Annotated in this window: 204 protein-coding genes and 1 pseudogene (2 of these 205 only partly in view); 71 read left to right on the top strand and 134 right to left on the bottom strand. The window is 68.6% G+C overall.

Annotated features, from left to right (window positions below; all coding sequences use genetic code 11):
- A protein-coding gene (locus ABFX36_RS03610) for an MGMT family protein (protein WP_346074954.1) crosses the window boundary here: on the top strand, positions 1–176 show its 3' portion. Its footprint begins 151 nt before the window's first position; only the last 176 of its 327 coding nucleotides appear in the window; its start codon lies off the left edge, out of view; the stop codon is at positions 174–176.
- Here the strand turns inward: ABFX36_RS03610 and ABFX36_RS03615 are convergent.
- From ABFX36_RS03615 to ABFX36_RS03630, 4 genes are read right to left on the bottom strand one after another with little or no spacing between them, the layout of a single operon-like run.
- Entirely contained in the window at positions 173–1,015 is an 843-nt protein-coding gene (locus ABFX36_RS03615; RefSeq protein ID WP_346075158.1) for a TIGR02569 family protein, read from the bottom strand. The two genes, ABFX36_RS03610 and ABFX36_RS03615, sit on opposite strands and share 4 nt — an antisense overlap.
- Positions 1,016–1,075: 60 nt before the next feature.
- Positions 1,076–1,381 (bottom strand): hypothetical protein, encoded by a 306-nt coding sequence (locus ABFX36_RS03620; protein WP_346074956.1) that lies wholly within the window; start codon positions 1,379–1,381, stop codon positions 1,076–1,078.
- A gap of 23 nt (positions 1,382–1,404) precedes the next feature.
- Positions 1,405–2,580 carry an adenylyltransferase/sulfurtransferase MoeZ gene (gene moeZ / locus ABFX36_RS03625; RefSeq protein ID WP_346074958.1) on the bottom strand — a complete coding sequence of 392 codons (1,176 nt, stop codon included), beginning with the start codon at positions 2,578–2,580 and terminating at the stop codon, positions 1,405–1,407.
- A 60-nt stretch (positions 2,581–2,640) separates the two neighbouring features.
- Complete coding sequence (locus ABFX36_RS03630; protein ID WP_045539968.1) at positions 2,641–3,627, bottom strand: DUF3152 domain-containing protein; 987 nt, start codon at positions 3,625–3,627, stop codon at positions 2,641–2,643.
- A 98-nt stretch (positions 3,628–3,725) separates the two neighbouring features.
- On the opposite strand from ABFX36_RS03630, the gene fasR reads away from it, so the two are divergent.
- The gene (fasR, locus tag ABFX36_RS03635) at positions 3,726–4,376 is read left to right on the top strand and encodes an HTH-type transcriptional activator FasR (protein WP_006895518.1); all 651 of its coding nucleotides are present in this window, start codon (positions 3,726–3,728) and stop codon (positions 4,374–4,376) included.
- 22 nt (positions 4,377–4,398) lie between these two features.
- On the opposite strand, the gene acmB is transcribed toward fasR, so the two are convergent.
- Genes acmB through ABFX36_RS03650 form a run of 3 tightly spaced genes read right to left on the bottom strand, consistent with a single transcriptional unit; the run spans position 4,399 to position 6,486 of the window.
- The gene (acmB, locus tag ABFX36_RS03640) at positions 4,399–5,583 is read right to left on the bottom strand and encodes a methyl acetate hydrolase AcmB (protein ID WP_062368009.1); all 1,185 of its coding nucleotides are present in this window, start codon (positions 5,581–5,583) and stop codon (positions 4,399–4,401) included.
- A gap of 5 nt (positions 5,584–5,588) precedes the next feature.
- Positions 5,589–5,822, bottom strand: coding sequence for a DUF3107 domain-containing protein (locus ABFX36_RS03645; RefSeq protein WP_045539973.1), 234 nt, complete (start codon positions 5,820–5,822; stop codon positions 5,589–5,591).
- 19 nt (positions 5,823–5,841) lie between these two features.
- On the bottom strand, positions 5,842–6,486 hold the full coding sequence (locus ABFX36_RS03650) for a ferritin-like fold-containing protein (protein WP_006895521.1): 645 nt from the start codon (positions 6,484–6,486) through the stop codon (positions 5,842–5,844).
- A 231-nt stretch (positions 6,487–6,717) separates the two neighbouring features.
- Between ABFX36_RS03650 and ABFX36_RS03655 the strand changes: the two genes are divergently transcribed.
- Together ABFX36_RS03655 and ABFX36_RS03660 are read left to right on the top strand one after the other, a co-directional pair.
- Entirely contained in the window at positions 6,718–8,328 is a 1,611-nt protein-coding gene (locus ABFX36_RS03655) for a DEAD/DEAH box helicase (RefSeq protein WP_006895522.1), read from the top strand.
- A gap of 35 nt (positions 8,329–8,363) precedes the next feature.
- Positions 8,364–9,623, top strand: coding sequence for an Rv3212 family protein (locus ABFX36_RS03660; protein WP_062368010.1), 1,260 nt, complete (start codon positions 8,364–8,366; stop codon positions 9,621–9,623).
- Here ABFX36_RS03660 and ABFX36_RS03665 read toward each other — a convergent pair.
- The 3 genes from ABFX36_RS03665 to ABFX36_RS03675 all read right to left on the bottom strand — a co-directional run bounded on the left by ABFX36_RS03665 (position 9,517) and on the right by ABFX36_RS03675 (position 12,532).
- Positions 9,517–11,133, bottom strand: coding sequence for an HNH endonuclease signature motif containing protein (locus tag ABFX36_RS03665; protein ID WP_346074964.1), 1,617 nt, complete (start codon positions 11,131–11,133; stop codon positions 9,517–9,519). The genes ABFX36_RS03660 and ABFX36_RS03665 overlap by 107 nt on opposite strands.
- A gap of 116 nt (positions 11,134–11,249) precedes the next feature.
- Entirely contained in the window at positions 11,250–12,041 is a 792-nt protein-coding gene (locus ABFX36_RS03670; RefSeq protein ID WP_039867080.1) for a ParA family protein, read from the bottom strand.
- Positions 12,042–12,106: 65 nt separating this feature from the next.
- Positions 12,107–12,532, bottom strand: coding sequence for a hypothetical protein (locus ABFX36_RS03675; protein WP_039867043.1), 426 nt, complete (start codon positions 12,530–12,532; stop codon positions 12,107–12,109).
- A 67-nt stretch (positions 12,533–12,599) separates the two neighbouring features.
- On the opposite strand from ABFX36_RS03675, the gene ABFX36_RS03680 reads away from it, so the two are divergent.
- Together ABFX36_RS03680 and ABFX36_RS03685 are read left to right on the top strand one after the other, a co-directional pair.
- Positions 12,600–13,547, top strand: a complete 948-nt coding sequence (locus tag ABFX36_RS03680) for a diacylglycerol/lipid kinase family protein (RefSeq protein WP_006895532.1) — start codon at positions 12,600–12,602, stop codon at positions 13,545–13,547.
- 252 nt (positions 13,548–13,799) lie between these two features.
- The gene (locus ABFX36_RS03685; protein WP_006895533.1) at positions 13,800–14,054 is read left to right on the top strand and encodes a WhiB family transcriptional regulator; all 255 of its coding nucleotides are present in this window, start codon (positions 13,800–13,802) and stop codon (positions 14,052–14,054) included.
- Between the two features lie 100 nt (positions 14,055–14,154).
- Here the strand turns inward: ABFX36_RS03685 and ABFX36_RS03690 are convergent, their stop codons facing one another.
- Entirely contained in the window at positions 14,155–15,696 is a 1,542-nt protein-coding gene (locus tag ABFX36_RS03690) for a sensor histidine kinase (RefSeq protein ID WP_062365830.1), read from the bottom strand.
- A 44-nt stretch (positions 15,697–15,740) separates the two neighbouring features.
- Positions 15,741–15,962: a biotin/lipoyl-binding carrier protein gene (locus ABFX36_RS03695; protein WP_006895535.1), complete on the bottom strand. Its 222-nt coding sequence runs from the start codon at positions 15,960–15,962 to the stop codon at positions 15,741–15,743.
- 123 nt (positions 15,963–16,085) lie between these two features.
- Here ABFX36_RS03695 and ABFX36_RS19025 point away from each other — a divergent pair, with 123 nt between their 5' ends.
- Positions 16,086–16,160 (top strand): 50S ribosomal protein bL37, encoded by a 75-nt coding sequence (locus ABFX36_RS19025; protein ID WP_371865352.1) that lies wholly within the window; start codon positions 16,086–16,088, stop codon positions 16,158–16,160.
- A gap of 77 nt (positions 16,161–16,237) precedes the next feature.
- On the opposite strand, the gene rsrA is transcribed toward ABFX36_RS19025, so the two are convergent.
- Positions 16,238–16,534 (bottom strand): mycothiol system anti-sigma-R factor, encoded by a 297-nt coding sequence (gene rsrA, locus ABFX36_RS03700; protein ID WP_045537950.1) that lies wholly within the window; start codon positions 16,532–16,534, stop codon positions 16,238–16,240.
- Positions 16,531–17,304, bottom strand: coding sequence for a sigma-70 family RNA polymerase sigma factor (locus ABFX36_RS03705; protein WP_411815630.1), 774 nt, complete (start codon positions 17,302–17,304; stop codon positions 16,531–16,533). Before ABFX36_RS03705 ends, rsrA begins: the two co-directional genes overlap by 4 nt.
- Positions 17,305–17,359: 55 nt before the next feature.
- On the opposite strand from ABFX36_RS03705, the gene ABFX36_RS03710 reads away from it, so the two are divergent.
- Both ABFX36_RS03710 and ABFX36_RS03715 read left to right on the top strand, forming a co-directional pair.
- Positions 17,360–18,106, top strand: a complete 747-nt coding sequence (locus ABFX36_RS03710) for an SOS response-associated peptidase (protein ID WP_006895538.1) — start codon at positions 17,360–17,362, stop codon at positions 18,104–18,106.
- A 9-nt stretch (positions 18,107–18,115) separates the two neighbouring features.
- Positions 18,116–18,490 (top strand): DUF5313 family protein, encoded by a 375-nt coding sequence (locus ABFX36_RS03715; RefSeq protein ID WP_045537954.1) that lies wholly within the window; start codon positions 18,116–18,118, stop codon positions 18,488–18,490.
- Here ABFX36_RS03715 and ABFX36_RS03720 read toward each other — a convergent pair.
- Both ABFX36_RS03720 and ABFX36_RS03725 read right to left on the bottom strand, forming a co-directional pair.
- A complete protein-coding gene (locus tag ABFX36_RS03720; RefSeq protein WP_231875640.1) occupies positions 18,432–18,734 on the bottom strand; it encodes a hypothetical protein in 303 nt (100 codons plus the stop codon). The two genes, ABFX36_RS03715 and ABFX36_RS03720, sit on opposite strands and share 59 nt — an antisense overlap.
- Before the next feature lie 405 nt (positions 18,735–19,139).
- Positions 19,140–20,630, bottom strand: coding sequence for a flavin-containing monooxygenase (locus tag ABFX36_RS03725; RefSeq protein WP_346074972.1), 1,491 nt, complete (start codon positions 20,628–20,630; stop codon positions 19,140–19,142).
- Between the two features lie 238 nt (positions 20,631–20,868).
- Between ABFX36_RS03725 and ABFX36_RS03730 the strand changes: the two genes are divergently transcribed.
- Positions 20,869–21,798, top strand: coding sequence for a quinone oxidoreductase family protein (locus ABFX36_RS03730; protein WP_062365833.1), 930 nt, complete (start codon positions 20,869–20,871; stop codon positions 21,796–21,798).
- 22 nt (positions 21,799–21,820) lie between these two features.
- Here ABFX36_RS03730 and ABFX36_RS03735 read toward each other — a convergent pair whose 3' ends face one another.
- A complete protein-coding gene (locus ABFX36_RS03735) occupies positions 21,821–22,009 on the bottom strand; it encodes a hypothetical protein (RefSeq protein WP_039867048.1) in 189 nt (62 codons plus the stop codon).
- Positions 22,010–22,128: 119 nt separating this feature from the next.
- Here ABFX36_RS03735 and ABFX36_RS03740 point away from each other — a divergent pair, with 119 nt between their 5' ends.
- The 3 genes from ABFX36_RS03740 (at position 22,129) to ABFX36_RS03750 (ending at position 25,416) form a co-directional block, all read left to right on the top strand.
- Positions 22,129–22,971, top strand: a complete 843-nt coding sequence (locus ABFX36_RS03740) for an aldo/keto reductase (protein ID WP_006895543.1) — start codon at positions 22,129–22,131, stop codon at positions 22,969–22,971.
- Positions 22,972–23,089: 118 nt separating this feature from the next.
- Positions 23,090–24,259 (top strand): aminotransferase class I/II-fold pyridoxal phosphate-dependent enzyme, encoded by a 1,170-nt coding sequence (locus ABFX36_RS03745; RefSeq protein ID WP_346074976.1) that lies wholly within the window; start codon positions 23,090–23,092, stop codon positions 24,257–24,259.
- Positions 24,260–24,294: 35 nt separating this feature from the next.
- Positions 24,295–25,416 carry a hypothetical protein gene (locus tag ABFX36_RS03750; protein ID WP_346074978.1) on the top strand — a complete coding sequence of 374 codons (1,122 nt, stop codon included), beginning with the start codon at positions 24,295–24,297 and terminating at the stop codon, positions 25,414–25,416.
- On the opposite strand, the gene ABFX36_RS03755 is transcribed toward ABFX36_RS03750, so the two are convergent.
- Positions 25,361–25,831 (bottom strand): NUDIX hydrolase, encoded by a 471-nt coding sequence (locus tag ABFX36_RS03755; RefSeq protein WP_006895546.1) that lies wholly within the window; start codon positions 25,829–25,831, stop codon positions 25,361–25,363. The two genes, ABFX36_RS03750 and ABFX36_RS03755, sit on opposite strands and share 56 nt — an antisense overlap.
- Positions 25,832–25,866: 35 nt before the next feature.
- Between ABFX36_RS03755 and ABFX36_RS03760 the strand changes: the two genes are divergently transcribed.
- Genes ABFX36_RS03760 through rsgA form a run of 3 tightly spaced genes read left to right on the top strand, consistent with a single transcriptional unit; the run spans position 25,867 to position 28,610 of the window.
- Positions 25,867–26,250 carry a VOC family protein gene (locus ABFX36_RS03760; RefSeq protein ID WP_006895547.1) on the top strand — a complete coding sequence of 128 codons (384 nt, stop codon included), beginning with the start codon at positions 25,867–25,869 and terminating at the stop codon, positions 26,248–26,250.
- A gap of 21 nt (positions 26,251–26,271) precedes the next feature.
- Positions 26,272–27,555, top strand: a complete 1,284-nt coding sequence (aroA, locus tag ABFX36_RS03765) for a 3-phosphoshikimate 1-carboxyvinyltransferase (RefSeq protein WP_346074981.1) — start codon at positions 26,272–26,274, stop codon at positions 27,553–27,555.
- Entirely contained in the window at positions 27,552–28,610 is a 1,059-nt protein-coding gene (gene rsgA / locus ABFX36_RS03770) for a ribosome small subunit-dependent GTPase A (protein ID WP_346074983.1), read from the top strand. Before aroA ends, rsgA begins: the two co-directional genes overlap by 4 nt.
- A 27-nt stretch (positions 28,611–28,637) precedes the next feature.
- On the opposite strand, the gene ABFX36_RS03775 is transcribed toward rsgA, so the two are convergent.
- From ABFX36_RS03775 to ABFX36_RS03805, 7 genes are all read right to left on the bottom strand, one after another.
- Positions 28,638–29,858, bottom strand: a complete 1,221-nt coding sequence (locus ABFX36_RS03775; protein ID WP_346074985.1) for a fatty acid desaturase family protein — start codon at positions 29,856–29,858, stop codon at positions 28,638–28,640.
- 8 nt (positions 29,859–29,866) lie between these two features.
- Positions 29,867–31,138 carry a fatty acid desaturase family protein gene (locus tag ABFX36_RS03780; protein ID WP_006895551.1) on the bottom strand — a complete coding sequence of 424 codons (1,272 nt, stop codon included), beginning with the start codon at positions 31,136–31,138 and terminating at the stop codon, positions 29,867–29,869.
- 103 nt (positions 31,139–31,241) lie between these two features.
- Entirely contained in the window at positions 31,242–32,357 is a 1,116-nt protein-coding gene (locus ABFX36_RS03785) for a ferredoxin reductase (protein WP_346074988.1), read from the bottom strand.
- A gap of 115 nt (positions 32,358–32,472) precedes the next feature.
- Entirely contained in the window at positions 32,473–33,066 is a 594-nt protein-coding gene (locus tag ABFX36_RS03790; protein ID WP_039867081.1) for a mycothiol transferase, read from the bottom strand.
- Between the two features lie 104 nt (positions 33,067–33,170).
- The gene (locus ABFX36_RS03795; protein ID WP_006895554.1) at positions 33,171–33,668 is read right to left on the bottom strand and encodes a DUF6912 family protein; all 498 of its coding nucleotides are present in this window, start codon (positions 33,666–33,668) and stop codon (positions 33,171–33,173) included.
- A gap of 45 nt (positions 33,669–33,713) precedes the next feature.
- Positions 33,714–35,174: a wax ester/triacylglycerol synthase family O-acyltransferase gene (locus ABFX36_RS03800; RefSeq protein WP_006895555.1), complete on the bottom strand. Its 1,461-nt coding sequence runs from the start codon at positions 35,172–35,174 to the stop codon at positions 33,714–33,716.
- Between the two features lie 69 nt (positions 35,175–35,243).
- Complete coding sequence (locus ABFX36_RS03805; protein ID WP_260868579.1) at positions 35,244–35,693, bottom strand: Rv3235 family protein; 450 nt, start codon at positions 35,691–35,693, stop codon at positions 35,244–35,246.
- Between the two features lie 182 nt (positions 35,694–35,875).
- On the opposite strand from ABFX36_RS03805, the gene ABFX36_RS03810 reads away from it, so the two are divergent.
- Positions 35,876–36,952: a 2,3-butanediol dehydrogenase gene (locus ABFX36_RS03810; protein ID WP_346074990.1), complete on the top strand. Its 1,077-nt coding sequence runs from the start codon at positions 35,876–35,878 to the stop codon at positions 36,950–36,952.
- Between the two features lie 3 nt (positions 36,953–36,955).
- Here the strand turns inward: ABFX36_RS03810 and secA are convergent, their stop codons facing one another.
- From secA to mtrA, 6 genes are all read right to left on the bottom strand, one after another.
- Positions 36,956–39,727: a preprotein translocase subunit SecA gene (gene secA, locus ABFX36_RS03815; protein WP_346074992.1), complete on the bottom strand. Its 2,772-nt coding sequence runs from the start codon at positions 39,725–39,727 to the stop codon at positions 36,956–36,958.
- A gap of 240 nt (positions 39,728–39,967) precedes the next feature.
- Positions 39,968–40,693, bottom strand: coding sequence for a ribosome hibernation-promoting factor, HPF/YfiA family (gene hpf / locus ABFX36_RS03820; protein ID WP_346074994.1), 726 nt, complete (start codon positions 40,691–40,693; stop codon positions 39,968–39,970).
- Positions 40,694–40,948: 255 nt separating this feature from the next.
- On the bottom strand, positions 40,949–41,653 hold the full coding sequence (locus ABFX36_RS03825) for a ComF family protein (protein ID WP_278124703.1): 705 nt from the start codon (positions 41,651–41,653) through the stop codon (positions 40,949–40,951).
- Positions 41,654–41,715: 62 nt separating this feature from the next.
- The gene (locus ABFX36_RS03830) at positions 41,716–43,437 is read right to left on the bottom strand and encodes an LpqB family beta-propeller domain-containing protein (protein WP_045537187.1); all 1,722 of its coding nucleotides are present in this window, start codon (positions 43,435–43,437) and stop codon (positions 41,716–41,718) included.
- Positions 43,434–44,972, bottom strand: coding sequence for an MtrAB system histidine kinase MtrB (mtrB, locus tag ABFX36_RS03835; RefSeq protein WP_346074997.1), 1,539 nt, complete (start codon positions 44,970–44,972; stop codon positions 43,434–43,436). The genes ABFX36_RS03830 and mtrB overlap by 4 nt, the downstream gene beginning before the upstream one ends.
- 80 nt (positions 44,973–45,052) lie before the next feature.
- On the bottom strand, positions 45,053–45,739 hold the full coding sequence (mtrA, locus tag ABFX36_RS03840; protein WP_006895563.1) for an MtrAB system response regulator MtrA: 687 nt from the start codon (positions 45,737–45,739) through the stop codon (positions 45,053–45,055).
- A gap of 111 nt (positions 45,740–45,850) precedes the next feature.
- On the opposite strand from mtrA, the gene ABFX36_RS03845 reads away from it, so the two are divergent.
- Entirely contained in the window at positions 45,851–46,483 is a 633-nt protein-coding gene (locus ABFX36_RS03845) for a dTMP kinase (RefSeq protein WP_346075000.1), read from the top strand.
- A 107-nt stretch (positions 46,484–46,590) separates the two neighbouring features.
- Here the strand turns inward: ABFX36_RS03845 and ahcY are convergent, their stop codons facing one another.
- The 3 genes from ahcY to ABFX36_RS03860 all read right to left on the bottom strand — a co-directional run bounded on the left by ahcY (position 46,591) and on the right by ABFX36_RS03860 (position 50,869).
- Positions 46,591–48,078, bottom strand: coding sequence for an adenosylhomocysteinase (gene ahcY / locus ABFX36_RS03850; protein WP_006895565.1), 1,488 nt, complete (start codon positions 48,076–48,078; stop codon positions 46,591–46,593).
- Positions 48,079–48,177: 99 nt separating this feature from the next.
- Positions 48,178–49,734: an APC family permease gene (locus tag ABFX36_RS03855; RefSeq protein ID WP_346075003.1), complete on the bottom strand. Its 1,557-nt coding sequence runs from the start codon at positions 49,732–49,734 to the stop codon at positions 48,178–48,180.
- A 208-nt stretch (positions 49,735–49,942) separates the two neighbouring features.
- Complete coding sequence (locus tag ABFX36_RS03860) at positions 49,943–50,869, bottom strand: cation diffusion facilitator family transporter (RefSeq protein ID WP_278124711.1); 927 nt, start codon at positions 50,867–50,869, stop codon at positions 49,943–49,945.
- A gap of 181 nt (positions 50,870–51,050) precedes the next feature.
- Here ABFX36_RS03860 and ABFX36_RS03865 point away from each other — a divergent pair, with 181 nt between their 5' ends.
- Both ABFX36_RS03865 and ABFX36_RS03870 read left to right on the top strand, forming a co-directional pair.
- A complete protein-coding gene (locus tag ABFX36_RS03865; RefSeq protein ID WP_346075005.1) occupies positions 51,051–52,193 on the top strand; it encodes an LLM class flavin-dependent oxidoreductase in 1,143 nt (380 codons plus the stop codon).
- 1 nt (position 52,194) lies between these two features.
- Positions 52,195–52,851, top strand: a complete 657-nt coding sequence (locus tag ABFX36_RS03870; protein WP_278124715.1) for a CE1759 family FMN reductase — start codon at positions 52,195–52,197, stop codon at positions 52,849–52,851.
- 76 nt (positions 52,852–52,927) lie between these two features.
- Here the strand turns inward: ABFX36_RS03870 and ABFX36_RS03875 are convergent, their stop codons facing one another.
- From ABFX36_RS03875 to ABFX36_RS03900, 6 genes are all read right to left on the bottom strand, one after another.
- Positions 52,928–53,224 carry a WXG100 family type VII secretion target gene (locus ABFX36_RS03875; protein WP_278124718.1) on the bottom strand — a complete coding sequence of 99 codons (297 nt, stop codon included), beginning with the start codon at positions 53,222–53,224 and terminating at the stop codon, positions 52,928–52,930.
- 111 nt (positions 53,225–53,335) lie between these two features.
- Positions 53,336–53,647, bottom strand: a complete 312-nt coding sequence (locus tag ABFX36_RS03880; RefSeq protein ID WP_006895571.1) for a WXG100 family type VII secretion target — start codon at positions 53,645–53,647, stop codon at positions 53,336–53,338.
- Positions 53,648–53,686: 39 nt separating this feature from the next.
- The gene (locus ABFX36_RS03885) at positions 53,687–55,066 is read right to left on the bottom strand and encodes a hypothetical protein (RefSeq protein WP_346075008.1); all 1,380 of its coding nucleotides are present in this window, start codon (positions 55,064–55,066) and stop codon (positions 53,687–53,689) included.
- Positions 55,063–55,365 (bottom strand): hypothetical protein, encoded by a 303-nt coding sequence (locus tag ABFX36_RS03890; RefSeq protein ID WP_428832040.1) that lies wholly within the window; start codon positions 55,363–55,365, stop codon positions 55,063–55,065. Before ABFX36_RS03890 ends, ABFX36_RS03885 begins: the two co-directional genes overlap by 4 nt.
- Positions 55,366–55,396: 31 nt before the next feature.
- A complete protein-coding gene (locus ABFX36_RS03895) occupies positions 55,397–55,762 on the bottom strand; it encodes a YbaB/EbfC family nucleoid-associated protein (RefSeq protein WP_006895574.1) in 366 nt (121 codons plus the stop codon).
- Positions 55,759–55,986, bottom strand: a complete 228-nt coding sequence (locus tag ABFX36_RS03900; protein ID WP_346075010.1) for a hypothetical protein — start codon at positions 55,984–55,986, stop codon at positions 55,759–55,761. The genes ABFX36_RS03895 and ABFX36_RS03900 overlap by 4 nt, the downstream gene beginning before the upstream one ends.
- A 243-nt stretch (positions 55,987–56,229) precedes the next feature.
- Here ABFX36_RS03900 and ABFX36_RS03905 point away from each other — a divergent pair, with 243 nt between their 5' ends.
- Positions 56,230–57,456 (top strand): nucleotide-binding protein, encoded by a 1,227-nt coding sequence (locus ABFX36_RS03905; protein ID WP_346075012.1) that lies wholly within the window; start codon positions 56,230–56,232, stop codon positions 57,454–57,456.
- A 16-nt stretch (positions 57,457–57,472) separates the two neighbouring features.
- Here the strand turns inward: ABFX36_RS03905 and truA are convergent, their stop codons facing one another.
- The 8 genes and pseudogenes from truA to infA form a co-directional block, all read right to left on the bottom strand.
- The gene (truA, locus tag ABFX36_RS03910) at positions 57,473–58,360 is read right to left on the bottom strand and encodes a tRNA pseudouridine(38-40) synthase TruA (protein ID WP_346075014.1); all 888 of its coding nucleotides are present in this window, start codon (positions 58,358–58,360) and stop codon (positions 57,473–57,475) included.
- Positions 58,361–58,420: 60 nt separating this feature from the next.
- Positions 58,421–58,909, bottom strand: a pseudogene (rplQ, locus tag ABFX36_RS03915) (50S ribosomal protein L17); the annotation flags it as partial.
- An 80-nt stretch (positions 58,910–58,989) separates the two neighbouring features.
- Positions 58,990–60,042: a DNA-directed RNA polymerase subunit alpha gene (locus ABFX36_RS03920; RefSeq protein WP_346075016.1), complete on the bottom strand. Its 1,053-nt coding sequence runs from the start codon at positions 60,040–60,042 to the stop codon at positions 58,990–58,992.
- Between the two features lie 98 nt (positions 60,043–60,140).
- A complete protein-coding gene (gene rpsD, locus ABFX36_RS03925; protein WP_006895580.1) occupies positions 60,141–60,746 on the bottom strand; it encodes a 30S ribosomal protein S4 in 606 nt (201 codons plus the stop codon).
- A gap of 34 nt (positions 60,747–60,780) precedes the next feature.
- Entirely contained in the window at positions 60,781–61,188 is a 408-nt protein-coding gene (gene rpsK, locus ABFX36_RS03930) for a 30S ribosomal protein S11 (RefSeq protein WP_006895581.1), read from the bottom strand.
- Positions 61,188–61,556: a 30S ribosomal protein S13 gene (gene rpsM, locus ABFX36_RS03935; RefSeq protein ID WP_006895582.1), complete on the bottom strand. Its 369-nt coding sequence runs from the start codon at positions 61,554–61,556 to the stop codon at positions 61,188–61,190. The genes rpsK and rpsM overlap by 1 nt, the downstream gene beginning before the upstream one ends.
- Before the next feature lie 171 nt (positions 61,557–61,727).
- A complete protein-coding gene (gene rpmJ, locus ABFX36_RS03940; protein WP_009679193.1) occupies positions 61,728–61,841 on the bottom strand; it encodes a 50S ribosomal protein L36 in 114 nt (37 codons plus the stop codon).
- Between the two features lie 107 nt (positions 61,842–61,948).
- Positions 61,949–62,170: a translation initiation factor IF-1 gene (gene infA / locus ABFX36_RS03945; protein WP_005187701.1), complete on the bottom strand. Its 222-nt coding sequence runs from the start codon at positions 62,168–62,170 to the stop codon at positions 61,949–61,951.
- Between the two features lie 204 nt (positions 62,171–62,374).
- On the opposite strand from infA, the gene ABFX36_RS03950 reads away from it, so the two are divergent.
- From ABFX36_RS03950 to ABFX36_RS03965, 4 genes are all read left to right on the top strand, one after another.
- Positions 62,375–62,776 carry a phage holin family protein gene (locus ABFX36_RS03950; RefSeq protein ID WP_045537174.1) on the top strand — a complete coding sequence of 134 codons (402 nt, stop codon included), beginning with the start codon at positions 62,375–62,377 and terminating at the stop codon, positions 62,774–62,776.
- Complete coding sequence (locus ABFX36_RS03955) at positions 62,773–62,937, top strand: hypothetical protein (protein ID WP_346075022.1); 165 nt, start codon at positions 62,773–62,775, stop codon at positions 62,935–62,937. The genes ABFX36_RS03950 and ABFX36_RS03955 overlap by 4 nt, the downstream gene beginning before the upstream one ends.
- 1 nt (position 62,938) lies before the next feature.
- Complete coding sequence (gene dtd / locus ABFX36_RS03960) at positions 62,939–63,391, top strand: D-aminoacyl-tRNA deacylase (protein WP_006895584.1); 453 nt, start codon at positions 62,939–62,941, stop codon at positions 63,389–63,391.
- Positions 63,392–63,455: 64 nt separating this feature from the next.
- Positions 63,456–64,721, top strand: a complete 1,266-nt coding sequence (locus ABFX36_RS03965; RefSeq protein ID WP_346075024.1) for a glycosyltransferase 87 family protein — start codon at positions 63,456–63,458, stop codon at positions 64,719–64,721.
- A 183-nt stretch (positions 64,722–64,904) separates the two neighbouring features.
- On the opposite strand, the gene map is transcribed toward ABFX36_RS03965, so the two are convergent.
- The 9 genes from map to rpsH form a co-directional block, all read right to left on the bottom strand.
- Positions 64,905–65,699, bottom strand: a complete 795-nt coding sequence (map, locus tag ABFX36_RS03970) for a type I methionyl aminopeptidase (RefSeq protein WP_346075026.1) — start codon at positions 65,697–65,699, stop codon at positions 64,905–64,907.
- 7 nt (positions 65,700–65,706) lie between these two features.
- The gene (locus ABFX36_RS03975) at positions 65,707–66,255 is read right to left on the bottom strand and encodes an adenylate kinase (RefSeq protein ID WP_006895587.1); all 549 of its coding nucleotides are present in this window, start codon (positions 66,253–66,255) and stop codon (positions 65,707–65,709) included.
- Positions 66,252–67,583 (bottom strand): preprotein translocase subunit SecY, encoded by a 1,332-nt coding sequence (secY, locus tag ABFX36_RS03980; RefSeq protein ID WP_006895588.1) that lies wholly within the window; start codon positions 67,581–67,583, stop codon positions 66,252–66,254. Before secY ends, ABFX36_RS03975 begins: the two co-directional genes overlap by 4 nt.
- Positions 67,584–67,798: 215 nt before the next feature.
- The gene (rplO, locus tag ABFX36_RS03985) at positions 67,799–68,239 is read right to left on the bottom strand and encodes a 50S ribosomal protein L15 (RefSeq protein WP_006895589.1); all 441 of its coding nucleotides are present in this window, start codon (positions 68,237–68,239) and stop codon (positions 67,799–67,801) included.
- 2 nt (positions 68,240–68,241) lie between these two features.
- Positions 68,242–68,421: a 50S ribosomal protein L30 gene (gene rpmD, locus ABFX36_RS03990; protein ID WP_006895590.1), complete on the bottom strand. Its 180-nt coding sequence runs from the start codon at positions 68,419–68,421 to the stop codon at positions 68,242–68,244.
- A gap of 3 nt (positions 68,422–68,424) precedes the next feature.
- Complete coding sequence (gene rpsE, locus ABFX36_RS03995; protein WP_006895591.1) at positions 68,425–69,069, bottom strand: 30S ribosomal protein S5; 645 nt, start codon at positions 69,067–69,069, stop codon at positions 68,425–68,427.
- A 37-nt stretch (positions 69,070–69,106) separates the two neighbouring features.
- The gene (gene rplR / locus ABFX36_RS04000) at positions 69,107–69,505 is read right to left on the bottom strand and encodes a 50S ribosomal protein L18 (RefSeq protein ID WP_006895592.1); all 399 of its coding nucleotides are present in this window, start codon (positions 69,503–69,505) and stop codon (positions 69,107–69,109) included.
- Between the two features lie 3 nt (positions 69,506–69,508).
- Complete coding sequence (gene rplF, locus ABFX36_RS04005; protein ID WP_045537169.1) at positions 69,509–70,045, bottom strand: 50S ribosomal protein L6; 537 nt, start codon at positions 70,043–70,045, stop codon at positions 69,509–69,511.
- 13 nt (positions 70,046–70,058) lie between these two features.
- Positions 70,059–70,457, bottom strand: coding sequence for a 30S ribosomal protein S8 (gene rpsH, locus ABFX36_RS04010; protein WP_006895594.1), 399 nt, complete (start codon positions 70,455–70,457; stop codon positions 70,059–70,061).
- Between the two features lie 412 nt (positions 70,458–70,869).
- Here rpsH and ABFX36_RS04015 point away from each other — a divergent pair, with 412 nt between their 5' ends.
- From ABFX36_RS04015 to ABFX36_RS04040, 6 genes are read left to right on the top strand one after another with little or no spacing between them, the layout of a single operon-like run.
- Positions 70,870–74,622, top strand: a complete 3,753-nt coding sequence (locus ABFX36_RS04015) for a nitrate reductase subunit alpha (RefSeq protein ID WP_346075033.1) — start codon at positions 70,870–70,872, stop codon at positions 74,620–74,622.
- Complete coding sequence (narH, locus tag ABFX36_RS04020) at positions 74,622–76,298, top strand: nitrate reductase subunit beta (RefSeq protein ID WP_062365880.1); 1,677 nt, start codon at positions 74,622–74,624, stop codon at positions 76,296–76,298. Before ABFX36_RS04015 ends, narH begins: the two co-directional genes overlap by 1 nt.
- Positions 76,295–77,002 (top strand): nitrate reductase molybdenum cofactor assembly chaperone, encoded by a 708-nt coding sequence (narJ, locus tag ABFX36_RS04025; protein ID WP_006895597.1) that lies wholly within the window; start codon positions 76,295–76,297, stop codon positions 77,000–77,002. Before narH ends, narJ begins: the two co-directional genes overlap by 4 nt.
- The gene (gene narI, locus ABFX36_RS04030; protein WP_346075036.1) at positions 76,999–77,745 is read left to right on the top strand and encodes a respiratory nitrate reductase subunit gamma; all 747 of its coding nucleotides are present in this window, start codon (positions 76,999–77,001) and stop codon (positions 77,743–77,745) included. The genes narJ and narI overlap by 4 nt, the downstream gene beginning before the upstream one ends.
- The gene (locus ABFX36_RS04035; protein ID WP_346075038.1) at positions 77,746–78,981 is read left to right on the top strand and encodes an MFS transporter; all 1,236 of its coding nucleotides are present in this window, start codon (positions 77,746–77,748) and stop codon (positions 78,979–78,981) included. It begins immediately after the preceding gene.
- Positions 78,978–79,307 carry a cupin domain-containing protein gene (locus ABFX36_RS04040; protein WP_346075040.1) on the top strand — a complete coding sequence of 110 codons (330 nt, stop codon included), beginning with the start codon at positions 78,978–78,980 and terminating at the stop codon, positions 79,305–79,307. Before ABFX36_RS04035 ends, ABFX36_RS04040 begins: the two co-directional genes overlap by 4 nt.
- Here ABFX36_RS04040 and ABFX36_RS04045 read toward each other — a convergent pair.
- From ABFX36_RS04045 to ABFX36_RS04060, 4 genes are read right to left on the bottom strand one after another with little or no spacing between them, the layout of a single operon-like run.
- Complete coding sequence (locus tag ABFX36_RS04045; RefSeq protein WP_346075042.1) at positions 79,275–80,405, bottom strand: sulfate/molybdate ABC transporter ATP-binding protein; 1,131 nt, start codon at positions 80,403–80,405, stop codon at positions 79,275–79,277. The genes ABFX36_RS04040 and ABFX36_RS04045 overlap by 33 nt on opposite strands.
- Entirely contained in the window at positions 80,402–81,187 is a 786-nt protein-coding gene (gene modB, locus ABFX36_RS04050) for a molybdate ABC transporter permease subunit (protein ID WP_346075162.1), read from the bottom strand. Before modB ends, ABFX36_RS04045 begins: the two co-directional genes overlap by 4 nt.
- A gap of 46 nt (positions 81,188–81,233) precedes the next feature.
- The gene (gene modA / locus ABFX36_RS04055; RefSeq protein ID WP_006895603.1) at positions 81,234–81,992 is read right to left on the bottom strand and encodes a molybdate ABC transporter substrate-binding protein; all 759 of its coding nucleotides are present in this window, start codon (positions 81,990–81,992) and stop codon (positions 81,234–81,236) included.
- Positions 81,992–82,402: a TOBE domain-containing protein gene (locus ABFX36_RS04060; RefSeq protein ID WP_062365884.1), complete on the bottom strand. Its 411-nt coding sequence runs from the start codon at positions 82,400–82,402 to the stop codon at positions 81,992–81,994. The genes modA and ABFX36_RS04060 overlap by 1 nt, the downstream gene beginning before the upstream one ends.
- A gap of 181 nt (positions 82,403–82,583) precedes the next feature.
- Here ABFX36_RS04060 and ABFX36_RS04065 point away from each other — a divergent pair, with 181 nt between their 5' ends.
- The 5 genes from ABFX36_RS04065 to ABFX36_RS04085 are packed head-to-tail and all read left to right on the top strand — an operon-like array spanning position 82,584 to position 85,339.
- A complete protein-coding gene (locus tag ABFX36_RS04065; protein WP_346075045.1) occupies positions 82,584–83,810 on the top strand; it encodes a molybdopterin molybdotransferase MoeA in 1,227 nt (408 codons plus the stop codon).
- Positions 83,807–84,280 carry a cyclic pyranopterin monophosphate synthase MoaC gene (gene moaC / locus ABFX36_RS04070; RefSeq protein ID WP_346075047.1) on the top strand — a complete coding sequence of 158 codons (474 nt, stop codon included), beginning with the start codon at positions 83,807–83,809 and terminating at the stop codon, positions 84,278–84,280. The genes ABFX36_RS04065 and moaC overlap by 4 nt, the downstream gene beginning before the upstream one ends.
- A complete protein-coding gene (mobA, locus tag ABFX36_RS04075; protein WP_346075049.1) occupies positions 84,277–84,864 on the top strand; it encodes a molybdenum cofactor guanylyltransferase in 588 nt (195 codons plus the stop codon). Before moaC ends, mobA begins: the two co-directional genes overlap by 4 nt.
- Complete coding sequence (locus ABFX36_RS04080) at positions 84,861–85,106, top strand: DUF6457 domain-containing protein (protein WP_346075051.1); 246 nt, start codon at positions 84,861–84,863, stop codon at positions 85,104–85,106. Before mobA ends, ABFX36_RS04080 begins: the two co-directional genes overlap by 4 nt.
- Complete coding sequence (locus ABFX36_RS04085; protein WP_222111237.1) at positions 85,103–85,339, top strand: MoaD/ThiS family protein; 237 nt, start codon at positions 85,103–85,105, stop codon at positions 85,337–85,339. The genes ABFX36_RS04080 and ABFX36_RS04085 overlap by 4 nt, the downstream gene beginning before the upstream one ends.
- 16 nt (positions 85,340–85,355) lie before the next feature.
- Here ABFX36_RS04085 and moaA read toward each other — a convergent pair whose 3' ends face one another.
- The 4 genes from moaA to ABFX36_RS04105 are packed head-to-tail and all read right to left on the bottom strand — an operon-like array spanning position 85,356 to position 88,004.
- Positions 85,356–86,357, bottom strand: a complete 1,002-nt coding sequence (moaA, locus tag ABFX36_RS04090; protein ID WP_346075054.1) for a GTP 3',8-cyclase MoaA — start codon at positions 86,355–86,357, stop codon at positions 85,356–85,358.
- A complete protein-coding gene (locus tag ABFX36_RS04095) occupies positions 86,354–86,782 on the bottom strand; it encodes a molybdenum cofactor biosynthesis protein MoaE (protein WP_045537144.1) in 429 nt (142 codons plus the stop codon). Before ABFX36_RS04095 ends, moaA begins: the two co-directional genes overlap by 4 nt.
- Positions 86,779–87,330: a MogA/MoaB family molybdenum cofactor biosynthesis protein gene (locus ABFX36_RS04100; protein ID WP_346075057.1), complete on the bottom strand. Its 552-nt coding sequence runs from the start codon at positions 87,328–87,330 to the stop codon at positions 86,779–86,781. Before ABFX36_RS04100 ends, ABFX36_RS04095 begins: the two co-directional genes overlap by 4 nt.
- A complete protein-coding gene (locus ABFX36_RS04105) occupies positions 87,327–88,004 on the bottom strand; it encodes a trimeric intracellular cation channel family protein (RefSeq protein WP_346075059.1) in 678 nt (225 codons plus the stop codon). The genes ABFX36_RS04100 and ABFX36_RS04105 overlap by 4 nt, the downstream gene beginning before the upstream one ends.
- 161 nt (positions 88,005–88,165) lie before the next feature.
- Here ABFX36_RS04105 and ABFX36_RS04110 point away from each other — a divergent pair, with 161 nt between their 5' ends.
- Entirely contained in the window at positions 88,166–88,405 is a 240-nt protein-coding gene (locus ABFX36_RS04110) for a hypothetical protein (protein WP_346075061.1), read from the top strand.
- 168 nt (positions 88,406–88,573) lie between these two features.
- Here the strand turns inward: ABFX36_RS04110 and ABFX36_RS04115 are convergent, their stop codons facing one another.
- From ABFX36_RS04115 to ABFX36_RS04155, 9 genes are all read right to left on the bottom strand, one after another.
- A complete protein-coding gene (locus ABFX36_RS04115; protein WP_045537140.1) occupies positions 88,574–89,227 on the bottom strand; it encodes a DUF6629 family protein in 654 nt (217 codons plus the stop codon).
- 125 nt (positions 89,228–89,352) lie between these two features.
- Positions 89,353–89,538 (bottom strand): type Z 30S ribosomal protein S14, encoded by a 186-nt coding sequence (locus ABFX36_RS04120; protein WP_006895617.1) that lies wholly within the window; start codon positions 89,536–89,538, stop codon positions 89,353–89,355.
- Positions 89,539–89,554: 16 nt separating this feature from the next.
- Positions 89,555–90,133: a 50S ribosomal protein L5 gene (rplE, locus tag ABFX36_RS04125; RefSeq protein WP_006895618.1), complete on the bottom strand. Its 579-nt coding sequence runs from the start codon at positions 90,131–90,133 to the stop codon at positions 89,555–89,557.
- Position 90,134: 1 nt separating this feature from the next.
- Positions 90,135–90,452 carry a 50S ribosomal protein L24 gene (gene rplX / locus ABFX36_RS04130; RefSeq protein ID WP_006895619.1) on the bottom strand — a complete coding sequence of 106 codons (318 nt, stop codon included), beginning with the start codon at positions 90,450–90,452 and terminating at the stop codon, positions 90,135–90,137.
- 3 nt (positions 90,453–90,455) lie between these two features.
- Positions 90,456–90,824 (bottom strand): 50S ribosomal protein L14, encoded by a 369-nt coding sequence (gene rplN / locus ABFX36_RS04135; RefSeq protein ID WP_006895620.1) that lies wholly within the window; start codon positions 90,822–90,824, stop codon positions 90,456–90,458.
- Positions 90,825–91,067: 243 nt separating this feature from the next.
- Positions 91,068–92,156, bottom strand: coding sequence for a hypothetical protein (locus ABFX36_RS04140; protein ID WP_346075065.1), 1,089 nt, complete (start codon positions 92,154–92,156; stop codon positions 91,068–91,070).
- Positions 92,153–93,331 carry a sensor histidine kinase gene (locus tag ABFX36_RS04145; RefSeq protein ID WP_006895622.1) on the bottom strand — a complete coding sequence of 393 codons (1,179 nt, stop codon included), beginning with the start codon at positions 93,329–93,331 and terminating at the stop codon, positions 92,153–92,155. The genes ABFX36_RS04140 and ABFX36_RS04145 overlap by 4 nt, the downstream gene beginning before the upstream one ends.
- 65 nt (positions 93,332–93,396) lie before the next feature.
- Positions 93,397–93,681 (bottom strand): LuxR C-terminal-related transcriptional regulator, encoded by a 285-nt coding sequence (locus ABFX36_RS04150; RefSeq protein WP_085950743.1) that lies wholly within the window; start codon positions 93,679–93,681, stop codon positions 93,397–93,399.
- Positions 93,682–93,908: 227 nt separating this feature from the next.
- Positions 93,909–94,601 carry a response regulator gene (locus ABFX36_RS04155; RefSeq protein WP_375003740.1) on the bottom strand — a complete coding sequence of 231 codons (693 nt, stop codon included), beginning with the start codon at positions 94,599–94,601 and terminating at the stop codon, positions 93,909–93,911.
- A 170-nt stretch (positions 94,602–94,771) separates the two neighbouring features.
- On the opposite strand from ABFX36_RS04155, the gene ABFX36_RS04160 reads away from it, so the two are divergent.
- Positions 94,772–95,530, top strand: a complete 759-nt coding sequence (locus tag ABFX36_RS04160; protein WP_039867056.1) for an acetoacetate decarboxylase family protein — start codon at positions 94,772–94,774, stop codon at positions 95,528–95,530.
- 57 nt (positions 95,531–95,587) lie between these two features.
- Complete coding sequence (locus ABFX36_RS04165) at positions 95,588–96,097, top strand: MTB12 C-terminal domain-containing protein (protein ID WP_006895626.1); 510 nt, start codon at positions 95,588–95,590, stop codon at positions 96,095–96,097.
- A 39-nt stretch (positions 96,098–96,136) separates the two neighbouring features.
- Here the strand turns inward: ABFX36_RS04165 and ABFX36_RS04170 are convergent, their stop codons facing one another.
- The 5 genes from ABFX36_RS04170 to ABFX36_RS04190 form a co-directional block, all read right to left on the bottom strand.
- A complete protein-coding gene (locus ABFX36_RS04170) occupies positions 96,137–97,264 on the bottom strand; it encodes a hypothetical protein (RefSeq protein WP_062365886.1) in 1,128 nt (375 codons plus the stop codon).
- Positions 97,249–98,409, bottom strand: coding sequence for an ATP-binding protein (locus ABFX36_RS04175; protein WP_231875642.1), 1,161 nt, complete (start codon positions 98,407–98,409; stop codon positions 97,249–97,251). The genes ABFX36_RS04170 and ABFX36_RS04175 overlap by 16 nt, the downstream gene beginning before the upstream one ends.
- Complete coding sequence (locus tag ABFX36_RS04180; protein WP_308128707.1) at positions 98,406–99,419, bottom strand: hypothetical protein; 1,014 nt, start codon at positions 99,417–99,419, stop codon at positions 98,406–98,408. The genes ABFX36_RS04175 and ABFX36_RS04180 overlap by 4 nt, the downstream gene beginning before the upstream one ends.
- A gap of 41 nt (positions 99,420–99,460) precedes the next feature.
- Positions 99,461–100,660: a sensor histidine kinase gene (locus tag ABFX36_RS04185; RefSeq protein ID WP_062365890.1), complete on the bottom strand. Its 1,200-nt coding sequence runs from the start codon at positions 100,658–100,660 to the stop codon at positions 99,461–99,463.
- A gap of 67 nt (positions 100,661–100,727) precedes the next feature.
- Positions 100,728–100,952, bottom strand: coding sequence for an MbtH family protein (locus ABFX36_RS04190; RefSeq protein ID WP_006895631.1), 225 nt, complete (start codon positions 100,950–100,952; stop codon positions 100,728–100,730).
- Positions 100,953–101,318: 366 nt separating this feature from the next.
- Here ABFX36_RS04190 and ABFX36_RS04195 point away from each other — a divergent pair, with 366 nt between their 5' ends.
- Together ABFX36_RS04195 and ABFX36_RS04200 are read left to right on the top strand one after the other, a co-directional pair.
- A complete protein-coding gene (locus tag ABFX36_RS04195) occupies positions 101,319–101,633 on the top strand; it encodes a hypothetical protein (RefSeq protein WP_156150513.1) in 315 nt (104 codons plus the stop codon).
- A gap of 211 nt (positions 101,634–101,844) precedes the next feature.
- The gene (locus ABFX36_RS04200) at positions 101,845–102,723 is read left to right on the top strand and encodes a glycosyltransferase family 2 protein (RefSeq protein WP_062365893.1); all 879 of its coding nucleotides are present in this window, start codon (positions 101,845–101,847) and stop codon (positions 102,721–102,723) included.
- A 50-nt stretch (positions 102,724–102,773) separates the two neighbouring features.
- Here ABFX36_RS04200 and ABFX36_RS04205 read toward each other — a convergent pair whose 3' ends face one another.
- The 15 genes from ABFX36_RS04205 to rpsJ all read right to left on the bottom strand — a co-directional run bounded on the left by ABFX36_RS04205 (position 102,774) and on the right by rpsJ (position 154,896).
- Positions 102,774–146,057, bottom strand: coding sequence for a non-ribosomal peptide synthase/polyketide synthase (locus ABFX36_RS04205; protein WP_346075074.1), 43,284 nt, complete (start codon positions 146,055–146,057; stop codon positions 102,774–102,776).
- A 202-nt stretch (positions 146,058–146,259) separates the two neighbouring features.
- Entirely contained in the window at positions 146,260–147,120 is an 861-nt protein-coding gene (locus tag ABFX36_RS04210) for an ABC transporter permease (RefSeq protein ID WP_006895635.1), read from the bottom strand.
- Entirely contained in the window at positions 147,117–147,935 is an 819-nt protein-coding gene (locus ABFX36_RS04215) for an ABC transporter permease (RefSeq protein WP_006895637.1), read from the bottom strand. Before ABFX36_RS04215 ends, ABFX36_RS04210 begins: the two co-directional genes overlap by 4 nt.
- Positions 147,935–149,425, bottom strand: a complete 1,491-nt coding sequence (locus ABFX36_RS04220; protein ID WP_045536400.1) for an ATP-binding cassette domain-containing protein — start codon at positions 149,423–149,425, stop codon at positions 147,935–147,937. The genes ABFX36_RS04215 and ABFX36_RS04220 overlap by 1 nt, the downstream gene beginning before the upstream one ends.
- 208 nt (positions 149,426–149,633) lie before the next feature.
- Complete coding sequence (gene rpsQ / locus ABFX36_RS04225; protein WP_006895639.1) at positions 149,634–149,915, bottom strand: 30S ribosomal protein S17; 282 nt, start codon at positions 149,913–149,915, stop codon at positions 149,634–149,636.
- Positions 149,912–150,145: a 50S ribosomal protein L29 gene (gene rpmC, locus ABFX36_RS04230; RefSeq protein ID WP_006895641.1), complete on the bottom strand. Its 234-nt coding sequence runs from the start codon at positions 150,143–150,145 to the stop codon at positions 149,912–149,914. Before rpmC ends, rpsQ begins: the two co-directional genes overlap by 4 nt.
- Positions 150,145–150,561: a 50S ribosomal protein L16 gene (rplP, locus tag ABFX36_RS04235; RefSeq protein WP_006895643.1), complete on the bottom strand. Its 417-nt coding sequence runs from the start codon at positions 150,559–150,561 to the stop codon at positions 150,145–150,147. Before rplP ends, rpmC begins: the two co-directional genes overlap by 1 nt.
- 4 nt (positions 150,562–150,565) lie before the next feature.
- The gene (gene rpsC / locus ABFX36_RS04240; protein WP_006895645.1) at positions 150,566–151,372 is read right to left on the bottom strand and encodes a 30S ribosomal protein S3; all 807 of its coding nucleotides are present in this window, start codon (positions 151,370–151,372) and stop codon (positions 150,566–150,568) included.
- Between the two features lie 3 nt (positions 151,373–151,375).
- Positions 151,376–151,783 carry a 50S ribosomal protein L22 gene (rplV, locus tag ABFX36_RS04245; protein WP_006895646.1) on the bottom strand — a complete coding sequence of 136 codons (408 nt, stop codon included), beginning with the start codon at positions 151,781–151,783 and terminating at the stop codon, positions 151,376–151,378.
- Between the two features lie 2 nt (positions 151,784–151,785).
- The gene (gene rpsS, locus ABFX36_RS04250; RefSeq protein ID WP_006895647.1) at positions 151,786–152,067 is read right to left on the bottom strand and encodes a 30S ribosomal protein S19; all 282 of its coding nucleotides are present in this window, start codon (positions 152,065–152,067) and stop codon (positions 151,786–151,788) included.
- 17 nt (positions 152,068–152,084) lie between these two features.
- Positions 152,085–152,921: a 50S ribosomal protein L2 gene (gene rplB, locus ABFX36_RS04255; protein WP_006895648.1), complete on the bottom strand. Its 837-nt coding sequence runs from the start codon at positions 152,919–152,921 to the stop codon at positions 152,085–152,087.
- Between the two features lie 32 nt (positions 152,922–152,953).
- Positions 152,954–153,259, bottom strand: a complete 306-nt coding sequence (gene rplW, locus ABFX36_RS04260) for a 50S ribosomal protein L23 (protein WP_006895649.1) — start codon at positions 153,257–153,259, stop codon at positions 152,954–152,956.
- A gap of 2 nt (positions 153,260–153,261) precedes the next feature.
- Entirely contained in the window at positions 153,262–153,921 is a 660-nt protein-coding gene (gene rplD / locus ABFX36_RS04265; protein WP_006895650.1) for a 50S ribosomal protein L4, read from the bottom strand.
- The gene (gene rplC / locus ABFX36_RS04270; protein WP_006895652.1) at positions 153,918–154,574 is read right to left on the bottom strand and encodes a 50S ribosomal protein L3; all 657 of its coding nucleotides are present in this window, start codon (positions 154,572–154,574) and stop codon (positions 153,918–153,920) included. The genes rplD and rplC overlap by 4 nt, the downstream gene beginning before the upstream one ends.
- A gap of 16 nt (positions 154,575–154,590) precedes the next feature.
- Positions 154,591–154,896 carry a 30S ribosomal protein S10 gene (rpsJ, locus tag ABFX36_RS04275; protein ID WP_003938093.1) on the bottom strand — a complete coding sequence of 102 codons (306 nt, stop codon included), beginning with the start codon at positions 154,894–154,896 and terminating at the stop codon, positions 154,591–154,593.
- Between the two features lie 452 nt (positions 154,897–155,348).
- Between rpsJ and ABFX36_RS04280 the strand changes: the two genes are divergently transcribed.
- From ABFX36_RS04280 to ABFX36_RS04305, 6 genes are all read left to right on the top strand, one after another.
- Positions 155,349–156,716, top strand: coding sequence for a wax ester/triacylglycerol synthase domain-containing protein (locus ABFX36_RS04280; RefSeq protein WP_045536395.1), 1,368 nt, complete (start codon positions 155,349–155,351; stop codon positions 156,714–156,716).
- 150 nt (positions 156,717–156,866) lie between these two features.
- On the top strand, positions 156,867–158,030 hold the full coding sequence (locus tag ABFX36_RS04285; RefSeq protein ID WP_231875644.1) for a lipid II:glycine glycyltransferase FemX: 1,164 nt from the start codon (positions 156,867–156,869) through the stop codon (positions 158,028–158,030).
- 14 nt (positions 158,031–158,044) lie between these two features.
- Positions 158,045–159,475 carry a wax ester/triacylglycerol synthase domain-containing protein gene (locus ABFX36_RS04290; protein ID WP_346075082.1) on the top strand — a complete coding sequence of 477 codons (1,431 nt, stop codon included), beginning with the start codon at positions 158,045–158,047 and terminating at the stop codon, positions 159,473–159,475.
- A gap of 43 nt (positions 159,476–159,518) precedes the next feature.
- Positions 159,519–160,010, top strand: coding sequence for a hotdog fold domain-containing protein (locus ABFX36_RS04295; RefSeq protein ID WP_045536388.1), 492 nt, complete (start codon positions 159,519–159,521; stop codon positions 160,008–160,010).
- 138 nt (positions 160,011–160,148) lie between these two features.
- On the top strand, positions 160,149–160,898 hold the full coding sequence (locus tag ABFX36_RS04300; protein WP_006895658.1) for a DsbA family protein: 750 nt from the start codon (positions 160,149–160,151) through the stop codon (positions 160,896–160,898).
- Between the two features lie 6 nt (positions 160,899–160,904).
- Positions 160,905–161,570 (top strand): vitamin K epoxide reductase family protein, encoded by a 666-nt coding sequence (locus ABFX36_RS04305; RefSeq protein ID WP_006895659.1) that lies wholly within the window; start codon positions 160,905–160,907, stop codon positions 161,568–161,570.
- Here ABFX36_RS04305 and ABFX36_RS04310 read toward each other — a convergent pair.
- The 4 genes from ABFX36_RS04310 to mftE all read right to left on the bottom strand — a co-directional run bounded on the left by ABFX36_RS04310 (position 161,549) and on the right by mftE (position 166,043).
- Positions 161,549–162,388 (bottom strand): PIG-L deacetylase family protein, encoded by an 840-nt coding sequence (locus tag ABFX36_RS04310; protein ID WP_006895660.1) that lies wholly within the window; start codon positions 162,386–162,388, stop codon positions 161,549–161,551. The two genes, ABFX36_RS04305 and ABFX36_RS04310, sit on opposite strands and share 22 nt — an antisense overlap.
- 200 nt (positions 162,389–162,588) lie before the next feature.
- Positions 162,589–163,899: a mycofactocin system GMC family oxidoreductase MftG gene (gene mftG / locus ABFX36_RS04315; RefSeq protein ID WP_062365902.1), complete on the bottom strand. Its 1,311-nt coding sequence runs from the start codon at positions 163,897–163,899 to the stop codon at positions 162,589–162,591.
- An 18-nt stretch (positions 163,900–163,917) separates the two neighbouring features.
- On the bottom strand, positions 163,918–165,333 hold the full coding sequence (mftF, locus tag ABFX36_RS04320; RefSeq protein ID WP_082083834.1) for a mycofactocin biosynthesis glycosyltransferase MftF: 1,416 nt from the start codon (positions 165,331–165,333) through the stop codon (positions 163,918–163,920).
- Positions 165,330–166,043, bottom strand: coding sequence for a mycofactocin biosynthesis peptidyl-dipeptidase MftE (gene mftE, locus ABFX36_RS04325; protein WP_039867067.1), 714 nt, complete (start codon positions 166,041–166,043; stop codon positions 165,330–165,332). The genes mftF and mftE overlap by 4 nt, the downstream gene beginning before the upstream one ends.
- A gap of 184 nt (positions 166,044–166,227) precedes the next feature.
- On the opposite strand from mftE, the gene ABFX36_RS04330 reads away from it, so the two are divergent.
- From ABFX36_RS04330 to ABFX36_RS04340, 3 genes are all read left to right on the top strand, one after another.
- A complete protein-coding gene (locus ABFX36_RS04330) occupies positions 166,228–167,340 on the top strand; it encodes a CaiB/BaiF CoA transferase family protein (protein WP_045536410.1) in 1,113 nt (370 codons plus the stop codon).
- A gap of 135 nt (positions 167,341–167,475) precedes the next feature.
- Positions 167,476–168,276: a mycofactocin-coupled SDR family oxidoreductase gene (locus ABFX36_RS04335; RefSeq protein ID WP_006895665.1), complete on the top strand. Its 801-nt coding sequence runs from the start codon at positions 167,476–167,478 to the stop codon at positions 168,274–168,276.
- Positions 168,277–168,482: 206 nt separating this feature from the next.
- On the top strand, positions 168,483–169,775 hold the full coding sequence (locus tag ABFX36_RS04340; protein ID WP_006895666.1) for an alkane 1-monooxygenase: 1,293 nt from the start codon (positions 168,483–168,485) through the stop codon (positions 169,773–169,775).
- A 103-nt stretch (positions 169,776–169,878) separates the two neighbouring features.
- Here the strand turns inward: ABFX36_RS04340 and mftD are convergent, their stop codons facing one another.
- The 4 genes from mftD to mftA all read right to left on the bottom strand — a co-directional run bounded on the left by mftD (position 169,879) and on the right by mftA (position 173,204).
- Positions 169,879–171,096 carry a pre-mycofactocin synthase MftD gene (mftD, locus tag ABFX36_RS04345; protein WP_222111227.1) on the bottom strand — a complete coding sequence of 406 codons (1,218 nt, stop codon included), beginning with the start codon at positions 171,094–171,096 and terminating at the stop codon, positions 169,879–169,881.
- Between the two features lie 350 nt (positions 171,097–171,446).
- Positions 171,447–172,736: a mycofactocin radical SAM maturase gene (gene mftC / locus ABFX36_RS04350; RefSeq protein WP_006895668.1), complete on the bottom strand. Its 1,290-nt coding sequence runs from the start codon at positions 172,734–172,736 to the stop codon at positions 171,447–171,449.
- Positions 172,737–172,740: 4 nt separating this feature from the next.
- The gene (gene mftB / locus ABFX36_RS04355) at positions 172,741–173,112 is read right to left on the bottom strand and encodes a mycofactocin biosynthesis chaperone MftB (protein WP_006895669.1); all 372 of its coding nucleotides are present in this window, start codon (positions 173,110–173,112) and stop codon (positions 172,741–172,743) included.
- The gene (gene mftA / locus ABFX36_RS04360) at positions 173,112–173,204 is read right to left on the bottom strand and encodes a mycofactocin precursor MftA (RefSeq protein WP_101841532.1); all 93 of its coding nucleotides are present in this window, start codon (positions 173,202–173,204) and stop codon (positions 173,112–173,114) included. The genes mftB and mftA overlap by 1 nt, the downstream gene beginning before the upstream one ends.
- A 140-nt stretch (positions 173,205–173,344) precedes the next feature.
- Here mftA and mftR point away from each other — a divergent pair, with 140 nt between their 5' ends.
- From mftR to ABFX36_RS04375, 3 genes are all read left to right on the top strand, one after another.
- A complete protein-coding gene (gene mftR / locus ABFX36_RS04365; RefSeq protein WP_006895670.1) occupies positions 173,345–173,956 on the top strand; it encodes a mycofactocin system transcriptional regulator in 612 nt (203 codons plus the stop codon).
- Between the two features lie 154 nt (positions 173,957–174,110).
- On the top strand, positions 174,111–175,169 hold the full coding sequence (locus ABFX36_RS04370; RefSeq protein WP_346075090.1) for a 2Fe-2S iron-sulfur cluster-binding protein: 1,059 nt from the start codon (positions 174,111–174,113) through the stop codon (positions 175,167–175,169).
- Between the two features lie 58 nt (positions 175,170–175,227).
- Entirely contained in the window at positions 175,228–175,614 is a 387-nt protein-coding gene (locus ABFX36_RS04375) for a DoxX family protein (RefSeq protein ID WP_006895672.1), read from the top strand.
- Positions 175,615–175,635: 21 nt separating this feature from the next.
- On the opposite strand, the gene ABFX36_RS04380 is transcribed toward ABFX36_RS04375, so the two are convergent.
- From ABFX36_RS04380 to ABFX36_RS04420, 9 genes are read right to left on the bottom strand one after another with little or no spacing between them, the layout of a single operon-like run.
- On the bottom strand, positions 175,636–176,355 hold the full coding sequence (locus ABFX36_RS04380) for a DNA alkylation repair protein (RefSeq protein ID WP_006895673.1): 720 nt from the start codon (positions 176,353–176,355) through the stop codon (positions 175,636–175,638).
- The gene (locus tag ABFX36_RS04385) at positions 176,352–177,551 is read right to left on the bottom strand and encodes an NAD(P)/FAD-dependent oxidoreductase (RefSeq protein WP_006895674.1); all 1,200 of its coding nucleotides are present in this window, start codon (positions 177,549–177,551) and stop codon (positions 176,352–176,354) included. The genes ABFX36_RS04380 and ABFX36_RS04385 overlap by 4 nt, the downstream gene beginning before the upstream one ends.
- Before the next feature lie 17 nt (positions 177,552–177,568).
- Positions 177,569–178,165: a hypothetical protein gene (locus ABFX36_RS04390; protein ID WP_346075093.1), complete on the bottom strand. Its 597-nt coding sequence runs from the start codon at positions 178,163–178,165 to the stop codon at positions 177,569–177,571.
- Entirely contained in the window at positions 178,165–178,776 is a 612-nt protein-coding gene (locus ABFX36_RS04395) for a hypothetical protein (protein ID WP_346075095.1), read from the bottom strand. The genes ABFX36_RS04390 and ABFX36_RS04395 overlap by 1 nt, the downstream gene beginning before the upstream one ends.
- A complete protein-coding gene (locus tag ABFX36_RS04400) occupies positions 178,773–179,282 on the bottom strand; it encodes a hypothetical protein (RefSeq protein ID WP_006895677.1) in 510 nt (169 codons plus the stop codon). The genes ABFX36_RS04395 and ABFX36_RS04400 overlap by 4 nt, the downstream gene beginning before the upstream one ends.
- Positions 179,279–179,869 (bottom strand): hypothetical protein, encoded by a 591-nt coding sequence (locus ABFX36_RS04405; protein WP_006895678.1) that lies wholly within the window; start codon positions 179,867–179,869, stop codon positions 179,279–179,281. The genes ABFX36_RS04400 and ABFX36_RS04405 overlap by 4 nt, the downstream gene beginning before the upstream one ends.
- Positions 179,870–179,887: 18 nt before the next feature.
- Positions 179,888–180,769: an SDR family oxidoreductase gene (locus ABFX36_RS04410; protein WP_006895679.1), complete on the bottom strand. Its 882-nt coding sequence runs from the start codon at positions 180,767–180,769 to the stop codon at positions 179,888–179,890.
- Positions 180,770–180,819: 50 nt separating this feature from the next.
- Complete coding sequence (locus ABFX36_RS04415) at positions 180,820–181,410, bottom strand: TetR/AcrR family transcriptional regulator (RefSeq protein WP_006895680.1); 591 nt, start codon at positions 181,408–181,410, stop codon at positions 180,820–180,822.
- A 2-nt stretch (positions 181,411–181,412) separates the two neighbouring features.
- The gene (locus ABFX36_RS04420) at positions 181,413–182,750 is read right to left on the bottom strand and encodes a cytochrome P450 (RefSeq protein ID WP_045536372.1); all 1,338 of its coding nucleotides are present in this window, start codon (positions 182,748–182,750) and stop codon (positions 181,413–181,415) included.
- Between the two features lie 243 nt (positions 182,751–182,993).
- Between ABFX36_RS04420 and ABFX36_RS04425 the strand changes: the two genes are divergently transcribed.
- Together ABFX36_RS04425 and ABFX36_RS04430 are read left to right on the top strand one after the other, a co-directional pair.
- A complete protein-coding gene (locus ABFX36_RS04425; RefSeq protein WP_062365921.1) occupies positions 182,994–184,055 on the top strand; it encodes an o-succinylbenzoate synthase in 1,062 nt (353 codons plus the stop codon).
- A gap of 468 nt (positions 184,056–184,523) precedes the next feature.
- Complete coding sequence (locus ABFX36_RS04430) at positions 184,524–185,435, top strand: oxygenase MpaB family protein (protein WP_062365923.1); 912 nt, start codon at positions 184,524–184,526, stop codon at positions 185,433–185,435.
- A gap of 11 nt (positions 185,436–185,446) precedes the next feature.
- On the opposite strand, the gene ABFX36_RS04435 is transcribed toward ABFX36_RS04430, so the two are convergent.
- Positions 185,447–186,634 carry a PucR family transcriptional regulator gene (locus ABFX36_RS04435; protein WP_062365924.1) on the bottom strand — a complete coding sequence of 396 codons (1,188 nt, stop codon included), beginning with the start codon at positions 186,632–186,634 and terminating at the stop codon, positions 185,447–185,449.
- Between the two features lie 172 nt (positions 186,635–186,806).
- On the opposite strand from ABFX36_RS04435, the gene ABFX36_RS04440 reads away from it, so the two are divergent.
- Positions 186,807–188,510, top strand: coding sequence for an aldehyde dehydrogenase family protein (locus ABFX36_RS04440; RefSeq protein ID WP_062365926.1), 1,704 nt, complete (start codon positions 186,807–186,809; stop codon positions 188,508–188,510).
- Between the two features lie 22 nt (positions 188,511–188,532).
- The gene (locus ABFX36_RS04445; RefSeq protein WP_062365929.1) at positions 188,533–190,116 is read left to right on the top strand and encodes a GMC family oxidoreductase; all 1,584 of its coding nucleotides are present in this window, start codon (positions 188,533–188,535) and stop codon (positions 190,114–190,116) included.
- Positions 190,117–190,309: 193 nt separating this feature from the next.
- On the opposite strand, the gene ABFX36_RS04450 is transcribed toward ABFX36_RS04445, so the two are convergent.
- The 5 genes from ABFX36_RS04450 to ABFX36_RS04470 form a co-directional block, all read right to left on the bottom strand.
- The gene (locus ABFX36_RS04450; RefSeq protein WP_062365931.1) at positions 190,310–191,077 is read right to left on the bottom strand and encodes an alpha/beta fold hydrolase; all 768 of its coding nucleotides are present in this window, start codon (positions 191,075–191,077) and stop codon (positions 190,310–190,312) included.
- A gap of 436 nt (positions 191,078–191,513) precedes the next feature.
- Entirely contained in the window at positions 191,514–192,191 is a 678-nt protein-coding gene (locus ABFX36_RS04455) for a nitroreductase family protein (protein ID WP_006895691.1), read from the bottom strand.
- A gap of 24 nt (positions 192,192–192,215) precedes the next feature.
- Entirely contained in the window at positions 192,216–193,676 is a 1,461-nt protein-coding gene (locus ABFX36_RS04460) for a WS/DGAT/MGAT family O-acyltransferase (protein WP_062365933.1), read from the bottom strand.
- Between the two features lie 215 nt (positions 193,677–193,891).
- Positions 193,892–194,701, bottom strand: coding sequence for a hypothetical protein (locus tag ABFX36_RS04465; RefSeq protein ID WP_062365935.1), 810 nt, complete (start codon positions 194,699–194,701; stop codon positions 193,892–193,894).
- Complete coding sequence (locus ABFX36_RS04470; RefSeq protein WP_062365937.1) at positions 194,701–196,485, bottom strand: serine/threonine-protein kinase; 1,785 nt, start codon at positions 196,483–196,485, stop codon at positions 194,701–194,703. Before ABFX36_RS04470 ends, ABFX36_RS04465 begins: the two co-directional genes overlap by 1 nt.
- A gap of 129 nt (positions 196,486–196,614) precedes the next feature.
- Between ABFX36_RS04470 and ABFX36_RS04475 the strand changes: the two genes are divergently transcribed.
- The 5 genes from ABFX36_RS04475 to phoU all read left to right on the top strand — a co-directional run bounded on the left by ABFX36_RS04475 (position 196,615) and on the right by phoU (position 202,734).
- Positions 196,615–197,127: a nuclear transport factor 2 family protein gene (locus ABFX36_RS04475; protein WP_346075104.1), complete on the top strand. Its 513-nt coding sequence runs from the start codon at positions 196,615–196,617 to the stop codon at positions 197,125–197,127.
- A gap of 263 nt (positions 197,128–197,390) precedes the next feature.
- Positions 197,391–198,383: an acyl-ACP desaturase gene (locus ABFX36_RS04480; protein WP_006895696.1), complete on the top strand. Its 993-nt coding sequence runs from the start codon at positions 197,391–197,393 to the stop codon at positions 198,381–198,383.
- Between the two features lie 95 nt (positions 198,384–198,478).
- Positions 198,479–199,612 (top strand): tRNA dihydrouridine synthase DusB, encoded by a 1,134-nt coding sequence (gene dusB / locus ABFX36_RS04485; protein WP_197078030.1) that lies wholly within the window; start codon positions 198,479–198,481, stop codon positions 199,610–199,612.
- Positions 199,613–199,746: 134 nt separating this feature from the next.
- The gene (locus tag ABFX36_RS04490) at positions 199,747–201,972 is read left to right on the top strand and encodes an LCP family glycopolymer transferase (protein WP_346075106.1); all 2,226 of its coding nucleotides are present in this window, start codon (positions 199,747–199,749) and stop codon (positions 201,970–201,972) included.
- Positions 201,973–202,071: 99 nt separating this feature from the next.
- Positions 202,072–202,734 (top strand): phosphate signaling complex protein PhoU, encoded by a 663-nt coding sequence (phoU, locus tag ABFX36_RS04495; protein ID WP_006895699.1) that lies wholly within the window; start codon positions 202,072–202,074, stop codon positions 202,732–202,734.
- A gap of 77 nt (positions 202,735–202,811) precedes the next feature.
- Here the strand turns inward: phoU and ABFX36_RS04500 are convergent, their stop codons facing one another.
- The 8 genes from ABFX36_RS04500 to ABFX36_RS04535 form a co-directional block, all read right to left on the bottom strand.
- On the bottom strand, positions 202,812–205,052 hold the full coding sequence (locus ABFX36_RS04500) for a CocE/NonD family hydrolase (protein WP_062365941.1): 2,241 nt from the start codon (positions 205,050–205,052) through the stop codon (positions 202,812–202,814).
- A 47-nt stretch (positions 205,053–205,099) separates the two neighbouring features.
- Positions 205,100–205,717, bottom strand: a complete 618-nt coding sequence (locus tag ABFX36_RS04505; protein ID WP_006895701.1) for a TetR/AcrR family transcriptional regulator — start codon at positions 205,715–205,717, stop codon at positions 205,100–205,102.
- A gap of 198 nt (positions 205,718–205,915) precedes the next feature.
- Positions 205,916–206,692 carry a phosphate ABC transporter ATP-binding protein PstB gene (pstB, locus tag ABFX36_RS04510; protein WP_006895702.1) on the bottom strand — a complete coding sequence of 259 codons (777 nt, stop codon included), beginning with the start codon at positions 206,690–206,692 and terminating at the stop codon, positions 205,916–205,918.
- 2 nt (positions 206,693–206,694) lie between these two features.
- Positions 206,695–207,567: a phosphate ABC transporter permease PstA gene (gene pstA, locus ABFX36_RS04515; protein ID WP_006895703.1), complete on the bottom strand. Its 873-nt coding sequence runs from the start codon at positions 207,565–207,567 to the stop codon at positions 206,695–206,697.
- 11 nt (positions 207,568–207,578) lie between these two features.
- Positions 207,579–208,541, bottom strand: a complete 963-nt coding sequence (gene pstC, locus ABFX36_RS04520) for a phosphate ABC transporter permease subunit PstC (protein WP_233500186.1) — start codon at positions 208,539–208,541, stop codon at positions 207,579–207,581.
- 113 nt (positions 208,542–208,654) lie between these two features.
- Positions 208,655–209,725, bottom strand: a complete 1,071-nt coding sequence (gene pstS / locus ABFX36_RS04525) for a phosphate ABC transporter substrate-binding protein PstS (RefSeq protein WP_045539831.1) — start codon at positions 209,723–209,725, stop codon at positions 208,655–208,657.
- A 135-nt stretch (positions 209,726–209,860) separates the two neighbouring features.
- Entirely contained in the window at positions 209,861–210,787 is a 927-nt protein-coding gene (gene mshD / locus ABFX36_RS04530; RefSeq protein WP_278124870.1) for a mycothiol synthase, read from the bottom strand.
- 37 nt (positions 210,788–210,824) lie between these two features.
- Positions 210,825–211,568 carry a winged helix-turn-helix transcriptional regulator gene (locus tag ABFX36_RS04535; RefSeq protein ID WP_346075111.1) on the bottom strand — a complete coding sequence of 248 codons (744 nt, stop codon included), beginning with the start codon at positions 211,566–211,568 and terminating at the stop codon, positions 210,825–210,827.
- A gap of 92 nt (positions 211,569–211,660) precedes the next feature.
- Between ABFX36_RS04535 and ABFX36_RS04540 the strand changes: the two genes are divergently transcribed.
- From ABFX36_RS04540 to ABFX36_RS04555, 4 genes are all read left to right on the top strand, one after another.
- Positions 211,661–212,575 (top strand): LmeA family phospholipid-binding protein, encoded by a 915-nt coding sequence (locus ABFX36_RS04540; RefSeq protein ID WP_346075113.1) that lies wholly within the window; start codon positions 211,661–211,663, stop codon positions 212,573–212,575.
- Between the two features lie 276 nt (positions 212,576–212,851).
- Positions 212,852–213,679, top strand: a complete 828-nt coding sequence (locus tag ABFX36_RS04545; RefSeq protein WP_006895709.1) for a sulfurtransferase — start codon at positions 212,852–212,854, stop codon at positions 213,677–213,679.
- A 48-nt stretch (positions 213,680–213,727) separates the two neighbouring features.
- Positions 213,728–214,033 (top strand): DUF1416 domain-containing protein, encoded by a 306-nt coding sequence (locus ABFX36_RS04550; RefSeq protein ID WP_045538354.1) that lies wholly within the window; start codon positions 213,728–213,730, stop codon positions 214,031–214,033.
- Between the two features lie 201 nt (positions 214,034–214,234).
- A complete protein-coding gene (locus tag ABFX36_RS04555) occupies positions 214,235–215,221 on the top strand; it encodes a hypothetical protein (protein WP_062365943.1) in 987 nt (328 codons plus the stop codon).
- Between the two features lie 46 nt (positions 215,222–215,267).
- Here the strand turns inward: ABFX36_RS04555 and ABFX36_RS04560 are convergent, their stop codons facing one another.
- Positions 215,268–215,876 (bottom strand): 3-oxoacid CoA-transferase subunit B, encoded by a 609-nt coding sequence (locus ABFX36_RS04560; protein WP_375004087.1) that lies wholly within the window; start codon positions 215,874–215,876, stop codon positions 215,268–215,270.
- Between the two features lie 50 nt (positions 215,877–215,926).
- Positions 215,927–216,622 (bottom strand): 3-oxoacid CoA-transferase subunit A, encoded by a 696-nt coding sequence (locus ABFX36_RS04565; protein WP_006895719.1) that lies wholly within the window; start codon positions 216,620–216,622, stop codon positions 215,927–215,929.
- 322 nt (positions 216,623–216,944) lie between these two features.
- Between ABFX36_RS04565 and ABFX36_RS04570 the strand changes: the two genes are divergently transcribed.
- Entirely contained in the window at positions 216,945–217,562 is a 618-nt protein-coding gene (locus tag ABFX36_RS04570; RefSeq protein WP_006895720.1) for a heme-binding beta-barrel domain-containing protein, read from the top strand.
- Between the two features lie 10 nt (positions 217,563–217,572).
- On the opposite strand, the gene cydC is transcribed toward ABFX36_RS04570, so the two are convergent.
- The 5 genes from cydC to ABFX36_RS04595 form a co-directional block, all read right to left on the bottom strand.
- Complete coding sequence (cydC, locus tag ABFX36_RS04575) at positions 217,573–219,225, bottom strand: thiol reductant ABC exporter subunit CydC (protein ID WP_346075120.1); 1,653 nt, start codon at positions 219,223–219,225, stop codon at positions 217,573–217,575.
- Positions 219,215–220,942, bottom strand: a complete 1,728-nt coding sequence (gene cydD / locus ABFX36_RS04580) for a thiol reductant ABC exporter subunit CydD (protein ID WP_346075122.1) — start codon at positions 220,940–220,942, stop codon at positions 219,215–219,217. The genes cydC and cydD overlap by 11 nt, the downstream gene beginning before the upstream one ends.
- A complete protein-coding gene (gene cydB, locus ABFX36_RS04585) occupies positions 220,939–221,982 on the bottom strand; it encodes a cytochrome d ubiquinol oxidase subunit II (RefSeq protein WP_045538366.1) in 1,044 nt (347 codons plus the stop codon). The genes cydD and cydB overlap by 4 nt, the downstream gene beginning before the upstream one ends.
- Before the next feature lie 12 nt (positions 221,983–221,994).
- Complete coding sequence (locus tag ABFX36_RS04590) at positions 221,995–223,554, bottom strand: cytochrome ubiquinol oxidase subunit I (RefSeq protein ID WP_045538367.1); 1,560 nt, start codon at positions 223,552–223,554, stop codon at positions 221,995–221,997.
- 98 nt (positions 223,555–223,652) lie between these two features.
- Positions 223,653–224,507, bottom strand: coding sequence for an aminodeoxychorismate lyase (locus ABFX36_RS04595; RefSeq protein ID WP_045538368.1), 855 nt, complete (start codon positions 224,505–224,507; stop codon positions 223,653–223,655).
- Between the two features lie 126 nt (positions 224,508–224,633).
- Between ABFX36_RS04595 and ABFX36_RS04600 the strand changes: the two genes are divergently transcribed.
- The 3 genes from ABFX36_RS04600 to ABFX36_RS04610 all read left to right on the top strand — a co-directional run bounded on the left by ABFX36_RS04600 (position 224,634) and on the right by ABFX36_RS04610 (position 227,041).
- On the top strand, positions 224,634–225,491 hold the full coding sequence (locus ABFX36_RS04600; RefSeq protein WP_039867115.1) for an SDR family NAD(P)-dependent oxidoreductase: 858 nt from the start codon (positions 224,634–224,636) through the stop codon (positions 225,489–225,491).
- Positions 225,492–225,520: 29 nt separating this feature from the next.
- Positions 225,521–226,693: a CAF17-like 4Fe-4S cluster assembly/insertion protein YgfZ gene (ygfZ, locus tag ABFX36_RS04605; RefSeq protein WP_045538370.1), complete on the top strand. Its 1,173-nt coding sequence runs from the start codon at positions 225,521–225,523 to the stop codon at positions 226,691–226,693.
- Positions 226,694–226,861: 168 nt separating this feature from the next.
- A complete protein-coding gene (locus tag ABFX36_RS04610; RefSeq protein WP_006895729.1) occupies positions 226,862–227,041 on the top strand; it encodes a DUF3073 domain-containing protein in 180 nt (59 codons plus the stop codon).
- 136 nt (positions 227,042–227,177) lie between these two features.
- Here the strand turns inward: ABFX36_RS04610 and ABFX36_RS04615 are convergent, their stop codons facing one another.
- Complete coding sequence (locus ABFX36_RS04615; protein ID WP_006895730.1) at positions 227,178–227,753, bottom strand: TetR/AcrR family transcriptional regulator; 576 nt, start codon at positions 227,751–227,753, stop codon at positions 227,178–227,180.
- Between the two features lie 164 nt (positions 227,754–227,917).
- Between ABFX36_RS04615 and ABFX36_RS04620 the strand changes: the two genes are divergently transcribed.
- Positions 227,918–228,811: an oxygenase MpaB family protein gene (locus ABFX36_RS04620; protein WP_045538371.1), complete on the top strand. Its 894-nt coding sequence runs from the start codon at positions 227,918–227,920 to the stop codon at positions 228,809–228,811.
- On the opposite strand, the gene ABFX36_RS04625 is transcribed toward ABFX36_RS04620, so the two are convergent.
- Positions 228,777–229,640, bottom strand: the 3' portion of a protein-coding gene (locus ABFX36_RS04625; protein ID WP_045538372.1) for an AraC family transcriptional regulator. Its footprint extends 159 nt past the window's final position; 864 of the gene's 1,023 nt are visible here — the last part of the coding sequence; its start codon lies off the right edge, out of view — the gene reads right to left on this strand; its stop codon occupies positions 228,777–228,779. The genes ABFX36_RS04620 and ABFX36_RS04625 overlap by 35 nt on opposite strands.

Below are 229,640 nucleotides of genomic sequence, written 5' to 3' on the forward strand. Positions count from 1 at the left end.
CAGACCTGCCGTGGCATCGGGTGGTTCCGGCCTCCGGCCGTCCATCGCCCGGCCTGCGTGCGCGGCAATTGACTCGACTGCGCGAAGAAGGCATCCGAATCGTCGACGACCGCATCGATCTGAAGTCGCACCGGATGCGCCCCGACGGTCCGGGACCGACGGGAGTTCCGGACTAAACCATCATCCGGACGAGGTCGACGACCCTGAGAAGTCCGGGCAGCGCACCGGCGGTCGACCGCGGATGCATGCCGTGGACGGCGAGCCGGAACATGACCGCGCGCAGCAGCATCTGCGGCCACTCGGGATGATTCGACCACCGCTCCACCAGGTCCTCGCCGGCACCGCCCCATGCGAGCGCGTCGACGACCACCACGGCCGCGGCCCACGACCCGGGACGCCAGTACGGAACGATGTCCGTGATCGCCGGCGCTGCGGCACCTGCGAACAACACCGTGCCGAAGAGGTCGCCGTGCACCACTTGAGACGGCAGGTCGACGGGTCGGCGGAGACTCCCGAGGATCTTCAGTTCGGCGAGACTGCGCTCCCCGTCCTCGCTCGTCGGCTCCGGCATTCCCGCGGCGCGTGCCGTCCGCAGCGGAACGTCCTCCCAGGCGGCCCTGTCTGCCGCGACGAAGACGTCGACGTCGTTGAACGGCGGCGCGGGCGGCTGCAGCATGAAGCGGGGTCGTTCGAGTTTGGCCGTCGCCGCGTGCAGCCGGTCAGCGAGCGCCACGACCTCGTCGTACCGGGGTTCGGGACTGCCCGCGACATAGGTGTCGGCCCGCCAGCCGGACACCACGTAACGGCCGTCGGTGGCGCGGATGGGCCGCGCGATCCGCATTCCCTCGACATACAGGTTCTCTCGCGCGGTCGCCGACCATGCGGCGCGCGCGTGATCGGGAACCAGCGTCAGGACCACCTCGCCGACGCGCCATCCGGTGCCGTCCATCGCGATGGGCGGATGCGCGGTGAGGCCGAACGTGGTCAACACCTGTTCGGGCGGCTCGACAATCATGGTCACGTCCGTCAGATTACCCAGGACGCCTGACGTTCCCGGGCAGCGACACCGGTCCAGTCAGAGGCTCTGCACCAGTTCGCTCACCACCGGCGGCACCGCACACGCCAGAGCGAAGCCGAGCGGAAAGACCATTGCCAGCATGCGCGCGGTACCGGTCAGCCGAACGGCGATCGCCGCCGCCGACCCGGCCACGACCAGCACGCACGCCCCGATGTACGTCCACAGCGGGTCGAGGCCGGGCACGAGCACCGGGATGAGGAACCACAGCGGGACGGCAGCCATCAGGCCCGTCGCCACCCCGGCCGCAGCCACCGCCGCCGTGTTGAACGCGGCGGGCAGCAGTGCTCTCGGTCGCCTGGTCATGTCGCCGATTGTGACAGCCGCGCTCAGTAGACCGGCATGGTCGGATCGATCTGCGCGGCCCACGCCACGATGCCGCCCTGCAGGTGTGCGGCGTCGTCGAACCCGGATCTCTTGAGTGCGGCGAGCGCCTCCGCCGATCGGATTCCGGTCTTGCAATACAGCACGATCGGCCGATCGTGCGGCAGGTCTCCAATTGCACGTCCCGACACAATCTCTCCCTTCGGGATCAGCTGTGCGCCCGCGATGCGATTGATCTCGAACTCCACCGGCTCGCGGACGTCGATCAGCGCGGGCGGCGCCTCCGAACGCAGCGCCGCGTCGACCTGCGCCGGGGTGAGGGTGGACCCGGCGGCCGCCGCAGCGGCCTCGTCGGTCACCACGCCGCAGAACTCGTCGTAGTCGATCAGTGCGGTCACCGGCCGTCCCTGCGGATCCTTGCGGAGGCGCACGGTCCGGTAGGTCATCTCGAGCGCGTCGTACACCATCAGCCTGCCGAGCAGCGGTTCACCGATGCCGCAGATCAATTTCACCGCCTCGGTCGCCATGATCGAGCCGATCGACGCGCACAGCACTCCGAGAACGCCGCCTTCGGCGCAGGACGGCACCGAGCCCGGGGGCGGCGCCTGCGGATAGAGGTCGCGATAGTTGACGCCGCGACCGTCGGGAGCGTTCTCCCAGAACACCGACACCTGCCCCTGGAACCGGTAGATCGATCCCCACACGTAGGGCTTCCCGGCCAGCAGCGCGGCGTCGTTCACCAGATATCGCGTCGCGAAGTTGTCGGTGCCGTCGAGGATCAGGTCGTACTCCGAGAACAGGTCGACCGCGTCCTTCGCCTCCAGCCGCCGGTTGTGCAGCCGGACGTCGACGAACGGGTTCAGTTCGGCGATCGAGTCGCGCGCGCTCTCGGTCTTGAGTCGGCCGACGTCTCCCAGCCCGTGAATGATCTGGCGCTGCAGATTGGACGTGTCGACCACGTCGAAGTCGACGATGCCGATGGTGCCGACTCCGGCCGCCGCGAGGTAGAGCAGAGTCGGAGACCCCAGCCCACCCGCGCCCATCACCAGCACCTTGGCGTTCTTCAGCCGCTTCTGCCCGGTGACGCCGACGTCCGGGATGATGAGGTGCCTGCTGTAGCGCGCGACCTCGTCCCGGCTCAGTTCGGCTGCCGGTTCCACCAGTGGCGGCAAGGGCGACATTCTTCAGACCTCCGTCTCCGATCCCGAATACGTTCCAGCCATCCCGTCAGCGGGCGGTGGTCAGTTCGCGGGGAAGGGCCAGGCGTTCGGTTTGCAGACCAGCGTACGGTCGGCCTCCATGTCCGGGTCGAGCGCCATGATCTGCGCATTCGCGGTACCGAAGGTCTGCTGCATCATGATCGGCGCGAGCGCACCGTTCTCCTTGCACGGCTGGTGCTTCTCATATCCGATGCCGTGACCGGTCTCGTGGTTGATGAGGTACTGGCGGTACGTCAGATCGTCGCCCTGGAAGGCCTGCGCGCCGCGCACCCACCGCGCCTCGTTGATCACCACGCGCTTGTCGGGCGGATAGAAGCACGAGGTCTCCAGCTTGATCTGATATCCACACAGTTCGCGGGCGGTGTCGGTCGACGTGAGCGAGATCCGTAGGTCCGGCTCGCCGGTGTCGATGCGGCGGAAGGAGACGCGGCCGTCACCGATCCAGCTCTTCTTGTTCGCCAGCGTCGTGTCGACGAGTTTCGCGAAGGCCTGGTCGCCGCCGTAGTCCTGCGGCGACAGTCCCTTCTCCGCCTCGACCGTGTACGTGTAGACCTGCTTGGCCGTGCCCAGCTTGTCGCCGGTGCCGCGCACCACGCGGTAGACCTCGTCTCCCTTGCGCGTGAACGGACCGCCTCCGGGCAGGGCGCCGGCGGGCAGCGCCGCCTCCTGGATCTGCCCGGTCGGGGCGCCGATCGGCGTCGTCTCGTCCTGCACGTGGGTGTTGCGTACGTCGTCACCGGTAGCGGCGGTCTTGTCGACCGCGGTGTCGCCGTCGTTGCGGACGGTCATCACAAGCAGCACCACGGTGAGTACGGCCAGCACCGGAATGGCGTAGGCGCGCCAGCCGTATGTGCTGACGAACCGCCCCAGGGTGCTGCGCTTGCGCCGCTCCACCCGCTCGGAGCGCGACCGTCCGCTGTCGGAGATCGGATCCCAGCGGGCACGCAGCGGCTGGTCGGGCCGCGGGCGGCGGGGACGCTGCGCCCCGTTGTCTGGTGTACCGGTCACGCCACAACTTTCTCATAGATGCCCCCTCTCACCTCGCATCCACCCTCGGCCGCGATCCGGATGAGTGTGATCTGAAGCGCTCCGAGTATCCTTTGGGGATGTCGTCTCCCAGTTCCCAGACGTCGGCTCCGGCCGCAGCCGGGCGCTCGAGCACGCGCCTTCCGCGAAGTGCACGCCGCCGCCAGCTTCTCGACGCCGCCAGTGAGATCTTCGTCGAGCGCGGCTATCACTCCGCCGGAATGGATGAGATCGCGATTCACGCCGGTGTGAGCAAGCCGGTCCTGTACCAGCACTTCCCGTCGAAGCTCGACCTCTACATCGCCGTGGTCGATTCGCACGCGGAGAAGCTCGTCGCCGACGTGAACCGGGCGCTGCTGACCACCGTCGACAACCGCCGTCGTGTCCTCGCGGCTGTCGAGGCCTTCTTCGACTTCATCGACGACGACAACTCCGGATACCGCCTCATCTTCGCCTCCGACGCCATGGACCCGGCCGTGATCCGGCGTGTGGAAGGCGCCACCGAGGCCTGCGTCGACGCCGTCCACGGTCTCGTCATGCAGGATTCGGGGATGGATCCGTACCGGTCCCGGATGCTCGCCGCGGGACTGGTCGGTGCGAGTGTCGTGAACGCTCGGTACTGGGTGGACGCGAGCCGCCCCATCGACAAGGCCAGCGCGGTGGAGATCACCGCGGCGCTGCTCTGGGGCGGTCTGGCCGGCATTCCCCGCCAGACTCCGGGCGACGACTGAGAACTTCCGAGAACCGGTCCGTCTACACGGACCGGTAGACGGCGCTCTCGAAGTCGAGAGCGTGGCGCAGGGCGGCGGGGTCTGCGAACGGCAGTACTTGACAGGCCCACATCCCGGCGATGTCCGCGGACCGATCGATCCAGAAGTACAGGTTGGCCAGGCCGGCCCAGGCGAGTGAACCCGCACTCCGGCCCGTCGGCGCAGCGTCGTCGTTCACCATGAACGTGTAGGCCCACGACTTCGGCAGACCCGGGAAGAACTCGGCGTCGTGCGTGATCACCGGGTCGACGCCCCGCAACGCCGTGACCCGCTGCCCCTCGGCGAGACCGTTGCGAGCCGCCCACTCGACAGTGTCGCTGCGGAGCACGCGCCCACCGTCGCCCGCCCCGCCGCGCAGCCACATGCGGAGGAATCGGATGTAGTCCGGAACTGTGGAGTACAGGCCCTGACCACCCATCTGGACCTCGGGGTTCTGCGGCATGACGATGCCGGTGGCTTTGAGCGAACCGTCCGGCCTGCGCAGATGCACGGCGGCGCGGCGCTCCTGCATGGCATCGGTGAGCAGGAATCCCGAATCGTCCATGCCCAGCGGGGCGAAGACCCGCTCAGCGAGAACCTCCCCCAGCCGTGCGCCGCGTACTGCTTCGACCACGAGCCCGGCCCAGTCCATGTTCGATCCGTAGTTCCAGCGCGTACCCGGGTCGAACAGCAGCGGCGTCATCAGTGACGCACGCGTCGCCGTCACCACATCCGGGTAATGGCCCTGCCGCACCAGGGAGCGGTAGTTCTCGTCGAAGAACGGATAGGCGAATCCGGCCGTGTGGAGCAGCAGCATCCGAGTGGTGACCGGCGTCGCTGCCGAACGGATCCGCGGACTCCCGTCGGGCTCGAAACCGTCCAGCACGCCGATCTCGGCGATCTCCGGCACGTACTGCGCAGCCGGCGCGTCGAGGTCGATCAGCCCCTCCTCGACGCACTGCAGCACGGCCGTGCCGGTCAGCGGCTTGCTAGCCGAGTACAGGGCGACGACCGTGTCGGCCGTCATCGGGCGGTCGTCGGCGACGCTCGTGCTCCCCGCCGCGCCGGTGAAGACCGTCTCCCTCGCGTCGGTCACCGAGGCGACGACGCCCGGCACCCGGTCGGAGTCCGGACCGGTCACCGCATCGTCGAGCAACGCCCTGAGTCGGTCGGAGTCGACTCCGCTCATCGAGCTCAGGCCGCCCCGAAGCCGACCCGTCGGTTCTCGGCGCTGCCGACCTCCACGTAGGCGATCTTGGCTGCCGGGACCAGCACGCGCGATCCCTTGTCGTCGGTCAGCGACAGCACGGCGTCGGTTCCGCTCAGCGCGCGGTCGGCGGCCGCGTACACGTCATCGGCCTTGTCCGGGCAGGTGAATGCCAACTCGCGCGGGCTGTTCTCGATACCGATCTTGACTTCAACGCTCATAACTCCGGAATCCTACTCGTCACGCCAGCGACAGCTCGGCCATGCGCTGCCCGTGGCGAGCCGCCATGTTGTCGAAGAAAGCGGCGGCGTTGGCAAGCGTCGCATCACCTTCGAAGAGCAGCGCCATCACGTCTTCCTCCTCGGCGAGAACCCACTGCATGTGCGTGATCGCCTCACCCAGCAATCGACGGCCCCACAGCGCCAGCGGCGACGCCACGGCCGGATCGGCGGCGACCGCCGCCCGCACCTGGTCGACGGCGAACTGTGACGAACCGGTCTCGGCCATCACCGATTTCATCGTCGGACGCACCTCTTCGGGCATCACATCGGCCATCTCGGCGTAGAAGTCGGCGGCCAGACCGTCACCGACGTGCATCTTGACCAGCACCTCGAGCCACGACGTCGGTGTCGTCACGCGGTGATACTCGTCGAACACCCGGGCGTGCGCGGCCACTGCTTCCTCGGGTGCGCCGCCGTCGGAGCGGATCTGCTCGGCCAACACCTCGAAGTGGCCCATCTCGGCCGCGATCAGTCGCGCGATTGCGATGCGGTCGGCAGTCGTCGGCGCCATCGCGGACTCTTCGATCAGGCGATAGCACGCGGCGAACTCGCCCGCGAGAAGGACTTCGTAGAGCTTGCGAATGGCCGCTGCGTTGTTCGACATGCAAGTCAGAGTATGCAAGGCGGTACACTCGGAGACAGACGAGTCGCCGTTCCGCTCGCCGAATGCACGTTCATGGGCACCGCGCGGCCACTTCGAGCGGCCCGTCGGACATTGAGCGCGCACCTGCGAAGGGCCTCCGGGCCCGGCCGCCGAGGGTCCGGACTAACGATCAGGACCCCGTGGCCTCTCTTGTGTGCGTGCGCGAACACCCGCGAGAGGCTTGAACTGCATATGACCATTGATCCCACGGTGGGCGAAGCCACCGACGACGTCCAGACGACGATCGTCGACGAGGAGCACACCGCCCCGACCTTCGCCGAACTCGGCGTCGACCCCGCGATCGTCGCCGCCCTCGAGGCCGACGGCAAGACCCGTACCTTCGCGATCCAGGAACTCACCCTGCCGCTGGCGCTGGCCGGCTCCGATCTGATCGGTCAGGCGCGCACCGGCATGGGCAAGACCTACGGGTTCGGCATCCCGCTGATGCACCGGCTCGCCAACGCCGAGGCGACCGGCCTGCGCGCACTCGACAACACTCCGCGCGCCCTCGTCATCGTGCCGACCCGCGAACTCTGCGTCCAGGTCACCGAAGACCTCGAGACCGCCGCCAAGGGCGTCGACGTCACGCTCTCGAACGGCACCGTTCGCCCGATGAAGATCACGTCGATCTACGGCGGCCGCCCCTACGAGCAGCAGATCGCCGAACTCCAGGCCGGCGTCGACGTCGTCGTGGGCACGCCGGGACGCCTCCTCGACCTCGCGCAGCAGGGACACCTCGTCCTCGGCAAGGTCGGAGTGCTCGTGCTCGACGAGGCCGACGAGATGCTCGACCTCGGCTTCCTTCCGGACATCGAGCGGATCATGGGAGCCCTGCCCACCGACCGGCAGACGATGCTGTTCTCGGCCACCATGCCGGGTCCGATCGTCACCCTGGCGCGGACCTTCCTGAACCGCCCGACACATATCCGCGCCGAGCACGCGAACGACTCCGCGGTGCATGAGCGGACCACCCAGTACGTCTACCGCGCCCACGCAATGGACAAGGCCGAACTGGTGGCCCGCGTGCTGCAGGCGGAGGGCCGTGGCGCGACGATGATCTTCACCCGCACCAAGCGCACAGCGCAGAAGGTGGCCGACGACCTCGCCGAGCGTGGCTTCTCGGTGGGCGCGGTGCACGGCGACCTCGGCCAGGTGGCCCGTGAGAAGGCGCTGAACAAGTTCCGTGACGGCAAGATCGACGTACTGGTGGCCACCGATGTCGCGGCGCGCGGCATCGACGTCGATGACGTCACCCATGTCATCAACTACCAGTGCCCGGACGACGACAAGACCTACGTGCATCGCATCGGACGCACCGGGCGCGCCGGGCGCACCGGCATCGCGATCACCCTTGTGGACTGGGACGAGCTGCATCGCTGGGAGCTGATCGACAAGGCGCTCGGCCTCGGCATGCCCGACCCGGCGGAGACCTACTCCACCTCCGAGCATCTGCGCGAGGATCTGGGCATCCCCGCGGACGCCAACGGCCGTATCGGCGCCCCGGAGCGTTCGTCCGACGAACGGCGGGAGCCGCGCGCGCCGCGCGCCGATCGTCCCAAGCGTGAGCGGCGCCGTACCAGGGGCGGCAAGCCCGCCGGCGCCGAGGGCGCCACGACCGCATCATCGGCGGACGACGCCGAGCAGGCGGAGAAGAGTCCCACCGCCTCGACCGAGCAGCCGGAGGCCGATGGTGAGGCCAAGCGGCCGCGCCGCCGCCGTCGTCGTCGCAGCGGTGGTGCGAAGTCCGGTGAGGGCAGTGACGGCGCTTCGCGCGACGCAGCGCCCGCGGCAGCGGCCGAGTAGCTCCGCCCGGACGCTTTTCGCATACCCTCGCGAGAATGGGACGGATCAAACCCGAACGGCGCACCCGCACCGACCTCATCGTGACCGCGTTGATCGCGGCGATCGTGGTCGCGGCGGGTGTCGCCGTCTGGTGGACCAGCCCCGCCCGCCATACCGAGTCGGTGACCGCGACGACACCCGCCCCGGTCCAGCTGCCGGCTGAGAATGTTCCGCGCGAGGTCTCGGTCCGTTGGTCCGCGCAGTCGGACGTCACCACGGTCCCGCAGATCACCCGCGACTCCCTGGTGACCGCGTCCGGCGGCACGGTGGTCGCGCATCGGCTGAGCGACGGAACCGACCTCTGGAGCTACCGGCGGAATCTGCCGCTGTGCGCAGCGGCCGCGGGATGGACCGGCGGCGACAACGACGTGCTCGCGGTGTACCGGAACAGCCGGGGTTGCAGCGAGGTCACATCGTTGCGAGGTTCCGACGGTGCTCGTCACGCCGCCCGCACCAGTGACGCCGACGACACCGTCCACCTCTCCATCGATACCGGCTACGCCCTCCTGTACGGCCCGACGCGCCTCGAGACGTGGGGTTCGAATCTGGTGCGCGGGATCGAGTACGGGCGTGTCACGGCACCGGTGAACCCCGACGTGGCGCCCGACCGGACGCATTGCCGGCTGTACTCTGCGGTCTCCGGTGCGGATCGGGTGGCGATCGTGGAGCGATGCGATGACGATCCCGGCTATCGGCTGACGGTGCTCAGTTCGAATCTGACCAGCGACGAGAAGATCCGCCAGTGGGGTTCGACCCTGATCACCACATCGGCTGCGGGTCCCGCTCCCCGAGTGGTGGCGGCGACCGATTCCACGATCGTGGTCTACGACGGCGGCGCCGACCCGTCCGGTTCCGTCGGCGCCCCGCAGGGACCGCGTCTGCGCCTATTCACACCGCAAGCCGAGAGCCGAAGCGAACACCCGGTGGCCGGTGACGCCCAGGTTCCCGAGCGGAGCGATCCGATCATCGATCAGGGTGTCGTCTCGTTCTGGACCGGCAAGGCCACCGTGGTACTGGACGCCTCGAATGGAAACCCGATGTTCCAGGTGACAGATGCCATCGGACCCGGGGCGGTGATGGCGGGGCAACTGCTGGTGCCGATGCCCGGGGCCATCAGCGTGCGCCGCGTGTTCGACGGCCACGAGGAGTTCAGCATTCCGGTGGATCGCGGTCAGGTGGTCGGACCGGTGGCGCTGCGCGTGCTCGGCGATACGATCCTCGAGCAGCGGGGCACGCAGGTCGTCGCATTGCGCTGAGTGTGACAGGGCCGCTGTCCTCTGCACTGCGAATTGCGGGACGCGACGACCGTCTTCCATCTGAGTCCGGCGGGTGCCGATTCTTCGGTTGTCCGGCGTGGTGGATGGGGTTCAGGCGCCAGGGGTGTTCGGTGGTGGCTGGTCGCCAGGCCATGCGTCCGGCATCGGGCCCATCCGGGAGGATGATGGTCTCCCACTGTCCGCGTTTGGTGCCGACGGCGCGGTTGTGGCGCCCGCACGCGGCGCCGAGAGCATCGATGTCGGTGCGCCCGGCCGGGGTGACCCAGTCCGGTGCGTGATGGGCTTGAGTTTGGGCGAAGGGGCGGTCGCAGCCGGGTGCGGCGCAGCCGCGGTCGCGGGCGAACAACGCCAACCGCTGCGCCTTACTCGCACACCGCGCACCGCGGCCTTGGTAGAGGACTTCGCTGGTGTGATTCCGGAAGACCGCCAGGTGCGGCACGGCGTCGGCGGCGAGCCGGACGAGTTCGCCGATCGGCACCCGGGTGCCGGTGGCAGTCAGGGCGATTCCGGCGTGGGCGGCGAGTTCTTGATCGGTAACGGTGATGACCAACTCCGCCGGTATCCGACTCGGTGCACCGAGTCCGCCGTGGGCGAGAACGTAATCACACAACGCCAGCAACGCATCATGCGTGCGCTGAGCGGCACTGCGCAGATCCCGACCCCGCGCCGCCGCCAGAACCTCAACGTCGATGCTCTCGGCGTCAATGGTTCCAGTCGGGGAGTCGGGGTCGGCGGGGTTGTTCATGCCGGGTGCGGCCCAGGCGGTGAGGATGACTTCGAACTTGGCGCGTAGTTCCGGGGTCATGGCGCCGCGGACTTTGCTCATGAGTTGTCGGTCTTGCGGGAGGATGGTGATTCCGCGTCGGCGTTGCCGGTCGACGTGATCGCTCTCCTGCCCGTCGGGGTCCAGGTGAGCGAGCAGGCGGTCACCGACCTTGCCCAGATCATCCGGATTCAACCCGACGGCAGCCTGAGCGAGTTCGGCCTCCGCACGGGCTTTGACCTCCGGCGAGATGCAGCCGGGCACTTTCGCCAAAACGGCCGAGATCACCAACGCGTGTTCGGCGCCGACAGTCCCGGCCGCGACCGCGGCGGCGGTCGCCGGCTTCCGGGGAGGCAGCGTCTGCCCTTGAAAGTTCGAGAACTCGCCGATCGCCTCAGCCATCCGCAACCGCCGACCCGCCTCCCGGGTTCCCAGCCGCAAGCCCTGTGAGAGGTACTGATGCGGATTCAGATAGCCGGCGGTGCGGTGCGCGTTGCGGTCGGAGACCTCCACCAGCAGCGCCGCGGAGACGCCGTCCCAGCGTCGCCGAATGCGTTCGGCGGTCTGCGTGTGCGCCAGCAGTTCCGGTTCGGTCTCCGGCGACAGCGAGGTCTCGGCGAGTTTGACCGCCGCGGCATCGATCAACGCCAACAACTCCGCGGGCTGGTCCGGCAGCGCACCTGTGGCAACGACAGTCGCGACCGAATCAGTGATCGAATCGCTCATCGCCGCCACCTCCCCCGAGTGTTTCAGCTGGTCACACCATGTTTTCTTGACCTATCCGAACACTACCAAGGGGGTCTGACAGAACTCCCGAACCAATCGACCGACAGTTCGCCTCGCTAGATCTCCAACTCATACGTCCGGACGTCGGCACCATTCCACGACTGCCAAAGGTTGTCGGCGAGGTCGCGGTACGCGGTGGCACCCTTGTTCTTCCGCCCGCGCATCACTGACGCACCGGAGGCCGAGGCCTCGGCGAAGCGGACGGTCCGCGGGATCGGCGGGTCCAGCACAGGCAGCGCATAGCGGTCCGAGACGTCCGACAGCACGTCGCGACTGTGGGTGGTCCGGGCATCGAACAGGGTCGCGACCGCACCGAGCATCTTGAGGTCCGGATTGGTGATCTGCTGAACTTCAGTGACGGTACGCAGCAACTGTCCGACGCCGCGGTGCGCGAGCGTCTCACATTGCAGCGGGACCACCACCTCGTCGGCAGCGGTGAGTCCGTTGAGCGTCAGAACCCCCAGCGACGGCGGGCAGTCGATGAGCACCACGTCGTAATCCTGCGCCACCTCCGCCAAGGCCCGTTTCAGCGCGTATTCGCGGCCCGGCCGCATCAACAGCAGCGCTTCGGCACCGGCGAGGTCGATGGTGGCGGGCAACAAGGTCACATTGTCGTCGGTATCGAGCAGAACGTCGGCGATGTCCTCGGCGCCGATCAGCACGTCGTGCACCGACTTGGTCAGCTGATCCGGGTCGTGCCCCAGCGAGAAAGTGAGGCAGCCCTGGGGATCGAGATCGACCACGAGAACCGAGACGTCCTCGTCGGCCAGGGCGGCGCCGATCGACGCGGTGGTGGTGGTCTTCGCCACTCCACCTTTCTGATTCGCGATGGCAAGGGTGCGCGTCATGGCCACCACCATACGGTGGCGTCCCTCATACCACCGGGATCAGGCGTCCGGGTCACACGTCCGGCTCACGCGTCCGGCGGCAGATCGTCCGCATTCAGCCAGGTGAGCGACGCCGGCGCGAAGAGCAGCACGAGGACCGCCAGCGCGACGATCGCGACCGGCACCCCGATGAGGGGAAGTCCGCTGCCGGTGATGAGGGTGTAGGCCACCGGCAACAGCAGAATCTGCGCCATCAACGAGACCCCGCGACCCCAGCGCCGTCCGCGAGTCAGGGCGAGGCCTCCCGCGAAGACGCCGCCGCCGATCGCCGCGAACCACGCGGCGGTGCCGTACCCGCTGATCGCGGCCTCGTGGTGCCCTGCCATCTCGCGAATCACAAGGACCACCGCGACGATGAGACCCAGTGCACCCTGGACCGCCGTCACGTAGCCCGCCCAGCGGAGGGTGCTCGGGACGCCGGGAACTCGGCGGATGGGATCAGAACTGCTCACTACTCCAGGGTATGGCCGAGCACCCCCGACTCGTGAATCGGGCTCGTGCCCGATAGTGTGATGCCTCGTGCGCGTCATGCTCATCACCAATCCGTTCGCCACCTTCACGACTGCTGAGGGACGTGACGCGCTGGCCAACACTCTCGATTCCCGATATCACGTCGATGTGGAACACACCACACATCGCGGCCACGCCGGAGAACTCGGGGCGCGCGCGGCCGCCGAAGGCTACGACGCGGTGGTGGTGCACGGCGGCGACGGCTCGGTGAACGAGGCGGCCAACGGCATCCTCGGCTCCCCGGACTCCTTGTCCCGCCCTCCTTCGAGCCTGCCGGCTCTGGGCGTCGTTCCCGGAGGAAGCGCCAACGTCTTCGCGCGGGCCCTCGGGATCGACCGTGACCCCTTGACCGCGACCGCGCAACTCATGGCGATACTCGACCGCGGCGAACGCCGCTCGATCAGCCTCGGCCACACACTCAACCGCTGGTTCCTCTTCAACGCCGGTATGGGCATGGACGCGATCGTCGTCCGCCGGATGGAGGAACTGCGACACAAGGGCAAGAAGGCGACCGCGGGTCGCTACTTCCGGACCACGGTCAGTTCGTTCGTGAAACCCTCCATCACTCCCCCGACGTTCACCGTCGAAGTCCCCGGACGCCCCGCGATCGACGGCGTGCGGTTCGGCTTCGTCAGCAATACCGGCCCGTGGACCTACTTCGGCACCCGGGAGATCCGGACGAATCCACACACCGACTTCGACCACGGACTCGGCATCTTCGCCGCCACGTCGGTCTCCGTGGCACGGAATGTGGTGCTCGGCGCTCGCCTCCTGGCCGGCACCGAACCCAGGGCTCACCATCTGTATCGCGACGACGATGTGGAATGGGTCCGATTCACTTCACCCGAGCCGGCCGACGTCCAGATGGACGGCGACTACCTGGGCGTTTACGACAAGATGGAGTTCGGCTACCGTCGCGCAGTACTGGATGTGGTGGCGGCGCAGAAGGCCGGTTAACCCCTGCGCTACTGGCCGGTAAGCACGTGTTGGGCCGCTTGCCAACCTGTTGTGATCTATCCGGCATTCGCCGCGCAGCTATAGCCAAGCGGCGATGCACAGTAGTACAACAGTTGTTGACGCAATCACCCACCCCCTGCCAAGCGACGTCCTGCGCCCCAAGCCAGGTGAATTCGGTATTGCAGCCCAAGTCGAATTTTGACGATCACGCATGCGTGCGCGACAACGCCGCAGGTTTAGAAGGAGTACGTAATGGACTGGCGCCACAAGGCTATTTGTCGTGACGAGGATCCGGAGCTGTTCTTTCCGGTCGGCACGTCGGGCCCGGCGATCGCCCAGGTTGCTGATGCGAAGCTGGTCTGCCAGCGCTGCCCGGTGACCGCTGAGTGCCTGGCATGGGCCCTTGAGACCGGTCAGGACGCCGGCGTCTGGGGCGGCATGAGCGAGGACGAGCGTCGCGCGCTCAAGCGCCGCAACGCGCGTACCCGCGCCCGCAGCGCCGTCTGACGCGACCCAGTTCACGAAGGGAGCCCCCGGTCCGAGACCGGGGGCTCCCTTCGTGGTCGCGTCCATGTCCTCAGTGGAGGTCGGTCCTCAGCGGGGCTCCTCAGTGCAGGGGAATGTCGAGCCGCACCCGGGTGCCGCCGGTCTCCGGCACCGGTGCGATCTCGATCTGCCCGCCGAGGTCGTTGGACACCAGAGTCCGGACGATCTGCAGTCCCAGCCGGTCCGAAGCCGCCAGATCGAACCCCTCCGGCAGACCGCACCCGTTGTCGGTGACCGTCACCTGCAGGTCGCGCACGTCGCGGATCGCGCCGACCACGATCTCCGCACCGTCCTGGCCAGGAGCGAAGCCGTGCTCGATCGAATTCTGGATCACCTCGGTGAGCACCATGACCAAAGGCATGGCCAGATCGGCGGGCAGGACTCCGAGTCGGTTCTCCCGCCGCACCGTCACGCGCGTACCGCCGTCGGGCAGCCACACGTCCACCAGCGACGACCCCAGTCGGTCGACCACGGTGTCGAGGTCCACCTCTTCGTCGACGCTGCCGGAGAGCATCTCGTGCACCAGCGCGATCGACGAGACGCGCCGTACCGCTTCTCCGAGGGCCGCGGTGGTCTCCGGGTTGCCCGAACGGCGCGCCTGCAGGCGCAGCAGCGCCGACACACTCTGCAAGTTGTTCTTGACGCGATGATGGATCTCGCGGATCGTCGCGTCCTTGCTGATGAGCGCGAGATCGCGCCTGCGCACTTCGGTCACGTCGCGGATCAGCAGGACCGCTCCCCGCGACTGCCCCGCCGATCGGAGCGGCACCGCCCGCAGCAGCACGGTGGCACGGCGCGCGTCGAGTTCCATCCGCAGCGCGATATCCGGAGAGGGCAGGCAGGCGCCGTCGGGGGTTCCGGCGGCCGCGGCGATCATCGCCTCGGCATCGGCAGACTCGAAGGGATCCGTCAGCAGGGCGGCGAGAACCTCAGCGATGCGCGAGCCGCCGAGGTCGGTGGTCCAGCCCATCCGGTGCACGGCCGACAGTGCATTGGGGCTGGCGTACGTGACCGAGCCGTCGACCTCGATGCGGATGAACCCGTCACCCGCCCGCGGCGTCGACAGTCCGAGCGTATTGGCCTCGTCGAGCGGAAAGGCACCCTCGACGACCATCCGGCAGAGCGCCTCGGCGGCGTCGCGGTACGCGGATTCGAGCGGTGACGGCGGACGCGGATCGGAGGCGTCGCCGGCGCGGCCGAGCACCGCGATCACCTCGCCGTCGAAACCGACGGGGATGGCGGTGCGTTCGATGAGCACGTTCCCGAAACGGGTGGCGATGCCCTCGCGCTCGATGACCCCCGACCGCAGCGCCGCGGCCATCAGCGGGTTGGCGCCCTGGGCACTCGCCGGCCGGTCCACCCGATGCCCCACCTCGTCCCGGGGGAACACCGTCGACGCCGTGTTCGGCCGCACCTGAGCCACATAGACCAGGCTCGGGGGCTCTCCGCCCGCACGACCGTCCTCATCGCGGACCGCGAGGAGGTAGTCGGCGAAGGAGAGGTCGGCCAGCAACTGCCATTCGGCCACCAGCCGCTGGAGGTGCTCGGCGGCCGCCGCGGAAAGCGTCGTGTGCTCGGCGAGGAGATCAGTGAGTGTCGCCATGGGCGCGGTTCAGAGCGAATCGGTGCGGCGGCCCGTAACGGTGGTCAGTCCTTCTCGTAGGTGGCGATGATGTCGCCGGCCTGGATCACGTCGCCGACGTTGACCTTGACCTCGGAGAGCACGCCGGCGTCCTCGGCCAGCACCGGGATCTCCATCTTCATCGACTCGAGCAGCACGAGGGTGTCGCCCACGTCGACCCGCTGACCGGCTTGCGCCGAGACCTCGAGGACAGTCGCAACGATTTCATTGACCACGTCTTCCGCCATGGATGACATGGTAACCGAGCGGCCGTTCGGCGCGTTCGCTTGTCGTCGTGATTAACGTCCGCGCCCGGCGACGTGAAATAATCGTCGTCGCATACCGGCCCGCACGATCTAAGGAGGTCCGTCATGGGTAAGCGCGGACGTAAGAAGCGCAGTCGTAAGAAGAACGCAGCCAACCACGGCAAGCGTCCCAACGCCTGAGTCGTCGCACTCAACGACGACGAAGCGGCCCGGCTCCTCGAGGGGATCCGGGCCGCTTCGTCTGTTCTGGCGCGGTGTCAGTCGGACTCGACGCGGTACGTCGTCTGCCGGATACTCACCGATCGGCGGATCTCGACGCGGAGCCGTTCGCGCAGACCGTCCGGGGCGTGGTCCCCGCCGCACTTGCGGCTGATCAGCTCCTTCAGCTGCTGCTGCACCCCGTAGTGCTCGAGGCAGGACGGGCACGCGTTCACGTGGCCCTCCAGTCGCTCGCGCGCACCGGCGTCGCACTCGTTGTCGAGGAGAAGCCAGATGTCTGCCAGGACCGCGGAGCAGTCCAGGTTCTCGAATTCACTCTCGCCGGCGCCACTCATTTCGCCACCTCGCTGGTCCGTCCGAAACCACGCTCCCGAGCGACGTCGGCCAGCAGATCGCGCAACTGGCGGCGGCCGCGGTGCAGACGCGACATGACGGTGCCGATCGGGGTGTCCATGATCTCGGCGATCTCCTTGTACGGGAGCCCTTCGACGTCGGCGTAATACACGGCCATCCGGAAGTCCTCCGGCAGCTTGCTCAACGCCTCTTTGATCTCGTCGTCCGGCAACGCGTCGAGCGCCTCGATCTCCGCCGAACGCAGACCCGTGGACGTGTGCTCCGCGTTGGCCGCGAGCTGCCAGTCGGTGATCTCGTCGGTCGGATACTGCGCCGGCTGGCGCTGCTTCTTGCGGTAGGAGTTGATGTAGGTGTTCGTCAGGATCCGGTACAACCAGGCCTTGAGATTGGTGCCCTCGCGGAACGACGCGAACGCCGAGAACGCCTTGATGTAGGTCTCCTGCACCAGGTCTTCGGCGTCGGCCGGGTTGCGCGTCATGCGCAGCGCGGCACCGTACATCTGGTCGAGGAGGGGCAACGCGTCCCGCTCGAACCGCTCGGTGAGCTGCTCGGGCGTCTCGGCCGGTGCTGGACTGTCAGATGACACGAACTTCCCTTCGCCGGAAATGTGCTCCACCAAGTCTAGCGATCCACGCGCCGCGCGGGCGCCCTCCGGCCGTCCACGCACGGTCGCACCACGGTCCAGGGTTGCTGCAGCCACGCCTGCGCCACCTCCTTCAGTCCGTCCACCCGAGTCGGGTCGTTCGCTCATCGACTCGGTCAACAACCCGTCCGCGCAGTTTGTTCCGGCGTGCCAGCATTGAAGGATGTGCGGACGCTATGCAGTGACCACCGACCCGGCCAGACTCGCCGCCGAGATCGACGCGGTGAACGAGGTGCCTGCGGACACGGTACGGGAGTCGTACAACGTCGCGCCGACCACGACGGTGATGACGGTGGTGCAACGCCACGAGCACGGTCGGCCCGACGACATCCCCGCGCGGCGCGTGCGGGCGATGCGGTGGGGCCTGGTGCCGTCGTGGACGAAGGAACTGGGCAAGGGGCCGCTGCTGTTCAACGCACGCGCCGAGACCCTCGCCGACAAACCGGCCTTCCGCGGGTCGCTGGGAGGCAAGCGGTGCCTGGTGCCGATGGACGGCTGGTACGAGTGGAAGCCCGGTCCGCCGGGAGCGAACGGCAAACCGACCAAGGTCCCGTTCTACATGACGCCCGCCGACGGCACCCGCCTGTTCATGGGCGGTCTGTGGGCGGCGTGGCGGCCGGCGCAGGCCCGCGCCGCCGGCGACGATTCGCAGTGGATCTCGAGTACGACGATCATCACCACCGACTCGGTGGGGCCGTTGCGCGAAGTCCATGACCGAATGCCGCTGATCATGCCGGTGGAGTTCTGGGACGCCTGGCTCGATCCCGATCACCGCGCGGATCCCGATCTGTTGGCGCCGCCGGCCGCCGAGTTGGCCGAGGCGATCGAGATCCGCGAGGTGTCGAGCCTGGTGAACCGTGTCGCAAACGACGGTCCCGAACTTCTCGAACCCGTCGGAACCGTGGGATAGTCGGTGGCCATGAGCCCTGAACGTCCCGGATTCCTGCAGAAGATCGGCTATCTGCTCGGCCGACCGCTGCCCGGATCGATGCGGGACTGGATCGTCGAGGACCTCACCGGTCCGGGACATATCCGTCGCTACGTGATCCGCGGGCTGCTGCCGGTGATCCCCCTGTTCGTCGCCTTCATGTTCATTCCGGGGATGCTGTGGGTGAAGCTGGGAATGGTGGTTCTGCTACTGATCCCGTTCCTGTACTTCCAGGTGGCGCTCAGCCGCGTCTACCGCCGACATCTGCTGGTCAACAACGGCCTCGACCCGGCGCTGCTCGACAAGGTCAGGATCCAGCGCGCCGATTCGATTCACGACGAGTACCGCGAGCGGTACGGGCGCTGAGCGGTAGTCGGGCAGCCGCCGCGGCGAGGATGCGCGCGAGGTCGCCGGGACGACTCCACATCGGCCAGTGTCCGGTCGGCAGGTCGACGAAGTCGACGTTCTCGAGGTTCAACACCTCGGCGAACATCGGGTGACCCGCTTCGGCCGACTCCATGATCCGCGCTGCCGGAATCGAGCAGCACACCAGAGTGGCCGGGACCGCCAGACGCGCGTCGTCGGTGAGTTCCACGCGCCCGCGCAGCACCGGACCGGGGCTCCGGCACTGCCCTGACTCGAAAACGGTCGAGAGCGTCGGGGCTCAGGCCCTCGAGATTGGCCTGCTGCCCGAGCACGTCGAAGGGCGGCAGGGGGAGCTCGTCCGAGTCGTCGGACGCATCCGGTGCGAAGACGCTGCCGGAGGCGACCGGCCCACTGTCGACCCACACCACCCGGCCGATGAGTCCGGGATGGCGATCGAGCACAAGGCTCATCGGAGAATTGGCTCCGCTGTGCGCCACGACGACCACCGGCTGTGTCTCGGAGGCCTCAGCCCGGGTCATGGCCTGCTCGATCGCCGCCACTTGGTCATCGAGCGTTCTGGACGCCCTATGATCGCCGGGTCAGGTCTGACGGACGTAGGCGATACCCCTCCCCCACCGGTGCCGCGAGATCACGAGTACACGTAATCACTGACCGGGAAGTTGGCCTGCTCGTACAGCGTCGTCAGGGTCGCGTTGGGCCGCAGGAGCGTCGCCTCACCGTGCTGGTTGAAGTAGTAGCTGCGCGACGTGGAGCAATCACCGGCGTAGAACACCGACGATGCGAGGTTTCGGGTCGCGCGGTCGAGGAACTCGGCATTGGCCCGCTCCGTGACCTCGAAGCGAGTCGCACCGCGGCGGCGCATCTCCCCGAACAGCCTCGCGATGTGCTTCATCTGGCCTTCGATGGTGGTGAAGTACGACAATCCGCTGTACGAGTACGGGCTGTTCAGCGTCAGGAAGTTCGGGAACTTCGGAACACTGATCCCCTCGTACGCCTGAAACCTGCCCTCGCGCCACCACTTCCCGAGATCGCGGCCGTCACGGCCGACGATCGTGAACGCGGGAAAGTTCGCATCCCACAGGTTGAACCCAGTCGCCAGGACCAGGGTGTCGACGTCGACCCGCCGTCCGTCGGCCAGGACGATTCCGCCGGGCACGACGGAATCGATCGTGGCCGTCTCGAGATGGACGGTCGGCTGGTTGAACACGCGGAAGTACGTGTTGGAGAACGTCGGCCGCTTGCAACCGAAGTCGTAATGCGGCGTCAACGCTCTCCTGATCGCCTCGTCGCGCACCTGCAGCCGCATGTGGGTCTTCGCGAGCAGCGCCGCGAGCCGATTGCCCGGCTTGGCCTGCCGGTAGTGCAGCACCCCGAATACCATCAACGCCTCGAGCAGCGAGGTGTTGACCGCGCGGGCCGCCTTCTGCGCCAACGGGATCCGGGCGAAGAGATGCTGCACGGGACGCGGGATCGGAAAGTCGATCTTCGGCACCACCCAGATGGGCGTCCGTTGGAAGACAGTGAGTTCGCGCGCCGTGCGGGCGATCTCGGGAATCAACTGCACCGCGGTGGCACCGGTCCCGATCACCGCGGCGCGCTTGCCGCCGAAGTCGTATCCGTCGGGCCACGCCGTGGTGTGAATGATGTCGCCCGCGAAGGTGTCGATCCCCGGGAAGTCGGGGGTGTGCGGCTGCGAGAGGAACCCGGTCGCGGTCACCAGGTACCGGGCCGTGCGGACTGTACCGTCGGCGGTGCGCACGGCCCAGCACTCCTTCGCCTCGTCCCAGTCGGCGCGCTCGACGACCGCCCCGAACTCCATATGGCGCCGGAGGTCGTACTTGTCGGCGACGTGTTCGGCGTACCTCTTGAGTTCGGCTCCGGGCGCGAACAGCCGCGACCAGTAGGGGTTGGGTTCGAAGGAGTACGAGTAGGTGACCGATGCGATGTCGACGGCCAGTCCCGGATAGTGGTTCACGTGCCAGGTGCCGCCGAGGTCGTCCTCCCGTTCGAGGATCGCGATGTCGTCGACGCCGAGCCGTTTGAACTCGATTCCCGCGCCCATGCCGCCGAAGCCCGCTCCGACGATCACCACCTCGTGGTCGACCCGTCGCTGACTCATCACCGTCTCCGATCCACGAACCTCTTTAGTGTGACGTGCAGTACACGTTAACTCGCGAGGCCGACGATGAACAGGTTCCGCGATCGCCGCGAGCATCGTTTGCGGGCCGGGGCACGGTTGGCATGATGGATTCGAGGGCCCGCATGCACGAGCCCTTCGCCCACCAGGCGCGCGAAGGGCGGGCCGGCTGCACGATCAGGGCCGAATCCGATTGACACACAAGAGAGTTGGAGCAGACATGGCCAAGAAGATCATTGCCACCGGTTACGGCGACCCGGCCGACGTCCTCGCGGTGACCGACGTCGACGTCCCCTCCCCCGGCCCCACCGACGTGGTCGTCGCCGTGCGCGCCGCCGGTCTCAACCCGTACGACGTGAAGCTCGTGCGCGGCGTCATGGGCACCAAACCCGAGAAGCTCCCGCTGTCGCTCGGCGCCGAGGTCGCGGGCGTCGTCCATGCCGCGGGCGCGGAGTCCGGATACCGAGCCGGCGACGAGGTGGTCGTCTACCCGGCGGCGGCCGCACTCGCCGAGTACGTCCTCGCCGACGCCGATCGCGTCCACCGCAAGCCGGCCGATCTAGGCTTCGCCGAGGCGTCGTCGTTGCTCTTGGCCGGCGTCACCGCGGTCGACACGCTCGCCACCCTCGGTGTCACCGGAGACGACGTCCTGTTGGTTCACGGTGGCGCCGGTGCGGTCGGGTCGATCGTCGTGAGCGAGGCGGTGGCCGCCGGAGCCACGGTCATCGCCACGGCCTCCGACCGCAACCACGATCATCTGCGCGAGTCGGGCGCGGTCCCGGTGGCGTACGGAGAGGGCCTGGCCGAGGCCATCACCGAGGCTCGGGACGGCAAGCGCGTCACCGGGGTGATCGACACCGTCGGCACCGACGAGGCGATCGACGTCTCCCTCGACCTCGTCGCGCCGCACCGGATCGTGAGCGTTGCCGCGTGGGGCAGAGTCGACGACGGCATCGTCGTCGTCGACGGAAGCAGCGAGCAGAGTCGCCACCATCGCCGTGCGGCAGTCGAGCCGCTCCTCGAGGACGCCGCTTCCGGACGGATCACTGTCGAGATCGCCCGCACCTTCGGGTTCGACGATGCGGCCGAGGCCTTCGACGAACTGCTCGGTGCGCACCCTCGCGGGAAGTACGTCTTCGAGCCGAAGTAGCGGGCGTTCGTACGGGGCGGCGTCAGGACTTGCGGCCGCCGAAGAAGAGCGCTCCCGCGCCGACGATCGCCAGCCCGATGAGGACCACCCAGAACGCGGCCTTCAGCAGCGGGCCGATGATCGACAGGGCGATCAGCACGGCGATGACGATCAGCACGATCTTCCAGACCGACGTGCTGTTGGACTTCCGGGGTTCCAGGTTTGTACTCATGACTCCACGGTGGTCGCTCCCGGCCGATATGTCACCCCTCGACCGCCGATACCAGGGAAAGTTCAGGGTCCTCCCGGACCGGTGGAATACCGAGAGGGCCCGCGGGCGTTGGTCGTTGAATGGCAGAGAACACGATTCCGGAGATCACCCTCAACAACGACGTCCGCATTCCGCAACTCGGGTTCGGCGTCTTCCAGATCGCACCCGCCGACACCAAGGAGGCCGTCCTGACGGCCTTGGAAGCCGGTTATCGCCACATCGACACCGCCCAGATGTACGGCAACGAGCGCGAGGTGGGCGAGGCCGTCCGAGAGTCCGGGCTCGACCGCGCCGAGATCTTCGTGACCAGCAAGCTCAACAACAACGCGCATGATCCGGAGGCGGCTCGCGACGCCACCGCGCGCAGCATCGACGCACTGGGCATCGGCCCGATGGATCTGTATCTGGTCCACTGGCCGATGCCCGCGGTCGGCGACTTCACCGATACCTGGCGTGCCATGGAGCGCTTCTACGAGGACGGACAGACGCGTGCGATCGGCGTCTCGAACTTCCAGATCGGACACCTCGAGCGACTGCTCGCCGAGACCGAGGTGGTGCCCGCGGTGAATCAGATCGAGGTCCACCCGTACCTCTCTCAGACCGAACTGCGCGAGTACAACGCGTCCAAGGGCATCGAGACCGAAGCGTGGTCGCCCATCGCCCAGGGCGACGTTCTCGACGACCCGGAGTTGAAGGCGATCGCGGCGCAGACGGGCCGGACGGTCGCGCAGGTGGTGCTGCGGTGGCATGTCCAGCTCGGCAACATCGTCTTTCCGAAGTCGACCACCCCGTCACGGATCGTCGAGAACCGGGACATCTTCGACTTCGAACTGACCGACGAGCAGATGTCCCGCATCGATTCGCTCAACGCCGACCGTCGCCGCGGCCCGAACCCGGACGAGTTCAACTGGATTCCCGAGTGAGCCCCGCACCCCGATAGCCCGAGGATCGATCCGGACTCCCCGCGCACCGGCGCGCGCACGACGCCGACCGGTGCGCGGGGATTCTGGTGTGCCGACCGCGCCGCATAGCATCGACGGTATGAAGTTCTCCCGCCGCGCCGAAGCCGTCAGCCCGTTCTACGCGATGGAATTCGGCAAGCACGCCGCGGCGCTCGAGGCACAGGGGCATCACGTCGTGAAGCTCAATCTCGGTGAACCCGATTTCGGAGCGCCTCCGGCGTTTCTGCGCGAGGTCCGGCGCATCAGCGACGGGCGGCCCCTCCCCTACACCGGTGCTCTCGGCCTCGACGACCTGCGGCGGGCGATCGCCGGATTCACCACCGAGCACTTCGGTGCACGAGTGGCGCCGGAACGCGTCGTGGTCACCACCGGTGCCTCGGCGGCGCTGCTCCTGTCCTGCGCGGCCCTGATCGATCCCGGTGACGAGGTGCTGGTGGCCGACCCCTCGTACCCGTGCAACCGGCGTTTCGCCGAGAGCTTCGGCGGCCGAGTGCGGTTGCTGGAGACCTCGCCGGCGACGCGTTTCCAGCTCGACGCGCAAACGGTGGCAGACCGATGGCGCCCCGAGACGCGCGGGGTGATGGCGGCGACTCCGTCGAATCCCACGGGTACGTCACTGCCGCACACCGAGCTGGTCGAGTTGTGCGGAACGGTCTCCGAACGCGGAGGGTGGCGCATCGTCGACGAGATCTACCTCGGCCTGGCCGATGACGGGCCGGACGGGCCGCCCCGCAGTGTCGCGGCCGACGACCCGGGCGCCATCGTGATCAACAGCTTCTCGAAGTACTTCGGTATGACGGGCTGGCGGCTCGGATGGGCCATCGTGCCGGAGGCGATGATCCCCGTCGCCGAGCGGCTCGCCCAGAACTACTACATCTGCCCGCCGACACCGTCTCAAGTCGCCGCGCTCACGTGCTTCGAGCCCGAGACCCTCGCAGTGGCCAAGGACCGTCGCGCTCAGTTCCGGGCACGTCGCCGACTGGTTCTCGACGGGCTGGAGCGCATCGGTCTCGATGTGCCGGTCCGGCCCGACGGCGCCTTCTACGTCTACCTCGACGTGTCGGGCACCGGGCTCACGTCCAGCGAGTTCTGCGAGACCGCCCTCGCGCAGGCCCACGTGGCGCTGACCCCCGGCAAGGACTTCGGCGACGCCGGAGCGGAGCGCTTCGTCCGGCTCAGCTACGCGGCGTCCGAAGAGGATCTCGCCCTGGCGATCGACCGACTGGGCGACCTGATGAACCGGATCTGATCGCGGCGTTCTGCCCGACAGGCTAAGAATGTCGCATGCGCCTTCGACGACGGTCCCTGTTCGCCTCGGTCGCGATCGCGACGGTCTCGGGCGTAGCCTCGTGCACCGCGGCACCGCCCGACATGGGCGAACTCCCGCCGACCGCGATCGCGGCGATCTCCGTCGGTCAGGTGGTTCTGCCGAACCCGACCTCGGCCGCGAACGTGATCGTCGCGTTCGACGCGAAAGGCGACGAGGTCGGCCGGATCACCGGCGGCAGCGAGTACGACTCGACCGTGGCGCGGCTCGGCGACGGGATCTTCGGCATCGCCGGAAGCGGTGCCGTGGTGCTGCGGCCCGGGGAGAAGACCGTGACCGGCCCCGGAGGCCGCCGACGCATCGTCGGCTCCGCAACCGACCCCGACACCGGGCACGCCGTCATGTGTAACACCTTCGACACCACCCGGTACGTGCTCGTCGATCCCCACCGCAAGCCGTTCGGATCCGAGATCCCGGGCCGGCTCGCCATGGTCGCGCACTGTGAACACGGCTGGTACGCGGCCACCACCGAGACCGGACGCCCCTCGTCACGCGTCCAGCTCCGGCGCCTCGGCGAACCTGGCGCGAGCGTCGCGGTCGACCTGCCTGCGGATGTCTTCACCCGACTGCCGGCGGTCTGCGCCCCGAACGGTCGCGACCTCATCACGCTGCTGAAACCGATCGACGACGACACCGGCCCGCTACTGATGTCCATCGATCCCGAAACCGGGCGAACGGTGTCTCGCGAATTGGCCGGGCCGGATCATCCGTTGCGCGGCCATGTTCAGGCCTTCACCCGTCTCGACCACGATGTGTACCTCATCGGCTCGGACAACGGGGTGTACCGGTCACCGGTGTCCGGAGAACCCGCGGCGCCGGACAAGGTCTGGCAACTCCCCGGCGCCCACTCGACGACCAGGATGTTCGTGAGCGGAGCCAAGGTGCTCGTGGTATCCGGGCGAGACGAACCCGCCTACGGCGAGTACGACCTGCGGACCGGACGCCAGATCCGCGCACCGATTCGGCTCCCGTGGCTGCCGGGTCTCACCGACGGCGGGATCGACGTCACCGGCGCCGCGGACGTCATACGCTCAGCGCCTCGGCCAACCGCTCCACGAACACCGCCTGGGCGGCGTTGAGCTTGATCCGCGCCGCGTCAGCCCCGAACCACTCCCCACGGTCGATCTCGGGGAACTCCTGCACCCGGCCCGACTTGGGCGGCCACACCGTCTCGAAGGTGTTGCTCACGATGGCGCCGGCGTCGAGATCGCCCTCGAGTGCGAAGCCGACGACGCGTTTGCCGCTGCGCAGTCGGACCTCGCCGAGGTCGATTGCCGGGCCGTCGGGCGCAGGCCGACCGGTCTCTTCGGCGAACTCGCGGCGGGCGGCCGCGAGCGGCTCCTCGCCCTCGTCGATCAGCCCCTTCGGGATCGACCACGCACCGTCGTCCCTGCGTGCGAAGAACGGGCCGCCCGGATGCACCAGCAGCACCTCGAATCCCGCCGGCCGACGGCGGTAGAGCAGGATTCCGGCGCTGAACTGGGCCTTGGGCATGCGACCAGGGTAGGCCCCACGACTACGGTGGAGCCATGGAGATCCTTTCGAGCCGGACCCTGCTGATCTCACCCGACCCCGAGGCGCTGACCGCCTTCTACCGCGACCGACTGCGACTGGCGGTGGCCCGCGAGTACCCGGGCGGCACCGTCTTCCACGCGGGCACGGGTCTGATCGAGATTCCCGCGCACATGGCCGCCACCGCCGCCGGCGAGACCGGTGACGTGCTGTGGCTGCAAGTCCGCGACATCGCCGCCACCCGGGAGGCCCTCGCCGCCGAACAGGTCCCGATCGTCGCCGAACCGGAGACCAAACCGTGGGGCCTGATCGAGATGACCGTGGCCGATCCCGATGGGCGCCGCCTGATCGTGGTCGAGATCCCCGCGGACCATCCGCTGCGCCGGGACGTGCGCGGTTGACGACGTGAGAGACTGAAACCCATGAGCAATTGGGTCGCGCCCTTCCTTGACCGCCCCGTCGACTCCGTGGTCGACCTCCCCGGCTCCAAGTCCATCACCAATCGCGCACTCATCCTGGCCGCGCTCGCCACCGGCCCGTCCAGCATCACCGGCACCCTGCGATCCCGCGACACCGACCTCATGCTCGATGGACTCGCCGCCATCGGGGTCGGCGTCGACTGCCACCCGGACGACCCGACCACCGTCGACATCACTCCGCGTCCCCTGCATGCCGGCTCCGTCGACTGCGGCCTGGCCGGGACCGTGATGCGCTTCCTGCCCGCGGTGGCGGCGCTCGCGACCGGCGACGTGACCTTCTACGGCGACGAACAGGCGCGCAGCCGACCGCTCGGCACCGTCCTCGACGCGCTCCGTGCGCTCGGCGCCGAGATCGACGGCGACGGGCTGCCGTTCACCGTTCACGGCCGGGGCGGGGTGCCGGGCGGACCGGTCACCATCGACGCATCGGCCTCGTCCCAGTTCGTCTCCGGTCTTCTGCTGTCGGCCGCCCGTTTCGAATCCGGCATCGCGATCACCCACTCCGGGGCACCGGTGCCGTCCATGCCGCACATCGACATGACCGTGGACATGCTCGAGAAGGCCGGCGTCCGAGTGGAGTTCGATGCGACGGCCACCCGCTGGCGGGTGGCGCCGACGGCCGTCGCAGCCGTCGACTGGACAGTGGAGCCGGACCTGTCGAACGCTGCCGCCTTCCTCGCGGCCGCACCGGCCACCGGCGGGCGGGTCAGCGTGCCGCGCTGGCCCGCCACCACCACCCAGCCGGGGTCCGCGATCGTCGGCATTCTGGAACGGATGGGCGCTTCGGTCGTCCACGCGCCCGACGGCCTCCTCACGGTCCGCGGCAACGGCCGCCCGAGGGCGATCGAGGTGGATCTGCACGAGGTGGGCGAGTTGACTCCGACGGTCGCCGCCCTGTGCGCGCTCGCCGACGGCACCTCCGTACTGCGCGGCATCGCCCACCTCCGAGGCCACGAGACCGATCGGCTCTCCGCGTTGAGCACCGAGATCAACCGCATCGGCGGGCAGTGCCGGGAGACTGACGACGGCCTCGTCATCACCGGGCGCGAGGCAGCCGACCTGGAACCCGCACTCTGGCACAGTTACGCCGACCACCGCATGGCCACGGCGGGCGCCCTCATCGGCCTCCGCGTCGACGGTCTCACCGTCGAGAACGTCGAGACCACCGCGAAGACCCTGCCCGATTTCGTGAAGATGTGGGAGGCGATGGCGGGGACCGCATCGTGAGCACCCGGGCGGGAACGGTTCGCGGCCGCACCTACGACGAGTCCGACGTACGGATCCGGCCCGGCAAGGGCAGTCGGCCGCGCACCAAGAACCGTCCGGCGCACGACGACGCCGAGACGGCCATGGTGGTCTCGGTGGATCGCGGCCGCTGGGGTTGCGTTCTGGACGGCGATCCCTCCCGCCCGCTCGTCACGATGCGCGCCCGCGAACTCGGCCGGACGCCGATCGTGGTCGGCGACCGCGTGGGTGTCGTCGGCGACCTCTCCGGCCGCCCCGACACGCTCGCCCGCATCGTCCGGGTCGACGACCGCAACACGGTGCTCCGCCGCACCGCGGACGACAACGATCCGTACGAGCGGATCGTGGTCGCCAACGCCGACCGATTGCTGATCGTCACCGCGCTGGCCGACCCGCCGCCCCGGACCGGTTTCGTCGAACGCGCCCTGGCCGCGGCGTACGCCGGCGGACTGTCGCCGATCCTGTGTCTGACCAAGTCAGACCTCGCCGGGCCAGAGGAGTTCGCCGCACACTTCGCCGACCTCGAACTGCCGGTGGTGACGGCGGGTCGCGACGACGACCTCGGTCCGCTGTGGGACACCCTCGACGGTCACCTCACCGCCCTCATCGGACACTCCGGCGTCGGCAAGTCGACTCTCGTCAACCGGCTCGTCCCCGATGCGGACCGGGCCACCGGCGAAGTGTCCGGCGTCGGCAAGGGCCGTCACACGTCGACACAATCGGTGGCACTGCCGCTGCCCGGAGAATCCCCCGGGGCGCCGCCGCGCGGCTGGGTGGTCGACACCCCGGGCATCCGCTCGTTCGGCCTCGCGCACGTGACGCCGGATCAGATCGTCGACGCCTTCGACGATCTGCGCGACGCGATCGACGACTGCCCGCGCGGCTGCACCCACCTCGGCCCGCCGGCCGATCCCGAATGTGCGCTCGACGCACTCGCCGGCAGCTCCCATCGGCGGGCGATGGCCGTGCGGGAACTGCTCAGGTCCGCGACGTCCAGCGCTGCGGACGAGACACCGGTTCAGCAGCCGGAGGGCTGACCGCGGACGGCGGCCAGCCGTGCGGCGTCAGCGGCGGCGTTCGGTGCGCCGGCGGCTCCGTCGCCTGGCGCGCACTTGCGCCAGCGCGGTCTTGAGCCCGCCGCCGAGCTTCGGCAGTCCGTCGAACCGGCGCTCAGAGGCGGTCTCCGGCGCGTCGTCGCTGGTCGCGATGAGGAAGCGGTCCGGCAGCGCGAGTTTGTTGATGGTCCGCAGCGTACGGAGGTACTGCATGGTGAGCGAACCGGTGTTGTACGGCAGGTCGTACTTCTCGCACAGTTCGCGCACCCGCACCGAGATCTCGGCCATCCGGTTGCTCGGCAGATCGGGGTACAGGTGATGCTCGATCTGGTAGCAGAGGTTGCCGCTGAGGAAGGCCAGCGCGGGCCCGGCCTCGAAGTTGGCCGTCCCCAGCATCTGGCGCAGGTACCACTGGCCGGACGTCTCGTCCTCGAGTGTCTCGACGGTGAACTTCTCCGCACCGTCGGGGAAGTGCCCGCAGAAGATGACCACGTAGGCCCAGAGATTCCGGATGAGGTTGGCCGTCAGATTCGCTGTCAGCGTGCGCGTGAAGTTGGGGCCCGACAGCGCCGGGAACAGGACGTAGTCCTTGCCGATCTGCCGGACGATCTTGCGCGCGAACAATTCGATCTCCGGACGCGCCTGCTCCATCGGTTTGCGGCCGGCGATGACCTCTTTGAGGTCGAGGTCGTGCAGGCCGATGCCCCACTCGAAGGAGGCGGCGAGCATGAGATTGAACAGCGGCTGGAACGCGCGGCGGGGTTCCCACGGCTCGTCGCGTGTCACCCGGAGGATCTTGTAACCCACATCGTGATCCATGCCGATCACGTTGGTGTACTTGTGATGGATGTAGTTGTGGGAGTGCTTCCAGTGAGGTGAGGCGCAGACCATGTCCCACTCCCACGTCGTGGAGTGCACCTCGGGATCGTTCATCCAGTCCCACTGGCCGTGCATCACATTGTGGCCGAGTTCCATGTTCTCGATGATCTTGGCGACCGACAGTGCGCCGTTGCCGAGCAGCCACAGCGACCGGCGGTGGCTGCCGAGCAGTGCGAGCCGGCCCAGGACCTCGAGTCCGCGCTGGGCGTAGATGGTCCGCCGCAGGTAGCGGCGGTCCTGCTCGCCCAGACTCGACTCGATCTCGCGGCGCAGCATATCGAGTTCCGCACCCAGTGCCTCGACATCGGCGTCCGTCAGGTGCGCGTACTCATTGATATCTGAAATCGCCATCGATCACATTATGCCCGCGCGGGTGCGCGGCGGCTCCTCCGGCGCTCATTCAGGCTCACGATCGCAGTCTTGAGGCCCCGGCGACGTCCGGTCGCGGGATCGACCGTCGACACCAGACGCACCTGTTCGGACTCCTTGAACCGCCTCTCCGAGGCGGTCTCCGGAGCGTCGTCCACCGTGCCCGAGAGGTACTTGTTCGGCAACGACAGCTTGGCGATGGTGCGCCACGACTTCGCGTACTGCACGGGGAACGAACCCGTCGTGTACGGCAGGTCGTACTCCGCGCACAGCGCCTGCACCCGCACCGCGATCTCCGCGAGCCGATTGCTGGGCAGATCGGGGAAGATGTGGTGCTCGATCTGGTACGAGAGGTTCCCGCTCATGAAGGCCAGGACCGGGCCCGACCGGAAGTTGGCGCTTCCGAGCATCTGGCGCAGGTACCACTCACCGCGAGTCTCGCTGTCGACGTCCTGCTTGGTGAACTTCTCCGCACCGTCCGGGAAGTGCCCGCAGAAGATGACCGCGTTCGACCACACATTGCGGATCACGTTGGCCATCACATTCGCGGTGAAGGCCTTGCGGGCCCCGGAGCGCGAGCGGGTGACGGCCCCGACGAGCGCCGGGTACACCACGTAGTCCTTACCCGCCTGGCGCCCGATCTTGACGCCCACGTCGCGCAGGTCCTTCCGGAACTGGTCCTTCTCCTCCTGCGTCCGGCGCTTGCGTCCCAACTCGAGATGTTGCGCGGCGACACCGTACTGGAAAGCGAGCGCCAGGACCGTGTTGTAGGCGATGTTGCCGAGGTTGAACGGCCGCCAGCGCTGGTCGCGCGTCACGCGGAGCAGGCCGTAGCCCACATCGTCGTCCATGCCGAGCACGTTGGTGTACTTGTGATGGATGAAGTTGTGCGTGTGCTTCCAGTGAGCACTGGGTCCGGTGTTGTCCCACTCCCACGAAGTGGAATGCACCTCGGGATCGTTCATCCAATCCCACTGCCCGTGCATCACGTTGTGCCCGAGCTCCATGTTCTCGACGATCTTCGCGACTCCGAGAGCCGACGCCCCGGCCCACCACAGAGCCCGATTGCGCGCACCGAAGGTCAGCGCGCGACCGGCGGCCTCGAGCGTCCGCTGGAATGCGATCGTGTTGCGGATGTACCGCGCGTCGCGTTCACCGCGATCGGCTTCGATGTCCGCGCGGATCTGGTCGAGCTTCGCACCCAGTTCTTCGACGTCCGCGTCGGTCAGATGGGCGTATTCGGGGATGTCGGAGATCGCCATGCCACTCCTCGTTGCCTACGACTTCGTAACTTACGTAAGCGTAGGTTACGGTTCCGTAGGCTGTCCACCCCGCGACGACGTGGTCCACGTCATAGGCACCGATTCACACGTCGAGCGTGCAGTCTCCCGCCGCGGCGCTCACGCAGGTCTGGATGCGCTCACCCTCCACGTGCTCCACGCCCGTCCGCAGATCACGCACGCACCCCTTGTCGAGCATCACGACGCAGCTCTGGCAGATCCCCATGCGGCAGCCGAAGGGCATCAGCACGCCCGCCTGTTCGCCGGCCTCGAGAAGCGTCGTGGCACCGTCGACCTCGATCTGCCGATCCGGCGTGCCGAACGTGACGACGCCGCCCTCGGCACCGTGAGCACCGCGTTCCAGCGCGAACCGCTCGATGTGCAGATTCTCCTGAACACCCGCTTCGTCGAACTGTTCGCTGAGCATGTCCAGGAACCCGCCCGGACCACAGGCCCAGGTGGCGCGCTCGGCCCAATCCGGACACAGCGCTCGCAGCTGCGCCGGCGTCACCTTGCCGTCGGTGCGGGTGAACTGCAGGTGCAGGTCGATCAGGCCCTCGTCGGCCATCCGCCGGAGTTCGTCGCCGAAGAGCAGATCGTCCTCCGTGGGAACCGAGTGGATCAGCCGGACGTCGGCGCGCTGAGCGCGTCGGCGCATCGTGCGCAGCATCGAGATGATGGGCGTCAGACCGCTGCCCGCGGTCGCGAACAGGATCTTCTCCGGCAGCGGGTCGGGCAGGACGAATTCACCGGCGGGCGCCGCCAGGCGCACCACGGTGCCGGGTGCCAGCCCCTTCACCAGATGCGACGAGAGGAATCCCTCCGGCATCGCCTTCACCGTGATCGATACCGTCCGCTGCGCGCGCGACGACTCCGGCTCGGAGGTCAGTGAGTAGGAACGCCACGTCCAGCGTCCGTCGACCAGGACGCCGATGCCGATGTACTGGCCCGGGTGGTAGTCGAACGAGAAGCCCCAGCCCGGCCGGATGACGATGGTCGCGCTGTCCGCGGTCTCCTCGGTCACCGAGACCACCTTGCCGCGCAATTCCCGCGCCGACCACAGCGGATTGGCCAGGTGCAGGTAGTCGTCCGGCAACAGGGGGGTCGTCACGCGAGCGAAGGCCGCTCGAAGCAGCCGGGCACGCTTGTGCCTGGCCGCCACGTCGGCCGCCGGTGCCTCGAATCGTTCACGCCACGCCATCGCGCGCCTCCTCCGCCCGGTTCCGGGCCGCCCCGGAACACCTAACTTACGATTCCGTAGGTTAGCGTTTCGGGGCGCCGAGGGCGAATGGAGCGCGCGTCAGTCGCGTCGCGGATCAGGCCAGCAGCGTCCCCGGGGCCGGTGTGTACGGCGTGAAGAACTGATTGGCCGGCGCACCGGCCAGCGTCATCTCCAGCGCGGCCACCGACATTCCGTCGATCTGCTCGCGGATGATGTCGGCGTGCCCGGCATGCCGGGCGTACTCCTCCACCTGGTGGCACATGTAGTACCGATTCTTCATCGGCCGCGACTCGTAGACACCCGCCCACGGCGCGGGCGGCGCCATCGCCTCCCCGTCGGGATCGCTGCTCCGCATCGCTTCGAGGAACTCGGCGCGCGCGGCGTCGAACCGCTCGATGATCCCGGCCGCAGTCTCGTCGTCGGTGAGCGCGAAGCTCCCCATGTACTCGGCCAACGCCGCCTCGTCGAGCACCAGTTCGCCGGCGGTGCCGTTCAACTGCGCTGCGGCCCCGCGTAGACCGCGTTCGATGTGTTTGATGAGTCCGCCGATCGAGAGCACGCTGCGACACGGCGTCTGTCGGGCCTGAGCCTCCGTGAGTCCGAACGCCGCGGCCCGCAGCGCTCCGAGCTGTTGATCGGCGTAGTTGATGAGGCCGGTGAGTTCGTCGTCTCGGGCCGGTGCGTACATGGTGTCCTCCTGGGGTCGGTGTTCCTCGCCCATTCAGACTCACAAGCATTCCGGACAGTTCTCGTCCGGTACTGAAAAGTTCTCTGAAGAAGTCTTCGGGGACTTCAGAGAAGTTCCAGGAGGAACGGCAGTTCCTGCGTGGCGTACCAGCCGAGGTCGTGGTCCTCCACGTCTCCGACCGCCAGCTCGCCGTCCTCATCGCCGAGGTCGGCGCGGTCGATCACCTCGACCGCCGCCCGCACTGCGTTCTCGGCGTCTGAACCGTCGACGTGGACGGCGACGATGTCGCCGTGCGGGATCGTTCCGGCGACCCTGACCACCGCGTCGTCGAGATCCGGACGCGGCGTCGCCTCGGCGTCCGCGACCACCACCACCCGGCGCACCGGAAGCTCCGAGTCGTCGACGGCCAGCAGTCGCAGCGACGCCCGGGCGGCCTCCCGGAGCGCCACCTCCGACAGTTCCTCGTCGTCACCGGCCACATACGCCTCGCGCAGCGCCGGTGTCAGCGCGAAACCGGTGCCTCCGACCGGTTCGAAGGCCCGGCCGGGTTCGGCCACCAGCCGTTCGATCATCGCCAGGGTGGCCGGCAGATAGACGCGCATGAGATGCCTTTCGATCGGGGTCGGGAGGGTCGGCGGGCCCGGTCGTCACCGGTTGCCGGGGTCCGGGGAACCGTCGTACGACTGTCCGCTCGCAAGCAGTTCGTCCAGCGACTCGGTGACGTATTCGGCCATGGCGGGGAGGTCGACCACCACGGCCCGGTCGGCGATGAAGGCGAACTGCACCTGGTTCGCGTACTCGTTGACACTGATGCCCAGAGCTCTCTGCGCGGCGAGCGTCGGAATGGTGAAGATTCCGGTGATGGGGATCCCGCCGACGAACTTGCGGCCGATCCGCTTGGCGCTCATCGAGATCGGCACGTTGTACGACCGCTGGAACAGGCCCGCGAACGCCCGCGTGGACCGGTCGGCGAAGGGCACCAGCCCGAACTCCGGAAGCAGGGGGCGCAGCCCCTGCGACATCCGCCGTGTGGACTGGGAGTAGCGATTCGCGAGACCGGCCACCTGCATCAGCCGGACGGCGGGTGCGTCCTCCCCCACCGGCAGGTCGGTGACGAACTCCGTCCCGCCGACCACGATCCACGAGCCGCTCGGCTCTCCTTCGACGGTGTCCGGATCGCGAGCCGCGAGCGGCATGGTGGCCCGCATCGTCTCGCCGTGGCCGACGGTGTCCTTGATCGACAGCGACCACCGGCGCAGCACGCCGGTGATGATGGCCAGCACCACGTCGTTGAACGAGCACTCGAAACGGTTCGCCACCGCCTCGAGATCGCGGCGGGACACCGACGAGAAGGCGAACAGCCGCGACGACGTGGTGACCGCGTTCAGCGGGCTGTCAGGGGCGGAGTTGACCATCTGAGAGACGGCGTCGCCGACCAGACGGACCGATTTGTCGGCCACCGACCAGAGATCGGCGACCGGGCCGTTGCCGCGCAGCAGGGTGTCGACCATCTCACCGGGCCGGGCCATCGCCTCGGCCAGCGCTCCGACGGTCAGCGAGGCCGCACCGGGCGGCCGCCGCGGCATCCACAGATCCTCCGCCATCGGGGCGGCGTCCGCGACGTCGTCGCAGATCACCTCGCTCAATTCCGGGTTGCCGGTGCCGCCCAGCAGACAGCGGTGCGTCTTGGTCAGGATCACCGACCGGCCGCGGCTGAGTCCCTCGATCAGGTACATCTCCCACAGCGGCCGGGTCCGGTCGAGTGGGCGCGACATGAGCCGCGAGACCAACTCCTGCAGTTGTTCGGAGTCACCCGGCTGCGGCAGCGCGGACAATCTGATGTGGTAGTTGATGTCGAACTCGCGGTCGTCCACCCACACCGGACGCGCCAGCCCGAGCGTCACCTCGGTGATCACCTGGCGGTACCGGGGTGCCGCCTGCAGTCGGTTCTCCACCAGCGAGACGAGCGAGTGGTAGTCGATCCCGGTCGCGTCGTCCTTCCGAAGCTTGCTCGGGTCGAGGATCAACAGCGCTCCGAGGTGGGCGGTCGTCCCCGCCCCGTCCAGGAAGTAGAACATCGCCTCGTCCGGCGACAGCCGATTCACCATGATGCGTCGAGTTTATGCCGACCGCGGGCGTCCGCGGAATCATCGCCGGCGCGTCCTCACACCACGGCCTCAGACGATCGCGAACTCGACGATCACCCAGCGTTCCGCGATCCGGCGCGGTCCGCCCCGCGACGGCAACGGCACCGACCGGATCTCGATGCGGCCGGCCACCGCACGCACTCGGCGTCCCCGCACGAAGGTGCCGAAGTAGGCGGCCTGGCGTGGTCCACCGATCTGCAGGTGGACACGCAGCAGCCGCGCCGTCTCAGCACTCCCCGACGGCCCGGCCCGATGCTGGAGCAGTGAGCCCACCTGCGATTGCACCTCGGCCGAGACCGTGCGCAGCAGATGGTCCACCGGTCGGCGACCGTCGAGCACCTCCAGCATCTGCTGCAACGCGTACACCGTCGCCGACCGCGCTGCACCGGCACGGTCCGCATCCGTCCGCTCAGCGCCGTTCCGAACCGGCGGCGCCGGCCGGTCGACGATCCCATTACCCCCGAGTGTGTTCACCGTCATATCTATCGGACGCACCCGGGGCGGGTTCGGTTCCGCGACGCGCCGAGAGCACGGCCGACCCCCGTCCGCTGCAACCCCCTGCAACCGTTGCGCCCCGCCGGCGGTGGGCGCACGCTCGTTTCCGGACAGGTGACTCACATCACAGTCCACACTTCCCGTTCCGACGCTCAGAAGGAGCACCGATGAGAGCCGCACGCTACTACGACCGCGGAGACGTCCGCATCGAAGAGATCGACCCGCCGGAGGTCGGGCCCGGCATGGTCGGCATCGACATCGCCTGGTGCGGCATCTGCGGCACCGACCTGCACGAGTACGCCGACGGCCCGATCTTCATCCCGCCGGCCGGACATCCGCAGCCGATCAGCGGCGAGAGCGCTCCGGTCACGATCGGACACGAGATGTCGGGCGTCGTCTCGGAGGTGGGCGACGGCGTGACCGATCTGGCGGTCGGCGATCACGTGGTCGTGGAGCCCTACATCCTCGCCGACGACGTCGATACCGGTCCGCACAGCCACGACTACCACCTGTCGCGAGACATGAACTTCATCGGACTGGGCGGCTGCGGTGGCGGACTCGCAGAGAAGATCGCGGTGAAACGGAGGTGGGTGCATCGGATCGACGCATCGGTACCGCTCGACCAGGCCGCGCTGATCGAGCCGCTGGCGGTCGGTTTCCACGCCGTACAGCGCAGCGGCGCGCAGTCGGGTGCGATCGCGCTCATCACCGGCGCCGGACCGATCGGCCTGCTCACCGCGGCCATCTGCCGGGCGCGAGGCATCTCGGTGATCATCAGCGAGCCGAGCCCGCTGCGCCGAGCCAAGGCCGCGGACACCGGAGTCGCCGATCACGTGCTGGATCCCGCGGCGCAGGACGTGGCCGCCCGGGTATCGGAGCTCACCTCCGGACGCGGCGCGGACGTCGGTTTCGAATGCACGTCGGTTCAGCCCGCGTTCGACACCCTGCTCGATGCCGTGAAGCCGACCGGGGTCGTCGTGGTGGTGTCGATCTGGGGCAGCCCCGCCGGACTGGACATGCAGAAGCTGGTGCTGAAGGAGATCGACCTGCGCGGCACCATCGCCTACGTGAACTCTCATCCCGAGACGATCGCGCTGGTGGAGAGCGGCGAGATCGATCTCGCCCCGTTCATCACGGGCAAGATCGACCTCGCCGATCTGGTCACCGAAGGCTACGACACCCTGCTGCACCGCAACGAGACCGCCGTGAAGATCCTGGTCTCGCCGTCCGGCGCGGGAGTGTGACCGTCAGCGCTTCTTGCGCGACTTCGGAGGCTTGTTCGACGGCTTGGCGCCCGAACGGGCGGCGGCGCGCCGTTCGCGACGGCTGCCGAGCACCTCCGACGGAGTTCCCGAGGCATGCTCCTCGACCTCGGAGAGCACCTCCGCGTCGCCGGTCTCCGACGGCCCGCTGTAGGTCATCGCCGGTTCGGCGCCGTCGGCGGCCTCGTCGCCGCCGAAGGCCGCTCCGGCCAGCATGTCGCTGACCGACGTGCCCAGCGCCGGAGCCGGGGCCTGCGTCTCCACCTGTGCGTTGAAGATGTAGGTGACGGCCTCTTCCTTCATGCCCTCCAACATGCCCTGGAACATGTCGTAGCCCTCGCGCTGGTACTCCACCACCGGGTCGCGCTGAGCGACCGACCGCAGGTGGATGCCCTCGCGGAGGTAGTCCATCTCGTAGAGATGATCGCGCCATTTGCGGTCCATGACCGTGAGCAGGATCGACCGTTCCAGTTGACGCATCGCGCCGTCGCCGGCGATCTCCGCCAGTTCCTTCTCGCGGCGGTCGTAGGCGGCGAGCGCGTCGTCGACCAGCACCTCGCGCAGTTGCTCGCGGGAGATGTCGTCGCGTTCGCCGTACTCGTTCTCGCCGACGACCCGCTTGGGATCGAGCGCGATCGGGTACAGCTTCGACAACGCCTCCCACAGCGTCTCGAGGTCCCAGTCCTCGGCGTATCCGACCTCCGTGGCACCGTCGACGTAGGCACCGACCACGTCGCGGACCATCTCGCGCACCTGATCCCGATGATCCTCGCCCTCGAGGATCTCGCGGCGCTCGCCGTAGATGACCTTGCGCTGCTCGTTCATCACCTCGTCGTACTTGAGGACGTTCTTGCGGATCTCGAAGTTCTGCTCCTCCACCTGCGTCTGCGCACTGCGGATGGCGCGGGTGACCATCTTGGCGTCGATCGGGACGTCGTCGGGCAGGTTGAGGCGGGCCATGATGGTCTCGAGCGCGGCGCCGTTGAACCGCCGCATCAGTTCGTCGCCCAGGGAGAGGTAGAACCGGGACTCGCCGGGGTCGCCCTGGCGGCCGGACCGGCCACGCAGCTGATTGTCGATGCGGCGCGATTCGTGACGCTCGGTGCCGAGGACGTAGAGTCCGCCCACCTCACGGACGTCGTCGGCCTCCTTGGCGGCCTCGGTGCGGGCGATCTCGATCGCCTCGTCCCACGCCGCCTCGTACTCCTCGGGAGTGTTGACCGGGTCGAGTCCCGCCTTGCGCAGCCGGGTGTCGGCGATGACGTCCGGGTTGCCGCCCAACACGACGTCGGTGCCTCGGCCGGCCATGTTGGTGGCCACCGTGACCGCCCCGAGCCGACCGGCCTCGGCGACGATCTGTGCCTCCTGCTCGTGGTACTTCGCGTTGAGGACGGTGTGCTTGATCTCCCGCTCGGCCAGCAGCCGCGACAGGTACTCCGAGCGCTCGACGCTCGTGGTACCGATCAGGACCGGCTGGCCCTTGGCGTTGCGCTCGGCGATGTCGTCGACCACCGCGTAGAACTTGGCCTCTTCGGTCTTGTAGATCAGGTCGGTCTGGTCCTTGCGGATCAGCGGACGGTTGGTCGGGATCGGCACCACGCCCAGCTTGTAGATCTGCTGGAACTCGGCGGCCTCGGTCTCGGCCGTACCGGTCATGCCTGCGAGCTTCTTGTACAGGCGGAAGTAGTTCTGGAGGGTGATCGTGGCGAGAGTCTGGTTCTCGGCCTTGATCTCGACCCCTTCCTTGGCCTCGATCGCCTGGTGCAGGCCCTCGTTGAAGCGCCGGCCGTCGAGCACACGCCCGGTGAACTCGTCGACGATCATCACCTCGCCCTTGCGGACGATGTAGTCCTTGTCCTTGTGGAAGAGCTCCTTGACCTTGATCGCGTTGTTCAAGTAGCCGACGAGCTGTGAGTTCTCCGGCTCGTAGAGGTTGTCGATGCCGAGCCGGTCCTCGACGAAGGAGACACCGGCCTCGTGGACGCCGACGGTCTTCTTCTTGATGTCGACCTCGTAGTGGACGTCCTTCTCCAGCAGCGGCGCGATGCGCGCGAACTCGGCATACCACTTGCTCGACGAGTCGGCCGGGCCCGAGATGATCAGCGGGGTGCGGGCCTCGTCGATGAGAATCGAGTCGACCTCGTCGACGATGGCGTAGGCGTGTTCCCGCTGCACCAGGTCTTCGAGTGAATGCGCCATGTTGTCGCGCAGGTAGTCGAAGCCGAACTCGTTGTTGGTGCCGTAGGTGATGTCGGCCGCGTACGCCTCACGACGCTGATCGGGCGACATGCCGGTCAGGATCACCGCGGTCTCGAGACCGAGGAAGCGATGCACGCGGCCCATCCACTCCGCGTCGCGCTTGGCGAGGTAGTCGTTCACGGTGACGACGTGCACGCCCTTGCCGTTCAGCGCATTCAGGTACGCCGGGAGAACACAGGTCAGCGTCTTGCCCTCACCGGTCTTCATCTCCGCGATGTTGCCGAAGTGCAGCGCCGCGCCACCCATGATCTGCACGTGGAAGTGCTTCTGGTCGAGGACGCGCCACGCGGCCTCACGAGCCACCGCGAAGGCCTCGAGCAGCAGATCGTCGAGTGTCTCATCGCCCTCGAGCCGCTCGCGGAACTCGACGGTCTTGCCCCGCAGTTCGTCGTCTGAGAGCGCTTCCATCTCGTCGGAGAGCGCCTCGACGCTCGTCGCGATAGCGTCCAGGCGCTTGACCATGCGGCCTTCGCCCAGTCTGAGCAGCTTGTTGAGCACCGGCAATCCTCTGGGTTCACGTTTCGATTCACCGTCGCGCCCCGCCGAACCGTCGACGTGGCGGACAGACCTCGGTCCATGGTACGGGTCCGTCGTCTACGACGCCGTATGCAGGCATGTCCGACCGGCACTGCATCGCACATGACGTCAACGATTGTTGACGCGCTCGGCGACGCGTGGTGAACGCGACGGTGGCCGCCGCCCGGTCAGGGCGACGGCCACCGCTGCTGCGACGAGACCTCAGGCGAGCCTGATGAGTCCGTAGTCGAATGCGTGACGGCGATAGACCACCGACGGCTTGTCGGTCTCGCAGTCATGGAACAGGTAGAAGTCGTGACCGACGAGTTCCATCTCGTAGAGCGCCTCGTCCACCGACATCGGCGACGACGGGTGATCCTTCACGCGCACCACCTGACCGGGCGAGTGGTCCTCGACACTGTCCTCGAACGGATCCGGGGACGGCGCAGGCGTCTCGGGACGCAGGTGCGGCGCGTCGGCCGCCGCCTCGGCGAGCGAGGTGGGACGGTGCATCCCGTCCTTGCGGATCCGCTTCCGGCTCTTGGCGCGGCGCAGCCGCTTGTGCAGCTTGTCGAAGGCCAGCTCACTGGCGGCGTAGAAGTTCTCGCCGGCGGCCTGTGCGCGGATCACCGGACCGCGGCCACGGCCGGTGATCTCGACGATCTCGGCGCTCTTGGACTGCCGTGGATTCGGTTCGTGGTACAGGACCACTTCGAAGCGGAAGATCGTGGGGTCGAAGTGCTCGAGCCGGGAGAGCTTGCTGCTCATGTAGACCCGGAAGTGATCCGGTATCTCCACGTTCCGGCCACTCATGACGAGCTCCGCCTTCAACTCGCCCGCGTCCGACGTGTCGACGGTGGACGGCAGCTCGAAAGCGGCTTTGAGGTCGACGCGTTCAGCGGGTGCGGCTTTCGACTCGCGCTGTCCCTTGCGGTGAACGACCGTCATATCGACATCCTCCTCAGGTTGCTCCCGTCCGGAATCGAGACCGGATCGGGGTACCAATTCGCTAGTCGCGCAACCACATTCAGGTAGCGGTTTGGCGCGATGGGCAGTGACCCGCTGAGCTGAAGCGGAGGATCTACCGCGCTCGTGAACACATCGGCGCGGTGGAAAAGGCTTCCTCACCTCCCGGCACTCGATGTTCATCACTGCCACTTCCGAAGGTATCCGCAAACTCCGGTTCCGGCCACGTTTTGCCGATCATGCACCCGCCAGAACCACCGCTCCGGTCACAGCGGCACCGGAACGCCGAAGGCGTCTCACCGCTTGCGCGACGGTCGCGCCGGTGGTGAGGACGTCGTCGACCACCACCACCGGTACGGCGGGCCCGGCACCGGCGCCGACCAGCGCGGACGGCAGTGGACGGCGCAATCGCACCGCTCCCGCGAGGTTCGCGCCGCGCGCCCCGGCCCCCAGCCCCGCCGAGTCTCGCGTCCAGGCCGCGGTCACCAGCGCCGGCACCACTCGGACGCGGCCGCCGAGGACGTCCGCGGCCTCGCGGGCGAGCGCGGTCACGGTGTCGCCTCCCCTGCTCCGGGCCGCCCACGCCCGCGTGGGTGCGGGGACGAGTGCGAGTCGATCGGAGGCGGGCAACTCACCCCACTGTGCGAGCGAGAGGATCCCGTCGGCCAGAACGCGGCCCAGAACGGGCGCGAGATCGCGTCGGCGATGCTCCTTGAGGTTCACGACGGCTGACGCCATCGGTCCGCCGTACCGGGCCATCGCCCATACAGGCACACCCGGATCCACACGCGGAGACAGCTGCCGCGGCACATCGTCGAGTCGAGCCCGGCAAGCGTCGCACCACGGCGTTCCCGGGCGCCCGCACCCTCCGCACTCCCGCGGCACCGCGAGGTCCGCCAAGGCCGCCAACACGGCTCGGGAGCGTGCCCGATCACCCGCCATGCCCGAGCATCGTCCTCCTGCGATGCCGGACTGTCACCCGGTTGTTCCACAGCGACCGCCGGTCAGCCGCCGGGGATCACCGGCCTCGTTCCCGGTCCGGCATCGGGGCCCAGCGCGGTCCAGTACTGATCCGGCCGGATCTGGCCGGTGCCGATCTGCTGGATACCGCGATTGTCCGAGACGTACACCGTGGTCGACGATGCCGCGACGTCCACCAGCGGCGGCTTGAGGTTGCCGCTGACCATCGCGACCGGCTGCGTGCCGACGATCGACGTCTTCCACACCGGGCTGTCGCCGCCGTTCACCGCGAAGTACATCGTCTTCGACGACGACCAGGCGATACCGATGCCGGTGCCCGCCACCTCCGGCGCCAGCAGGTAGACGCCGGTCAGTGCCGGCACGCCGACATCGTTCACGGACAGCACGGCGAGCAGGAGCCGGCCGCCGACCACCAGGGCCACGCGCACGCCGTCCGGTGAGACCTGCAGACCGGTGATCGGCCCCGGCGCCACCGCGCGGACCTCCGCGGTGTCGATGGACTCGATCCGCGTGCCGTCGCCGTCCGACATCCAATGGATCGGACGGCCGTCGACCACCGCGTATCCGGTGGCGGGATCCGGCCCGAAGGACGGCGTCGTCACCGAGGCGCCCGCGGCCACCTCCACGGCATCGCCGCCGTACGGCCCCACCAGCAGCACCCGGCGACCGCCGCGGTCGGCGACGGCGGCACTTCGGCTCATATCCGCGGAGATGGCCGCCGACTGGAGGTCGTGGGCGGCGCCGAGTGCGCCGTCGACGGGTACCGCCCGGTTCCCGGTGAGCCTGGCCAGGCCCCCGTCGCGCACCAGGTGCACCGGGTCGACGGCGCGCTTCTCCGGCTCGGGTTCGAAGGTGCTGACATCGGCGGTGTGCCAGCCCTCGTCGCGGCCGGGAACCAGCGGAGCGCCGTCTGCGGTGATCCGGTACGTGCCCGAGAACCCGGCGTAATCGAGGGTCCAGACGATCTGCGCCGCGAGAGTGGTTCGCGCCTTCTGGTCGCCGTCGGCGACGTTGCCGAGCGGAACCGTCACGACGTCGCCCTTGGTGGTGACCGGTCCGGCGGCGGCGCTGCCGCGCGCCGCTCCCTGGCTCACCGCACCGGCGAGTTCGGGCGCCGGACCCGCCAGCAGCCGGTTGACCAGGACGCTCGCATCGAGTTCGGGACCGAACAGCCAGCGCGGGTCGGCCACCAGCCGGCTCAGCGTGCGATCGGGGAAGAACAGGTCGGCCTGCCGATACGCCGTGAGGAACTGCGACGAGTCGGTGACCGATCCCACGGGCGGGTCGCCGCTGATCCGCCACGTCCCGCCGCTCTGCTCAAGCGACAGCGCCATCACCCAGTCGCCCGTGACGGGCCGGAGCGTGCCGCCGGGCGACAGCACTCCCGTCTTCTCGCCGGTGACCCGGAGTCGGACCGCGTCGTCGGTGCGCTCGTCGACGGTGACGCCGACGTCGCGGACCACGGTCATGTCTCCCTGGTCGTCCCATCGTTGGCTGGCGCCCGCGGTCAGGAACTTGCGCGCCGCCCGATGCCCGGCGGTGGGGTCGGACATCGCCTTCACGAAGTTGCGCGCGACGGTCTCCGGGTCGTCGCCCCGTCGGGGCGAGGGCACGATGTTGGTCGGCCGTTTGCGGTCGAACGCCTGGATGGGCTGCGGAGACGAGGAGTCCGGAATGTCGACGCATCCGGTGAGAACCATCGTCGCGGACAGCAGCAGCGCGACCAGCACCGCGACCCGCCTCATCGGGGAGTCTCCCCGATCGGCTTCAACGGCAGCGGGCTGCCGAGGAGCTTGTGGCCACGAACCAGCGGCAGCGTGAGGCGGAAGCAGGAGCCCTCCCCCGGCGCTCCCCAGGCCTCCAGTCGGCCCTGGTGCAGACGGGCGTCCTCGATGCTGATCGCCAGGCCGAGGCCCGTGCCGCCCGAGCGCCGCACACGCGACGGATCCGATCGCCAGAATCTGTTGAAGACGAGTTTCTCCTCTCCCGGACGCAGGCCTATCCCGTGGTCGCGGACGGTGATCGCCACCGCGTCGCCGTCGGAGCGCATGGTGAGCGTGACCGGCTTGTGCTCGCCGTGATCGATGGCGTTGGCGAGCAGGTTACGCAGGATCCGCTCCACCCGGCGCGGATCGATCTCGGCCATCACCGGCTCCGTCGGCATGTCGATGATCAGGTCGCTGCCCGTCTCGGCGGCCAGTGGAGCCACCGTGGAGACGGCCGCGTCGATGGGCACCGCGATGTCGAGCTTCTGTGCCGCCAGCTCCGCCATCCCCGCGTCGTGACGCGAGATCTCCAGGAGCTCGGTCAGCAGCGTCTCGAACCGGTTCAGTTCCTTGTCGAGCAGTTCCACCGAACGGCGCTGCACCGGGTCGAGTCCCTCGCGGTTGTCGTAGAGAAGGTCGGCGGCCATCCGGACCGTGGTGAGCGGCGTGCGCAGCTCGTGGCTGACGTCGGAGGTGAACTGCCGCTGCAGCCCGCCGAACTCCTCGAGGTGGTTGATCTGACGGGAGAGGCTCTCGGCCATGTCGTTGAACGAGACCGCCAGCCGCGCGAACTCGTCCTCGCCGTGCACCGGCATCCGCTCGGAGAGACGGCCGTCGGCGAAACGCACGGCGATCCGGGTCGCCGACCGCAGCGGTGCGATCACCTGTCGGGTCACCAGCCAAGCGATCGCCGCGAGCAGACCGAGCAGCACCACCGCACCGGTCAGCAGCGTTCCGCGCACCAGCGACACCGTGTTCTCCTCGGTGCCCAGGGGGAATACGAGGTAGATCTCCAGCCCCTGGATCGGGCTCTCCACCGGGGAACCGATCACCAGCGCGGGGACAGTGCCCCCGGCCTGATCGATGGATGTGTACTGGAAGGCGACCTGGCCCCCGGCCACCATCTTGCGCAGGGCGGTCGGCACGTCGCGCACCGGCCCCACCGCGATCTCCTGCTCGTTCGGCTCGCCGGGAACCACGAGCACGGAGTCGAACGAGCCGGCGACCGACGACGTCTGCGGCGACTCGGTGTCCTGGTCGGTGAGCAACGATCGCGCTCGGGCCAGCCGATTCTGCACAGCGGTGTTCGATTCCCCGCTGCTCAGCACCCGTTCCACCACCGCGCGCATCCGCGCGATCTCGTCGGTGGCGACTTCCTCCTTGGCATCCAACAGGCGCCCGGTGATCTGACTGATCAGGACGAAACCGAGAATCAGCAAGACCACGAAGGACAGAACCAGCGTCGAGACGATGACTCGCGTCTGAACCGAGCGGCGCCAGATCTGTCCGGCCATCCGTCCGACGGTCGCCGCGGCGCGCCGGACCGCTGTGATGAGGCGTTCGATCGGCCCCCGGTGAATCCGGCGGCCACCGATCACGGCGGACCGGCCTTGTAACCGACCCCTCTCACGGTGAGCACGATCTCCGGGTTCTCCGGATCGATCTCGACCTTGGCGCGCAGCCGCTGGACGTGGACGTTCACCAGACGAGTATCGGCGGGATGCCGGTAGCCCCACACCTGTTCGAGGAGGACGTCACGGGTGAACACCTGACGGGGCTTGCGCGCCAGCGCCACCAGAAGGTCGAACTCCAGCGGAGTCAGCGAGATCGGCACCCCGTCGCGGGTGACCTTGTGCGCCGGGACGTCGATCTCCACCGGACCGATCGCCAGGAGTTCGGCCGGATCGTCCTCCGTGCGCCGCAGCCGGGCTCGGATGCGCGCGACGAGTTCCTTCGGCTTGAACGGCTTCACCATGTAGTCGTCGGCACCGGATTCCAGGCCGAGCACCACGTCGACGGTGTCGGACTTGGCGGTCAGCATCACGATCGGCACACCGGAGTCGGCGCGGAGCACCCGACAGACATCGATGCCGTTCATTCCCGGCAGCATCAGGTCGAGCAGGACGAGGTCGGGTCGAACCTCGCGCACCGCGGTCAGCGCCTGCGTCCCGTCTCCGACGACGAACGGCTCGAAGCCTTCGTTCTTCAGAACGATCGTGAGCATCTCGGCGAGAGCGGCGTCATCGTCAACGACCAGGATGCGTGGCTTCATGCCTGCCATGGTGTCACTTCTGCCGCGGATAGCGCGGCGCGACACGCCTTGCCGCGCAGGTCCGGGCGGCGTGCGGCGCGCCGCATCCACGTGGCGCAGGCGACTGCCTAGACTGTCCGCGTGGGCATTCTGGTTGCTGTCGAAGGTCTCGACGGTGCGGGCAAACGCACCATCGTCGGACGCCTCGAAGCCGCTGCGATCGACCGTGGCGCGTCGGTCCGGACGCTCGCGTTCCCCCGCTACGGCGAATCGATCACCGCGGACCTCGCCTCGGAGGCGCTGCACGGACGGCACGGTGATCTCCGGGACAGCGTCTACGCGATGGCCCTGCTCTTCGCCCTCGACCGGGCCGCGGCACGGCGTCAACTGCACGACGCCCTCGCCGGGAACGACCTCGTCATCTGCGACCGCTACACCGCGTCGAATGCGGCCTACAGCGCTGCGCGCCTGGGTGCGGGCGCCGCGTCCGAGGTCGTCGACTGGGTCGCCGACCTCGAGTTCCGACGGTTTCAACTCCCGGTTCCCGACCACCAGTTGCTCCTCGGAGTGCCGCCGGAAGTCGCGATGGGCCGCGCCAGCGGTCGCGCGGAGACCGAGGCCGACCGACCCGTGGACACCTACGAGCGCGACGCCGACCTGCAACACGCCGTCTACCGCGTCTACGGCGAACTCGTGCAAGCACAGTGGATGTCGACCTGGTCGTGGGCCGACGGCGACGCGGCCGTCGACGCCGTTCTCGCACAGCTCGGGTAGTCCGGAGCCGGCCGCAGGGAGCCGGCCGCAACGAACGACCGCCGCCGGTCGGGAGAGCTCGGCTCCCCGACCGGCGGCGGTGCGGTGCATCCAGCCGGTTCGGTGCGTCAGTAGCGGTAGTGCTCGGGCTTGTAGGGACCCTCGACGTCGACGCCGATGTACTCGGCCTGCTCCTTGGTGAGCTTGGTCAGGCTGCCGCCGAGCGCTTCGACGTGGATGCGCGCGACCTTCTCGTCGAGATGCTTGGGCAGGCGGTACACCTCGTTGTCGTACTCGTCGCCCTTGGTCCACAGCTCGATCTGGGCGATCACCTGGTTGGCGAAGCTGTTGCTCATCACGAACGACGGGTGGCCGGTGGCGTTGCCCAGGTTCAGCAGTCGCCCTTCGGACAGCACGATGATGCTGTGGCCGTCGGGGAACACCCACTGGTCCACCTGCGGTTTGATGTTGATCCGCGTCATTCCTTCGGCGGACTCGAGTCCGGCCATGTCGATCTCGTTGTCGAAGTGACCGATGTTGCCCAGCACCGCCTGGTTCTTCATCTTCTTCATGTGCTCGAAGGTGATGATGCCCAGGTTGCCGGTGGCCGTGACGACGATGTCCGCGTTGCCGATCGCCTCATCGACGGTGACGACGTCGTAGCCGTCCATCATCGCCTGCAGTGCGTTGATCGGGTCGATCTCGGTGACCTGAACACGGGCGCCCTGCCCCGCCAGCGACTCCGCGCAGCCCTTGCCGACGTCACCGTAGCCGCAGATCAGCACCTTCTTGCCGCCGATGAGGACGTCGGTGCCGCGGTTGATGCCGTCGATCAGCGAGTGGCGGGTGCCGTACTTGTTGTCGAACTTGCTCTTGGTGACCGAGTCGTTGACGTTGATCGCGGGGAAGTCGAGTTCACCGGCGGCAGCGAACTGGTACAGACGGAGCACACCGGTGGTGGTCTCCTCGGTGACGCCCTGCACCGACTCGGCGATCGCCGTCCACTTGCCCGGGTCTGCGGCCAGCGAGCGGCGCAGCAGTTCCAGGAACACCTTGTACTCGGCGGGGTGATTGTCGTCGGCGGGCGGAACGACGCCGGCCTTCTCGAACTCCGCGCCACGCAGGACCAGCATGGTCGCGTCGCCGCCGTCGTCGAGGATCATGTTGGCGCGCCGCGGCTCGCCGTCGACGTCCGGCCAGGTCAGCATCTGCTCGGCCGCCCACCAGTACTCCTCCAGGGTCTCGCCCTTCCAGGCGAAGACCGGCACACCCTTGGGCTCCTCGACGGTTCCGTACGGGCCGACGACGACGGCCGCGGCCGCGTGGTCCTGGGTGGAGAAGATGTTGCACGAGGCCCAGCGGACCTCGGCGCCCAGATCGACTAGCGTCTCGATCAGGACTGCGGTCTGCACGGTCATGTGCAGCGACCCCGAGATGCGAGCGCCCTTGAGGGGCTTGACGTCGGCGTATTCGCGGCGCAACTCCATCAGACCCGGCATCTCGTGCTCGGCGAGGCGGATCTCCTTGCGGCCGTACTCGGCCTCGGAGAGGTCGGCGACCCTGAACTCGACGCCGTTGCGGGTTTCGGTGGTCAGAGCGCTGGAAGGCGCGGTCATCTGGTCCCTCTCGATTGACATCTTTGATCGTGAACGACGGTACCGGCCGCCGATTCGGCGGCCGGTACCAGTGCCCTAGGTCCTTCTACGCTATCGCGCTCACGCACTGCCGGTCGGACCACCGTCCGGCCGGTCGGCCGAATCAGTGGTGACGGTGTCGTAGGAGGGCAGTTCTTTGCGCTCACGCATACCGAGCACGGAGTGCTTGGCACCGTAGGTCAGGTACACGACGATGCCGATCATCATCCAGACGACGAATCGCAACCAGGTCTCGATCGACAGGTTGATCATCAGCCAGAAGCAGGCGATGACCGCCAGGATCGGCACCAGCGGTACGAACGGCACGGAGAAGCCGCGCTTGAGATCCGGCCGGGTGCGACGCAGCACCACGACACCGACGCACACCAGGACGAACGCGAACAGGGTACCGATGTTGACCATCTCTTCGAGCGTGCCCATCGGGAAGAAGAAGGCGAGCGCGCCGGAGACCACGCCGACGATCAGGGTGATGCGCACCGGCGTGCCGCGGCTGCCGGTCTTGGCCAGTCCGCGCGGGAGCAGTCCGTCGCGGGCCATGGCGAAACCGACTCGGGTCTGTCCGAGGAGCATCACCATCACGACTGTCGTCAGACCCGCCAGCGCACCGATGTTGATCGCCCACTGCGCCCAGGTGATGCCGTGCGCCTCGAAGGCCGTGGCGAGCGTCGACGATTCGACCGTCCCGTTCGGCAGCTTCTTATCCGCGAGGTCGGTGTACGGAACCATTCCGGTGAGCACCAGCGAGACGCCGACGTAAAGGATCGTGACGATGGCCAGCGATCCCAGGATGCCGCGCGGCAGCGACTTCTGCGGGTCCTTGGTCTCCTCCGCGGTGGTCGCGACGACGTCGAAGCCGATGAACGCGAAGAACACGAGCGACGCCGCGGCGAGCAGTCCGTACCAGCCGTACTGGCTGCCGGTGGCACCGGTGGCCCACGAGAAGAGCGTCTGATGGATTCCCGTCCCGGTCGACTCGCCCGGCTTGGCCGGCGGCACGTACGGCGAGTAGTTCTTGCCGGTGATGTAGAAGGCACCCACGATGATCACGAGCAGCACCACGGCCACCTTGATCGCGGTGATGATCACCGAGACCCGGGACGACAGCTTGGTACCGAGCACCAGCAGGGTGATGAGCACCGCGATCAGCACCGCCGCACCCCAGTCGTAGGTGTGCCCGCCGATGACGAAGACGTTGTTGCCCGCACCGATCACGTTGCCGAGGTACGACGACCAGCCCTTCGCCACGACGGAGGCGGCGAGCGCGAATTCCAGGATGAGGTCCCAACCGATGATCCAGGCGACGAATTCACCGAAGGTCGCATAGGAGAACGTGTAGGCCGATCCCGCCACCGGGACCGTGGAGGCGAACTCCGCGTAGCAGAGAGCTGCCAGACCGCAGGCGATCGCGGCGAGGACGAAGGCCAGAGACACCGAGGGGCCCGCGACGTTGCCGGCCGTCCGTGCGGTGAGGGTGAAGATGCCGGCGCCGACGACCACGGCGACGCCGAAGACTGTCAGGTCCCAGGCCGTCAGGTCCTTCCGGAGCTTGGTTTCGGGCTCGTCGGTGTCGGCCATCGATTGCTCGACCGATTTCACACGACCGAAGAAATTGGTCACGTAGGTTCTCCTTGCTGATTCGCGGGGTTTCCGCTGCGGGATGAACGGTCGGGGCGTGGTGCCTGCGCCAGGGTGTGCGCCCTCGTCGAGTAGCCCTGTGGCCTCGCCCGAGCTGACACCATCGATGTGATCCCCTCCACATTCATTGCGGTTTCAGAGGCTAGCGCATCGACGCGTTCCCGTAGGCCGCATCCAGGTCAGGAGTTGGTCACGAAGCGTTCTCACCCCTGTCGATGTCCGGTTCGAGGTAAATCACCCGGGCCTGCGGCACCGCGGCCCGCACCCGGGCCTCCGCCCCGTCGATCGCCCGAGCGATCTCGACGGCCCCCAGACCCGGCGCGATCGCGATCTTCGCCGCCACCAGGAGTTCCTCGGGTCCGAGGTACTGCGTCTTCATATGGATGACGCGATCGACGTCCTGCCCCGGGATCACCGAACGCAGCGTCGCCGACTCGGCCTCGGTCGCGCCCTCGCCGATCAGCAGGCTCTTCATCTCGACGATCAGGACGATCGCGATCAGGCCGAGCAGTACGCCGATCGAGAGGGTGCCGATGCCGTCCCAGATCGCATCACCGGTGATCATCGTCAGCCCGACGCCCGCGAGCGCCAGCACCAGACCGATCAGCGCGCCGCTGTCCTCGAGCAGGACCACCGGCAGTTCGGGATTGCGCGAGGTGCGGATGAACTGCCACCAGGACGCCCCGCCCTTGAGTGGCCTGGACTCCTTCCGGGCGGTGTGGAAGCTGTAGCCCTCGAGGCAGATCGCGACCAGGAGGATCACCACCGCGACCAGTGGTGAGTCGAGCCCGTGATCGCCCGCGTGGCGGATCTTCTCGACGCCTTCGTAGAGCGCGAACATCGAGCCGAGGGTGAAGATCACGAGCGCGACGATGAACGAGTAGAAGTACCTGCTGCGGCCGTACCCGAACGGATGCAGTTCGTCGGCCTTGCGCGCCGCGCTCTTCTGGCCGAGCAGAAGCAGGCCCTGGTTCGACGTGTCGGCGACGGAGTGGACGCCTTCGGCGAGCATCGATGAGGAACCGGTGATCGCGAAGCCGACGAACTTGGCCGCGGCGATTCCCGCATTGGCGGCCAGGGCGGCGACGATCGCGCGTGTCGACCCTTCTGCGGACATGGAGGACCTTCCGTCTGTGCACGTGGTGTCGGCCGGGCGGCCGCAAAGGAAGACTAATCGGTGGCGGCGGACCCGACCGTCCAGCGGCACGCGGAACGAGGGCCGGGAATTAACCGGACCACGGTCCGGTTACTCTGTGTGAAAGCCGCGGCGAGCGGACCCACCAGGAAGGAAGCGTTCGATGCAGTTCGGAATCTTCAGCGTCGGTGACGTGACCACCGACCCCACCACCGGCACCACGGTCAGCGAACACGAGCGGATTCAGGCGATGACCGCGATCGCCCTGAAGGCCGAAGAGGTCGGTCTGGACGTGTTCGCCACGGGTGAGCACCACAACCCGCCGTTCGTCCCCAGTTCGCCGACCACCATGCTCGGCTGGATAGCGGCTCGCACCGAGAAACTGCGGCTGTCGACCGCGACCACGCTCATCACCACGAACGACCCGGTCAAGATCGCCGAGGACTTCGCGATGCTTCAGCACCTGTCCGGGGGCCGGGCGGACCTGACACTCGGTCGCGGCAACACCGGTCCGGTGTACCCGTGGTTCGGCAAGGACATCCGGCAGGGCATCCCCCTCGCCGTCGAGAACTATCACCTCCTCCGGCGCCTGTGGCGGGAGAAGAACATCGACTGGGAGGGCCGGTTCCGGACGCCGCTGCAGGGCTACACCTCCACACCCGCTCCCCTCGACGACACTCCGCCGTTCGTATGGCACGGCTCCATCCGCTCCCCGGAGATCGCCGAGCAGGCCGCGTTCTACGGCGACGGCTTCTTCCACAACAACATCTTCTGGAACAAGGAGCACACCGAGCAGATGGTGAACCTGTACCGTCGCCGCTTCGAGCACTACGGCCACGGTTCCGCCGATCAGGCCATCGTCGGTCTCGGCGGTCAGGTCTTCATGGCGGACACCGAGAACGAGGCCAAGCGCCGGTTCCGTCCCTACTTCGACAACGCGCCCGTGTACGGCCACGGTCCGTCGCTCGAAGACTTCACCGACATGACCCCGCTGACCGTCGGCACGCCGGAGATGGTGATCGACAAGACCCTCTCATTCGCCGACTACGCGGGCGACTACCAGCGGCAGCTGTTCCTCGTCGACCACGCCGGACTTCCCCTGCCGCAGGTGCTCGAGCAGATCGAGATCCTGGGCACTCAGGTGGTGCCGGTCCTGCGTGCGGAATTCGACCGCCGCCGACCCGCCCACGTACCCTCCGATCCGCCCACCCACGAGTCCTTGGTGGCCGCCGGCCCGGGCTCACCGCACCGCCGGGTCACTCCGGCCGCATCCGTCGCGACCGCGGCGGCGAAGGGAGAGAACTGAGATGGCGCGACGTCTCCTCGTGATCAGCGCCGGCGTCTCGACGCCGTCGTCCACGCGGCTCCTGGCCGACCAGATCGCCGACGCCGTCACCGCGGGAGTGACCGCCCGGGGCGAGAGCGTCGACGTGCGGGTTCTGGAGCTGGCGCCGCTCGCCGCCGGTCTGGCCACCACGGTGACCACCGGTGTCGCGACAGCGGAGGTCAGCGCCGCCCGTGACGAGGTAGCCGCCGCCGACGGCATCGTCGCCGTGACCCCGGTCTTCACCGCCTCCTACAGCGGACTGTTCAAGATGTTCTTCGACGTGCTCGACCCCGACGCGATGACCGGCGTCCCGGTGCTGGTGGCGGCAACGGCGGGCACTCCGCGGCACAGTCTGGTCCTCGATCACGCCGTGCGCCCGCTGATGAGCTACCTGCGGGCCGACACGGTGCCGACCGCGGTCTTCGCCGCCACCGAGGACTTCGGCAGCAGCGAGCTCGGCGACCGAGTCCGCCGCGCCGCCGGCGAGCTGGCACAGCGGCTCGTCGGTGCGTCCGCGGTCGCCGGATTCGGCGGCCCCACCGACCTCGAGACCCGGCCGCGTCGATCGGCGGGGGCGAACGACCTCGGCGAGGTGACTCCCTTCGCCGAGCTGTTGCGAGGCCACACCGGAGACTGACCGATCAGGCACCGTCCTCGCTCGGTGTCCGCCCCGAGTGGCAGCCGATGCGGCTGCCACCCGGGGCGACCGTGTCTCACACCGCGAAGGTCTTGCCCACCCGGACGTCGGTCTCCCGCATGTGCGTGGCGGCCTTCTCGACTCCCGTGCCGAGCGAGTCGAGCCGAGCGCGCGCGTCGGCGAAGATCCGATCCCAGTTGCCCTGCGCCTGCTGGTACGACGCGGCGCCTCCCGAGTCCCAGTGCGCGGCGAGCGCCGTCACCTGGCGCTTGAGCTGACCCGACAGCTCTTCCAACCGCTGAAACTGTCCACGCAGGTCGCCCGAAAGCGTTCCGAGACTTGCGAAGTCGTACCGAATGAGTCCGTTGCTCATGTCATCCCCCTGTGAGTGTGCTGAATCGGATGTGTCAGTCGAAGATGTGCGCGTCGAGCTCGTGCGTCTGCGACGAGCGAGCCGCGCCACCGCTCCCCCGCGGCGGCCCCGCTACAACGACAGATGTCCCTGCAGGCCGGTGAGCTGGCCCGCCACCGTCACGTCTTCGTCGTCGTAACCGCGGAAGCCGGCGGTCAGCTTCGACTCGATCTCGTCCAGCGCGCCCTGCAGCTTGGTCGCGACCCCGTGCCAATCGGTATGCGTGGTCTCGAACGCGGTGGACGCCTTGCCGTCCCAGCCCGACTTGCCGTTCACCGCCGACTTCTGGATCTGGCCGACGATGCGCTGCATCTCGTCCACCACTCCTTTGATCGACGCCGCCGAGGCCTGTCCGGCGGCGACGTCGAGTTTGAGAGCCTGCATGTCGCAGTCCTTTCCTTGGTGTTCTTCTCGATCCCCGGATCACACCGATCCGGCGAGCTTCTGGCCGCCCAGTCCCAACTCCAGCGCCACGTCGAAGTCAAGCGACTCCGCGGTCATGGCCGTGAGCCAGTCCGGGTCCACCGCCTCGCTGCTAGCGGGCTCAGGCGCTACGGCGGCGGGCACGATCCGCGGTCCGTCCGCGGACTGACGTGCCGTGGCCGGCACGACCGGTGCCAGCGGCACGGCGGGCGCCGCCGCCGAGTCCGTTGACACAGTCGCCTGCGCTGCCCCGACCACCGCGGCGTTGGTGGTCATGGGCCGATCGGCCAGCGACACCGGTTCCGCGGCGACCGAGGCGGTCATCGCACTCGGAGCGGCGCCGGGAACGGAGGCTGCCGGTCTGACCGCCGGTCCACCGGCACCCGCGCCTCCGACCGCCGGCGCTCCAGCACCGGATGATCCGGCCGACGCTGCCCCGGGCGTCGTCGGTCCGCGGTCGCAGGCCGACGGACAGGGTGCGGGCACGGCAGCGGGGGTTCCGAGCGCATCCCGGTGGTTCGGGTTCGGAGCCGGGACCTCCGGTGCGCCGTCCGACCCCGTACCCGCCAAGAGCTTCGTAGCGAGAGTCGTTCCCGCCTGGACCATCGGGAGCGCCGACTCCAGCAGTTTCGCCGCCACCGCGAATCCGTCGCCGCCCGGCCCCGGCACCGCGGTGACCGGTATCGGCCTGCCGTTCGCCGCCATGTGCGCCGTGGGACCGGCCAGCTGAGTGCGAGTGGCCGCGACCACCGAGAGCCCCTCTGCCAGCCCCTCCGCCGCGATCCCGAGCGCCGCGAGCTGCCCGGGTGGGGTCGCCAGCGTCGGCAGTGCGGCGGCGAGCGCCCCTGCCGTCTTCACCACTACTCCCTGCAGTTGAGTCAGACCGGCGGCCACCACCGCTGCCGCGGCCTGCAGATCGGCAGAGATCGCCGCTCCCTGCGTCGCCAGCATGCCGGACTCCGACGCCGACCGCGACGCAGCCGTGACCGCCGATGTCGCAGCCTGTCCCACCCATCCGCCATCCACCGAACGGGCAGCGTTGAGCAGCAGCGTCACGCCGCCGTCGAGCAGGCCGGCGAGATCGTTGTGGGCGGCTGCGGGGTTCCCGATTCCGCCGAGCCTTCCGGTACCGAATGTCGCGAGCAGATCGGTGATCGGCTTCAGCAACATCGCCGGATCGATCGCGGGCAGCACCGGCAACTCGGGAAGGCTCGCCGGCAGGTGCACGTTCAACGGTGCCTGAACCGGCGCGATCCCGAATCTCGCGAGCGCGTCCCCCGCGCCGCAGTCCGCCGCGGTGGCCACCTCGGGGCTCCCGCACGTGTGGGCATCCGGTCCGGACGCCGGCCCCGCATCGTCGGAGGTTCGGTGCCGGCTCACACTCGGACCCCGCAGGCACCGGTGCCGTCGGCGTCGGAGAACGAGGCGATTCCGGCCGACACCGCGGCTGCGGTCGCCGCATGCGCGGCGGCGAGAAGCCCGACTCCGCGGAGGTGATTGGCCTGTGCCACCGAGTAGGCGGCGGCGAACTCCTGCCCGATCAGACCGAATACCGCCGTCACTGCGGCCCCCACCGCCGCCGTGTCGAACGCTCCGGCAGTGGCCGTCGCCGTTCCCAGCGCCGCCGATGTGGCGCCGAACGTCTGCACCGCTTCCGGGTGCGCCATCGTCTCGTTCACGTCTCCCCCTGATGCTTGAAGAATCGAGCCCTCATGTAATTGGACGCACCGGATCCCGGTTCGGTTCCACCGCCGCGCCGGAGTCGTCGACTCCGGTCAGTGCGGCGAACTCGCCGCAGAACGACTGCATGATCTCGCTGCGCTCGGCGAAGGCATCCGTCGCGGCGCGCACTGCCGCACCCACGATCTCCTCCGACAGTCGTGCGCCCTTTCCGCCGCCGGCGCCGGCGGCGATCTCCAACTCGATGAGGGCGCCGTTGCCGTTCACCGTCACGCGCACGCGACCGTCGTCGCCGACTCCGGTCGCGCGCAGTTGCTGCAGTCTCCGGTGCACGTCCTCCAGCGCCCCCAGCTGCCGCTGCGCCCGATCGGCGACGGCGTCCATCTCGGGGTTCACCGATTCCGTCCTGCACTCGAGGCATCCGCTGCCGCCTCGGCGTTCACCAGTTCCTTGCGTGACGGCAGCCCGAGCAGATCGAGTGCCTCCTCATCGACACCGCGCCCCCGCAACCGGTGCCTGGCCTGCGCTCCCGCTGTCGTGCTCGCGAGGGTGCACAGCGCCATGATCTCGCGCGCCAGTGCCGCCGGAGACCGCCGCATCGCCCGAGACGAAATAGTCATCCCTACCGGCAGTCCCGCGGCCGTGCACGTGACGGAGATGGCCCCGGATCTCGATGCGACAGTGGTCAGCCCCGCCGGTTCCGTGTCGGAACCCTGATGTCGATTCTCTTCTGCCATGTGACTTAGACGCGCGTGACTCGTTTTCGGTTCCATCGATTCGAACGCGGGCGTGTCGCCGTCGGCGACGTCTAACGTTCCACTCCGACCGCAGCATCGTCGCTGCGAGCGACCCGAGGGGGACACATGACACCATCAGAAGTCCAGATGAGCGACACTCCGCCCTGGCTCGGCCATCAGCCGCACGAACCGCGGCCGGACATCGATCTGTCCGCGATCATCGGTCTCTCGCCGCCCGTCTCCGCAGAGCACGCCTCCGCAGAGCCCGATGAGGCTGCACCGCTGCGCGCCGCACCGGAGATCGACGCGACGGTCCATCCCGCACCGATGCCGTATCCGGTGCCACCGGTACCCGCGCCGCTCGGGCCGCCCGTCAGCGGGTTCGTCCCGGCCGCACCGGCCGCACCGCTCCCGCCCGCCGGTCCAGCCCTGGATCAAGTCGCGATCCTGCGCAAGGCACGGCGTGCCCCCGTGCGCGGATGGCGGCGCGCCGTGCACGCGGTGACCGCCGGGTTGGTGAACCCCGGCGAGTCGCCCGCCGAAATCGAGTACCAGCAGCTGCTGGAACGACTCCGGCGCCCGATTCGCGGCGACTACCGCATCGCGGTGCTGTCGTTGAAGGGCGGCGTGGGCAAGACCACCACGACGATCGGACTCGGTTCCACGTTCGCATCGCTCCGCGGCGACCGGGTGATCGCGGTGGACGCCAATCCGGATCTCGGAACCCTCGCGCAGCGCATTCCGCAGCAGACCGCCTCCACCGTCCGCGACCTGCTCGCCGACACCGCGGTGCACCGGTACTCCGATGTCCGTGCGCACACCTCGCAAGCCCCCAGCCGGCTCGAAGTGCTGGCCTCAGAACGCGACCCCGCTGCCGCCGAGGCGTTCAGCGAACGGGAGTACCGCGGCGTCGTCGACATTCTCCAGCGCTTCTACAACGTGATCCTCACCGATTGCGGCACCGGAATGAGCGCCGACGCCATGCGCGGCGTCCTCGACACCGCCGACGCTCTGGTCCTGGTCTCCTCTCCCGCACTCGACGGAGCACGCAGCGCCGGTTCCACGCTGGACTGGCTGGCCGGACACGGCTACGGCCACCTCATCCCGCACAGCGTGGTGGTGCTCAGCTCATCCCGACCGGGTTCGTCGACCATCGACGTCGACCAGCTCGTACAACACTTCCTGACCCGCTGCCGGGCGGTACACACCATCGGATTCGACGATCACCTCGCCGAAGGCGCCGACATCGATCTGGAACTCCTCAGCAAGTCCACCCGCCGGTCGTTCGTCGAACTGGCCGCCACCGTCGCCGACGACTTCGCCAATCCCCCGCGGCGCGGAACCGGCGGGTGACCGAGGGCGCGGCGGACTACTCCACGACCGGACCCGCACACCCGAGATCACCGGCGTCGCGGACGTCCCGCGTCTGTTCGTTGCGCGCCGCCCACTCCTCGGGCGGCGGATAGCTCACGCTCGTCAGGCACAGGCCACGGGCCTGCGCCACGGGCACCTGCGCGGAGCGTGCGCGCTCAGACAACAGCCCGGCACACCAGTCGACGCCGCGGCGACCGTCGCCGACCGAGGCCACCGCGCCCACGAGGGACCGGACCATCGACCAGCAGAAGGCGTCGGCCACCACGGTGCCGACCAGCACGTCGCCGTCTCGCCGCCAACTGAAGCGCTGGAGTTCGCGGATGGTGGTGGAGCCCGGCCGGTAGCGGCAGAAGGCCGCGAAGTCGTTGAGCCCGACCAGAGCGGCCGAGGCCGCGTTCATGGCCTCGACGTCCAGGGGCCGGGTCCAATCGGCGGTGGTGCGGGCGAGGGTCGGCTCGGCGCCCCACGCGGCGTCGGTGAGCCGGTATTCGTACGTGCGCGCCAGTGCGGAGAAACGCGCATCGAAGTCTGCGGAAACGGTCTCGATCCGCTTCACCCGCACATCGTCCGGGAGCATCTTGGCGAGCCTGCGAACCAGTCGCGACGGGTCCCCGTCGATGGACCTGGTCTGCAACGACGCGACGGGGACGTCGCAGTGCGCCACCTGCCCGGCGGCGTGGACACCGGCGTCGGTCCGGCCCGCGACAGTCAGCCGAATCGGCGCGCGGAGCACGGTGCTCAGCGTCTGCTCGAGACTCTCGCAGACCGTCCGTCGACCGGGCTGCGTGGCCCAGCCGGAGAAGTCGGTGCCGTCGTAGCCGATCAGCAACCGAAGACGACACAGCCCGTCCCCATCGATGATGGGGACGGACTGTGTCGTCATGGAGTGTCACCTCTCGCTCGGCGGCGACCGTCAGGTCATCGGCGAGCGAAGCGGCTACTGGTCCTGTGCCTCGTCGGCAGCGGCCTCGTCGGCCGGAGCCTCGTCAGCGGCTTCTGCCGGAGCAGCCTCCTCGGCCGCCTTGGCCTTGGACGCGGCGGCGCGGGTGGCACGGTTGGCCTCCGACGACGCCGTCTTCTCCTGCACCAGCTCGATCACGGCCATCGGGGCGTTGTCGCCCTTGCGCGGCAGCGTCTTGATGATGCGGGTGTATCCGCCGTTGCGCTCCGCGAAGTGCGGGCCGATCTCGGCGAACAGGGTGTGAACGACATCCTTGTCGCGGATGTCCTTCATGACCTCGCGACGGTTGGCCAGCTGGCCGGCCTTCGCGTGGGTGATCAGCTTCTCGGCGTACGGACGCAGCCGCTTCGCCTTGGCTTCGGTGGTGGTGATTCGGCCGTGCTCGAAGAGAGCCGTGGCGAGGTTCGCCAGGATCGCCTTCTGGTGGCTGGCCGACCCGCCGAGGCGGGCACCCTTGGTGGGCTTGGGCATGTCTTTCTCCTAGGAGCGACTCACGATCTCGCGACCGGAAGTCCGTTGGTCTGGAAAAACCAGGTGGTTCTTTGCGAGCCCTACAGCTGCTCGGTCTCGGCGTAATCCTCGCCACCGTCGTCGCCGAACGACGCATCATCGGACCAGGTGCCGGTGGCCGGGTCGTAGCCGGCGACCTGCGACGGGTCGAAGCTCGCCGGGCTGTCCTTGAGGGCCAGACCCAGGCTGTGCAGCTTCACCTTGACCTCGTCGATCGACTTCTGGCCGAAGTTGCGGATGTCGAGCAGATCCGACTCGGTGCGCGCAACCAGCTCGCCGACGGTGTGGACACCCTCGCGCTTGAGGCAGTTGTACGAACGGACGGTCAGCTCGAGATCCTCGATCGGCAGGCTGAACGCGGCGATGTGATCCGCCTCCTGCGGCGACGGGCCGATCTCGATGCCCTCGGCCTCGACGTTGAGCTCCCGAGCCAGGCCGAAGAGCTCGACCAGGGTCTTGCCGGCCGACGCCAGGGCGTCACGCGCGGTCATGGAGTTCTTGGTCTCCACGTCGAGCACCAGCCGATCGAAGTCGGTGCGCTGCTCGACACGGGTGGCCTCGACCTTGTAGGTCACCTTCAGGACCGGCGAGTAGATCGAGTCGACCGGGATGCGGCCGATCTCGGCGCCGGTGGCCTTGTTCTGCACGGCCGGCACGTAACCTCGGCCCCGCTCGACGACCAGCTCGATCTCGAGCTTGCCCTTGTCGTTGAGGGTCGCGATGTGCAGGTCCGGGTTGTGCACGGTGACGCCGGCGGGCGGAACGATGTCCGCACCGGTGACGGTGCCCGGGCCCTGCTTACGGACGTACATGGTGACCGGCTCGTCCTCTTCGGAGCTCACGACCAGTCCCTTGAGGTTCAGGATGATGTTGGTGACATCCTCCTTCACGCCGGGAACGGTGGTGAACTCGTGCAGGACACCGTCGATGCGGATGCTGGTGACCGCCGCGCCCGGGATGGACGACAGCAGCGTGCGCCGCAGCGAGTTGCCCAAGGTGTAGCCGAAGCCCGGCTCGAGGGGTTCGATGGTGAACTTCGAGCGGTTGTCGGCGATGACCTCTTCGGACAGAGTGGGTCGCTGTGAGATGAGCATGTGGTGGGATTCTCCTTCGGCCGCCCACTATTTGACGGCGTCGAGGTGGACCGGGCAGCTGATGCTGCTCAGTAGGTTTCGCGAAAGCTCGGGTGAGACTACTTGGAGTAGTACTCGACGATGAGCTGCTCGGTGAGCGGAACCTCGATCTGTGCGCGCTCGGGCAGCGAGTGCACGAGGATGCGCAGAGTCGACGGAACCACCTGCAGCCAGGCCGGGGTCGGACGATCGCCCAGGGTCTCCTTGGCGATCTGGAACGGCGTGGTCTGCAGCGACTTCGGACGGACGTCGATGATGTCGTACTGGCTGACGCGGTAGCTGGGCACGTCCACGCGAACACCGTTCACGGTGAAGTGGCCGTGGCTGACCATCTGGCGGGCCTGACGACGAGTCCGGGCCAGTCCGGCGCGGTACACGACGTTGTCCAGACGCGACTCGAGGATCTGCAGCAGCACGTCGCCGGTCTTGCCCGAGCGACGGTTGGCTTCCTCGTAGTAGCGGCGGAACTGCTTCTCCATGACGCCGTAGGTGAAGCGGGCCTTCTGCTTCTCCTGCAGCTGGAGCAGGTACTCGGTCTCCTTGATCCGCGCGCGACCGTGCTGGCCGGGCGGGTACGGGCGACGCTCGTACGCCTGGTCTCCGCCGATCAGATCGACGCGAAGACGACGGGACTTCTTGGTTGCGGGGCCGGTATAGCGAGCCATGTTCTACTTCCTTCTGTCTCTATTCCGGGTCCCGCTAGACCCGGCGCCGCTTGGGCGGACGGCAGCCGTTGTGCGGCTGCGGGGTCACATCGGAAATGGTGCCGACCTCGAGGCCGGCGGCCTGCAGCGACCGGATGGCGGTCTCGCGACCCGAACCCGGTCCCTTGACGAACACATCGACCTTCTTGACACCGTTCTCCTGCGCCTTGCGGGCAGCGTTCTCGGCAGCGAGCTGCGCGGCGAACGGGGTGCTCTTACGCGAGCCCTTGAAGCCGACGTGGCCGGAGCTGGCCCAGCTGATCACGTTGCCCTCGGGGTCGGTGATCGAGACGATGGTGTTGTTGAACGTCGACTTGATGTGGGCGTGGCCCAGCGGAACGTTCTTCTTGTCGCGACGACGGGTGCCCTTCTTCGGGCCTGCGCTACGTGACTTGGGGGGCATTACTTCTTCTTCCCGGCGATGGTCTTCTTCGGGCCCTTACGAGTACGGGCATTGGTCTTGGTGCGCTGACCGTGGACCGGCAGGCCGCGACGGTGGCGCAGACCCTGGTAGCAGCCGATCTCGATCTTGCGACGGATGTCGGCCTGCACCTCGCGGCGCAGGTCACCCTCGACCTTGACCGAGGACTCGATGTACTCGCGGAGCTTCGCGACGTCTGCGTCGGTCAGGTCCTTGGCGCGCAGATCGGCCGAGAGGCCGGTGGCGGCGAGGATTTCCTTCGAGGTGGTGCGACCCACCCCGTAGATGTAGGTGAGCGCGATCTCCAGCCGCTTCTCGCGGGGGAGATCCACACCTGCAACACGTGCCATGTGGCGATTCCTTACATATTCAGAGGTCTGCTCCCAGCCCGCCCCGGACTCTGCGCCGGGCCCCGGCCTCTGCACCGGGGGTCGGCATCCGCGCGTCTGCGAATGCTGGTTCTGGGAGTTCTTCGATAACGATGTTCAGTTATGTGTCTTCAAGCGACCTGAAGAAGCTGATCAGCCCTGACGCTGCTTGTGACGCAGGTTGTCGCAGATCACCATGACCCGACCGTTACGGCGGATCACCTTGCACTTCTCGCAGATCGGCTTGACGCTCGGCTTGACCTTCACGTCAGCTTCTCCCTTTGTTCTCCTGTGGCGTGCCGCCGTAGGACTCGGCAGCACGGTGTCCGGGCACCACGAAGCGACGCATCGCTCCGGCACCGCCCGTACGAGGGTTACTTGTACCGGTAGACGATGCGTCCGCGGCCGAGGTCGTAGGGCGAGAGCTCCACGACGACTCGATCCTCAGGCAGGATGCGGATGTAATGCTGCCGCATCTTGCCACTGATGTGGGCGAGGACCTTGTGTCCGTTCTCCAGCTCAATGCGGAACATCGCATTGGGCAGGGGCTCGACTACGCGTCCCTCGACCTCAATGGCCCCATCTTTCTTCGCCATATCCTCCGCGATTCTCCGGCGACCGGCCTTACCGTGTCCGCCGACTCCAGCTTCGTCTATCCGCTACGGTGGCGTTATCGAACGGTCACCCCGGTCCGGTGCTGTGAGGCACCGGGCGTGGGCATGCGTGACCGCACGACGCACCGACGATCAAGTCTACGCCAGTTGCGGCGTTCGTTCCAAACGGCGTGCCACACTGGAGGCATGCGTGCATTCCTCATCCGCAGCGCCCTGACCGGCGTGGCCCTGTGGATCGCCACCCTCATCGTCCCCGGCGTCCACTTCGAGTTCGGCGACATCGAGTCGTGGTGGGCGAAGGTCGGCATCGTCTTCTTCGTCGCGGTGGTCTTCGGACTCGTGAACGGTTTCATCAAGCCGATCATCCAGATCCTCTCGATTCCGCTGTACATCCTCACGCTCGGCCTCATCCACATCATCATCAACGCGTTGATGCTGGAGATCACGAGCTGGCTGACCCACAACGTCTTCCACCACGGTCTCGTCGTGGACAGCTTCTTCTGGGCGGCGATCTTCGGCGCGATCGTCGTCTCGGTGGTCGGATGGCTGACGGCCATGGTGATGCGCGACAGCGTCGAGAATCTGTGAGTGAGCGCCGCACCGTGGCGGTCTGCGACCTCGGTGAGACGTCCGCGCGCTGCCATGGACTGCGGATCGACCTCGGTGTCGCGGCGATGGGAGCCTCGGCAGGCGCCGGGGGCCAACGGCGGGTCGGCGCATCGGTGTCCGGCGTGTACGAGTTGCTCTGACATGCGGGCCGTGATCCAGCGCGTCAGTTCCGCGTCCGTCACCGTCGACGGTGAGACCGTCGGCGCCCTCGACCTGTCCGGCGGGGCACTCGGTCTGGTCGCACTGGTCGGCGTCACCCACGACGACGACCGGGCCGCCGCGGCCAAGCTCGCCGACAAGATCTGGCGTCTGCGGATCCTCGACGGAGGTGACGACCGCCGCGAGGCCTCGGCGGCGGATCTGAACGCCCCGATCCTGGTGATCAGCCAGTTCACGCTGTACGGGAACACCGACAAGGGCCGGCGACCGTCGTGGAGTGCGGCCGCGCCGGGTCCGGTCGCCGAACCACTGGTCGACGAGGTGGTCGACGCCCTGCGCGCGCTCGGCGCGACCGTCGAGACCGGACGCTTCGGCGCACACATGCACGTCGATCTGGTCAACGACGGCCCGGTGACGCTGATCCTCGACGTCTAGATCGGCGACACCGCCCGCCGCCTCGGCTCGATCCACTCCCCCGCGGCGCTGATACGCTGACGCGGTGCCGAACCCGCTGAGCCGAACGATCACCGCCCGGCACGGTCGCCTTCTCGGCCTGGCAGTGGCGCTGCTCGCGCTGAGCACGGTCATCGGCATTCGCTGGCAGAGCTACCTGGATCTGCACGTGTACCGGATGGGCGCACGGCTGTGGCTCGACGGTCAGTCGTTGTACGGCCCCACGCCTCTGGTGGACGGGCACGCCCTGCCGTTCACCTATCCGCCGCTGGCGGCGATCGTCTTCAGTCCGCTCGCGATGCTGCCGACGTCCGCCGCGGACGCCGTGATGTTCGCGCTGACCCTCACGGCGGTCGCACTGACGCTCTGGTTGGTCCTGGCTCGGCTCGCACCGAAGCTGGACCGCATCGACCGCGCCACACTGGTGATCGGCGCAACCGCGATCGCCGAGTTCGTCGAACCGGTCAGGCAGACCTTGAGCTACGGACAGATCAACGCCGTCCTGATGGCGCTGATCGCCTTCGACGTCCTCTGCCGGAGTCCGAAGTGGCCCCGCGGGCTCCTCATCGGCATCGCGGTGTCGATCAAACTCACGCCGGCAGGCTTCCTGCTCTACTTCCTCCTTCGCCGCGACTGGCGCGGGGCGGCGACGATGGTTGCGGGGACGGTCGGCGCCGTCGCCGTCGCCTGGCTCGTGATGCCCGCCGATTCGGCGAAGTACTGGTTCCACACTCTCGGCGAGACCGAACGCATCGGCGCGGCCTATTACGCGGGTAATCAGTCGATCAAGGGCGCAGTGTTCCGGTTCGGCATGAGCGACAGTGTCTCGACCGCCGCGTGGCTCGTCCTGTCGGTCGTCGCCGTCGTGCTCGCCGCGGTCTGGATGAGCCGTCTCCTGGCGGCCGGGCAGCAGGCCACCGCGCTGCTGGTCAACGCCGCAGCGGTACTGCTCGTGTCCCCGGTGAGCTGGTCGCATCACTGGACCTGGGTGGCGCCGGCGCTTCTGATCGCGGTCTACGCGGTCTGGACCAGACGCTTCGGAGGGATGCTCGTGGCCGCCACCGTTCTGGCGGCGGTGATCTTCGCAGTGGGCCCGCACTGGCTCCTGCCGAGCGGTCACGACACCGAACTCGGCTGGAGTTGGTGGCAGAGCATCGTCGGCGACTCGTACGTGTGGTTCACCTTCGTCGTGCTCGCCGTCGGTACGGCGCGCTGGCGGTCGACTGCGTCGATGGAGGTCTGCGAGGCCGACGCCGGTCGCAGCGGGTGTGACGGGGGTTTCGACTCGCTGCGCTCGCTCAACCAGCGATAAAGGCCGCTCGCTCAACCAGCGATAGGACCGCTCGCTCAACCAGCGATAAAGACCGGAGCCGGTGCCCACCCGCCCGCTGGTTGAGCCGCGAGGCGCCCTGGCGCCGAGCGTGTCGAAACCACTGAGCAGACGACTGTGCCGCCGACCCGAACGGTCGGCGGCACTGTCAGAGATGACTACGCGTCAGGCGGGGCGCGGAGTGAGGATTCGCGGACCGTCCTCGGTGACGGCGACCGTGTGCTCCCAGTGGGCCGACCGTGAGCCGTCGTCGGTGACGACGGTCCAGTCGTCCTCGAGCACCGTGGTGTCCGCCGTGCCGAGGGTGAGCATCGGTTCGATCGCCAGAGTCGATCCGACCACGAGCCGCGGCCCGCGATTCGGCTTGCCCTCATTGGGCAGGAACGGGTCCATGTGCATCTCCCGACCGATGCCGTGTCCCCCGTATCCCGCGACGATCCCGAACTCGCGGCCGAACTTCGCGGCCGCCGCGTACGTCCCGTTCTCGATCGCGTGTGAGACGTCGGTGAGGCGGTTGCCGGGGACCATCGCAGCGATCCCCGCCTCCATCGAGAGTCGGGTCGCCTCGCTCAGTTCAGCGTCGGCGGCGGAGAGTTCGCCGATGCCGAACGTCCACGCGGAGTCGCCGTGCCAGCCGTCGAGGATGGCGCCGCAGTCGATCGATACCAGATCACCTTGCTCCAGCACCACGTCCTTGGACGGAATGCCATGCACGACAACCTCGTTGACCGAGCTGCAGATGGAGCCGGGAAAGCCGTGATAGCCCTTGAAGGACGGCACCGCACCGGCTTCGCGGATCACCGATTCGGCGATCTCGTCCAGATCCAGGGTGCTCATCCCCGCGGTGGCCGCGGCCCGGACAGCGACGAGGGCGGCGCCGACCACGGCGCCCGCCGCCTCCATCGCGTCCAGCTCGCCCGCGCTCCGAAACGGAACGGCCTTCGGCTTGCGGAAACCCACCGGTGGATCAGGCCTTGCCGAGAGCCGCGAGCACGCGCTGGTGGACCTCGTCGACCGAGCCCACGGCGTCGATCTCCGTGACCTGACCGGCGTAGTGGTCGAGCAGCGGCGCGGTCTCCGCGTCGTACACGGCCATCCGGTTGCGGATGACCTCTTCGGTGTCGTCGGCGCGACCGCGGGCGAGCATCCGCTCCACCACCACGTCGGTATCGACTTTGAACGACAGCACGCCGTCGAGCTTGGTCGACAGATCGTCGAGAATGCCCTCGAGCGCGACCGCCTGCTCGGTGGAGCGCGGGAAGCCGTCGAGGATGAAGCCCTTGGCCGCATCCGGCTCCGCGACCCGCTCGCGGACCATGTTGATGGTGATCTCCGGCGGGACCAGATTGCCCGCATCCAGGTACTTCTTGGCCTCCACGCCGATCGGGGTGCCCTGCGAGATGTTCGCGCGGAACAGGTCGCCGGTCGAGATGTGCGGAATGCCGAGGGCCTCCGACATCAGTTCGGCCTGTGTGCCTTTGCCCGCTCCGGGCGGTCCGAGGATGACGAGTCTCACTTCAGGAACCCTTCGTACTTGCGTTGCATCAACTGGCTGTTCACTTGCTTGATCGTGTCGAGGCCGACGGCCACGATGATCAGGAGCGCGGTACCGCCGAACGGGATGTTCGAGGCGCTGCCGCCGCCGATGTCCATGAACAGGTTCGGGAGGATCGAGATGATGCCCAGGTACAGCGAGCCGGGCAGCGTGATCCGGCTGAGCACGTAGCTCAGGTAGTCAGCGGTCGGCTGGCCGGGGCGGATGCCCGGGATGAATCCGCCGTACCGCTTCATGTCGTCGGCTCGTTCTTCGGGGTTGAACGTGACGGCGACGTAGAAGTACGTGAAGAAGATGATCAGCAGGAAGTACGTGACGATGTGGAACCAGCTGGACGGGTTGATCAGGTTGTCCTGAAGCCACAGCTTCCAGCCGGCGGCCTCGCCGTCGTTGCTGTTCGTCAGCTGAATGATCAACTGCGGGATGTACAGCAGCGAGGACGCGAAGATCACCGGGATGACGCCCGCGGTGTTGACCTTGATCGGCATGTACGTCGACGAACCGCCGTACATCTTGCGGCCCACCATGCGCTTGGCGTACTGAACCGGCACGCGGCGGGTGCCCTGCTCGATGAACACCACGGCCACCAGGATGAGCACGATCGCCACGCAGACGAGGCCGAAGGCCAGGCCGCCGCGCTGCTGCAGGATGGTCCGGCCCTCAGCCGGGATGCGGGCGGCGATGCCGGTGAAGATCAGCAGCGACATGCCGTTGCCGACACCGCGCTCGGTGATGAGCTCGCCGAACCACATCACCAGACAGGCGCCCGCGGTCATCACCAGGACGATGATCGACAGGCCGAAGACGCTGGTGTCGTTGAGGATTGCGTCTGCGTTGCAGTCGGCCCCGTTCGACGGCAGGAGGTTGCCGGTGGCCGCCAGCGCGACGATGCCCGTCGACTGGAGCAGTGCCAGCGCCACCGTGAGGTAGCGGGTGTACTGCGTCATCTTGGTCTGGCCGGACTGGCCTTCTTTTCGCAGCTGCTCGAACCGAGGGATGACGACGGTGAGCAGCTGAACGATGATGCTGGCCGTGATGTACGGCATGATGCCGATCGCGAACACCGACAGCTGCAGCAGTGCGCCGCCGGAGAACATGTTGATCAGCGAGTAGATCTGGCCCGAGTCGCCGCGGCTGGCCGCATCGACACAGCTTTCGATCTCTTTGAAGTCCACGCCGGGCGACGGGAGCGTCGTGCCGAGACGGTACAGGATGAGGATGCCGAGGACATAGAAGATCTTCTTCCTCAGGTCGGGCGTCCTGAAGGTCGCCACGAGGGGGGAAAGCACTAACTCCTCCTATAGCACCGCAGACTCGGTGGGCACGTGCGCCTCATCGTGCATTGGCGGTCGACTCGGAAATGACCGGGGCGTCCTCAGCCGGACGCCCTCGGTGAAACTTTAACAGCCCCAGAACCGCCACCGGTCAGGTGAGCGGCGCAACGACTCAATAGTCGTGCGTCGCAACACCTGACCGGTTCGGCAGTTCTGCATGCGGCGAAGGCTCAGGCCTGCGTCGCGGTGCCGCCGGCAGCGGCGATCTTCTCCTTGGCGGAGCCCGTGAACTTGTCGGCGGTGATGTCGACCTTCACGGTGAGCTCACCGTCGCCCAGAACCTTCACGAGCTGGTTCTTGCGGACGGCGCCCGCGGCGACCAGATCGGCGACGCCGATGGTGCCGCCCTCCGGGAACAGCCGCGAGATGTCGCCGACGTTGACGACCTGGTACTCCACGCGGTTGCGGTTGGTGAAGCCCTTCAGCTTCGGCAGGCGCATGTGAATCGGCATCTGGCCGCCCTCGAAGCGGGCCGGAACGTTCTTGCGCGCCTTGGTGCCCTTGGTGCCGCGACCGGCGGTCTTACCCTTGGAGCCCTCACCGCGACCCACGCGGGTCTTCTCGGTCTTCGCGCCCGGAGCGGGGCGAAGGTGGTGCAGCTTGATGGTCATGACTAAACCTCTTCGACTGTCACGAGGTGACGAACCACGTTGATGAGGCCGCGGTTGATCGGGGTGTCCTCGCGGGTGACCGTCTGGCGGATGCCCTTGAGCCCAAGGGTGCGCAGGCTGTCACGCTGGTTCTTCTTGGTACCGATGGTGCCCTTGATCTGGGTGATCTTCAGCTCAGCCATGGCTTATGCTCCCTTGTTCGCTGCGGCGGCCGCGCGTGCGCGCAGCATGCCGGCGGGGGTGACCTCTTCGACGGTCAGCCCGCGACGAGCAGCGACCTCTTCAGGCTGCTGCAGCATCTTGAGTGCGGCGACCGTGGCGTGGACGACGTTGATCGCGTTGTCCGAGCCGAGGCTCTTCGCGAGAACGTCGGTGACACCGGCGCATTCCAGGACGGCACGCACGGCGCCGCCCGCGATGACACCGGTACCCGAGCTGGCCGGGCGGAGCATCACGACACCGGCTGCGGCCTCACCCTGAACCGGGTGGGTCACGGTGCCCGCGATCAGCGGGACGCGGAAGAAGTTCTTGCGAGCCTCTTCGACGCCCTTCTGGATCGCCGCCGGGACTTCCTTGGCCTTGCCGTAGCCGACGCCGACCATGCCCTGGCCGTCGCCGACCACCACGAGAGCGGTGAAGCTGAAGCGACGACCGCCCTTGACGACCTTCGACACGCGGTTGATGGTCACCACGCGCTCGAGGTGGTTCTTCTCCTCGCGCTCGCGGTTGCGGTTGTCGCGACGATCGCCGCGGCCGCGGCGCTCACCGCGGTTGTCGTTGTTGTTGTTTCCGGCGGGTCCGTTGCCGCCATCACGCTGACGTCCGGGCATCAGAGGTCGCCTCCGTTAATCATCTTGGTGGTCATCATCAGAACTGCAGTCCTCCCTCGCGGGCGGCGTCAGCCAGAGCCGCGATGCGGCCGTGGTACGCCTTGCCTCCGCGATCGAAGACGACGGCCTCGATGCCTGCAGCCTTGGCGCGGGCTGCGACGAGCTCGCCGACCTTGGCGGCCTGAGCCGACTTGTCGCCACCGGCGGCGCGCACGTCAGCCTCGATGCTGCTGGCGGCGGCCAGGGTACGACCGGTCAGGTCGTCGATGACCTGGACGTGGATGTGACGGCTGCTGCGCTTGACGGCCATGCGCGGACGCTCGGCGGTGCCGTTGATCTTCTTGCGCAGGCGGAAGTGACGACGGTTGGTCGCGGTGCGACGGCGAGTCGAGACGTCCTTGCCGATGGGCTTGCGAACGGTTGCTGTTTCACTCATGGCTTACTTACCCGTCTTTCCGACCTTGCGGCGGATCTGCTCACCCTCGTAGCGAATGCCCTTGCCCTTGTAGGGGTCCGGACGACGCAGGCGGCGGATGTTCGCCGAGATCTGGCCGACTAGCTGCTTGTCGATTCCCGAGACCGAGAACTTGGTCGGGGACTCCACCGCGAAGGTGATGCCCTCCGGAGCCTCGATCGGCACGGGGTGGCTGTAGCCGAGGGCGAACTCGAGGTCCTTGCCCTTGGCCTGGACGCGGTAACCGACACCGAAGATCTCCATCTTCGTGGTGTAACCCTGGGTCACACCGACGACGAGGTTGTTCAGCAGCGAACGGTTCAGACCGTGCAGGGCACGGTTCTCGCGGTCGTCGTTCGGCCGGGTGACGACGATGGCGTTGTCTTCCTTCGCCACCGCGATCGGCGAGGTGACCGTCAGGCTCAGTTCGCCCTTCGGGCCCTTGACCTTGACGTCCTGGCCGTCGATCGCGACATCGACGCCGGCGGGGATTTCAATGGGATTCTTACCAATACGCGACATTCTCTACGCTCCCCTACCAGACGTAAGCGAGGACTTCGCCGCCCACGCCCTGGTTTGCTGCCTGGCGGTCGGTGAGCAGACCGGACGACGTGGAGATGATGGCCACGCCGAGGCCGCCCAGAACCTTGGGCAGGTTGGTGGACTTTGCGTACACACGCAGACCCGGCTTCGAAACGCGGCGGAGGCCGGCGATGCTGCGCTCGCGGCTGGGGCCGTACTTCAGGGTCACGGTGAGCTTCTTGCCGACCTCGGCGTCTTCGACGCGGTAGTCGGTGATGTAGCCCTCGCGCTTGAGGATCTCGGCGATGTTCACCTTGATCTTCGACGAAGGCAGCGAAACCTCGTCGTGGTACGCCGAATTGGCGTTACGCAGACGCGTCAGAAAGTCTGCGATCGGGTCAGTCATGGTCATGGTTGACCGTCAACCTTTCTCGTAGCGGTTCCCATACAGCGGTGTCACCGGCATCGCTGCCGATCAGCACTGGTGGGCCTTCCACGAAGTGGATAGTTGTGCATTGTTCAACGCCTGAAGATGCCATTGGCTTTTCACCGGCACCGTCAAGCTGTATGAAGTTGTGGGCCCTGGGGGCACACTTCACCCAGGCAACCTGAAACAGTGTAGTGAACGCGCTGGCAGAACCCAAATCGACCGCGGCGGGCCGAGAGCTCATCTCTGGCCCGCGGCGCGCGCATGTCCGGCTAGAGACTTTGGTCCTCATATCACATGGCCGTCGTACCCGGATCGTCCGGCCGTGCGTCGCGAGAATTCGGCGCCCTCCGAATTCGCCCGGCGCGGCATCACATCCCGTTTTACAGTGAGCCGTATGACAGCGTCTGACTCGGTTCAGGGCCCGGCAGCACAAGCATTGTTGGACGTCGGCCGCTTCTTCACCAAATGGGATGAGACCGACGACAGACGCGCGGTCTTCCGCGACGGCGGTCGTGCGGGCGACGTCTTCTACCGCGACCGCTGGAGTCACGACAAGATCGTCCGGTCCACCCACGGGGTGAACTGCACGGGCTCGTGTTCGTGGAAGGTGTACGTCAAAGACGGCATCATCACCTGGGAGACACAGGAGACCGACTACCCGTCGGTGGGCCCCGACCGGCCGGAGTACGAGCCGCGCGGCTGCCCGCGCGGCGCCTCGTTCTCCTGGTACACCTACTCGCCCACCCGGGTCCGCCACCCCTATGCGCGCGGAGTGCTCCTGGAGATGTACCGGGAGGCCAAGCGCCGCACCGGCGATCCCGTGCTCGCGTGGGCCGACGTGGTCGGCGACCCGCTGCGCCGGCGCTCCTACCAGCAGGCTCGCGGCAAGGGCGGACTGGTCCGCGTCACGTGGGACGAGGCGATCGAGATGGCCGCCGCGGCGCACGTCCACACCATCAAGACCTACGGCCCCGACCGCTGCGCGGGCTTCTCCCCGATCCCTGCGATGTCGATCGTGAGCCACTGCGTGGGAACGCGGTTCATACAGCTCATCGGCGGCGTGATGACCTCGTTCTACGACTGGTACGCCGACCTCCCGGTGGCCAGCCCGCAGGTGTTCGGCGACCAGACCGATGTGCCCGAGTCGGGCGACTGGTGGGACGCGTCGTACCTGATGATGTGGGGATCCAACGTCCCGGTGACCAGGACGCCCGACGCCCACTGGATGACCGAGGTCCGCTATCGCGGGACCAAGGTGGTCAGCGTCTCGCCCGACTACGCCGACAATTCCAAGTTCGCCGACGAGTGGCTGCCCGCCCAGGCCGGCACCGACGCGGCGCTCGCGATGGCGATGGGTCACGTGATCCTCAAGGAGTTCTACGTCGGCCGAGAAGGCGGACCGACCCCGTTCTTCGCCGACTTCACCCGCAAGTACACCGACCTCCCCTTCCTCATCCATCTCGACGAGCGCGACGGCACGCTGGTCCCCGGCAAGTTCGTGACCTCCGAGGAGTTGCGACCGGACCCGGCGAGCGGCCCCACCGAGGACGTCTGGAAGACGGTCCTGATCGACGACGCGACGGGCGAGCCGATGGTCCCGAACGGCACCTTGGGCGACCGGTACTCACCGTCCGGCGAAGGCCGGTGGAACCTCGATCTGGACGGTGTCACCCCGCGGCTCACCCTGCTCGGCGAAACCGGCGCGGAGGCCGTCGAGGTCTCGTTCCCCTCCTTCGACGCCCCCGACGGCAGCGGCTCGGTCATCACCCGCGGAGTGCCCGCACGGCGCTTCGGCGGTGGTCTGGTCACCACCGTCTACGATCTGCTGCTGGCCCAGTACGGGGTGGGCCGCGATGGCCTTCCGGGCCAGTGGCCCACCGGCTACGACGACGCCTCCAGTCCCTACACGCCCGCGTGGCAGGCCGAGATCACCAGCGTCCCAGCCGAATCCGCTATCCGTATCGCCCGGGAGTTCGCCACAAACGCCGAGGAGTCCGGCGGCCGGTCGATGATCATCATGGGTGCGGGCATCTGCCAGTGGTTCCACGGTGACGCCACCTACCGGGCGATCCTGGCCATGCTCATCCTCACCGGCTGCATGGGCCGCAACGGCGGCGGGTGGGCTCACTACGTGGGCCAGGAGAAGTGCCGTCCGATCACCGGCTGGATCTCACTCGCCAACGCCCTCGACTGGACCCGTCCCCCGCGTACCCAGCCGGGCACCTCGTACTGGTACATGCACACCGACCAGTGGCGCAACGACGGCTACTCCACGTCCGCCCTGACCTCACCGCTGTCATCGGGCACGCTCGACGGAATGCACACCGCCGACGCCATCGCGCAGTCGGCGCGGCTGGGATGGATGCCCTTCTATCCGCAGTTCTCCGACAACCCGCTCGACGTGGCCGACGCCGCCCGCTCGGCGGTCGAGTCGGGCGACGCGACCGATCCCGCGTCGTACGTGGCCGGAAAGCTGGTCGACGGCGGGCTGACGCCGGCGATCAGCGACGTCGACGCACCCGAGAACTGGCCGCGCACCCTGGTGCTGTGGCGGTCGAATCTGCTCGGCTCGTCGGCCAAGGGCGACGAGTACTTCCTGCGCCACCTGCTCGGCACCCATCACAACGTGCTCGGCAGCGAGAATCCCGAGGCCCCGAGGCCCCGGGAGGTGAAGTGGCACGAGCAGGCGCCCGAGGGCAAGCTCGACCTCCTGCTGTCGGCTGATTTCCGCATGACGTCGACGACGCTGTTGAGCGACATCGTGCTGCCCGCAGCGACCTGGTACGAGAAGCACGACCTCAGCTCCACCGACATGCACCCGTTCGTCCACGCCTTCAGTCCGGCGATCGATCCGCCGTGGGAGGCCAAGAGTGACTTCGACCTGTTCCACCTGCTGGCCGCGGAGTTGTCCCGGCAGGCGCGTACCCACCTGGGCACCCGCTACGACCTCGTCGCCACCGCCGCCCAGCACGACACCCCCGGCGAGACCGCGCAGCCGCACGGCCGGGTGGTGGACTGGCGCGACGGCGCACCGGCGCTGCCCGGCGCGAACATGCCCTCGTTCCAGGTAGTGGAACGCGACTACACGGCCATCGCCGACAAGCTGGCCACCGTGGGGCCGCTCGCCGACAAGCTGGGCTTCACCGTCAAGGACGTCAACTACGACATCGCCTCGCAGATCCCCAAACTGGCGGCGTCCAACGGAGTGATGCCGCCCCGGCCCGGCGACGGCGCGAGCGGGCCGGACTTCGACCGACCGGGCGTCGGGCGTCCCGCCATCGACACCGACGCCAAGCTCGCCGAAGCGATCTTGACCTTCTCCGGTACCACCAACGGCGAACTGGCCGTGGACGGCTTCACCAAGCTCGAACGCCGCGTCGGCAAGCGCCTCGCCGATCTCGCGGAGGGTTCGGAGGAGAAGCGCATCACCTTCGCCGACACGCAGTCGGCACCGGTGCCGGTCATCACCTCACCCGAGTGGTCGGGTTCGGAGAGCGGCGGACGACGGTACGCGCCGTTCACCGTGAACATCGAGCGCGACAAACCCTTCCACACGCTCACCGGGCGTCTGCACTTCTACCTCGACCACGACTGGATGCTCGACATCGGGGAGGCGCTGCCGATCTACCGGCCGCCCCTCGACATGCATCGGTTGTTCGGCGAACCGAAGCTCGGCCCCGACGGCAGCAAGCAGATCACCGTCCGCTACCTCACGCCGCACAACAAGTGGTCGATCCATTCCGAGTACCAGGACAACCTGTTCATGCTCTCGCTCTCGCGCGGCGGTCCCACCGCGTGGCTGTCGCCGGAGGACGCGGCGTCGATCGACGTACGCGACAACGACTGGATCGAGTGCGTCAACACCAACGGCGTGTACGTGGCGCGCGCCATCGTCAGCCACCGCATGCCGGTGGGAGTCTGCTATGTCCACCACGTTCAGGAGCGGACCATCGACGTGCCCAAGTCGGAGGCGACGGGACGGCGCGGCGGCATCCACAACTCCGCGACACGACTGTTGGTGAAGCCCTCGCATCTGATCGGCGGCTACGCGCAACTGTCGTACGCGTTCAACTACCTCGGGCCGACGGGCAATCAGCGCGACATCGTCTCGACCATCCGCAAGCGCAGCCAGGAGGTGACCTACTGATGCGAGTCATGGCTCAGGTCGGGATGGTGATGAATCTCGACAAGTGCATCGGCTGTCACACGTGCTCGGTCACGTGCAAACAGGCGTGGACCAACCGTGCGGGCACCGAGTACGTGTGGTTCAACAACGTCGAGACCCGTCCCGGCCAGGGATATCCGCGGCGGTACGAGGACCAGGAACAGTGGAAGGGCGGATGGCACCTCAATAAGAAGGGCGATCTGCGGCTCCGCACCGGCGGGCGCCTGCAGAAGCTCTTCACCATCTTCCACAGCCCGGTCCAGCCCACGCTGAGCGACTACTACGAGCCGTGGACCTACGACTACGAGACGCTGGTGAACGCCCCGCTGGGCGACGACTTCCCGGTCGCACGGCCGAAGTCGCTGATCACCGGTGAGGACACCAAGGTCACGTGGTCGGCCAACTGGGATGACAACCTGGGCGGGTCGACGGAGTACGGCGATCTGGACCCGATCGTCGAGAAGATCCGCAAGGAGTCGGAGGAGAAGATCCAGTTCTCCTTCGAGCAGACCTTCATGTTCTACCTTCCGCGCATCTGCGAGCACTGCCTCAACCCGGCGTGCATGGCGTCGTGCCCGTCCGGTGCGATCTACAAACGCGAGGAGGACGGCATCGTCCTGGTGGACCAGGACCGCTGCCGCGGCTGGCGCCAGTGCATCACCGGCTGCCCGTACAAGAAGATCTACTTCAACCACCGCTCGGGCAAGGCGGAGAAGTGCACGCTGTGCTATCCGCGCATCGAGGTGGGTCAGCCCACGGTGTGCTCCGAGACCTGCGTCGGACGGCTCCGGTACCTCGGCATCTTCCTCTACGACGCCGATGCCGTGACCGCGGCGGCGTCGGTTCCCGACGACAAGGACCTCTACGAGGCCCAACTCGATCTGATGCTCGACCCCGACGATCCGGAGGTGATCGCGCAGGCCCGCGCTGCGGGGATCCCCGACGACTGGATGGACGCCGCGCGCCGGTCGCCGGTGTACGCGCTCGCGAAGAAGTACCGGGTGGCACTGCCCCTGCATCCGGAGTACCGGACGATGCCGATGGTCTGGTACATCCCGCCGCTGTCGCCGATCGTCGACCTGCTGTCGGAGCAGGGACACGACGGCGAGGATCACGGCAATCTCTTCGGCGCCATCGACTCTCTGCGCATCCCCGTGGAGTATCTCGCGGAACTGTTCACCGCGGGCGACACCGGCGTCGTCGAGGACGTGCTCCGGAAACTGGCCGCCATGCGCGCGTACATGCGCGACGTCAACCTCGGCCGTGAGACCAACCCGCTCATCCCGGGCTCAGTCGGCATGACCGAGGAATCGGTCTACGAGATGTACCGGCTTCTGGCGATCGCCAAGTACGACGAGCGCTACGTGATTCCGACCGCCCATCACGAGCAGGCCGTCAAGCTCGACGAGATGGCCTGCTCCCTCGATCAGGAGGGCGGACCCGGCATGTACGAGTCCGGTTCCTTCGGCGAGGCCAGCGGCCGGCCGATCCCGGTGTCGGTGGAGACCTTCCAGGCGCTCAAGCAGCGGCAGACCACGGACATGCCCGCCGGGGACGCGACTCTGCGCGGTCGGACCAACCTGTTGAACTGGGACGGAAACGGCGTCCCGGAGGGCATGTTCCCGCAGCAGTCCGCCGAGCACGGGTCCGGATCATGAGGCTGCTGCCCCGCCGACGTGCCGCCGCGCGCACCGATGCCCGCGTGGTGCATCAGATCGCCGCGTGGAGTCTCGGCTACCCCGACGCCGAGTTCTTCGGCCGCATCGACCTGATGAGGTCGGCGCTCGACGAGACGGCCGCGGGTGAGTCCGCCGACGCCCTGCGCGGGTTCCTCGATCACGCCGCATCGGCCGACCCCTCGCAACTCGCGCAGCACTACACCGACGTCTTCGACCTGTCGCGCAAGCAGACGCTGTACCTGTCCTACTGGTCGGCCGGCGACACACGGCGTCGCGGATCGGTTCTCACCGACTTCAAACAGCTCTACCGCGACAGCGGATTCGTGGTGGATCTGCACGGCGAACTGCCCGACCACCTGCCGGTGGTCCTGGAGTTCGCGGCGCTCGCGGACCCCGAACGCGGCGTTCAGGTCCTGACCGAGAACCGTCCGTCCCTCGAACTGATCCGGCTGTCGCTGGTCGACGCGGGCTCCCCGTACGCGGGTGTGCTGGCCGCGGTCTGCGCGACGCTGCCCGGACAGTCGCCGCCCGACCGCGCATCCGCACTCGCGATGGCCGGTCCCGAGCGCGCCGTCGAGACCGTCGGCCTCGAGCCGTACGACGCGCGACTGCTTCCCCTGTTCACCACCGACGACTTCACCAGCAACGGTTTCACCGACTCCGGCGAAGAGGCATACCGATGAACATCTTTCTGTGGGGCGTCCTACCGTACATCGCACTGATCAGCGTGATCGGCGGAACCATCTGGCGGTACCGGTACGACAAGTTCGGCTGGACCACCCGCTCGTCGGAGCTGTACGAGTCTCGGCTGCTGCGCTTTGGTTCACCGCTGTTCCACTACGGGATCCTCGCAGTCATCGCCGGTCACGCGATCGGCCTGGTGATCCCGCAGTCGTGGACAGACGCGGTCGGGATCACCGAGACGATGTATCACATGGTGGCCGCGATCGGCGGCATCATCGCGGCCGTCGCCACCCTGCTCGGCGTCGGCATCCTGATCTACCGCAGACGCACCACCGGCCCCGTGTTCATGGCGACGACGCGCAACGACAAGCTGATGTACGCGGTCCTGGTGGCGGCGCTGATCGCGGGCAGCTACATCACTCTCGTCGGAATGATCGACCCCCACGGCGAGGGCGTCAACTACCGCGAGACCGTCTCCCCGTGGTTCCGGTCGGTCTTCTACTTCCAGCCCGACATCTCGTCGATGGAGGCCGCACCGCTGCGGTTCCACATCCACGTCGTCATCGGCATGGTCATGTTCATGCTGGTGCCGTTCACGCGGCTCGTCCACATCTTCACCGCGCCTCTGCACTACCTCTTCCGCCCCTACATCGTCTACCGCAGCAAGGACACTCGCCCGGCTCCGGGCAACGCGCCGAGCCGCCGCGGCTGGGCTCCCATCGGTGTGAAGGATCGTGACTGAATGACCACGCCCGCGACAATCGACAAATCGGCCCAGACGCGGAACCTCGTCCTCGCGACCGTCGCCTTCGCGATCAGCTTCTGGGCCTGGAATCTGATCGCCCCGCTGGGCGTGTTCTACGCCGGACCAGACGAGCTCGATCTCGACTCCACCCAGAAGTCAGTGCTCGTGGCCGTCCCGATCCTCGTCGGCTCCCTCGGCCGGATCATCGTCGGAGTGCTGACCCCCCGCTACGGCGGCCGGATCATGTTCACGGCACTGCTGCTGATCTCGGCGCCCTTCGTGATCCTCGTGGCGGTGGCCGGCGAGCTCAGGTCGTACCCGATGCTCTTGGTGATCGGCTTCTTCCTCGGCATCGCGGGCACCACTTTCGCCGTGGGCATTCCCTTTCTGAACACCTGGTACGAGCCCAGCCGCCGCGGCTTCGCGACCGGCGTCTTCGGTGCGGGCATGGGCGGAACTGCGCTCTCGGCGTTCTTCACCCCGCGCTTCCGCGAGTGGTTCGGCTACTTCCCCACGCACATCATCATCGCCGTGGCGCTGGTGGTGGTCGCGGCCGCGTGCTGGATGTTCATGCGTGAAGCCCCGGCGTGGGAGCCGAACACCGAGTCGGCAGTCCCCAAGCTCGTCAGTGCGCTCAAGCTGCCTATCACCTGGCAGATGTCCTTCCTGTATGCGGCGGCGTTCGGCGGTTTCGTCGCCTTCTCCACCTACCTGCCGACGTACTTGAACGACGTCTACGACATCACCGATCTGAAGTCGGCCGGCGCCCGCACGGCAGGCTTCGCCATCGCCGCTGTCGTGATGCGCCCGATCGGCGGTGCCCTCTCCGACAGGTTCGGTCCGCGCATCATCACCGCGATCTCGTGCGGCGGCGCCGCGGTGCTGGCCGTGTGGATGATGACCAAACCCGACATCGGCAGCGGGCTTGCCGCGGTCGACTTCATCCTGATGGCGATGATGATGGGTATGGGGTCGGGCTCGGTCTTCGCCTGGGTGTCGCTGGCGTCGCCGCCCGCCCGCGTCGGTGGCGTCACCGGACTGGTCGGTGCCGCCGGCGGTCTCGGCGGATTCTTCCCGCCGCTGGTGATGGGCGCGACCTACAACGCAGCCGAGCATTCATACACGATCGGGCTCGGACTTCTTGTGGGATTCGCCGCCGTCGCATGTCTGTTCACGGTGTTCGGCATTCCCGAGAGCGAGGCCCAACGCGAGCGCGCGGAGGCTGCGGCATGAGCGCGGTGTCCTTGCCCGAGGTGGTCGAGGAACTCCTCGCCGAGGCGCGCGAAGCACATTCCGGCCGCGCCGGGCGAACGGTGCGCGGCCACAGCGATCACCGACTGCGGCACACCGTGATCGCCCTCCGCGCCGGCGCCGAACTCTCCGACCACGAGAGCCCCGGCGAGGCGACGCTCCAGGTGCTCCACGGCCGAGTCCGGTTGACCTGTGAGGACGGCGACTGGGAGGGCTCCGCCGGCGCCCTCACCGACATTCCCCCGACCCGGCACGGGTTGATCGCCGACGACGACTCAGCGATCCTGCTGACCGTCGCGCTGAGCTGACGCCGGTCCGGCCGAGACTTCGGCTCCCGGACGGGGCTGTGAGCCCCGTCCGGGAGCCGAAGTCTCGCTCGGTGCGCGCAGTCGCCGCACCCGCATCCCGGTGGGGGTGAACCATGCCGGTTCTCCGACTCCCGGAGGAATCACCCCCACCGGGGTCTGTGCCACCAATCCGCCGTCGCTCTCGACGAGCACCCGCCCGGCATGCACCGACACCGAGCGCACCCGGCTGCGGACCGCACCCGCGGTACGGGACACCGTGACCTCGTGGGGGACGACGATTCCGAAGACGGACTCGCCCTCCTCGAGGTCATGGGCCGCGACTGCGGGCAGCACATCGTCTCCGGCCACCAGTGCACCCTCGCTCCAGACCCCGTGCACCACCGCGTATCCCGCGAGCGCGGCGCTGAACGGATGCGTCGGCGCCGCGGCCAGCTGCGCCGGAGTCGCCTCTTCGACCACTCGGCCCGACTCGATCACCAGGCACCGGCTCGCCCACTGCCATGCGTCCGCCAACTCGTGTGTCACCAGGACGCTCGTGGTCCGCGTCCTCGCCAACTCGTCGGAGAGCATCCTCCGGATCTGCGGAGCGCTGGCCGCATCCAGCGCCGCGAAGGGCTCGTCGAGCAGCAGCACCTCGGGTTCGGCGGCGAGCGCGCGGGCGATCGCGACTCGCTGCTGCTGACCGCCCGAGAGCCGATGCGGTTTCCAGCCTGCCGCATCGGAGAGACCGATCCGGGAGAGCCACGTCTCGGCGACCGCACGCGACTGTCGCCGGGAACGGCCCTGCGCTCTCGGCCCGAAGGCCAGATTGTCGACCACCGACAGGTGTGGGAACAGTCGGGGCTTCTGCTCCAGCAGTGTCACTCTGCGCTGCTCCGGCGGAACGTGGACCCGGCCGTCGAGGATTCTGCCGCCGAGCCGGATCTCACCCGCCGTGGGCCGGATGAGACCCGCGAGCGCACCGAGCAGTGTCGACTTGCCCGCACCGTTCGGGCCCAATACCGCCAGACATTCCCCGGCCGGTACCTCGAAGGCCGCCGAGACGGTGAACTGCGCTCGGCGGATCTCGATCCGCGCGGCGAGCGGCTGGCCGGTCATCGGACCGCGTCCGTTCGCCACGATCGCAGCCCGAGAACGATCACTGCGGTACTCACCAGCAGCAGCAACGAGAGCGCGACCGCCGAGTCCTGCGTGACGCCCACCCCGTTGAAGGCGGTGTAGATCGCCAGCGGCATCGTCCGGGTGATACCCGGCGAGTTTCCCGCGAACAGGGCCGTGGCCCCGAACTCGCCGAGTGCGCGTGCGAACGCCAGCGCGGCGCCGGCGGCCAGACCCGGGAGTACGAGCGGAAGAGTGACCCGCGACAGGACCCGCCACCGACCTGCTCCGAGCGTCGAGGCGATCTGCTCATAGCCGTCCCCGGCCGTTCGCAGCGCGCCCTCGACCGCGATGACGTAGAACGGCATGGCGACGAACGTCTGCGCCACCACCACCGCGGCGGTGGTGTACGGCAGGCTGTAGCCCGTCGCCTCGAACACCGGCTTGCCGACCAGCCCCGACCGGCCCAGCAACGACAGCAGCGCCAGTCCGCCGACCATCGGTGGCAGCACCAGGGGGATCAGGACGGTCGCGCGCAGCACCGACGCCCAGCGCTGCGGCGCGCGGGCGATCACCACGGCCAGCGGGGTGCCGATCACAGCGCACGCGGCGGTCGCACAGGCCGCGGTGACCAGCGACAGCCACAGAGCCGTCAGCGATGCCGACGAGAAGAGGTCGGCGCCGAGCGTCTCCCACCGCACCCGCGAGATCAACCCGACGATGGGCGCGACCAACAGAGCCAGCGCGACCAGCGCGGGCACGTACAGCGCCTTCGGCAGCATCACCGAGGCCTCGGTGGCGACGCGGCGGCCTCGGTCCGGGAACCGGTCACGGCGCGCCGAAACCGTACTTCGCCAGGATCTTCTGTCCCGCGGGCGAGAGGACGTAGGCGGTGAAGGCAGCGGCGGCCGCCGGCGACGGAGCCTTCTTCGACACCGCGATCGGGTAACGGTTGACCGCGACCTGAACGTCGGCGGGAGTGATGCCGATCAGCTTGCCGTTCGAGGCGGCCACATCGGTCTTGTAGACCAGACCGGCGTCGGCCTCGCCCGCCTCGACGCGGTTGACCACCGAGGTCACGTTGGTCTCCTCACTGACCGGCGAGACGTCGACGTGCGCGGCGGCGAGCAGCTTGCGTGAGGCCTTGCCACAGGGCACCTCCGGAGCGCAGAGCACGGTGGTGACTCCGGGCTTCGTCAGGTCGGCCAGGCTCGTGACGTGCTTCGGGTTGCCCGGCGCGACGGCGATCTGCATCGTATTGGTCGCGAAGACGGTGCCCGCGTCGGTGACGCCGGCGTCGGTGACCGGCGTGAGACTCGACTGGTCCGCGAAGGCGATGACGTCGACGTCGGCGCCCTCCACGATCTGGGTCGCGAGGGCCTGCGAGCCGTCGTACACGATCGGCGCCACCGAGTACTCCGGGTGCGCCGCGGTGAAGGACTTGGCCAGTTCGTCGAACGATCCCTGCAGCGAGGCCGCGGCGAAGATCCTGATCGGCGCCGAGGCACCGGCCGACGCCTGCTCCTGACTGCTGCATCCGGCTACCAGCAGCATCAGTCCGAGCACTGCGGCCACGAACTTCTTCATCAGACGGCACTCCTTCCCGACGGGGTCTCCACGACCACCGCCGTCGCTTTGACCGTCGCGGTCGCAAGGGAGCCCACTTCCAATCCGAGTTCCCTCACCGCCTCGGTCGACATCAGCGACACCACCCGGTGCGGGCCGCTGCGCATCTCCACCTGGCTCATCACCGGGTCGGACTGAACATGTGTGACGATCCCGACGAAGCGGTTCCGGGCGCTGGTGCCGCGCGTCACCGGATCGTGGCGCCCCGATTCCGCGGAGGCGAGAAAGCCTGCGAGGTCCGCGCCGTCGACAGTGGCGCGGCCCGAGTCGTCGGTCCCCGATGCGATCCGGCCCTGTTCGATCCATCTGCGGAGGGTGTCGTCGCTGACGCCGAGGAGGTCCGCGGCTTCCCGAATCCGAAACACGGTCATAGCGACTGAATCTATACGCATCTGCGGCAGCTCGCTCGCCTTGCGCTGCGCATCTGAGGACTCGCGACCGCCCGGGCCTTCCGCCGACCGCGACCGGCGCCTGCGCTCCCGGGCTGCGCACCCGACCGATCCCGAGCCGATAGGCTGAGGCCATGCCTTTGCGTGCGGACCGGAGTCCCGAGTGATCACCGTCGACGAGCACCGCTCCCGGATTCAGACAACCGTGTCGCGCCTGCCCGCGACCATCCTCTCCATTCACAGTGCGGCCGGGCTCGTCCTCGCCGAGGACGTCACCAACCGGTGGCCGGTCCCGCTGTTCGACAACTCCGCGATGGACGGTTACGCCGTCCGGCGCGTCGACGCAGCGGTGGGCGCGACGCTGAAGGTGGTAGCCGACGTTCCCGCGGGCAGTCCGGACGACCCGCCGATCGGCGCCGGAGAAGCCGTCCGGATCATGACCGGTGCGCCGGTTCCCACCGACGCCGACGCGATCGTCCCACTGGAGCACACGGACCTCGGCACCGAGATCCTGGCGACGCCCCCGGACAGCGTGACCGTCACGGTGGAACCGAAACCGCACGCCCACATCCGGCGATCCGGCGAGGACGCACCGGCGGGCGCCGTCGCCGTTTCGGCGGGCACGGTTCTCGGCCCGTGGCAGGTGTCGGCGATCGCGTCGGCCGGACACGACCGGGTCCTAGCCTACCGCCGGCCCCGGGTCGCGGTGATCTCGACCGGAACCGAACTCGTCGAACCCTCGCAGACGCCCCGCCGCGGGCAGATCCCGGAATCCAACTCCGTGCTGCTGTCGGCCGCGGTGACGGAGGCGGGCGCCGAAGTGGGCTGGACTGCGACCGTCGCGGACGACGAGGAAGCCCTCCGGCGGACTCTCGCCGATCCGGACGTGGACGCGGTCGTCCTCACCGGCGGCGCCAGCGTCGGCGCGTTCGACGTGGTCAAAGCGGTCCTGAACGGGGTGGGCGGCATCGAGTTCACCACCGTGGCGATGCAGCCCGGCAAACCGCAGGGCTTCGGGCTGCTCGGGGTGCGCGGCCCGAGCGCTGAACGCACCGGGATCCCGGTGTTCTGCCTGCCCGGCAACCCGGTCAGCGTCGCGGTGTCGTTCGAGATGTTCGTGCGGCCGGCCCTGCGGAAGATGGCCGGGCACACCGACCTCGATCGCCCGCGCGTGGTCCGGCGCGCCGCGACGGGCTGGCGCAGCCGCGCCGACCGGGTCCAGATCCTTCCCGCGGTGGCCGACGCACAGACCGTCCGGCCGGCCTCCCGCGGCGGCAGTGGCTCACACCTGGTGTCCTCGCTCGCCGACGCCTCCGCGCTGGCGATCGTGCCCGCGGACGTGGTGGAGATATTCGAGGGAGATCCCGTCACCGTGATGGTGCTGTCGTGAGCGGCGGCCCCTTCACTCACCTGGACGATGCGGGCCAGGCACGCATGGTCGACGTGACCGAGAAGAATCCGACGGTCCGCAGTGCGACCGCGCAGGGCTTCGTCCGGTGCTCGCCGCAGATCGTCACCGCCCTCCGCGACGGCGCGGTCCCTAAGGGCGATGTGCTGGCGGTGGCGCGCATCGCGGGCATCGCGGCCGCCAAACGCACTCCGGAACTGCTGCCGCTGGCCCATGTGATCGGCGTGCACGGCGCGGCCGTCGACCTCGCGATCGTCGACGACGGCGTCACCGTCTCTGCGACGGTCCGCACCGCCGATCGCACGGGGGTGGAGATGGAGGCGCTCACCGCCGTCAGCGTCGCCGCGCTGGCGCTCGTCGACATGGTGAAGGGCCTCGACAAATCGGTCGAGATCGAGAACGTCCGGCTGGTGCGCAAGACCGGCGGCAAGAGCGGCGACTGGGTGCGATGACCGCGGCCATCGTGCTCGCCGGAGGTCGTGCCGCCCGCATGGGCGGTGCCGACAAGGCGAGCATCGACATCGGCGGGCGCACGCTGATCGACGCCGTGTACGACGCACTCGCCGGCGCCGACCCGGTGATCGCGGTCGGACCGCAGAGCGTGAGCCGGCCGGGTGTGCGGGTGATCCGGGAGGATCCCCCGTTCGGCGGTCCGGTGGCCGGACTGGCCGCGGCGCTCGGGGCCGTCGGCGACAGCGCCGAGGTGTGGCTGCTCGCCTGCGACCTGCCCCGCGCCGAGGCGGTGGTCGCGCAACTCCGGGACGTCGCTCTCGCCGCCGTGGACGACGCGGTGGTCCTGGAAGACGCCGACGGCCGGATCCAGTGGCTGGCGGGACGATACCGGACGGAGTCGCTGCGCCGGGCGATCGCCGCGCTGACCAGTGCGCGCGACGCGTCGATGCGGGCGCTGACCGCGGGGCTGTCGCTGCGCACGGTGGTCGACCGAGCCGGCGCCGCGATCGACCTCGACACCTGGGACGACGTGCGCGATTATCGGTTGACCACCCGAACCGTCGATACGGAGGACGAATCGTGACCGCCTATCCCCCCGGCCTGGACCGCTGGGCGCAGGAACTCGCCCCGGCCCTGGGTCTGAATGAGGCCGAGGTGCCCACCGCGCTGCTGCTGGATGTGACCCGCGATGTCGCTCACTCGATCCTGCGCCCGGCCGGCCCCATCACGACCTATCTGATCGGCCTCGCCGTCGCCAACGGCATGTCGGCAGAGGATGCGGCCGCACGGGTGCACGAACTGGTGGAGAAGAGATCGTCCGAATGATCATCCGTTACTTCGCGGGAGCCGCGGAGGCCGCGGGCCGTTCGGAGCAGACCGCTGACGGTTCCGCGGCGGTCGGCGACTTGAAGGCTCGGCTGTCCGGAGAACTGGGCCCCGAGTTCGAGCGAGTGCTGAGCTGCTGTTCGATCCTGGTGGACGGGGTCCGCGCCACCGACGAGACGGTCGCGGCGGCCGACGCCACCGTGGACATCCTGCCGCCCTTCGCCGGCGGCTGACGGCACCGGCTCCGGCTCACCCGCCGATCGCGGACATCGGACGGTCGGGTTGCAGGAAGCCGGGATCGTCGATGCCGTGTCCGGCGAGCTTCGCGGTCACCGACTCGCGGATGGCCGACTCGATCCGTTCGTCCGGTGCCCCGGAACGCAGCAGCGCGCGCAGATCCGATTCACCGCGTGCGAACAGGCAGTTCCGGAGCTGTCCGTCGGCGGTGAGTCGCACCCGGTCGCATGAACCGCAGAACGGCGCGGTCACCGAGGCGATGACCCCGACGGTGGTGGGCCCGCCGTCGACCGTGTACAGCTGTGCCGGATTCGAGCCGCGGTCGTCGCACGCGCTGAGGGCGAACTCCGCCGACAGGGCCGCGAGGATGTCGTCACCGGTGACCATCTGCGCCCTCGACCAGGTGTGCCCGGCATCGAGCGGCATCTGCTCGATGAATCGCAATTGAGCGCCGTGCTCGCGCGCGAAACGGACGAGGTCGGTCAGCTCGTCGTCGTTGACGCCGTGCATCGCGACGGTGTTGATCTTGAGCGGCGTGAGGCCGGTGGCCTGTGCGGCGGCGATCCCGCGGAGCACGTCGTCGAGCCGGTCCCGGCGGGTCAGCGTCGCGAACCGGTCCGCTCGCAGCGTGTCGAGGCTGATGTTGAATCTCTCCAGACCCGCATCGGCCAGCTCCCGAGCCCGCGTGTCCAGTCCGATCCCGTTGGTGGTGATGGAGACGCGCAGCGGTCCGTCCGCGCCCTCGATCGCCGAGAGCCGGTGCACCACCTCGGCCAGGTCGGGTCGCAGCAGCGGCTCGCCCCCGGTCAGCCGTACCTCGACGATCCCCAGCGACGCGAAGACCGACGCCAGACGGATGATCTCGTCGGTGGTCAGCAGTTCGGGACGCGGGATCCACGGCACGCCCTCGGCGGGCATGCAGTAGGTGCACCGGAGGTTGCACCGGTCGGTCAGGGAGATCCGGAGATCTCGGTGCACGCGGCCGAATCGATCGACGAGCTCGCGGCCGGTCATGTCGCGACCCGGCCCAAGCCGACCCACGTGTGCGAGCCGTCGCTCTCGATCTGCTTCTTCCACATCGGCAGCTCGGCCTTCACCGTCTCCACCAGATCGCGATCGAGGTCGAAGGCGTCACCGCGATGCACCGACGAGACCGCGGCGACGATCGCGACGCCGCCGACCGGCAGCCGGCCGACCCGGTGGCTGACCGCGATCCGCACTCCGGGTCGGTCGACGCGCTCCGCGATCTCGCGCAGGATGCGCTCGCTGTCGGGGTGAGCGCTGTACTCCAGTTCCACGACCTGCCCGCGCGCGTCGGGATCGTTGTCGCGCACCGTCCCCACGAACAGCGCGGTGGCGCCCGCATCCGGTGCCGCTACGGCGTTCACATGGGCCGCGACGTCGAGGTCGACGTCACTGATCCGGGCGAGGACGATCATCGGTGATCGCCTCCGGCGGCCTGAGCGACGGCGTGCTCGGCGATCTGCACGATCACGGGGACACCGTCGCGCACCGCGCCGGTCGACCCCGCCAGATTCACCACGAGGGAACCGCGCCGCATGCCCGCGACGCCCCTGGAGAGCATCGCGTGCGGCAGCGCCGCGATGCCGACCCGCCGGATCTCCTCTGCCACGCCGGGCAGTTCACGCGTCAGCAGCGGTGCCGTGGCCTCGGGCGTCACATCGCGGGGCGAGACGCCGGTGCCGCCGGTCGTGACGACCAGACCCGAACCGGCCTCCACCACTTCGACGATCACACTCGAGATCGCGTCGCGATCGTCGGGGACGACGATCACCTCGGCGCTCCAGCCCGCCTCCCGGAGGAGATCGGCCGCCAGCGGACCGGAGACGTCCTCGCGTTCGCCGGCGAACGACCGGTCGGAGACGGTGATCACCGTCGCGCGCTTCTGCTTGGAATCCACACCTTCGAGCGTGCCACGTCCGGTGCCGCGGCGTGAACCGCACGGCCGTTTCATTCCGGTGCTCATCGATCGTCCCGCCGCGCCGTCTTGGTGTACCAGGGGCGCGGACCGTGCCAGCCGTAGCGCAGCGACGCCAGACGGACCACGGTCACCAGCGCCGCGCACAGCAACCCCACCCACGGCCGATAGACGCCGACGTGCAGCAGCAGCGCCGTCACCGCCGCGCCGACCAGCGACGGAATCGCGTAGAGATGCTCGTTGGACCGCAGCACCGCGGGCACCGATCCGGAGAGCACGTCCCGGATGATGCCGCCGCCGATCGCCGTCGTCAGACCGAGCATCGCCGCGCTGGGCGCGCTGAGCCCGTGCTCGTAGGCGGTCACGGTGCCGGTGACCGCGAACAGGCCGAGACCCACCGCATCGGCCACCTCCAGCGGCCATCGGGTCAGCCGGGCCGGCGGGTGCCACACGAAGATCACGAGCGCGGTCGCGACGGCCACTGCCACCAGACGCAGGTCGGTGAAGGCCGTCGGAGGCGTCTTCCCGATGATCACGTCGCGGATGATGCCTCCGCCGAGCGCGGTCGCCGCGGCCAGCAGCACGATGCCCACGACGTCGAGGTCGCGCCGCACGGACAGCAGCGCACCGGATGCCGCGAAGGCCACGATCCCCGCCAGTTCGCCGCCGTGGTGGACCAGGGACGCGGCGTTGTCGAGGTTCGAGGACAGCCACACCGACATCGACCACCTCCGAGTCCGTCTTCGACCTGCATGCGGCAGACGCGTGAGGCGTCCGAGGCCCGATCAGCCCGAGGTGAATCTAGCGCAGGCACCGCGCCTGGTGAGCAGCGGAATCCCCGTCGCCGGCTCCGCGGGTCCGCGGAGCCTGGCAGACTGGAGACATGAGGAAGAAGTGGGCCGAACTCTCACCCGCCGCACGTGCGGGGATCATCTCGATGGCCGCGGTCGACGCGGGCCTGCGCGTCTGGGCGATCCGCGATCTGCGATCACGCGACAAGAGCCAGGTCAACGGCCCGAAACTGGTCTGGACCGTGGTGCTCGGCGGAGTGAACTCCGCGGGGCTCCTGCCGACCGTGTACCTGCTCGCCGGGCGCAAGCGCACCACGTCCGAATCGCATTAGCCTGCGGTCGGAGCCGACGCGCCGTACGCTGTCAGTGCACCTGACCGGACCGGCTGCGAGATCGGACTCATCCGACATCCGCCGGACCCTGTGAACCACGGATGCGCCGCATCCCGTCCCGAACCCGATGGCCTCGCCGAACACGGTGGGGCCATCGGTGTCTGGACGCTACGCGGCGAGCCTGCGGTTCCGCTGTTCCACCGCGAAGTGTGCGAACACGATCAAGCTGAGGAATGCGGCGAAGGTGCACCAGATCGAGGCGTATCCCGCGGCGTTCATCACCGCGGCGACGCTCATCGCGACGAGATTGCCCGCTCCCATCGCGACGACGTAGCGGTGCGAGCTCGACATCGGCGCGACGCAGGTGGCGAACACATAGGGAACGGCCAGCCAGGCAGCACTGAACGGGACGCCGAGCCGGTAGTCGAGGTTGCCGTCGACCACCGCGACGCTGATACCGGGCTGGATCGCGAGATACAGCATGTACACCGCGAGCACCGCGCCGACTCCCAGCGGAACCGTCTGCAACCGGCGCCGGTGTGGCTCCGATTCCATCAGCCACACGGCCCACGGGATGTAGGCAGGCAGCACGGCCCACGCGAACATCACCCACATGTGCACGCCTGCGCCGGAGAGCAGCGCCTCGCTGCGGTCGCCGAGCGCCAGCCAGGTCCATCCCTCCAGCGCCTGATGCACCCCGAAGAGCAACGGCAGCGCCGCGAAGGGCAGCTGCCGCACATCCCGGACCAGGCACAGGGTGGTGGCGCCCACCGCGGTGATCACACCGGCGCCCACGAAACTCGCAGTCGCGCTGAAGCACATGCGTCGAATCCTGCCACTCGCGCGGGCACGGCAGCGGACATTCCCCCTCGGACGCGCCGCAGAACGCACGAGGACCCGCCTCCTTGAAGGAGACGGGTCCTCGTCACATGCCTATCGGCGGGAAGTCACCAGCTGGACTTCTGCACACCCGGCAGCTCGCCGGCGTGCGCCATGTCGCGGAAGCAGACGCGGCACAGGCCGAACTTGCGGTACACCGAGTGCGGGCGACCGCACTTGTTGCAGCGGGTGTAACCCCGGACTGCGAACTTGGGCTTCTTGTTGGCCTTGTTGACCAGAGCCTTCTTTGCCATCTCAGTTGTCCCTATCTCAGTTCGCGGCTGCGTCGTTGCTCTTGAACGGGAAGCCCAGAGCGCGAAGCAGCGCACGGCCTTCGTCGTCCGTGGTGGCCGAGGTGACGACCGTGATGTCCATGCCACGCGGCCGGTCGATCGAGTCGATGTTGATCTCGTGGAACATCGACTGCTCGTTGAGGCCGAAGGTGTAGTTGCCGTTGCCGTCGAACTGGCGGTCGCTCAGACCGCGGAAGTCGCGGATACGCGGGAGGGCGATCGACACGAGGCGATCGAGGAACTCCCACATGCGGTCGCCGCGGAGGGTGACGCGCGCACCGATCGGCATGCCCTCACGCAGCTTGAACTGCGCGATGGACTTGCGGGCGCGACGGATCTCCGGAGCCTGACCGGTGATGAGCGCCAGGTCGGCGACGGCACCGTTGATCAGCTTGGCGTCACGGGCGGCGTCGCCGACACCCATGTTCACGACGACCTTGACGACGCCGGGGATCTGCATGACGTTGGCGTAGTTGAACTCTTCGTTCAGCTTGCCCTTGATCTCCTCGCGGTACTTGAGCTTCAGGCGAGGCTGGACCTTCTCAGAAGTGGTCATATCAGATGTCCTTCCCGGTCTTGCGGGAGATGCGGACGTTCTTGCCGGTCTCCTCGTCGCGGCGGTAACCGACGCGGGTCGGGTTGCCGTCGGCGTCGACGATCATCACGTTCGAGACGTGGATCGGAGCCTCCTGCGTCACGATGCCGCCGGATTCCGCACCGCGCTCGTTCGCCGAGGCGCTGGTGTGCTTCTTGATGCGGTTGACGCCCTCGACGAGCACGCGCTCGCGCTTCGGGTAGGCCTCGATGACCTTGCCCTTGGCGCCCTTGTCCTTGCCCGCGATGACGATGACGGTGTCACCCTTATGGATCTTCATGGGTTAGATCACCTCCGGTGCGAGCGAAACGATCTTCATGAAGCGCTTGTCACGCAGCTCGCGGCCGACCGGGCCGAAGATGCGGGTACCGCGCGGGTCGCTCTCGTTCTTGAGGATGACGGCCGCGTTCTCATCGAACTTGATGTACGAGCCGTCCGGGCGACGGCGCTCCTTGACGGTGCGCACGATGACGGCCTTGACGACCTCACCCTTCTTGATGTTTCCGCCGGGGATGGCGTCCTTGACGGTGGCGACGATGACGTCACCCACGCCGGCGTAGCGCCGCGACGATCCACCGAGAACACGGATGCAGAGGATCTCCTTCGCACCGGTGTTGTCGGCCACGCGCAGCCGCGATTCCTGCTGAATCACTGCGTAGTCTCCTTGACCTGGATACTTATGTCCGCCGGATTTCCGACCCGACGCACACGGTCTGTCACCATCGAAACCCGCGCCTGCCTGGGCGTTCCCCGGATTCCGGAGGACGCCGCAGTGGGTTCGCGGCTCGACTCGCGGCGCACACGCCGCAGGCAACCGCTCTAGTGTAGGCCGATCCCCCTGCTGCAGCCAAATCAGTTCAGCGCCGGGACCTGGGGAAACCTCGCCTGCGAGTACTCACCGCGCCGGCCGTCCGCCTTCGGCGGGCTCCGGTGGAAAGTCGATCCTGCGGGCGGAACCGTCCTCGGCGACGGCGATCGTGGCGTACCGGTCTCGCCGCTCGGGCAGGAGCCGCACCGTGACCTGCGCGCCGGCGCGCGCCCCCGTCAGCACCCCGACGGCGGCCTGCCGGACGTCGTGCAGCACGGTGCTGTCGAGGACCGGCGCCGCCTTCCGGTCGTCCAGCAGCAGCACGCGGACGCCGCGTGCTCGCGCCTGCCACGCTGCCTCGGCCAGTTCGGGGACATCGAGCCCCGGAGCCCGGATGCGGTCGCGCAAGCCGGCCTCCACGAGCAGACACATCGCCACTTCCCGGTCGGTCAGCGGTTCACCCGAGGCGATGCGCTCGAGCAGCGGCCGCACCCGGTCCTGCAACTGTCGGATGCGGTCGCCGCGGACCGCCAGGGGCTCCCCGTCCGCCCCGCCCCGTTCCCCCAGGCCCCGTTCTCGCAGGCCCCGTTCTCGCAGCCTGCGCATGGCACTGATCTGCCGGACGCGTGGCCGGATGATCATCGCGAAGAAGGTGGCCGCTGCCAGTATCCCGATGTTCCCGGGCACCGCGATCTGCGCCGCCGTCACGAAGTTGATGTCGCGAGCCTGGGCTGCCACGGCCGTGGCGAGCACGCCCAGGAGTCCGCCCGCCCACGCGATCGCGATCTGCCCGCGCACCGCGAGGACCAGCGACGTCAATGCCACGGCGCCGCCGAGTGACAAGACTGCCGCACGGTCGCTCACCTCGGCCGCCCAGACTGACAGCCCGGACGCGGCCACGCCGGACGCCGCCACGGCGACCGCGTGCCACGGCCGCATCGGGTCGGACGGCGAGCGCAGTCCGGCGACCCAGCCGACGCCCAGGATCACGAACCCGCCGACATACGCGGCCGGCGCCCGCACGTCGCCGCTGGCCAGACCGAGTGCGGCGAACGCCGTCCAAGCACAGGCCACCACCAGCGCCGCGCCCCGGCTCCGCAGACCGAGCACGGTCGCGACGTCGGCACTCCCCTGCTGGGCGGCGCGGTCTGCCGCAACCCGATCCGGCGCGGTCATCCGACGCTCACCGCCGCCGGTGACCAGCGCAGACGGACAGTGCAGCCCTGTCCCGGCCTGCTGACGACGACGGCCTCTCCACCGCGGAGCGCGCCGACGCGATGGCGGATGCTCAGCGCCAGCCCGAGGCGGTCCGCCGACACCGATTCGGGATCGAAGCCCACCCCGTCGTCGGTCACCACGATCTGGATCAGGTCGGGCCCGATTCCGATGAACACCGCCGTCGCAGCCGCGGCGCCGGCGTGGACGACGCTGTTACGCACGGCCTCGGCGGCTGCCTCGGCCAACGCCGAGATCACCGTGTCGGGACAGGCGATCGCGTGGTCGTCGATCTCGACCGTCACCGGCAGATCGCCGTCGATCCGCGCGATCACCGCCCGCAGCCGGGCCACCGCCTCCCTGGCGCCCACGTCGTCGGGCGTTCCCGCCTCATCGGCCAGCCGGTCCAGCGCCTCGAGTGCACCGGCGGCCTGGTCGGCCACTCGTGGGTCGTCCCGGTCGGCCGCCACCGCCACGAAGGTCGAGAGCACATAGTCGTGAATGAGGGCGTCGACCCGCGCCGCCTCCACCTCTGCCACTCCCTGAGCGACTGCCGATTCGGCTTTCGATCGGGACTCGTCGAGTTCCGCGCCGAGCCGCAGCACCCGATGGGCCAACAGAACACACACCGACGTGAACACGATCCCGAAGAGTGCCTCCTCCACCGCCGACCACACATCGGCGCCGGTGACGTACCAGACCGCGACCATCGCACCCAGAAGCTTGGCGACGGCCAGCAGCGCGATCGCCTCGCGGACCGGCCGCACCAGGACCGCTGCCATGCCCACCAGGCCGGCGAAGTCGAGGATCCAGAACGCCGGGCTCTGTGTCTCGGCGCGGCACAGCGCCAGCCACAGCACCGCCGCGGCGAACAGGCCGATCGCGCACGAGAGTGCAAGGGCCGCGATGCCGCGATGCCAGGCTCTCACCAGCGAGGCCGCCAACAGTGCGAAGCCCGGGCCGAAGGCGAGCAGGGCGGCGGCCACCGGGTACCACTGCGGCAGCCGCCCATCGGCTTCAGACGCCATCTGCGGCAGCGCGATCACCGCGTAGATGAGATAGCCGATTCCGACGAACCTGGCCAGGGAGGTTCGGACGCGGTCACGCTGAGGGTCGCCGCCGAGAACCGTTCCCATCGAATGTCGCCGCCCGCCGTCCGGAGATCCGGACAGCGGGCGGCGACTTCTGATGAAAGTCCGGGTCACCACTCCTCTAGTGTCGTATACCCGTCCTGCAATGCGCGAGCGAGAAGGTGCGCTTTCGTCGGTGCCGGGCGGCCGACGGCCGCGTACTTGGCACGAATCCGCGAAATATGCGTGCTCACGGTCGACTGAGAGATGAAGAGTTTGTTCGCGGCGTCCTCTTTCGACTCCGCCGCCATCCACGCGAGGAGCACTTCGACCTCACGTGTCGACAGTGCGGGTCGCGACGGAGGTGCGACGACCAGATGCGGCAGTACTGCTGCATCGACCACCGGCGCCGTCATGCGGGGCACCCGCCCATCGTTGATTCCGACCTCGAGTTCGGCAACGCTCACAGGCGATCCTCCTGTCAAATCCCCGACCGGCTGTGGTTGGCACCTGAACAGGAATCGCCCAGGCTCACAATCAACGTTACGAACGGCGTCGCCGCCCCGGTAGACCCAGAAATAGGGACATCTTCGGGCGTTCCGCGCGCTGTGACGCACGGCATGTGAGCAGCGGAGAAGGCCCCTCAGGAGTCCCGGAGCGGCATCGGGAGCCAGCCGTCTTCGACCGCACGTTTGAACAGGTCGAGTTTGGTGCGCGTGGGACGGCCCGCATCGGCGTACTTCTGCCGGATCCGCTTCAGGTACTCGTTGACCGTGTCCGGGGTGACACCCAACTCCTGTCCGACGCTGACCGACGTCCCGCCGGACGCGTACAGCGTCAGCACTCGTTGCAGCTGCGGACTCAGGTCGACGGCATCGAGGTTCGGGTCACCGTCGATGGCGGCCGCCCACTCGGTGGTCAGCACTTCCTCGCCGCCGGCCGCGGCGCGGATCGCGGCGAGGATCTCCTCCTCGGAGGCGGACTTGAGAACCACCGCGAGCGTCCCCGCGCGGGCAGCCGAGCGCAGCAGGTCCGGATGCTCACCGGAGGTGTAGACGACCGTCACGATGCCGTGATCGGCGAGCGTGCTGACGTTCTCCCGCGGGGTGGTTCCGTCATTGAGACGCAGGTCGAGGATCACGACGTCGAGATCCGTCGCCTTGTCCAGGAGCTCGGCCACGGTGGGTGCGGAGCCGACGAGTTCGAGGTCGTCCTGACGCTCCAGAATCCTTTCGATCCCCCATACCGGCGACTGGTGGTCGTCGACCATCCCGACGCGAACGACCCCGGACTCGGGCGTCCGCGGACCGCCGTCGTCGTCCATGTGCTTCGTCATCTCCCCATCCCCTGTCCGATACGAACATCTCGGACGTCTTCAAACTATCGAACGCCTCCGACAAGATCTCGGTGTTCCTTCGTTCGGGGGACCAAAGTCCGTGACATGCGCCATCTCCTTCACCAGGGAACTCACCCGCAACGCCAGACTCACGACGTAGCGTGAGACAGATGACTGACATGCGAGTTCACGACGTTCTGGGCGTCGACGTCGAGATGCCCGTACGGATCCGGTCGGCACGCTGCTTCGTCGCCGGGTTCACCGCCGACACCGAAGCCGTGCGCGCCGCCGTCCGCCGCCGCGGCGACCTGGACCTGGCACCGTTGCAGGTGCGCCGCGGACGAGCACTGTGCATGCTCGTCTTCGTCGACTACCGGGACGGCGACCTCGGGCCGTACAACGAGTTCGGCGTCTGCTTCCTCATGCAGCCGCCCGGGCGGCAGGCCTCGGCGCTGTCCGCGATGCGATCCCTGGCGTCGGCCGACGCCCATGCGTTGATCCACGATCTGCCGGTGGACGGCGAGTTCACTCTGGCGGCCGGCCGCGGGATCTGGGGCTTCCCGAAGATCCTCGCCGATTTCGAGGTCGACCACGACTCGGCGGTGAAGCACGGACGCGTCAGCCAGGACGGCAGGCTCATCGCCGACCTCACCGTGAGCCGTGGCGTCCCGGTTCCCGACAGCGCGCGCGACACCGTTCTGCAGGCGTATTCGCAACTCGACGGCGTCGCGCGCCGGACCCCGTGGCGTCTGACCTCCACCTCGGGAACCAGGACCCGACTGGGTGGCGCGCGCCTGACGCTGGGCGACCACCCGATCGCGGACGAACTGCGGCGCCTGGATCTGTCCCGGCGCGCGCTGATGGCGTCGTCGGTGGCCGACCTGTCGATGACCTTCGACGATGCGACCGTGCTCACCCCGGCACCCTGACGGCGACATCTGATGTTAGGCTTGCCTAAATAATCCCGTCTGACCACTAGGAGAGCCATGACCGCCATCCGAAACCTCCGTCGCCCCGCCGCCGCGCTCGCGGCCGTCGCCGCCACCACCGCACTGCTGGCGGCATGCTCGAACTCCGACGACGACACCGCGAGCACCGCCTCCGCTTCGCAGTCGGCGAGCGTCGAATCGAGCGCCATGGCCGGTGTCGAAGGCCTCGACAACGCCAAGGCACAGGAGATCATCCGGACCGCGGTCGACGGCAACACCTCGATCGACGACCTCTCCAAGGTCGTCGACACCTCGACTCCCGGGTCGGCCGAGGCGCTCAACGCCTTCGCCAAGGCCTCCGGTCCGGCCGGCTACACCCCCGACGCCTACACCGTGAAGTCGGTCAAGGCCGACGGTGAGAACAAGGCGGTGGCCGTGACCGCCGTCAAGTCGCCGCACGCTCCGGCACCGGTCGACATCCAGCTCGCGATGGTGAAGCAGGACGGACAGTGGAAGCTGGCCGGCGCCTCGGTCACCACGCTGACCTCGATGATGCCCAAGCACTGACCGGGGATCTCGACTCAGTCTCCGCACCGGCGGCGCTCCTCAGTCCGAGGATGCGCCGCCGGTGTCGTCTCTCCAGGCCAGTTCACCGGCGGTCGAGACCGCGCACACGCGCCGCCGCGTGCGGGTGCCGTCGGATTCGCCGATGGACGCCACCACGTCCCGGCCGGCAGGAAGCAGACGGGCGGTCACCCCGCCCCGCCGCGCCCGGGTGAGCACCGCGACGAGTTCGGCGTGGAGGGGGCCGTCGGCGACCCCGCCCCGCGCGTCGACCCGCCGGTCGTCGAACAGCCGGACATCGACACCGCGCTCCCGCGCCGCCGCCGCGGCGTCCCGCACGGGCTGCGACATCCAGCCGCGGCCGCGGACCTCATCCCTCAGCTCGGCCTCCACCAGTCGCGCCCGCATCACCTCGCCGGGCGAGAACCCGTCACCGACGGAGAGTCGTTCCAGAAAGGGCCGGACCTCCTCGTTGAGGGCGTCGAGCTGCGCGCGCCGCTGAATCAGCGTCGCCTCGTGCGCAGCGCTCGCTTGGACGGCCGCGACCTCGCGGCGGTCGAGCACGCGGGCGAACGCCAGCAGCGGCCGGACGTAGAGCATCATCAGCGAGGCCGGCACCATCGCCGCGAGCATGCGCAGCGCCACCGGGACCGCCGTGCCCGGACGCCAGCCCCACGCCGCCACCGCCACGCACGACAGTCCGATCACCAGCACGAACCCCAACCACGCCCACCTCGCCCGGCCGCGCACGATCAGCAGACACATCGCGACCGCGTACGCGATCATCGGCGCGCTGGGGCGCACCCAGTTGGCCGGTCCCACCGGAATCGACCACCACACCACCGCGCCCGAGGCCGCGCCGAGACAGACCACGACGATCGCCGCCGGCCGCGACAGCGGGTCGTCCACACCGCAGGTCGCCAGACACAACGATGCGGCCAGACCGATCGATCCGACGACCATCGCAGTGAGCTGTGCGAAGCTGAGGTCGAGCCGTGGCAGGAACAGTTCCACCACCACGTACGCGACCATCACCGCTCCCACGGCCACCCGCAGTCCGGGGCGGCCGAGACCGAGCATCTCCGCCATGGTCTCCGGTCCCCGGCCGGGCCGCGCGTCGCCGGACGGGCGCGGGGCGCGGCGGACCGTCGCGGTCACGGCCTGCGCCATTCCAGCGACACCATCGTTCCGTCGGACGCCGAGGAATCGATCCAGGCGCCGCCGCTGGGCTGTTCGCGCATGCGGCGGAGGATTCCGAGTTCGATGCCCGCACGGTCGGGCGGCACGCGGTCCGGATCGAAGCCGACGCCGTCGTCGACGATCCGGAGACGGATGAGGTGTGCGTCGAAGACACCGACGAGTGCGCGCGAGGATCCCGGCCCGGCATGGGTGACCGCGTTGGCGACCGCTTCGGCGGCCGCGTCGACGAGTGACTCGACGAGCACGTGCGGGTACTCGATCTCCGGATCGTCGACCCGGAGGTCGATCATCGTGTCGTCGCCGATCGCGTTCACCGCCTCTCGCAGCCGGAGGACCGACTCGCGAGCCGAGACGTGCAGGGGCGGCCGGTAGGGGGCCGAACGGCCGTCGAGGTCGGCGAGCGCCGTGGCCGCCTCCCTCCTCGTCTCGGCGTCGGCCGGGTTCTCCGACACCAGTCTGAGCATCGCGACCACTCCGTCGCGCACCACCGCGTCGAGCCGCTCTCGCTCAGCCGTCCGGGCGGCTCGACTCGCGGCATTCGCACTCGCCGCCAGGATTCGGTCCCGGCGCGCATCGGTCTCGCGCAGCGCACGCATCATCGAGTACTCCACCGTGAGGAACACACCGACCAGTGTGGCGGTCAGCAACGAGTTCGCATAGCCGATGGTGCCGAGTTGCCCCTGCTTCACGTACTGCTGCGCGGTCGCGAGCAGGATCAGCACGAATGCCGTGTACGTCACCGTCACCCGGGGCCGGTACACCGTCGCCATCACCACGGCGGGCAGGACCACGGTGTTGGCGGGCCAGATCGGCGGCGACCCGTACGTCGACGGCGCCGCACCGCCTTTCCACGCGACGAGCCACAGCACCACGGCGGCCGCATTGGCGACGCCGAGGAGCAGGGAGAGCGGACCTACGCGGCGCCCGTTCCCGAACGACGCGTCCAGGAGCAGGGCCGTCGCCGATCCGCCGACGAGCGAGATGCTGACCGGGAGCCACCACACCTCCACCAGGACCACCACCTGGTCGTAGTACGCGAGCATCAGGGTCGGCACGAGCAGCGATGTGATCGCCATGCAGACCGCGGCGCCGCGCCGCATCCGGAGTTCGTTCACGACTCCACCACCCGGGTGCGTCCGCCGCTGAACTCGACCCGCCGCCGAGTGCCGCCGTGCGCCACCGTCACCGATGCCACCGGGCAGCGGCCGGGCGGCGCCACGCGGGCCACCACCTCGCCTTCGGATAATGCGTCGAGTTCGGCGCACAGGACCGTCGAGACCTGCGCCAGGATCACTGCGGCTTCGTCGACGGTCACCTCGCTCAGGCCGCCGTCGTCGAGCAGGGTCACCGACACGCCGCGGTCTCTCGCGCGCCACACCGCCCTGCGGACCTCGGAGGTGTCGAATGACGGCGCTCGGATGCCATCGCGCAGGAGGGCCTCGATCAGCCGTGCGGTCCGGACGTCGGCTCCGGTGACCTGATCGGCGTCGAGCACGTTCTCCAGCAGCGGACGCACCCTCCCGTCGATCCGCGCGATCCGCTCCTCACGTGCCAGCAGCGCAGCCTTCCCCGCGCCCTCCTCGTCGGAGGCGCGCTCGTGTCTGGCGGCCAGCGCGTCGAGTTCCCGGAACAGCGGCGACAGCATCGCCGTGGCCGCCGTGGCTGCGGCGAGGAGCACCGCCGTCGTGGTCTGGACGGTGCTCCACCAGTGGGTCGCGCCGGTGACCGCGCCGAGCACCAGACCGAGGGCGATGCCGCTCAGTGCACCCACCCAGGCGATCACGGCCCGGCTGCGGAACACCAGCAGTGTCTCCAGCACGAAGGCCGTGACGAACATCGGCAGGTATGCGTGGGCGTCGGTGACACCGTCGGCCGCGACGGCCACCCACACCACCGCCTGCGCCACCAGCGTCAGACCGATGGCCACCAGTGCCGGGCTACGGCCGAATCGCCCCGGGGGCGGAGAGAGCGTCACCGCGAAAGCCGCGGTGTAGAGCGCCAGCCCGCAGCCGGCGCCGACCCAGTACGCGAAGCCCCGCGGTTCCACCGCACCGCGGACCGCCATCAGAATGCCCAGCGCAACGAGGTATCCGGCCAACACCACCACCATCGGTGCACGACGCACCGCAGGTTCGGTGATCGTTCTTCTGGGCTCCACAGCGGCGCTCACCGGTCAGCGCCCGGATCGGCCCAGCCGAGTTCCACTCGGGTTCCGGCGCCCGGAGCACTGACCACCCGGCTGGTGCCGCCGTCGAGCTGGCGCATCCGTTCCAGAATCCCGAGGGCCACCCCGATGCGGTGCGCAGGAATCGCCTCCGGGTCGAATCCGACTCCGTCGTCCACGACCACCGCGCTGATCCGGTCGGGCCCCACGCCGCAGAGCACGGCGCCGGACGCCTCGGGGCCGGCGTGCCGATGGAAGTTGCGTACCGCTTCCCCGACCGCTTCGATCACGGTGTCGGCCGCCGCGGCCGGGAACTCGGTGCCCGGCGGAGCGGAGACCACGGCTTCCACCTCGACCCCGGAACCGAGATCGTCGACGGACAGACGCAGTCGCTGCAGGAACTCGGTCGCCCGGATCCGCTCCGCGCCCGGCTCCACCTCGGTCGACCAGTTCGCGAGTTCGTCGAGCACACCCGAGATGCTCTGCCGAAAGCCCACGGACAGCGGCCCGGGTCGCAGAGCCGTCAGAAGCGCGATGAGGCGGTCGTGCACCATCGCGTCGATCCGGCGCCGTTCGGCGTCGCGGACGTTGCTCCGCAGCAGTGCCACGGCTCGCGCGGCCGCCTCCTGCCGCTGTTCGTCGAACCGGTGCGCTGCGCTCATCACCGCCCAGCAGATGCCCAGATAGATTCCGGCGAGGGCCAGAACCCACAGTCCCGCGGCGAGGTCCACCCAGGCCACGCCTCCCGAGGCGATCGAGGCGACGAGAAGGCTGAGCCCGCCGGCGACCACGAGGTTCGCGACCGCGAAGCCGAGCCTGCCGCACAACACCAGCAGGCAGCTCGCGATCTGGGGGATGAAGACGATGCCGTGATCGAACCCGTTCGCCGGAACCTGGCCCACGTGCCCGTCCCACCCGGCGAACCAGGCGGCGATCAGCGCGAGGAAGGCGAGGGCACAGCCGACGGCCACCGGTTCGAGCCGATCGATCCGGCGGGTGACCCCGACGGCGACGACGGCGAGCGCGGAAGCCAGGACGACGGCGATGCCCAGCCACCGCCACCAGTGGCCGGTGAGCGCGAAGTAGCGGTCGAGATCGCTGGGCGCGAGGAAGAAGATACCGAGATAGGTGAAGCCGAATACGGTGGTGCCGGTCGCCTGCATCCGCGCCGACACCGACGGCACCGATCGACTAGCCGGCATCGCTCCCTCTCCCGACCCGGCGAGACCGCGGTTTCCCCAAGCGTGAAACGTCGCCCGAACGGGCCGGTCAGGCGTTCTTCTGGTCTGCTTCCATCGCGTCGATCAGACTCTGCGGGCGCAAGTCGGTCCAGTTCTTCTCCACGTACTCCAGGCACGCTTCTCGACTGTCCTCGCCGAACACCTTGGTCCAGCCGGCCGGGATGTCCGCGAACGTCGGCCACAGCGAATGCTGGTTCTCCGCGTTCACCAGAACGTAGAACCGGCCGTCTTCATCGTCGAACGGGTTGGTCATCACTCATTCCTTCCGGCCGCCGCAGTCCGGTGCGGCGGCCCACACAGCAGAGCCCGGCGGGCCTCATCCTCCGGCCAGTCAACCGGTCACACCTGACGATAATCGCAGCCCGGCGGCCGATTCCGCAAAAACATGCCGGGCGCGCGCTGCGATGTGCTTTGTTAAACAATTGCAACTTTGGCCACAGAGGCCCCGCAGCACCGCGCTCACCTGCAAAAACAGCGGCAAACCGGACCGCCTGCACATACGTTCGGACCGATCGCGAGCAGTTCTGGGAACTAACCCCTATCGCGGACCGTTGTCAGCAGGACATACTCATTCAAACGCACGACCACAGCGGCAGCTAGAGAAGTACAGGTGATCACCATGAGTAGCGATCTGCTCGAACGCATCGAAGACCGCAGCATCACGATGCCGCGGCTCGTCGCCGTCCGCCTCGCGGGCAAGCCGGTCACCTATGCCGAACTCGCGGACGAGATCGCTTGCCGCCTCGAGGCCGGCGGTTACTCCGACCACTCGGCGAACGCCGCGCTGTTCGCCGCGCTCATGAACCTTCTCCCCTATCGCCTCCGCACCGTCGGGCCCCATGAGGACCTTCGCATCGTCTCTTCGGCCATCCGCTGGCTCAACGCGTACCACGGCACGGGCGTTGAAGAGCGGCGCCTTCAATCTGTCAGCTGAACGGACTATCGGCCGACCCCGATCATTCTGTTACAGCTTCCGATCCACATCGCGAGTGTTGAGTCTGCGATATAGATCACACACGACTTGGGGCGGGTAGCGTGTCCGATTCGACGGATCTGATCGCAGATTCATCTGAAACGCCGACACACCCAGATCTGTCCGCCGACAAACTCCGAACTGTCCGCATTGGGCGGTAGGGTTCGGCTTTGTGACTCACCCAACTCTCTCCGTCATGGTTCCGGCGCTCAACGAGGAGGATTCGATCGCGCAGACGCTGACCCGTCTCTGCGAACAGATCGAGGACCTCAACGAGATCATCGTGGTCGACAACGGTTCGACCGATCGCACCGCCGAGATCGTCAGCGAGTGCAGCGCGCGGGAGCCGCGGATCCGTCTGGTCAGCGAGACCCGCCCCGGACTGATATTCGCGCGCAACGCCGGATTCGAGGCCTCGACGAGTGAACTGACGGCGCGCCTGGACGCCGACACGGTTCCGCACCCCGGCTGGGCCCGCTCCATCCGGGAGTTCTTCGCCGACATGCCCGACGACGTGGTGCTCGCCACCGGCCCCCTCACCCCGTTCGACTCTCCGTTCAAGAAGACCTTCGAGAAGTCGAATCAGCGGCTCATCGCGCGGGTGCGGGCCAAGTCCGACGACCCGCGCGGAATCGTCGGTCTGCACATGGCCACCGGCGGCAACAGCGTTCTGCGCACCGCGGTGTGGCCCACGATCCGGGACGCCGTCTCCGACCGCCCGGACGTGTACGAGGACTTGGATCTGTCGCTGTGCTGCCGGGAGGCCGGCTACCGGATCGCCTTCATCGTCGGCATGGCCGCCGACAGCTCGGCACGCCGTTTCCGCAGCAGCCCGCGCTCCTACGGCCGGTACATGCGGCAGTTGCCGGAGACCTACCGCATCCACGGGCTGCACGGCGAAGCCCGCAAGAGCCGCCTGCAGGTGCTGAACAACCGGGTCCTGCACCTGTTCACCTGGCTGCCGACCCGCGCGTACGACGCGAAGACCGGGACGATGTCGTTCCGCCGGATCTTCCGAAGCGACGACCCGAGCGACACCGCCCGCGTCTGAATCCGAGCGGCGCCGCCGGGGATCGGGTCACGATCCCCGGCGGACTCGTCTCACGGGCGTCCCTCCAGCAGCCGTGCCAGGATGGGCCCGATCTGTGCCAGCGCGTGCTGTGTGGTCATGTCGTTGTGGCTCGCGTCCACGTCGAAGACCACGATCGCCTCGGCCGCATCGGTCCAGTCCTCGCTCGGATCGTCCCGCCGCAGCCGGCCCTGACGCGCCGCGAAGTAGTCCACCCGGCCGTCGAAGAGCTGCGGGCGGTACGACTCGATCTGCCGCGCCACCAGATCGGTGTCCGGCAGCATCGCCCGCAGGTCCTTGCCGACCAATGAGGGCGGCAGGCCCGGCATCTGCGGAAGCAGTTCGAACAACCGCTCGGTGCTGACACCCTCGAGTCCGGCGAGCATCGACGAATCGAAGCCGAGTCCGGCGAGCACCTCGCCCATGTTGTCCGCGGCGGCTGCCTCACCGACCTCCGACAGCGACAGGTGGCTGTCGAGCATCGCCAGGGTCGCCACCTGCTGACCGTCGGCCCGCAGTGCGACGGCCATCGCGTGCGCGATGACACCGCCGAGCGACCAGCCGAGCAGGTGGTACGGACCCTCCGGCTGCACCTCGCGGATCTTCGCCAGGTACAGCGCCGCCACCTCTTCCACGGTCTGCGGCATCTCACCGCCGGACAGCACCGGCGACTGGATGCCGTACACCGGACGGTCGGGGAGGTATCCGGTCAGCCCGCCGTACGACCACGACAGGCCGATGAACGGATGGACGCAGAACAGCGGGGCGGCCCGGCCCTCGGTCCGGAGCGGGAGCAGCACCTGCAGATCGTCACCGGTGTCCTCGGCACCGAGCTCCGAGAGCCGTTCGGCGATCCGGCGCGGTGTCGCATCGGCGAACATCCACTGCATCGGCACCCGCAGGCCGAGTTCGTCGCTGATCAGGCCGACGAGCCTGGTCGCGAGCAACGAATGACCGCCCAGATCGAAGAAGCCGTCGTCGATTCCGACGTCGGTGGTGCCCAGCACCCGCTCGAACGCGTCCACCAGCATCTGCTCCTCGTCCGTGGACGGCGGGACGTACGGCGCACGTTCGGCGAACTCCGGCACCGGCAGAGCCTTCCGGTCGATCTTGCCCGCACCGGTCAGCGGCACGTGATCGATCGCGACCACCGCCGCCGGAACCATGTACGCGGGCAGCGTGCGGGCGACGAACTCGGACAGGGCGTCGGGATCCACCGCCGCCCCCTCCACGGGCAGGACGTAGGCGGCCAGCACGGTCTGTCCGCCCGGTCCGGGAACGCCGATGACGTGTGCGAAGTCGACGCTCGGGTGCGCGCTCAGCGCGGACTCGATCTCGCCGAGCTCGATGCGGAACCCTCGGATCTTGACCTGGAAGTCGGACCGCCCGACGTAGTCGAGCACCCACTCGTCTCCGCTCAGCTCGCCGCCCGGAATCCAACGGACCACGTCGCCGGTGCGGTACATGCGGTCACCCGGCTCTCCGAACGGATTCGGCACGAACCGCTCGGCGGTCAGACTCGGGCGCCGGTGATAGCCGCGCGCCAGACCCGGCCCCATCAGGTACAGCTCGCCGACCACGCCCGCGGCCACCGGCCGCAGGTTCGCGTCGAGCACCACTGCCCCGAAACCGGCACGCGGCGCACCGATCGTGACTCGCTGCCCGGCCTCCACGGCGATCCAGTTGGACCAGACCAGCGCTTCGGTGGGGCCGTACACGTTGACGAACAGGCGTCCCGGCGCCCAGCGCTCCACCAGCTCCGGCGGGCACGCCTCGCCGCCCACCGCGACGACGCGGAGATCGTCGAGTCCGGCCGGGTTCACCGAGGCCAGCGCACCCGGAGTCATCAGCAGGTGGGTCACCCGCTCGGCGCGCAGGAGGTCGGCGAGTTCGGCTCCGCCGAACACCTCCGGCGGGGCGACGACCATTGTCGCGGCCGCGCCGAACGCGATCAGGTACTCGCCCACCGAACCGTCGAAGCTCGGCGAGATGACGTGCAGCATCCGGTCGCCCGGAGCGATCGCCATCCGCACCCGCGCGTCCTGCGCCGATCCGGCCACGTCCCGATGGACCACCACGACGCCCTTCGGCATACCCGTCGACCCGGACGTGTAGATCATGTACGCGGCGGTCTCCGGCCGGATCGGCCGCAGTCGCACCTCGTCGGTGACCGGACCGGCCGGCCGGCCCTGGATCTGCGCGTGGTGCGCGGGATCGTCGAGGACGATCCACTCCAGTCCGCCGCTCGGGCCGCCCCGATGCGCGGTCACGGTGAGCCCGAGGACCGATCCGGAGTCGGTGAGCATGTGCTCGATGCGGTCGGTCGGATAGTTCGGGTCCACCGGCAGGTACGCCGCGCCCGATTTGACGACGGCCCACACCGCGGCCACCGACTCCACCGAGCGGCCGATCGCGATCGCCACGACGTCCTCGGTACCGACGCCGCGTGCCATCAGCTCGCGGGCCAGCCGGTTGGAGTACTCGTCGAGTTCGCGGTACGTGACCGAGCGCTCCCGCGCGACGACGGCGAGCGCGTCCGGGTCGACCGCCGCGGCGGCGGCGAACATGTCCGCCATCGACGCGTACGGGTAGGCCGCGCGTCCGGTCGCCGGCACCAGGGCGGCGCGCTGCGCCGGGTCCATCAGGTCCAGCTCCACCACTCGCGCCGTCTGCTGCTCGGCGAACGCGGTGATCGCCCCCACCAGGACGTCCATCACGCCCTGTGCCCGCTCCGGCGAGAAGGCGCCGTCGAGGTACTTGAGCCGCAGCACCAGCGAGTCCGTGTACTCCGCGGCCAGCGCCAGCGGGTAGTGGACCGTGTCGGTGCCCGTCAGACCCTCCACCGTCATTCCGTCGATGTCGCCGCCCTCGCCCGCCTCGACGTCGGGGTACGACTCGAACACCGCGAGGGTGTCGAACCCGGCGCCCGGCCCGGCGACCGCCTGAATCTCCGGCATGCCGACGTAGTGATGGTCGAGCAGATCGGTCTGTTCGGTCTGGATGCGTGCGAGCAGATCCTCGAGCCGCTCCCCGCCGCGGATGCGAACCCGCACCGGCAGGGTGTTGATGAACAGGCCGATCATCTCCTCGACGCCGTCGAGCTGCGGTGGCCGTCCCGAGACGGTGGCGCCGAAGACGACGTCGTCGCGTCCGGTCAGCGCCGACACCACGAGTGCCCATCCCGCCTGCACCACGGTGTTCATCGTGAACCCGCGGTCGCGGCCCAGGGCGTTGAGTCGCTGCGACAGTTCGGCGTCCAGCGTCACCGCGAGCTCACGGGACGACGATCCGTGGTCGACCGCGTCGCCGACCACCAGGGTCGGCTCGTCGACGCCGTCGAGGACGTCCCGCCACACCGACAGCGACTGTGCGCGGTCCTGCTTCGAGAGCCACACCAGGAAGTCCCGGTACGACCGCGCGGGCGGCAGGTGGGTCGCGTCGCCGTGCGTCGCGTAGAGCACGAACAGCTCCCGCAGGAACAGCGGCGTCGACCAGCCGTCGACCAGTGCGTGATGGACCAGGACCGCCAGCCGGTGATCGCCGTCGGCCATCTCGACGAGGGTGAAGCGCAGCATCGGCGGCCGGGACAGATCGAATCCGCTCCGCCGGTCGTCGTCGAGCAGACGCCGCAGCGCCTCATCCCGTTCGGCTTCGGGCACCTGCGTCATCGACACCGATCGGAAGGGCAGTTCCACTCCGTCGAGCACCACCTGTGCCGCGACACCCGCGTCGTAGCTGAAGGCCACGCGCAGGTTCGGGTAGCGGTCCAGGATCGCCTGCCCCGCAGCGCGGAGCCGGTCGGCGTCCACCCGGCCACCGAGCTTCAGCACCATCTGGACCTGGTAGAAGTCCTCGTCGTCGGTCGCGATCTGCGACTGGTAGACGAGACCCTCCTGCAGCGGCGACAGCGACCACACGTCGTCGACGCCGCCGTAGGCGCTCTCCCAGGCGTCGATCTGACGCTGGCTCACCGACACCAGGTCGAAGTCCGACGGGGTGTGCCCACCCGCGTCGGCCCGGTCGGTGTGCCGCGCGAGAGCCGTCAGCGCCGCCACCCACAGATCGGCCAGGCGCGCCACCTCGTCGCGGGTCAGGACGCCACCGGCGTACGCCCAGTCGGCCGTCAGCGACGAACCGACCGCGACCGCGTTCACGTCGAGCAGCGCAGGCACCACCATGTCGGGGTTGCGCGTGCCGCCGAGATTCACGGCCTCGCCCCGCTGCTCGGCTGCCTGCGGTGTCTCGCCGGCGCGCCGTCCGAGGTAGTTGAACCCGATCTGCGGTGTGCGCAGCGTGGACAGACGTGCCGCCGTCTCCGGGTTCATCCTGCGCAGCAGACCGTAGTCGACGCCTCGATCGGGTACGGCGGCCAACTGCTCCTTGACCGCCTTCACCGCCCGTCCCAGCTCGGGTCCCGCGGCGAAGGCGTCGTCCAGGTCGATGCCGGAGACGTCGAGCCGGACCGGATACTGCGAGGTGAACCAGCCCACGGTCCGCGACAGGTCCGCGCCGGGGAGCAATTGCTCCTCGCGGCCGTGGCCCTCCAGCGTCACCAGTGCCGTCGACTCGTCGACACCGCGTTCGGCTCGCCAGGCGACCAGCGCCAGGGCCAGCGCCGTCAGCAGTGAATCGTCCACCGATCCGTGGAAGGCCTCGGGCACCCGGTTCAGAACGGCGTCGGTGACGTCGTCGGGAACCACCACGCGGAACTCCTCCACGGTCTCGACGAGGTCGAGCGCCGGGTCGAGCGGGCGCGAGCCCAGATCCGGGTCGGGGCCCTCGAGCACCGACTCCCAGAAGTGGGCGCGATCGGCCGCATCGTCGGTCGAGGCGAGGTCGGCGAGTCCGTGCATCCAGCGCCGGAAGGAGGTTCCCACCTCGGGCAACTGCACCGGTTCTCCGCTCGCGATGCGCCCCCAGGCCACCGTGAGGTCGGCGGCCAGGATGGGCCACGACACCCCGTCGACCGCGAGGTGGTGGACCACCACGAGCAGGTGGCCGAGCCCGTCGGCGTCGTCGCCGACCAGCCACACGGCCTGGACCATCCGGCCGGCCCATGGATCGAGCCGGGTGCCGGCCGCCTCGAGTGCGGCGGACGCCGCGGCGGTGAACTCTCCCGAGTACCGCACCTGCGTCAGGATGCCGGACGGATCGACCGACCCGGCCTCCGCCACGTGCAGCGAGGTGACGCCGTCGGCGTCCACCAGACGGGCACGCAGCATGTCGTGATGGTCGACGACCGCGCCGAGCGCCGCGGTCAGATCCTCGAACGCGGCGGTGCGCGGCAGCGCCAACACTTCGGCCTGCGAGAACCGCGAGTAGCTGCGCCCGTGCTCGATCATCCACCGGCCGATCGGCGGCATCGGAACGTCGCCGACCCCGCCTCCCGGCAACTCGTCGAGGGTCACCAGCTCCGCCGCCTCGGCGGCCACCGCCAGCGCGGCCACCGTGCGGTGCTCGAAGACCATCCTCGGCGTGAGCAGGATCCCCGCGCTCTTGGCCCGCGACACGAGCTGGATCGCCATGATCGAGTCGCCGCCGAGGGTGAAGAACGAATCGTCCACACCGACTCGCTCGGCGCCGAGGAGTTCGGCGATCAGCTGCGCCAGGACCGCCTCGGTGTGGGTGGAGGGCGCACGGTAGGTCTGCGACCGCGACTGCGTGTCGGGTGCAGGCAGCGCCTTCCGGTCGAGTTTGCCCGAGGCGTTCAGCGGAAACGCCGGCAGCACCATGAGCACCGCGGGAACCATGTACTCCGGCAACCGCACCGACAGTGCCGCGGTGAGCGCGTCGACGTCGAGGCTCTCCCCCGCAGCGGCCGTCACGTAGCCGACCAATTGCGCAGCGCCGGGGATGTCTTCGCGCACCAGCACCACGGCCTGTGCCACACCCGGCTGCTCCAGCAGGACCGACTCGATCTCGCCGAGCTCGATCCGCAGTCCGCGCAGCTTCACCTGGAAGTCGGTGCGCCCGATGTAGACCAGCTCGATGCCCTCACCGTCCGCGGTCCGCACCCATTTGACGAGGTCACCGGTGCGGTACATCCGCTCGCCCGGCGCATGCGGGTCCGCCACGAAGCGGTCCGCCGACAGATCCGGGCGTCCGACGTAACCGCGGGCCAACTGCACGCCCGCCAGATACAGCTCACCGGCCACCCCGATCGGCACCGGGTTCAGGCGTGCGTCGAGCACGTGCAGCCGGGTGTTCCACACCGGCCGGCCGATCGGCACGGTCACCGTGTCGGAGGCGGTGTACTCGTGGAACGTCACATCCACCGACGCCTCGGTGGGACCGTACAGGTTGTGCAGTCGCGCCGGACTCAGCGCGGCGAAGGCCTGTGCGGCTTGCGGGGTCAGCGCCTCACCCGAGCAGAACACCTGCCGCAGCGACGGAACCCGACCGGGCTCCACGAGCGAGGTGAACGCGGAGAGCATCGACGGCACGAAGTGCGCAGTCGTCACCGACTCGGCCTCGATGAGATCGGCGAGGTACTGCGGGTCGCGATGGCCGTCCGGGCGGGCGATCACCAGGGACGCACCGACCTGCAAGGGCCAGAAGAACTCCCACACCGACACGTCGAAGGTCGACGGCGTCTTCTGCACCACCGCATCGTCCGAGGTCAGCGGGTAGGCCGACTGCATCCACGCGAGCCGGTTGACCACACCGGAGTGCGGGACCGCGACGCCCTTCGGGCGCCCCGTGGACCCGGAGGTGTAGATCACGTACGCGATGTTCGTTCCGCGCAACGGTGCGAGCCGTTCGGAATCGGTCACCGGACCGTCGGGGTAGTCGTCGACGTCGATCGCACCCAGCGTCCACACCGGGACACCGTCGGGCACCTCGAGGTCCACGCCTGTGTCGGCGAGCACCACCTGCGGTGCCGCCGATTCGAGGACGTACTGGGTTCGCTCGGCGGGGTGGTCCGGGTCGACCGGCACGTACGCACCGCCCGCCTTGATCACCGCGTACATGCCGACCAGCAGGTCGAGCGAGCGGCGCGCCGCCAGGGCGACGTGCACGTCCGGTCCCACACCGGCGTCGATCAGCTTCCGCGCCAGGGCATTGGCCTGAGCGTCGAAGTCCGCGTACGACAGTCGTCGGCCCTCGAAGACCAGTGCCTCGGCGTCCGGCGTCCGCGCGACCTGCGCGTCGAACAGGTCCGCGAGCGTCGCGGGGACGAGATCGTGCCCGGTGGCGTTGACCGCGGCGAGTGCCGAACGGTCGTCCTCGCCGGCGAGCGGCGCATCGCCGACCGCCGCGTCCGGATCGGCGACCAGTGCCCGCAGCACCCGGACGAAGGCGTCGCCGAAACCGCGCACGGTGGACTCGTCGAACAACGCCGTCGCGTAGCCGAACGAGACCGCGATCTCCGCCGGGCTGCCGTCGTCGGCGTATCCCTCCTCGACGCCGATCGACAGATCGAACCTCGCCGGTTCCGGTCCCGAGCCGACCGCCGAGACCGTCAGGCCCGGCAGTTCCAGGTCTTCGCGCTCGAGGTTCTGGAACGAGAGCATCACCTGGAACAGCGGCGAGTGCGCGGTCGACCGTTCGGGATCGAGAACCTCCACCAGACGTTCGAACGGGATGTCGGCGTTGCCGAACGCCGCCAGGTCGAACTCGCGAACCTGGTCGATCAACTCGGCGTACGTGATGCCGGGCTCCACCTGGGCACGCAGCACCAGGGTGCCGACGAACATGCCGACGAGATCGTCGAGCGCGGCGTCTCCACGGCCCGCGGTGGGGGTGCCGACGGCGATGTCCGACGACCCCGACAGCCCCGCGAGCAGCGCCGACAGCGCGGCGTGGACGACCATGAAGACGCTCGCCCCGCGATCCCGCGCCACCTCGATCAGGCCGCGGTGGGTGTCCGCGTCGACGGTGACCGCCACCGCGCCGCCGTCGAGCGACTGCACGCGCGGGCGCGGCCGATCGGCGGGCAGCTCGATCTGCGCGGGCAGATCGGCGAGTGCCTCGGTCCAGAAGGCCAGCTGACGTGCCGCACGCGACTGCGGGTCGCGCTCATCGCCGAGGAGTTCCCGCTGCCAGACGGCGAAGTCCGCGTACTGCACCGGAAGCGGCGTCCACTGCGGCGCCATGCCCGCGGCACGGGAGGCGTACGCGACCATCACGTCGCGCACCAACGGTGCGGTCGACGAGCCGTCGCCGGAGATGTGATGGATCACGACCACTAGCACGCGCTCGTCGGGTGCCGCCTCCAGCAGTTCCATCCGCAGGGGCGGCGCCGCTGTGACGTCGAAGCCGCGGGCCGCGAACGCGGTCACCTCGTCGACGATCCGGTCGGCGGACACCTCGATCACCGGCAGATCGGGAACGGTGTCGGCGGGCAGGATCACCTGATGCGGTTCGCGGCCGACGGCCGGGTACACCGTGCGCAGCGTCTCATGCCGCGCGACCACGTCGGCGATCGCCGCACGCAGCGCGTCCACGTCGAGTTCGCCCGTCAGACGCACCGCGAGCGGGATGTTGTACGCGGCCGACTCGGGATCGAACTGGTTCAGGAACCACATCCGTCGCTGCGCCGGCGACAACGGGATCCGGTGCGGGCGATGGACCGGGACCAGCGCGGGGCGGTCCGCTCCCGAGCCGCGCCGGGCGTCGATCAGCGCGGCCAGACCGGCCACCGTCGGTGCGTCGAACACGTCGCGAACCGCGAGGTCGGCGCCGAGCACCGCGTTGACGCGCGCCGTGACGCGCGTGGCCGACAGCGAGTTGCCGCCGAGATCGAAGAACCCGTCGGTCGATCCGGCGCGGGACACGCCGAGCACCTCGGCGAAGACGCCCGCGAGGATCTCCTCGGTCGGGGTGCGCGGCGGCACATAGGTTCCGGCCGTCTCGGTGATCTCGGGGGCGGGCAGCGCCCGGACGTCGAGCTTGCCCGCGGGGGTCAGCGGAATCTCGTCCAGAATCACGATCGCGGCGGGCACCATGTAGCCCGGCAGCCGCTCGCCGGCGAACGCCAGAAGTTCACGCACTGCGAGCTCCTCGCCGTTCGAGGGCAGCACGTACGACACGAGCAGGGTGTCGCCGCCGTCGGTGACGTGACCGCTGGTGTGCACGAACTCCACCGCCGTGTGGGCGGCCAGCACGGCGTTGATCTCGCCGAGTTCGATACGGAAGCCGCGGACCTTGACCTGCTGGTCGGAGCGGCCGAGGTACTCCAGGGACAGTCCGCGCTCAGCCTCGACCCAGCGAACGAGGTCGCCGGTGCGGTACATGCGCGCCCCGTTCCCGCCGTACGGGTTCGCGACGAATCGCTCGGCGCTCAGACCGAGTCGATCGTGGTAGCCGCGCGCCAGAGCCGGCCCCGCCACGTACAGCTCACCGGGCACGCCGACGGCCACCGGCCGCAGCCGGGCGTCGAGCACGAGTGCTTCCACACCGCGGTTCGGCGACCCGATGGTGACGGGTTCGGCGGGCTGCAGCGGCCCGTCGATCGTGACCGAGATAGTCGCCTCGGTGGGACCGTACATGTTGAACATGCGGCGCCCGGGCGCCCAGCGGGCGACCAGTTCGGGCGGGCAGACGTCGCCGCCGACGCCAATCATCTCCAGCTGGTCCATGCCCGTCTCGTGGACGGAGGCGAGCGCGGCCGGAGTGATGAAGGCGTGCGTCACATCGTGACGCCGCAGCAGCTCGGCCAGGTCGTCGCCGCCGTACACCGAGGTCGGTGCGATCACGAAGGTGGCACCGGCCCCGAAGGCCAGCAGGTACTCCAGCACCGACGCGTCGAAGCTCGGCGATGCGAAGTGCAGGACCCGCGAACCCGGCCTGGTTCCGCAGCGCTCCCGCAGTTCGGTCGCGAAGTTCATCAGGCCCTCGTGGGTCACCGCGACGCCCTTGGGCAGACCGGTGGAGCCGGAGGTGTAGATGAGGTAGGCGGTCTGCGCGACGTGCAGCGCGGCTGTGCGCTCGGCATCGGTGATCGCCGCGGCCGAGGCCGCGTCCACCGCGCTCGCGGTGTCCGCGTCGTCGAGTGTGAGCCATCGGCCGACGGAGCCGAAGGCGTCGCGCCAGGCCGATGTCGTCACGCCCAGGACCGCACCGGAATCGGTCAGCATGTGTGCGATGCGGTCGGCCGGGTATCCCGGGTCCACCGGCAGGAAGGCCGCGCCGGACTTGGCGATGGCCCACATGGCCACGACGGAGTCGATCGAGCGCGCCATGCCGAGCGCGACCACGGTCTCCGGGCCCGCGCCGCGGGCGATCAGCACCCGCGCCAGCCGGTTGGAGCGTTCGTCGAGTTCGGCGTAGCCGATGGCCTCGTCGCCGAGCACCAGTGCGGTGGACGCGGAGTTCGCCGAGGCCGTGGACGTGAGCATCTCGGCGAGGGTCGCCGGTCCGGCCGGTGCGGCGCCGCGGACCGGTGCGAGCGCCTCGATCTCGGCGTCCTCGAGGAGTTCGATGTCGCCGATCCGCACCCGGGCGTCCGCAGCCACCGCGGCCAGGATGCGCGTGAGGCGGTCGCTGAACGCCCGGACGGAGCTCTCGTCGAAGATGTCGGTGGCGTAGCCGAAGGTCAGCGCGAGCCCGGCCGGACGACCGTCGTCGTCGAAGCGCTCACGGTACGACAGTTCGAGGTCGAACTTCTCCACGTGGGTGTCGTCGGCCAGCCCGGTGACCGTGAGCCCCGGGAGCTCGAACCGCTCCTCGCCGATGTCCTCGGTGGACAGCACCACCTGGAACAGCGGCGAATGCGCGCTGGAGCGCACCGGATCGAGGATGTCGACCAGCCTCTCGAACGGCAGGTCGGCGTTGGCGAAGGCACCGAGGTCGGCACCCCGGGTCTGCGACAGCAGATCGGCGAAGCCGGCGTCCGGTTCCACCTGGGTGCGCAGCACCAGGGTGTTGACGAACATGCCGATCAGATCGTCGAGGGCGCGCTCACCGCGGCCCGCGATCGGCGTGCCGATCGCGATGTCGGAGCTGCTCGACAGTCGCGCGAGCAGTGTCGCCAGCGCCGCGTGGACCACCATGAACATGGTGGCGCCGCCCTCGGACGCGATGTTCCGCAGGCCGTCGTGGACCCGCGCGTCGAGTTCGAAGCCGACGCTCGCGCCCTGCTGCGACCGGTCCGCCGGACGCGGCCGGTCGGTCGGCAGGTCGAGAACCTCGGGAAGGCCCGCGAGCGTGCTCTGCCAGTACTGCACCTGCTGTGCCGCCAGCGACGCCGGGTCGTCCTCCGCCCCCAGCAGCGACCGCTGCCAGATCGCGAAGTCGGCGTACTGGACCTGCAGCGGCGCCCAGCCGGGCTCCGAGCCCGCCGAGCGCGCCAGGTACGCCACCATGACGTCACGTGCCAGCGGCGCCGTCGACGAGCCGTCGCCGACGATGTGGTGGACCACGAACGCCAGCACGTGCTCGTCGGGGGCGATCCGGTACAGGGCCACGCGCAGCGGGGCCTGAGCCGTCACGTCGAAGGGCGCCAGCGCGAAGTCTCGGACGACACCGGCGATCTCGCCGGCGGCCACGTCGACCGGTGCGAGGTCGCCGAGGACCTCGTCGGCGGGCCGGATCGACTGGTAGGGGCCGTCGTCTCCGGCCGGGAAGACCGTGCGGATCGACTCGTGCCGGATCACCACGTCCCGGACGGCCTGAGCCATCGCCGAGGTGTCGAGTTCGCCCGACAATCGCACGGCCAGCGGGACGTTGTACGCCGCCGACTCCGGGTCGTACCGGTTCAGGAACCACATGCGCTGCTGCGCGAGCGAGAGCGGGATCCGCTCCGGGCGCGGCTGCGGCGCCAGTGCGGGGCGGGTCCGGCCGGTGCCGGTCCGCTCGGCCGTCTCGGCGAGCCCGCCGACGGTCGGTGCGTCGAACAGGGCGCGCACGCCGAGGTCGGAGCCGAGAGCCTCGTTGACCCGAGCGATCACCCGGGTGGCGACCAGCGAGTTGCCGCCGAGCGCGAAGAAGTCGTCGGTGACGCCGACCCGATCGAGGCCGAGCACCTCGGCCACCACTCCCGCGACGACCTCCTCGACCGGCGACCGCGGAGCCACGTACTCGCCCGCGTCCGCCTCGAGGTGCGGCGCCGGGAGAGCGCGTCGATCGAGTTTGCCGCTGGCGCCCAGCGGCATCTCGTCGAGCGCGACGAATGCGGCGGGCACCATGTACGCGGGCAGTCGCGTCCCGAGGTACGTCTTCAGTTCGCCCGCGTCGAGAGCCTCGACGCCGGCTGCGACCACGTACGCGACCAGCTGATCGCCGACGTGGTCATCGTGATGGAGGATCACGGCCGTCTGGTCCACCTCGGGGTGGCTCGCCAGCGCCGCCTCGATCTCGCCCAGCTCGATGCGCAGGCCGCGCAGCTTCACCTGGAAGTCGGTGCGCCCCAGGAACTCCAGCCGTCCGGCGTGGTTCCATCGCACCAGATCGCCGGTGCGGTACATCCGGGTGCCGTCGGCCGCGAACGGATCGGCCACGAACCGTTCGGCCGTCAGATCGGGGCGGCCGAGGTACCCGCGGGCCAACTGGACGCCGGTCAGGTACAGCTCGCCCGCCGAGCCCACGGGAACCGGGTGCAGACGGTCGTCGAGCACCAGAGCGCCGGCGTTCCACGACGGACGCCCGATCGGCACCGTCGCGACCTCGCCGAGCGCTTGGACCGCCGGCTCGAACAGGATGCCGACGGTGGTCTCCGTCGGACCGTAGGTGTTGTCGATGACGGTGCCGGTGGCCGCGGTGAACTCCTTCAGGAGTCCGGCCGACAGTTCCTCGCCGCCCGCCACGACGTACTCGAGCGAGTCGAGTGCGGATGCGTGGCCCGCGGTGAGGAACGCGCTGAGCAGCGACGGAACGAACTCCGCGACGGTGACCCGCTGCTCGGCGATGAGTCGGGCCAGATAGTCCGGGTCGCGGTGTCCGCCCGGAGCGGCCACGACGACGCGACCGCCCACCTGGGTGACCGCGAACGTCTCCCAGACCGAGACGTCGAAGGTCGCGGGAGCCTTCTGCACCACTCGGGACGACTCGTCCAGCGAGTACCGGTCGACGATCCACGCGAGGTAGTTCGCGATCGCCTGCTGGGTGAGTGCCACGCCCTTGGGGAGGCCGGTGGAGCCGGAGGTGTAGATCAGGTACGCGAGGTGGTCGCCGCGCAGCGGAACGATCCGGTCGGCGTCGGTCACCGGTTCCGGCGACAGACCCGCGACCGCTTCGTCCTCGAGGAGGATCGGCTCGACGCCGTCGGGCAGTGCCCCGCGGTCGGCCTCGGTGGAGATCACGACGGCCGGCTCGGCCGAGTCGAGCACGTAGGCCGAACGCTCGCGCGGCTGTTCCGGGTCGATCGCGACGTAGGCGCCGCCGGCCTTGGCGACCGCGTACATCGCGGTCAGCATCTCCACCGACCGCGACACGGCGATCGCGACCACCGTGTCCGGTCCCACGCCGGCGCCGATGAGCCGGCGCGCCCAGCGGTTGGCCTGCGCGTCGAAGTCCCGGTAGCTGATCTCGCGGCCCTCGTAGACGACCGCGACCGCATCCGGGGTGGCGGCCACCTGACGTTCGTAGCGCGCCAGCAGAGTCCGCTCGGCGACCTCGACGGCCGGGCCCGCGCCGTCGGCGAGCACCGCGGCGCGCTCTGCCTCCGACAGCCAGGCCGCGTCGCCCACCCGCTGTTCGGGATCGGCGGTCAGCGACGTCAGCAGCCGGACGAACCTCTCGGCGATCGTCGCGACGGTCGAGGCGTCGAACAGTTCGGTGGCGTAGACGAAGTAGGCGTACATCCCATTCGGCTCGCCGTCCTCGGTGACGGCGTCGCCGAGTGTCAGGTCGAGGTCGAACTGAGTCACCTCGACGCCCGGGTCGAGCGCACCGACCGTGAGCCCGGGCAGTTCGAGCTCGGCCCGCTGCTGATTCTGCAGTGACAGCGAGACCTGGAACAACGGGTGATGCGACGTCGAGCGCACCGGATTGAGCGCCTCGACGAGCTGCTCGAAGGGCACGTCGACGTGCCCGAACGCCGCGAGGTCGGACTGGCGCACGCGATCGAGCAATCCGGCGAAGGTCTCGTCGCCGTCGATCTGCGAACGCAGCACGACGGTGTTGACGAACATGCCGACGAGATCGTCGAGCGCGGCCTCGCCGCGGCCGCCGATCGGAGTGCCGACGGCGATGTCGGTCTCCCGAGCCAGCCGCGAGAGCAGCACCGCCAGCGCCGCGTGCACGACCATGAACGGCGTCGCACGATGCGCGGCCGCCAGGTCGGCCACCGCTCGGCGCACGTCCTCGCCGATCTCGAACACGTGCCGGGCTCCGGCCATCGACTGCTCCACCGGACGCGGACGGTCGGTGGGCAGGTCGAGTGCGTCGGGCAGGCCGGCGAGTTCGCTCCGCCAGAAGCCGATCTGCCGCGCGGCCACCGACTCCGGATCGTTCTCGTCGCCGAGGACCGCCCGCTGCCAGACGGCGTAGTCGGCGTACTGCACCTCCAGCGGCGACCAGCCGGGCGCCTCGCCCGCGGCGCGCGCCGTGTAGGCCACCATCACGTCCCGCGCCAGCGGTGCCATCGACATGCCGTCGGCGCTGATGTGATGGACCACCATCACCAGCACGTGCTCGGCGACGTCGGTGTCGGCCACCTGGAGCAGCCGCACCCGCACCGGCGGAGCGGCCGTCACATCGAAGCCTGAGCCGAGGACGTCCGCGACCGCGGGAAGCAGATCCGCCGCGTCGACGGCGACCGGTGTCAGGTCCACCGGGACCGCCGCGGTCGGCAGCACATCCTGGTAGGGCCCGTCGGCCGAGTCCGGGAAGCGGGTGCGCAGCGACTCGTGCCGCTCCAGCACGTCGGTGATCGCGGCGGCGAGGGCATCCACGTCGAGATCGCCGGTGAGGCGAATCGCCATCGGAATGTTGTATGCGGGCGACGACGGGTCGAACTGCGCGAGGAACCACATCCGCTGCTGAGCCAGCGAGAGCGGCACCCGGTCCGGTCGCGGCCCGGCGACCAGCGCCGGGCGCTCGGCGGTCCGGCCGGTCCGCTCGTAGCACTGGGCCAACTCGGCGGCCGACGGCGCGTCGAACAGGTCCCGCACGCCGAACTCGGCGTCGAGCGCCGCGTTGACGCGCGCCACCACCCGGGTCGCGACCAGCGAGTTGCCGCCCAGATCGAAGAAGCCGTCGTGAACGCCGACGCGGTCGACTCCGAGCACCTCGGCGAAGACGTCGACGATCGCCTGCTCGACCGCATCGCGCGGGGCGACGAACTCCGTCGCGGCACCTGCCGTGTCGGGGGCGGGCAGCGCTCGGCGGTCGAGCTTGCCGTTGGCCGTCAGCGGGAACGCGTCGAGCACGACGATCGTCGACGGGACCATGTACGCGGCCAGGAATCCGCTGACGTGGTCCAGCACCGCGCCGGGCTCCACGTGGGCGCCGGCCTCGGGCACCACGTAGCCGACGAGGCGGTCGCCGGTGTGCTCGTCGGTGTGCACGACCACCGCGGAGGCGGCCACACCGCGATACCGCATCAGCGCGGACTCGATCTCACCGAGTTCGATCCGGAATCCGCGCAACTGCACCTGGAAGTCGCTGCGGCCCAGATACTCCAGCTGTCCGTCGGCGTTCCAGCGGGCCAGGTCGCCGGAGCGGTACATGCGTTCGCCGGGCGCACCGAACGGATCCGCCACGAATCGCTCGGCCGACAGGTCGGGACGGCCGAGATAGCCGCGCGCCAGCTGGCCGCCGTGGACGTACATCTCGCCGACGACGCCCACCGGTGCGGGCTGCAGCCGGGAGTCGAGGACGTAGACGCCCATGCCCGGCAGTCCGCGCCCGATGACGCTGGCCTTGGACGCGCGGGCGAACTCGCGGTCGAGCGGCAGATAGCTGACGTGCACCGTGGTCTCGGTGATGCCGTACATGTTGACCAGCGCGACCTCCTGGTCGTCGTGCCGCTCGTACCAGCGCTCCAACTGCGCGAGGTCGAGCGCCTCGCCGCCGAAGACGACGTAGCGCAGCGCCAGATCGGGAACGGACTCCTCCCCCGCGCCCGCGACGCGGTCGGCTTCGGCCAGCTGATAGAAGGCCGACGGCGTCTGGTTGAGGACCGTGACGCGCTCGCGACGCAGCAGTTCGAGGAACTCGTCCGGCGAACGCGAGGTCAGGTAGTCGACGATCACCAGGGCGCCGCCGTGCAGCAGCGGGCCCCACAGCTCCCACACGGAGAAGTCGAAGGCGTAGCTGTGGAACATGGTCCACACGTCGGTCTCGTCGAAGCCGAAGTCGAGCTGGGTGTCGGCCATCAGCGTCAGCACGTCGACGTGGGGAATCACCACGCCCTTGGGTCGCCCGGTGGACCCCGACGTGTAGATGACGTACGCGGGATGCTGCGGGCGCAGCGGTGCCAGTCGGTCGGCGTCGGTCACCGGGCCCTCCGGCTGCGCCGCCATCCGCTCGGCGAGGTCCGGCGAATCGAGCAGCAGGACGGGCAGTTCGTGCGCGGGCAGGGACTCCGCGTCGGCGGCGGTGGACACGACCACCGTCGGACGGGCGTCGGCGAGCATGTACGACAGCCGGTCCTGCGGGTACGTGACGTCGACGGGCACGTATGCGCCGCCCGCGGTGACCACCGCGAGCAACGCCACGGCCAGGTCGGCCGTCCGCGGCATGGCGACCGCGACCAGCGACTCGGGCCCGACGCCCTCGGCGATGAGCACCCGGGCCAGACGGTCGACCCGTCCGGCCAGTTCCGCATAGGTCAGCCGCTCGCCGCCCGCGACCACGGCGGTCCGGTCGGCGTGGGCCGCCGCCTGCGCGGCGAACGCATCGGCCAGCGTGTCGGCCGTGGGCGCGACACCGGGCACGAAGCCCAGTCCCAGCACGTCGGAACGCTCGGCGTCGCTCAGCACGCCGATCGACGCGATCGGTGCCTCCGGCGTTTCGGCGAATGCGGTGAGCACCCTCTCCACGCGGTCGAGCACGGTCTCCGCCGCGGCGGCGTCGTACAGATCGGTCAGGTACTTGAGCTGCAGGTGGAGACGGTCGGCTGAACTCGCCACCAGCGTCAGCGGGTAGTGGGTGGAGTCCATGCCGCGCAGTCCGGTGACCCGCATGCCGTCGATGTCGGCGGCCTGCGCGAGGGCCTCGGAATCGACCGGGTACGACTCGAAGACGCTCAGCGTGTCGAATCCCGCGCCCGCGCCCACCGCGCGCTGGATCTCCGAGAGACCCAGGTAGTGGTGGTCGAGCAGTGCCGCCTGTTCGGCCTGCAGGCGCCGCAGGAACTCCTGCGCCGACTCCCCCGGACGCACCGTGACACGCACGGGCAGGGTGTTGATGAACAGGCCGATCATCGATTCCACGCCCGGAAGGTCCGCGGGCCTGCCGGAGACGGTGGTACCGAAGGTGACGTCGTTGCGACCGGTCTGCGCCGACAGCACCAGACCCCACGCCGCCTGGACGAGGGTGTTGAGGGTGATGCCGTGAGCCCGCGCCAGTGCGCCGAGGGTGGACGTCAACCCGGCGGGCAGCAGCCGTTCGGTGTCGGCGGAGTCGGCCGATGCCGCCGTCGCCTCGCCGGCGACGAGTGTCGGCTCGTCGAGTCCGTCGAACGCGGCGGCCCAGGCGGTCAGCGACGACCGGTGGTCGCGGTGCGAGAGCCACACGAGGAACTCGCGGTACTCGCCGACGACGGGCAGCGCCGAGCCGTCACCGGAGGCCGCGTACAGGAACAGCAGGTCCTTGAGCAGCAGCGGTGTGGACCAGCCGTCCAACAGGACGTGGTGGTTGGTCGAGAGCATCCGGTAGTCGGACTCGCCCAGTCGGGCGAGGGTGAACCGCAGCAGCGGCGGCGTCGCCATGTCGAAGCCGCGCCGGCGGTCGGCGGCCAGCAGATCGTCGAAGGCCGCTTGCGGGTCCGCGGCGGCCCGGAGGTCCACCTCGGCCCACGGCAGCCTCACGGCCGCGGGCACCACCTGGACGGGCAGTCCGTCGATCGAGTCGAAAGCGACCCGGAGGTTCGCATGCCTGCGCAGCAGTGCCTCGCCCGCCGCGCGGAGGCGGGCGGGATCGACCACGCCCTCCAGCGTGAGGACGGTCTGCACCATGTAGGCGTCGAGTTCGTCACCCGCGAACTGCGCGTGGAAGAGCAGTCCCTCCTGCAGCGGCGAGAGCGACCAGATGTCGGCCACGTCGCCGTGACGCTCCTCGACGGCCTCGACGGCTCGCTGGTCGAGCCGCACCAGCGGCAGATCCGACGGGGTGAGACCGCCGGCACCGGGCGCGTCCGCGTACCGGGTCAGAGCCGTGAGCGCCTCCACCCACAGATCTGCGATCTCGCGGACCTGTTCGGCGGTGAAGACACCGGTGGCGTAGGAGAAAGTGGCGCCCAGGCGCGTGCCGTCGGCGGAGTCGACCGCCGAGGCGTTGATGTCGAGCGCGGCCGGGAGGGCCATCGCGGCATCACGCGTGCCGCCCAGGCTTCCGGAGTCGCCGTCGAGCTGCCACGGGGCGTCGTCGACTGTCCCGGTGCCCGCGGAGACGCGGCCGAGGTAGTTGAAGCCGATCTGCGGCGTGCGCAGTCCGGCGAGCGCCGAGCGCCCCTCCTCGGTCAGATAGCGCAGCATGCCGTAGCCGATGCCGTTGTCGGGCACCGCGCGCAACTGCTCCTTGACCCGCTTGAGCGCGGCGCCGGCCGCCGGACCACCGGCCAGCGCGTCGTCGACGTCGAGTCCCGAGAGGTCGACGCGCACCGGGTACGAGCTGGTGAACCAGCCGACCGTGCCGGACAGGTCGGCGCCGGGGACGGCCTGCTCTTCGCGGCCGTGCCCCTCCAGCGTGACGAGTGCGCTCGGGGCGTGGACTCCCCGCGCCGCTCGCCACGCCGCGACGGCCAGTGCCAGCGCGGTCATCAGGGAGTCGGTCGCCGAGCCGTGGACCGTTCCCGGTACCCGGCCGAGGACGGCCTCGGCGATCTGCGGCGGCAACTCGATCCGCAGGTCATCGACGGTCTCGACGGTGTCGATCTCGGGGTCGGCGTACCGCGCACCCAGCGCGGGATCGTCGCCGGTCAGAGTGGAACGCCAGAACTCGAGTTCCCCGGCCCGCGACGGTGCGGCCTCGGCGAGGGCGTGGGCCCAGCGGCGGAACGACGTCGCCACCGGCGACAGTTCCGCCGTGGCCCCCTCGGTGACGCGGTACCAGGCCAGCGCGAGGTCGGGAACCAGCGACCGCCACGAGACACCGTCCACCACGAGGTGGTGGGCCAGGACCAGCAGACGGTCGCGCCCGCCGTCGGTGCGGTGCAGCCAGACGAACTGGGTCGTCACGCCGGACCGCGGATCGAGCCGGGCACCGGCGCGGCGCATCTGTTCCTCCGCGGCCGCGGCGAAGGCCTCGGTTCCGGGAGCGGCGTCGACGTCGACGCGGGTCAGCAGTCCGGCCGCCGGAACCGAGCCCACCGGGCCGATGGACAGACCGGTGGCGTCGGCAGCGGTTCCGGTACTCGTGACGAGGCGGGCGCGCAGGACGTCGTGGTGGTCGAGCAGCATGGCGATCGCGGCCGCCAGATCCGACTCCTCGACGGACTCGGGGAGCGTCAGGAGCACGGCCTGGGAGAACTCGTCGTACGCACGGAGGTCTTCGATCATCCAGTGCATGATCGGCGTCAGCGGTGCCTCGCCGACCCCGCCTCCCGGCAGCTCGTCCAGGCCGGCTGCGGCCTCGGCGGCGGCCACCCGCGCCAGCGCGGCGACGGTGCGGTGCTCGAAGACCTGGGCCGGACGCAGGACGATGCCCTCGCGCTTGGCGCGCGAGACCAGCTGAATGGCCATGATCGAGTCGCCGCCCAGCGCGAAGAAGGAGTCGTCCACACCCACGCGGTCGAGACCGAGCAGTTCGGCGACCAGATCGCAGAGCACGGTCTCGACACGGTCGGCCGGTGCGCGGTACTGCGTGACCGACTCGGTCCGGTCGGGCGCGGGCAGCGCCTTGCGGTCGAGCTTGCCCGAGGCGTTCAACGGGAACTCGTCGAGCGGCATCAGCACCGTGGGCACCATGTACTCCGGCAGGCGAGCCGAGATCGCCTCGGTGAGAGCGTCGACATCGAGTTCACCGGACGCGACGTCGCCGACGACGTAGCCGACGAGCTGCTGTGCGCCCGGAACGTCTTCGCGCACCACCACGACGGCTTGCGCGACCGTCGGCTGATCGAGCAGCGCCGCCTCGATCTCGCCGAGCTCGATGCGCAGACCGCGAAGCTTGACCTGGAAGTCGGTGCGGCCGATGTAGTCCAGTTCCAGCCCGCCGTCGGTCCGGACCCATCGGACCAGGTCGCCGGTGCGGTACATCCGCTCCCCGTCGGCCGCCGGGTTCGCCACGAAGCGGTCGGCGGTGAGGTCCGCGCGTCCCACGTAACCGCGCGCCAGCTGCACGCCGGCGAGATACAGTTCGCCTGCCACGCCGACCGGCACCGGATGCAGACGGTCGTCGAGGACGTGGACTCCGGTGTTCCACACCGGGGCGCCGATCGGCACGGCGGCCGTGTCGGCCGGGGTGACCTCGTGGTAGGTGACGTCGACGGCCGCCTCGGTGGGGCCGTAGAGGTTGTGCAGACGCGCATCGCTCAACGCCGCGAAGGCCTGCGCGGCCCGCGGCGTCAGTGCCTCGCCCGAGCAGAACACCTGGCGCAGCGAGCCGACCGATCCCGGAGCCACCGCCCCGGTGAACGCCGACAGCATCGACGGGACGAAGTGCGCGGTGGTGACCGACTCCGCCTCGAACAGCTCGGCGAGGTACAGCGGGTCGCGGTGCCCGTCCGGCTGCGCGATGACGAGCGACGCGCCCACCTGCAGCGGCCAGAAGAACTCCCACACCGACACGTCGAAGGTCGCGGGGGTCTTCTGCGCCACAACGTCGTCCGGGGTGAGCGCGTACTCGTGCTGCATCCAGGCGAGGCGATTCACGATCGCCGAATGCGGCACCGCGACGCCCTTGGGGCGGCCGGTGGAACCGGAGGTGTAGATGACGTACGCGGTGTTCGTCCCGCGCAGCGGCGCCGACCGCTCGGCATCGGTGATCGGCGCTGTCGACCATCCGTCGAGGTCCACCGTGTCGACGGTCCACACCGGCAACCCGTCGGGCGCGGGAAGGTCGGTGTCCGACGCCGTCAGCAGCACGGCGGGCGAGGCGGAGTCGAGCACGTACAGGGTGCGCTCGGCGGGATGGTCGGGATCGACCGGGACGTAGGCGCCGCCGGCCTTGACGATCGCGTACATCGCGGTGAGCAGTTCCAGCGACCGCGGAAGGCCGAGTGCCACCGGGACGTCCGGTCCCACGCCCGCGTCGATCAGCATCCGTGCGAGCGCGTTGGTCCGGGCGTCGAACTCCGCGTAGGTGAGGCTCTGCCGGGAGGCGCCGGAGCCGAACACCAGCGCCGTGGCGTCCGGAGTGCGCGCGGCCTGCGCGGCGAACACTCCCGCGAGCGTGCCCGGTTCCACCGGAGCAGCGGTCGTGTTGACCGCGGCCAGGTCGGCTCGGTCCTGCGCGGAGGTGACGGGCACGTCGCCGACGATGCGGTCGGCGTCGTCGCAGATCCCGTGCAGGACCGCGAGGTAGGCCTCGGCGAAGCGTTCGACGGTCGTCCGGTCGAACAGCGCCGTGGCGTAGCTGAACGTCGCGGGCAGATCGGCGGGCGACCCGTCGGCGTCCCGCCGGTCGGTCACGGTCAGCTGCAGATCGAACTTGGCGACATCGAAGTCGGAGGTGAGTCCGCTCACCGACAGACCCGGCAGGTCGAAGCTCGCCGGGGCGTTGTTCTGCATGGTGAACATCACCTGGAACAGCGGCGAGACCGCCGTCGACCGCGACGGCGCCAGCACGTCGACGAGTTGCTCGAAGGGCATGTCGGCGTGGGTGAACGCGGCGAGATCGTTCTGCCGGACCTGCGCCAGCAGGTCGGCGAAGCTCGCACCGCCGTCGACGCGGGTACGCAGCACCAGGGTGTTGACGAACACGCCGACCAACTCGTCGAGTGACTGCTCGCCGCGCCCGGCCACGGGCGTGCCGATCGCGATGTCGGATTCGCGGCCCAACCGGGACAGCAGCGCGGCGAAGGCCGCGTGCAGCACCATGAACAGGGTCGCGTCGTGCGCCTCCGCGACCTCGAGGAGCCGCCTGTGCAGGCGGGCGTCGATCGTGAACGGGCTGCCCGCACCGGCCGTCGACTGGACCGCCGGACGCGGCCGGTCCATCGGCAGGTCCAGCACCTCGGGCAGACCGGCGAGGCGATCGGTCCAGTAATCGCGCTGGCGCCCCAGCAGTGACTCCGGATCGTCCACGTCGCCGAGCGTCTCGCCCTGCCAGAGCGCGTAGTCGGCGTACTGGACCGGCAACGGCGACCACTGCGGCGCCGCACCGGCGGCACGCGCGGTGTACGCGACCATGATGTCGCGGGCGAGGGGCGCGACCGACGCACCGTCGGCCGTGATGTGGTGCATGGTGACCACGAGCACGTGCTCGCGGGGGCTCTGCTCCAGCAGCGCGATCCGCACCGGCGGCCGCGCGGTCACGTCGAAGCCCTCGGAGATCAGGTCGACCGCGCGCGCGACGACCTCGGCCTCGGTCACCGGGATCGGCGTGATGTCCACGCGAGAGGCCGGGAGAATCTCCTGGTAGGGACCGTCGGCGGAGTCCGGGTACACGGTGCGGAGCACCTCGTGACGCGCGAGCACGTCCTCCACTGCCTGTTCGAGGGCGGCGACGTCGAGTTCGCCGCTCAACCGCACGGCCAGGGGCACGTTGTACGCGGCCGACTCCGTGTCGAACTGATTGAGGAACCACATCCGGCGCTGGGCCAGCGACAGCGGAATCCGATCCGGACGCGGGCGGGCCGTGAGCGGAGGCCGCTCGTCGGCGGTCGCCGTCTCCAGATGGGCGGCGAACTCGGCCACCGTCGGGGCGTCGAACAGGTCGCGGACCCCGACGCGCACGCCGAGCGCCGCGCCGACGCGCGCGGTGACCTTCGTCGCCGACAGCGAGTTGCCGCCGAGGTCGAAGAACCCGCTGCTGACGCTGACGCGCTCGAGGCCGAGGACCTCGGCGAAGACGCCTGCGACGATCTCCTCGGTGAGGCTGCGGGGCGCCTGGTAGTCGCCCTCCTCGATGGTGAACGACGGCGCGGGCAGTGCCCGGCGGTCCAGCTTGCCCGCAGGCGTGAGCGGGACCTCGTCGAGTGCGACGACCTGAGCGGGAACCATGTACGCGGGCAGGAACTCCGCCGCGAACGATTTCAGCGCGACCTCGTCGACCACGTGTCCGGGAGCGGGCAGCACGTACGACACCAGCGCGGTGCCGCCGTCGGGTGCGGTGACGCCCTCCGTGGTGACGAATCCGACGCTGTCGTGGCACGAGAGCGCGCCGCTGATCTCGCCGAGTTCGATGCGGAAGCCGCGGACCTTGACCTGGAAGTCCGAGCGGCCGACGTACTCGAGCCGCCCGTCGCGCGTCCACCGGACCACGTCGCCGGTGCGGTACATCCGCTCGCCCTCGCTGAACGGGTTCGCGACGAATCGCTCGGCGGTCAGCCCGGCGCGATCGTGGTAGCCGGCGGCCAAGGCCGGTCCGGCGAGGTAGAGCTCACCGGCCACTCCCACCGGAGCCGGCCGGAGGCGGCCGTCGAGCACGGTCAGCCGGAAGCCGCGCGTCGGTGCGCCGATCGTGATCGGCGCACCCGCACGCAGGGGCTCGGACACCGTGCACCAGACGGTGGTCTCGGTGGGTCCGTACAGGTTCAGCATGGTGCGCTCGGGTGCCCAGCGGGCCACGAGTTCGGGCGGGCAGGCGTCGCCCGCCACGGCCAGCACGCGCAGGTCGTCCAGTCCCTGCGGATCGGCCGCGGCCAGCGCGGCCGGCGTGATGCAGGCGTGGGTCACCCGGTTCGCGCGCAGGAAGTCCGACAGTTCCACGCCGCCCAGCAGCCCCGCGGGCGCGACGACCATCGTCGACGCGCTGCCGAAGGCCATCATCATCTCGAACACCGAGGCGTCGAAACTCGGTGACGCGAACTGCAGCGACCGCGAGCCGGGGACCAGCTGCATGTGCGCGCGCTGCTCCGCGACCAGGTTCGCCAGTCCCCGATGGGTCACCACGACGCCCTTGGGCAGACCGGTGGACCCGGAGGTGTAGATGACGTAGGCCGGCGAGTCCACGCGCATGCGGCGCACCGGGGTCACCTCGGCGACCGACTCGGCCGCCAGCAGCGCATCGATCTCGTCGAAGACGATCCAGTCGACCTCACCGGAGAGCTCGGGACGCTCGGTCGACGTCGTGAGACCGATCCGTACACCCGAATCGGTCAGCATGTGCGCGATGCGGTCGGCCGGATAGCTCGGATCGATCGGCAGGAACGCCGCGCCGGTCTTGACGATCGCCCAGACGGCAGTCGCGGTGCGGATCGATCGCGGCATGGCGACCGCGACGTAATCGCCGGTGCCGATGCCGCGCTCGGCCAGCAGCCGGGCCAGCTGGTTCGACCGCTCGTCGAGCTGACGATAGGTGAGCGCCGCGGAGCCCTCCTCCACCGCGATCCGGTTCGGATCGTCGGCGACGGCGTCGGCCAGGATCTGCGGGAAGGTGCGGGGCGCCACGGACGCCGGGCCGGCGACCGCGCTAAACTCGTCGCTCTCGGTCGGCGACAGGATCGGGACGTCGCCGATCGGCACCGTCGGGTCCACGACCACGGTCGACAGGATGCGCACGAGCCGCTCCGCGAAGACCTGGACGGTCGACGCGTCGAAGAGGTCGGTGGCGTAGTCGAACGAGGCCCGCATCCCGGCCGGAGTACCCGATTCGTCGACGGTCTCGGCGACCGTCAGCTGCAGGTCGAACTTCGCGACGTCGGCGCTGATCTGCTCCGGCGCGATGGCCAGGCCCGGCAGCTCCACCGCGACCTCGCCCGCATTCTGGAAGTCGAGCGCCACCTGGAACAGCGGATGGTGCGACTGCGAGCGGGTGGGGCTGATCGCCTCGACCAGACGCTCGAAGGGCAGTTCGGTGTGCCCGAACGCGGCCAGGTCGGTGGCGCGCGTCTGAGCGAGGACACCGGCGAAGTCGACTTCGGGCTCCACCACGGTGCGCAGGACCAGGGTGTTGACGAACATGCCGACGAGCCCGTCGAGTTCGGGTTCCCCGCGGCCGGCGACCGCGGTGCCTATCGCGATGTCGGTGGTGGCCGACAGTCGGGCCAGCAGCACCGAGAGCGCCGCATGCATCACCATGAACGTCGACGCGCCGTGCGCGCGACCGATCTCGGTGACCGCGCGATGCACTTCACCGTCGATGGTGAACTCCACACGGCCACCGCGCATCGACGGACGCGCCGGGCGCGACCGGTCGGTGGGCAGGTCGAGCTGATCGGGGAGCCCGGCGAGCGCCTTGGTCCAGTAGGCCAGCTGGCGTGCACCGCGCGAGTGCGGGTCGTCCAGGTCTCCGAGGAGCTCACGCTGCCAGATCGCGTAGTCGGCGTACTGCACCGGCAACGGCGCCCAGTCCGGGGCGTGACCCGCTGCGCGGGCGGTGTAGGCGGTGATGACGTCGCGGACCAGCGGTGCCAGCGACGACGCGTCGGACGCGATGTGGTGCAGGACCAGCACGAAGACGTGATCGGTCACGTCCTCGCCCGGTTCCGCCACCCGCAGCAGAGCGGCGCGGATGGGGACCTCGGCGGTCACGTCGAAGCCTTCGGTGGCCAGCGCCGCGACGCGGCCCGCCACCTCGTCCGGGCCGACCCGGTCACGGATCAGGTCCAGTCCCGCCGATTCCGCGTCGAGGATCTGCTGGTGCCCGCCGTCCCCCGCATCGGGGTAGACGGTGCGCAACGTCTCGTGCCGCGCGACCACGTCGCCCAGCGCGGCGCCGAAGGCATCGGCGTCGAGCTCACCGGTGAGCCGGACCGCCAGCGGGATGTTGTACGCCGCCGACGAGGGGTCGAGCCGGTTGAGGAACCACATTCGCTGTTGCGCCAGAGACAGCGGTGCCCGCGCCGCCCGCTCACGCGGCGTCAGCGCCGGGCGGCCGTCGGCCGAGCCTCGAGACACGCGGGTGGCGAGTTCGGCGACGGTCCGTGCCTCGAAAAGATCCCGCACTCCCAGGTCGGAGCCGAACTCGGCGTTGATCTGCGCGACGACGCGCGTCGCGATCAGCGAGTTGCCGCCGAGGTCGAAGAAGTCGTCGGTGGCGCCGACGCGCTCGGCACCGAGCACCCGGCCGACCACCTCGGCCACGCCGACCTCCACCTCGCCCACCGGCGCGACGTGAACCGCCGCGCGGGTGAACTCCGGTGCGGGCAGCGCCTTGCGGTCGACCTTGCCGATCGGGGTCAACGGCACCTCGTCGATCACCATGATGACCGCGGGGACCATGTACGGCGGCAGCCGGTGCGCGGCGTGCGCCGCCAGCGCATCGGTGTCGACGACAGCTCCGGCCACCGGCTGGACGTAGCCGACCAGCACGGTGTCGCCGGCCGGTCCGGGGACACCCAACGTGACGGCGAAGGCCACGTCGGGGTGCGAGGTGAGCGCGGCGTCGATCTCGCCGAGTTCGACGCGGAAGCCGCGGATCTGCAGCTGGAAGTCGGATCGGCCGATGTAGGCGAGTTCGCCGTCTGCGGTCCAGCGCACCACGTCGCCGGTGCGGTACATCCGCTTCCCCACCGCGTACGGGTTCGCGACGAACCGCTCGGCGGTGAGACCGCGCCGGCCGAGGTAGCCGCGCGCGAGGCCGGCGTTGGTGATGTACAGCTCGCCCGGCGTCCCGACCGGGACCGGCCGCAGCCGGTCGTCGAGAACCAGGGTGTGCACGCCGCTCATCGCCGAGCCGATCGTGATCGGCTCGCCCGCGGCGAGCGGATCGGTCATCGTGACGATCACGGTGGTCTCGGTGGGCCCGTACGCGTTGCGCAGCCTCCCGCCCCAGCGGGCGACCAGTTCCGGCGGACACACGTCGCCGCCCACCACCACGCGGGTCACCAGGTCGAGTTCGCTCGCGTCGACCGTCTGCACCGCGTTCGGCGCGCCGACGAAGGACGTGATCCGCTGATCGCGGATGAAGCCCGCCAGTTCGGCACCGCCGTAGAGGTCGGTCGGGGCGATGACCATCGTCGCACCCGCGCAGAAGGTCGCGAGGATCTCGCCGACGGCGGCGTCGAAGCTGATCGCCGCGAACTGCAGCATCCGCGCGCCCGGATAGGTCTCGTAGTACCCGACGACGTCGTCGGCCAGCGTCGACAGCCCGCGGTGCGGCACCGCGACGCCCTTGGGCAGACCGGTGGTGCCGGACGTGTAGATCACGTAGGCGAGGTCGTCGACGGTCAGCGGCGCACGCCGGTCCGCATCGGTGAGCGGTGCGCCCGAGCGGCCCGCCAGATCCTCCGCCAGCGCTGCGTCGTCGAGAAGGGTCCAGCCGTCGACCGGCCGCGCCTGCGACGGCAGGGTGTCGGCGGTGGCCGAATGCGTCAGACCGATCACCGAGCCGGAGTCGGAGACCATGTGCGTGATGCGGTCGGCGGGCAGCTTCGGATCGATCGGCAGGTAGGCCGCTCCGGCGGCCGCCACGGCCCAGATCGAGACCATCGCGTCGATCGATCGGGTCATGGCGAGGGCGACCACCGTGTCGGGGCCGGCACCGTGGTCGATCAGCCGTCGCGCCAGCCGGTTGGAGCGCTCGGCGAGCTCGGCGTAGGTCAGGCTCTGCCCGTCGAACTCGACAGCGACGCGGTCGGCGTGCCGCCCGGCGGTGGCGCCGAACAGATCGGCGAGGGTCCGCGGCTCCGCCGCGTCCCCGCCGCGCCGGTCCACGAGGTCGGCGCGCTCGGCGTCGCCGAGGAGAGGAAGATCGCCGACGGCGGTCTCGGGAGCCTCGACCGCTGCCCGCAGGATGCGGACCAGGCGGTCGCCGAACGACTCGACGGTCGGCTCGTCGAAGAGATCGGCGGCGTAGGTGAAGACGGCTTCGGCGCCGACCTCGGTGTTCTCGCGCACCGTGAGCTGGAGATCGATGTTGGCCGTGTCGGTCGAGACGTCGACGGCCTCGACGTCCAGCCCCGCCATCTCGAAGCTCGTCGGGGCCTCGGACTGCAGTGCGAGCGCCACCTGGAACAGCGGCGAATGCGCGGTGGAGCGCGTGACGTCGAGAACCTCGACCAGCTGCTCGAACGGGACCTCGGCGTGCTCGAAGGCCGCGAGGTCCGCGGCGCGGACCTGAGCCACGAGCGCATCGAAGCTCTCGTCCGGACGCACCCGGGTGCGCAGCACGAGCGTGTTGACGAACATGCCGATCAGGTCGTCGAGCGCACGCGTGCCACGACCGCCGACGGGGGTGCCGACAGCGATGTCCGCGGTACCCGTCAACCCGGCCAAGACGGTCGCATAGGCGGCGTGCAGGACCATGAACGGCGTGACGCCCCGGGCGCGGGCGTACGCGCCGATCGCGGAGTAGAGCTCGGCGCCGATCGGGGTGCGATGGATGGCGCCGCGCATCGACTGCACCTGCGGGCGTTCGTGATCGGTGGGCAGTTCGAGGCGGTCGGGCAGCCCGGCGAGGGTCTCGCGCCAGTAATCGATCTGGGCGGCGGCCACTGACGAGGAGTCCGCGGGATCGCCGAGCACGTCGCGCTGCCAGATCGCGTAATCGGCGTACTGCACTTCCAGCGGCGCCCAGGCCGGCTGCTCGCCGGCCGCCCGCGCGCCGTAGGCCACCATCACGTCCTGCACCAGCGGCGCCATCGACAGACCGTCGCCGGAGATGTGGTGAAGCACCAGGACGAGCACGTGCTCGCCGCGCGGGTCACCGTCGGTGACCCGGAGCAGCCGAACCCGCAGCGGCACCTCGGCGGTGACGTCGAATCCGGTCATGACGGCCTTCGCGACCGCCTGCTGCACGCCGTCCCGGGTGACCTCGATCGGGCGCAGGTCGGGCACCGCGTCGCCGACCGGCAGGATCTGCTGGTACGGACCGCTGTCGGAGTCGGGGAACCGGGTCCGCAGCGACTCGTGCCGGTCGAGGAGGTCGCGGACTGCGGCCTGCAGAGCGGGCTCATCGAGCGGACCGGTCATCCGGACCGGCAGGGGGAGGTTGTAGGCCGGCGAGGCCGGATCGAACCGGTTGAGGAACCACATCCGCTGCTGTGCCAGCGACAGCGGTGCGGTGTCGCCGCGGTCGGCCCGGGTCAGTGCGGGCCGCGAAGCGCCCCCGCTCTGCTCCACGCGGGCGGCCAGTTGGGCGACCGTCGGCGCGTCGAACAGGTCGCGTACCCCGAGGTCGACGCCGAGTGCGTCGCTGACCTGCGAGATCACTCGGGTCGCGATCAGAGAGTTGCCGCCGGCGTCGAAGAAGCTCTCCTCGACGCTGATCCGCGGCAGACCGAGGACGCCGGCGAAAACGCCCGCGATGATCTCCTCGACCGGGTCGCGCGGAGACACGTACTCGGCGGCGAGCAGGTCGAAGGACGGCTCGGGCAGCGCCTTCCGGTCCAGCTTGTCGCTGCTGTTCCGGGGGAACTCGTCCATCACCACCACGGCCGCCGGGACCATGTACGAGGGCAGCGATCCCGCCGCATGCGCCGCGACCGACTCGCCGGTCACGTCCGCGGGCGCCACCACGTAGCCGACCAGCTGGTCGCCGGTGTGCGGGTCGTGGCGCACCAGCACCACCGCCTGCGTGACGCCGGGCGCGGACAGCAGGGCCGCCTCGATCTCGCCGAGCTCGATGCGGTTTCCGCGCACCTTGACCTGGAAGTCGGTGCGGCCGATGTACTCGAGGACCCCCGCGTCGTCGGCGTCCGGGGTGGCGCGGTGCCGGACCAGGTCGCCGGTGCGGTACATCCGCTCGCCCGGGGCGCCGAACGGATCGGCGACGAACCGGTCCGCCGACAGGTCGGGACGACCGTGATAGCCGCGCGCCAGCTGGACGCCCGACAGGTACAGCTCTCCCGCGACGCCCGGAGGCACCGGCTGCAGGCGCGAGTCGAGCACGTACAGGCGGGTGTTCCACATCGGGACGCCGATCGGGACCACGCCCTGGTCGGCTTCGGTGTGACGCCAGTAGGTGACGGCCAGCGACGCCTCCGCGGGTCCGTACAGGTTGTCCAGCGGCGCGGCGGAGAGTTCGCGGAAGGCCTCGGCGGTCTCGATCGGCAGCGCCTCGCCGATCGCGATCACGGCGCGGACGGTGTCGGGGATCCGCGCGGACGAGCTCGACACGAACATCGCCAGCATCGACGGGACGTACTGGACCACGGTGACGTTCTGCTCGCGCATCAGCGTCGACAGGTACTCGGGGTCCCGGTGGCCGTCCGGACGGGCGATGACGAGGCGGGCACCGGTCTGCAGGGTCCAGAAGAACTCCCACACGGAGACGTCGAAGGTCATCGGGGTCTTGAGCATCACCGCGTCGTCGGCGGTCAGCTGGTATTCACCCTGCATCCAGCACAGCTGATTGACCAGACCGGCATGCGGCACCGCGATGCCCTTGGGACGGCCGGTGGAGCCGGAGGTGTAGATCAGGTTCGCCGGATTCTGCGGGCGCAGCGGCGAACGGCGGTCCGCGTCGGTCACCGGGGTGCCCGCGACGCCGGACAGGTCGAGGACGTCGATCTCGAGCGTCGGCACGTCCGCGGGGACCGCTCCGGAGTCGGCGGTCGTGGTCACGACCGTCACCGGGCAGGCGCTCTCCAGAACGTATCCGTTGCGCTCCGCGGGGTGGTCCGGATCGAGCGGCACGTAGGCGCCGCCGGCCTTGAGGATGCCGTACATGCCGACGAGCAGATCGATCGAACGGCGGATCGACAGGCCGACCAACGACTCCGGACCGACACCCATCGAGATGAGATGCCGTGCCAGACGGTTGGCTCGCGCGTCGAACTCCGCGTACGTGATCTGCTCGCCCTCGTATACGAGGGCGGTGGCTTCGGGCGATCGCGCCACCTGCGCGTCGAAGAGGGACACGAGCGTGTCGCTGTCCGCATCGATGGATTCGATCCGGTGATCGGTGGCGTTCCAGGTCTCCAGGACCCGGGTCCGCTCCTGGTCGCCGATGATCGGGATGTCGCCGACCACCACCGCGGGATCGGCCGCCACCTGTGTCAGCACCGACGTGAATCGGTCGCCGAAACGCTCCGCCGTCGACCTGTCGAACAGATCCTCGGCGTAGGTGAGCACCACGTCGATCTCCCCCGGCGCGCCTTCGGCGTCGGTCCGGTCGGTCACGGTTAGTTGCAGGTCGAACCGCGACAGACCGGTCTCGAACTCGGCGGGGGAGACGGTGAGCCCGGGAAGCTCCAGCTCGGCGCGCGCGATGTTCTGGAACCACAGTGAGACCTGGAACAGCGGGTGGTACGCCGCGGACCGGGTCGGGTTGAGCGCGTCCACGAGACGCTCGAACGGGATCTCGGTGTTGGTGAAGGCACCCAGGTCTCGCTCGCGCACCTGCGCCAGCAGATCGGTGAAGGCCGCGTTCTCGTCGATCTCCGTGCGCAGCACCAGGGTGCCGACGAACATGCCGACCACATCGTCGAGCGCGGCTTCACCGCGGCCGGCGATCGGCGTGCCGATCGCGATGTCGTCACTGCCCGAGAGTCGTCCGAGCAGCGCCGACAGTGCCGCATGGACCACCATGAAGAGCGTCGTGTCGGTGGAGCGAGCCACCTCGAGCAGCGCCGCATGCAGTTCGGGGCTCAAGGTGAAGGCGACGTCTCCGCCTCGGAACGACTGCTGTGCCGGCCGCGGCCGATCGGTCGGCAGCTCCAGCACGTCGGGAAGATCGGCGAGTTCGGCGCGCCAGTAGGCCAGCTGCTGCGCGGCCAGCGATGCCGGATCGTTCTCGTCGCCGAGCAGTTCCCGCTGCCAGACGGCGAAGTCGCTGTACTGCACGGGCAGCGGCGACCACTCCGGCGGCTGTCCGGCGGTCCGTGCGACGTACGCGATCATCAGATCGCGGGCCAGCGGAGCCGACGACCACCCGTCGAAGGCGATGTGGTGCAGGACGAAGACCAAGACGTGTTCGTCGGGGCCCACGGCCAACAGATGCACGCGGACCGGCGGTGCGGCGGTGACGTCGAAGGGTGCCGTCGCCAGCGCGACGACTTCCGCTTCGAGGTCGGCCTCCGCGACCGCCACCTCGACGAGGTCGGCGGTCGCCGCCACATCTCGCACCGGCAGCACCACCTGTCGGGGTCCGTCGGCGGAATCGGGGTACACGGTGCGCAGGGCCTCGTGACGCTCGCAGACGTCGAGCATCGCCGCGCGCATCGCGGACACGTCCAGCGCACCGGTCAACCGGATGGCGAAGGGCATGTTGTAGGCCGCGGAATCCCGATCGAATCGGTTCAGGAACCACATGCGCTGCTGAGCCAGCGACAACGGTGCCGGTTCGGTGCGCTCGCGCGCCACCAGCTTGGGCCGTACCGCACCCGTCCGCTGCTCGGCCACCACGGCGAGTTCGGCGACGGTCGGGGCCTCGAAGATCTCGCGGACTCCGACGTCGGTGCCCAACGCGTCGTTGAGTCGCGCGATCACCCGGGTGGCGACGAGCGAGTTGCCGCCCACGGCGAAGAAGTCGTCGGTCGCACCCACGCGCTCGACGCCGATCGTCTCCGCGAAGATCGTCGCGATGATCTCCTCGACCGGGTTGCGCGGAGGGACGTACACCCCGGCGCTGAGCACCAGCTCCGGTGCCGGGAGCGCACGGCGGTCGATCTTGCCGCTGGCACCGACGGGCAGTTCGTCGAGCACGATGAACAGCGACGGCACCATGTAGCCGGGCACCCGAGCGCACACATGAGACTTCAGATCTTCCTGAGTCACCCGCTCGGTACCGGGAGCGGCCGAGACGTATGCGACGAGCGCATCGCCGGTGTGCTCCCCGTGGTGCAGGGTCACCACCGCCTGATCGACTCCGGGATGGGCGGCCAGCGCCGCCTCGATCTCGCCCGGCTCGATGCGCAGGCCGCGCAGCTTCACCTGGTCGTCGGTGCGGCCGAGGAACTCGAGTTCGCCGTCCGCGGTCCACCGGACCAGGTCGCCGGTGCGGTACATCCGCTCGCCCGCCGCGTCGTACGGTGCGGCGACGAATCGCTCGGCCGTCAGGTCGGGACGGCCCGCGTAGCCCCGAGCCAGCTGCGCGCCCGCGAGGTACAGTTCGCCGGGCGTGCCGACCGGGACCGGACGCAGCCGGGTGTCGAGCACGTGCACGCGCACGCCCTCGACGGGCGAACCGATGGGCACCGAACCGGCTCCGGCACCGGCCGCGCGGCGCGTCACCTGCATCGCCGACTCGGTGGGGCCGTACAGGTTGTGCACCTCGGTGCGCAGGCGTTCCATGACGTCTTCTGCGACCGATGCCGGCAGCACCTCGCCGCCGGAGAACAGCAGCCGCAACGAGGTCACTGCGCGCTCGGCGAAGGTCTCGACCACCAGCGGCAGCATCGACGGCACGAACTGCACCACGGTCACCGAGTGCTCGGCCGCCAACTGCGCCTGCTGAGCCGGGTCCCGATGACCGTCGGGCCCCGCCAGCACCAGTCGTGCGCCCGCCTGAAGCGGCCAGAAGAACTCCCACACGGACGCGTCGAACGTCATCGGTGTCTTCTGCAGCACCACATCGGTTGCGGTGAGACGGTATTCGCGCTGCATCGAGTCGAGCTGATTGGCAGCCGCCGCATGTGGCACGGTGACGCCCTTCGGCAGCCCGGTGGAACCCGAGGTGAACAGCGTGTACGCCGCCGACTCGGGACGCAGCACACCGCCGCGCTCGGCGTCGGTGAGCGGCCCGTCCGGGTGTGCGCCCAGGTCGAGTCCGTCGATCTGCAGCAGCTCGCGATCGACGGGCAGCGCGGCCGAGTCGGCGGACGTGGTCAGAATCAGCCGCGGATCGGCGGTGTCGATCACATGCGCGTTGCGCTCGGCTGGGTGGGCCGGGTCGAGCGGGACGTAGGCGCCGCCCGCCGCCAGGATCGCGTACATGCCGACCACCAGGTGACGGGACCGGCGCATCGCCAGACCGACCTGGTCGCCCGGTCGCACGCCCGACGCGAGGAGTTCCCGCGCGAGGCGGTGCACCTGTGCCGCGAACTCCGCGTAGGTCAGGACCTCATCGCCCGTCACCAGGGCGACGGCGTCCGGAGTCCGGGCGGCCTGCTCCTCGAACCGCTCGACGAGCGTCGCGCGCGCAGGTGCCTGCGGTCCAGCGGTCCACGATTCGAGCAACTCGTGCTCGCGAGGCCGCAACAGGTCCACGTCGCCGACCGGCCGGTCCGGTGCCGCGATCAGCGCGTCGAGGGCGCGGACGAATCGCTCCGCGTACCCGGCGGCGGTGTCCTCGTCGAAGAGATCGGTCGCGTAGACGAACGTCACGTCGTAGCCGGCGGCGCGCTCGGTCACGGTGACCTCGAGGTCGAACTTGGAGACGGTGGTCTCGATGCCCTCGGCCTCCACGGTCAAGCCCGGAAGGTCCACTGTCGGGGTCTCGAAGTTCTCCAGGGCGAACTGCACCTGGTACAGCGGGGCGTGCGCGGTGGATCGGGCCGGGTTGAGGATCTCCACGAGCCGTTCGAACGGCACGTCGGCGTGCTCGAAGGCCTCCAGATCGGTGTGCTTGACCTTCGCTAGCAGGTCGCTGAACGAATCGGCGCCGTCGACTCGTGTCCGCAGGACGAGGGTGTTGACGAACATGCCGACGACGTCGTCGAGCAGCCGCTCACCGCGGCCCGCGACCGGGGTGCCGACGCTGATGTCGCTCTCCCCCGACACGCGTGCGAGCAGGACGGCCAGCGCGGCGTGCAGGGTCATGAACGGAGTGGCGCCGTGACGCCGTGCGGCGTCTTCGACTCGGGCGCGCAGGGCCCCGTCGATCCGGACGCGGGTGCGCCCGCCCGATCCCGAGGCCACCTCGGGCCGCGGTCGGTCGGCCGGAAGTTCCAGGAGTTCGGGGACACCGGCGAGTTCCTCGCGCCAGAATCCGATCTGGGCGGCCGCGACCGAGTGCGGATCGGACTCGTCGCCGAGCATCGCGCGCTGCCAGATCGCGAAGTCCGCGTACTGGACCTCCAGCGGGGCCCAGCCGGGTGAACTCGACCGGGTCCGGGCGGTGTACGCCATGACCAGATCGCGCGCCAGCGGCGCCATCGAGAAACCGTCGGCGATGATGTGGTGCATCACCAGAGCGAGGACGTGAACGTCGTCGCTGATCCGGAACAACGCCGTGCGGATCGGGACCTGAGCGGTCACGTCGAAGCCAGTCGCACCGAGTTCCAGTGCGCGCGAGGCGAGTTCGTCCTCCGAGACCGCGATCGGATCGAGCCGGAAGGCGACCTGCGAGGCGTCGAGCACCTGTTGGTAGGCGCCGGAGTCGGAATCCGGGAACACCGTCCGCAACGACTCGTGGCGCTCGATCACGTCGCGCACCGCGGCACGCAGCGCGTCGACGTCGAGTTCTCCGGTCAGACGGATGGCGAGCGGAACGTTGTAGTTCCCCGAGGCCGGGTCGTAGCGGTTGAGGAACCACATGCGCTGCTGCGCGAGCGACAGCGGAATGTGCGCGGGCCGCTCCATCGCCGTGAGCGCGAGCCTGCCCGCCCCGGCGGCCGACCGTTCGGCGCGTAGGGCGAGTGCGGCCACCGTCGGTGCCTCGAACAGATCGCGGACGCCGATGTCGGTGCCGAGTTCGGCGTTCACCCGGGCGATGACCCGCGTGGCGATCAGCGAGTTGCCGCCGAGGTCGAAGAACTCATCGGTGGCGCCGACGCGGTCGAGGCCGAGCACGTCGGCGAAGGCCGCCGCCACGATCTCCTCGGGCGGCGTCACCGGAGCCACGTACTCGGACACCGCGAACTCGAACTCCGGCTTCGGGAGCGCACGCCGGTCCAGTTTGCCCACCGGAGTCAGCGGCACCTCGTCGAGGACCACGATCGCCGACGGCACCATGTATCCGGTGAGGGAACGGGCCGCATGGTCGATCAGCTCGGCGGTGTCCACGTCGCGGCCGCCCACCGGCCGCACGTACGCCACCAGCTGTGTCTGTCCGCGTTCGTCGTCCACCCCGAGGGTCGCGACGAAGTCGACGTCCGGATGAGTGGCGAGGACCGCGTCGATCTCCCCGAGCTCGATGCGCAGGCCGCGCACCTTGACCTGGAAGTCCGAACGGCCGATGTACTCCAGTTCGAGGTCGGCGTTCGGCCGCACCAGATCGCCGGTGCGGTACATCCGGTCGCCGGGAGCACCGACCGGGTTCGCCACGAAACGAGCGGCGGTCAGTGCCGCCTGCGCGTGGTAACCGCGAGCCAGACCGGCGCCGGTCACGTACAGTTCGCCGACCGCTCCCACCGGCACCGGACGCAGATCCTCGTCGAGCACCAGCAGGCCGGTGCCGCGGATCGGTCCGCCGATGGTCACCGGGCGTCCCGCGACCAGCGCGTCGGTGCCGGCGGCCACGACGGTGGTCTCGGTGGGACCGTAGGCGTTGAACACCTGGCGGCCGGGAGCCCAGCGGGCGACGAGGTCGTCGGAGACGGCTTCGCCTCCGAGCACCAGGATCTCGGGACGCTCGCCCAACCGCTCGGGGTCCATGGTGGCCAGCGCCGACGGTGTGAGGAAGACGTGGCTCAGTGATTCGCGTGTGATCAGGTCGCTCAGTTCGGTGCCGCCGAAGACGGTCGGCGGTGAGACGACCAGGAGCGCGCCGGTACCGAAGGCCATCACGAACTCCAGGACGGAGGCGTCGAAGCTCGGTGAGGCGACGTGCAGCACCCGCGAATCGGGCGTGACGCGGTAGCGCTCGCGCTGTTCGAGCGCGAAGCTCTCCAGACCGTGCCTCGGCACGATGACGCCCTTGGGCAGACCCGTGGTGCCCGAGGTGTAGATCATGTACGCGGCCTGGTCCGGGCGGCATGCCCCGCCGCGCTCGGCGGGGGTGACCGGTTCGGCCGATCGGCCCACCAGTTCCACCCGCAGCACGGAGTCGTCGAGCACGAGCCAGTCGGTGCTCTCATCGGGAAGATCGGCGGCGTGTGCGGCGACGGTGATGCCGACACTCGCACCGGAGTCGGTCAGCATGTGCTCGATGCGGTCGGCCGGATAGCTCGGGTCCACCGGCACGAAGGCCGCTCCGGACTCGAGCACCGCCCACATCGCGACCACCGAGTCGAGCGAACGGGGCAGCGCGAGGGCGACGAAGCTCTCCGGGCCGACGCCGCGGTCGAGCAGTGCCCGTGCCAGTCGCGCCGCGCGGCCGGACAGTTCCCGGTAGGTCAGTTCTTCGCCGTCGAACCGCACCGCGGGGCGGTCGGCGTGTTCGTTGCGGACCGTGTCGAAGAGGTCGAACCCGGTGTCCGAGACGGACGCCGGCATCCGGGTCATCGGTGCCAGGGCCGCGCGTTCCCCCTCGTCGAGGACGTCGATGGACGCGACCGGTCGGTCGAGGTCCGCGGCGACGGTCGCCAGCACCCGGACCAGCCTCGTCAGCAGTCGGTCGGCGGCCTCGGCGCTGAACGCCGTCGGCAGGAACTTCAGTTTGAACCGCAGTCGCGGGTCCTGCAGCGCCACCAGTGTCAACGGGTAGTGGGTGGCATCGTTGACTTCGACGTCCACCACTCTCATGCCCGCGACCGCGTCGACGTCGGCGAGCACCGAGCGGTCGATCGGGTAGGACTCGAACACGGTCAACGTGTCGAAGAGGGGGCCGAGACCCGCCGCCCGCTGGATATCGGTGAGTCCGGTGTAGTGGTGGTCGAGCAGGTCGGCCTGCTCGACCTGCACCCGGCGCAGGAGATCGCGGATCGATTCGGTGCGGTCGAGCCGAACCCGGACCGGAACGGTGTTGATGAAGAGACCGACGGTGGATTCCACGCCCGGCAGCTGCGGCGGCCGGCCGGAGACCGTGGCGCCGAACACGACGTCCGAGCGACTGGTCAGGCGGGCCAGGAGCACACCCCACGCGGCCTGCACCACGGTGTTCACCGTGACACCGAGCGTCCGGGCGGCGGCGGCGAGCGCCGCCTCGACATCCTCGTCGAGGTCCAGAAGAAGTTCCTCGGGCGTCGGCATCGCGAGCTCGCTCGACTGCGGGGCGAGGACGGTCGGCTCGTCGAGGCCGGCGAGGGCCCGCGACCACGCGTCCAGCGAGGCCTGCGGGTCCTGGCCCGACAGCCAGTCGAGATAGGCGCGGTAACTCGGCGCGGCGGCCATGCCCGAGCCGTTGCCGTTGGCGCCGTACAGCGCCAGAAGGTCGGTCAGCACCAGAGGCAGCGACCAGCCGTCCAGCAGGAGGTGGTGATTGGTCAGCGCCAGACGGTACGCGCCGTCCGAGAAGCGGATCAGCCGCATCCGGATCAGCGGCGGCCGGTCGAGACGGAAGCGAGTCTCCCGATCCGACGTGACCAGATCGCGCGCCGTCCGCTGCGCCTCCTGCTCGTCGAGGTCTGACAGATCCGTCGACTCGAAGGGCAGCCGCGCGTCGTCGACGATGATCTGAGCGGGGACGCCGGTGTCGTCGTAGACGAAGGCGGCACGCAGGCTGGGATGCCGGTCGACGAGCGCCTGGCCCGCCGCGCGCATGCGTTCGGCGTCGACCTCGCCGCTCAGGTCGAGCACGATCTGCGCGGTGTAGACGTCCACGAAGTGCTCGGCGAGGCCGGCGTGGAACAGCAGACCCTCCTGCAGCGGTGAGAGCGACCAGATGTCGGACAGCGACTCGAAGTCGCGCTCCCACGCATCGATCTGTTCCTGCGAGAGGTTCACCAGGGGAAGGTCCGCGGGCGTGAAGCCGCCCGTGGTCTGCGACTGCGACAGCGATGCCATCGCGTCGAGGGCGCGCGCCCACAGATCGGCGAGTTCGACCACCTCGGTCTCGCTGAGCAGCTCCGAGGCGTAGCTGAAGGTCGCAGTGAGTGCGACGCCGTCTCCGTCTTCGGCGGCGATCGCATCGATCGTCAGCGCGGCCGAGAGCGGCATGTCCTCGTGACGCTGGGCACCCGCGCCGAGCATCTCGCCGTCGGGCAGCCAGCCCACGGCGCGCAGTTCGGCGGGAATCTCACCTGACGACAGCCGGCCCAGATAGTTGAACGCGATCTCGGGGCGGTGCCATTGCATCATCTCGGCGCGCGAATCGGGATTCAGGTGCCGCAGCAGGCCGTAGCCGACGCCCTCACCCGGAATCCGCCGCAGCTGTTCCTTGATCGTCTTGAGCAGCGCCGCCGTACTCGGCCCGCCCTCGAACGCGGCGTCCAGATCCACGTCGCCGACGTCGAGCCGAGCCGGGTACACGCTGGTGAACCAGCCGACGGTCCGTGCCAGATCGGCACCGGGCACCGCCGACTCCTCACGGCCGTGGCCCTCGAGATCGACGAGCATGCTGCGTCGCCCGTCCGCGCCGCGCCATGCGGCGACCGCCAGCGCCAGCGCCGCGAGCAGACCGTCGTTGACGCCCGCACGGTACTGCCGCGGAATCACCGCGAGCACGGCTCTCGTGGTCTCCGGGCTGAGCCGGACCTCGAGCCGCCGTTCAGTGGCGGCCACATCGACCCGCGGATCGAGCGGGCGCCGGCCCACCGGCTGGTCGCCGTCCGCGACGATCCGCCGCCAGTGCTCGAGCTCGGCCTCACGGTCGGCGCGGCGGGCGGCCTCGGCGAGTCCGTGCGCCCATCGGCGCATCGAGGTTCCGACAGGCGGAAGGGACGGGGTCGCGCCGGCGGAGACGCTCACCCACGCGAGTGCGAAGTCGGGGACCAGCGTGCGCCACGACACACCGTCGACGGCGAGGTGGTGCACGACGGCGACCAGTCGGTCTCCGTCGGTCTCGCCCGATCCCGTGAGTCGGACGAACTGCGCCATGACACCGGTGTCCGGACTCAGGCGGCGCGCCGACTCGGCCGCGACTCGGCCGATCTGCTCCGCGAGCTCGGCCGATCCGGCGCGTCCCCGGGCGGGAACGTTCGAGATCAGCGATGTCGCGTCCACGCTGCCCGCCGGTCGCGTGACGATGACGGGTTCGGGGCCGTCCGCGCGCAGCACCGCGCGCAGCATGTCGTGATGATCCACGACGGCGGCGATGGTGGCGGCGACGCCCTCATCGCTCGCGCCCGCCGGGAGGACGAGGGTCAGCGCCTGTGCGAACGCCTCGTAGCGTCCGAGTTCGAGCATCTGGTGCATCACCGGGGTCAGCGGCATCGGCCCGACGCCCTCGCCCGGAAGTTCGGTCAGCTCCGCCTCTGCCGAGTCGGCGGTCCGCGCCACCTGGGCCAGACCGGCCACCGTCTGCTGTTCGAAGACCTCGCGCGCGGTGAAGACGATGCCGAGGTTCTTGGCCCGCGACACCAACTGCAGGGAGATGATGCTGTCGCCGCCGAGCTCGAAGAAGCTCGCGTCGGCGCTGACACGGTCGAGACCGAGGACGTCGGCGAAGACCTCGGCGATCCGCTTCTCCAGCTCGGTCAACGGCTCGCGGTACTCCGCCGTGCTCGCGCTGAAGTCGGGATCGGGCAGGGCGGCGCGATCGAGCTTGCCGTTCACCGTGAGCGGCACCTCGTCGAGCACGACCACCGCGGCGGGCACCATGTATTCGGGCAGCACCTGTCCGGCGGCGATCCGCAGACCCGACGGGTCCAGATCCACGCCGTCCTCGGCCAGCACGTAGGTGACCAGCTGTGGCTGACCGGCTGAACCGGTACGGACCTGCGTAGTGGCGAAGTCGACGCCCGGGCAGTTCTCCATCACGGCGTCGATCTCGCCGAGTTCGATGCGGAAGCCGCGAATCTTGACCTGGAAGTCCGAGCGCCCGATGTAGTCGAGCTCGCCGTCGTCGGTCCACCGGACCACGTCGCCGGTGGCGTACATGCGGCTGCCGGGTGGGCCGTACGGATCGGCGACGAAGCGCGAGGAGGTCAGCGACGGGCGGGCGTGGTAGCCGCGCGCAGTACCGGGATTGGCGATGTACAGATCGCCCGCGACACCGACCGGCGCCGGCCGCAGGCGGTGGTCGAGCACCAGCGCTCGAACCCCGCTCATCGGCGCGCCGATCGTGATCGGCGTCCCGGCGGCCAGTGGCTCGGTGATCGTGACGATCACCGTGGTCTCGGTGGGACCGTAGGCGTTGCGCAACCGGCCGTCCCACCGCGCCGCGAGTTCGGCGGGCAGCACGTCGCCGCCGGTCACCACCCGGCGCATCGAGTCCAGGCCGGTCGGGTCGAGCGTCTGCGCGGCGGGCGGGGTCGAGACCAGCGTGGTCACGCGTGCGGCCGCGAGCAGTCCCGCGAGTTCGTCGCCGCCGGTCACGGTCGGCGGTACGACGATGAGAGCTCCGCCATGAGCCCACGCGGCGAGCATCTCACCGAATGCCGCATCGAAGCTCGGGGAGGCGAACTGGGCAACCCGGGCGTCGGATGAGACCGAGTACACCACTCGCAGGTCCTCGGCGAGCGTCGACAACCCGCGGTTGGGCACCACGACGCCCTTCGGCAGTCCGGTGGAACCGGACGTGTAGATGACGTAAGCGGGGTTGTCGGGCCGGACCGGGGCGAGCCGTTCGGCGTCGGTGATCGGCGCGGCCGACTCCGCGTCGGCGAGGGTGGTCGCCTCCAGCGAGTCGAGCGCGAGCCAATCGACGCCGTCCGGGAGGGCGGCGCGGTTCGCGATGGTCGTCAGACCGTGCTCCGCGCCGGAGTCGGTCACCATGTGGGCGATGCGGTCGGACGGATAGCCCGGATCGATCGGCAGGTAGGCGCCTCCGGCCTTCGCGATCGACCAGATCGCCAGCACCGATTCGAGCGAGCGCGGGACCGCCAGCGCCACCAGGCTCTCCGGTCCCACCCCTCGCCGGATCAGGACACGTGCCAGGCGGTTCGAGCGTTCGTCGAGTTCCCGGTAGGTCCAGACGGTGCCTCCGAACTCGACGGCCACCCGGTCGGGGTACACCGCGGCCGAAGCGGCCAGGATGTCGCCGAAACCGCGTGGCTCCGCGGCGGTGCCGCCCTCGCGCGAGAGCAGCCATTCGCGCTCGCCGGCGCCGAGGACCTCGAGGTCGCCGATCGCGGTGTCGGCTCCGGCGGCCACGAAACGCTTGAGGAAGTCCACGAAGCGGGCGTGGTGACGCTCGTTCTCGGCCTCGGTGTATCGGGCCGGGTTCGCGATGAAGTCGATGTGGGTGCTGCCGGTACCCGTCTCGTACAGGTTGAGCATCAGGTCGTCGACCGGACCGGACGAGAGGACGTGCAGTCGTGATTCGATGGCGCCCAGGCGCAGGTCGCCCAGACCCATCATGATGTTGACGACCGGGCCGAAATAGGCGCGGTCCGCGCCGAGCGAACCGGCGTCGCGACGGATGTCCTCCGTGCGGTAGCGCTGGTGGCGGAGCGCGCCCACCAGCTGGACCTGCACCGATTCGACGAGGGCGTCGACAGTGGCGTCCGCGGGCACGGCGATCCGGAGCGGCACCACATTCGAGACCATGCCGCCCGCCCGGCGCATCAGCGCGGTGGTGCGCGCCGAGACGGGAAGCGACAGCAGGACGTCGTCGGTTCCGGTCAGCCGGCCGAAGTACGCCGCGAACGCGGCGATGGTGACCGGTGCGAAGGAGGCTCCGTCGGTCGTCATCGCCTCGGCCAGATCGCGCGGCAGTGCAGTGCTCGCGACGGTGCTCAGCGCCTGCGGCGCGGCGTGACGCGAAGCGAACGACTCGGGTTCGGGCATGTCGTCGACGACCTGCGCCCAGTACTCGCGGTCGGATTCGAATCGGCGCGACGACCGGTAGGCGTCCTCGACCTCGTACAGCTCGCGCAGGTGGTCCGCCGGATCGGACGGCAGCGGCGCGCCGTCGAGCGCCTGCGTGTACAGCTCCGCCACGCGGGTCATCAACGTGATGGCACCCACGCCGTCGAGCGCCACGTGGTGCACTCGCGCATACCAGTAGTGGTGGTCGGGGCCGATCGTGATGACCGCACAGCAGAAGAGCGGACCGGTCTCGAGATCGATCGGCGCCGTGTACTCGGCGCGCATCCACTCGTGCGCCGCGGCCTCCGGATCGGGGCGTTCAGAGAGATCGACGCGGACCAGCGACTGCTCGATGTCGCGGTCGACGAGCTGGTACGGGCGGCCGTCGACGTCGATGATCCGCAGGTAGCCGGATCCGATCTCCTTGCCGGTGGCGATCAGGCATTCTTCGAGCAGGTCGAGATCGAGCTGACCGCGCAGCTCCACGTACTGCGCCATGTTGATCGGCACTTCGGGATGCAGCTGCTGCGACAGCCACAGCCCGAACTGCGCTGCGGAGAGTGGGAACGCTCCGGCGGGCACACCCCGCTGCCCGGGCGCCGACTCCCCCATGCCGGCCGCAGCATCATCCTGACCCGCACGAACAGTTGTTCGTGTGTCGTCAGTCTCATGAGCATCGCCCGTCACTAGCGCATCACCTCGTAAATATTCGTACCCAAAGTGGTCAATTCTAAGCCCGCCTACGGCGTAGACGGAAACCGCCTGGATTCCACCCCCGGGCCGGAGTCGGCCGCCTCGCGTCTCACGACACCGCTCAGTGTCCCACCGCAGCCTTGCGATACCCGCGCAAAGCGGGATAAATCGTGACCGCGAAGATGCCGATCACCCAGCACGCCACCTTGATCGCGTTGTCCATCAGCGGCCCGCCCGCGGCGAGCGAACGCATCAGTTCGATCGCAGGCGTCATCGGCTGGTTCTGCACCACCGGCTGAAGCCAATCGGGGTACGCCTCCACCGGCGAGAATCCGGAATTGAAGAACATCAGCAGGCTCGACAACAGTCCGAGATAGGGCACCAGCGGCGCACCGGGGGCGGCGTTCACCGCCAAGGCGAGCGCGAGCATCCCGTACGCGGCGCCGTAGGCCATCGCGACCACGAACAGTCCCACGGCCGGTCCCACACCCTGCGTGAACCGGAATCCGATGAGATGGCCCGCCGCGAGCAGGATCGCCGAAGTGATCAGGACTCGCACCGAATCGGCGGCCACCCGCGATGCGAGATCCGCCGATCGGTTGATCGGCATCACGTACAACCGGCTCAGCAACCCGCTGCGCCGCTCCACGTTGAGCCGGGTGGCCGACGCCACCGAACCGAACATCGCCGCCACCAGGACCACCAGCGGCACGGTGCCGTACGCGCTGTTCTGTCCCGTCGCCTGACCGATCACGTCGCCCAGCACCACCTTGAACATGATCATGCTCAGCGCGGGGAACAGCAGGATCTGGGTGAGTGTCGGAATGTCTCGCGCCAGCACCATCACCTGCCTGCCGGTCAGGATCGCCGACTGCGTGATCCAGGCGCGCAGCGATGTCTCCGCGGGCGACTGCACCGGCGGGAACTCCATCGCTTCCTGTGTCTCCCCGGCGCCCGGCGCCGTGCTCGACTGATCGGTCATCGCGCGTTCCTCCGCATGTAGATCCCGAGGAGGATGGCCGCGACCACCGCGAGCCCGATCATCCAGCACACCGACGGGAACAACTGGTGCCACGTCAGCGTGCCGTCGTCGGCCGAACGCATCACTCCCGCGAACTGGGAGATCGGCTGGTTTCGAGCGAACGGCCGGATCCACTCGGGGAACCGTTCCTCCGGAACGAATCCCGTCGACAGCATGCCCAGGATCAGCGTCGGCAGACCCATCGTCTGGCTGGTGGCCTGCGGGCTGCCCGCGATCAGGCCGATGCCGTCGGCCACCGTCGCCAGCAGCAGACCGATCAACGCCCCGATTCCGTAGAGCGCGAGAGTTCCGGTGACTCCCCCGCCGGGCCGCCACCCCATGATGAGGGTCGCGACGGTGGCGCACACGAGCGAGACCGTGAGAAGCACGGCATTGGTGGCCGTGCGCGCCAGCAGTGGCACCGCGGGTCGCATCGGCATCGCGCGGAAGCGGGTGTTGACGCCCTCCGAGCCGTCGAAGGACGAGCGCATCGCCGCCGACGAGGCAGTGAACTCCAGCGACTGCAGAAAGATGATCGGCATCAGGTACTGCGCATAGTTCATGTCCATCTGCGCATTCATGATCTTGCGCAGCGGGAGATAGAAGCACAGCGCCAGCAGCGCCGGCGAGAGGAAGGCGAGCACGATCTCGCCGTTGCGGACCACCTTGCGCAGTCCGCGTCCGGTCAGCGTCCACCACTGCTGGACCGGACTGATCTGCGCGGTCGCGCCGTCCGGACCGAACAACCGCGGAGCGACGGTCGCCTCGTGGGCCATCAGGCGCCCCGGTCCTTGTTCGGATCAGTCAGCGCCAGGAACACCTCGTCCAGCGAAGGCCGGCGCAAGGCGATGTCGGCCAGCGGGATCCGTGCCGCCTCGGTCCGCCGGATCACCTCGGCGAGCGTGTCCGGACCGTCGGGCGCCGGGACGGAGATCGTCTCTCCGTCGTCCTTGGCGTTGGCGCCGAGCAGATCGGCCAGGCGGGCCCGCAGCCGCGGCAGGTACGCCGGGTGCGCGGGTGTCACCTCACAGTAGGCCGCACCGGTCGCTGCTTTGAGCTCGTCCGAGGTGCCTTCGGCGATCACCCGGCCCTTGTCGATGACCACGATGTTGTCCGACAGCATGTCGGCTTCCTCGAGATACTGGGTGGTCAGCAAGATGGTGACGCCGGAATCGCGCAGCTGTTCCACCAGTTCCCACACGTCCTGCCGACTGCGCGGATCCAGGCCCGTGGTCGGTTCGTCGAGGAACACCACCTTCGGTTCGGTGACGAGCCCGCAGGCGATGTCGATGCGCCGCCGCATGCCACCGGAGTACTGGCCCACCCGTTTGTCGGCCGCCGCGACGAGAGAGAAGAACTCCAGCAGCTCGTCGGCACGGGCCCGAGCCGCGGGCTTCCGCAGTCCCATCAGCCGGCCGAACAGCACGAGGTTCTCACGCCCGGTCAGCGACTCGTCCAGCGCGGCGAACTGCCCGGTGAGCATGATCGACCGCCGGACCTGCGCCGCGTCCTTGAGGACGTCGTATCCGTTGACGGTCGCCGTACCCGAGGTGGGTCGCAGCAGGGTGCACAGCATGCTCACCGTGGTCGTCTTCCCGGCGCCGTTGGGTCCGAGCAGTGCCACGATCTTGCCCTTGGGCACTTTGAAGCTCACATCGTCGACGGCGACCATGTCGTTGAAGACCTTGCGCAGGCCATCGACCTCGATCGCGTATTCGACCGGACCGGCCTTCTCCCCGATGGGCACCATGTCGAGCGCCGGAAACGAGACCGTACGGGCAGCGGAGAGCGCAGCCTCCTCCGGGCTGATCTCCGGTTCGGCCGGCTTCACCACCGGCTGTTGCGCGGAGATGACGTCCCACGCGGCGCTGCGGCCCTCGGGCATCCGCGGCGCGCGGCGCGGCCGCTGCTCCACCAGTTCCGGCTCCTCCTTGCGGAAGCCGAGTCCGTTGAGCAGCCACGGCGCCGTCATCGGATTCTGCGTCCACTCCTCCTTCGGCGTGGAGTGACGCGCCTCGTGCACCGTCTCCTGCGGCTCGTCGCGCGGGACCGGGGTCGGAGTCGCCCGCTCAGCCGACGGCGCGGGTCCGGCCGTCCCCGTACCGAGTTCGGAGCGCCATGCCCGCAACTGTTCGGCGACGGGATCGTCTTCGTCGGATCCCCATCCGGGCACGTCGGACAGCTCATCCGAGCCAGACGTCAGTGGCTCCGCGCCGCTTCGAAGAGCATTCGATTCGTCGTCACGCCTGTGGCCAGCGTCCGGCATGGTGTCCTAACTAGTCGGTTGCGGCAATCGGCTGTCGATGCCCGGTGCCGCTAAGCGGTACCCGGCGCAGTATATCGACAGTGCACCACGGTATCGGCCGGCGCCGCCAGATCGACGCGAACGATCATCCACTCCGACGACGACCGCCCGCCCCGGAATCCCGGGACGGGCGGTCGTATGTTCGTCGTACGCGAAGCGCGGATCGGGCCTACTTGGCCTTCTCGAGCACCTCGACCAGACGCCAGCGCTTGGTCGCCGACAGCGGTCGGGTCTCCATGATCCGGACGCGGTCGCCGACGCCGGCGATCTGCTCCTCGTCGTGCGCCTTGACCTTGCTGGTCGTGCGGATGATCTTGCCGTACAGCGCGTGGCGTGTACGATCCTCCAGCTCGACCGTGATGGTCTTGGTCATCTTGTCACTGACGACGTAGCCGATCCGCTCCTTGCGGCTGGCGCGATCTTCGGTGTTCACCTTCTGGTCCTCACTCATGCGTCTTCACCCTCCGGTCCGGACGCGAGGCCCAGCTCGCGCTCACGCATCACGGTGTAGACACGCGCGATCTCGCGGCGCACGGTGCGCAGACGACGGTTGTTGTCGAGCTGACCGGTGGCCATCTGGAAGCGAAGGTTGAAAAGCTCTTCCTTCGACTCCTTCAGGCGCGCGACCAGGTCGGTATCGCTGAGCTCACGGAGCTCAGAAGCAGCGACTCCGAGTGCCATCAGAACTGCTCCTCTCGGGTCACGATTCGGGTCTTCATGGGGAGCTTGTGCTGTGCGCGGCGCAGTGCCTCGCGAGCGGTCTCCTCATTGGGGTAGCTCATCTCGAACAGCACGCGGCCCGGCTTCACCGGGGCCACCCACCACTCGGGCGAGCCCTTACCGGAACCCATGCGGGTCTCGGCGGGCTTCTTCGTGATCGGGCGGTCCGGGAAGATGTTGATCCAGACCTTGCCGCCACGCTTGATGTGGCGGTTGATCGCGATACGAGCAGACTCGATCTGACGGTTGGTGATGTACGCACCTTCCAGAGCCTGGATGCCGTAGTCACCGAAGGTGACCTTGGTTCCGCCCTTGGCCCGGCCCTTCAGGCTGGGGTGGTGCTGCTTGCGGTGCTTGACCCTGCGAGGGATCAACATGGCCTCAGCCCTCCTGGTTCTCTGCAGACGCCGGAGCGGACGCGGTGGCGTCGGCGGCCGGAGCCTGCGCAGCGTCGCTGCTGCGACCGCCCTGGCCACCACGCGCGTCGCGGCGCGGACGGCTCGGACGACGCGGTCCGCGACGATCCTCGGCGGGCGCGGCTGCGGCCAGCTCACGACGGCCGCCGACGATATCGCCCTTGTAGATCCACACCTTCACGCCGATGCGGCCGAAGGTGGTACGTGCCTCGTAGAGCCCGTAGTCGATGTCGGCGCGCAGCGTGTGCAGCGGCACGCGTCCCTCGCGGTAGAACTCCTTGCGGCTCATCTCGGCACCGCCCAGACGACCCGAGCACTGGACTCGGATACCCTTGACGCCCGGCTGACGCATGGCCGACTGGATGGCCTTGCGCATCGCGCGGCGGAACGCCACACGGTTGCTGAGCTGCTCGGCGACGCCCTGCGCGACGAGCTGTGCGTCGGCCTCGGGGTTCTTGACCTCGAGGATGTTCAGCTGCACCTGCTTGCCGGTCAGCTTCTCCAGGTCGCCGCGGATGCGATCGGCCTCGGCGCCGCGGCGGCCGATGACGATGCCCGGACGAGCGGTGTGGATGTCGACGCGGACGCGGTCACGGGTGCGCTCGATCTCCACCTTGGAGATGCCGGCGCGCTCGAGGCCGGTGCTCAGCAGCTTGCGGATCGCGACGTCTTCCTTGACGTACTCCGCGTACTGCTTGTCGGCGTACCAACGTGAGTTCCAGTCCGTGGTGATGCCCAGCCGGAAGCCGTGCGGGTTGATCTTCTGGCCCACTGTTTAGGCTCCCTTCTTCTTCTGCTGGCGCGAACGAGCACGTCCGCCGTTCTCCGCAGCGGCGACGACCACGGTGATGTGGCTGGTGCGCTTGCGGATGCGGAAGGCGCGGCCCTGTGCACGCGGCTGGAACCGCTTCAGGGTCGGGCCCTCATCGGCGAAGGCCTCCGAGACGACGAGCGTCCGGCGGTCCAGGCCCACGTTGTTCTCAGCGTTCGCGACCGCGCTGGCGAGCACCTTGTAGACCGGCTCACTGGCCGCCTGCGGCGCGAACCGCAGGATGTCGAGAGCCTCGTCCACGTTCTTTCCGCGAACCAGGTCGATGACGCGGCGTGCCTTCATCGGGGTCACGCGAACGAACTTCGCGGTCGCCCGTGCACTCTGCACTGCGTTTTCAGTCTCAGTAGTCATGGTTACCGGCGCTTCGCTTTCCGGTCATCCTTGATGTGACCCTTGAAGGTACGGGTGGGAGCGAACTCGCCCAGCTTGTGACCCACCATCGAGTCGGACACGAACACGGGCACGTGCTTGCGACCGTCGTGGACCGCAAAGGTGTGACCGATGAAGTCGGGGATGATGGTCGAGCGGCGCGACCAGGTCTTGATGACCTGCTTGGTGCCCTTCTCGTTCTGTGCATCCACCTTCTTCAGGAGGTGGTCGTCGACGAACGGGCCCTTCTTCAGGCTGCGTGGCATTTTTTACCTCCTCCTAGTTATCGCTTGTTCTTGCCGGTACGACGGCGACGGACGATCATCTTGTCGCTGGCCTTGTTCTTGCGGGTGCGGCCCTCAGGCTGTCCCCACGGGCTCACCGGGTGGCGACCACCCGAGGTCTTGCCCTCACCACCGCCGTGCGGGTGGTCGACCGGGTTCATGACGACACCGCGGACGGTCGGGCGCTTGCCCTTCCAGCGCATACGGCCGGCCTTGCCCCAGTTGATGTTGCTCTGCTCGGCGTTGCCGACCTCGCCGACGGTGGCGCGGCAGCGCACGTCGACGCGGCGGATCTCACCGGAGGGCATGCGCAGGGTCGCGTACGGACCCTCCTTGCCCAGCAGCTGGATCGAGGCGCCGGCCGAACGAGCCATCTTGGCGCCGCCGCCCGGACGCAGCTCCACGTTGTGGATCTGGGTACCGGTCGGGATGTTGCGCAGCGGCAGGTTGTTGCCCGGCTTGATGTCGGCGTTGGGGCCGGATTCGACGACGTCGCCCTGCTTCAGGTTCTTCGGCGCCAGGATGTAGCGCTTCTCACCGTCCACGTAGTGCAGCAGCGCGATGCGCGCGGTGCGGTTGGGGTCGTACTCGATGTGCGCGACCTTGGCGTTGATGCCGTCCTTGTCGTTACGACGGAAGTCGATCAGACGGTAGGCGCGCTTGTGGCCGCCACCCTTGTGGCGGGTGGTGATCCGGCCGTGAGCGTTGCGGCCGCCGGTGCTGTGCAGCGGACGAACCAGCGACTTCTCCGGATGCGAACGGGTGACCTCGGAGAAGTCGGCACCGCTCGATCCGCGACGGCCCGGCGTCGTCGGCTTGTACTTACGAATTGCCATGAGTCTTAGTCCCTACTCTTCTTCGCGGGCGGTCAGGAGACCGCTCCCCCGAAGATCTCGATGGGCTTGCTGTCAGCGGACAGCGTCACGATGGCGCGCTTGGTGTTCTTGCGCTTGCCGTAGCCGTAACGGGTGCGCTTGCGCTTGCCCTGACGATTGGCGGTGTTGACGCTGGAGACCTTCACATCGAAGATCTGCTCGATGGCGATCTTGATCTGAGTCTTGTTCGAATCCGGGTGCACCAGGAACGTGTACACGTTGTCTTCGATCAGCCCGTAAGCCTTCTCCGAGATCACCGGCGCCAGGATGATGTCACGCGGGTCTGCCTGCGTAGCCATTCCTAGGCCTCCTTCTTCTGGTTCTGCTCGATGAAGGCGTTCAGGGTCTCAACGCTGAACACGACCTCATCCGAGTCGAGGACGTCGTAGGTGTTGAGCTGATCCGGCGCGATCGGCAGGACGTTGCCCAGGTTGGCGACGCTCTTCCACGCGGTGACGTCCTCACGGGACAGCACCACCAGGAACTTGCGACGCTCGCTCAGCTTCGCCAGGAACTCGCGAGCAGCCTTGGTCGACGGGGTCTGGCCGGCGACGAGCTCGGTCACCACGTGGATGCGCTCGTTGCGAGCACGGTCCGACAGGGCGCCGCGCAGCGCAGCGGCCTTGACCTTCTTGTTGACCTTCTGCGTGTAGTCACGCGGCTGCGGACCGTGAACGGTGCCGCCGCCGGTGAACTGCGGAGCGCGGATCGAGCCCTGACGAGCGCGGCCGGTGCCCTTCTGGCGGTACGGCTTGGCGCCGCCGCCGGAGACCTCGCCACGCGTCTTGGTCGAATGCGTGCCCTGGCGGGCGGCGGCCTGCTGGGCCACGACCACCTGGTGCATGAGCGCGATGTTCGCGGTCTGGTCGAAGAGCTCGGCCGGCAGGTCGACGGTGCCATTGGTGGTGCCGTCGGCGTTGCGGACGTCGAGCGTCAGCTTGGTTGCGGTTTCGGTGCTCACTTGGCGCCACCCTTCACTGCGTCGCGGACCACCACGATGCCGCCCTTGCGGCCGGGGATCGCGCCCTTGATCAACAGCAGACCGGCTTCGGCGTCCACCTTGTGGACGGTCAGGTTCTGCGTGGTCACCTTGTCGGAGCCCATGCGGCCTGCCATGCGGGTGCCCTTGAAGACACGACCCGGCGTGGCGCAGCCACCGATGGAGCCCGGCGAACGGTGCACGCGGTGCGCACCGTGGCTGGCACCCAGACCGGCGAAGCCGTGACGCTTCATGACACCGGCGAAGCCCTTGCCCTTGGAAGTACCGGTTACGTCCACCTTCACGCCTTCGGCGAAGATGTCGGCACCCAGCTCCTGGCCGACCTCGAACTCCGAGATGTCGTTGACACGGATCTCGGTGAGGTGGCGGCGCGGGGTGACGCCGGCCTTGGCGAACTGGCCGGCGACCGGCTTGCTCACCTTGCGGGGGTCGACGGCGCCGTACGCGAGCTGAACGGCGGTGTAGCCGTCACGGTCTGCGGTGCGCAGCTGGGTGACGACGTTGGAGCCGGTCGCGATGACGGTCACCGGGACGACCCGGTTGTTCTCGTCGAAAACCTGGGTCATGCCGAGCTTGGTGCCCAGGATGCCCTTGGTTGCATTCTGATTGCTCATTTGATTCAATCCCCCGTCACTGAATGTTGACGTCGACACTCGCCGGGAGATCGATGCGCATCAGCGCGTCGACCGTCTTCGGCGTCGGGTCGAGGATGTCGATGAGTCGCTTGTGCGTGCGCATCTCGAAGTGTTCGCGGCTGTCCTTGTACTTATGCGGCGAACGGATGACGCAGTACACGTTCTTTTCGGTGGGCAACGGCACCGGGCCGACCACGCGCGCACCCGTGCGGGTCACGGTCTCCACGATCTTGCGCGCAGAAGCGTCGATCGCCTCGTGGTCGTAGGCCTTGAGCCTGATGCGGATCTTCTGTCCCGCCACGCTGTGTCCTCTTCCGTCTGTTCATCTCTCGACAGCACAACACCGCGTGACTCCACACCCGAGATCACTCACGGGCGGCAACTGATGCCACATGACCACGCCTTGACATTTGGCGGATCGACGCTGTTCTACTGTCGTTGTACGGTGCCGAACTCTCGTCCGGCTGCCGACTCTCGTCGGCTTCGCCTCCGGCACCCGCGGTCGGGCGTGTCGGTCCGGTTCCCCGGATGAGAATTCATCCGAGCCCACACTGTGGGTCCCGCGTTACACGCCCGGATCCGCGCTTTGCGGTCCTGGAAGTTTGTTCGCCCCTACGCGAGGCAACCTGAATAGTATGCACCACCCCGCCGATGAGCTCAAATCCGCCGACGCGCCCGATTCCGTGGGTGACTCGCGACTGACGTCCCGCACTTCGCGAGATAGTCTGAACAGACGACACTACTGTCGTCTGTATGACCGACATTCATGATGCTGTCCCGCTGAGCGTCCGCGACACCGTCGCTCTGACCCCCGCCGTCACGTCCGTCATCCACTGCGACGTCGTCGCCACCACCGGGGAGTCACTCGACGTCTCCCGAGTCGCCGCCTGGATGAGGGAACGACTCGACTGCTGGCCGATGTTCACCCGCACGCTGCGGCACTCATGGGGCCACGCCGGCCTGCCGCACTGGGTCACGGATCCGTCTGTCGACGTCGCCGCGCACATCCGGGTCGTCGACGGCGGCGAGCCGGCGGGCGCGGAGCGGATCGTGGCGGAACTGGTCTCGACGCCGGTCGATCTGTCGCGGCCGCCGTGGGATCTGACGGTGATCACCGGCGTGACCGGCATGGATCTCGACTACCCCGAACCGGTCACGTTGGTGGTGCTGCGCACCCATCACGCGGCCGGCGACGGAACCAAGATCGCCGCGGTCATGCGCCGCGCGCTGCGCGACGAGCCGGTGCCCGCTCCACCCGTCCCCGGCCACCGGCCGCCCGGGAACCTGAGATCGGCGCTGTCGATCCCGGCCGCACTGGTGCGTCATCTCGCGGCGCTGCCGGGTCTGTCACGGCACGCGGCCAACCTGAAGTCGGTCGAACTCCCCCGGGGAACGCGCTTCAACCACGCCCTGCGCGGACCGATTCACATCGGTTCGGTGCCGTTGAGTCTGCGCGAGGTCCGCGCGGTCCGCGACGTTGTTCCGGGAGCCACCGTCAACGATGCGGTCACCGCGATCATCGGCCGGGCGCTGTTCGAGACCTTGACGGAGCTCGACGGCGGCGAGCCGGCGGTGCCGCTGTACGCCGCGTCGCCCTTCCAGGCCGACGATCTGACCGCTGACGCCAACTCGTTCTCCGAGGAGATCGTGGAACTGCACGGCGACGAATCCGACCCGATCGAGCGGCTCCGGCGAGTACACGCCTCGACCGCGGCTGCCAAGGCGCGGGTCCGCAGTGAGGATGCGATCGCCTTCCGCGCCTTGCAGACTCGGCTCGCACCGACTGTCCTCGGTCTGTCCAGGAAACGGGCTCAGCGATCCGGCGTCGCCGAAGCAGGCGTCGATTCCCCGGCCGCGAGCACCGCCGCCACGCTGATCTCCAACGTCCGCAGCGATCTCGTCGACGCCACCTTCCTCGGTGATCCGGTGATCGACCAGTTGATGTGGCTCAACATCGGCGATCGGATGACGTTGCAGCATGTGGTCACCTCGCTCGGCGACCGGCTGACGATCAACGTGACGGCAGACCTCAGCGCGTTGCGCGACTTGGACGACTACCTCGGCAAGCTCCGTCATCACGCTGCCGTTCTCACCGACGCCTGCGTGAACACCATCCACTGAACTCCGGGCGCCCGCCCCGTCTCCGCGGACGGAATTGGGCCGAACGTGCGACTGACCGCGTACCCAGGGCGGCGATAGGCTGCATTCTCATGCGTTTTCAGAAAGAGGAGCAGCACCGAGAAGCGCGGGATGTGTAAGTCGGATACAGATGTGAAGAACGCGACGTTCGCCCTCGGCGAGGCCAGACAGGCGACAGCCGGCGAGATCGAGCGATGGGACGACCTGATCCGCGCCAACCCCGATGGAGGTTCGGTCTTCCGGTCTCGCGCGTTCGCACACACCCAGCAGCTCGCAGGGCATCACGTCGAATATCTGATGGTCGGCGACCTGGCTGTGTTGGCTGTGGTCGCGACTGTCCCGACGCTCGGCGACTACTGGCAGATCCCCGGTCCGGGTGTCACCTCGGTCGAGGACCTCGTTCTCGTCGTCGATTCACTCACCCCGCTGGCTGCTGAACTCGGCGTGATGACGATTCGCGTCGATCCGTATATTCCCGCCTCCGAGCAGGCTGAGGCTACCCTGATCGCACACGGTCTGAGTCGGACGATGACCTGGACCATCGAGCACACCATCCTGGTCGATCTGAGTGGCACGGACGAGGATGTCCTGGCCAGATTCAGCACGCGGGCCCGGCGATGGATCAAGCGTGCGACCCGTGAGGATGTGGTGGTGGAGCGGGTCGAGGCGACCGATGCGAACTGCCGAATCAATTTCGATCTCCTCCGATCCACCGCGAACGGACGATTCGGGATACCCGATCTCCACACTGCGACGACGACGTACCAGCACCTGCAGAAGTCCGGCGCCGGTCAGTTGTTCTTCGCCCGCCGGCGAGGAGAGGTGGTCGCCACGGCTTTCGCACTCAGATTCGGTCATCGCGCCCTCTACCTGACCGGCGCCTCCGTGCGCAGTGCATCGGACGACAGTTCCTCGAGCGGCCTCGGGACCACCGGCGCCGGGCACGCCGTCCAATGGGAGATCATGAGGTGGGCGCGCGAGAACGGCTGCACCGAGTACGACTTGTACGGGTCGCCCTCTCGCGCTCATCTCGACACACCCGAGCACCCACTCCACGGGGTGGGTCAATTCAAGCTCAGCTTCAGCAAGAACGTCGTCGACTACGTCGGCTGCTACCAACGTCCCGTCAGCAGGCTCCGCACCGTGCTGCTCGACACCGCCGACCACGTCCTCATGACGATGGCCCGGTCGCCTGGCATAGCGGCATTGCGCCGCCGTCCTGTCATCGCCAACCCCGACCTGGACTGGTTTCGGTGGGCTCCGGCGAACTCCGTCCGCGCACTGCTGCGCCACTGAACCGAGGTCCCACGATGGAACGCCTACAGCCCAAGGACGCGATGTTCGTCTACACCGACGGACCGCGATCTCGTCAGATCACCGTGTGCTGTGGTTTCTTCGTGAGCGCCGCTGATCACGACCTGCCGCTGGAGTCCGCCGTGCACGAGTGGTTCGCCGCACGCACGCGCGGGCCACTCTTTCGTCGCAGGCTCCGACGGTCGATGCTCGACCTCGAGTACCCCGTCTGGGTGCACGACGACGACTTCCGTCTCGATCGCCATTTGTTCATGCACGACCCGATGACCTCGGACGGCTTCCTCGAGTTCCTCGGAGAACTGGCCGAATCCGCTATGGATTTGTCCCGTCCACTGTGGGAGATCCATGTGAGCCGGTGCCCCGACGGATTCGGCCCGATAGCGGACCAGGGCTTCGCCGTGGCCGTCCGCATCCACCACGCCGCTGCGGACGGGATCGCGCTCCAAGCGATCCTCGCCAGTCTGTTCGGGCCGGAGCCATCGGTCGAGAGTTCTGAACCGGACGTGCCGCAGGCGTCCGACAGCCACACGCGCGGCGCCGCGCTCATGCAGGTTTCTCGGGCTCTCACCGAATTCCGTCGGGCGGCTCGCAACTATCGGGGTGCGCTCGATGAGAGAGACAAGGTGCGCGCCACGGCGCGCTACACCGTACCGACAGCCGAGCGGACCGTCACCCCGGTCGACGGTCCCGTCGGACCCAAGCGCGGCGTGGCCGTCGTCTACTGGCCGTGGGCGGAGATCCGACAGATCCGTCGCGGTGTCGGCGCGGCCACCGTCAACGACCTTGTTCTCACCGTGATCGGCAGGGCGATGCACGATTATCTTTGCGCTGTCGGCAGCCCGCCGGACGGCTCACTGGTGGCGTCGGTTCCCATGACGGTCCGGCCACGGGAAGCCGACGGCACCGTGGCCGAGGACAACGGACGAGGGAACAACCGATTCGTCATGATGACGGTCGACCTCCACAGCACCGAACCGGACCCGATCACTCGACTCCGGGCGGTCCACGACGCAGTGCTGGGCGAGCGCCTCAGACTCAGCCATAGTGCCGAGGCTTCCGCGGATGCGACCGTCGGTTACGTACCGCCGGGTTTCCTGGTCCGGGCACTGCGACGACGAACAGAAGACTCCCGCGGCTATCCACGGCGCGCCGAGCCCGACGACCGACCTTTCAATACGTCGGTGATGACCGCTTACCGGCTGCCGTTCGAACTCCGTCTCCTGGACTGTCGGCAGGCCTGCGGGCTGGTATTCGGGCCGATCAACGGCACGGGCATCTCCCACGCGCACGGTGCCGGCGACGACTGGTGCGGGGTCACGGCGCTGTGCGACACCGATCTCGTACCGGACCCGTCCGTGTACGCGTCAGCGCTCGACGCAGCGTACGCAGATCTCCGGAACGCCACCCTCGGCACCACTGCCGGATAGCATCGACGATCGACCCGAGTCCAGCCCGATAGCATCGGGACTCATGACTGCAACTCCCGGTAACACCAACAGTGCGACGCACTCCCTCCGCAAGCGTCTGCCCGGTGGTCGGCTCGGCAACGCACTGTTCTCGCTCGGCATGGTCGCGCGCGTGCCGTACTTCGGCACCATTCTCCCGCTCGTCGAGGAGATGGAACCCGGATACTGCCGTGTCTCGGCGCCCAACTGGTTCGGCGTTCACAACCACCTCGGAACCTTTCACGCCATCGCGGCCTGCAATCTCGCCGAGACCGCGATGGGGATGTTGATGGAGGCCACCGTGCCGACGGGGCACCGCTGGATCCCCAAGGCGATGAGCACGCAGTACCTCGCCAAGGCCACCACGCGACTGACCGCCCACGCGGAGTTGGCCGAACCGGTGGACTTCTCGACCATCACCGAGGGTCGTGAAGTGATGGTCACGATCCGGATCCTCGATACTGCGGGAACCGAGGTGGTCCACTGCGACATCACCACCTGGGTGACGCCGAAGTGACCGAATCAGGCACGCCCTTGGTCCTTTCCGCAGGTCTGTAATGAGTTTCTCAGTCGACTGCCAGTAGGGTTGCACTCGTAACCGCCGGACACACAGGGTGGCCGGAGACTCGCTGAGCGATAGCGGAGGAAGAGAATCGTGGCCCAGAAGAACCGGACCGTCATCGATCCTCGGCAGGCCGAGCGCCGCCGTTCCCTCATCTACAAAATCGGTGCGGCGGTGGTGCTGATCGTCATCGCAGTCGGCGTCACGTTCTGGGCGATCAACCACAACAAGGACAGCGCCTCGACCACCGGCGGTTCCGACACGCCCACCGTGATGCGGCCGGACGGCTCCATCCGGATCACCAGTGCGCCGGCGGGCACGGAGCCCAAGGTCGTCATCACCACCGTCGAGGACTTCCAGTGCCCCGGGTGCCGTGCCTTCGAGCAGAGCTTCGGCGGCACCCTCGCCGAACTCGAGAAGAACCCGCAGGTCGCTGTCGACTACCACCCGATCGCATTCCTCGACCGGATGTCGACCACGAATTACTCCAGCCGCGCCATGAACGCGTCCACGTGCGTCGCCGAATCGACCGCCAAGAACGGCGACTGGAGCATCTGGCTCAAGTTCCACAATCTCCTCTTCACCAACCAGCCCGAGGAGGGCGGCGCCGGACTCCCGGACAGCGAACTGATCTCGCTCGCGAAGCAGGCCGGCGCGGAAGGCATCACCGACTGCATCGAGAACAACCAGTTCGGTCAGTGGGTGGCCAAGCAGACCGCCGACACGACAAGCAATCCCGAGTTCCAGGGCACTCCGTGGATCCGCATCAACGGACAGCAGTTCGACCCGCAGGCGGGACCGCAGGGCCTGACCGACGCCGTCAACGCGGCCCTCGCGAAGTAGCCCGCCATGACGGATGAGACGCCGGCCGAGATCGAGGACGGTTCGCCCGTAGTCACGGCGAGCGACGTTGAGACCGCACCGCCCGCCCCCCGGGGCTTCTGGCGAGAGCGTCGCCCGGTGCCCGTGGTGGCCGCCTGGGTGCTGCTGGTGTGCGGTGTTCTCGGGATGGCTGCCGCGGTCGCACTGACGCTCGACCGCATCCAACTGCTCATCGATCCGTCGTTCACGCCCGCGTGCAGCATCAATCCGATCATCTCGTGCGGATCGGTGATGGTGACCGATCAGGGCAAGTTCTTCGGATTCCCGAATCCGCTGCTCGGCCTGCCCGCCTTCGCGGTGATCCTGGTGACCGCCGTGCTGTCGATCGCACGAGTCCGACTGCCACGCTGGTACTGGGCCGGACAGGCCGTCGTCTCGGCACTCGGCCAGGTCTTCGTCGGCTACTTGATCTTCCAGAGCCTCTACCGCATTCACGCGCTGTGCCCGTACTGCATGGTGGTGTGGACGCTGATGCCGGTGGTGCTGATCCTCAGCATCTCGCGCGTGCTGCCCGACTCGCGCGGCGGCCGGTCGGCCCGCGAGTGGCTGTGGATCGCGCTGCCCGTCTACTACGTGGTCGTGATCGCCATGATCACCGTCCAGTTCTGGGACTACTGGCGCACGCTGATCTGAGAGCCGCAGAGGCTGTGATAGCACTCGACGCCGAGTCGGTCACGGTCCATCCACGCCGATCCGAAGGTCTTCTCGAGTCCGCCGATCTGGGTACGGTACTCGTTGGTCGCGGCCAGCTTTCCCGCCCACTCCTCATCCGCCAGCGGGAGCAGTGAGGCGACGAGCGCCGAGTCGGTCTCGACCTCCCGGCACCCGTCGGCCTCCGAACACACCGTGTACGGCCGCTCGCACACCGTCACCAGATCGACGCCGGTGCGCTCGCGGCATTCCTGCGCCAACCGATGCGTGCGTCGGTGATCCGGATGACGAGCGGAGGCGGGGTGCGTGACGATCGTCTGAACATCGTGATCCCGAAGCAGTGCCGTCGCCGCGTCGACCGCGTGTCGATAGCGCGTGCGGCTCGACCGCGAGTACTGCACCTCGTAATCGCCCAGGGCGAACGTCGGTACGCCCGCCGCTGCACACGCCGCGGCGTGCTCGGCTCTGCGCACGTCGATCACTTCGGCCGGTGTCAGTGCGAGTCCGCAGTAGTAGTCCCACTCGGCGAATACCGGACGGCCCACGAATCTGGCCGCGACCTTCACCGGCAATGAGTTGCGAAGCGCCGGCGGCAGCGATCGTCGACGGAACTCGCCCCATCGACCCCGTGGGCACTCGGTGCACAGGACTATGTCGATGGCTCCGCCGCTCGCATGCGCCATGGCGTGAAAGGCGTCGAAGACGCTGTCGTCGTAGTGTGCGAAGAGGAAGGCACACCTCGCCTCACCGCTCATCACCGCCGCCAGCGACCGCTCTTGGTAATCGCGCTCACTCATCATCGCGCCGACGCTAATGGCCGGTGTGGACCATCAGAATCGGTCGTTCAGCCGGATAATGCGCTGACCAGGCAGGCCAACGGATTTTACAGCAGAGAACCCCCGTGAACTGCGGTTTCCGGCCGATCCGGTGCCGACCTTCTCCGACCTTCCGGAAGCGGCGCGACGAACTTCATCTGATCGCCCGACTCGGCGCGGGCAGATCAGACCGACTCGCCCGCCACCAGTTCCTCGGCGATCAGCGCCGCCGTCGCCATCACACTCGCGTGCGGCCCCGAACGCAGCGGCGCGGGCAGCACCGACCCGTCGGCGACGTGGAGCCCGGGAACGCCGTGAACGGAACCGTCCGGTGCCACGGTCGCCCCCAGCGGGAGCGTCCCCCAGGCATGTGACGACAGCCCGACCACCGGATCCACCGTCACCGATCCCGGCTCGACGAGGCCGTCGAACGCCGGCGAGTGCAGCATCTCCAGCACCTCGTCAACTCCCTCCGACAACCGCTCGAGACCGCCGGCGTCGGGCACACCGAGATCGATCACCACCTCATCGCCCTCGATGCCGATGCGCCCGGTGGTGCCGTGAGTCATGTCCGCGACTCCGATCGGGACGCCCCCGGCTGGAATCCCATCGATGAACGACGCGAAATCATCGCTGTAGCAGCGGATTTCGAGGCCGTCTGCGGTGTGCACCACGGTCGGCAGCAGCACCTGCGTCCGGAGGGGGCGCCGAGCGGCGAAGCGCACCAGCGATTCGGGATGCTCGTACACCGACAGTTCCCCGCCCAGCAGCGGCAACACCAGCTCTGCCGTGCCCAGCGTGCCCGCGGTGAGCACCACGGTGGCGGCGTCGATGCGCCCGGCGGCGGTGTGCACTCCCGTCACCCGTCCACCCGCAGAGGCCAGCGATATCACCTCGCTCCCGCCTCGGACCGCGGGGGCGAAGGCATCCATCGCCGTCCACCGCCGTAACACTCCCCCGTCGCGGATGCTGTTGCTGCGGACCCGATTCACGCCGACCACCGGCCAAGCGCCCTCGGGTCCCGCGGCCACGCGGGTTCGCCAATAAGTCTCGAAGGCCGACCCCGCCGGACCGAGTTCGCCGTCGAGAACCTCCCGCACGCGCATCACCCCGCCCCCGGCGGCACCGCCGTCGAGCACGTCGAAGGCGTCGTCGATCCGGCTCGCCGGCCACGGCCACGCCGCATAGTCGTCGCGGTGTCCGCGCAGGAAATAGCCGCCGTTGACCGCGGACGACCCGCCGGCGCCATAGCCGCGCACCACATCGCGTCCGCGCCGCTCCCGCACTCGCCGCACGCGCTCGCTTCCCGGCGCGATCGGCAGCCGGCTCATCGCGGTCACCGCCGTACGCGGAGGTAGGGCATGCCCCGCCTCGAGAAGCAGGGTCTTCCTGCCAGCATCGCGCGACAGCCGATCGGCCACCACGCACCCGGCGCTGCCCGCTCCCACGACGACCACGTCGGCGGTCTCGACGGCACGCGCCCGGTGGCCGCTCATCGCCTCACGCGGTCCGTGTCAGCGGGTGACGACAGGCCGCAGCGCCGACCAGTCGCGATTGGTCACCGCACCCTGCCACAGGCCGAGTCCGTAGGCGAAGTCGTCGAGCCGCCGGATCACCGAGTACCCCACCGGTTCCACCATCGGCGACGACGGCTCGGCGATCCGGGATCGCAACCACATCACCGCAGCCTCGGCCACCGCGGCCTCAAGGAACCACCGTCGGAATCGCGACGAGACCACCAGACCGAGCAGCGACAGCGGCCAGTAGTGACGCAGGGCCGCCGACCAGATCTGCAGGACACCGTAGCCCAGCGCTCGGCCGACGTTGCGCGCTGCGATGAGGTCACGCGCCGGCACGCCTGCGAGCGGCTTCCGGATGCGACCGAAGATCCAGCCGGAGACCAGCATCGCCACTCCCAGGCCGATCCTGGTCCGAGTCAGCAGCGACACCACCGCGACCGCCAGCGGAATGCTCGTCATCACCGGAGCGGCCAACCGATCATGCCGACTCGCGAGTTCAGCCGCGCCGGTGCCGTAGAAGCGACGGCGGTCGAGCATCGCCCGGAGCGACTGCCGATGGTCGTGTGCGACGTGCGCGACCGGGTCGTATCGGACCACCCAACCGGCCGCGTGCGTGCGCCAGCACAGATCGACGTCCTCAGCTACACGCAGCGACTCATCGAACCGGGCGAAGGCGGCGCGACGCACCACCATCGCCGCGCTCGGCACGTACGCGATCTGAGTGCCCGGCCGCACCGGGCCCTCATTCGGCCCCATGTCCAGTGAGGAGTACCTGTTCGCGTAGGCCGCCACCGGCGTCCGTCCGTCGCGGCCCGCGGTGTCGCCGAGTCCGACGATCCGCGGTGCGACGATCGCGACCGCGGGATCGGAGAAGTGACTCAGCAGCATCGTCAGCCACTCACCGCACGGGCGGGTGTCTGAGTCGAGGAAGGCGACGAACTCGGTGTCGGCGGCGTCGAAACCGGCGTTGCGCGCGGCCGCGGGCCCCGCGTTCACCTCCAGCCGGATCACACGGAGGCGTTCGTCGTCGGGAACAGTCATCGGCCGCGACGAGGCATCGTCCACCACGATCACCCGCAGCCCGGGAAGCGCTTCGACGAGTCGGTCCACACCCGCCTGATTGTCGCGCACCGGGATCACCACCGTGACCTCGCACTCCTTGGGTCCGACCATCGGGCGCGGGTGTGCGATTCCGGCGTCGAGCAGGGTTCGGGCGAGGCTGCGCGTCCCGGCGTCGCTGACTTCGATCCGACCGTCCGCGGAAGTCATCCCCAGCGCTGCATCCGAGAGCTTCAGCACCCGCAGCGGCGAGCCGCCGACCAGGTTGCGGAGGTCGCCGCGCCGAACGCAGCGCGGATCGATCTGGACCTGGAACCCTACCGGGAGGTCGGCGTTCACCGGTGGCGTCACCGAAGCCTCCCCGCCTCGTCGACGTCCCAGGCACGCACCGATTCCGCCAACTGCCCGGCCAGGTCCGCAAGGAGCCGACGACCGAGCGCCGGATTCGCGGCAGTGGGATCGCCGAGCACTCCGGTGGCCGAGACGGCCGCGACGCCACCCTTTCGCATCGGATCGAGCAGTTCGGCGATCGGCGCCGTGTTCCCGGCCGCGAGCAGGTCCCGGCGGACCGACTCCGGCGCGAGGTCCAGTACCACGCTCGTCTCGGTGAGGCCGGCATGCGCGTCGGCCGACGGGAACGCACAGGGAAACCAGGCCGCGTCGCGTCCCTCGTAGCGCAACCGCGCGACGGCGTCCGCGATCGCGTGCGCGTTGCCGCCGTGGGCGTTCACGAACAGCAGCCGACCGGCCCAGCGCATCGCGCTGCGCCCGTACTCGAGAACCAGCAGTCGGAGGGCCTCACGCCCGATCGAGACGGTCCCCGGGAAGCCCTCGTGCTCGCCCGAAGCGCCGTACGAGATCGACGGCGCCACCAGAACATCCGACGAATCATCCAGTGCGGCAACCGCTTCGCGCGACACGGCGTCTGCAATGCGCGCATCTGTGTCGAGCGGCAGATGCGGGCCATGCTGTTCGACAGCCCCGACCGGCACGACTAACGTCGGCTCGGCCCCGACCAGTTCATGCCACGTCCGGGACGCCAATTCGGTCGCCGGTGTCATTGCGACAACGTTACCGACGTGCCCCCTGGCTAGGGAACCGTTGGGGCCCTTTTGCCGGTCTGCGCGCCTCATCCGAACCACTGACACCATCAGTGCGAATCCGGTACACGTGTATAGTGACGACCGCACGTGACCCAGACCACGCCGTCAGGTCGTGGTGATACCTGTGAACGGAGTCCTCCCCGTGTCTACTCCCACCCGCCGGCCGTCCGGACGTTCCGGCCCCCTCGCCGACATCCGCGTCATCGAGTTCGCGGGCATCGGCCCCGGACCGCACGCCGCGATGCTGCTGGCCGACCTCGGCGCCGACGTCGTGCGCGTCCAGCGGCCAGGCGAACTGCCGTCTCCGGAGCGGAACGCCGACGCCCTGCTGCGCGGCCGCCGCGTCATCGAAGCCAATCTGAAGAACCCGGCCGATCGCGAGACCATTCTCAACCTGGTCGCCAAAGCCGATGTGGTCATCGAGGGCTTCCGCCCCGGCGTCATGGAGCGGCTCGGCTTCGGTCCGGACGATCTGCACGCGGTGAACCCCGGGCTGATTTACGGCCGGATGACGGGCTGGGGTCAGGACGGTCCGCGCGCCGACCTCGCCGGACACGACATGAACTACATCTCGCTCACCGGAATGCTGCACGCCATCGGCCGCCCGAACGAGAAGCCGACCCCGCCGTTGAACCTGGTCGGCGACTTCGGCGGCGGCTCGATGTTCCTGGTCATGGGCGTCCTCGCCGCACTGGTCGAGCGTGCCGCCTCAGGTAAGGGCGAGGTCATCGACGCCGCGATGTGCGACGGAGCGTCGGTCCTCGGGCAGATGATGTGGGCCTTCCGCGGCACCGGACTCTGGCAGGACCGGCGCGGAGTCAACCTCCTGGACACCGGCGCCCCGTTCTACGAGGTGTACGAGACCTCCGACGGCAAGTGGATGGCCGTCGGCGCCATCGAACCGCAGTTCTACGCCGAACTCCTGAAAGGTCTCGAACTCGACCCGGCGTCGCTGCCGAATCAGCTCGACACCGCGAAGTGGGGCGAGCTGAAGCAGATCTTCGCCGACACGTTCAAGACCAAGACGCGCGACGAGTGGGCGGCGATCTTCGACGGCACCGACGCCTGCACGTCCCCGATCCTCGACTTCACCGAGGCTCCTCACGATCCGCACCTGGCCGCCCGCGGCACGCTCGTCGAGATCGACGGCGTCACGCAGGCGCAGGTGGCACCGCGGTTCCAGCGATCGGCCACGCAGACCCCCGTCGGCCCCGCACGTGAGGCCACCGACCCGGCGACGGTCTGGCAGGACTGAGACCTACTCCGACTCGGCCCGACGGCCGGGACGCACGACGCACGCCCTCCGGCGTCGTGCGTCCCGGCCGTTTCCGATTGACTAGAACGTGTTACAGTTTGGCTCTCAGGGCATTGTGACGAGAGGCATACCAGCATGGGACAGTTCGACGGTCAGGTCGTCTACATCACCGGCATCGCACGCGGCCAGGGGCGCAACCACGCGGTCCGGTTCGCACGCGAAGGCGCGTCCGTCATCGGCATGGACCTCGCCGGCCCGGTGGCCGACCACATGACCTACCCGCCGTCGACCGCTGACGACCTCGCCGAGACCGTCCGGCTCGTCGAAGAAGCGGGCGGCAAGATCCTCGCGCGGCAGGGCGATACCCGCGACCTCGCCTTCCAGGAGCAGCTCGTGGCCGACGGCGTCGAACAGTTCGGTCGCCTGGACCATGTCGTGGCCAACGCCGGCATTCTCACCTGGGGCCTCACGTGGGAACTGTCCGAGGAGCAGTTCACCGATGTGATCGATGTGAACCTGGTCGGCACCTGGAAGACGTTGAAGGCGTCCATTCCGGCGATCCTGGACGCGGGCAACGGCGGCAGCATCACCATCATCTCGTCCGTCGCCGGCCTCAAGGCGATGCCGGTGCAGGCGTCGTACTCGGCGTCCAAGTTCGGGTTGCGCGGCCTGGCGCAGACCGCCGCCAAGGAACTCGGGCCCAAGCGCATCCGCGTCAACACCGTCCACCCGTACGCGGTGCACACCCCGATGGGGCTCGAAGACACCTCCGCGATGAAGGCCTTCGAGGAGTACGGCATGCACTTCCCGTCAATGCTCGGCCACTACCCGGTCGCCAGCCTCGACGATCTGTCCGACGCCGTGCTGTACCTCTCGACGGCCCAGTCGGTCACCGGCGCCGAGTTCCAGATCGACATGGGTCATTCGAAGGTCTGACTCGATCGCGGCCGGGTCCGCCGAGCATGTCTCATTCGTCTGACATGCGAAGACGGTGTCTGTCAGATCCGTGCCTGCGGTCATCATCGGCGTGAAAACCGGATAACGAACCTGCTTTCCTCGTCGATATCCGAGTATCCGACGCCGATGTGAAGTAAGTCTTGAAATCACCGGCCGTTGGGGGCAGCGGTGGGGAGGCGAGGGGTATGCGACGACAGGGGCGGCAACCGGATCAGGCCGACCGATGGCGCGACCGCAAACGCTATCTCTGGCCTCTCGGCATCGTGGCGGCTTTCGGCCCCGGCATCGCGTGGTTGCTGGTTCATTATCTGTCGTGGGGGATCTTCTGGGCCGTCGGTTTCCTCGTTTTCGTGGTACTGATTCCTCTGATCGATCTACTCGTCCGGCTCGATCAAGTGAATCCGCCCGACGAGGTTCTGGCGCGTCTTGAAGCGGACCCGTACTACCGCTGGTGCGTGTACGCCTATCTTCCGGTCCAGTACGCGGGATTCTTCTTCGGCTTCTGGTGTCTGGCGCACGCGCCGATGGCCACCGGTGAGCGCATCGCCATGTCGATGACGATCGCGGTCTCGAGCGCCATCGCGATCAATGTGGCGCACGAACTCGGTCACAAGAAGCCGCGGCTGGAGAAGTCGCTGGCCAAGATCGCGCTCGCTCCCAGCGCATACGGACACTTCTACATCGAGCACAACGTCGGACATCACGTCCTGGTCGCGACACCCGGCGACCCGGCGAGCGCACGGCTGGGCGAATCGCTGTGGGCGTTCTGGCCCCGCGCGATCTTCGGCGGGCTGCGCTCGGGTATCCGGCTCGAGCGCGACCGGCTCCGGCGGCAGGGCAAGGGTTTCTGGACGCTGCGCAACGACGTCGTCCAGACCTGGCTGCTCACCGCGGTGCTGGCAGCGGCCGTCGCGATCGCCTTCGGCCCCGGCGTTCTTCCCTGGTTCGTCCTGCAGGCAGCCATCTCGGCACTGATCCTCGAAGGCGTCAACTACATCGAGCACTACGGACTCCTCCGGCCCGTCGGTGAGAACGGACGTCCGGGAAAGATTCTTCCCGAGCACAGCTGGAACTGCGACTACATCTGCAGCAACCTGTTCCTCTACCATCTGCAGCGCCACTCGGACCATCACGCGAATCCGCGGCGCCGCTATCAAGCGCTGCGGTCGTACGACACCGCGCCGCAGATGCCGGCCGGTTACGCGGCGATGCTGCTGCTGGCACTGATGCCTCCCCTGTGGCGACGCGTGATGGACCCGCGCGTGGTGGCTCACTACCGCGGCGACGTGATGCGCGCCAACGTGCAGCCGTCGCGACGCGAGCGGCTCCTGCGGAGGTTCCCGCCGCCCGCCACCGAACGGGCTGCCGCGATCGCACCTCCGTCGAAGGGCCGGGAGAAGCCGCGGGGCGTGACGCCGCGGCCCGCGGTCGGCGTCGTCGACACCGTATGGGGTCGGTTCACTCACGCGAAGACGTGACGGCCAGGCGATGACTTGACGACGGTGACTCGGCGAATGTGATCGGCCGGCGGCCCCGATCAGGGCCGCCGGCCGAATCGCCGTCGACGGGTCGCCCCGTGACTCACGCGCCGTGAATCTGCTCGAATCCTTCGGGGATGATCAGGTCGGCTCGCGAGAGATCGGCGACGTCGGATTTACCCAGACCCATCATCGCCGAGTCGACGCCCATGCGAAGCAGGTCGAGGACGTTCTCCACGCCGGTCTGCCCGTTGGCGGCAAGACCCCACAGGTAGGCGCGGCCGATCATGACGGCCTTGGCGCCCAGTGCGAGCGCTTTGACCACGTCGCTGCCGCGGCGGATGCCACCGTCGAGCAGAACGTCGACCTCGTTGCCGACCGCGTCCGCGATCGGTCCGAGGACGCGGATCGTGGCCGGCGTGCCGTCGAGATTGTTGCCGCCGTGATTGGAGACGGAGATCGCGGTGGCGCCGATGTCGACCGCGCGGCGCGCATCGTCGATTCGGGTGATGCCCTTGACCATGAACTCGCCGCCCCACTGCTCACGCAGCCACTGGATGTCCTCCCAGGTGGGCGGCGGAGTGTTCATCCACTGGCCGTAGACGTCGAAGAAGGTCGGTCCCGGCTCGCCCTTGTGCGCGATGTTCGGCGCACTCAGGTCGGGGATGATGAGCTTGCCGTCGCGGAACCAGCTCATCGCGTACCGGGGCTTGGTGATCATCTCAGGCGCCAGCTTGGCTACGGCGTTGAAGTCGACCTGCTCGGGGATCTCCGGGCTGCCCCAGTCGCGCCCGACGTTGAACACCCAGTCGGTGGTGACGATCAGGCCCTTGCAGCCGGCCGCGCGGGCGCGCTCGGCGCGCGCCAGGATGTCCTCACGACTGCCGAGCCAGTAGATCTGGAAGAAGATCTTGTCGTTGACCGCGGTCACTTCCTCCACCGGCTTCGACGCGAAGCTGGACAGTCCCATCGCGGTTCCGCGGTTGGCCGCGGCTCGCGCCACCGCCACTTCGCCGTCGGGATTGACCGCCTGCACACCGGTGGGCGAGATCATCACCGGGAACGGGAGGTCCTGCCCCATGACGCGGGTGGCGAGATTGCGCTCCGGCTTCACCCCGATGACGTGCGGCGAGAACCCGAGCTCCCCGAAGGCGTCCACATTGTCGTTGACGGTGATACCGGCCTGAGTGCCGGCGATCAGCGACGAGTAGACCGTCTTCGGCAACCGCTTCTTGGCTCGACGCTGCGCCTCGCCGATGGTCTCGAACCACGGGTTCTGACGCCACGGGTTCTTCTCCATGAGTTCGGAGAACTTGGACATGATCAGTCTCTTTCCTGCTGTGAATGATGTGAGAGTTCGCGTTGTGCTGGGCGGGCTTGTTGAGCGAGCGTCTCGCCAGGCCAGTTGAACGAGCGTCCTTCTCAGGCCAGTTGAGCGAGCGCCCTTCTCAGACCAGTTGAGCGAGCGTCCTTCCCAGGCTTGCTGGGCGAGCGCCTCCCCCAGGCCAGTTGAGCGAGCGTCCTTCTCAGGCCAGTTGAGCGAGCGAAGCGAGTCGAAACGGCAAACCGCCCGCGTGCCCGCTGGAAGCTCGCCGATGTTTCGACTCGCTTCGCTCGCTCAACAAGCCTGGGGGGGAAGACGCTCGCTCAACTGGCGCAAAAGGCAATCGCTCAGGAGCAGCCCGACGACGAGCAGCCGGTCGCGGTGGTCGGCATGAATCCGGCGAGCGGGTTCTCGTCGCAGTCGCGCGACGGCGGGCGCGTCATCAAGGTCAGCGGCACCCCGCGGGAGTGGTCCTTGTTGGCGGTCGGCTTCGACCGTTCGCCGGCCAGCAGCGACTCACCGTAGCCCTGGACGCACTCGGGGTCGGGACCGTCGAGCGGCAGTCCCGTGAAGAACTTCGCCGCCATGCATCCACCGCGGCACGCGTCGTAGTGGTTGCAGCTGGCGCATGCCCCGGCACTCTGCGGTTCCCGGAGCTCGGTGAACAGCTCCGACCGCTGCCAGATCTCCTGGAATCCGCCGTCTGTGGTGATGTTTCCGGCGAGGAAGTTCTCGTGGATCGCGAACGGGCAGGCGTACACGTCGCCCACCGGATCGATGAGGCACACGACCCTGCCGGCTCCGCACAGGTTCAGACCCGGCAGACCGCTGCCACCCGCTCCGGCGAACGCCGAGAGGTGGAAGAACGAGTCTCCGGTGAGCACCCGGTCGCCATGGGCCACCAGCCATTCGTAGAGCTCGCGCTGCTGCTCGGGAAGCGGGTGCAGATCGTCCCACACATCGGCGCCGCGCCCGGAGGGACGCAGGCGCGTGATGCGCAGCGTGGCACCGTACTTGTCGGCCAAAGCCTTGAACTCGTCGAGTTGCGCGACGTTGTGACGGGTCATCACGACGCTGATCTTGGCGTCGCGGAATCCCGCGTCGGCGAGGTTTTCGAGCGCACGGACCGCCATGTCGAACGACCCCGGACCGCGGACGGCGTCGTTCACCTCGGCGTTGGCGCCGTCGAGCGAGATCTGGACGTCGACGTAGTCGGACGCGGCCAGCCGCGCCGCCACCTCCGGAGTGATCCGCAACCCGTTGGTCGAGAACTTCACGCCGACCTGGTGATCGGTCGCGTAGTCGACGAGCTCCCAGAAGTCGGGCCGCACGGTCGGCTCGCCGCCGCCGATGTTGACGTAGAACACCTGCATGCGCTGCAGCTCGTCGATGATCGCCTTGCACTGTTCGGTCGAGAGCTCACGCGGATCACGCTTGCCCGAGCTCGACAGGCAGTGCACGCACGACAGGTTGCAGGCGTACGTCAGTTCCCACGTGAGGCAGATCGGCGCGTCCAGCCCCCGCTCGAACTGGTCGACGAGGCGCCCGACCTTCGGGGGCGCGGGCACCGTCAGCGGCGGCGTGAGGGACGGCATGCCGAGAGCCTCGGCGCCGGGGCGGGATTCCAGGGTGGTCACAGGGTCACTCCTCGGTCGGGTGCGCCGGCGCGGGTCGGGAGGCGGCGTCCGGGGCCTGCCGTTCGATGATCATTCCGGACTCGCTCAGCGCGGAGAGGGCTTGCAGATACAGCGGGCGATCGCCGTCGCCGATGCCGGTCGCGGTCATCGCCGCGTCGGCACTGTCGTGGTCGTCCAGAGACTGGACCAGCCGGACCACCTCGAGGTTCTTCAGAAACGAGAGTTTGCGCGTCCCGAAGTGATACAGCAGCGCGCCGAACGGCTCCGGTCGCAGAGCGACTTTCGGATTCATCCGCCACGCACGCGATACGTCGAATGGGGTACCGCTCCCGGCGGCCGCAGGGCCGCCGGGAACAGTGGTCGATGCCGTCGTCATCAGTAGACGCCACACATCCCGTCGATGGACACTTCCTCCACCAGAGACTCAGCCACGAGATCCTGCTGAGTCGCATTCGCCTGATCGGCCATATGAACCATCCTCCTTCACGAGTACTGATGTGGTTCGCTTCACACCATAATGGCACTGGGTGCAGAATCTCTAGGGGTTGGCGAGAATTGTGCGTCGTAAGATCGTGACCGGCGGTTTCTTGGATCGGAGATGATGAGCGATGACCAGATCTGGGCGTGCGGGAGTGCTCGGCGGCCGGCCGGCCGCAACCACACGCGGCCGACTCAGCGCCATCGCGATCGATCTGTTCACCGAGCACGGCTTCGACGAGACCAGCGTCGACGACATCGCCGCCGCCGCCGGAATCGCCCGCCGCACGCTGTTCCGCTACTACCCGTCCAAGAACTCTCTGGCCTGGGGTGAGTTCAACGAGCACCTCGACGGTCTCCGGGACCTTCTGCGGAACAGTTCCGACGACGTCCCGCTCGGCGCCACCCTCCGCGACGCGCTGATCGCCTTCAACACCGTCCCGGCATCCGAGATCGACAAACATCGCCGCCGGATGGCACTGCTCCTGGGCGTACCGGCGCTCCAGGCCCACTCGATGCTGATGTACCAGGACTGGCGACAGGTCATCGCCGACCACTGCGGTGCCAGACTCGGACTCGCCCCCGCGTCGCACGTTCCGCAGACCATCGCCTGGCAGACGCTGGGCACCGCGCTCGCCGCATACGACCAATGGCTCCCGGACCCGTCGGCCGACCTCACCGACCTGCTGCGATCGGGCAGCCGCATCCTGATCGACGGGGTCGCATCACTCACGCAGACGTAGCCCGACCGCCCCGGCGGACTCGCCGCCGCACACCCGGCTCCCGCCATCCGGAACGAGGTCTGTGACAGACTTCGAAGCGCTGATATCCTAAATAGAACACGTTTCAGTTTTGCCACGGCCGAGCGCCGGGCCCGATTCCACAGAGAGTCAACCGATGACCGAATTGACCCCGCACAGCGCGCGCAGCGCCATCCTCACCGTCTCCGAGGTGATCGATGAGACCGCCGACGCGCGCAGCATCGTCTTCGACATCCCCGACACCCACCGGGAGAAGTTCGAGGACTACCTGCCCGGGCAGTTCCTGACTCTGCGGATCCCGAGCGATCAGACCGGTTCCGTGGCGCGGTGCTACTCGCTGTCGTCGGCGCCCCGCCACGACAAACTGCCGAAGGTCACCGTCAAGCGCACCGCCGACGGTTACGGATCCAACTGGATCTGCGACAACCTGGAGGCCGGCTCGCAGATCGAGGCACTGCCGCCTTCGGGCGTCTTCACCCCGGCGAACTTCCACACCCCGCTGCTGCTGATCGCAGCCGGGTCGGGCGTCACCCCGGTGATGTCGATTCTGAAGCACGCCCTGCTCACCGGAACCGGTCAGATCACGTTCTTCTACGCCAACCGCAGCGAGAACGACGTGATCTTCGCCGACGAACTGCGCCGGCTGCAGGCCAAGTACCCGGCCCGGCTGACGGTGCTGCACTGGCTCGAATCGGTACAGGGTCTGCCGAGCGACCGCACCCTGGCGACGCTCTTCGCCCCGATGTCGGCCACGCACACCGCGTACATGTGCGGGCCGGGCCCGTTCATGGACGCCGCCCACAGCGCCCTGATCAAGGCCCGCTTCGACAGCAAGAGGGTGCACGTCGAGATCTACAACTCGCTCTCGGGCGACCCGTTCGCGAACGTCGAACTGGGCGAGGTCTCGGCCGAGGAGGCCGCCGCCGCCGCCGAAGTGGAAGTGGAACTCGACGGCGAGACGCACACCCTCGCGTGGCCGCGGTCGCGCACCCTGGTCGACATCATGCTGGCCGCCGGACTCGACGCGCCGTACTCGTGCCAGGAGGGCGAGTGCGGTTCGTGCGCCTGCACGCTCGTCGAGGGCACGGTCGACATGGAGGTCACCGGCGCCCTCGATCCCGACGACATCGCCGACGGCTACATCCTCGGCTGCCAGGCCCGGCCCACCGCCGACAAGCTCAAGATCGAGTTCTGACTCGCGGGGAACCGACTCGCGCGACCGGCCCGCCGGAGTCAGGCACTAGACTCGGCCCATGACGAACGAACGTCTGGCCCGCGTCCTGTCGCTCATCCTGCTGGTCCCCGGCGCACTGCATTTCGCCGCGCCGAAGCCGTTCGACGCCATCGTTCCCGATGAGGTGCCCGGCGACGCGCGCGCGTGGACCTATGCCTCGGGCATGGCCGAGATCGGTTTGGGCGCAGCGGTTCTCGCTCCGCGTACCCGACGCACGGCAGCTGGACTGGCAGCGATGCTGTTCATCGCCGTCTTTCCCGCGAACGTGAACATGGTGCGTCTGTGGGTCGACAAGAGCCCGGCGCTGAAGGCTGTCGCATGGGCCCGCCTGCCCCTGCAGGTGCCGCTCATCGCCCTCGCTCTCCTGGTACGACGGGGTGCGCCGCGCCGCGCCGCCGCTGAGTGAGGGGTAGCGTTCCGATCCCGCTCACAGCGAGCGGAAGTGAGCCCTGCGTTCCGTCGACAGTCGTTCCACGGCGTACGACAGCGCGGTACGGCCCATCGAGGAGGCGTTGACCTCCAGATAGCGGAGCAGCGTCTGCTCGTCGGCGCGCTTGCCCGCCTCGCGCAGCATCCAGCCGAACGCCTTCTGGATCAGATCGCGCCGGTCGTCGATCACCAATGGAGCCACCGCCTCGATCTGCTCCCAGCGCCCCGCCCGAATGAACGCGAACGTCGCGACGATACCGGCGCGGCGCTGCCACAGATCGTCCGATGCTGCCCACTCGAGCAATTCCGACCAGTCGCCCGAGCGCAGGCACCGATCCCCGAGGATCGCGTACGCGGAGACGTCGACCAGATCCCAGTTGTCCACTCGACCGCCGCGCACGGCGTCCCGATAGACGTCCACCCACCGTTCGGGATCGCCGCTCTCGCGCGAGTAGTTGTCGGCCAGAATCAACAGTGCGAGGTGACGGACCTCGTGGGTCCGGTCGCCGAGGAGGTCGACGATCACCGACCGCGGAAGTCCACGCAGACTCCGGGCCAGGGCCCGAAGCTTCGGCACCGGCACACCGGCGAAACGATCGCCTTCTCCGTACTGGCCCGGTCCGGTCTTGAAGAATCGCTGCGACGACGCCGCGCGCTCCGGATCCCCGAGCGCCTCGACGGCCGAGACGATCTCAGAGGCACCGGAGTCGGCGTTCATCCGCCGAGCAGCGTGGAGATCGGCGTAGGGGTGAGCAGGAACTGTCGTGCCTTCATCAGCTTGCCCACTCGGCCGGCGCCGACGACGCCGGTCAGCAGCCCCTCCCGGCTGTAGTACGCCAAGAACTTGCGGCCGTCGTCGTCCACCAGATGCACCTCGTCGTCCGGGCGCGGCGTGCCGAGCATCTGGAACTTGAGCCCGTACTGGTCACTCCAGAAGTACGGCACTGTCTGATGCGGGATCGCGTGACCCAACAGGTGCGCGGCCACCATCGCGGCCTGATCGACCGTGTGGGTCCAGTGCTCGACGCGGTGGCCGTGACCGTCCACGTCGTGCCAGTTGGCGCAGTCGCCGAGGGCGTACACGTCCGCCACCCCGGTGCGGCCGACACCGTCGCACGCGACGCCGCCTCCGGCCGCACGGTCCGCGAGTTCGATACCCGATCCTTCGAGATACTCCAGCTCCGGGTAGCCGCCGATGCCGACCACGATCAGATCCGCGTCCACCCGGCTGCCGTCGGACAGGACGACGCCCGCCGCGCGGCCGTCCTCCGTCACGATCTCGTCGACGCCCACGCCCACCCGCAGGTCGACCCCGGCCTCCACGTGAAGGCGGGTGACCATCTCACCGATCCGGGGGCCGAGCGGCCCCGAGAGCGGCGCCGGCGTGGGTTCCACCAGAGTCACCGAGATGTCCATCGAGTGCAGACTCGCGGTCACCTCGCAGCCGATGAACCCGGCGCCGATCACGACCGCGCGGCTCGCCGACGTCGCTTCCGCCCGCAGTGCCAGCGCGTCCTCGACGGTCCGGATGACGTGCACTCCGGCGACGCCCTCCGACCCCGGGAAGCGCCGTGCGGCCAGCCCGGTCGCCAGGACCAACGTGCCGTACGGCAACGGCTCGACGGTTCCGTCGCATTCCACGGAGACCGTGTGGGACGTCGGGTCGACGGCGACCACCCGGGTACCGGTGCGCAGATCGATGTCCGAGTCCCGGAAGAACTCCGCGGGCTTGAGGTCGACGCGTTCGTCGTCGCCGGTGAGGACGGTCTTCGACAACGGCGGACGGTCGTAGGGCGGATGCTGCTCGGCCCCGAGCAGCGTGATCGGCCCGTCGTATCCGCCGTTGCGCAGGTTCTCCGCCAGGCGGACCCCGCCGAGTCCCGCCCCCACGACCACCACTGGTGCCTCGACCACTGCGTCACATCCCAATCTCATTGCGGCGAAACGTTCTCCACCCGCGACAACCGCCAAACATCGCCCACTCTAGTGACCGTGGCCCATCGTGCGATACCCGTTCTCGTCGGATAGTCCTGTTGTTTGCCCACCGTCACTTCCTGAGTGGCGAACACCAGCACCGACATCTGTTCGTCGTGCCGCTCCCCCGGAGCCGCGCTCGAGATGGTGGTTCGCATCGAGACCTTCGCGGAGACCGCGTCGGGAAAGACCACGTCGGGGCCGCGAGCAGCATAGTCTGCGGCCAGCGCGCCGGTCAGGTGTTTCTGGACTTCGGCACGCTGCGCGGCGGAGTCGTCCGGGGTGAAGGTCATCAGAGCCGCCACGCCCTCGGACGCTGCGCGCACGGCCGTATGGTCCGGTACGACGGGTTCGGCACGCGATTGCACTCCGACGATCCATCCGACGACCGCGACCACCAGCGCCGCTACCGTCACCAGCGCCCACGCCGTCTGCCACCGACGGTCACCGGGCACCTGCGCCCGCCACCGCGACCAGGGGCCCGACCCGGCCGCTGGACGCTCGGGTTCGGCGACGGCACCCACGCCCGCGTCGTCCCTCGAGTGAGTTCCCATCAGGACACCGCCTCCGTCTGCTGCACCAGCCAGTGCCCGTCGACCTCGGCCATCGTCACGCTGACGCCGACCCGGCTCTGCGACGGATCACCGCCGATCAGTTCCGGGCTGGTGGCCTGCGCGACCACCAGCACCGACGTCTTGCCGTCCTCGGTACCCACGACGCCCGAGGAGAGGATCTGACCGGAACTGGGGCGCGGCTGCGACGCCACCGTCGACTGGAGTTGCTCGCGGGCGCCCTGAATCCGGATCCGCTGGTCGCCGGTGCTGACTGCCAGGATGTCGCCGACATATCGGTCGGCGTGCGCCGGATCGGAGGTGAGCATCGTGACGATCGCGTGCTCGGCGGCCTCGCGCGCCGCCTGCTCCTCGCTCGCCGAAGTAGCCATCGAGTCCGCCGAACTGTGCGCCCACCAGCCCACGCCGATGAGTCCGAGCGCGGCGATCACCGCGGCGACCACAGCCAATCGGACCCCCGCGGCCCGGCGATGGGAGCGCCTGACCAGCGCGGGTTCAGCGGCCGCCCGCGCCAGCCGCTCCGACCGGACGGCTTGGTCGTACCGCTCGCGGGCCTGCTGCAGTCGTCGGGTGTCGGCGGCGTCGTCGGTCACTGCAGTTCCTCCAATCCGCTCAGCAGCCAGCGGTCGTCGGAGCGGACGTACGACGCCTGGACCGCCTTGGTTCTGCTCTCACTGTGCCCGCTGCGCGAGGTCACCGTGACCTGCACGATCACCAGCGCCTCTCCCGCGTCACCGTCGGCCCAGGAGACGGCGACGTTCTGCGGAACCCAACTCACCGACGCGGTGCCGTCGGGCGGAGGCCCGTTCAGTGCGGGGCCCGACGCGATCGACAGCGGTGGCGCCACCAGGCTGCGCGCGGTCTTCCGGTCGCCGGCCCAGGTTCGCGAGTCGACGGAGAAGACGTCGGCGACGATGGTTCCGGCCTTCTCCTGCAGCGTCTGCCGCGCCTGCGCGGCGTCCCGCTGTTCAGCGTGGTCGTCGAGGCCACTGATACAGAAGATCAACCCCGCGGTGAAGACGACGGCGGTCACGCCGAGTCGGAGCACCGTTCCCCACGTCGACATCGGCTTCTCGAGATAGGTGAGGAAGCGGTTCACGGAACCATCACCAACCCGTCGACCTTGAGGTCTCCGTCTTCGGGGACCAGGCTGACGACCAGGCGCAGGTTCTGCAGCGGGGCCGCGTCCTGCTCGGTGTCACGGTCGCCGACCTGGACACTGGCGGCGACCATCACCTCGGCGCCGTCGGCCGAACTGGACTGCACGGCGGCCGCGTCGATGCGGCCCTGGCCGTGGGCGCCGGAATCCTTGACGTATGAACTGTAGGCGTCCGCCGACTGCGCGAACGCGTCGTGAAAGGAGCCGGTGGCACCGGCGAGGATGCGCTTGGCACGCGCGGGGTCGTTCGCATCGACGTCCAGCAGCAGTTCCACCTCGGCCGTCGCCGCTTTCAGGTAGTCCTCGTCCGAATACCGCTGGGGTGCTGCCGCCGCGTACCAGATTCCGGCCCCCGCAGCTGCGAGCGCGAGGACAGCGACCGTCGCGAGAATCCACCGCGTGCGGCGCGACATCCGCGAACGCAACCCGGCCGACGCCTCGGCCTCCGCCAAATCGTCACGCGCACTGCGCAGTTCGCTGCGCGCGCGCCTCCATTGTCTGAGGCGGTCGTCTGATCTGAACCCCACCCGGTCGAGCGTACTGATTCAGCTCTGGCCTATCCGTCTGCTGTAAGCGGATCGTGACTCGGGATCGGGGTTCATGAAGATCTCGCCCGAGCGTGTGGTGCGCAGCAAGGCGCGTTTGAGGCTCCGCGGCAGAATCGGGTAGGCGTTCACCCAGCCCATGGAGCGCGGGGCAGCGGCACGCACCCGGACGCCGGCGATGGAGGCGAGCACCTGTTCGGCGACGACGGCTGTATTCACGGAGGTGACCATCGAGTTGGTCGCGAGCCCGTCGATGAGTCCGGTCTGGGTGAAGGTCGGCATCACCACGCCGACCCGCACACCGTGGCCGGCGAGCTCCGAATCGAGTGCCTCCGAGAACTCGATGACGCCTGCTTTCGCCGCGTTGTACACCGTCAACCCCGGTGTGGGCAGACGTCCGGCCACCGACGAGATGTTGACGATCTGGCCGTGTCCGCGGGCCACCATGCGAGTCGCCGCAGCCTGACTGCCGAGGATCACCCCGAGCAGGTCCACGTCGAGCGTCGCCCGGATCAGCGTCTCGCGGTAGTCGAGGAAGGGGCCCACCGGCATGATTCCGGCGTTGTTGACCAGCACGTCGACGGGACCGATCCGGTCGGCGACGGTGTCCAGGAATTTCTCGAACGACGAGCGGTCGGTGACGTCGAGTTCGATTCCCTCCACGCCGAGATCTGCCGCCGCCTTACCGACCGCATCGACATCGACGTCACCGATCGCCACCTTCGCACCCGCGTCGAGCAGCTCAGTCGCGACCTCGAAGCCGATGCCGCGTGCTCCGCCGGTGATCGCGACGACCTTCCCCGCCAGCCGCGCGCGGACCCGGGCCAGACGCGCCCTGCGCCGTCGATCACGCGACAACCGGCTGGTGAGCGAAACAGACATGGGTGCTCCTGGGTCGAGGGGCGGCATCCGGCCGGATGCCCGATGGGTACTCAGTGGATCATCGGCGCGAGGTGCTTGCGAGCCACCGCACGCGCGTAGTCGGAGGTCGAGTGAGCCGGGTCGCTCGCTGGGACTTCGAGATACGACATGACGACGCGCACGTGGATCTCCACGGCCTGCAGCAGGTCGTCGTCGGCCATCGTGGCGCCGGCCGAACGGAGGGTCGCGGCGATCCTCGCGGTGACCATCTCGATGAACAGTGCACTGACACCGGAGGTCACTTCGCGTACGGTCCGGTCTTCGTGAACCACCCGTCGCAGGAGCGGATCTGTCTGCACCATCTCGGCCCCGCGCGCGAAGGCTTCGGCGACGGCCTCTCGCGGCGGCATCCCCTCGACGGCTTCCTCGAGACGTGACAGGCCGGCCTCGAAGGTCTCCAGCGCGACCGCCCGAAACAACGCCTCTTTGTTCGGAAAACGACGGTAGAGCGTCGACCGGCTCACTCCCGCGGCCCGCGCCACCTCGTCCATCCCCGCCTTCCGGACGCCGACAGCGGCGAACTCCGCGGCCGCAGCGTCGAGGATGTCGCGTTCCTGTTCGGACACCGAGGCGGTGATCCTGGCCTTTCTCGTCGCAGGCACGACTACCGCTTCCGCATCTGCACCGGGAGCTTGTCCTTCGGCACCGGCAGGGCGCTGTAATCCATCGGCACCTGATACCCGGCGGGGACCGACCACTCGTAGCCGCGGAGCAGGTGGTGCATCACGGTCTTGATCTCCATCTGGCCGAAGTACAGTCCGATGCACTTGTGCACGCCTCCGCCGAAGGGCATCCACGCCATCCGGTGCCCCTTGTCCTCGGCGCGCTCGGCGGAGAAGCGCTCGGGGTCGAACATCGCCGGGTGCGTGTAGTACTGCGGGTCGCGGTGATTGATCAGCTGCGGCACCGAGACCATCGTCCCCTCCGGGATGAAGAAGCCCTGGACCTGAGTGTCCTTGACTGCCATGCGCGGCTGCGCCGGAACCGGCGGACACAGTCTCAGCGACTCCTTCATGATCGAGTCCAAGACGGTCAACCCGCTCAGGTCTGCGTAATCGAGGTCGGGTCCGAACTCGAACGACTGCGCGCGGGCCTTCTCCTGCCATTCGGGGTACTTCGCCATCCAGTACGCCATCTGGGTCATCGTGATGGTCGACGTGTCGTGCGCCGCCATGAGCACGAAGATCATGTGGTTGACCACGTCTTCGTCGGTGAAGGTCTCGCCGTCGTCGCCCTCGGCGTGGCAGAGCACGGAGAAGAGGTCGGGGGTCGCGTTGGCCCGCTTGGCGGCGATGTGCTCGTAGAAGAAGTCTTCGAGGACCTTGCGCGAGCGGACGCCCTTCCACCAGCGACCGCCCGGGACCGGCTTGCGGACGTATGCGACGCCGGCGCGGACGGTCTCGATGAAGGCCTTGTTCAGCCGGTCCGCCTCGTGCTGCGGCAGTTCGAGCCCGAGGAATACTTCGAGTGCGACGTCCAGCGTGAGCGCTTTGAGTTCGGAGAACAGCTTCACTCGGCCGGTCGGGAACCGGGACACGCGGTCGGCCACCATCGGTTGGAGTTCGTCCATGTAGCCCTTGAGGACTTTGGGCGTGAAAGCCTGCTGGAGGATGTGCCGGTGGTTCCGGTGTTCCTCGAAGTCGAGCAGCATGATGCCGCGGTTGAAGAACGGTCCGATGAAGTAGCTCCATGCCGGAGCGTTCGCGAACGCGCGGTCCTTGTTCATGAGGATCTCGTTCGCCGCCTCGGCGCCCATGCACGTGACGATGCGGACGCCGAAGGCGTTCATTCCCGAGACGTCGCCGTACTGCAGACGTTTGCGGTCGGAGTAGCCGAACGGATCCCGTCGCATCTGAAGGATCTCCAGCACTCCATTGCGATCGCTGAGCGGCACCGCCTTCAGATCGCTGCCGGCCTCCGGCTGGGCGAGCACTGCAACCATCGTTCCTCCTCGATACCGGCCGCCTCAGTTGTGATCCGGCCCATATCTCGATTGAAACAAATAGGTAGATCTGTGTCTATAGTTCGTGGGACATATTTGCGAATCCGTCGCACGCCGTGGACGTCCCCTCACTTCAGGCCGGCGTCCGCCCTCAAAGCTCGTTGAGCGAGCACAGCGAGCCGAAACCGTCTCCCCGACACTTCCCGCGGAACCGAGGGGCAGTCGGGCGATACGCTGGCCGACATGGTCTTCTCCTCGCCAACCGGCCGTAACAAGCAGTCGCCGTTCGGTACGTCGGACGACCGGAAGAAGGGTGTGCCGACCTTCCGGCTGCAGCCGAAGAACCCGCCGCCGCCGAGCATGCCGTCGGCCGACGACCTGCTGGAATCGGCCAAGGTGGTCGCGCTGCCGATGCACACCCGATTCCGTGGGGTCAAGGTCCGCGAGGCGCTGATCTTCTCCGGTCCCGCGGGCTGGGGCGAGTTCGCCCCGTTCGTCGAATACGAGGACGCGGAGGCCAAGACCTGGCTCGCGGCGGGCATCGAGGCCGCCTACCTCGGTCCGCCGGCGCCCGTTCGCGACTCGGTGCGAGTGAATGCGACGGTGCCCGCGGTTCCCGCCGAGGAGGTGGCCGGCCTCATCGCGCGGTATCCCGGCGTCGACACGGTCAAGGTGAAAGTCGCCGAACCGGGACAGAGTCTGGCCGACGATGTCGAGCGGGTCGCGGCCGCCCGTGACCTCGTCGGCACCGTCCGGATCGACGCCAACGGCGGCTGGAGCGTGCAACAGGCGATCGAGGCCGTCGCCGCGATCGGTGACGTGGAGTACGTGGAGCAGCCGTGCGCGACGGTCGAGGAACTCGCGCAGGTGCGCCGCGCCGTCTCGGTCCCGATCGCGGCCGACGAGTCCATCCGCCGGGCCGGCGATCCGATGCGGGTGGCCGCGCTGGACGCCGCCGACATCGCCGTACTCAAAGTGGCGCCACTAGGCGGTATGCGGGCGCTGGTCGCGTTGGCGGAACGGCTCCCGATGGACGTGGTCGTCTCCAGCGCCCTCGACACCGCCGTCGGCATGGCCGCCGGAATCGGAGCGGCCGCCGCACTCCCGGACCTCGACCGCGCGTGCGGATTGGGTACCGGCGAGCTCTTCGTCCGCGACGTCGCGCGGTCGTTCCGGATCGAACACGGCACGGTTCGGCCGCGACGTGTGGAGCCGGGTATCGACCTTCCGCTGGCGTCCGCTGAGCGGACTCGATGGTGGCACGAGCGCCTGCGTCGTTGCCACGACCTGCTGACCCGGCGCTGATCTCGACACGCTCGATCACCCTGCGGTCGCCTCGCAGGCCCATCTCGACAGGCTCGATAACCCTGGGGTCTCCCCACAGGCCGGTTGAGCGAGCGCAGCGAGTCGAAACCACGTGCCAGGCAATAACAGTCACGCCCATCTCGACAGGCTCGATAACCCTGGCGTCTCCCCACAGGCCGGTTGAGCGAGCGCAGCGAGTCGAAACCACCCGCCAGGCAACGCTCACGCAATCTCGACACGCTCGATCACCCTGAGGTCTCCCCCCAGGCCGGTTGAGCGAGCGCAGCGAGTCGAAACCACCCGCCAGGCAATAACAGTCACGCCCATCTCGACACGCTCGGCGCCTGCGGCGCCTCCCGGCTCGATAACCCTGAGGTCTCCTCGCAAACTTTGACACAAATATTTACATCTGTTCCACCGCGGCGCTACAGTCGACGTCATCACGCCGCACGCGTCATAGGAGACCGCATGAACTCACCGGACGTGTTCGAGGCGGGCGTCGGAGAGGCCGAACCCGCCTACGTCGACATCGACTCCATCGATCTGCGCCTCGGCGCCGACTCCCTGGTGTGGAAGTTCTACGGCGACATCCGGGGAGTCCTCGGCTTCCAGCGTCTGGCCGGCACGGAGAACTGCATCGAACAACTCGCGCAGGGCGTGGAAGACCACTCGGTGATCTTCTCCGACTTCCTCGGCCGCGCCCGGCGCACAGGCCCGCCGATCATGCGGACCGTGTACTCCGACCAGCCGCACCAGTGGGGCCGACGGGTCCGCGACTTCCACCGCGACATCAAGGGAACGGTGCCCGACGGCTCGCGGTATCACGCGCTGAACCCCGAGCTCTACTACTGGGCGCACGCGACCTTCGTCGATCAAGTCCTGACCATCACAGACACATTCATCCGGCGGTTGTCGTACGAGGAGAAGGAGCAGATCTTCGAAGAGAGCAAGACGTGGTATCAGCTGTACGGCGTCTCCGCGCGCAGCCAGCCGGAGACCTACGAGGATTTCTGCGTCTATTGGGAGACGATGTGCGACAAGTTCGTCCCCACCAGGACCATCCTTTACGCCACCGGGTACCTGCGTAAGGGCGTTCCCGGACCGCGCTGGATGCCCCGGCCGCTGTGGCGCGTGATCTCCGCCCCGATCAACGCCTTTCTACGAACCGTCATCGTCGGCACCCTCCCCCGCCAGATGCGCGAGGTGTGCGGACTCGACTGGGACGACCGGAAGCAGCGCCGTTTCGATCGCTTCGCAGCGGGGATGCGCGCAGCGAACCCGTTGTTCAACCGGCTTCCGATCCGGCTGCTGTACACACCGTGGGCGGCCGAGGGCTGGGAACGCACCGGCGTGGATCCGCGCCGGATCCACAACGGGTGAGCGAGCGCCGGTCACTCATCTGCCACGATCCCCAGCACTTCAACTGACCGCAATGCGGCGTACAGTTCGGCCGACTGCACCGGGTCGGTCACGTCGCGTCCAGTGAGGTCCCGAACCTTGCGCAATCGGTAGCGGACCGTGTTCCGGTGGCAGTGGAGCGCCTCGGCGACGTCGCCGGCCGCCCCGTGGCAGCGATACCACTCCGCCAGCACCGAAAGCAGATCGTCGCGGTCGGGTGGGGGCAGTCGAAGCACACCGCCCAGCACCGACTCGGTGAACACTCGCGCCGCGCCGGACGCGGTCACCAGCAGATGGGCCATCGGGTCACTGCCGAACCGCACCAGCCCCTCCGTGCCCGGCGGCGTGCTGCGCGCCGCCAGCCGGGCCTGTCCGAGAGCCTCCGGAATCCCCAGCGGAGTACCGAACTCCGCACTGACGCCGATCCGCCCGGCGACAGCCTGCCCGAGTCTGTCGACCGCCCGCACCGCCTCTCGCGACGACGCGGTGCGCAGCAGCCCGATGTGCACGTCCGCCTGGCTGTCCCAGACCGTCTGAGCCCCGGCGTCGCGCAAGGATGACGTGACCGGTGCCGGCAGCGCCTGGCCCGGATCCGCCGGAATGATCACCACCACCTGGAACACGCCGTCCTCAGGCACCCCGAGCGTTCGCAGGGCACCGAGCGAACGCACCGAACCGTCGGCGTGGTCGTCGAAGAGCATCCTGATCAGGCGGTAGCGCGCCTGCGCGTCGGAGTGCGCGAGGAGCGTCTCGGTGTCCCGGTACGCCTCGACCGCGGCGTCGGAGAATGCGTCGATCAGCTCCCAGAGCAGGGTCGCGCATTCATGGACTTCCGGGTCGCCCGGCCCCTTCGACAGCGCCGTCAGCTGTTCCCAGATCAGTCGGCCGCCGAGCCGGAACGCGTGCAGCAGCGCCGCCAGGGGCACCCCTCGCTCGGCTTTGAGCCGGCCGACCGCAAGCGCCGGCTTGAGGTTCGGCTCCGCCCCGGCGAGCGCCCGGATGATCTCCGCCAGATTGTCCCGGCACGCGCCCCGCAACTCCTCCTCCGCCAGCGGGCCGCCGTCGACGTAGAAACGGTCGGCCTGGGTGATGCGGACCGCCAACTCCTCCGCCACCGAGTCGACGTCGCTGAGCAGCAGAAGCGCGGGTGAGTTCAACCGCGGAGTGGTCGGGGAGTTCACGCGTGCATGTCCAATCGTCGCAGTGTGACCCACGATACGCGGCCATTGTGCACCGGCACAAAGTCGGCCGGATCAACCCTGTGCCGCCATACCTGGCACCGTCGGTGACCCCACTCACACAATGGAGCGATCACTGCCGAGCGTGCACGCTCACCTGGCGAATGGAGCAGAAATGCAAGACCTCGAACTGCAGGCGGTCGAGTCCGCGCTGACCGACCTCGTCGACGGCGAACGCCGCTGGGCGACGACGACGCTCGAGCAGCGTCGCGACCTCCTGATGCGCATGCGCGATCTGACCGGCGCCCACGCCCAGGAGTGGGTCGACACGGCCGTGCAGATCAAGGGCCTCGACCCGAACTCGCCGCTGGTCGGCGAGGAATGGATGTCTGGACCGTATGTGATGGCCGCCAGCCTCGGCGTCCTCGCCGACACCCTCGACCACCTCGCACAGGGCCGGAGTCCGCTCGCCGACGTCAAGTTCCACGACGTCCGCGACCGCGTCGCCGTCAACGTCCTGCCGACCAGCGTCTACGACGGGCTGCTGCTCAGCGGCTTCAGCGCCGAGGTGTGGCTGCGCCGGGGAGTCAGTCGCGCCGCAGCAAAGGCCGAGGCCGGGCTCGCGCAGCTCGACCCGTCGCGGACCGCGGGCATCGGCGTGGTGCTGGGCGCAGGCAACATCATGTCGATCGCACCGCTAGACGTGCTGTACGAGCTGATCGCCCACAACCGCGTGGTGGTGCTCAAGCTCAACCCGATCACCGATCCGCTGCTTCCCGTCTTCGGCAAGGTCCTCGCCCCGCTGATCGAGGTCGGCGCGGTCCGCATCGTCACCGGCGGGGCCGAGGTCGGCGGCACGCTGGTCCAGCACGATCTCGTGAACCACGTGCACATGACCGGCAGTGCACGCACCCACGACGCCATCGTGTGGGGTGTCGGGGACGAGGCCGTCGACCGCAAGCGCGCGGGCGACCCCAAGCTGACCAAGCCGGTCACCAGCGAGCTGGGCGGAGTCTCCCCCACCATCGTGATCCCCGGCCGGTGGAGCAACGCCGATCTGAAGTTCCAGGCACAGCACGTGGCCACTCAGCGTCTGCACAACGGCGGATACAACTGCGTCGCATCGCAGGCCCTCATCATCTCGTCGGACTGGGATCAGAAGGACCGGTTCCTCGCCGAGGTGCGCAACGCCATCGCCGCCGCACCCGAGCGCGCCGCCTACTACCCCGGGAGCGACGACCGCGTCGCGAGCGCGCTGGAGTCGTACCCGAACGCCGAACGCCTGGGCCCGGGCGGCGGTCGCCTGCTGGTCGACGACGTCCGCCCCGATGCGACCGAACCCATCCTGTCCGGCGAGTACTTCTCACCGGTCTACGGCGTCGTCGAGATCCCCTGCACCGGTGCGGCTTTCACCGGTGCCGCGGCGCGCACGGCCAACGAGGTCTTCGCAGGCACCCTCGGCGTCAACATCATCGCGGCGCCGGCCAGCGTCAAGGAACTCGGCGCGGCGTTCGACGACCTCGTCGAGGATCTCCACTACGGAACCATCGCCATCAACGCCTGGACCGGCGTCGGTTACCTGACGCCGACCGCGTCGTGGGGCGCGTACCCCGGCCACACCATCGACGACGTGCAGAGCGGCATCGGCGTGGTGCACAACGCCTGGCTGATGGACGGAATCGAGCGCACCGTGGTCCGCGGGCCGTTCCGCCCCGCCCCGCGATCGGTGATCCGCGGAGAACTCGCACTGTCGCCGAAGCCGCCATGGTTCGTGAACAACAAGACCGCCGCGACGACCGGCAAGCGGCTCACCGAGTTCGCCGCCGATCCGCGGGCGAGTCGTCTGCCCGGAATCTTCGCCTCCGCCCTGCGCGGCTGACCGTTCGACTGAAAGGGACTCAATGACAACCACTTCCATGGACGCCGACTACGTCGTCGTCGGCACCGGTTCCGCCGGAGCCGTCGTCGCTGCCCGTCTGAGCGAGCGGTCGGCCGACACGGTGGTCGCACTCGAGGCCGGCGGTGAGGACAAGAGCCAGTCCGTCCGCATTCCCGCCGCCTTCTCCAAGCAGTTCCAGACCGACCTCGACTGGAACTACCTCACCCAGCCGCAGCCAGAGCTCGGCGACCGCCGGGTGTTCTTCCCGCGCGGCAAGATGATCGGCGGATCGTCGTCGATGAACGCGATGATGTGGGTGCGCGGATACGCCGCCGACTACGACGCATGGGCGCTGGAGGCCGGCGACGGATGGTCGTTCGCCAGCGTCGTCGAGTACTTCAAGCGCATCGAGTCGATCGAGGGCGCCGTCGAGGGCGACGAGGGACGCGACGGGCCGCTCAACGTCGCCCACCAGCGCAGCCCGCGCGGTTGGACGTCCGACTTCCTCGCCTCGGCCGAACAGGCTGGATTCAAGCGCGAACGTGCCAATCTGCCTCAGCCGGAAGGCTTCACGCAGACGATGGTGTGCCAGAAGAACGGGTCGCGCTGGAGCGCCTCCGACGCGTACCTCAAGCCCGCGCGGTCGCGCCGGAACCTGACGGTGCTCACCGATGCGCACGCAACCCGGGTGCTGTTGGAGGGCTCGCGCGCAGTGGGCGTCGAGTACCTCAAGGACGGCGTCACCCACACCGTCCGCGCCCGCAAGGAGGTGATCCTCTCGGGCGGCGCGATCAACACGCCGCAGCTTCTCCTGCTGTCGGGCATCGGCGATCAAGAGCAACTGCGCGCGCACGGCATCGCCGTGGCACAGCATCTGCCCGAGGTCGGCCGCAACCTCAGTGATCACCTGATGTCGCTGATCGGCTTCGCCGTCGACTCCGACACCCTCTACGGCGCCGAGAAGCCGTTGGAGTTGCTCAACTATCTGACGCGCCGCCGCGGCATGCTCACCTCGAATGTCGGTGAGGCCTACGGCTTCATCCGCAGCCGCCCCGACCTGGAGCTGCCCGACATCGAGATCATCTTCGGTCCGGCGCCGTTCTACGACGAGGGCATCGGGGACGCGCCAGGTCACGGCATCGGTCTCGGTCCGATCCTCGTCGACCCACGCAGTCGCGGCACAGTCTCACTGGCGTCGTCGGACCCGACCGCCAAGGCCCTCATCGACCCGCGCTACCTGTCGGACGCCGACGGCGCCGACCGCGCGGCCCTGATGTCAGGTCTGCGCGCCGCCCACCGGATCGCGACGTCGGAGCCGCTGGCGTCGAAGATCGGCCGGTTCCTGCAGCCGAAGCGGGAGCTGGACACCATCGAAGCCACTCTCGAAGATGCGCTGACCTGGCATTCGCACACGCTCTACCACCCGACCGGCACGTGCCGGATGGGCTCGGACAGCGCCAGCGTCGTGACGCCCGACCTCAAGGTCCGCGGCGTCGAGGGTCTGCGCGTCGCCGACGCCTCCGTGATGCCGAAGATCGTCCGCGGCCACACCCACGCGCCGACGGTCGTCATCGGCGAACGCGCCGCGGATCTGATCAAGGGCTGACCCGGCCTCCCCGACCGCTCGATTACCCTGGGTCTCCCCGCAGGCCGGTTGAGCGAGCGCAGCGAGTCGAAACTACCTGTCCGACAACAACACTAATGCAGATCTCGACACGCTCGATCACTCCCTGGTTCCAGGAATCCTCGCCTCCGCCCTGCGCGGCTGACACTCGGATCGCTCGATCGCACCGACTGCGTCAGTCCTGCCCGTCCGGCTCATCGAGATGCGCCACCAGCGCGGACAGGAACTCCGGACCGCGGTCGCGGTGAACACTGTGCCCAGCATCGATCGTGACCATTCGGCCACGCGGCAACGCATCGGCGAGAGACTGCAGATGCCGGCCCGGCAGAAAGCTGCGGGCGCCTCCGGAGATCACCAATGCCGACGCCGGCACAGTGTTGAGCCGAGCCCACCATTCGGGTTCGGGGACGTCGAACTGCCGCAGCACGGTGTCGGGCAGCGAACGGTCGAAGCGAAGAAACGGGCCCGGACGTGCGAGCAGCGCGCCGACACCGCGGATCCGCTCGCCCAGAGTCGCGGTCGGTGCGATCTGTTCGGCGAGATCCGCCTCATCGCGAGGCATCGGCGGTATCTCCTCCAGTACGAGGCGACGGACGCGGTCGGGCCGGTCCATCGCATAGCGCAGTGCGGTGTGCGCGCCCAGGGAATGCCCGACGAGGTCGAACCGGACCAGGCGCAGTTCATCGACCACGCGTCCGAGATCGGCCGCGAAGTCGTCGAGGCGATAGTCCGCGGCGCGCCCGCTGCGCCCATGACCGCGCAGGTCCACGGCCACGGTGGCACGACAGGTGGCACGTAGCGTGCGAACCGTTGAATGCCACGTGGTGTGGTCGCCACCCATTCCGTGTACCAGGACCACCGGCGGCCCACCGGCGGTCGGACACCCCGAGACGTCGACCGCGAGGTCGGGTTCCGCCGGGTCGGCACTGTGAATCACGCGCATCGCACCAGGATAGGCCCCAGACAGAAGCCAGATTCGGGACGCCCGACACGCGAAACGTCGATTCCGTGCCGCCATATGTCGCCCGATCGCGTGAAACATTCCGTGATGCAGTTCACTAACTGCTGTGAGAGTACGTAGTGTCACACCCGTCGGCGATTGACGCAATCGTCCTCACCCTCCCAATTCACTTGTCTCGGAAGGACATTCGCATGGAGATCATCAACCTCATCCTCAGTCTGCTCGGCGGCGGCGACAGCGGCAGCAGCGGCGGCTCCAGCGACCTGGGCAGCCTCTCCAGCCTGCTCGGCGGCGGCAGCAGCGACTAGTTCCAGCTGACGACGAGGGGCGCGCGGCATGTCCGCGCGCCCCTCGTCGCACGTTCCCCGGTGCGATCGGCTGCCGTGCGGAGTCGCGAGTCAGAGCGGGAGTCGCGGGGTCACCGATCCGCCGGGCCGGCCAGAGCCGTTCCGTCGAAGCGCTCCAGGGTGACGAAATCGCTCACCGGCCGTCGCCGGAGCCGGGTGAGCTGCTTCACCGGCCGGCCGATCGGTACGGCGGCGGCCACGGCGAAGGTCTCGGGGATGCCAAGCAGTTCGCGCACCGCGGGCTCCTGCGCGCTGACCATCGTCGTGATCGTCCCGCCGTATCCCCGCGACCGGGCGGTGGTGAGGATGTTCCACACGAGCGGATACACCGACGCTCCGGAGACCACGCCCACCCGGTCGAGTTCGGAATCGGTGGCCGCCACCACCGCCAGGTCGACGGCCACCACCAAGACCACCGGCGCAGCCGCGATCGGCGCGACGAACTCGTCGACTCCGGGCGTCTCAGCGAGATCGGTCGCGGTGACGGCACTCGGGTGCACCGGGTTCCACGGGTTCTCTCCCGCGAAGCGCTGAGCCAGGTACCGCCGAGCCGCGGGCTTGCTCAACTCGGCCAACTGAGCTTTCGTACCCGGATCCCGGACCACGATCACGCGCACACCCTGTCGGTTGCCGCCGCTCGGCGCGAACCTCGCGATGTCGAGGATCTCCGACAGCCGCTCGTCCGGAACCGGATCGTCGGTGAAACTGCGCGCTGCGAACGTCGTCTTGACCACGTCGTCGAATTCCATTGCCGTCTCCCGTGAGGGTTCGTTCTACTCGCTCTGTCGGCCGGTATCCGACGGGCCGTCGTCGGACGAATCGCCGTTCGCATCGGCCTCGACCGCGGCCACCAGTTCCTCGAGCTGCGTCCCGAATCCGCGGACCAGGTCCCACAGATCCGGTGAGAGATCCGGGCACGACAGCAGCCCGACATTCAGCTCGCCGTCCACCGACATCACCGTGATGTTGAGCCCGAGGCCGTGGAAGATCGGCCCCATCGGGTACACCGCCTTCACTCTCGCGCCGAGCAGGTACATCGGATAGTCCGGCCCCGCGACGTTGGAGATGACCGCGTTGAAGATCGGCGGGTGCAGGCCGGAGAGACGGCGGTCGGAGTAGAGGCGCATCAGAGCGCCGAGGGTGTTGCCCGGCGCGAACTCCGCGTATGCGCGCAGCAGATTCGCATCGATGCCCTGGTGATGCCCCTTCGCCTGCCTGGCGTACTTGCCCGCCAGCCGAATGCGCTCCACCGGATCGGCCACCGACGTCGGGAGACGGGTGAACATACCGGTGACCTTGTTGGTGCCGGTCTCGATGAGATCGTCCTCGGTGACCCCGCGCACCGAGACCGGGACGAGCCCGACCAACGGCTCCTCGGGGAGTTCGCCGCGCGTCTGGAGGTACTCGCGGAGCGCGCCGCCCGCCATCGCCAGCACCACATCGTTCACCTTGACACCGAAGTGGTCTTTGACACGCTTGACGTCACCGAGCGGCAACCGCGCGAAGGCCAGGTTCCGGCGCGGAGTCAACGGCCCGTTGAACCGGGTCCGCGGAGCGAGGAAGGGTGCGGGCATGCCGTCGCCGGACCGTACTCGTTTGAACCATTCGAACGGCACCGGGAGCGTCTTCGGGATCAGCTTCATCGCTGCGATCGGACGCTGCACGAAGAAGTTGACCGCACCGCCGAAAGCCATGCCGGGTCGCGAGGCGCCTCCGGCGCTCTCCTTCACCCGAGCAGCGTCCAGCGCGGGTGGTTCGGGAGTGGACGTCGCGAGTTCGCCGAGGATCTCGGCGACGGTGGCACCGTCCACGCAGGCGTGGTGCATGCGCAGCACCAGCGCGATCGCCCCTTCGGACAATCCCTCCAGAACCCACAGGTCCCACAGCGGCTTCTTCCGATCCATCACCTGGGCCACGAGGTGCCCGCAGAGGGCCGCCATCTCCTCGATGCCTCCGGGTGCGGGCACCGCTATCCGGTGGACGTGCCGCTCGATGTCGAAGTCTTCGTCCTCCACCCACACCGGGTGGTCCACATTGGTCAGCGAGTCGGCGAGCCGGCGGCGCAGCATCGGGAGACCGCGGACCCGGCGCTCCATCTCCAGCCGCAGCGAATTGAACGTGTATCCGCCCGGGATGGTCGAGGGATCCACCTCCACGATGGCGGCGACGTTCATCACCTGAGACGGCGTCTCCAAGTAGAGGAACGACGCGTCCAGACCGCTCAACCTCTGCACGACGGCCCCCAATCCTTGTATGACAGTCCGTGTCTGCCACAGTCCGTGTCTGCCACTGTTCTGTATGCCACTGTCCTGTATTCCACTGTTCCCGAGCGCCTGAAACGGGTTCTCACAGGTGCTTATTCACAGTAGCGCCGTGGACCGACAGTGCGTGCACGAAGGCAGGCGCCGCCCGGGCGGGGCCTGCCCGATCACCGACCGCGGCCGGACTGCTACTCGTCGATCGGCAGTCGGTTGGCGACGTCGAGCAGTTCCCTCCTGCCGCCCCGGTCGAGGAGAACGGTGAACACGACGTCGTCGCGGTCGGCCAGACGCAGGTACGCCGCATGCTCGGATTCGACCACGTAGCCGGTACCGTGACGCCAGCCGATCGACTCCGGCGAGGCGTTCTTCGAGATGTCGGTGAACACCTGGTCGGTGGCGTCCTTCGACGTCATCCACGCCGGCTGGATCACCATTTCCGAGTTGAAGCAGTGCATGCGGCTCTTCACCAGCGCTCGCCCCGATCCGGTGTTCGACGGGCCGCGCTCGGCGGGCATCGCCCGGACCATCGAGCGGCAGGTGAGGTCCTGCCATCCCGTCGCCTCGGGTGTCTGCGGAAGCAGCCGGGGGAACTGTGCGGCCAGCGGGCCGAGCTCGCCCCAGCCGGACACCACCGTCACCTTGCTCTCGGCACCGTCGGCCGACCACCGGCCCGAATCCGCGGCGCGCAGGCGGTAGCGATGGTCGCCGGTGCCCGCGGTCCGATCGACCGCGGTGGTGTCGGGCCCGGAGTAGACGACCACCCCGTCGTCCCGGATCAGCAGATACTCGTCCGCACCGGAGACGCCGTTCCAGACCGCTTTCACCTCGCCGCCGTCCGCCGACAGACTGAGTCCGCCCGGTGAGTCCGGCGCCGAACCGCCCAGCATCGCCCGCACGGCGAACAACGATGCCAGCAGCACCAGCACGGCGACCGCGGCGATGATCAGCACGGGCCTGGCGGGTGTCCGGGCACGTCCGGGTGCGCTCGGTTCGTTCATCAGAACGGCAGCCTTTCCATGATCGCCCGCGCTTGCTTCGGGTCCTTGGAGTCCGGCACGGCCACCTCGACGTAGGTACGCGCGCGCGGATCGTCCGAACTGGAATAGACGAATACCGCTCTCGCCTCGGAGCTCTGCACGCCCGTCGAGAGCCGCCCCTTGGTGCCCTGGGCGGTCTTGAAGCCGAAGTCGGTCGGAGCCGTGATCGGCAACTGGCCTACGGCGGCCGTCCCCGCATCATCACTGTTCGCGTACGCGGCGATCTGCACCGAGTACTGCCGATCGGCGCCGTCGATCTTGTCGCACACGATCAGCCGGGACGTCTTCTGGTCGTCGTCCACCGGGTACGGCCCCAGTCCGCGGCACCAGAGCGATTCGAAGCCGTTCGAATTCACCGGGGTGGCCGGTACGAGTTCCGGATAGAGCTTCGCCATGTCGAGGAACTCGCCCCACGTCTGGGTGACCGTCAGCTCGGCCCGGTCGGAGAACGCCGAACCGCCCGACGACGTCGAGCGCGCCGCCACCGAGTAGGAGTGCTCGCCGGGGACCGGAGATCGGACCACATAGGAATTGTCGTCGGTGACGTCGATGACGTCGTCGTCCTGTTTGATCAGGTACTGCTCGGCCCCGCTCACCGCCGGCCACGACAGGTCGACACCCTCGGCGGTCATCTTCGCCTCCGGCGACGACGGTGTCGACAGGCCCGACGCACTGTTCCACGCGAACGCTCCACCCACCCCCAGGGCCAGTGCCGCAACGACCGCGACGGTCGCGAGCGCGGGAGTCCGCCGGTACCAGTGATCCCCGTGCGAGCGGTCCGGGCTCCCCGTGGGCACCGGTGCCGGGCCGGACGGGCCACCCGCCCGGTGTGGCCCGGGGACGGGTGCACCGGGAGTGTTCGCGAACATCGGCCCGCTGGGCGTCACATTCACCGGTCCTCCGGTGAACGCCGAGTACAACGCGCAGGCGAAAGCCGTCGCCGTCGGTGGCCGGGCGGCGGGATCCTTCGCGAGGCCCGCTCGCAACACGTCATCGACGGCCGGCGGCAGCGAGCGCGTCCGCTCGGACGCCCGCGGCGGTTCGGCGAACAGATGTGCCGTCATCAGTCCCTGCAGACTGGTCGAGTCGTACGGTGCGCTGCCGGTCAGCAGTTCGAACGTGGTGGCCGCGAGCGAGTAGATGTCGCTGCGGGCGTCCACCCGACGGCCGTCGATCTGTTCCGGCGAGCAGTACCGCATGGTGCCGACCGTGGTTCCGGTGCTGGTGAGTCCCGCTCCCGCTTCGCCGAGCGCCTGAGCGATGCCGAAGTCGGTCACTTTGACCGCCTCCGGGTTCACCGGATCTCCGCCGGGGGTGATCAGGATGTTCGCAGGCTTCACATCACGGTGGAGTACACCGTGACGATGGGCGACGTCGAGGCCGGCGGCCACGCCGTTGACGATGTTGACGACCAGCCGCGGATCCATCCCGGCGGGCGACGCCTTCGATATCTTCGACGCATCGGTGCCCGGCACGAGTTCCATCGCGATCCACAGGACGTCGCCGAATCCGCCCCTGTCGTAGACGCGCACGAGGTTCGGGTGCGTCAACGGCGCCATCAGATCAGCCTCGCGTTCGAACCGCCGGCGCACCACCGGATCGGAGCCGTGTGCCGACCGGAGCACTTTGATCGCATCGCTGCGCGGCAGGCGCGGGTGGGCCGCCTCATAGACCTCGCCCATCCCTCCGGCGCCGAGCACCGCTTGGACGCGGTAGCCCGCGATGTCGTCGCCGATTCCGAACATTCCTCCGCCGTTTCACCAGGTGACTGCCGTTCGCGCCGAATGCTACCTGCGCGGCGTGGAGATCAGATGTGCGCCTATCCCCGCCGAATGACGGCCGTCCGCCGCGGCCCGCCCCTACCATCGGCCGACATGACCGCATCCTTCTCCGCAGACGAGCTCGACACCGCGTTCGCTCAGTTCCAGCAGACCGTCGCCGATGTGGCGATCAGTAAGGACTGGGATCGATGGGCCGATCAGTTCACCGTCGACGCGACGTACATCGAGCACGCCTACGGCCGATTCGACGGCCGCGAGGCGATCCGCACCTGGGTGAACAAGACGATGCACTCGTTCCCCGGAAGCCACATGGCCGAGTACCCGTCGCTCTGGCACGTCACCGATCCGGCGACCGGCCGAGTGATCTGCGAGATCGCCAACCCGATGATCGATCCGGGCGACGGTTCGGTGTTCACGGCCACCAACATCACCATCCTCACCTACGCGGGCGACGGGCTGTGGAGCTGCGAGGAGGACGTCTACAACCCGATGGAGTTCGCTCAGATGGCTCTGGCGTGGTGTGACCGCGCCGCCGAACTGGGCACGCTCGACGACGCCGGACGCCGGTGGCTGGAGAAGACCGGCCCGATGTTCGGTCGGCGGTGACCGGCGTTTCGACCGCTCCTCACTACCGACCTCGCGGTAACCTACGGTGACGTAACCCACCGGGCCGCACGTTAACGGATCTGCCCCGGGCAGACGATCTACGCACCGAGGGCTGCGGTTTCTCAGCGCCCCCACAGGGCGCGCGGAGACTTGGGGCATGCGTCCATGTGACGTAGCCTGGAGTCCGAATATGCATGTCGGGCACGTCGCGGCGGTGCTCGGCCGCGACCCGACACGACCTGAACCCGACCAGAGGAACACCGATGGCACGTCAACTCACACAACTCGAACTCCTCAAGGAGTTGGAGCCGACGGCAGAGGCCAACGTCAATCGCCACCTCAAGACGGCACGCGACTGGAACCCGCACGACTACGTGCCGTGGGACGAGGGCAAGAACTACGCGGCTCTGGGCGGCAGGGACTACGAGCCCGAGGACTCGCAGCTCGACGAGGTCGCCAAGGCCGCGATGATCACCAACCTGCTGACCGAGGACAACCTGCCCTCGTACCACCGCGTGATCGCCGAGAACTTCTCGATGGACTCCGCCTGGGGCCATTGGGTCGGTCGCTGGACCGCCGAGGAGGACCGTCACGGCATCGTGATGCGCGACTACCTGGTCGTGACCCGCGGCGTCGACCCGGTGGCCCTCGAAGAGGCGCGCATGATCCACATGACCAACGGCTACGATCCGATGCTCGCGGCTGCGGACCGCGCCGACGAGATGAAGGCGAACGGCGAGGAGATCGGGCTGCTGCACTCGGTCGCGTACGTCACCTTCCAGGAACTCGCGACCCGCGTGAGCCACCGCAACACCGGTAAGGCGTGCAACGATCCGATCGCCGACCGGATGCTGCAGCGCATCGCCGCCGACGAGAATCTGCACATGATCTTCTACCGCAACATCTGCGGGGCCGGCATGGATCTGGCGCCCGACCAGACACTGCGCGCGGTCACCGACATCGTCACCAACTTCCAGATGCCCGGAGCGGGTATGCCGAACTTCCGGCGCCACGGCGTGCTGATGGCCAAGCACGGCATCTACGATCTGCGCCAGCACCTCGAAGAGGTCGTCCAGCCGGTTCTCCGGAAATGGAACGTCTTCGAGCGAAACGACTTCAGCCCCGCCGGCGAGAAGACCCGCGACGAGCTCGCGGCCTTCCTCGACCAGCTCGACAAGGACGCGACCCGCTTCGAGGAGATGCGCGACCGCGCGCTCGCTCGCGAGGCGGCCAAGCGGGAGAAGCAAGCATCCTGAGTACCACCGCACTGACTGCACCGGCGCCTTCGGAGACCTCCGAGGGCGCCGGTGCGCCGTCGTCTCTCCAGCGTCCGTCCACTGATCGCACCCCGCTGCGGATCGGGTCGATCGAGTTGAACAGCCCGGTGGTGCTGGCACCGATGGCCGGCGTCACCAACGTGGCCTTCCGCGTGCTCTGCCGTGAGCTCGAACTCGCACGGACCGGAACCGTCTCCGGCCTCTACGTCTGCGAGATGGTCACGGCGCGGGCGCTCGTGGAGCGGCATCCGGTCACGATGCACATGACGACCTTCGATCCGAGCGAGTCACCGCGATCGATGCAGCTCTACACGGTCGATCCGGAATACACCTACCGCGCGGCCAAGATGATCGTCGACGAGGATCTCGCCGACCACATCGACATGAACTTCGGCTGCCCGGTCCCGAAGGTCACCCGCAAGGGCGGCGGGTCGGCGATCCCCTACAAGCGACGGTTGTTCCGCAACATCGTGGCCGCCGCCGTGCGCGCCACCGAGGGCACCGACATCCCGGTCACCGTCAAGTTCCGCATCGGCATCGACGATGAGCACCACACGCATCTCGACGCCGGACGGATTGCCGCCGAGGAAGGCGCCCAAGCCGTGGCGCTGCATGCCCGCACCGCATCGCAGCGCTACTCGGGCACGGCGGCGTGGGACGAGATCGCGCGCCTGAAGGAGCATGTCACCACCGTGCCCGTGCTCGGCAACGGCGACATCTTCGAGGCCGAGGACGCCGTCCGCATGATGGAGCAGACAGGCTGCGACGGCGTGGTCATCGGCCGCGGCTGTCTCGGCCGCCCGTGGCTGTTCGCCGAGCTGTCGGCACGGTTGGCCGGTGTGAATGCGCCCACTCCGCCCGACCTCGGGGAAGTGGGCGAAATCATGATCCGGCACGGCGAACTGCTCGCCTCGCACCACGGCGAGGACAAGGGCATGCGGGAGATTCGCAAGCACGTCGCCTGGTATCTGCGCGGCTTCCCTGCCGGCTCCGACCTGCGCTCCTCGCTCTCTCTGGTGAAAACCCTCGACGACCTGCGCGAACTCGTCGCCGAGCTGCCCTCCGACGTCCCCTTTCCCGCTGACGGTCATGGCCCGCGGGGCCGCCAGGGTTCGCCCGCGTCGGTGGCGCTGCCCGAAGGATGGCTCGACGACCCCGAAGAGGACATCGTCCCCGAGGGTGCCGAGATCATGCACTCGGGCGGCTGAGCCCTCGCCGACGGGGCGCACCGCAGAGAGTTCTCAGGTCTCGGCATTAAGATGTGCCGAGCACGCGTGGCGTGTGCACTCCGGGCCTGCCCGGCGACCACTGCGAGACCACTGCCGCATACGAAAGAAGCACTGTGAGTTCTGACCGCCCAGGCTCTCCCGAGCCCGATGACGACGAGTCGGCACAGCCCCGGCGACCCCGTCGGGCGGGCCGGACATCCGGTGCCTACGACTTCCGCGAACGGTTCGGCGACGCCGCTCCGTCACAGCCCGGTGCGGCCGGTCAGCGCGCCGAGGGTCTGCGGGAGCCGTCGTCCCGCGAGGGATACGTCCGTCCGCGGGGCCGGCTGACCGTCCGCCAGTTGATGGAGCAGATGGGGGTGGACGAGACCGCCTCCGGGCCGGCACAAGCCGCACAGGCGCAGCCCCCGCGCCGCACGCAGCCGAGCCCTCGCCCGACGCCGCAGCCGGGTCCACAGCCGCCGGCCCCGCCCGCACAGCCGTCCCGGCCGAGCACTGACGACCCGACGGCCTCCGAGGTCACGGCGATGATCCCGCCGGTCGCCGATGCGTCGGCGGTCGACCTCTCAGACACCACTACGGCCGCGCGCTTGTCTCAGGAGTCCCGAGCGCAACGCCCGTCCGTCCCCCCGCCTCCGGCTGCCACTCCGGCGCCAGCGCCTCCTCGCAGCCCGGCGGCCGCCGCGGGTGCCGCCGCAGGCGGCGCGTCGACCGATCCCGGCAACGGCGAACCGACTCGCAAGCGCCCGCTGGAGCCGACTCCCGATCTGACCGCGGCGCTGTCCCGCGTGCGCGGCGGTCGCCGGACGAAGCCCACCGGCAAGGAACGCACGACGCGAATCGCCACCAACACCGGGCGCATCCTGCTCGGCCTCGCCTGCGTGCTGTCGCTGGTCGGCACCGGCTACGCATGGAACATGATGCGCAGCATCAACGGCGGCTGGAACATCGTCAACGCCCTGGACCCGGAGAACTCCAACGTCCGCAAACCGGGCGATCAGACCGGCGACGAGACATACCTGATCGTCGGCACCGACACCCGCGCGGGAAAGAACTCCAAGCTCGGCGCGGGCGACGCCGACGTCGTCGAGGGCGCCCGCTCCGATACCGTCCTGCTGGTCAACATCCCCGCCGACCGCAGCCGGGTGGTCGCGGTGTCGTGGCCTCGCGACCTCGCCGTCGACCGTCCCGAATGCCAGAACTGGGACAACTCGACGCAGAAGTACTCCGGGACGCTCGAGGCCGCGAGTTCGGTGAAGCTGAACGGCGTCTACGCCGACGGCGGCCCCAACTGCCTGGTGAAGACGCTCACGCAGATCAGCGGGCTGAACATCAATCACTTCATCGCGATGGACTTCTCCGGGTTCGAGGACGTGGTCCGCACGGTCGGCGGAGTCCAGGTGTGCTCGACCGTCCCGCTCTACGACTACGAGCTGGGGACCATCCTCAAGAAGGCCGGCACCAAGAAGCTCACCGGCCGCCAGGCCCTCAACTACGTCCGCGCTCGGCACATCTCCGCGGAGGGCAACGGCGATTACGGTCGCATCAAGCGGCAGCAGCTGTTCATGTCGTCGCTGCTGCGGTCGTCGCTGTCGGGCGACGTCTTGTCGAACCCGTCGAAGCTCAACAAGGTGGCGCGCTCGTTCATCGCCAACAGCTACGTCGACAACGTCGACACCGACTCGCTGATCCAGCTCGCCGAGTCGATGCAGGGCATGGAAGCCGGGCGTGTCACGTTCCTGACCATTCCGACCTCGGGCACGTCCACCGACGGACAGAACAACGAGATCCCGCGGATGGACGACATCGACGCGATCTTCAACGCGATCATCGACGACAAGCCGCTGCCCGGCGAGAAGAAGGCCAAGCCGTCGAGCACCAAGAAGCCCTCCGCTTCCCCGAAGCCCCCGGCGCCGAGGACCGAACTCACCGCTCAGCACGCGTCCAACATGAGCGTGCGCGTGCTCAACGGCACCGACGAGTCGGGCGTCGCGGGGTCCGTGATGGAGGAACTGGTCCGTCAGGGCATCGACGTGTCCGGCATCGCCGACTCCTCGGAGAAGCGGACCGACACGGTCGTCCGCTACGGTCCGGGCGAGAAGGACTCCGCGGCGACGATCGCGAAGATGTTCCCCGGAGCGCAGATCCAGGAGGACAGCACGGTGAAGGCCGGCGTCGAGGTGATCGTCGGGTCCGACTTCGGCGGCACGCAGACCATCGGTTCGGTCCCGACCGCCGGTTCGGTGCTCTCCGTCGGCGAACTGCCGGCCAACACCGATAACAGCGACCTGCCCAACGACCTCTCGGTCACCAACGCAGGCGACACGACCTGCGCGTAGCCCGTCGGCCACCGCTGCGACAACCTGCGCGCCGAGTGTTCACGCCGACTTCACCGTCGGTGAAGGGCGAGGCCGGCCGGTTTACGTAAGCTGGGTTGCATGCGTGACGCTTATCAGGAGCAGATGGCTGCACTGAACAAGGCTCTCGGCGACATGGTCGACGAGGTGGGTGCGGCGATGGCTCAGGCCACCCAGGCACTGCTCGAGGGCGATCTCGAACTGGCCGAAGAAGTGATCTCCAACCACGACTCGGTCGCCGAGAAGTCGGCCGAGGCAGAGGATCAGGCTTTTCAGCTGCTGGCGCTCCAGGCGCCGGTCGCGGGTGATCTGCGCTCGGTGGTGAGCGGCTTCCAGCTGGTGTCCGAGATCGACCGGATGGGGGCGCTGGCGTTGCACGTGGCGAAGGTCGCGCGCCGCCGCCACCCCGCCAAGGTCCTGCCGGACGAGGTCGCGGGGTACTTCGAGGAGATGGGCCGGCTCGCCGTCGAGCTCGCGCAGAACGCACGCCGCGTGCTCGAGAACCAGGACTACCACGACGCGCTGACCCTGATGGACGACGACGACGCGATGGACGATCTGCACCGCCATCTGTTCACCGTCATGATGGACCGCGAGTGGTCGCATGGTGTCGCCGCAGCGGTCGACGTCACTCTCCTGGGCCGCTATTACGAGCGGTTCGCCGACCACGCGGTCCTCATCGCCCGCCGCGTCGTCTTCCAAGCCACCGGGAAGACTCCCGAACAACTGCTCGAGGCGAGCTGACCCGACGAAAGCGCCCTCCGGCGATCCGCATCAGCGGAGCCGGAGGGCGCTTTCGCGCACGAATGCACTCCGCGCGATCAGCCGCCGTTGAAGGCCGGCTTGTAGGCGCGGCAGGCCGAACCGCGCAGGAAGCCGCAATCCGGTCCGGCGCCGGGCACCTCGCCCGCGATCACCGGGATCGTGACGTACGACTTGCTCAGGTCGACGGTGTCGATCACCTTGCCGCCGGTGGCAGGCGTGCTGAACTGCCATGAGGGAAGGTCGCCGCCGGGTGCGGAGACCGTGACCCGGATCCGTGAGCCCTTTCGGAACCCGTGCATCAACGGGTTGATCGGGATCGTGATCTGGTTGAATCCGTCGGCCAGCGGCGTCTGAGTGGTGAAATCGGGGGCGGTGCCGTCGCCGCGGAAGCTCGAGCGCAGCACACCGGTCCCGACCGATGTCTCCTGTCCCCTGCCGTTCACCTCAGAGACCGTGACCTGCAGATCGGTGACCTTCGCCGTGCTCTTCAGCCGGAGTGTCACCGAACCGTTCCCGAGAACCACCTTGTCACGGGAAAGCGGAGCGCTGATGAAGCCCAGCCCGCTGCGGCCCGGTGCGGGACGCCAATCGTAGTCCGGGTGGATGCCCCAGGCCGCCGCCGTGTCGGTGGAGGCGTTCTTGAGCGTGTTCAGCGGCCGGTTGAGCGGATTCGGTGCGAACGACACGGTTCCGCCGGCGGGCCGGGAACCGAGCCGGCCCTTGTCGTTCAGGAACATCCGCTCGGTGCTCGTGGGCCACGCGGACAGCGATCGCTGCCACGCCGACGAGAGCCCGCCGGGACCGGCTGCGCCACCGCCGTTGTCGAAGAGCGCCCACAGTCGCGGCGTCTGCGCCTTGAAACGAGCTTTCGCAGCGGCGACGGTGCGCGAATCGCTGAAGCGCACCGGCGGGATCTGCTGGCCGGGTGCATTGGTGGCCGCCGGGAACACGACGGTGCCCAGCGGTTGCATGTTCGGCGGCGTGTGCGGCACCTGGTTCGCGACGAACAGTTGCAGGAACTCCGCCCAGCGCGAGAGGATCTGCGGTCCGAGCGAATCGAAGTGATGCCCGTTGATGATGTTGACCCAGACGTTCGGGTTGTGATCGAGATGCTTGATCAGATTGACCCAGTTGGGTCCGGTCTGCTCGTCCTGTGCGGCACCGACCAGGAACACCGGGACGTCGATGCGGTCGGCCCAGTCCGGGATCGAGCGTTCCTGGTACACCTTCGCCGCACGCGTCGGGTTGTCGCGGATCAGCTTGAACACGTTCTGCGTCTGACGGCGGAGCTTCTGATTGTTCGCACAGGTCTTGTCGCCGCCCTCGATGCGCGCCCGCACCCACGGTTGTCCGCCTGCCGGCCCGGGTTGCGCCTGCTGCACCCGTTCGCGGAGCCAGGAGTTCGCGAAACCCTTGTTGTAGATGCCGCCCGGCAGACCGGTGGAGTACAGGTCATCGGTGGTGCTCATCGGCGCGATCGCGGCCAGATGGGGTGGTCGCGTACCCGCGGCGAACATCTGCGAGATGCCGGAGAACGAAATGCCGACCATGCCGACGCGATGCCCCGACACCCATCGCTGGCGTCCCACGGTCTCGATCGCGTCGTACGCGTCGAACGCCGCGACATTGTCGAAGAGGCCGAAGTCTCCTCCACTGCAACCGCTTCCCCGCATCTGAAGGCTCACCGAGGCGAAGCCGAGCATCTGCGTCGCCAGCGTCGAGCCGACGATCACGGAGGTGTCGGGGGCCTGCGGGTCCTTCAGGCCGACCTTCTCCCCGACCGCGCCGACCACCAGGTCGTCCGGTGCGGCGTTCTGGTAGCCGGAGTACTCGATCACGGTCGGAAAGGGCCCGTCCGAGAGCTTCTTGCCGTACGGCAGCCGAACCGTGGCGGCGAGCGAGACCCCGTCGCGCATCGTGATGTAGTTGAGCCCTTCGTGAAGGGTCTGCCCGTACAGCGACGGCGCGGGCGGCGGAGAGTCCTTGCCGGTCACCTCGACCGGCGCGCTCTTGATCCCGGCCCCGACGAAGCGGTAGCGCCCCGGCTGCAGGTCGCGCACGATCAACGATCCGAGCGAATCGGCGACGCCCGAGCCCGCACGATTGCCCGCGTCGTCGACGAGTGTCAGCGCGGTACCCGGCCGCGCGTCGGTCAGATACGCCTGCGACACCCCGCCGCCGACGTGGACTGGCTGTGCCGCGGCGGATTCGCCCACCGTCCCGACCGCGGCGAGTAGCACGGTCGCCGCGGCGACCGCGGCCGCGGTCCGGCGCAACGCGCGTCTTCCTGAGAACATCTGATCCCCGATTCTGTTCTTCTCCCGGCGCTCCCGCAGCGCACGGGTCACTGCGCGACGTAACCCAGCAGCAGCTGCACACCGCCGTCCGCGATCCGTCGGACCGCTTCACGGTCGCCGGTGGACAGATAGCTGAGAGTCATGCCGTCGGTCATGGCCACGACGATCGTGGCCAATTCCTCGGCCGGGAGCGTCCACGTGACACCGGTGGTCTCGGCCGCGACCACGAGCAGTCCGGAGACGAGCTCGTTGTAGCCGCGGTAAAGACTCTCGGCGAGGTGCTCCAGACCTTCGGTTCGTCGGGCGTAGAGCGCCAGCTCCACCAACGCGTATTCGCGGTCCCGATTCTCGATGAGGTCGTGCATGAAGGAGTCGAATGCGGCCCGCGCGACATCCGCGATGTTCATCTGGGAGGTGGTGAACATCGCCGACGCCTCGCGGAGCCATTCGCCCATGCCGGCCAGCTCTTGCGCGATCCCGGTCTCGACGACCGCGGCGAGCAGATCGTCGCGGGATGCGAAGGCGTAGAACAGGCTCGACTGTCCGACCTGGGCCTCCAGAGCGATCCGACGCGTAGTGGCGGCTTCGACGCCGTCGCGGGCGATCACCCGCATCGCGGCGTCGATCGCTGCTTCGCGCCGCTGTTCCACCGTCAGTCGCGCCATCTGCCCTCGAAGTTGATCAATTGATCGAAACTGTTCTGTGGTGACCGTAGTCACCGGCTAGGCAAAAGGCAACCCCGGCCACTATCTGCGGAGAGTGGCCGGGGTCGCCGTCGTATCCGTCGGTGTGAGATCCGACCGGTCGATGTCAGATCCGGGGGATGCTGCCTCGAGAGCCGTACCGGGCGCGCACGCGCACCGTCATCCGAACCGTCCCGAGATGTAGTCCTCGGTCTCCTTCCGAACCGGATTCGAGAACATGTCGGCGGTGGCGCCGGCCTCCACCAGTTCCCCGGGCCGTCCCGCACCGGCGAGATTGAAGAACGCGGTCTGATCGCTCACCCGCGCCGCCTGCTGCATGTTGTGCGTGACGATCACGATCGTGTAATTGTTCTTCAGCTCGGCCACCAGATCTTCGATCGCGAGGGTCGAGATCGGGTCGAGCGCCGAACACGGCTCGTCCATCAGAAGCACCTGCGGTGACACCGCGATGGCCCGCGCGATGCACAGCCGCTGCTGCTGGCCGCCGGACAGTCCGCCGCCCGGCTTGTCGAGCCGATCCTTGACCTCGTTCCACAGGTTGGCCCCGCGCAGGCTGGCCTCGGCCACGTCGTCGAGTCTGGCCTTGTCACGCACGCCCGCCAGTTTGAGCCCCGCCACCACGTTGTCGCGAATGGACATGGTCGGGAACGGATTCGCCCGCTGGAACACCATGCCCACGGTGGTTCGCACCCCCACCGGGTCCACACCCCTGCCGTACAGGTCGAGTTCGTCGAGCTTCACCGACCCGGTGGTGTACGCCCCTGGCGTCACCTCGTGCATCCGGTTGAGTGTGCGCAGGACGGTGGACTTACCGCACCCCGACGGACCGATGAAGGCGGTCACCGACTTCGGCGCGATCGTCAGGGAGACATCCTTCACGGCGTGGAAGTCGCCGTAGTAGACGTTCAGATCCTCGATGGTCAGACTCTTGGCCATGTCTAGCTTCTCTCCATTCGGGGCCCGGTGAACCGTGACAGCACTCGTGCGAGCACGTAGACGATCGCGACGGCGATCACCAGCGTCAGCGCGGCGCCCCAGACGGTCTCGTAGCCGCTGGGCCCCTTGTTGTATTCCTGCAGCATCATGAGCGGCAACGACTGCTGGTTGCCGGAGAACGGATTCGGGTTCATCGCCCGGGTGGCGCCGACCAGGATCAGCACCGGAGCCGACTCGCCCATGACGCGGGCCACCGCCAGCATGATCCCGGTGATGATCCCCGACATCGCCGTGGGCAGCACCACCCGAAGGATCGTCTTCCACTTCGGGATGCCGAGCGCGTATGCGGCCTCGCGAAGGTCCTGCGGGACGATCTTGAGCATCTCCTCGGTGGACCGGACCACCAGCGGCACCATCAGCAGCACCAGCGCCAGCGCCACCGCGAAGCCGGAACGAGGAAGATCGAGGGTGGTCCGCCAGACCGCGTAGATGAACAACGCGGCGACGATCGACGGCACACCCGAGAGCACGTCGACCATGAAGGTGGTGACGCGCACGAGCGAAAACCGTCCGCGCCTCTTCCCGGTGTCCGCGTACTCCACGAGATAGACGGCGACGAGCACGCCCAAGGGGATCGCGACGGCCGCCGCTATCGCCGTCTGTACGAGCGTCCCCACGATCGCGTTGGCCGCGCCGCCGTAGCGTTCCGATCGCGTCCACCAGTCGATGTCGAGCACCGGTCCGATGCCGCGGGCGATCAGCGTGTACACCAGCCAGCCGAGCGGAAGCACCGCCACGGCCACCGCGGCGATCACCGCGCCGCGCACGGTCGTGTCGGCGACCTTCCGGCGCGGCGAGAGTTGTGTCAGTTCCATATCGTGATTCCTCAGCCTCGAACCCTGCGCGCGATCACACCGCGGGCCGCGGCGTTCACGAGGAAGGTCAAGACGAACAGGACCAGACCGGCTGAGATGTAGGCGCCGGTCTTGATCGGCGAGTCGAATTCGGCCGCGTTGTTCGCGATCACGGTCGCCAGCGTCTGACCGCTCTCCATCAGGTTGAAGTTGATCGGTCCGGCCGTGGAGATGATCAGCAGCAGCGCCATCGTCTCGCCCAGCGCACGGCCCAGTCCGAGCATGGCGCCGCTGATGTAGCCGGAGAGGCCGAAGGGCAGGACCGCGTATCGCACGACCTCCCACTGGGTGGCGCCGAGGGCCAGGGCGGCCTCACGCTGGTTTCGCGGCGTCTGCGCGAAGACCTCGCGGGTGACCGCGGTGATCACCGGCAGGATCATGATCGCCAGCACGATGCCCGCGGTGAGGAGGGTGCCGCCGGTCGACATGTTCGCGACGTTCGCCGGCTGCCGGAAGAACGGGAGGAAGCCGAGGTGATCGACCAGCCATTGGTTCGGCCCCACCATCGCCGGACCGAGCACCAGGATTCCCCACAGGCCGTACACGATCGACGGGATCGCGGCCAGCAGGTCGACGACGTACGCGATCACCGTCGCGAGCCGCTTGGGCGCGTACTCGCTGACGAACAGTGCCACGCCGAGCGCCACGGGCATCGCGATCACCAGTGCGATCACCGACACCAGCACCGTCGCGTAGAGCTGCTGGGGGATGCCGAACTTGATCTCACTGCCCGCCACCACCCACGACCCGGTGTATGTGAAGAAGCCGACGGTGTTCTTCGCGAGCGCAGGGACCGCCTGAATGAGCAGGAACAGCGCGATCAGCCCGATGACGATCGAGACCAACAGGCCCGAGCCGGTGGCGAGCGACGACATGACGCGGTCGCCGAGACGGCTGACCGCCGAGCCGGACGCGGGGCCCGACTCGGCAGTCAGCGATCGCTCACCGGCCGCCCGCGGCGACGGGGTTCCGCCGGCCACGGGCGTTTCGGACACGGCCGGGTCCCCGTCGGCATCTGCGCGGGAGGTCACGGGAGTGTCCGAGCGAGTCACAGCGCGTTGATCGTTCCGCGCAGCTTGGCCTGGAAGGCCTCAGGCAGCGGGACGTAACCGAGCTTGTCGAGGCCGTCCTGGCCCTTGTCCAGGATCGTGGTGAACGCGGACTTCAGGTTGTCGGAGACCGCCGAGTCCGAGTAGCCGGTGGAGCACACGATCTCGTAGGTCGTGAGCACCAGCGGGTAGGCGCCGGTCTCCTTGAGTCGGTAGAGGGCGTCGGTGTCGACCACCAGGTTCTTGCTGGACGGGTCCACGAACTGAGCCGCGTCGAGAGCCTTCGCGGCGGTGTCCTTGGTCAGCTGAGTGGGTCCGGCGCCGAAGTCGACGGCCGCCACGCTCAGCTCGTTCTCGGTGGCGAAACCCCACTCGACGTAGCTGATCGAGCCCTCGGTCTTCTTGACCGTGTCGCCGACGCCGGTCGACTTCGAGGCACCCGAGCCGCCGTGGCCGGCCCACTCCTTGCTGTGCTCGTACGGCCAGTCGGCCGGTGCGGCGGTGTTCAGGTAGCGCGTGAAGTTGTCGGTGGTGCCGGAGCTGTCGCTGCGGTGCACCGGCACGATGGTCGTGGCCGGGAGCTTGACGCCCGGGTTGAGCGCGGCGATCGCGGGATCGTTCCACTTGGCGATCTTGGAGTCGAAGATCTTCGCGAGTACGGGCGCGTTGAGGTTCAGCTTCTCCACACCGGGAAGGTTGAACGCGATCGCGACCGGCCCCGCGACCAGCGGCAGGTGCCAGGCCTCGTTGCCCGAGCACCGGCTCTTGGCGTCGGCGGCCTCAGCCGGCTTGAGCGGCGAGTCGGAGCCGGCGAAGTCGACGTCGCCCGAGATGAACTTCTTGATTCCGTCGCCGGAGCCGGAGCCCGTGTAGTCGAGGATGACGCCGCCGTTGTCGGTGAGGACCTGCGAGAAGTGCTCCATGGCCTTCTGCTGGGCCGTGGACCCTTCACCGGTGACGGTGCCGGACGAGGAGTCGCCGTCACCGCACGCGGTGAGGACGAGGGAGGCCGCGGCGATGCCGGCAACGGCGGCGCCTGCGGTGCGGACGAGCTTCGGTGACGCGCTCATGGGAGTCGGGGTGCCTTTCGATCTGTTCAGGTATCGAGGCGAAACTATCGACGCCCGGTTAGGACAGAGCGACCGGCGAGTGACGGCCCGGGTAACAGTCCGGGCACGAAAATGAACGGCTGGTTGACGCCGGGTTCAGCCCCGGCGATAGGCGATGTCGGCGGTGTACCGGGTGAATCCGAGCCGCGAATACGTGCGCAACGCCGCAGAGTTGTCGCCCTCGACGTACAACTCCACTTCGTCGAGCCCGCGGCCGCCGGGGCGCAGGTCGGCCATATAGCGCAGGCCGGCGAGCGTCAGCAGCGCGCCGAGGCCACGGCCCTGCGCGGCGGAGTCGACGCCGACGATGTACACCTCGCCGAGGGGCGCGGCTCCGTCGGCGGCGGGATGGATCTTCGTCCAGTGGAATCCCAGCAGGACGTCCGGGTCGGCGGCGTCGAACGCCAGGAATACACCGTCGGGATCGAACCAGTCCGCGCCGGTGCGGGCGGCGATGTCGCGCAGCGTCCATCCGCCCTGCTCCGGGTGCCAGGAGAAGGCGTCGTTGTTCACCCGGAGGATCTCCGCGTCGTCGGACGGTCCCGCGTACGTACGCAGCGCGATGTCCTCGCGCCGGGGGAGATCGGGCAGCGGCTGTGCCACGGGCCTGCGCAGTTGCAGCAGTTCGCGGGCACGTACCAGACCGAGTGCCGCGGCGACGGCGGCGGCTGCGGGCAGGTCGCCGTGCGCCCACACCTGCGGCGGTTCCGAGCCCGGCAGATCGCCGGCGGCGGTCAGGGCGGCGTCCACGAGAGCACGACCCTCCCCGTGGCCCCGGTGGTCGGGGTCCACCACCGCTTCCACCATCGCCGCACCGCCGTCGCGCGCCGCGAGGACGTTGGCGTATCCATGATCGGTGAGGACATGCAGGTCCGCCCCCGAGTCGATCGCGAGGCGCGCCTGCTCGGCGAGCGGCGCGATACCGTCGACGCGTTCGGCGCGTTCGCACACCTCGCGCGCGAACGCCGAGTCGTCGGCGGTCAGGGAGTCGGAGACGACGCGGTGCCGGATCTGCTCATTCATCACAGTCCAATGTATCGGCAGCCGGCGACCACTCGTCCTACCCTGTCTCGTCCTGCTCGGTGTCGTGCAGCTCTGTCTCGCCCTGCTCGGCTCCGTCGCCGGCGTCGCGGTCGCCCCGGCGCGTCGGCCGCACAGCCTTGTAGCCGACGTTGCGCACCGTGCCGATCAGTGACTCGTGATCACTGCCCAGTTTGGCTCGCAGACGCCGGACGTGGACGTCGACTGTGCGGGTGCCGCCGAAGTAGTCGTAACCCCACACCTCGTGCAGCAGTTGGGCCCGGGTGAAGACCCGGCCCGCGTTCTGCGCGAGGAACTTCAGCAGCTCGAACTCCTTGTACGTGAGATCGATCGGCTTGCCCCGCAATCGGGCCGTGTAGGTCGACTCATCGATCACCAACTCGCCCAGGGTCACCTTGTCCGGCTGCTCGTCCACGCCACCGGTCACGCGCGTCGACACCAGGCGCAGCCGGGCGTCGAGCTCCGCGGGTCCGGTGGTCGGCAGCAGGAAGTCGTCGACGCCCCAATCGGCGTTCACCGCGACCAGTCCGCCCTCGCCGACGACGGCCACCACCGGGGCGGTGCCGGTGTCCGACACCAGCCGGCACATGGTTCTCGCACCCGCGAGATCGCTGCGCGCGTCCACCAGGATCACCTGTGGTTCGCCCAGCTGCACCAGCGAGGACGTCTGGGCAGGCAGCACGGCCACCTGATGGGACAGCAGGGAGAGCGATCCCAGGACGGCTTCGGCAGTTTGCTCTTCGGTCAGCAGCAACAGGTCCACACACCACTCCGATCTCGTCGTGGCCTCAGCACTGTGGGCTGTCGATCGACGCTGGTCGCAGCACCCGGTTATCAGATGACAGAATAGCGCCGATGCTCCTCACCGCCCACGACCCCCCGAAACCCGCGTCCCGCCGGTACCTGCAAATCGGTGCCTGGATCGCAGTCGTCCTCGTCGTCGTGGGCGTCCTGGCGCTGATCGCCGACGACTTCGCGGCGTCCCGCGCCGAGCACCGCCTCGCACGCGCCGTCCAGGCCTCACCCGGAGTCCCCTTCGAACCGGATGTGATCATGGCCGGCTTCCCGTTCCTCGCGCACCGCTCTGAGGGGAACTTCAGCTCGGTGCTGATCAGCGCCGACGGCGTCCCGATCGAGGGCTGCTCCGGCGTGCCGGTGTGCACCTCGACAGTCGACGCTCGGCTGCAGAGCATCGACCTCGGCCCCACCGGCGATCTGGGCCCGCGGACGGAGCTGCGGGCGCAGTCGATGCGGACCGAGACACGAATCAACTCCCCCACCCTCGGACGGCTGATGGGGATCGTCGATCTCTACATCAATACCCCGGCTCCCGAGGACAAAGTGGGCGGCGGCGGGCCGGGCGACGGCCTGCTCGAGCGCACCGAGGGCATCATGCTGAGCGGAACCGTCCCTCTGCCCGGCTCGCCGGAGACGCAGAACGGCTATCCCCCGTCGGCCGCGAAGTACACCGCGCCGAAGGTCAAGGTGAGCGTGAAGGCTCGCGTGTCGGTGGTCGACGGCCGTGTCCGCATCGAAGCCACCGACTTCTACACCGGACCCGAGGAGCACTACTCCGCCGACGTCCCAGAGGAATTTCGATCAGCGGTATTAAAAAGGTTTTCAACCACTCTTCCGGCCCTCCAGATGGCCTGGGGAACCACCGCGAAACATGCCCTGAGCAGGGGAAGCGACCTTGTGGCCGTCAGCGAGACCGGACCGGTGTCGGTGCGCGCCGTCGACTACGCGAAACCGCTCCCGAGCAGGCCCTGATTTCTGTTGTAGGGTCGGGTCCATGCAGCACCGACGTGGGCTGATGCTCACCCGCCGACTGGCGATCGACCTCTGTCGCGTCGTCGACTGCTGCTGTCGCTTGCCGGTGACGCACCGGGTGTGATGCACCGCTGACGATCTCAGCCGCATCCTCCACCGTCTCGTCGCAGACGACCGCCGTCCCCGGCCCGGAACACCCGTCGCCCAGTGCGACGAACTCGCCGTCTGGCGCGGCCTCACGCCGCGCGCGGTGATCATTTCGAAAGGAACCGAAATATGGCACGCTCCGATGTGCTCGTCAGCGCTGACTGGGCTGAAGAGAACCTCAACACCGACAAGGTCGTGTTCGTCGAGGTCGATGAGGACACCTCGATCTACGACAGCAACCACATCCCGGGCGCCATCCGCCTCGACTGGCGTAAGGACCTGCAGGACGGCCTGCGTCGCGACTTCCTGGACGCCGAGCGCTTCTCCGCACTGCTCAGCGAGCGCGGGATCGCGAACGACGACACCGTCGTCCTGTACGGCGGAAACAACAACTGGTTCGCCGCGTACGCGTACTGGTACTTCAAGATCTACGGTCACAAGGACGTCCGTCTGCTCGACGGCGGCCGCAAGAAGTGGGAGCTCGACGGCCGTCCGCTCAGCGCCGACGCTGTGACCCGCCCGGCCACCGACTACGTCGCCCAGGCCGCCGACAACTCGATCCGCGCCTTCCGCGACGAGGTGATCGACTCGATCGGTTCCAAGAACCTCGTCGACGTCCGCAGCCCCGACGAGTTCTCCGGCAAGATCGCCGCTCCGGCGCACCTGCCGCAGGAGCAGGCGCAGCAGCGCGGTCACGTTCCGGGCGCCATCAACATCCCGTGGTCGACCACCGCCAACGAGGACGGGACCTTCAAGTCCGACGCAGATCTCACCGCGTTGTACGCGGACAAGGGCTTCGACGACGCCAAGGAGACCATCGCCTACTGCCGTATCGGCGAGCGCTCCAGCCACACCTGGTTCGTCCTTCAGGAACTGCTCGGCAAGAAGAACGTCAAGAACTACGACGGCAGCTGGGTCGAGTACGGCTCGCTGGTCGGCGCTCCGATCGAGCGCTGAGCCGCCCCGCAAACTCCCCCATCGACAGTCTCTGAGAGGACTAGTGACATGTGCGCAGCACCCAAGCAGGGTCAGACCCTCCCCGCCGGCGTCGACACTGAGAAGGAGACCGTCCTGACCGGTCAGGTCGTGGACGGTTCGGGCAACCCCGTCGCGGGCGCCTTCGTCCGTCTGCTCGACGGCACCGGCGAGTTCACCGCCGAGGTCGTCGCCTCGGCCACCGGCGACTTCCGCTTCTTCGCCGCCCCGGGCACCTGGACTCTGCGCGCGCTGAGCTCGCAGGGCAACGGCGACGTGACCGTCTCGCCCGAGGGGCCGGGCGTCCACAACCAGGACGTCACCGTCGCGAAGTGATTCGCGCGTAGCTGTTCGACGAGGCCCCGGTCCGCTGCTGCTGACCGGGGCCTCGTCGTCTGTGCGGCAATCTACGCAGCATCCGCTCAGTTCACCGGCCGACGCTCGCTCCCTCACCGCGCGTTCACCGCTCAACTGAGCGAATACCCCGCCACGTCGCGAACAACGGAACCGATGCGTCGGCGCCTGCGTCCAATTCATATGTGGCCTATCGACGAACACGGACTGATCTGGCGTGCCGACGCCCTCGACTGCGGTGTCACCGAGCTGGAGCTGAGACAGGCCCGTCGAGAACGCCGGATCTACGACGTCGGGCGCGGCGCTTTCGCCTTGGCGAGCGCGTATCCCGCCGAGCCCAGCGCAGCGGCCCGTCAGCACTATCGGTTCCGATGTCTGGCGGCAGGAGCCGCAGCGGCCCGTCGCGAAAGCGACGGTCGAGTCGTCAGCCATCAGTCGGCCGCGGCGATCCTCGGGCTGGACCTGCTGCTCCCCGATCGGCGGCTCGTTCACCTCACCAACGGCCGGAGCGGCGGCGGCAACAGCACCAGGGAACGGATGATCCATTCGGGTCTGGTCGCCGACGACGACGTCATCGAAATCGGCCGACTGCGCCTGACGAATCTCCCCCGCACCGCCGTCGACGTCGCGCTCAGCCAGACCGACTTCGCCAAGATCCTGACGGTCTTCGACGGTGCGCTACGCGCCGGAGTGTCCCGAGCCGACCTGGAACGACGACTCGCGATGCCCCGGCGCGGTGTCGCCAGAGCCAGATTCGCACTGAGCCTCGCGAGCGGGCTGTCAGCGAACCCCGGGGAGTCGTGGAGCCGGGCACAGATGATCGAAGCCGGTGTCCCCGCGCCGAAGCTGCAGTCGGAGTACGTCTTGCCCGATGGGCATCTCGCGATCTGCGACTACGACTGGGACGGACTGGTCATCGGCGAGTTCGACGGATTCGGCAAGTACCGCAGGGAGGTCATCGACACGGACGAGGACGCGGGCGACATCGTGATCCGCGAGAAGATCAGAGAGGATGCTCTTCGCGGCTTGGGCCTCGGCGTCGTCCGATGGCGATGGGAGCATCTTCAGAAGCGCACGCTGGTGCGGCTCCTCCAGCAGCACCTACCGACCTACGGTGTACGCGAATGGGAATCCGCTCAAGCGAGCGGCTTCCGCTCGGTGAGCGACTGAGCGGACCCGCGCGAACTGAGCGGACAGCCGCACTCTCCGACGAGAGCTACGTCAACCGGTCCAGCAGCTCCAAGGGATCGACACCGTAGGTCTCGACGATCTGTGCGCCGTCGTCCCCGACGTCGATGATGGCCTCCGGGGTGTAGACGCGATCGACGCACGACAGTCCGGTCAGCGGGTACGTGCACTGCGGCACGATCTTCGGATCACCGTTGCGGGCGAACAGAGTCATCATCACGAACACCTGCTTGGCGCCGATCGCGAGGTCCATCGCTCCGCCGACCGCCGGGATCGCGTCCGGCGCACCGGTGCTCCAGTTCGCCAGGTCGCCGCCGAAGGAGACCTGAAAGGCGCCCATGACGCATACGTCGAGGTGGCCGCCCCGCATCATCGCGAACGAGTCGGCGTGATGGAAGTACGAGGCGCCCGGCAACTCGGTGACGGGTACTTTGCCCGCGTTGGTGAGGTCGAGGTCCACATCGTCACCCGTCGCCTGCGGCCCCATCCCGAGCATCCCGTTCTCGGTGTGCAGGGTGATTCCGGCGCCGGGGTCGAGATGGTCGGCGATCTGGGTCGGCTGACCGATGCCGAGGTTGACGTAGGAGCCGGCCGGGATGTCGGCGGCGATACGCGCAGCGAGACGCTCCTTCGTCATCGGCGCGTCGGCCCTCCGAAGCGCCCCGGAAGCGTGAATCAGTCGATCGGTCATCGTGCGCCCTCCACGGCGAATCGGCGAGTGGGAGTCGCGACCACCCGGTCGACGTAGATGCCGGGCGTCACGACGGTTTCCGGATCGATGCCGCCGACCGGCACCACCTCGTCCACCTGGACGACGGTGGTCGCGGCGGCCGCGGCCATGACCGGCCCGAAGTTGCGTGCGGTCTTCCGGTAGACGAGGTTGCCCGCGCGGTCGCTGCGGTGCGCGCCGATCAGAGCGACGTCGCCCTTGATCGGGTACTCCAGCAGATACGTCCGACCGTCGATCTCGCGGGTCTCCCGGCCCTCGGCGATCGGAGTGCCGACCGCCGTCGGGCAGTAGAACGCACCGATGCCCGCACCGGCCGCCCGCATCCGTTCGGCGAGGTTGCCCTGCGGCACCACTTCGAGCTCGATCTCGCCCGCGCGGTACAGGCGGTCGAAGACCCAGGAGTCCGACTGCCGGGGAAAGGAACAGAGGATCTTCCTGACCCGGCCGGCCGCGAGCAGCGCGGCGAGTCCGTGGTCGCCGTTGCCCGCATTGTTGCTCACCACCGTCAAGTCTGTGGCCCCCTGCCGGATCAGCGCGTCGATCAGATCGAACGGCATACCCGCCAGTCCGAATCCGCCGATCAGAACGGTGGACCCGTCGGCGATGCCGGCCACGGCTTCGTCGACGTCTCCGCAGAAGACGGTGGCGCTCACTGGTGCCCTCCTCGGTCGGTCGGCCGTCGGGACGCGTTCCGTTCCGGCGGTCCGAGTGCTACCCCTACGACGCTATGCCTCCCGATTCAGACTGGCAATTACTCATTGAGGAACTATTGATACCTGATGGATTTCACTATTCGGCGAGCGTGGCGACCACTGTGATCTAGGAAGCAGTCGGACGACTCGTTTCGGTGACGCCACCGGCGCGCGGTACTATCGGCAGCGTGGTCCTCTTCTTTGAAATCCTGCTCGGATTGGCCTCGCTGCTGATCATCTGGTTCGCGCTGTACACCGTCTACCGACTGGTCAACGACGAGTCATGACGCGCTCCGGGAACGAAGCGATCTCCGACGCCGAGCAACGCGCTCAGCAGACCGCAGGTAAGAACCTGACGCCGGTCGGCGATCTGCCCGTTCCTCCGGACACCGCCAACCTCCGCGAGGGTCCCGATCTCCATTCCGGCCTGCTCGCTCTCCTGCCGATGGTCGGCGTCTGGGAGGGACAGGGCGAAGGGCACGATCCGGTGACCGGCGACGACTATCAGTTCGGTCAGCAGATCATCGTCTCGCACGACGGCGGCAATTACCTCGTCTGGCAGGCCCGATCCTGGGTCATCGACGACGACGGCGCGTACGTGCGGCCCGACCTCCGGGAGTCCGGCTTCTGGCGGATCAGCGAGGACGACGAGATCGAATTGCTGCTGACCCATGCCGAGGGCTCCATCGAGCTCTACTACGGCCGTCCGCTCACTCAGACGTCGTGGAATCTCACCACCGACGTCACCATCCGCTCCGAGACCGGGTCGCACACCGGCGGAGCGAAGCGCTTGTTCGGGTTGGTCCCCGACGGCGACCTCGCCTACGTGGAGGAGCGCGTCGACGCCGAGGGCGAACTGACGCCGCGACTGTCCGCGAAGCTCCGCCGCGTCGTCGGCTGACCCTCGGGTCTCACAACCGCACCACCGGCACGTCGATCCGTGACACGTCCTGGTGCGTCACCACCACCACGGCGCGCTCGCCGAAGAGATCACCGCAGATGAGCGACAGCAGTCGCTCCGCATCGCCCGCATCCAGGTGTTCGGTCGGTTCGTCGAGCAGCACCACCGGAGCCGGGTGCAGCAGGGCCCGCGCCAGCAGCAGTCGGCGCCGCTGACCGCCCGACAACGCTCCGCCCCCACCGGTCAGCTTCTCTCCCAACCCGTCTGGCAGACCGCCGAGCCACTCACCCAGCCCCACCCTCTCGAGCGCTGCGCGCATCTCGTCGTCGGAGACGTCGCCGCGTGCCACATGGAGGTTCTCCCGGACGGTGGTGGAGAAGACGTGCGCGTCGTCGGCGAAGTAGCAGACGTGCTCGCGTAGCTCCCCGGGGCCGGCGCTCACCGTCCCGGACAGCGGCGGGAGCAGCCCCGCCAAGGTCATCAGCAGCGTCGACTTGCCGACACCGCTCGGTCCGACGACCACCCGACGCTCCCCGGGGCCCACGCGGAAGTCGTCCGTCTCCCCCAGCGGGGTGGTCCATCCCCACTGCAGTGACTCCGCGGCCAGAGTCACCGGACGCGGGTCGACGACCGGGTCGGCGGCCTCGCGGTCACCGTCGGATGCCCCGTCGACGAGTGCCAGCACCCGCCGAGCGGCCTGGCGGCCGCTCTCCCACGCCATGCCGGCTTCGGTGAGCGGTGCGGTCGTCTCGAACGACGACAACGGCAGAAGCAACAGGATGCCGAAGACCATCGGCGTCACACCCGTGCCCGACGCGACGTCGGCCAGCGATCCGGGAAGCCCGGACGCCAGCTGCACCGAGATGATCGCCGCAGCGACCACGCTCACGCCCATCGAGATCGGCGTCACCGCCTGGGCCGCCGCCTGCCGGCGCATACCGGCGTTCTCGGCGTCCGCGGCACGGCGATCGGCTGCGGCGACCGTCCCCAGCACGGATCGGCGCACCCCCGCGACCGCCAGTTCCGGGCCGTGCCACAGCAGTGACGACGTGGCTTCGACCACATCGTCGCGGGCGCGCGCCGCTGCAGCGACTTTATCGGCCGCCCCGCGCGCGGCCAGCCAAGGCGCGAGCACACCGCTCACCAGCAATGCGACCGCGAGCACGATCGCGCCGGGAATCGAGACGAAGGCCATGATCGCCACGGCCGACACCGATGTCACCGCCCCGACCGCCATCGGGACCAGCCCGCGGATTACCGCACTGCCGATCTCATCGACGTCGTCGGCGGTACGCGCCATCAGCTCCGACTGCCGGAGGCCGACGGTGTAGCCCGGCGAGCCCTGCGCCAGCGCGCGGTACATCCGCGTGCGTGCGTCGGCCATCGCCGCCAGTGCCACGTCGTGCGTGGCGAGCCGTTCGACGTAGCGGAACACGCCGCGTGAGATGCCGAGCGCCCGGACCCCGGTGACCGCGACAGAGAGGTAGAGCACCGGTGGCATCTGCCACGCGCGCGTGATCAGCCAGGCGGACAGTGCCGCCAGCCCGAGCGCCGAGAGCGCTCCGGCGGCGCCGAGCAGGATCGGGATCACCAGAACGCGCCCGCGCATCCCGGTGAAGGCGAGGGCGGCGAGCATCGGATCGCGCGAGCGGTCAGCGGCCATCGGAGAGCTCCTTCGCGAAGTCGACCACCGCGTCGGCCGCCGACAGAACGCCTTTCTGATGCGAGACGACGATCACCGTGTCGCCTGCTCTCGCGCGGTCGACGAGTGCGGCGATCACCCGGCCGGCGGTGCCCTCGTCGAGATGCGCCGTCGGCTCGTCGAGCAACAGCAGCCGCGCGGGTGAGGCCATCGTTCGGGTCAGCGCCAGTCGCTGTCGCTGGCCCGCCGACAGTCCGGCGCCGCCGGAGCCGAGCACCGAGTCCATTCCGTCGGGCAGATCGGCGAGGATCTCGTCGAAGGCCGAGGCGCGCATCGCTTCGGCGACGGCTTCCTTCGGCAGCTCGCCGAACAGATCCAGGTTCTCGGCCACGGTTCCGGGGACGATCACCGGATGCTGCGGCAGCCACACCAGCCGACCGTAGTGGGCGTCCCGATCGAGCGAGGCGAGGTCGCGACCGGCTATCAGCACCCGCCCCTCGTCGGGCGTGTGAAGTCCGAGCACCGCGGCCAGCACGGTCGACTTGCCCGCGCCGTTGGGGCCGGTGAAGACGGTGAGTTCTCCGGGCCGCGCCGTCGCCGACAGGCCCCGCGGCGCCCAGCCGTCGCGGCCGCGGATGCCGAGCCGATCGAGTTCCACCGTGACGCCGACCTCACCGGGCCGACTGCTCGCCTCGGCCTCGCCGCTCGCGGCTGCGCGCGCTGTTCCACGTGAAGCAGCGCGTCCGGACTCGATGAGATCGAGAACGTCATCCGCCGCCGCGACACCGTCCTCGGCGTTGTGGAACTGCGCGCCGATCTGGCGCAGAGGCAGGTAGGCCTCGGGCGCCAGCACCAATGCGAGCACTCCCGCATACAGGCTCATCTCACCGAAGACGAGCCGCAATCCGATACTGACGGCGACCAGGGCCACGCTGAGGGTGGCGAGAAGTTCCAGGACGGCCCCGGAGAGGAAGGCGATCCGCAGCGAACCCATCGTGCTGCGGTGCAGACGCTCCCCCAGCTCGGCGACCTGCCCCGCCGGCCCCTGTGCACGACCGAGCGCACGCAGCGTCGGCAATCCGGTCATGAGGTCCACCAGCTGTGCGTTCTGCCGGCTCATCGCCGCCAGCTTCCGCCGGGTGCGGTCTCGTGTGACCAGTCCGATGAGCACCATGAACACCGGGATGAGCGGCAGGGTCACGATGATGATGACGCCGGAGATCGGGTCGGTCCACAGTTCCACCACCACGATGAGCGGGGTGATGACGACCGTCGACAGCAGGGCCGGCAGATACCCCGACAGGTAGTCGGAGAGCCGGTCGAGTCCGCGCAGCACCACCGTCAGCGCGTGCTCGCGCTCGTCGAGCAACCGCCGCGGACTCGTCTGCCCGGGATCGGTGAGAGTGTCGAGCGCTGCGACGCGCAGTTCGTCGATGGTCGCGTGAGCGGCGCGCCGGCTCACCCGATCACCGAAGTAGCTCATCGCGCCGCGGGCGGTCAGTGCCACCGCGAGCACCGTCAGGTGCACCGACTGAGCAGCGAACCCGCGCGCCGCCGGATCGGTGATCACCTCCGACAGCAGTCCGGCCAGGGCGATGGCCGAGGCGACCACCGCGACGACGTTGCCGATCGCGAACGCCGCCGAGGCCACGACGTACCGCCGCGCCGACCGCGACGCGCGGAGCAGTCGCGGGTCGAGCGGCGGCCGGCGACGAGACGTGGTCCGGGGCTCGGTCACTTACCGGTGCTCTGCAGCGGCAGGCCCACCGACGGCGGGATCTGGTCCACCGACAGCCGTTTGCGGAAGACCCAGTAGCTGTAGGCCTGGTAGGCGATGACCACCGGTGTCATGATCGCCGCGGCCCACGTCATGATGACCAGCGTGTAGTGGCTCGACGACGTGTTCGCGATCGTCAGGTCGTACGCGGCGTCCGTGGTGGACGGCAGGACCGCGGGGAACAGCGACGCGAAGAGCATCGCCACGGTTCCGGCGATGGCGATGCAGGTGGCGACGAACGCCCAGCCCTCGCGCCGTGCGGCCGTCGCGATCACCATGCCCACCGCCGCGACAGCGGTCACCACGACGATCGCCCAGGTCCAGGCGTGCCCGTACGCCAGCTGCGTCCAGATCAGGAACACCGCTGCGACCACGGCGGTCGGCACGGCGAGCCGGGCCGCGAAGGTCTGCGCATCGTGACGCATCTGCCCGGCGGTCTTGAGCGCGACGAAGACCGCACCGTGAGTGAGGAAGGCCAGCAGGGTGGTCGCGCCGCCGAGCAACGCGTACGGGTTCAGCAGGTTGAAGAAGCCACCCGTGTACTGGTGGTCGGCGTCGATCGGCAGTCCGCGCACCACGTTCGCGAATGCCACGCCCCACAGGATCGCCGGGATCCACGATCCGAGTCCGATGCCGAAGTCGCACCACCAGCGCCAGCGCGGGTCGTTGATCTTGCCCCGCCACTCGATGGCCACCACGCGCACGATCAGGCCGATCAGGATCAGGAAGAGCGGCAGGTAGAACGCGGAGAACATCGTCGCGTACCAGCCGCCGAAGGCCGCGAACAGCGCGCCGCCGCCGGTGAGCAGCCACACCTCGTTGCCGTCCCACACCGGTCCGATGGTGTTCAGCAGCACTCGCCTGCGCTTGTCGCCGTCCGGCTCGGAGCGTCGTCCGAGGAAGGACATCAGCATGCCGACGCCGAAGTCGAAGCCCTCGAGGACGAAGTACATCGTGAACAGGACCGCGATGACCAGAAACCAGAAGTTCTCAAGACTCATCGGATGCTCCTCTTAGTACGCGAACGAGAGTTCGGCGGATTCGTCGTCGTCCGAGCCGACGTCGGGCGCTGCGGCGTCCTTGTCGCTGGGACCTTCGATCACGTAGCGCCGTTCGAGGTAGAACCAGACCACCCCGAGCGCGCCGTACAGCAGCGTGAACCCGATCAGCGTGGCCCACACCATGGGCGGTGTGTGGTTCGAGACGCCGTCCTGCACCAGCATGTGGATCCTGAGCGGATCTCCGTCGGCGTCGGCCCAGTTGGGGACGACCACCCACGGCTGCCTGCCCATCTCGGTGAAGATCCAGCCGGACGCATTCGCCAGGAACGGAGTCGGCAGCATCCACAGCGCCAGACGCCCGAACCACCTCGGAACCTCCGTGCGCTTCTTCCGCAGGAACCACAGTCCGCCGAAGGCGACGACCACTGAGCCGAGCGCCCAGGTGATCATGGCGCGGAAGCTCCAGTACGTGACGAACAGGTTGGGCGCGAAGTTCTGGCCCGGCATGTTCAGCGCTTCCTGGTACTGCTTCTGCAGCTCGTTGACGCCCTTCACCTCGGAGTCGAAGCTGTGGTCGGACAGGAACGACAGCATGTTCGGAATGGTGATGATGTGCTCGATGTTGTCGCAGTTGTTCTGCCGTCCGATGCTGAGCACGGAGAAGGACGCTCCGGTCTCGGTCTCGCAGAGCGACTCGGCCGCGGCCATCTTCATCGGCTGCTGTTTGAACATGAGCTGGCCCTGCATGTCGCCGGTGATGAACAATCCCAGTCCCGAGCCGATGATCACCCAGAGTGCGAAGATGCTCACCGGTCTCCACAGGGTGGCGTTGTCGTGGCGGAGCTTCTCCGGCGACGCACCGACCTGGCTCGGCGACGTGGTCGCCGGGATGATCGACTCGTCACCGATCTTGGCGGCTTCCTCGATCTTCGACGCGCGGTAGGTGTTGCGCGCCATCCACCAGAGACCGACCACGGCGACCACCGTCGACGCCGTCAGCAGGGCGCCCATGATGACGTGCGGGAACGCGACGAGCGTGGTGTTGTTGGTGATCACTGCGATGAAGTTGTTCATCGCGGGCCGTCCGCGTTCGGGATCCCACTCGACGCCGACCGGGTGCTGCATCCACGAGTTGGCCGCGATGATGAAGTAGGCGGAGGCGTTGACACCGATCGCGACGAGCCAGATGCACGCCAGATGGAGCCGGCGCGAGAGCCGTCCCCAGCCGAACATCCACAGACCGATGAACGTGGACTCGAGGAAGAAGGCCATCAGCCCTTCGAGGGCGAGCGGTGCGCCGAAGACGTCGGCCACATACCGGCTGTACTCGCTCCAGTTCATGCCGAACTGGAATTCCTGCACGATGCCGGTCGCGACGCCGAGGGCGAAGTTGATGAGGAAGATCTTGCCGAAGAACTTGGTGGCCCGGAGCCACTGCTCGTTGCCGGTGCGGTGCCACACCGTCTGCATGATCGCGATGAGCGGCGCGAGGCCGATCGTCAGCGGCACCAGAATGAAGTGGTAGACGGTGGTGATACCGAACTGCCATCTGGATATGTCTACAACACTCACTGCGACCTCAATTCGTCCCGAGGATGGGCGTTACTACACACGGTAGTAGACCTTGTTCAGTTGTAAAGCGTGCGTGATGCAGGCAACGGCCTTTGGGCCTATGACCCCGCTGACCTGTGCACCAGATCAGCGACGTCGATCACCGATCCGGCTCCGCAGGCCCGCCCGTCCAGTTCGCGCACACGCGCGGCGAGGGTGACCGACGACAGCAGCCACACCTCGTCGGCGGAGTACAGCTCCGTGACGGTCAACGGCCGCTGGTCCGTCCCGATCCCTTCGCTCTCGGCGAGTTCGAACAGTGCGTCCTGTGTGGTTCCGGGCAGCACGCCGTCGTCGCGCGGCGGCGTCACGAGTGCGCCGTCGATCACCGCGACCACCGTGCTGCGCGGACCCTCCAGCACCGTGCCCGACGCCGAGACGAAGATCGCGTCGTCGACGCCCAGTCCGCGGACGTGACGCAGGGCCGCGATGTTGGCGGCGTAGCTGAGCGACTTGACCCCGGAGAGCAGCCACGGCGACGTGGCGGCGAGCCCGGGTTGATACGCGGTCGGCAGCGTCAGCGCGCGGACGCCGTGCCGCCGAGCGGACTCGACGCGGTCCGGGACGGGCGCGATCGTCAGGTACAGGGTCGGATCACCCGACGGATCGTGTTCGCGTCCACGCGTGTACACCAGCCGCAGCATGCCCTCACCGGCATGGACCGACCGCCACTCGCGGACGCCCGTGCGCACCATCGCCTCGATTCGCCCCGGATCCGGCGCGGGCAGGCCGGCGACGGGCGCGGCCGCCGTGAGCCGCGCGAGATGCCGGTCGAGCCCGCAGACTCGCCCTTCGCGCACGAGCATGGTCTCGAAGAGCCCGTCGCCGTGCACGATTCCGAGATCGTCCGCGTGCAGGACGGGTGAATCCGGGTCAGCGACCTCGCCCTCAGGCGACACAAGGACGACTGGCATGCGACAACGATGTCATGGAACGGCGTGCGGCCGGCTGAATTCCGCGCGCCGGAATCTGCGTGCCGACATTCCGCTCATCGAGAGAATCCCTTGGCGAATGCGTCCGACACCGGGTACCACCGACAGATGAGCAATGAACGGATCGTCGTCGTCACCGGCGCCAGCCGGGGAGCGGGCAAGGGAATCGCCCTCGCGCTCGCACAGCCGGGTACCACCGTCTACGTGACCGGACGCACCACGGCCGCCGGGCAGACCAGTCTGCCGGGCACCATCACCCAGACCGCGGCTGAGATCGATGAGCGCGGCGGGACGGGAATCGCGGTGGCCGTCGACCACGACGACGACACTCGGGTCCAAGCCCTCTTCGACCGGATCGGCAACGACCACGGACGGCTCGACGTCCTGGTCAACAATGCCATCGCCCTGCCCGCCGGGCTCACCGACAAGGGACCGTTCTGGACCAAGGGACTCGACCTCCTGAGCCTGCACGGCGTCGGCCTGCGCTCCACCTATGTCGCCACCTACTACGCGGCGCCGCTCCTCACCGAGTCCGGCGGCGGGCTCGTCGTCAACACCTCCTCGTTCGGCGGCACCTGCTACATGCACGGTCCGGCCTACGGTTCCGGGAAGGCCGCCGTCGACAAGATGGCGCACGACATGGCTGTCGACTTCAAGCCCTTCGACGTCGCCGTCGTCTCGCTGTGGATGGGGCTGCTCAAGACCGAGGTGAACATGGCCGCCTTCAGTGCCCGGCCCGACCTCTACGACGGGCTGGTCGCGACCGCCGAGTCGGTGGAGTTCCCGGGACGCGTGATCGACGCACTGTCCCGCGATCGGGACCGGATGAAGTACTCGGGGCGGGTGCTGGTGGCTGCGGAGCTCGCGCAGGAGTACGGGATCACCGACGTCGATGGCAGCACTCCCCCGTCGCATCGGCCCTTCCTCGGCGACCCACCCGAATTCTCCTCTGCCGTCATCGACTGAACCAGCGGGCGGCCTCGTACACTCGGGACATGACCTCCGTGTCGCCGATCCTCAATTCGCATCCCAGTGCCGTCCCCACTCCGGAGGGAGACCCGAGTCCCGGCGTGGCCTGGCACTACGGCGACCCGCTGGGCGAGCAACGGGCGGCGACACGCGGCGCGGCCATTGTCGACCGCTCCGATCGCGCCGTGATCGAACTGTCGGGCCCGGAGCGGCTCACCTGGCTGCACACCATCTCCTCGCAGCATCTGACCGCGCTCGGCGATCGGCGCAGTGCCGAGAACCTCTCGCTCGACGGCAACGGACGGGTGGAGGACCACTTCGTCCTCACCGACATCGACGAGACCACATGGATCGACACCGAGGCCGCGCGCGGTCAGGCGCTCACCGAGTTCCTGACCAGAATGGTGTTCTGGGCCAAGGTGACGCCGACCGCGCGCCCGGACATGGCGGTGCTGACCCTGCTGGGTCCCGACATCCTCACCGGCCCGGTCGCCGAGGCGATCGCGCTCCCGCCCGACGCCGAGCGTTACCAGGCCGGCGACCTGCCCGAGCTCCGTCACGACGACGAGCCGCTCGGCTTCTGGCGCGTGATGCCGCGGATCGGCGAGAACGGCTCGACACCTGTGGTCGATCTCATCGTCCCCGAACCCGATCTCCGAGAGTGGTGGCGACTGCTGACCGAGGCGGGCGCCGCGCCGGCCGGCATGTGGGCCTACGAAGCGCTGCGGGTGAACGCCCTGCGGCCGCGCCTGCACATCGACACCGACGAGCGGACGATTCCGCACGAGGTGGACTGGATCGGCGGCCCCGACGAGGCCGGCGCCGTGCACCTGGACAAGGGCTGTTACCGCGGTCAGGAGACCGTCGCCCGCGTCGCGAACCTGGGCCGCCCGCCGCGGCGGCTGGTGCTGCTGCATCTGGACGGCAGCTCCGCGTACCGCCCGGCTACCGGCGATCAGGTCAGCGCCGGCGGCCGGACCGTGGGCCGGGTCGGCACCGTCGTCGATCACTTCGAGAACGGTCCCATCGCGCTCGCGCTGGTGAAGCGCAACGTTCCGGCCGACGCCGAACTCGTCGTCGGCGATGCCGCCTCGCCCGACACCTCCGCGACCGCCCGCATCGACCCCGTGCTGTACACGCCCGACGACCAAGTGCCGCCCGGCCGCGCCGCCGTCGACCGTCTGCGGGGCCGCGGCTGACACGTGCGGCCACGGGAAGCCGCTGGTTCGAGCGTTTTCGATGTTCGACGGTCAGGCGATGAGACTTAATCCGTACTCCGCGCTAGACTGTCGGTACGAAAACTATTAACGAATAGAACGGGGCCGCCACACCGATGGCCGCCCCGTCACTGTGCGAGGGGGTCCCACATGGGCCGCGGCCGGGCAAAGGCAAAGCAGACGAAGGTTGCACGTCAGCTGAAGTACTCCGCTCCGAGTACCGACTTCGATAGTCTCCAGCGTGAACTCTCTGGTGGCAGGAAAGAGTCCCACGACTCGTGGTCGGACAGCGAGAGCTGGAACAGTGAAGAGGAGTGGCGACACGCCTGACGGCGCTGTCGCACGCACCCGCTCGTACGGGCGGTCAGCCCGGGCGCTCATGCCCAGACTGATGGCCTGACATTCGTAGAGCCCCGCGTCGTCCTGCGACGCGGGGTTTCTCGCGTCGCGCCGACCCGCGCGGTCGTCATGTCCGCGGGGTCGCCGAGAGCACCGCGTGAACCGCCGCGCGCACTCGCTCGTCCACGTCGCCCGGCGTTCCGGAATCGAACTTGCCGTCGAGATACAGGAACGCCAGGCCGTGCACGAGCGCCCACACTGCGACGGCCATCGGCTCGGGCTCGGCATCGGGGAAGACCCGCGCCACGATGGATTCGACGTACGCGTTGATGGTCTCGGCGGCCGAGGTCCGTTCCTCATCGGCCGGGTCGCACGGCTCGGCGAACATCACCCGGAACAGGCCCGGCCGCGACAGCGCGAACTGTACGTATGCGATCCCGACGTCGGCCAGATCGTCCGCGGATGCGGGCGCGGGATGAACTGCGGCCAGTTCGATCGCCAGGTCCCGGTATCCCACCGCGGCCACGGCGGACAGAAGGGCGCGCCGATCGGCGAAATGACGGTACGGTGCCGCGTTCGACACGCCGGCGCGCCGTGCCGCCGCGCGGAGCGAGAGGTCGCCTGCACCGCCCTCCTCCAGAATCTCCACCGCCGCCCGGACGAGCGCTGCGGGCAGGTCACCGTGGTGGTACGAGGTCGGCACAGTCAACAACCCTAACAATCGCCGCGGTCTCGACTCGTCTGTGCCTGACCCGGCCACCGCAGGCCGTGGCACCGCCGCGAGCGTCACGGAGTGTCGCAAAGTATCAAATACCGGTCGCCTCGCAGCCTTCAGTGCCGCCCCGGCCGCCACTAGCGTCGACTGACATGACGAACACCCGCCGAGCAGTTCCCCGCAAATGGATACGCCGCGAGATCGCGACCCTCGACCCGGTCGCCGACAGCGAACGGATCGTCCGACTGACGCTCGAGTCGCTGCTTCCGCCCGTCGGTGAACGGGTCTTCCTCGAATTGCTGTTCACCGTGTCCCTCATGCGGGTGATGGGTGAGCTCGAAGGAGCCGCCGCCGTCGATCGCGACGGGAAGGGAAAGGTCTACCACCACGGCGACCGGCGCACCGACGACACCATCCGCTATCTCACCGGATGGATGTACGACGGTGCGGGGAGCCCGCAGGCCCGCAGCTCCGCCGCCGAGATCAAGCGCATCCACGACAGCTACGCGCGGCACTACTCGATGTCGAACGAGACCTTCATCCACACCATCGCCTACTTCACCGTGCAGATCGACTGCCTCACCGAGATCGTCGGCGCGCCCGGGTTCACCGACGTGGAGAAGGAAGCTCAAGTGCGGCACTGGCGGACGATCGGCGAGTATCTGGGCGTCCGGGACATGCCCGAGACATGGGACGGCATGATCCGGGCGATGCGGGCCTACGAGGCCGACCCCGCCTGGTTCGCTCCCTCCGAAGCCGGCCACCGGGTGAGCGAGACCCTCGTCGCACAGTTCGGCGAACGGGTCTTCCCGCGCGGGTTCCGTTGGCTCGCAAAGCCTCTCATTCTTTCTCTGCACGACGACCACGTACTCGAGGCGCTCGGCCTGCCGAAGCCGCGGCCCGTCGTGACGACGACGATGCGAGCCGTGGTCCGGGCGGCGTTCTTCGTGGTCCGCGAAGTGCTCCCCGATCGTCACACCGCGGTCCGGCCCGCAGGCTCCGCGGGCGAGCTCACGCGTTCCGCGCCCGGTAGCGGGTCGGCGTGACGCCGTACCACCGGGTGAAGGCGCGGGTGAAGGCTGCGGTCTCGGCGTATCCGAGCCCAGCCGCGATCGCCGCCACCGGGCGGTCGGTGCCGGTCAACGCCTCGGCGGCGCGGATCCGTCTCGACTCCTCGAGCAAGGCCCGGAACGTGGTGCCCTCGCGAGCGAGACGGCGCTGCAGGGTCCGGCGATCGACGTGCAGTTCGCCGGCCAGTCGGGTCAGCGACTGCACCGGCTCGTCACTGCCGTGCAGCCTCGCCCACACGAGCGACCGCGCACCGAGGCGGCGCTGCTCGAGCTGTTGCTCGCACTGGGCGATGCACCGGCGTGCGGTCTCGGCGTTCGCGTGGGGAAGGCCGCGGCTCATCCATTCGCGCGGCACGACGAGCGCCGTGCGTCCCGCGTCGCAGACGAGTTCCTCCGTCGGCAGCACCGAGGCGACGAGAGCCCCACGCGCCCGATCGACCTCCGCCTCCACCCGCGGCAGGACGACGTCGCCGAGCACCATCGGCACCAGACCGGCGATGACCGTCAGATCACGCTCGAGGATGAAGGGTCGGACGTCGTCGTTCACGTCGCCGAACGAGCATTCGAGCCGGACGTCCGAGCCGCTCTCGTCGTAGGTCACCGACAGGTCGGAGTAGGTATTGGTCAGACTCGCGAACGTCGTCGCCACCTCCAGCGCGTCCCCGAGCGTCTCGCTGGAGAGCATCGCGAACACGAAGATGCCGAGATTTCCCAGATTCACCATCCGCCCGGCCTCGATGCCGAGACCGGGCGGGTCGTTCAGCAGCGAGACGATGTTGGCGATCACTGCCAGTTCCTGCTCCGC

This window comes from Gordonia cholesterolivorans, from assembly GCF_039531975.1.
In the GTDB taxonomy this organism is placed as follows: Bacteria; Actinomycetota; Actinomycetes; order Mycobacteriales; family Mycobacteriaceae; genus Gordonia; species Gordonia sihwensis.

What these genes read in the sequence shown, in the direction of transcription:
- ABFX36_RS03615 (WP_346075158.1), bottom strand. Translation starts at nt 1,015, where the DNA reads ATGATTGTCGAGCCGCCCGAACAGGTGTTGACCACGTTCGGCCTCACC.
- ABFX36_RS04060 (WP_062365884.1), bottom strand. Translation starts at nt 82,402, where the DNA reads ATGACCGTGTTTCGGATTCGGGAAGCCGCGGACCTCCTCGGCGTCAGC.
- rplF (WP_045537169.1), bottom strand. Translation starts at nt 70,045, where the DNA reads ATGTCGCGTATTGGTAAGAATCCCATTGAAATCCCCGCCGGCGTCGAT.
- ABFX36_RS03825 (WP_278124703.1), bottom strand. Translation starts at nt 41,653, where the DNA reads ATGGCGGGTGATCGGGCACGCTCCCGAGCCGTGTTGGCGGCCTTGGCG.
- ABFX36_RS04100 (WP_346075057.1), bottom strand. Translation starts at nt 87,330, where the DNA reads ATGAGCACCGGAATGAAACGGCCGTGCGGTTCACGCCGCGGCACCGGA.
- ABFX36_RS04165 (WP_006895626.1), top strand. Translation starts at nt 95,588, where the DNA reads ATGACCGCCATCCGAAACCTCCGTCGCCCCGCCGCCGCGCTCGCGGCC.
- ABFX36_RS03730 (WP_062365833.1), top strand. Translation starts at nt 20,869, where the DNA reads ATGGCCAAGAAGATCATTGCCACCGGTTACGGCGACCCGGCCGACGTC.
- ABFX36_RS04190 (WP_006895631.1), bottom strand. Translation starts at nt 100,952, where the DNA reads ATGACCAACCCGTTCGACGATGAAGACGGCCGGTTCTACGTTCTGGTG.
- ABFX36_RS04500 (WP_062365941.1), bottom strand. Translation starts at nt 205,052, where the DNA reads ATGTTCTCAGGAAGACGCGCGTTGCGCCGGACCGCGGCCGCGGTCGCC.
- ABFX36_RS04215 (WP_006895637.1), bottom strand. Translation starts at nt 147,935, where the DNA reads ATGGCCCACGAGGCGACCGTCGCTCCGCGGTTGTTCGGTCCGGACGGC.
- infA (WP_005187701.1), bottom strand. Translation starts at nt 62,170, where the DNA reads ATGGCGAAGAAAGATGGGGCCATTGAGGTCGAGGGACGCGTAGTCGAG.
- rplP (WP_006895643.1), bottom strand. Translation starts at nt 150,561, where the DNA reads ATGTTGATCCCTCGCAGGGTCAAGCACCGCAAGCAGCACCACCCCAGC.
- ABFX36_RS04420 (WP_045536372.1), bottom strand. Translation starts at nt 182,750, where the DNA reads ATGGTTGCAGTGCTCGCCCAGCCGGAGGCCGGCAGCGATCTGAAGGCG.
- ABFX36_RS03875 (WP_278124718.1), bottom strand. Translation starts at nt 53,224, where the DNA reads ATGAGCAACGGACTCATTCGGTACGACTTCGCAAGTCTCGGAACGCTT.
- rpmC (WP_006895641.1), bottom strand. Translation starts at nt 150,145, where the DNA reads ATGGCACTCGGAGTCGCTGCTTCTGAGCTCCGTGAGCTCAGCGATACC.
- ABFX36_RS04600 (WP_039867115.1), top strand. Translation starts at nt 224,634, where the DNA reads ATGAGCAATGAACGGATCGTCGTCGTCACCGGCGCCAGCCGGGGAGCG.
- ABFX36_RS04155 (WP_375003740.1), bottom strand. Translation starts at nt 94,601, where the DNA reads ATGACGAAGCACATGGACGACGACGGCGGTCCGCGGACGCCCGAGTCC.
- aroA (WP_346074981.1), top strand. Translation starts at nt 26,272, where the DNA reads ATGAGCAATTGGGTCGCGCCCTTCCTTGACCGCCCCGTCGACTCCGTG.
- pstS (WP_045539831.1), bottom strand. Translation starts at nt 209,725, where the DNA reads ATGAGCGCGTCACCGAAGCTCGTCCGCACCGCAGGCGCCGCCGTTGCC.
- ABFX36_RS04425 (WP_062365921.1), top strand. Translation starts at nt 182,994, where the DNA reads ATGGTCTTCTCCTCGCCAACCGGCCGTAACAAGCAGTCGCCGTTCGGT.
- cydC (WP_346075120.1), bottom strand. Translation starts at nt 219,225, where the DNA reads ATGGCCGCTGACCGCTCGCGCGATCCGATGCTCGCCGCCCTCGCCTTC.
- cydB (WP_045538366.1), bottom strand. Translation starts at nt 221,982, where the DNA reads ATGAGTCTTGAGAACTTCTGGTTTCTGGTCATCGCGGTCCTGTTCACG.
- ABFX36_RS04335 (WP_006895665.1), top strand. Translation starts at nt 167,476, where the DNA reads ATGGGACAGTTCGACGGTCAGGTCGTCTACATCACCGGCATCGCACGC.
- ABFX36_RS04310 (WP_006895660.1), bottom strand. Translation starts at nt 162,388, where the DNA reads ATGATGAGTGAGCGCGATTACCAAGAGCGGTCGCTGGCGGCGGTGATG.
- ABFX36_RS04220 (WP_045536400.1), bottom strand. Translation starts at nt 149,425, where the DNA reads ATGCCGGACGCTGGCCACAGGCGTGACGACGAATCGAATGCTCTTCGA.
- ABFX36_RS04560 (WP_375004087.1), bottom strand. Translation starts at nt 215,876, where the DNA reads ATGACGAAGGAGCGTCTCGCTGCGCGTATCGCCGCCGACATCCCGGCC.
- ABFX36_RS03755 (WP_006895546.1), bottom strand. Translation starts at nt 25,831, where the DNA reads ATGCCCAAGGCCCAGTTCAGCGCCGGAATCCTGCTCTACCGCCGTCGG.
- ABFX36_RS04570 (WP_006895720.1), top strand. Translation starts at nt 216,945, where the DNA reads ATGACGCGCTCCGGGAACGAAGCGATCTCCGACGCCGAGCAACGCGCT.
- ABFX36_RS03790 (WP_039867081.1), bottom strand. Translation starts at nt 33,066, where the DNA reads ATGTACGCACCGGCCCGAGACGACGAACTCACCGGCCTCATCAACTAC.
- mftR (WP_006895670.1), top strand. Translation starts at nt 173,345, where the DNA reads ATGACCAGATCTGGGCGTGCGGGAGTGCTCGGCGGCCGGCCGGCCGCA.
- ABFX36_RS03655 (WP_006895522.1), top strand. Translation starts at nt 6,718, where the DNA reads ATGACCATTGATCCCACGGTGGGCGAAGCCACCGACGACGTCCAGACG.
- ABFX36_RS03775 (WP_346074985.1), bottom strand. Translation starts at nt 29,858, where the DNA reads ATGGCGATTTCAGATATCAATGAGTACGCGCACCTGACGGACGCCGAT.
- rsrA (WP_045537950.1), bottom strand. Translation starts at nt 16,534, where the DNA reads ATGAGTGGCGCCGGCGAGAGTGAATTCGAGAACCTGGACTGCTCCGCG.
- ABFX36_RS04210 (WP_006895635.1), bottom strand. Translation starts at nt 147,120, where the DNA reads ATGACCGATCAGTCGAGCACGGCGCCGGGCGCCGGGGAGACACAGGAA.
- mtrB (WP_346074997.1), bottom strand. Translation starts at nt 44,972, where the DNA reads ATGGCCGGACAGATCTGGCGCCGCTCGGTTCAGACGCGAGTCATCGTC.
- ABFX36_RS04475 (WP_346075104.1), top strand. Translation starts at nt 196,615, where the DNA reads ATGACCGCATCCTTCTCCGCAGACGAGCTCGACACCGCGTTCGCTCAG.
- ABFX36_RS03795 (WP_006895554.1), bottom strand. Translation starts at nt 33,668, where the DNA reads ATGCGCGTCTATCTGCCGGCCACCCTGGCGATGATCGAACGGCTGGTG.
- phoU (WP_006895699.1), top strand. Translation starts at nt 202,072, where the DNA reads ATGCGTGACGCTTATCAGGAGCAGATGGCTGCACTGAACAAGGCTCTC.
- ABFX36_RS03900 (WP_346075010.1), bottom strand. Translation starts at nt 55,986, where the DNA reads ATGACTATTTCGTCTCGGGCGATGCGGCGGTCTCCGGCGGCACTGGCG.
- mftD (WP_222111227.1), bottom strand. Translation starts at nt 171,096, where the DNA reads ATGTCCAAGTTCTCCGAACTCATGGAGAAGAACCCGTGGCGTCAGAAC.
- ABFX36_RS04305 (WP_006895659.1), top strand. Translation starts at nt 160,905, where the DNA reads ATGACGGATGAGACGCCGGCCGAGATCGAGGACGGTTCGCCCGTAGTC.
- ABFX36_RS03710 (WP_006895538.1), top strand. Translation starts at nt 17,360, where the DNA reads ATGTGCGGACGCTATGCAGTGACCACCGACCCGGCCAGACTCGCCGCC.
- moeZ (WP_346074958.1), bottom strand. Translation starts at nt 2,580, where the DNA reads ATGTCGCCCTTGCCGCCACTGGTGGAACCGGCAGCCGAACTGAGCCGG.
- ABFX36_RS04110 (WP_346075061.1), top strand. Translation starts at nt 88,166, where the DNA reads ATGAGGAAGAAGTGGGCCGAACTCTCACCCGCCGCACGTGCGGGGATC.
- rpsH (WP_006895594.1), bottom strand. Translation starts at nt 70,457, where the DNA reads ATGACCATGACTGACCCGATCGCAGACTTTCTGACGCGTCTGCGTAAC.
- truA (WP_346075014.1), bottom strand. Translation starts at nt 58,360, where the DNA reads ATGACGACACAGTCCGTCCCCATCATCGATGGGGACGGGCTGTGTCGT.
- rpsS (WP_006895647.1), bottom strand. Translation starts at nt 152,067, where the DNA reads ATGCCACGCAGCCTGAAGAAGGGCCCGTTCGTCGACGACCACCTCCTG.
- mftA (WP_101841532.1), bottom strand. Translation starts at nt 173,204, where the DNA reads ATGGCCGATCAGGCGAATGCGACTCAGCAGGATCTCGTGGCTGAGTCT.
- modA (WP_006895603.1), bottom strand. Translation starts at nt 81,992, where the DNA reads ATGAAGAAGTTCGTGGCCGCAGTGCTCGGACTGATGCTGCTGGTAGCC.
- ABFX36_RS03650 (WP_006895521.1), bottom strand. Translation starts at nt 6,486, where the DNA reads ATGTCGAACAACGCAGCGGCCATTCGCAAGCTCTACGAAGTCCTTCTC.
- mobA (WP_346075049.1), top strand. Translation starts at nt 84,277, where the DNA reads ATGACCGCGGCCATCGTGCTCGCCGGAGGTCGTGCCGCCCGCATGGGC.
- ahcY (WP_006895565.1), bottom strand. Translation starts at nt 48,078, where the DNA reads ATGACCGCGCCTTCCAGCGCTCTGACCACCGAAACCCGCAACGGCGTC.
- ABFX36_RS03665 (WP_346074964.1), bottom strand. Translation starts at nt 11,133, where the DNA reads ATGAGCGATTCGATCACTGATTCGGTCGCGACTGTCGTTGCCACAGGT.
- ABFX36_RS04370 (WP_346075090.1), top strand. Translation starts at nt 174,111, where the DNA reads ATGACCGAATTGACCCCGCACAGCGCGCGCAGCGCCATCCTCACCGTC.
- ABFX36_RS04015 (WP_346075033.1), top strand. Translation starts at nt 70,870, where the DNA reads ATGACAGCGTCTGACTCGGTTCAGGGCCCGGCAGCACAAGCATTGTTG.
- ygfZ (WP_045538370.1), top strand. Translation starts at nt 225,521, where the DNA reads ATGACCTCCGTGTCGCCGATCCTCAATTCGCATCCCAGTGCCGTCCCC.
- ABFX36_RS04440 (WP_062365926.1), top strand. Translation starts at nt 186,807, where the DNA reads ATGCAAGACCTCGAACTGCAGGCGGTCGAGTCCGCGCTGACCGACCTC.
- rpsQ (WP_006895639.1), bottom strand. Translation starts at nt 149,915, where the DNA reads ATGAGTGAGGACCAGAAGGTGAACACCGAAGATCGCGCCAGCCGCAAG.
- narI (WP_346075036.1), top strand. Translation starts at nt 76,999, where the DNA reads ATGAACATCTTTCTGTGGGGCGTCCTACCGTACATCGCACTGATCAGC.
- ABFX36_RS04185 (WP_062365890.1), bottom strand. Translation starts at nt 100,660, where the DNA reads ATGCCGGCTAGTCGATCGGTGCCGTCGGTGTCGGCGCGGATGCAGGCG.
- ABFX36_RS03920 (WP_346075016.1), bottom strand. Translation starts at nt 60,042, where the DNA reads ATGCTCATCTCACAGCGACCCACTCTGTCCGAAGAGGTCATCGCCGAC.
- ABFX36_RS04555 (WP_062365943.1), top strand. Translation starts at nt 214,235, where the DNA reads ATGTGGCCTATCGACGAACACGGACTGATCTGGCGTGCCGACGCCCTC.
- ABFX36_RS04170 (WP_062365886.1), bottom strand. Translation starts at nt 97,264, where the DNA reads ATGGCGCAGGCCGTGACCGCGACGGTCCGCCGCGCCCCGCGCCCGTCC.
- rpsD (WP_006895580.1), bottom strand. Translation starts at nt 60,746, where the DNA reads ATGGCTCGCTATACCGGCCCCGCAACCAAGAAGTCCCGTCGTCTTCGC.
- ABFX36_RS03735 (WP_039867048.1), bottom strand. Translation starts at nt 22,009, where the DNA reads ATGAGTACAAACCTGGAACCCCGGAAGTCCAACAGCACGTCGGTCTGG.
- modB (WP_346075162.1), bottom strand. Translation starts at nt 81,187, where the DNA reads ATGCTGCCGAAGGCGCTGTACGTGCCCGCGCTGGTCGCGCTGGCTCTG.
- ABFX36_RS04380 (WP_006895673.1), bottom strand. Translation starts at nt 176,355, where the DNA reads ATGAACGCCGACTCCGGTGCCTCTGAGATCGTCTCGGCCGTCGAGGCG.
- mftB (WP_006895669.1), bottom strand. Translation starts at nt 173,112, where the DNA reads ATGACGACGGCATCGACCACTGTTCCCGGCGGCCCTGCGGCCGCCGGG.
- ABFX36_RS03870 (WP_278124715.1), top strand. Translation starts at nt 52,195, where the DNA reads ATGGCGCGACGTCTCCTCGTGATCAGCGCCGGCGTCTCGACGCCGTCG.
- ABFX36_RS04035 (WP_346075038.1), top strand. Translation starts at nt 77,746, where the DNA reads ATGACCACGCCCGCGACAATCGACAAATCGGCCCAGACGCGGAACCTC.
- rplC (WP_006895652.1), bottom strand. Translation starts at nt 154,574, where the DNA reads ATGAGCAATCAGAATGCAACCAAGGGCATCCTGGGCACCAAGCTCGGC.
- ABFX36_RS03865 (WP_346075005.1), top strand. Translation starts at nt 51,051, where the DNA reads ATGCAGTTCGGAATCTTCAGCGTCGGTGACGTGACCACCGACCCCACC.
- rplR (WP_006895592.1), bottom strand. Translation starts at nt 69,505, where the DNA reads ATGAGTGAAACAGCAACCGTTCGCAAGCCCATCGGCAAGGACGTCTCG.
- ABFX36_RS04610 (WP_006895729.1), top strand. Translation starts at nt 226,862, where the DNA reads ATGGGCCGCGGCCGGGCAAAGGCAAAGCAGACGAAGGTTGCACGTCAG.
- ABFX36_RS03905 (WP_346075012.1), top strand. Translation starts at nt 56,230, where the DNA reads ATGACACCATCAGAAGTCCAGATGAGCGACACTCCGCCCTGGCTCGGC.
- mftE (WP_039867067.1), bottom strand. Translation starts at nt 166,043, where the DNA reads ATGACACCGGCGACCGAATTGGCGTCCCGGACGTGGCATGAACTGGTC.
- ABFX36_RS04480 (WP_006895696.1), top strand. Translation starts at nt 197,391, where the DNA reads ATGGCACGTCAACTCACACAACTCGAACTCCTCAAGGAGTTGGAGCCG.
- ABFX36_RS04290 (WP_346075082.1), top strand. Translation starts at nt 158,045, where the DNA reads ATGGAACGCCTACAGCCCAAGGACGCGATGTTCGTCTACACCGACGGA.
- hpf (WP_346074994.1), bottom strand. Translation starts at nt 40,693, where the DNA reads ATGACGGTCGTTCACCGCAAGGGACAGCGCGAGTCGAAAGCCGCACCC.
- ABFX36_RS03780 (WP_006895551.1), bottom strand. Translation starts at nt 31,138, where the DNA reads ATGGCGATCTCCGACATCCCCGAATACGCCCATCTGACCGACGCGGAC.
- rplB (WP_006895648.1), bottom strand. Translation starts at nt 152,921, where the DNA reads ATGGCAATTCGTAAGTACAAGCCGACGACGCCGGGCCGTCGCGGATCG.
- ABFX36_RS03745 (WP_346074976.1), top strand. Translation starts at nt 23,090, where the DNA reads ATGAAGTTCTCCCGCCGCGCCGAAGCCGTCAGCCCGTTCTACGCGATG.
- rpsK (WP_006895581.1), bottom strand. Translation starts at nt 61,188, where the DNA reads ATGCCCCCCAAGTCACGTAGCGCAGGCCCGAAGAAGGGCACCCGTCGT.
- ABFX36_RS03810 (WP_346074990.1), top strand. Translation starts at nt 35,876, where the DNA reads ATGAGAGCCGCACGCTACTACGACCGCGGAGACGTCCGCATCGAAGAG.
- ABFX36_RS04450 (WP_062365931.1), bottom strand. Translation starts at nt 191,077, where the DNA reads ATGCGCGTGATTCACAGTGCCGACCCGGCGGAACCCGACCTCGCGGTC.
- ABFX36_RS03690 (WP_062365830.1), bottom strand. Translation starts at nt 15,696, where the DNA reads ATGGCGACACTCACTGATCTCCTCGCCGAGCACACGACGCTTTCCGCG.
- rplO (WP_006895589.1), bottom strand. Translation starts at nt 68,239, where the DNA reads ATGACCATCAAGCTGCACCACCTTCGCCCCGCTCCGGGCGCGAAGACC.
- narH (WP_062365880.1), top strand. Translation starts at nt 74,622, where the DNA reads ATGCGAGTCATGGCTCAGGTCGGGATGGTGATGAATCTCGACAAGTGC.
- ABFX36_RS04150 (WP_085950743.1), bottom strand. Translation starts at nt 93,681, where the DNA reads ATGACGGCGCCGGTGGTCGATGCAGCAGTACTGCCGCATCTGGTCGTC.
- ABFX36_RS03715 (WP_045537954.1), top strand. Translation starts at nt 18,116, where the DNA reads ATGAGCCCTGAACGTCCCGGATTCCTGCAGAAGATCGGCTATCTGCTC.
- ABFX36_RS03785 (WP_346074988.1), bottom strand. Translation starts at nt 32,357, where the DNA reads ATGGCGTGGCGTGAACGATTCGAGGCACCGGCGGCCGACGTGGCGGCC.
- ABFX36_RS04045 (WP_346075042.1), bottom strand. Translation starts at nt 80,405, where the DNA reads ATGACCGGCCAGCCGCTCGCCGCGCGGATCGAGATCCGCCGAGCGCAG.
- moaA (WP_346075054.1), bottom strand. Translation starts at nt 86,357, where the DNA reads ATGACCGGCCGCGAGCTCGTCGATCGATTCGGCCGCGTGCACCGAGAT.
- ABFX36_RS04295 (WP_045536388.1), top strand. Translation starts at nt 159,519, where the DNA reads ATGACTGCAACTCCCGGTAACACCAACAGTGCGACGCACTCCCTCCGC.
- ABFX36_RS04120 (WP_006895617.1), bottom strand. Translation starts at nt 89,538, where the DNA reads ATGGCAAAGAAGGCTCTGGTCAACAAGGCCAACAAGAAGCCCAAGTTC.
- ABFX36_RS04205 (WP_346075074.1), bottom strand. Translation starts at nt 146,057, where the DNA reads ATGGGGGAGTCGGCGCCCGGGCAGCGGGGTGTGCCCGCCGGAGCGTTC.
- ABFX36_RS04505 (WP_006895701.1), bottom strand. Translation starts at nt 205,717, where the DNA reads ATGGCGCGACTGACGGTGGAACAGCGGCGCGAAGCAGCGATCGACGCC.
- ABFX36_RS03670 (WP_039867080.1), bottom strand. Translation starts at nt 12,041, where the DNA reads ATGACGCGCACCCTTGCCATCGCGAATCAGAAAGGTGGAGTGGCGAAG.
- ABFX36_RS04375 (WP_006895672.1), top strand. Translation starts at nt 175,228, where the DNA reads ATGACGAACGAACGTCTGGCCCGCGTCCTGTCGCTCATCCTGCTGGTC.
- ABFX36_RS04115 (WP_045537140.1), bottom strand. Translation starts at nt 89,227, where the DNA reads ATGTGCTTCAGCGCGACTGCGAGTTTCGTGGGCGCCGGTGTGATCACC.
- rplX (WP_006895619.1), bottom strand. Translation starts at nt 90,452, where the DNA reads ATGAAGATCCATAAGGGTGACACCGTCATCGTCATCGCGGGCAAGGAC.
- mftG (WP_062365902.1), bottom strand. Translation starts at nt 163,899, where the DNA reads ATGAGCGGCCACCGGGCGCGTGCCGTCGAGACCGCCGACGTGGTCGTC.
- ABFX36_RS04470 (WP_062365937.1), bottom strand. Translation starts at nt 196,485, where the DNA reads ATGTTCGGAATCGGCGACGACATCGCGGGCTACCGCGTCCAAGCGGTG.
- ABFX36_RS04095 (WP_045537144.1), bottom strand. Translation starts at nt 86,782, where the DNA reads ATGATCGTCCTCGCCCGGATCAGTGACGTCGACCTCGACGTCGCGGCC.
- pstB (WP_006895702.1), bottom strand. Translation starts at nt 206,692, where the DNA reads ATGGCCAAGAGTCTGACCATCGAGGATCTGAACGTCTACTACGGCGAC.
- ABFX36_RS04390 (WP_346075093.1), bottom strand. Translation starts at nt 178,165, where the DNA reads ATGGGAACTCACTCGAGGGACGACGCGGGCGTGGGTGCCGTCGCCGAA.
- rplE (WP_006895618.1), bottom strand. Translation starts at nt 90,133, where the DNA reads ATGACCACTTCTGAGAAGGTCCAGCCTCGCCTGAAGCTCAAGTACCGC.
- ABFX36_RS03645 (WP_045539973.1), bottom strand. Translation starts at nt 5,822, where the DNA reads ATGAGCGTTGAAGTCAAGATCGGTATCGAGAACAGCCCGCGCGAGTTG.
- ABFX36_RS04195 (WP_156150513.1), top strand. Translation starts at nt 101,319, where the DNA reads ATGAGTAGCGATCTGCTCGAACGCATCGAAGACCGCAGCATCACGATG.
- ABFX36_RS03620 (WP_346074956.1), bottom strand. Translation starts at nt 1,381, where the DNA reads ATGACCAGGCGACCGAGAGCACTGCTGCCCGCCGCGTTCAACACGGCG.
- dtd (WP_006895584.1), top strand. Translation starts at nt 62,939, where the DNA reads ATGCGGGCCGTGATCCAGCGCGTCAGTTCCGCGTCCGTCACCGTCGAC.
- ABFX36_RS04455 (WP_006895691.1), bottom strand. Translation starts at nt 192,191, where the DNA reads ATGGAATTCGACGACGTGGTCAAGACGACGTTCGCAGCGCGCAGTTTC.
- rplW (WP_006895649.1), bottom strand. Translation starts at nt 153,259, where the DNA reads ATGGCTACGCAGGCAGACCCGCGTGACATCATCCTGGCGCCGGTGATC.
- rpmD (WP_006895590.1), bottom strand. Translation starts at nt 68,421, where the DNA reads ATGGCTGAGCTGAAGATCACCCAGATCAAGGGCACCATCGGTACCAAG.
- ABFX36_RS04550 (WP_045538354.1), top strand. Translation starts at nt 213,728, where the DNA reads ATGTGCGCAGCACCCAAGCAGGGTCAGACCCTCCCCGCCGGCGTCGAC.
- acmB (WP_062368009.1), bottom strand. Translation starts at nt 5,583, where the DNA reads ATGAGCGGAGTCGACTCCGACCGACTCAGGGCGTTGCTCGACGATGCG.
- ABFX36_RS04105 (WP_346075059.1), bottom strand. Translation starts at nt 88,004, where the DNA reads ATGTCGGTGTGGCTGTCCTCGAACCTCGACAACGCCGCGTCCCTGGTC.
- ABFX36_RS04280 (WP_045536395.1), top strand. Translation starts at nt 155,349, where the DNA reads ATGACCGACATTCATGATGCTGTCCCGCTGAGCGTCCGCGACACCGTC.
- ABFX36_RS03750 (WP_346074978.1), top strand. Translation starts at nt 24,295, where the DNA reads ATGCGCCTTCGACGACGGTCCCTGTTCGCCTCGGTCGCGATCGCGACG.
- pstA (WP_006895703.1), bottom strand. Translation starts at nt 207,567, where the DNA reads ATGGAACTGACACAACTCTCGCCGCGCCGGAAGGTCGCCGACACGACC.
- ABFX36_RS04085 (WP_222111237.1), top strand. Translation starts at nt 85,103, where the DNA reads ATGATCATCCGTTACTTCGCGGGAGCCGCGGAGGCCGCGGGCCGTTCG.
- ABFX36_RS04545 (WP_006895709.1), top strand. Translation starts at nt 212,852, where the DNA reads ATGGCACGCTCCGATGTGCTCGTCAGCGCTGACTGGGCTGAAGAGAAC.
- ABFX36_RS03695 (WP_006895535.1), bottom strand. Translation starts at nt 15,962, where the DNA reads ATGGCGGAAGACGTGGTCAATGAAATCGTTGCGACTGTCCTCGAGGTC.
- rpsE (WP_006895591.1), bottom strand. Translation starts at nt 69,069, where the DNA reads ATGCCCGGACGTCAGCGTGATGGCGGCAACGGACCCGCCGGAAACAAC.
- mtrA (WP_006895563.1), bottom strand. Translation starts at nt 45,739, where the DNA reads ATGGCAGGCATGAAGCCACGCATCCTGGTCGTTGACGATGACGCCGCT.
- ABFX36_RS03685 (WP_006895533.1), top strand. Translation starts at nt 13,800, where the DNA reads ATGGACTGGCGCCACAAGGCTATTTGTCGTGACGAGGATCCGGAGCTG.
- ABFX36_RS04160 (WP_039867056.1), top strand. Translation starts at nt 94,772, where the DNA reads ATGACTGACATGCGAGTTCACGACGTTCTGGGCGTCGACGTCGAGATG.
- ABFX36_RS03830 (WP_045537187.1), bottom strand. Translation starts at nt 43,437, where the DNA reads ATGAGGCGGGTCGCGGTGCTGGTCGCGCTGCTGCTGTCCGCGACGATG.
- ABFX36_RS04540 (WP_346075113.1), top strand. Translation starts at nt 211,661, where the DNA reads ATGCTCCTCACCGCCCACGACCCCCCGAAACCCGCGTCCCGCCGGTAC.
- ABFX36_RS04445 (WP_062365929.1), top strand. Translation starts at nt 188,533, where the DNA reads ATGACAACCACTTCCATGGACGCCGACTACGTCGTCGTCGGCACCGGT.
- ABFX36_RS04430 (WP_062365923.1), top strand. Translation starts at nt 184,524, where the DNA reads ATGAACTCACCGGACGTGTTCGAGGCGGGCGTCGGAGAGGCCGAACCC.
- ABFX36_RS04145 (WP_006895622.1), bottom strand. Translation starts at nt 93,331, where the DNA reads ATGGGAACGGTTCTCGGCGGCGACCCTCAGCGTGACCGCGTCCGAACC.
- ABFX36_RS03860 (WP_278124711.1), bottom strand. Translation starts at nt 50,869, where the DNA reads ATGTCCGCAGAAGGGTCGACACGCGCGATCGTCGCCGCCCTGGCCGCC.
- ABFX36_RS03760 (WP_006895547.1), top strand. Translation starts at nt 25,867, where the DNA reads ATGGAGATCCTTTCGAGCCGGACCCTGCTGATCTCACCCGACCCCGAG.
- ABFX36_RS04595 (WP_045538368.1), bottom strand. Translation starts at nt 224,507, where the DNA reads ATGCCAGTCGTCCTTGTGTCGCCTGAGGGCGAGGTCGCTGACCCGGAT.
- ABFX36_RS04410 (WP_006895679.1), bottom strand. Translation starts at nt 180,769, where the DNA reads ATGTCTGTTTCGCTCACCAGCCGGTTGTCGCGTGATCGACGGCGCAGG.
- ABFX36_RS03880 (WP_006895571.1), bottom strand. Translation starts at nt 53,647, where the DNA reads ATGCAGGCTCTCAAACTCGACGTCGCCGCCGGACAGGCCTCGGCGGCG.
- fasR (WP_006895518.1), top strand. Translation starts at nt 3,726, where the DNA reads ATGTCGTCTCCCAGTTCCCAGACGTCGGCTCCGGCCGCAGCCGGGCGC.
- ABFX36_RS03800 (WP_006895555.1), bottom strand. Translation starts at nt 35,174, where the DNA reads ATGGTGAATCGGCTGTCGCCGGACGAGGCGATGTTCTACTTCCTGGAC.
- rpsM (WP_006895582.1), bottom strand. Translation starts at nt 61,556, where the DNA reads ATGGCACGTGTTGCAGGTGTGGATCTCCCCCGCGAGAAGCGGCTGGAG.
- ABFX36_RS04620 (WP_045538371.1), top strand. Translation starts at nt 227,918, where the DNA reads ATGACGAACACCCGCCGAGCAGTTCCCCGCAAATGGATACGCCGCGAG.
- rplV (WP_006895646.1), bottom strand. Translation starts at nt 151,783, where the DNA reads ATGACTACTGAGACTGAAAACGCAGTGCAGAGTGCACGGGCGACCGCG.
- ABFX36_RS04465 (WP_062365935.1), bottom strand. Translation starts at nt 194,701, where the DNA reads ATGAACGAACCGAGCGCACCCGGACGTGCCCGGACACCCGCCAGGCCC.
- ABFX36_RS03660 (WP_062368010.1), top strand. Translation starts at nt 8,364, where the DNA reads ATGGGACGGATCAAACCCGAACGGCGCACCCGCACCGACCTCATCGTG.
- ABFX36_RS03740 (WP_006895543.1), top strand. Translation starts at nt 22,129, where the DNA reads ATGGCAGAGAACACGATTCCGGAGATCACCCTCAACAACGACGTCCGC.
- ABFX36_RS03705 (WP_411815630.1), bottom strand. Translation starts at nt 17,304, where the DNA reads ATGAGCGAACGACCCGACTCGGGTGGACGGACTGAAGGAGGTGGCGCA.
- ABFX36_RS04140 (WP_346075065.1), bottom strand. Translation starts at nt 92,156, where the DNA reads ATGACCGCGCCGGATCGGGTTGCGGCAGACCGCGCCGCCCAGCAGGGG.
- ABFX36_RS03725 (WP_346074972.1), bottom strand. Translation starts at nt 20,630, where the DNA reads ATGAGTCAGCGACGGGTCGACCACGAGGTGGTGATCGTCGGAGCGGGC.
- narJ (WP_006895597.1), top strand. Translation starts at nt 76,295, where the DNA reads ATGAGGCTGCTGCCCCGCCGACGTGCCGCCGCGCGCACCGATGCCCGC.
- ABFX36_RS04340 (WP_006895666.1), top strand. Translation starts at nt 168,483, where the DNA reads ATGCGACGACAGGGGCGGCAACCGGATCAGGCCGACCGATGGCGCGAC.
- ABFX36_RS03950 (WP_045537174.1), top strand. Translation starts at nt 62,375, where the DNA reads ATGCGTGCATTCCTCATCCGCAGCGCCCTGACCGGCGTGGCCCTGTGG.
- ABFX36_RS04040 (WP_346075040.1), top strand. Translation starts at nt 78,978, where the DNA reads ATGAGCGCGGTGTCCTTGCCCGAGGTGGTCGAGGAACTCCTCGCCGAG.
- ABFX36_RS03805 (WP_260868579.1), bottom strand. Translation starts at nt 35,693, where the DNA reads ATGACGGTGAACACACTCGGGGGTAATGGGATCGTCGACCGGCCGGCG.
- mshD (WP_278124870.1), bottom strand. Translation starts at nt 210,787, where the DNA reads ATGAATGAGCAGATCCGGCACCGCGTCGTCTCCGACTCCCTGACCGCC.